The sequence below is a fragment of the uncultured Kordia sp. genome (genome assembly GCF_947496985.1).
In the GTDB taxonomy this organism is placed as follows: domain Bacteria; phylum Bacteroidota; class Bacteroidia; order Flavobacteriales; family Flavobacteriaceae; genus Kordia.
In genome coordinates, this window is the sequence record NZ_CANMEZ010000008.1 from 1 (window position 1) to 204942 (window position 204942).

Below are 204942 nucleotides of genomic sequence, written 5' to 3' on the forward strand. Positions count from 1 at the left end.
TAATTTACTCGATAATCGAGATTTAAAATATTCCAAGGCTTGCCTCGATATTTTATGTGAATTTCTGAAACAAGTCAATAAAGCTTATCATAAGATTACTGACATAAAAATAAAAAAAACCGAAGCAGAAAGTAGCTTCGGTTTTTTAATATCATAATTATCTTCTCTATAAGGAAACTATCAAATCATCGTCATTTATATCATTTGGCGTATGTAAATCTGTATCTTCTAAAAAACCGTTTGAAAATACTTTTTGCATTTCTGTAGACAGTAATCCGTTTCTATATTTTTTCCATTCCACTACTTTTTCACCAAACATATCATTCACCAAATTAGGAAACTTCCAATCGGAATTTTTCCCCCAATGAATTGTAAATGGAATATCGTTTTCTTGTAATACTTCTATCATTCGCCTTGAGTATTCCGTTAAACTCATAAGTTTTCTAGATTTTTCCCAAAGCACACCATCAATTTCTAGCATACAGGTAATCGGAAACTTTGTAAAACCTAAGGTAGCTTCTGTTTGTTTTACAAATCGCATTGCAAAAATGCCTGGAATTGGACCTTCTTTCTGAGTCATTTCTTCTAAAACTTTATATGCTTTTGATGAATTTTCATGATGAATTCCTACCGAACAGGCAAACGCAGGTCCTTGATATGGTGCATCCCAAAACGTTTCGTATAAAGTTCCTAATGTTTCTTCATCTACAGCAGGAAGAATTGTTTTTCGTAACTTTTTGATAAACCAAGGAATACTTTTCGGGAATTTCTCCGACACTTTTATGAGTAGATATATCAAGTCTTTATACAATGATGTTTTGATTACAGGAAACGGATCAGGGTATGGAATTTTATATGGTTTTTTATACATCACCTCAACCACATATTCCTCTTCATTTGTATACGGATTGATAAAAACTTTGTAATGATATGGTCGATTTGGTTTTCCATGTTCATCCACTTCTCCATCTATCTTGAAGGTAGAATTTGCAAAATCCATCGTATCCGCTAATTCCAAAGCAATTTCCTTTTTTATCTTTTTGACATATCTTTTTAATAAAAAACGATCTTCTGCTTCAATCACAACTCCATGAATGAATCCGAATGCCCCCAACCCTACCAACGCAGCATTGAACAAATGATCGTTTCGAATCACTTTTGCATTAATTTTTTTAGCAAAATCATCATCTAATACAGGTTTAGTATGTCGTTCCAAATAAACGATATCGGTTGGTTTATCACCTACAATGATATTTAAACCAACTACATAATCTTGTATAGAACCTACATTTAACGCAGCTCCATGTACGCCTGTCGATATACAACCTGCAATGGTTTGTCCATTACTTGCGCCACTCGTTTTTAGCGATTTACCATGCGAACCCAATACTTCTGAAACTCGTTTAATAGTATTTCCGCATTGAAAAAAGAATAAATTCTCGTTTGTATACGTGGTATTTGCATGCATTAAGTTTTGTGGAATTGGTATATGAATACTCATAAAACCATTGTAATGCATATTATCTTTTTGATGTGCAATATGCGATAATGACCAACTAGAACCATACGCTCTAAAACCTTCATTTCTATCTGCTGCTTTTCTAATTAATCGTTGAATTTCCAATGCTGCATCATTATATCTATCATACTTTGAAAACATATTTGCCGAACCTTCTAATTCGGTTATGTATAATGTTTTTAAGGGAAATGGTCCATTATTGTGTAAAGTATCCCAAGTACTTTTTGTGTAAGGTGTTGTTTTTGCCATGATTCTTAAAAATTAGGTTTCATACATACATATTTTACACGAACACGTCGTTTTCTACCAAACGTTACAGCACTTAGGAGAACACCTCCAAATGTATTTTTATATTCTACAGTATGAATCCCACTTGTACCGCAATCTTTCAACAATAACGTAAAATCTTTATCCGTTGCTTTTATCGTAATTACCGTATCTATTTCATTCACCTTCATCATTCTGTAATAGTCAGTTCTATCACTAACGAGGTCGGGCATTGGATCTCCATATACATTTTTTAATCGGACACTATAACAAGAGGTAAAAAGACAACAGACCAATAGTGCAATAGTCCATTTTACAAAAGCTTTATATTTTGATTTCATATTTTCTTAAAATTGGTTAACTATAAAAATAATCGTTTCTCGGCAGGATTTCAAGGGTATAAACACCCAAAATTCAAGCGATTACTGTGTGCATTACAACTCAGCATACAAATTCTTCAATTCAGTCTTAAAGAATTTTATCAAACTAAAAAATAAATGAAATTTGACACAAAATAAATCAAATGGAAATCTTTGCTACGTATCTTATCTACATTCACGCTACTTTGGGTAGTATTGCTTTTATTGCTGGTTTTATAGCCATTATCACAAAAAAAGGAGATAACTATCATAAAAAATCAGGAATTGTATTCTACTATGCTATGCTACTTGCTGCTATATCAGCTTTAATCATTGCTGTATTACCAAAACATGAGAATCCATTTCTATTCACTATCGGATTATTTAGTGCTTACTTCATCATTACAGGGTATCGTGCATTGCGATTCAAAAAGCCAAACCCTTTGCTTATCTTTGACAAGGTAATTTCTGGATGTATGCTCCTTACGGGAATCATCATGATTGCATACCCAATAATTTTTACTGGAAAAATAAACATTCTTCTAACCATTTTCGGAAGTGTCGGAATCATATTCTCCATAAGAGATTTACTTTTATTTAAAAACATAAAAAAACTTCGTAAAAGTTGGTTAAAACTACACATCGGGAAAATGCTCGGAGGTTACATAGCTGCCGTAACCGCTTTTATAGTCGTCAATCAATTCATTCCTGGAATAGCTGGTTGGTTAACTCCAAGTATCTTTGGTGCTGCGTACATAACGTATTGGTTTAAAAAACTAAAAAAGAAACCTCTCAAAATACCTCGGTAATTATTGCCATGTTAATAATTTCATACGATTCAAACATTTAAGAAACACAAAAAACACCTTAACACACTTTTAAGAAATATTAACATAAGATTGGCTAATTTAGAAGCCTAAACCAAAGCCTAATGTTAAAAGCCAATCTTTCTGTCCTTCTCGGACTCTTTTTTGTATATTTTTCGCTTGCGCAAGAAAAATCAAAATCAGACACCAAATGGGACGTTTCAAATCCTAAAGGAGACTTTAACTACAAAGATCACAAATTCACAACAACGGAAGGTACATGGATGAATTTGGACGTAAGTCCAGATGGAAAAACCATCGTATTTGATATGCTTGGCGATATATATAGTATTCCTATTTCTGGTGGAAACGCTAAAGTATTACGTTCTGGAATTCCGTTTGAAGTTCAACCACATTTCAGTCCTGATGGTTCAAAAATATTGTTCACAAGTGATGCTGGTGGTGGTGATAACATTTGGATCATGAATGCAGATGGTTCGGAAGCGAAACAAATTACGAAAGAAAATTTCCGCTTGCTAAATAATTCCACTTGGATGCCCGATGGCAATTCGTTTGTAGCACGTAAACACTTTACTTCTACACGTTCACTTGGAGCAGGAGAAATGTGGCAATATCACATAACTGGTGGTGCTGGCTTACAACTAACCAAAAAGAAAAATGCACAACAAGATGTAAACGAACCTTCTGTATCTCCTAATGGTCGTTACCTATATTACAGTGAAGATGTATATCCTGGTGGATTCTTTCAATACAACAAAGATCCGAATAAGCAAATCTATGTTATCAAACGTTATGATTTCCAAACGGGTAAAACAATCCAAATCACTGGTGGACCGGGCGGTGCTTCGCGTCCACAAATATCAAGAGATGGAAAAAAACTAGCATTCATCAAAAGAGTGCGTACAAAATCTGTGTTATACTTACACGATTTAGAAACTGGTGAAGAATGGCCATTATATGATGCATTAGACAAAGATCAGCAAGAAGCGTGGGCAATATTTGGTGTCTATCCAAACTTTAGCTGGATGCCAAATAATAAAGAAATTGTGTTTTGGGCAGCCGGAAAAATCAACAAAATAGAAATCAACTCTTTAAAAGTATCTAACATTCCTTTCAAGGTAAATGCAAATATTCAAATTGCGGAAGCAGTTTCTTTTGATACACCTGTAGCACCTGATACGTTTGATGCAAAAGTAATTCGCCAAGCAATTACCTCTCCCGATGGAAAAACGTTGGTTTTCAATGCAGTTGGCTACTTATGGAAGAAAAACTTACCAAACGGGACACCAAAACGATTGACAAAAGGAACCGATTTTGAATCAGAGCCTAGTTTTTCTCCTAACGGGAAAGAAATCGTATACGTTACTTGGAATGATATCAACTTAGGTTCAGTTCGAAAAATCTCAATAAGCGGTGGAAACTCATCACAATTAACTTCTGAAAAAGGAAGTTTCAGAACACCTTCGTTCTCTCCTGATGGAAAATACATTGTCTACAGAAAAGAACGCGGAAACAGTGATCAAGGATATACATTTGCTAAAAAAGCGGGAATCTATACCATGACAGCTTTCGGAAGCGAAACACATTTTGTAACCAAAGATGGCGAATATCCAATCTTTTCAGCAGATGGAAAACGTATCTTCATTCAAACTGGTGGAACATACTTTGGAAGCTTAACAAAATCATTGCATAGTGTAAATCTTCAAGGAAATGACAAACGCACTCACTTTACTTCAAAATATGCAAACAGAATTGTTCCTAGCCCAGACAACAAATGGATTGCTTTCTCTCAATTACACAAAGCCTATGTAGCACCAATGATTATTACGGGTCAGAAAGTAAACTTAGACAACAAAACCAAAGCATTTCCTGTGGCTCAAATTGCTAAAGATGCTGGTGTAAATTTACATTGGTCTCCTGACAGTAAAAAAGTAATGTGGACTTTAGGTGATGAATATTTTTCTAATGAAATTAAAGATAGATTTACATTTTTGGACGGTTCCCCAGAAAAAACTCCTGAACTCACTTCGAAAGGAATCAAAATCAATCTCACACAAAAAACTGACAAACCTTCGGGAAGAATTGCATTTACCAATGCGCGAATCATTACTATGGATAATGAAAAAGTAATTGAAAATGGAACAATTATCATAAAAAATAATCGTATTGAAGCTATTGGAAAAGCAAACGATATAAAAGTTCCTAGCGGAGCAAAAACATACAACATGGCAGGAAAAACAATCATGCCAGGAATCGTAGATGCACATGCACACATTGGTGCATTCCGTTACGGATTAACAACTCAGAAACACTGGCAATTTTATGCAAATCTTGCTTTTGGAGTTACTACAGCTCATGATCCGTCTGCCAATACAGAAACAGTTTTTGCTTTATCAGAATTGGTTAAAAATGGTACACTAGTAGGACCACGCCTCTACTCTACTGGTTTCATATTATATGGAGCCGACGGAGATTTCAAAGCCGTTGTAAACAATCTTGATGATGCACGTTCGTCTATTAGACGTACCAAAGCATTTGGCGCATTATCAGTTAAAAGTTACAATCAACCACGCCGCGAACAACGCCAACAAATATTACAAGCGGCGCGCGAAGAAGGCATATTTGTAGTTCCTGAAGGTGGATCCACATTCTATCACAATATGACTATGATTATGGACGGACACACAGGTGTAGAACACAATATTCCTGTTTCACCTGTTTATAAAGATGTATTAGAATTATGGGGAAATAGTAAAACTGGATATACACCAACGTTAATAGTGAACTATGGTGGCGTTAATGGAGAATTCTATTGGTATCAAAAAACAAATGTTTGGGAAAATGAAAAACTTCTAAAATACACACCAAGAGCAATCATTGATGCACGTTCAAGACATCGTATGATGTTACCTGAAGAAGAATATAAAAATGGACATATTCTAACATCTGAAACGGTAAAAGCTATAGCAGATAAAGGTGTAAAAGTAAACTTAGGTGCACACGGGCAATTGCAAGGATTGGGCGCACATTGGGAACTCTGGATGATGGCACAAGGTGGAATGTCGCCAATGGAAGCTTTAAAAACGGCAACGATAAACCCAGCAGAATACATTGGCGCAGGAAACGATATTGGTTCGCTAGAAGTTGGAAAATTAGCCGATTTAATCATCATGGATAAAAATCCTTTAGAAAACATCAGAAATACAGAAAGTATTACGCATACAATGATAAACGGACGTTTATATGATACAGAAACGATGAATGAAATTGGTAACGAATCTAATAAACGTACACAATTCTATTGGGAAAATAACAAATTTAACGCAGCATTTCCTTGGCATGAAGAATCAAATAGCTTCACAACACCAGGTTGCGGTTGTCATTTAGGACATCAATAATAGATAACATATAAGAATCCTTAAAAATAAAACCATCAACCAAAAAACAATACAAACTAAAACCAACCTAAAATGAAAAAAATAATCCTACTAATCTTAACACTTACTACCATAAACCTCTCTGCGCAAGAGTTTTCTATGGAAACGGTGAAAAATATGAAACCTCGTAACATTGGTCCAGGCGGAATGAGTGGACGTGTTACAGCTATTGATGTTGTTACTAACGACCCTGATATAATGTACGTTGGAACTGCATCTGGTGGACTCTGGAAATCTACGTCGGGCGGTATCAAATGGAAGCCCGTTTTTGATAAAGAAGTAACTGCTTCTGTCGGAGCTGTAGCTATTCAACAGTCAAATCCAAGTGTAATTTGGGTTGGAACTGGAGAAGGAAATCCAAGAAATAGTCTAAATGGTGGCTACGGAATTTACAAATCATTAGATGGTGGTAAAAATTGGAAGCTAATGGGATTAGAAAAAACACGTCACATTCACCGTGTTATTATTGATCCTACAAATCCTGATGTTGTATATGCTGCAGCTATTGGTTCTCCTTGGGGAGAACATCCTGAGCGTGGCGTTTATAAAACGACAGATGGTGGCGAAACTTGGAAACAAATTCTATTTGCAAATAACAAAACTGGTGCTGCCGATTTAGTAATGGATCCAACAAATCCTAATAAACTAATTGCTGCTATGTGGGAACACAAACGTGATCCTTGGTTTTTCAAATCTGGCGGAGAAGGTTCTGGTTTACACATTACACATGATGGTGGAAAAACTTGGAAAAAATTAACTGATAAAGAAGGCTTACCGAAAGGTAATTTGGGACGTATCGGAATTGCAATCGCGCCAAGCAGTCCAAATGTTATTTATGCTTTAATTGAAGCTAAGAAAAATGCGCTGTATAAAAGTACAGATGGCGGATTTAAATGGTCAAAAGTAAGTGACAAACCTGGTATTGGAAATCGTCCATTTTACTACTCTGAAATTTATGTTGACCCGCAAAATGAAAACAGATTGTATACAATTTTCACGTATGTGAATGTTTCTGATGATGGTGGAAAAAACTTCCGTCAACTTATGCCAGCCTATGGAGTTAGTAATGGTGTACATCCTGATCATCATGCATGGTGGATTCATCCGACAAACGGAAAATTCATGATTGATGGAAACGATGGAGGAGTGAACATTACAAAAGATCGTGGGCAAACTTGGCGTTTCATTGGAAATCTTCCTGTGGCGCAGTTCTATCACATTAATGTAGATAACGAGTTTCCATACAATGTTTATGGAGGAATGCAAGATAATGGTTCTTGGCGTGGACCAGCATATGTATGGCGTTCGCAAGGAATTCGTAATTCATATTGGCAAGAAATTTCGTTTGGTGACGGATTTGATGTGGTTCCTGATAAAGATGATTCTCGTTACGGCTGGTCTATGAGTCAACAAGGTTTTGTATCTCGTTATGATTGGATAACTGGAAACAATTATACTGTAAAACCAACACATCCAGACGCTAAAGTAAAACTTCGTTTCAACTGGAATGCAGCCATCAATATTGATCCTTTTGATAATAACACACTTTATTTTGGAAGTCAGTTTGTACATAAAAGTACAGACAAAGGTTTAACTTGGACTGTAATTTCGGATGATTTATCTACCAATGATCCTGCTAAATTAAAACAAGCAGAAAGTGGTGGATTAACCATGGATGCTACTGGAGCAGAAAATCATTGTACTGTTTTAGTAATTGAACCTTCTCCACTAGAGCAAAATATGTTATGGGCAGCTACAGATGACGGACGTGTACATATTACAAGAAATGGTGGGCAAGAATGGACAGAAGTTACCAAAAACATCAAAGGTTTGCCTACTGGAAGCTGGATAGTACAAGTAAAAGCATCTAATAAAAAGCAAGGTGAAGCATTGCTAGTGGCTAATGATTACAGACGCTTCAATTACGAACCATATGCATATCGTACCACAAACTACGGAAAAACGTGGGAACGCATTGTTGATGCTACTGATGTAAAAAGTTATACACTATCTATCGTGGAAGATCCAGAAAATAAAAACTTATTATTTTTAGGAACGGACGATGGTTTATACATTTCATTAGATGCTGGAGATAAGTGGCAAAAATGGACTTCTGGATTTCCAACAGTTTCTACAAAAGATTTAGTAATTCAACCACGTGAACATGATTTAGTTATTGGAACATTTGGTAGAGCTGCTTGGGTTTTAGATGATATTCGTCCATTACGTGCTATTGCAAAAGACAAAAACATTCTTACTAAAAACATTGAACTTTTTGAACCACCAACTGCATATCAAGCAGCGTATCAACAACCAACAGGAAGTCGTTTTGGTGCAGATGCTACGTATCATGGTGAAAACAAAAGAGGTGGCGCTATGATTTCGTATTACATCAATAAGAAAGAAATGCCTAAGAAAGATCCGAAAGACAAAAAGGATGATAAAGACAAGAAAGAAGCCAAAGAAACCGATGAAAAGAAAGTAAAATGGGATTCGCTTACGCTTCAAGTATATAACAATGGAAAGTTGATTCGCACCCTAAAAAATAAAATTCCAAAAGAAAATGGAATTCATAGAATGTTTTGGGGAATGAACGAAAAAGGAGTTGACAGGCCATCAAGAACTATTCGTAAACGTAGACGTGAACCAGGCGGCATGGCTGTAAAACCAGGAACATATCAATTGAAATTAACGTATGGAGATCAGGTTTCTGAAACTTCTATTAAAGTAGCAAGTGATCCACGTTTACAAGTTTCTCAGAAAAATATTGACGAAACGTATGCTGCAGGGAAGAAAATTGAAAGCATGACGCAAACAGCTGCAGATGCTGTAAAGCAATTGGTTCAAAGTAAAAATATTGCTAAAGAATATCAAGCTACGCTTAAAAAATTAGACAAGAAAAAGCATGAAGATGCAATCAAAAAGTCTAAAGCAATCGTAAAAAAGATTGATACAGTGATTGCTTTATATTTAGGAAAAGTAGATAAGCGTCAAGGGATTACTCGAAATCCTGAAGTAAATGTAATGCAACGAATTGGCACAGCAAATTGGTATAGTGGATCGCGTCAAACTGGATTAACAACTACTGAACGTCAATTAATGAAACATGCTGAAGATGCTTTAAAAGAAGCGTTGGACAAAACAAATGCATTATTCAACAAAGAATGGAAAACGTATCGTACTGAAATGGAACAAATTGATTTAAAACCATTTAAAGAAACAAAATCATTTCAACTAAACTAAGATTTGCATTTAGCTAATTATCTGCTTACCTTAGTTTTTTAACAATACGAACTAAATAAAGATCCCAAAATAATGAAAAAAGGAATATTAATTCTTGCTACTGGATTGCTACTAATTTCTGTAAGCTGTAAAGGTGAAAAGAAAGAAGAAGCTAAACCTCAAACGGAAGAAAAGACAGAAAAAGTATCCGAAGAAACTGCTACTAAAACGACTGAAGTGAAAAAAGTAAAATTTGCTTTGGCTTCAAAAAGTGATAGTAATGTTACTGGAAATGTTGTTTTTACTGAAAAGTATGGAATTGTAAATATGACTGCTGTTATGGAAGGTTTAACACCAGGAAAACACGCAATTCATATCCATGCAAAAGCAGATTGTTCTTCCCCTGATGGAAAATCTACTGGCGGACATTGGAATCCTACTTCGCAACCACATGGAAAATGGGGTGCTGCTACAGGATATCATAAAGGAGATATTGGAAACTTTGACGCTGATGAAAATGGTAATGGAACTATTTCTTTTCAAACAGACGAATGGTGTATTGGCTGTGATGATGAAAACAAAAACATTATTGGAAAAGCAATTATTGTGCATCAAGGAACAGATGATTTAACATCGCAACCTTCTGGAGCCGCTGGAAAACGTGTAAGCTGTGGCGGAATTATTCAATAAATAAATTTTAACATAAATACAATATTGATAAAGCTACTTCTAACCAAGTAGCTTTATTTTTGTTTCTATAATATATAGCAATCATGAACCCATCGGCAAAAGGTTGGATAAAAAAGTTATTACAAGAATATAGTGCGCTTCCTAAAAAAGAAAAAGCGCATACTTTGGACGAGTTCTATCACAATTTGAAAACCTGTGGTTTTATCTATGGGACTAACTTTCATACGTTATTCAATCAGGTTGAAAAAGATGGCTATTCGCATGACGAATTGTGTAAAATCAACATTATATTATCGTTTTTATTCATTCATGAATACCATCAATTTGAAGAAGATTTTATAGAAAGTGTAATTGATTTCTACAATATTGTAGACGATTATAAGAGTTCTTTCTTTGAAGAATTGTTTATGGGAAAGAAAAAATCATACGATTTACTCGAAAGTATGATTAACAAACGTATTGCCATTGATGATAATGTGATTACAAAGAATTTTAATTACTTTATTACAAATACATTACTTTTTGTAGATGTATTGGCATATGAAAAATATTTACATTCAGGAGCAGTCAGTGACGCCTATTTACATACGATGGAATCTTCAATTGAAACTATCATTTTTGCTGCGCTTGATTTAAAAACTGAAAAAAGCCAATATGATGAAAGTTTGATCAAACTATTTGAAGCTTCTTTCCGTTACGATCATCGTGTTCGCTTGCATTACAGTGAAGTAATAGTCCATATTACACATCCATTAACAAAACAATATATTGTAGATTTAGTTTGTATGACATTTTGGAGTGATAAAATAATTGATGAGCAAGAACGTACGTTTTTAAATCAATTAGCACATGATTTACATATTTCAAAAGGAACAATCCTAAAAGCTACAGATGACATTCATCAATATTATACTACACATAAAGATGATATCAAATTATTAAAATCGCAAAACATGGTGCAGAGTTTCTATGAAAATTCTAGCAATATGGTTTCTAAATTAATTACTCGAAACAAAAAACGCTTATCAAAAGAATTGCAAGAAAGTAAGGAGTTAATGTTGTTACTTTCGCAATCGACAGTTCGTAATTTGAGCGATGAAGAACAAAAAAAAGTAAAAGATCAATTACTCGATATTTTCAAAACCATTCCAAGTTTGGCAATATTCATGCTTCCTGGCGGCATGTTGCTATTACCATTTGTAATTAAGTTTATCCCAAATATTTTACCTTCAGGATTTGACGACAACAGAGTTGATGAATAATTTATAAATTGTTATTAATAGTACTTTCTTTTCTGGGTAACATTTTATCATTCGTAGAACTATAAGGTATTATTAATTCAAACTTTTTTATTATGAAAAAAAGAAATTTAAAATTATTGAAAGTCAACAAAGTGGCTATTGCTACTTTTAATTCAGTTGGTGGAAGAGCTCCACAATCAAATGGTTGTGCTGATCCATATGCACCACCGGTAGATCACGATCATGAATGGTTTACAGATGGTCCACAAAGAGTTTGTGAAACTTTTGCATCATGGTGTAGCTTCACTACTGGTTGATATTCTAAGCGAACTTCGGTTCGCTTTTTGTTTTACAACTATAAAATATAGCTGCAAATTTATAAATCACGACTACCACTTTTTATCCTTTTCAAATATTCTAAGTAGCTTCACGTTTGTAAATAAAACTCTTTCTCATGAATAAATTAAATTTCACATTCGTATTCGTACTTCTTTTTTCTTTTAATTTTTTAACCGCACAAGATCATACAAAAAATCATGATGACGACAATCAACAGTCAGATTCTAGGTTTAGTATCATTGGTTTTGGTGGTGTCGGTTATACATCTGTTGATAATGATAACCAACCAAATTACAATTTAGACGCAAGTACCTTTGATATTTTAGTACATTATAGAATAGGAAAACGTTATGGGATTTCTACGGGAATTGGCTTTAATCAATTGACTGGTAACGGCTTCAATAGTGCAAATCAAAACTTCTATCATGAACGCGGAACAATTAAAATTCCACTTTTATTTAGTGCAAATTATAATGTATCTCGTAAAGTTCGTTTGGTTGCAAATATTGGTTTTTATGGACAAACTGTTGTTAAAGATGAATATAGCTTTGCTACTACAACGATTAAAGATGTATATGAAGGTTGGAGTTTTGGGTTTCAATCAGGAATTGGTATGTCATATAACTTAAATCATAAATTAAGCTTGGGAATTATGTTTAATACACAAGGTGATTTTACAAGTATAGATAGCAATTCAAATGCTGGTTTTACTGATAAACAAAAGATTGCTGGAATTAATACTATTGGATTATTGTTTGGTATTAATCTTTAGAATAGATTAATTAAATAAGAAAAAAACTGATAAGTAAGAGCATTAACTTTCATCAAAAAGGATGCTCTTATTAGTTAGTATAAATTAGTTATTCGTTCTTTACAAAAAGCCCTAAAAATACTATTACATACATAATTTACAACTACTTCAACCAGTTTTTCAAATCTTTTATACGTTCTACGACTTACAACAATTTCTTGTTCATTGAAGTTGTTTAGTTTTATTTGTAAACATGAATTTGCAGAACTTTCAATACGTTCTAGAAACGTTTTATGTATGATAAATTTACGATTCACTCTAAAAAATAATTGTTTTGACAAAACAGTTTCTAAATACGTCAACGAATAAAAGATTGATCGTTATTAGCATAAACAAAAGTAATGTTATGTTCATCAACTTATTTCTAAATTTCAAGTATAAAAATCAATAAACAAATCTACTACTAAAGAAATAATAGTGAACTATTATTTGGAGTTAGTGAGTTGTTTTTTAGAAAAAGAAAAAGGTATTTGTATGGGAAACCCTTTAAAGATTATACCTTATAAAATATGTGAGTTTTTCTAATTAAAATATCCTCATGTTATAGCTTACTAAAGAATTTCTTATGGTATTAAAAGACAATTGTTTAGTAGAAAATATGTATATTGTTGTGCCTACCAACTCCTAAAATTAACATGAAATTATTTACAATAATATTAATTCTAATTATATGCTCCTTCAGTTTCCATTTGCAAGGTCAAACACAAGATGTTAATTCTAATTTAAATAATCTTAATTCTATATTAGACGCATTACCTAAAATATCTAAAGATTCTACAAAAGCTGAGATTACGACACATGTAGATGCCATGATTAAGTTAATGAGTGAAGAACATTTCAAAGAGAATTATGCCCCAATTCTAATTTATGCAGATAAAGGTTTGGCTTTAGCAAAAAAGAGTGCTAATGTAAATCATATTCACGATACTAGAGGTGTTATTGGCAATACTTTAAATAAGGTTAAAGATAGTGTAAGAGCAAAGAAACTATTTTTAAAGTCTTTAAAATATGCAGAAAAAACAAATGATAGTTCTCTTATTCTAAAATCAAAAGGTAATTTGGCAAATACTTATTACTACATGGATGGTTATAAAAGTAAAACCATAAGTCTCTATTTAGAAAGTATCGAATTTGCAGAACATTTAAAAGATACAACACGCTTGTTTATATTACATCATAATTTAGCGCGAGCTTTTAATGAGAGTAATAATCCTAACCGTAGTGACTATCACATAAAAAAGACAGCATTCTACCTGAATTTTTTGGGAAACCCACCGCATTTTCAGGCAAGTCATTTTCATAATATAGGAAGAAAATTTTTATTACTTAACAAACCTAATGAAGCTATAAAAAATTTCAGAAAAACAATTGCACTTTGTGAGAATACTAATTACACGGAAGCTTTATTAGAAGGTTATACAGGCTATAGAGATGCCTTAGAGTTGAAAAAAGATTATAAAGAATTTCATAAAATTACTAAGATACTTGAGGTCTATAAAAAAGAAAAAGAAGAAAGTGAGGCTCAAAATATTAGTGATGCTATAAATGCAAAGTTGAATGCAGAGTTGAATGCAGAGCGTTATAAAAATCAGATTAACACGAATGAATTGGAAAAAGAACTTTTAGTGGAACAAGCAGAACGAAGAAATATCTTTTTCATACTTGCCATAGCTACTGTTATTTTTTTAGTTGTAATATTAGTAATAACTTACGTTTCTAGTAAAAAAAGAAAAGCGTTAGTAGAAGATTTAAAAATTAAGAATAAACAGTATTTAATAGCTAAAAAAGAAAGTGAAGAATTTGCAAAAACGAAAACTAAATTCTTTGCTACTGTAAGCCATGAATTACGAACGCCATTGTACGGTGTCATTGGTTTAAGTTCTATTTTACTTGAAAGTGAAGACTTAAAAAAGCATGAAAAAGATTTAAAATCATTAAAGTTTTCAGCTAATTATTTACTCACACTTGTTAATGATTTACTACATATTAATAAGATTGAAAATAAAAACTTTATAGAAGAAGATATTACGTTTAATTTAAAAACACTAACATCTAAAATAGTTTCTTCATTCGAGTATATAACATTACAACATCAAAATGAAATTAGTATAACGTTACATAAAGATGTTCCATTGTTATTAAAAGGTAACTCGGTAAGACTGTCTCAAATACTTATGAATTTAATAGGCAACGCCTGTAAGTTTACAGAGAAAGGAAAGATTGCAATTGCTATAGCACTATTAGAAAGTACAGATGGTATTGCAAAGCTTGAATTTACAATTAAAGATACAGGTCCTGGCATTGAGAAAACTAAACTAAATCACGTTTTTAATGAATTTGCGCAAATAAACTCATCGTCATCCACTTATCAAGGTACGGGATTAGGCTTACCTATTGTTAAAAAACTAATAGAACAAGCCAACGGAACTATTACAGTAGAAAGCGAACTTGGAAAAGGCAGTATGTTTACTTTTACTATATGTATGCTAATTTCTAACGAGACTATAGAACAAGATGTACCTCCTATTTTAGATTTTAAACAATTACAACATAAAAAAGTACTTATTGTAGAAGATAATCGTATTAACCAAACCGTTACAAAACGTATTCTAGATAGTGAAGGTGTTCTCTGTTCTATTGCTGAAGATGGAGAAAAAGCAGTAAGCGCTGTTAAGCAATCTACTTTCGATTTAATATTAATGGATATTAATATGCCTGTAAAAAACGGTATTGAGGCTACTAAAGACATTAGAAAGTTTAATACTACTATTCCTATAATTGCACTTACTGCCGTAGATATAGAAGAACAAAAAAATCAAATTTTCGAATGTGGTATGAATGACATTATTTTAAAACCATATGACATAGATCAATTCAAAAAAACAATTGCCGCTAACTTAAATCTCAAATTAAAAAGTGAACTTTAAACTTGTTGATTTACTACTTTTAAAACATATGTTACTTTTTGAAAGTGTTATTCTAAAATGGCTACATTGTTTCTCTAATTCAACCAGTTTTTAAAATCTTTTACACGTTCTCTACTAACAATAATTTCTTGCTCATTGAAATTATTCAATTTGATTTGTAAACGTGAGTTAGTATAACTTACAATATCTTTAATTGCGTTGATATTAATATAAAATTTTCTACTTACTCTATAGAAAAGCTCAGGAGATAATTCATCTTCTAAATGTTCTAGAGACGTTTCCAAGAGATAGTTTCTACCTTCTGAAGTGTATATATAAGTTCCTTTATTTTCACTGTAAAAACACTCTATTTCATCAATTGGAATCATTTTTAAATGCTGTCCAACTTTTACAGTGTAGCGCCTTTTGTAAGTGCGTTCAATTGGATTGACTAACAATTTCTTGATATCATCAAAATTCAGTTGTACGTTTTGCGTTTGTGGCGCACGTGCTCTGTATTGTTCAACTGCAGCAATTAATTCATCTTCATCAATTGGTTTCAATAAATAATCAATACTATTCAATTTAAATGCTTGCAAAGCATATTCATCATATGCAGTTGTAAATATGATAGCCGACTTAATTTCTATTTCTTCAAAGATTTCAAAAGATAATCCATCTGACAATTGAATATCTAAAAAAATTAAATCTGGATGCTCGTGATTCTGAAACCATTCAATTGACTCTGAAACAGAGTGTAACATAGTTTCTACTGGCATATTTTCTCTTTCTAACATTCTATTTAGGCGACGTGCTGATGGTTTTTCGTCTTCTATGATGATTACTTTCATTGGTTGTATTAGGTTTTGTAAAGAAATTCTTTTCTATTTAAAATTCAACATTTAAAAATTATTTATTCGTAATTAAGAAACTATTCCCAGCCGCTACTACGTTCTTTTTCTTTGTCTATATATTCTCTGATTTTTCGCTCTTCCCAGTTTTTACCAAAAAATAAACCTGTTCCAAAAACTCCTAAGCCATGAAATGCAACTCCAATTCCCCAAAATATTGCTGTTGAAAAGGGTCCAAATTGCCATATACTTTCTCCTGGATCTAAGTTAACAGCAATAATGCTAATTAAAAATATATTTACGGCAATATACACCGCAAAGTGAATATAAAATCCTTTTATTTTTTCTACTTTTTTTCGAGCTTGTATATACAGTTCTTCTTCTGTATAATTTTTAAAGTTCTTTGATGATGGTAATCTTTTCATGATTTTTTGCTATTATTTCCATGTACGACTTTCTTCTTCGTTCATGTATTGTTTTATTTTTCGTTCTTCCCACTTTTGTCCAAAAACACCGTTAGTGACAAATACATTGAATCCATGTAATACGAGTCCAAGTCCCCATACAATCCAAAGCATATAAGTTCCTTCGTCTTGAAAAGCTTGTGCTAACGTTTTCCCTTTTACAATATATTCATTTACTTGTTGCCAAGTAATAAAACTATTAACGACCACATATATAATAAGATGTACATAAAAACCGCGTAAGTTCTCTACTTTTTGCTTTGCTCTTAAATACGCATCACTATATGATCTTGATGGTACTTTTTGATTGACTGTTGTGTTGTTTTCTATTAGTTCCATCTTTTACGTTCTTCTTGTTCCATATATTCTCTAATTTTTCGTTCTTCCCAGTTTTTACCAAAGCGTCCATCTTCAAAATAAACACTCATCGCATGGAAAGCTAATCCAACTCCCCAACCGAACATTGGAAACCAAAACCAGTGGAATTGTGGTACTGTCCATAAGTTAATAAAAATTAAAAATGGTATTACTAAACAGTATGCTAGTAAATTATAATAGAAATCTTTTAAGTTTTCTACATGTTTACGTGCTTTTATATATTGATCGTCCAAAGACTCTTGTCCTGGGCCTAAAGCTTTATTTCTCATAATTTCTATTTGTTTTGTAAGCATCGGAATTGCTACTTGAAACTCCGATGTTGTTTTGTTTATATATACTTCTCGTTGTGTAAGTAAGTCATATCGTTGTTTGATATTATTTAGACCTACACCACTACTTTTTTTGACAATTTGCTTTTCTTGAAGATTGTTTTGTATGATTAAATTCCCGCGATCTTCATATATTTTTATGTGTAATGGTTTCGATGATGTAACCATATTGTGCTTTACTGCATTTTCTAGTAATAGTTGTAATGATAAAGGCACTACTCTACTTTCTGGATTACTCGCTTTTTCAGGAATTTCAAAAATGATACTATCTTCAAAGCGCATTTTCAATAAACTCATGTACGTTTTAGCAAACGCAAATTCTTCATCAACTGTAACCAGTTCTTTGTTTTTCTGTTCTAAAACGTACCTGTATACTTTTGATAATCCTGAAGTGAATTTTTGTGCCTGACGTGGATTTTCATCAATTAAAGAACTTAATACATTTAAGCTATTAAACAGAAAATGAGGATCTAATTGGTTTTTTAAAGCATCAAATTGTGCTGAAGCTGTTCCTGCTATAATTTTTTGTTCAGTAACTTTATTTTTCTGTAATTCTCTATAGAAATATAATGCATGAAAGAATATTGAAAATACAATCGTAATTAGTAATGCGCTAAAGTAATCAGCTGGATTTTCTGTTTGAATAAATTCTGTATACGTTTCGCCTTCAATACCAATTTCTCGGATCATTTGCACTAAAAAAAATGTAATTATCGTAATTACAATTGAACCTACAATTCCAATGACCAATCGATACTTTTTATTCGTAGCAGTCCAAACTACTTTATGATTTATATAATCAAAGAAATATGAATTTACAATACTAATAGCCACCGAATACATACAGTAATAACCAAAAGCAATTAAAAGCTGCTTGTTGAGCGAGATTGATGCTCCTGAGGTATACCTAAATATTAAATCTATACCTAATAGCAACGCTGCTATGAGTACTCCGATACTAACTACTTTGGCAAATTCTTTCATTTCTTTTGAATCGTTATGATGGCTTTACTTCAAATATACTAAGGATTTTTAAAGTGGTGTTGCTTACTTTTTACATTCTCCAATTAAATACACTGCACGATCTTTTCCCCAACTTGGATGTAAGTCGTTTGGCGCCTTGTATGTTTCAAACTTTTCTAATGCTGTATTAAAAGCTTCACAATACGGTGTTGTATCTTTTCCAAAGTAACGTGCACTTCCCATATCCCATTCGTTTTTACATAATAATACTCTCGGATTGTTTTTGTCAATTGCATATGCTTTTGCGTATATTTCAGTTACTTTACCTCCGTATTTCATTCCGTATGTTGCTCCATCATACGCTACCCAAACTGTATATAACATTGCTTGCATAACCATAATTTCTGGATTGTTTGGAGAAATACTTGTTGCGTGATCTAATTGTTTTTGTGCTTTTTCTAATTGTAGTGTTAATTTGCTTTTATCTTTAATAGCAAATCCACTCATAATATTTATTTGTGCTGCATAATAAGATGGCAACCATTCTTTTGGCGCCGCTTCTGAAATACGCTCAAATAAATTTGCTGCTTCTGTACCTTTGTTTTGTTTTACCAATTCAAATGCTTTTTGCATTCCTTTTTCATACTTTGTTTGCGCATTTACAGTGAATGCTAAACAGATAAAACTTAAAATTAAAACTACTTTTTTCATTGTTGTTGATGTTATTGTTAATGATTGATTTTGTTAATGTAGTTTCTAAATAATTGAAGAAACATAATTGATGATGATGAATACGATACTGAACATTTTTTGATTGATTTTTTTTATTTTTCTCTTCTACTCTCTATATGATACATTTACACTGAGCGACTCGAAGTTTGATTGATGGTTCAAATATCTCACAAAAGCAGATGTTTGGAAAAAAGAAACTACCGAATTGTTGTTATTTTAGGATGAATTGTAATTTGATTACTGATTGTTAGTTTTTCTGGTTATTAAAAGGCTCATTTTTAGCATTTCAACTGGGCTAAACATGACTGCTTCGGGTGAGAAATACTTTTATATGCAAGAATTCAAAATAAATCTCCCTATGGTTGGGTATTTCATAGCAATGTGATTTTTTTACTTTTAATAGTACTTAACCGAAACTTATTTTTCATGAATACACTCATGTATTTTGTATACATTTTTACCATTATACTATTAGTTTATAGTTTTATTGCTACAATTTTATTCAGCTTTGAAAAAAAATTATTAACTACGAACATACATATTCAAACCATACAAAAATGGAGCTTAGTTGTCATTCTTTTTGCGCTAATGCTGTTCTTTTGCAAGTCAAAAACTATTCCTGCAAAGTTTTATATAACACCTTGGATTTGGGGATTTTTAACAAGTCATCTTTTTATATATAGAAAAAAACCTTGGATACATGAGTTGTTAGGTTTGGGAATTTTAGTAGCAATTACAATCGTTTTGTTTTTTAAACAGGAAGAAATCATTAAAGTGGTTACAAAGCACAGTTTAGAAACTGTGAGTATAGAAATTGCCGTTATTTATATAACAGCAGGTTTGCTATTTGGTGTTGTTTTTTGGCCAAAAATTAAACATTAAATAGTTTTCCCTGTGCTTGGTTATGCCTTTATCATTACCATTCTAAAATGTAGCATACATAATAAATTAAAGATAAAGTTAATTACAACAACGAACCATAATTCAAAAGACACAAAAAAAGTTAGGCATAATAATACACTTGGCAAGAAATACATTGCTATTTTTTCCCAGTTTTTATAAAAATCTGGAATCGTAAAGTACATTGTATATAAAACCATAGCTAATAATGCCCATAAAAACACAAATATATATGCCAAATTTGCATCTCCTGTGCTATCTCCTATTGCATTAGAAATAATTGCCCAAGGCATAAAAACATTCAATAATAGTGAAAAAAGATAATGCTTTAAGACTGTTTTTTTTGCAATTTTTTTGGACATTCAATAATATTAGATAAACCCAAAGATAGTGTTTTAAAAACACTACTTTTAGTAAAGAATAAAACGATGTTTTTCTCGTTATACACAGCAAACCGACTAATTAAACGACTTCATGTTCAAAAAAACCTTTATATATCGTGTATATCTGTATTGACAAAGAAATAAACAAAAATTTGCAGGCAGCTCGTATTATTAAAAATGACTGGAAATCATCACATTACTTTCTTCCTAAAGAAAGTAATGATAATTTACTAAAAATGTTTAGGAACTAACAAATAGGTCAGTTTTTGTTCAGGTGGCGCCAATTATACTTTTATCAATAAGAAAGAAATAGAGCTATTGTTTAATTTCTAAAAATTATACGCAACCATTTTACAAATAATGCATCTTTAGAATATATAACCTAATTCTAATCGTATGAAAAAGTATTTGATGTTATTCGTTTTTTCTTTGTTTTTGATGAACTGTAATTCGGATGATTCCGAAACAATTTCTACAACTATAGAAACTACATTGATTGGCAAAGGAAATCTACATGGAGGATCTTCTCAAGGAGTTACTCAACAAAATCATCTCATTAATGATGAAGCTGACTGGAATGCAATCCTGCCAATTTTTGATACTGTTTCACATTCTTTTACTGAAACTAATATTGATTTTTCAATGTTTACTGTAATTGTTGCTATAGATCAAGTACGTCCTAATGGTGGACACGAATTAGATATAGCTATCAACTCAAATTCAGAAAATGTTATTGTTACGGTAACTGACATTTCTCCACAAGGACAAGCAACAACAGTGATTACACAACCATATCATATTGTAAAAATTCCTAAGAATACATTGCCAGTTATTTTTCAATAGAAATTTATAAAAGCTATTTATATATACAAACGCCATAACTATAGTAGTTACGGCGTTTTGCTTTCTATTATATATGTTTTATCTATTTTAGATAAATTGCTGTTTGTCCATATTGGAAGTGAATGGGTACATGTCCAGGATCTCTCTTAAACATGTATAAATCTTTTTGTGGTTTTTCAAATAACATGATGATATCTGAACCACCAAATCTAAATTTACCAAATTCTTTTCCTTTGACAACTTCCTGCCCTACTCTAATTAATTGTTCTGGTCTAACTCCTGCTGGTGGTTTTTCTTCAGTATACATCATTACACCAGAAACTTGTGCCATTCCTATTGGAAGAATCGCAACTTTTCCTACTTCTTCTCCTGCATCTACAATCACTAAACCACGTGCTTGGTTAAATTCGTACCCATCTCCAGCTCCATCAGGTGCATCCCATTGATCACCATCCATTTTCACATTTAAAAATACTTTCCCTTGAATATCTTTTATTTCTAATACTTTCCCACTTACTGGTGTATGGAAACGGTGATAATCATATGGTCCTAAGAAATAATGTACAAACGTTCCTCCGTAAAAATCACTTGCGTATTCGCTATTATCTAATAGTTCGTTTACAGTACCAATAGTATGCGTATGTTTCAAACGATCAGTTGTTTTTTTCCCATCTGGACCTATTACATTTCCTTCTGCATCAATTGGGTAGTCTTCTTTAAATGTACAATCTGCCGGTGCAACAATCGTTGTATTGTCACTTGGTGCAGCAATTGGACGTAATGGTGAAATTCCTGTACTTGGATCAGCATTATTAAATTCTCTATAAAAGAATTCATTAAATGTAGTCCACGTTGAAGCATTGTCTGCATATAATGGATAGTTATACATTGCGTTATGCTTAAACGAATACAAACTATCTTTAGTAAGTGAATCTGTTGTATCTAAGAAACTTCCCCAAGCAACAGCAAATTCTACCAGCCAATCTGCAAACTTTGGAAAACTTTGCATAGAAAGATTTGTATCTGGTACTTTTTGATCAACTAACCAGTAAAACTGACATAATAAATCGTATACTTTTTGATTGTAACCATTTGATGTATCTGTACTCTTCCAAGCGTTTGGATAATTTGGATCGCTGCTTTCATCTGGAACCAAACATACATATATATCTAAATAATCATAATATTGTTCTATAGTAACTGGCCAAGCATTTCCGTAAAACTCGTCATTCAAGGCAGCATATAAATCTGCATTCAATGTTGTTTTAGCTGAAATATTAGCGGCGTTTAAGGAAACAAGTAATGCTGCTTCCATTGCTGGATCTGCGGCAAGTAATTTTTTTAATTTTTGTACAATTTCACTGTGGCTATGAATCGTTGTATTTTTCATGGTAAAAGTTTTATTTTGATTTATTCCAAATGTATGCTGAAAACAACGGATATAGTAGCGTATTACTATCCTAATTTTAAAAGCACGTAGAATTGCGTACTAGTGACTATTTAATGTATTTTTACATAAGCATTTAAAAGCATTCTTATGGTTTCCATTCGTAAAGCAATTATTAATGATATTCCAAACATCATTTCTATTGGTAAGAAAACTTTTTTAGAAACTTATTTGATAAATACGCCCAGAGAAGCTGTAGAAGCTTTTATTGAAAAAACGTTTGATGAATCGACCTTAACTAACGAATTCGCTAATGATTCAATTGTATATCATCTAGTACATCTTGATGATAAATTGGTTGGATACTCTAAGATTGTATTAAATGTTTCTAATAATCATATTGATCAAAAACACATTACTAAGTTAGATCGCTTTTATGTATTGAAGGAATTTCATGGACGGCGTTTAGGAAAGCAATTATTTGACTTCATTGTTAACTTCTCTCAACAACAACAGCAACAAGGAATCTGGTTGTATGTACTCATTGAAAATGAGCGTGCTGTTCATTTCTACATAAAAAATGATTTCGAAATTGTCGGTTATCATGATTTTGTTGTTTCTAAAACGCGCACTAATCCAAATCATGTGATGTTTTTGGAGTATTAAAGTATTCCAAAACGTTCCCTTACATATAACATACAAGGAAGCTATTTATAATTGTATATGTATAATCATTTTCCTATTTTACCAAATCTAACCATCTATTTATTTTATATCCTACCAAAACATAAACAATGAAACCATTTTTAAAACTTATCTTCTTATTCTCTTTACAATTATCATTTTATACGGGTTTTAGTCAAACGGTAAATGCTTCGTATGTAGTTCAGAATGGTGATTGGCTAAGTAAGATTTCTCAGAAAGCATACGGCAATCCGCATTTGTATTATAAAATTATTGAAAGTACTAACGAGAAACATTTGGTTGATAAAAGTTTTCAAAAAATCACAAATGTTCAAAAAATTAGGGTTGGGCAAAAAATATGGATTCCTAATTACAAATCATCAAGTAGTACTACAAAAAAAGGTGATGTATTAGTTGCGGTTCCCATAACCGATTGCGAAATACGAATTTGGTATAACTATCAAGTCGTTGCGATTTCTGAATTAAATAAAAACTGGATTCAACAAAAAATCGATCTAAAAACCAGAGCTAAAAAAGCATATACTTTACGACATAATGCACGCGTAAATGCCCGATTTATGATGGCAGATAAAGCCAGAGTAAAAGAGTTTCAAAATAGAGACTTAAAAAAGTATGGAAATCCTGATGGACCAACTTTTGAGCAACTTATGGAAAAATGCAGCAAAAAAGGTTTATCTACAGCTGAATGTTATCAAGATGTCATTACTTCTTCAAGTAGAGTGAGTACTGTGTATAATAATGAGTGTAAAGATTAAAATTAATAGTCATGTTTAATACTCAATCATTAAAACTTCATTCTTTCGAAGAACTTGAAAACCATTTACGAAACTGTATCCATTGGAACTCAACAGATGTAATAGACCATACGATACCGTTGGCATTACGCTTTTACTCAACGCTTTGTTAGATAATTTGGAAAAAACACACATGAATCAAATTATGAAGATTTGAAAAATATCCTTGATAAAAAGAATCTTGATTTTCTAAAGAAACTTACACAATAGCTTACAGCTAGAATAATTTCAAAACAACAAAGAAACCAACAATAATTTAATTTACACTTAAACACCTGACCAACTTATAATATTTCGATTCATAAAAAATAATTTTAAAATGAATTAGACCACTTGGTTTAATTCATTTTTTTTATATATTTGTGCTGTTATGGGATACAAGCATAGTATTGAAGAAATATTAGATGTAGGATATGATGTCATTCGAAAGAATGGTTATCACAATGTTGGCGTAAATCAAATTCTTAAAGAAGCTCATATTCCAAAAGGCTCTTTTTACAATTTTTTTAAATCAAAAGAAGATTTTGCGATCAAAGTAATGCAACGCTATGGAGAAACAAATGCAGCATGGATGCAGGAATTCTTTGACACATCAAAATTATCTCCTATTGAATCTTTAAAATCTTTTTACAAATTCATGATTGATGTAAATGAAAAAGATGACTATTTAAGTGGATGCATTATTAACAACATGAGTATTGAAGTTGGAAGAATTAACAATACATTAGCTACAAATGCTAATGACCAATTCATCGGTTGGCTTACCATACTTGCAAATGTTATTAGCAAAGGACAAGAACAAAAAGAAATTACAACTAAATTTAGCGCACTGGAAATTGCGGAATATTTACATGCTGGATTTTATGGAACATTCTCTAGAATGAAAGTTACTAGAAATAGGACATACATGGATATATGGTTTAATTTATCTTTTGAATTTATACAGGGTTAAAAAAATTTAATCATAAAAAAAGTAGACTAGTCTAAATTATTATGAAATACGAACAAACAAAATGGATTTTAATCATCCTAGTAGCTTTTATACTATTATCATTTATAAAACCTAATTTTTTAATACCAAAAATGAGTATGATTATCAAAACGGAACAACAAAAAGACGGAGCAAAAAAATATCAAAAAGACTATCAATCATATAATTATTATATAGAAACTATTGGGACTGTATCTATTGACAAAGTAATGTTGAGCAATGGAAAACTAACGGCAATTTATTCCTATAAACAGGCAGGTGAAATTAGAAATGTAATAAGTGAACTAAAGGTCAGCACTGATAATATTTATAAAGGAACTTGTACTACTACTGTGAACGGACGTGAGCTTTTTTCGGTAACGACTTGGTTAACATTTAATGAAGATGGAAGTGCAATTGGTCATTGGAATTGGTCTGGCAATCCTACTAAAAATGATCCTATAGTTAAAATATCTAAATCTTAATCCTATATATATGAAACCTAAATTATTTGTAACATCAATTTCTCTATTAGCATTATTGTTTTGCAGTGCACAAAATCATGATAAAAAAGCAATGACAATCAATAATTCTGGTAAGTCAAAATTGGAAAAAAACCATGTAATTCAATTAAAAAAAGGAGAATTATTTCTGGTTCTACTCGGAAATCAAATGGCAGGAAAAGAAGCACTTTTACAAGAATACTTCAAAACAGTTTTCCCTCCTGCTCAGAAAAACGGTTTGGCAACACTAGGGCAGTTACCTATTGAAAAAGTAGCTGTAGGCGATTTTATACCAAATGGAATTGTAGGATTATTTAAATGGCCAAACATGGAAAGTATTCAAGCCTTTCTAAAAGAGATTTCGCAGGAAGAACTCACAAAACTACGGCTCAAAATATGGAACGAACTAAAGCAACATATGATTGTTACTCAAGTAGACCGTACCTTAATTTTTAAAGAAAATAAAATCTATGAAATTAAGGTATTATGGAATGAACATAAAGTGTCCTCTGGCATGATTAAGAAACATGGCGGTACGGTTTTGATTAATAGCCTAGTGGCAGGATATGAAGATTTAGGAAAAAATAATCCTCCTAAAAGTCTACTCATTATTGAATGGGATACTACACAAAAAGCAGATGCTTTTAGGAAAATGAATTTTATAAAATCAAAGAAAGAAGAATCGTTCTATACACACTTTTCATTTCCTGAAAAGGGATAGTTATTGATTTTTTTGTTTATTACTTGGTGTAATTCTATAGCGATTTGGGCTTGGGTTCAAATCGCTATTCTTTTTGACTTCATAATTCTCAGCTCTAAAATTTCATACCTACAACGTATCCAACTGATTGCTTGTTTTATCATCACTAATGGTCCAAAAGAAACCGATAAAGAAAAACTGATCGGCAGCAGGACGACGTGTCATACGCTGAAATGTTCCGTTTACATCAGCTTGATTTGCATACTCATACCCAAAGACATTTCGAACTCCCAACGCATTTGACACCGAGAAATATAAAATCTTTTGTGGTGATAATAAATATGCCCAATTTACACTCAAACTATGATAATCTTTTGTTTTTTCAGATAAAAAACCTGTCGTATTTGGATTTGTATACGACCTTCCTGTTGAAAAATTATAACTAAATCCAATCTGACTTTTCCACTTTTCAACCCAATGTTTTGTCACTAATGAAAAGTTGTGTTTTGTTGCAAAATTTGGCATCGCTTCTACTGGATAATTTTCAAACTTTCGTGATGTATCTAAGTACGAATACGAAACCCAATAATCTACATTTTTGATACTTTTATTATCTCTCCAAAAAATATCTAAACCTGTTGCATGTCCAAATCCGTCATTAGCAAAATCGCTCGTTGGCAGCGGTAAAGCATCTGAAAACGTAATTAAATCGTTGTATTCTTTATGATACGCTTCTGCGCGAAAAGTTCTTCCATCATGTACATATTGATAATTTAAAATATAATGTGTTGCATTTTCTGGTTTGAATCCAGTTTGAAACTTTAAATAATTATTATTCGGATTTTGATAGAATTGTCCAAAAGCAAATGATACCTGATCTTTTTCTGATGTTTTATACGCTAGAGACAATCGTGGAGAAATAGTTGTTTCGTTCATAATATCTGCATGATCTAAACGCAATCCGGCTTTTACTGCAAACTTTTTAGAGAAGAAAATGTCCGTTTCTGCGAAAGCGCCAAACAAATTACTTTCAAAACCATAATCAATTTTAGGTAGGTTTGGATTTTGAAAATCTTCATCAAAGTTTGTGGTGAAATATTCTGCACCAAAACTCAATTTGATTCTATTGTTAAAGTTCTTTTTCAACTTTGTTTTAAAATGAAATGAATTTTCTAAACTATTGATACGATCATCAATAATTCTAATTTTTGAATTATCTCTTGTATAACTCAATCCAGAAGTGATAGACCATTTTTCGCCAAATGTTCCTTTGTACGAACCGTTCATGTATAAGTTTGTATTATTCAGCTTAAAGCGAACCAATTCATCTAAATTGATACTTTCCTGATCGAGTTCAAAACTTGTAATATCAAATGCTGTGTAAAATTTAAGTGTTCCATTTTCAAAATGATGACGAAATACACTTTCACCTTGCCCACCTTGGAATGGTTTTTTCCACTCATTACGATCGGGAAATAATTCTAAATACGGTGCTAAATTAATGTATGAAGTACTAAAACTAACCGAACCTTTCTCCCATTTTTCAGTATGTCCCAATGCACCACCAACGGTCATTACTGAAATATCTGTCTTTTCTTGATCAGGTTCATTAATTGTATTCAATTCTAAAACTCCTGACAATGCTTGTCCATATTCGGCAGAATATCCACCAGTTGAGAATGTAATTCCTTTAAATAAAAATGGAGAATAACGTCCACGAGCAGGAATATTGTTTGTTGTATTACTATAAGGTGTAAATACACGAATTCCATCTATAAAGATTTGCGTTTCTTCAGCGCGTCCACCACGTACAAACAAGCGCCCATCTTCAGCAACTGTGCTTGTTCCTGGCAAGGTTTGCAATGCGCCTACAAAATCACCTAAAGCACTTGCTGTTGTTACGATGTCTAAGGGTTTCAAGGCAGTTACTTTGGCATTGTCACCAGCTTCAAACGATCCAGCACTTAAAATTACAGTATTTAACGCATCTACACTTTCACGCAATTTAATAGTGATGTTTTCCATTTTTGAAACGTCTAACATTACTTCTTTCGTTTCAAACGATAAAAAAGAAATCATTAAGATCTGTATTCCTTTTTCTTCTGTGGTAAATGTAAATGTTCCTTTTTCGTCAGTAGATCCACCATCGTAAGTTCCTTTCAAATATACATTTGCACCAAAGATTGGTTCGTTAGATTGATCTGTTACGATTCCTGAAATTGTGTTTTGTCCTAAAAGAAAGACTTGCCATAGTAAGCAACTGAGTAAAGCTATTTTTTTCATGGGTTGTAATTTTATTTTACGCTGAACTGCGTCAGTATTGATTGATGATGGAGCAAATCTCCTACTAAATGAAGAATTCAGAAAAAAGGAAATTCTCAATTGTCGTAATTCAAGGATGAATTGTATTTTATATGAATTGCACAAAAAATAGAATTATTGTAGCTTTGAATATCTAAAATTGCTTGAAACGTTACACACTCATGAGTTTAATGCCTTATATTTCCATTGCTGTTATTGCCGTATTCTTATATATGATCTTTAGATCAAAAACAGGTACTGGTTCTTCTTCGAGTACTAACAAGAATAGGTATCAAACAATTGATGATGAGTTTAATGCGAAGAAAAAAGCAAAGCAGGAACAAATTGATCGTATTTTGGAAAAGATTAATGCAAAAGGTGTAGATAGTTTAAGTAAGCAAGAAAAAGCATTGCTAGACGAATATTCTAACTCCAAGTAATGGCGTCTATTTTTGGGCATGCTTTAGCGGCCTACACTATCGGAAAAGTATCTGATATTAAGTTAAACCCTATAAAACTTTCGTTGTTATTAATATTTTGCGCAGTCATTCCTGATGCTGATGTAATCATGTTTAATTTTGGATATGCCTATGAACATCCGTTAGGTCATCGTGGGTTTTCGCATAGTATTTTGTTTGCTTTTCTTTTAGCTTTTATTATTAAAGTTGTCTTTTACAGAAAGGTGAAATATTTCTCTAAAACAGGAATTATATTATTTTTTACGCTCTTCCTAGCAACCTTATCACATAGTTTTTTAGACGCATGTACCAATGGAGGAAGAGGCGTTGGTTTTTTTATCCCTTTTGAAAACAGTCGTTACTTTTTTGCATGGCAACCTATTTTGGTCTCTCCTTTAGGAGCTGAAAACTTTTTTAGTGAATGGGGTTGGCGCGTTATCCAAAATGAAATTTTCTATATTGGAATCCCATCTGTACTTTTATTAATATTTAATTACTTCATATATAAACCTTCTAAACAGTCATAATAATCGTTTTACTTAGTCAGAATTTTACATCTGAATTACACTTTTTTTATAATTTATTAGTATCTTTAGATAAACCTAATTTTTCACATTCCTCCCATTATTTTTATAAATCAAAGAAATCTTTTCGCGAAAGGTAGACTGAACTTCTGACAGTCATTAAATGATCAGGAATAAAAATAATTTTAACTTATTAACCATGTTAAAAAACATTTTAAAATTAGAGGATGCTCGTTTATTAGATAAGCAAGAGCAAAAACAAATCTTAGGAGGACGCCTAGAACTTACTCAAGCAGATTATGACAAATGTAAGTTATGGACTACCAATGCTGACGGTACTGGAGGTTCATGGTCTGGATATGTTACATATGAGCAAGCTTCTTCCGAATGGAATGGAACTGAATATAGTGATGGTAGCATTGCAACAGGTTACTGCTGTGCTAGTTGTCCTTAATTAAATAATACAGCATAAACAAAAACAGGTGATTTTCTCAAATCACCTGTTTATTTATATATTTATACTTCTTTGATAAATCCTTATTACTCCTTTTCTCTATGAAAAAAACAGTTTCATTCTGTCTTTTATGTTTAATATTGTTTTCCTGCAATTCAGATTCTAAAACGAAAAAAGAGACCACTGTAAAGTTTGTTGAAAATGTAGAAAAACCCATTGTAAATACAAATCCTGTAACATTTATTGTTTCCAATGAAATGAAAAATGAATACGTTTCTATTTATAGGAATATTTCGTTTGATACTTTTTCAACAGAAAAACATGTATATACTAAAAAAGCGAATGACACTTTACAATTGGATGTCAATGTTGGCGAAAAGCTATTTATAACCTCAAAATTTACAGCGAAAGATACCTTACTTGTCAAAAATGGAGATACTATTTTTTTGAATTTAAAAGATAAAAAAATAACTATTACACACAAAAACGCGGCTAATATTAAGTCATTCAAACTAAAAAATGCAATTATTGATTCATTGACTAGTCCTTTTTATATTATAGATTATAATGCACCTTTTGAGTTACAGTCTGATAAATACCAAAAGTTAAATCCTATTTATCCGTTACGTATTCATAGAGAAAATTTTAAAACCAAAACTGCAGATTTAGAACAATTGACAAATGTACTGGTTGATAATTATATAATGATTTCTAATAAATATGATTCGCTTAGCGCGAAAGAACTTTCAAAGGTTTCCTATTATAAAATCCTAAAAGATGAGTTGAACCAAGCAACATTTTTCGAATTGAACAGATTCTACTCCTATTCTAAAAACAAAAACATTAAAGAACTGATTTCATCTAATTTATTTTTTAATAAAGAAACTATTGATCAATCAACTTTATATGTAAAACTAAATACATTCATCACAAAAATTGTGTTGGACGGAAAAAGAATTAGAGAAAAATTCAAGTTAAAGTTAGATTATAAAACAGCTTATGATTCTGTTTCAAGTTATATTAAGGATAAAAAACTACTTCCGCTTGCTAAAATTGTTTGTATAAATGGAGATGCTTCACAAGGTGCTTCCAAGGAAGAATTAATTACATACATTCAACAATTTAAAAATGAATTTCCAGATAATTCTTATGATGACTATCTTAATTCCATTGAAGAAACCTACGGATTATCAAAACGTTTCAATATAAAAGATACTGATGCTATTCACCTAGTTGACATTAAAGAAAAAGCATATCAATTTGATGAATTTCTTAAAAAAAATAAAGGGAAACTAGTATATGTTGATATTTGGGCTAGTTGGTGTGCTCCGTGCAGAGCTGCAATGCCCGATTCGAAAAAATTAGCAGAAATTTACAAAGAAAAAGATATTGTATTTACTTATTTATCGATTGATAGAAATAAATCGCATTGGAAAAAAGCTGCTGAAACTGAAGGCATAAAAAATCATCCAGCTAGTTTTTTAGCTACAAACTACCCAAAAGCAACTTTTTACAAAGAGTTAAAAGTAAAAACAATCCCAAGATATCTATTGTTTGATAAAAACGGGAAATTAGTTCATGAAAACGCACCAGGACCAGATAGCGACGAAATTAGAAACTTATTAGATACTTATATCACTAAATAAAATAGGTCATTTTTTAACAGACTTACTTTGTACTACTTTTTTTACTAAATTGCATTGCTTTTTTAGCGAGCAATAACTAGCATGAAGTATTTTAAAGTATTTATCTTCTTATTTTTTCTGAACCTCTCTTTAGATATTTATTTTAATAATGCTAAAGAGTTTTACGAATTAAGACTTTTTACAAAACCTTTAATTATTATCATCTTAAGTGTTTTTTTCTATCTAAATAGTAAGATGATGCCTTTAAAAAATAGATTGATTATTTTTGCTGCATTGGCTTTTTTATGTGCTGGTGATGTTATTCTTTTAGAAGATACACCATTTTATTCTTTTTTGATGGGCTTGTGTTTATTTTTAGTGTCCTTGCTTTTGTATTCATTCCATTTTTACAGAGAAACCACCTACGATATTGACCGATTGCTTCCCTTTTTAGCCGTTTCTTTATTAATTGCTTTAATGCTTATTTATTTAATGTATGATGGATTGGACTATATGTTAATTCCAGTAATGGTGTATATTTCTGTTGTACTAAACTTAATGAAGCTTGCTTTTTTGCGTTCCAAAAATGTGAATAGAAAAAGTTATATATTAGTTTTTGGTGGCACAATATGTTTTACTATTGCACAAATTGTGATAGGCTTACATTCTTTTCATAAAGCAATTCCGAATAAAGATATTCTTATTATGCTTTTTTATGGTGTTTCACAATTAATGATCATACTTGGTGTTTTATCTACAAAGCATACTAAACATCATCATTCTATTTCAACAAAGAATTAAAGCTTTCGTGTTTTTTTATATGGTCTAATAATTAATCGGGCTTCTCTATCAAAACGAATATAATTGTATACCCAATTCACAAAAACTATCATTCTATTTCTGAATCCAATAAGGAAGAATAAATGAACAAACATCCATACAAACCATGCAAAAACTCCTTGAAACTTGAAGTTTGGTAAATCTACGACAGCTTTGTTACGTCCTACAGTAGCCATAGAACCTTTATCATTATATACAAAAGGTTTCATTTTTTTACCATTCATTTCTCGCAATAAATTTTTCCCAAGATTTTTCCCTTGTTGAATAGCTGGTTGTGCCATCATTGGATGTCCATAAGGATATAATTCATTTTTCATACAGGCAATATCACCTAAAGCATATACATCTTCAAATCCTTTGACTAGGTTAAATTCGTCCACAACCATACGATTTCCTCTAACGATAAAGTCTTCTCCGTCCAAACCTGCAATCGTAGCTCCTTTTACACCTGCTGACCAAATTAATGTTGCCGTTTTGAAATTTATATCACTACTTGTAGATGCCCAATTACCATCATAATTAGTCACTCGTAAATCTTTCCAAACCTCTACACCTAATTCTTGTAAGTAGTCTTCAGCTTTTTCAGAAGCCTTCTCACTCATTGCTGGTAAAATTCGATCGGAACCTTGAACTAGATTAATTTTCATCTGACGAATATCTAAATCTGGGTAATCTTTTGGGAGAATTCCTTTTTTTATTTCTGCCAATGCACCAGCTAATTCTACACCAGTTGGTCCGGCACCTACTATGACAAAGTTCATCAATGCATTTCGTTCTTCTAAATTAGAAATCAATAAGGCTTGTTCAAAATTTTCAAGAATCAAGCTACGAAGATTCAACGATTGTGGAATCGTTTTCATTACCATACTATACTTTTCAATGGAAGAATTTCCAAAGAAATTTGTTTTTGATCCTGTCGCGATAATTAATTTATCATAATTAATATCTCCAATATCTGTACAAACACATTTTTTATCTGGATCAACAGAAGCAACATTGGCTAACCGAAAATAAAAATTAGGGAAGTTTTTTACAATCTTACGAATTGGATATGCAATAGAATCGGGTTCTAATCCACCTGTAGAAACCTGATAAAGAAGCGGTTGAAAAGTGTGATAATTATGTCTATCTAATAAAACGACTTGTACTTCTTGTTTTCCTAATTCTTTTGCCAGTGAAATGCCTGCAAATCCACAACCAATTATTACTACTCTTGGAAAACTCGTTCTTGGTATATTCATAAAATGTCGTTTTTAACACTACAAAAATACAGCTTTAAAAAACTTTTTTAAAAAATATGTAACATATTTGTATAACTGAACACATATAAGCAAATAACCATCAATAATTGAACAAAGAACTTGAACATAGTTTTGTAACCGAACTTGAACGCAATCAGAATATCGTTCATAAAGTGTGTAGAATTTATACTTCTAATAAAGAACAACATAATGATCTTTTTCAGGAGATTACTATACAATTATGGAAAGCATATCCGAAATTTAGAGGCGATTCAAAGTTTAGTACTTGGATGTATAGAGTAGCATTAAACACTGCTATTACATTATACAGGAAGTCCAAAAGGTCGGTAAAGACTCAGGACTACGAAAGTGTTATTTTTAAAATAACATCCGAGGATTATGACGACACTGAAGAAGAACAATTAAAAATAATGTATAAAGCCATCAAGCAATTATCAGATATTGAGAAAGCTTTGATTTTCTTATACTTAGAAGATAAAAATTATAAAGAAATAGCCGAAACAATTGGTATTACCGAAGTGAATGCAAGAGTGAAGATGAATAGAATTAAAACCAAATTGAAAAAGATTTTAAATCCATAACCCATGGAAGAATTAGACCTATTAAAAAAAGACTGGAAAAAGCAAGAGGCAAATCAGCCTAAGCTATCCTACAACGATATTGACAAAATGACTCATAAGAAATCTTCTTCTTTGGTGAAATGGATTTTTTATGTCAGTTTATTTGAACTTGGATTCGGAATAGCAATTGTATTGCTAGCCCTTTTAATACAACCCGATTTAATGAGTGACTCCACTATGCCTGTTTGGCTAAATTGGTTCTGTTACGGTTCTTCATTAGTTGTATTTTACTTCATATATAAGTTCTTTATGAACTATAAAAAGATTTCTACCACAAATTCTATTAAAGATTTAATGCAAAATATAATTTCTACAAGACGTACTGTAAGAAACTATATTGTGTATAGTTTAAGTGTGATAGCATTTACTATTTGCGTTGCTTTTCCTATTGGTTTTATAGAAGGAACTGGCGGAATGGAGAAGTTTTCAGCGGAAGCTAATATTACAAAATACTTATTGTTAGCTGTTGTCACTATAGTACTCGCTTGTATTATTGTAGCTTTATTTTATGGAGTTTATTACCTATTATATGGTTTATTAACAAAAAAACTAAAGCGTAATTACAAAGAATTAAAACAATTAAAATCATAAAACCATTTACCATCTAAATTTAATAATCATGAAAAAAATAGCTTTTTTAATAGTGTGTCTCATCTTCAGTGTATCTGTAAGTGCACATCAACAAAATACAACGTTCAATAAAGAAGTAGCTTCAAAAACATTTGTTTTAGAAAGTTCTCAAATGAATGTAGCTATGTTTACTGGCGGAAATGGCGGTATTCTTCAATTAATTTATAATACATTTTATAAGTTAGGAAACTATGTTTCTACTTCATTAAGTGATGACGAAACGCCAAGCGAAGAAACGACTACTACTGAGAATTAAGATTCAGTTATCTATATAAAAAAAGGATTCATATTTATTATGAGTCCTTTTTATAGCATGTACTATTTTTTAATATTCCCACTTTCGCTTTTCATTCAGTTTTTCCATTGCTTCTAATTCTGCTTGCGGAATAACTTTTAAGAATGATGGATGTTGCTCAATGGCATATTCTATCTTTTCAATAATATCATTTACACTTTCGTTTTCGTAATCAATATCTAATGGTTCTTTAATTTCCATAGATTGTAGAATTCCTTTCTTTTTGATGCGAAGTCCTTTACGATCAAATGATCTTCTAAATCCATCAATAACAATAGGTACAACTACAGGTTTATATCTTTTGATAATATGCGCTGTTCCTTTTCGGATAGGTTTCCAAGGTCGTGTTGTTCCTTGCGGAAATGTAATTACCCAACCATCTTTTAAAGCTATTCCGATACTAGAAATATCGCTCATTTTTACTTGACGGTTTACATCTTCTCCATTTGCTCTCCATGTACGTTCAATACTTACTGAACCTGCATATGCTAATATTTTTGGTAACAAACCAGATTTCATAGTTTCCTTTGCTGCTACGTAATATAAATTCAATTTCGGGTTCCATAAGTATCCTACATTTTTAATAGAATCTCCTCTTCCACTCAAACTTGCATTAAACACGTGAAACATAGCCACTACGTCTGCAAAATAGGTTTGATGATTAGAAACAAACAATACATTTTTGTCAGGCAGGTTTTTTAATATTTCTGAGCCTTCAATCTTCAATTCATTAAAACCTCGATAACGTCTATGTGTTAACGTACCAGCTATTCTAATCAACCATTTTTTTAGAAAAAGTATATGTCCGAAAGGATTTCTTTTGAATAATCCCATGTAATTTAGTTTTTAGGCGAATTACAAACTTACAAAAACTAATTTGAACTAGCTTCTACAATGATATCTTTAACTTCACTGAGCATCATTGCTGTTGCTCCCCAAACTACGTGATCATTAAGATAAAACGCTGGCACTTTGATAGATGTAGCATAAGAAGTTGTTAATTCTTTTTCAATTGTAGCTGCATCCGATAATAAATCCTGAAGCGAAACTTCTAAAATTGCTGCTACTTCTGATTCTTGCGGAATAAATGTAGGTGTATTATGTACAATTCCAATATATGGTTGCACCAAAAAATTACTTGGTGGAATGTAGGTTGATGTAATTTCACGAATCACTTCAATAGTATGTATATTTACGCCGACTTCTTCTTCTGTTTCACGCAAAGCTGTAACTTCCAATGTTGTATCTTCTAGTTCTGCCTTTCCGCCAGGAAATCCAACTTGATTAGAATGCACACCTACATAGGCTTTTCGTAAAATCAATACAATAGTTGTTTCATTGACTTCATTAGGATAAAACAATGCCATTACCGCAGATTTTCGAGCCGTTTTCATACGTTCTTCCATACTTTCTATTGCATCTTGACGCATAATAGGTGCCATTTTTAACTGTGAAGCAATGCCCGGAAGTGGTATTTTTGTTATTTTTGGTAGGATTTTTTTAAAATTATCAAAATTCATCTATGAAAAAGATTTGCTTTTTATTGTTTGTTGCCTGCGCATTTATAAGTTGTGAAGATACTAAAACTTCTACACCTACTTCTGATGAAGTACAAAAAACTGAAGCGACTAAAACAACAAAAAAAGAAACAAAAAAGAAAGAAAAAGAAATTTTCATTACTACAGAAAATGTACTGGATTACATGATTGATTATGGAAAAGAAAATCCTGAAACTCGTGTACGTATTGTAACTGACTTTGGAAATATCGATATAGAACTCTATGAAGAAACTCCGTATCATAGAGCTAATTTTATTATGCTAACCAAGCGCGATTATTTTGCTGGAACTCAATTTCATAGAGTTGTAAAAGATTTTGTGATTCAAGGTGGAAATTCTGACGGTTGGAATATTGCTAAAAAACGTCGAAAGATTGGAAAATACCTACTTCCGCCAGATACAAAAAAAGGCTTCAAACATGATCGCGGTGTGATTTCGATGCCAAGTGGAGAATTAGATCATGTGTATAAAATGGCTTCTCCTTTTGAGTTTTTTATTGTTCAGAAAAAAGGCGGCACACATCATTTAAACAAAGAATATACAGCTTTTGGAAAAGTAATTGCTGGAATGGATGTTGTGGACGAAATTGCCAATCAAGAAACGGATAAAGGCGAATGGCCAAAGAAAAATATCATGATTAAAAAAGTTGAAATTTTAAAGTAATATACTCTTCTACATAACACTTATCAAAAAATTGCTACGCTTACAAAATCTATATAAATCAGTATAAATAGTTTCTTTAGATTTATCTCGAAAAGATTTTAAACGCTTAAAAAGAATTAAACAAAATTTGTTTGATTCTTTTTTATTTTACAACTATAAAAGATAGAATTGTATGTAACATATCTATCATGTTGTATACTACTACTATAGAGCTCTATTTAAAATTACAACTAATAACAATAAGAAAAATATGACAAAAAACTGTATTACTCTATTACTATTATTAACTACTTCTGGGCTTTTTGCTCAAATTAAATTTGAAAAAGGATATTTTATCTCTACCAACAATCAAAAAACAGATTGTTATATAAAAAATGTGGATTGGATAAATAATCCTATTGATTTTGAATACAAGCTTACACTCGAAGACGATTCTAAAATTGGACGAATAAGTTCTATAAAAGAATTTTCTGTTCCTACTATTTTTAAATATCAAAAACATACAGTACAGGTTGATATGTCAGAAAATGATTTAGCAAAATTATCATATGACAAAAATCCTGAATGGAAAGAAAAAACGGTTTATCTCAATGTTATAGTAGAAGGGAATGCTTCCTTATATCATTATAAAGATAGTGATGTGAGTAGGTTTTTCTTTAAAAAACAAGGTACAGGTATTGCGCAATTAGTTTATAAGAACTTTATAACTGAAGATGGAGATATTGCTGAGAATAATGAATATAGACAAAAATTATACACTGAATTACCTTGTGCATCTATCTCAAGAAATAGAGTTTCCAAATTGCGTTGCACAAAAAATAGTCTAACTCCCTTTTTTATAGATTATAATACCTGTAAAAACAATGATTTTGAAACGTATAAGCAAGTTACCAAAGGGAAGTTCAGTATTCGTGCTGAAATTGGAGTAAATTATCAAAAAACAAATCTTAAAACAGAATCCATTTTTGGTTTTTCTTCAGATAGTGGTATTGATAGTGAGCAAAAATGGAGTCCTCGAATTGGTATTGATTTAGAATATGTATTACCTTTTAATAAAAATAAATGGGCCGCTTTTATAGCCCCATATTATCAATCTTATAAAGGAGGCGGAAGTTTGACATCGCCAATTAATGGTGCTGTAAGATGGTACGAAGTGGAATATTCGTCAATACAAGTACCTTTGGGAATTCGCCATTATATGTTTTTAAATGATACTTCAAAATTATTTTTAAATGCAGGAATAATCGTTGATTTTCCATTAAATAATACACTAGGTGGTGTTATATCAATCAAAAATGATTCCTTTAGAACTTCAGTTGGAGGCGTATTTGGTTTAGGATATAGTTACGATAATACGTACTTTTTAGAAGCGAGACTTACAACACCAAGAGAGCTTTTAGAAAAAACTTCTCAAACAACTTTGAAGTTAAATCAATTTTCTGTTATTCTTGGATATAGATTTTTCTAAATAAATACACACATATACAAAAAGAGTTGATTCGTATACGTTTCGGCTCTTTTTATTTTTGATATACATTTGGAAGTTTTACACGAAATTTTACAACGATCAAACGAATAGCAATAACTACTATTACTGTAAATATGTAGATTAAATCTTCTTCAAACTTTAAATAGCGTAATATAAAAAAGGTAATTCCTCCAACAATACAAGCGGTTGCATAAATTTCTTTTCGGAAAATCACAGGGATTTCATTACACAAAATATCACGGATGACACCTCCAAAACTAGCACTCATCGTTCCTAAAGCAATACAAATAATCGGATGTAAATTTGCCGAAATTCCTATCTCAACACCAATTATGGTGAATACGCCCAATCCTATCGTGTCAAATAAAAATAAAGATGTACGGAGTTTATTTAATTTTTTCCGAAGTACAATCGAAATGATTACTGCAGCTGCAATGGCATATACATAATTCAAATCGTTCATCCAACCAACAGGCGTTTTTCCGATAAGCATATCACGCAACGTTCCACCACCAACTGCCGTTACAAAAGCAATGATAAATATTCCAAAAACGTCCATTCGTTTTTGCATAGCCACCAAAACTCCCGAAATGGCAAAAGCAAACGTTCCTATAATATCAAGTGTATAAAATAGCATTACATGTTTTGGGTATAAAAGTTATAATCTCTAATGATGATGTTTAAGAATGTAACAGTGTCTTTGGTAGAAGTAATACCAATTACTTCCTCTACTTTTCTTCTAAGTTTTAAAAGTGTTTCATGATCTTTGGCGTCTCGTGCAGTTGTAAATGTTTCTTTAATAATACGCATGTCATTATCCGAAAGATTAATTACCGTTGGATATTGTGGTTTATAATCTGCTCCTATTTCTTCTAATATTGTATGTGAAATACGAACTTTATTTTTTAAAGAAATTACAGAAGTTCCTGAGGTCATTCCGCCCAAACGTTGTCCTTTTTCACTCATGATTATTGAAATCAACGCAATAAAACCACTTATCATGTTTAAATCGACAATTCTAAAAAACCAACGAATTATATAATCAATAAAAGAAGCTTGGTACCCATCAATTTTCACCACTCTAATCTTCATTGCTTTTTTACCTGGTGTTTGTCCTTCAAACAATGATTCTAAAGCTAATGAGTAAAATATAAAAGGAAAAAGTAATACTACATAGATGGATATTATTGACCATTGATCCAATTCTTTCAATCTTGGACTGCTGTCTATTATTCCTGAAAGAATCCATACTATAATTCCCGCATAAGCGAACTTTATCAATAAATCTATTAAATGTGCCAAGATACGCTCTCCAACTGACGCTAAAGTAAAGTTGATATTGACATTTTGAGTAGTATTAATTTGTATCTCTGACATTTTATGTTTTATTTTATCGTATCTATGAGAGAAGTTGCATTTATCAAGCAAAATAAAGAAAAATGGTTAAACTTTGAAAAAACCATTTATAATAATCAATTTAAAAACCCTGATACACTTTCATCACTTTACATTCAGTTGATGAATGACTTAGCTTACGCGCAAACGTATTACCCTAAAAGTAAAACCATTAGCTATTTAAATCAGCTTGCTTCTGCTGCATTTCAACGTATTTATAGAACTAAAAGAGAAAAATCGAATCGTTTTATTTCTTTTTGGAAAACAGAAGTTCCACTAATTGTCCACCAATATAGACGATATGTATTATATGCATTTCTAATATTTGGTGCTTTTGTAGCTATTGGAGCACTTTCTGCTGCGTATGATGATTCTTTTGTTCGATTAATTTTGGGAGATGGATATGTAAATCAAACACTAGATAATATTGAAAAAGGTGATCCTGTTGCTATTTATAAAAGTGGAGGAAACTTTGGAATGTTTATCGGAATTACGCTCAATAACTTGTATGTAGGTATACAATCATTCATTTACGGCATTTTTGGAGGTTTAGGTACTGGCTATATATTGTTGCATAATGGTATCATGTTGGGTTCTTTTCAATACATGTTTTATCAAGAAGGTGTATTATGGGAAAGTGTTCGCGGTATTTGGATTCATGGTGCAATGGAAATTTTTGCCATTGTTATTGAAGGCGCTGCTGGTTTATTACTTGGTGCAAGTATTCTATTTCCAAAAACATTTTCACGGATGGCTTCATTTAAAATAGGCCTAAAAAACGGAATTAAAATTTTAATTAGCACATTTCCGTTTACCTTTGCTGCTGGCTTTTTAGAAGGATTCGTAACTCGATATTCGAACACAATGCCTAATTGGCTTTCTGTCGGAATTATATTAATCACACTCGGTATTATCTCCTATTATTATTTGATATACCCATTTATTGTACACAAAAAATTAAAATTGCATGTTTCAACTATATAAATCAAGAGATTTTAGTGCGTATTTTCATGATACGTTTACTTTTTTAAAACAAAATGGAAGGCATTTCTTTAGAAACTTTTTTATTGTAAATGGTGTATTTATATTGATTATAATAACCATTTCATATTATGCATTTAAGTTTTATCAAGATATTGTTATCAATAATATAATTGTAAACAATGATCCTAATGCGATAAGTAATTATTTTGATCAAAACTTAGGTTCAATTATTATATTTGGTTCTTTAGCCCTACTCATATTAATAATTGTAAGTATACTAAACTATGCATATGTTCCGATATACTTTAAATTATTTGAAAAACATCAAGGTCAAAATTTTGATTCTAAAGAAATATTTGATGAACTCAAAAATAATATAGACAAACTAATTATTTACATCTTAGTATCTATACCTGTAGGACTCGTCACGATGATTGCCGCTACTATTATCTCATTAATACTAGCAGTTACAATTATAGGAATTCCATTTATTTTGCTTGTAATAGCTGTTTTTTCCATGTTTCTTCATGCGGCACTTATGGAATATCTAAATACCGATAAAGGAATTTTTGAGTGTTATGGATATGGTCTTAATATGTGTTTTCAGAAGTTTTTCCCAGCAATGGGAACTATTGCTCTTTTTCTTATCATCGTATCTGTATTTAGTACCGCAATTAGTATTGTACAATTTATAATCACAAGTATTTTAGGAATCACAACCTTGGAAGATCCTAACGGATTTCAAACCGCTATAGACTCTTGGTCTTTACAATTCGTAATCCTTTTTGTGCTTCAGATGTTATCATACGTATTAAATTTACTAACCTCTGCAGTTATTCAAATGAATCAAGGAATTATTTACTATAGCTTAAAAGAAGAAAAAGAAAATATTCACACAAAAAGTACTATTGACGAAATAGGAAAAGGATTTTAAAACTTCATGTTAAAAAAATTAAAATACATCTTACTAAGTTTTCTTTTCTTAGGAACAATGCTTGCCACAGCGTCTGCGGTTCGGCAAATGCTTCCCTTGCAAGAAGATAGCTCTGATGTGCAACCACGTACGTTTGAAGATAATTTTAAAGACACCTACGACGGTAGTGAATACGTATACGAAATAGAAAAAACTGATGGCTGGTTTACACGTTTGGTAAATTGGTTAGAACGCCAAATAGACGAACTTTTCAATCTTGGTTCTCGTAAAAAAGCAGCTAAATATTTAAATGTTGTTAAGCTTATTTTTTATGGACTTATCATTGTTGCTGTTGTGTATTTTATTGTAAGAGCGATTATGAATGGAGAAGGGCGATGGGTTTTTGGAAAAAGATCTGATAAGAAACTAATAGAACATGAAGATGTAGAAACCAATATTCATATTGTTGATTTTGATGCTTTAATTAAAGAAGCAACGACAAATAACGATTATCGCTTGGCTGTCCGTTATCAATATTTAAACATGCTCAAAAAGATGAGTAACTACGAAATTATTTCGTATGATCCAGAAAAAACAAATCTTGAATATACTTATGAAATCAAAAATGAAAGCTTACGCGAACAGTTTCAGTATGCTTCCTACTTGTATAATTATATTTGGTATGGTGAGTTTATAATTGACCAAACTCAATATAATAAAGCTTCTAATTCGTTTAATGTATTACTTAAAAATATTGCTGCATGAGTAAAACATTAAAAATATACATCGGTGTTTTAGTCGTCATTATCATTGTGGCAATGTCAATTGAATCTTCAAAACCAGTCACTATTGATTGGACTGAAACCTATAATGAGCGACATACAAAACCATATGGTTTAAAAATATTACACAAAGAGTTTTCAAATTTATTTGACAAAGCTTCCGTTAAAAATATACGAAATACACCGTACGAATACTTCAATGCTAAATACGATTGGGATACCTACAAATATACTGTTGAAGGTAGTTATATAAGTATTAACCCATACTATTACACAGACGAATCATCTTTGAATGAGCTACTCGATTTTGCTTCAGAAGGAAACACTATTTTCATGTCTACACACGAAATTCCTAGATACATTCAAGATTCACTCGGATTTAGAACAAAGTATGATTACAAATTATCAACTGAAGCAGAACTAGGTTTTTCTAATTATAATTTAAAACACAATGTGATCTCTTTTGAAAAAGGAATCAAAAACATTTACTTTTCAGAAATTGATACCTTAACAACGATTCCATTAGGGTATCAAAAATTTAGCAACGATTCTATTTATACCAACTTTATCAAAATTCCTGTTGGTGATGGTACTTTTTTATTACACACACAGCCTGTAGTATTTACTAACTTTCATTTATTAAAAGATGAACATTACAAATATGCTGAAGGTGTTTTAGGATACATTCCTAACAAAGACATCTATTTTGATTCGCAAAACAAATACGGTGTAGATGAAAGCAATTCACCATTACGATTCATTTTATCAGAACCAGCATTACGTTGGGCTTGGTTTCTTTCGTTACTTACCTTATTAGTTTTTATACTGTTTAATGTAAAACGAAAACAACGTATTGTAAAAATTATAAATCCATTAGAGAATACCACAGTCGATTTTGCCAAGACAATCGGAAACTTATTCTATGAAACCAAAGATCATGAAAACGTAGTACGAAAAAAGATCACGTATTTCTTAGAACATTTACGAAACGAGTATTTAATGAATACTCAAGCACTTGATGAACGTTTTGTAAAACGATTGGCATTAAAATCAGGAAAAAAACAAGAGGATATTTTCGAATTAATATCATTAATCATAAAACTAAAAAAGAAAGTACATTTCCAAGAACAAGACGTTTTAAACATTACAAAAGCAATAGAACGTTTTCACAAAAAGGAATAACTTAGCTATTAATTTATATTAAAATCAATATATGGACTTACTAGGAGATAATAACGAGGAAAAGACTCCATTGTCATTCACAAATAGAATTGATCTATCTGAATTACAAGAAGGAATCCAAAAAATAAAACAAGAACTTTCTAAAGTAATTGTAGGTCAAAAAGGAATGATTGACATGCTTATTACTGCTTTATTAGCCGAAGGACACGTATTGATTGAAGGTGTGCCAGGTGTAGCAAAAACAATTACAGCAAAGTTACTCGCAAAAACATTAACGGTTGATTTTGGACGTATTCAGTTTACGCCAGATTTAATGCCAAGTGATATTTTAGGAACGTCAATTTTTGACATGAAAAAGTCAGAGTTTGAATTTAAAAAAGGACCTGTTTTTACAAATATGTTACTAATTGACGAAATCAATCGTGCACCAGCAAAAACACAAGCTGCCTTGTTTGAAGTAATGGAAGAACGTCAAATTACCATGGATGGAGCTAAATATTCTTTAGAACCGCCTTTTATGGTATTGGCTACGCAGAACCCTATTGAACAAGAAGGAACGTATCGCTTGCCTGAAGCGCAATTAGACCGTTTCTTATTCAAAATAAATGTTGAGTACCCAACAATAGAAGAAGAAGTTGAAATCATTGCGCGTGAGCATGAATTAAAAGATGGGAAAAAGATTGATCAAATCAGTGCTTTTTTATCAAAAGAGCAAATTAAGAAATATCAAAACTTAGTAAATGATATCATTGTTGAACCGCATTTGCTAAAATATATTGCCGAAATCATTGTAAATACACGTAACAATCAATTTTTATACATTGGAGCGTCTCCAAGAGCTTCGATTGCCATCTTAAAAGCTTCAAAGGCATATGCAGCAATGAACGGACGCGATTTTGTAACACCCGAAGATATCAAACAAGTGGCGATCCCTGTATTACAACATAGAATTATTGTAACGCCAGAACGTGAAATGGAAGGTGTAACATCTAAACAAATTATTACGCAAATCATTCAAACTATCGAAATTCCTAGATAATTCATCAAACTAACGCCTAGTGAAACAGCAAATCATACATTTTTTCAAATCATTATATCTCCAAGATCGTTTCTTTTACGCCATCTTGGGTATTATTGTATGTTTTGTAATGAGCTTTATTTTTCCAAACTTTTTCTTTATTACAAAGCTATTACTGCTGATTTTACTAACGTTTCTGTTTTTGGATATTGTAATATTATACGCTACTCGAACTGGGATTTCTGGAAAAAGAGAAACACCTGAAAAGTTTTCCAATGGCGATGATAATGCAATCCATATTCATTTAGAAAATTATTATACGTTTCCTATAGACGTGAAAATAATTGACGAAATTCCTGAGCAATTTCAAGTACGTGATTTCTCTATTCTTAAAAAAATTCCTGCGTCAAGCGCGATAGAACTCAAATACAAACTACGTCCAACAGAACGTGGTGCGTATACTTTTGGAAAACTAAATGTATATATCAAATCGATTTTGGGATTGGTTTCCAGACGTTTTTATTTTGACAATAAAGTAATGGTGCCAACCTATCCAGCTTTTTTACAATTAAAAAAGTACGATTTATTGGCAATCAGTAACAACTTGACGATGTACGGAATTAAAAAAATTCGTCGTATTGGACATACCATGGAGTTTGAACAAATAAAAGATTATGTTACTGGTGATGATTTACGTACCATAAACTGGAAAGCAACTGCAAAACGTAATCAATTGATGGTAAACCAGTTTCAGGATGAAAAATCACAACCTGTCTATTCTGTAATCGACAAAGGTCGTGTAATGAAAATGCCTTTTGATGGATTAAGTTTGTTAGATTATGCTATCAATGCAACTTTAGTATTGAGTAATGTCATTCTGAAAAAGCAAGACAAAGCAGGCATGTTTACGTTTTCTAAAAAGGTAGAAAACATTGTTGTTGCTGAAAAACGAAGTGCGCAAATGAGTATGATTTTAGAATCTTTATACAATGTAGATACAGATTTCTTTGAATCGGATTATGGACGTTTGTATGCAGATATAAAACGAAATATAAAACACCGTAGTTTAATTTTATTATATACTAATTTCGAAACCTTAGATGCGTTGCACAGGCAACTTCCCTATTTAAAAGGAATTGCCAAAAGTCATTTGTTAGTGGTAGTTTTCTTTAAAAACACAGAGTTAGACGAACTCATTCATGGAGATGCAACTACGATACAAGAAGCATATGATAAGGTCATTGCAGAAAAGTTCTCTTTTGAAAAACGTTTGATTGTTAGCGAACTCAAAAAATACGGAATTCACTCCATCTTAACATCACCCGAAAACCTAACTATTGACGCTATCAATAAGTATTTGGAGATGAAGGCAAGAGGATTGGTGTAACTCACTAATAGGTTTTAGTTAATTTGAAAGCTATGTACTAGCGTTTCGTTTTTTAATCTTTCTTACAATTATCAGAGTTAAAATTAAAAGAATTACAATAGAGCCAACTATTTCTATATCCCAATCACCATTTTTTAATTTGCTCTCAAATGTATCAAGATCAATTTGATAACGAATCATAGAATACTTCCCATAAGCCTTGTTTGACTTAATATCTACTTCTAGATAATCAGTCCAGCAGGAAAAAAATTCATATTCAATATTTGTTGATTGATTTAACGGATTGGGTGAAACCAAATAGTATCCGTTGATTTTAAAATCGGTTAAATATGGGCGACATAACATTCCGTTATCTCCATAAATTGTAATGCGATCTCTATTTTCTTCACCTTTGTACTTCTTAATGATTTCAACAGTCATTGAATAAGGTATCATCTTTTCATCATTTGAAAATCTCTTTTCAAGATACGAGTCAAATGAAATTACTTTGACCAACGCTACAAATTCGGAAGCTTCCGCTGTTTTACTATACGAATCATTCCAAGCACTAGAGCAGCTACAAGCTCTAAGCTCTGAACAAGAAAAAAAAAGTATAACTATGATTAAAAATACTTGTTTCATTTCTTAATGAATCTTAATAATTTGAGCTACTATAGTAAACTATATTCTGTTTTCAATTCGTTTTTTAATAAGAATTATTTGTCCAAGATGATAATAAGTGTGCTCTATCATAGCGTCAATATTTCTATAATAAGTTCCATATTGTTTGTCAACAAAGTCTGCTAGTATGTTTTCATCTGACATATTTTCAACAAGTCTTATAAAGTTTTCTGAGTCAGCGCAAAATTTATGTATCAGGTTTTTCCAATCTTGTTCGGATTCAATTGGTGGTGAATCAAAACTAAATTTATCTCGTATATCAAGCGTGCCACCCTCAAGAACTTTTGCTACTCCAGCTATATAATAATCAATGTGAAAAGTTAAATCTGCAATCGTATTGAAATGATCTATTTTTTGAGTTGCTTGATGCCAATCAAGGTCTATAATTTGTTCTTTAAAATTTGTACCTAAAACCCATTTTCCTTCTATAAAAATCTCCTTCAGTCGGTTTGCTAAGTATTCGCTTAATTTCATTTTAATTTAACTACTTTATTGCTGGTTTTCTCAAACTCCTTATAAAATACAGATAATAGAAATTTCTATTATTACACAAAATTTGATAAATAACAGGAACTAATTTTACATAAAAACTCCTGTTATTCTCTATAAAAATAACCTAAAGATTACACATACGCAATTTTACTTTCCTGTAACTACTTACAAAAAAATAGCCTTTAATCGTTTGGATTTACTAAAAATGAAGAAAATAAAAATACGGATTAGCTTTGAAAGCTAATCCTAAAAATTGAAGATAAATTATATTATTCGCCGCTAGTTGTTGTTCGTTCACAGTCTTTATAATCAACTTCACATTTTGTACAATAATCACCTTTCGGGAGACAACCACAACAATTAGAACAAGCAGTTGAATGACATGTTGTTTTACCAATGCTAAAAATATGTTGATCATTTTTCGAGTTTTCAACAGGCAATAAAGCTACTGTTGAAACAGATTTATCTTCATTATAAAATCTGATATAATACTCTTTTTCTACTTCTAAAATTTCTACAGAAAGTGCTTTTTTATCTAATCCTAATTCACGAGAAAAATTATTAAAGGAAGTGATTAATTTAGTTTTGGGAACTCCCAAAGAAACATTATCATTATACTTATAAGCAATCTTATTTCCTGTAAATTTTTCAACTGTAAAATCTTTGGCTATTGTATCTTCCATTTGATCTACGTCATCTGAATTACTACAAGAGACTACGAAAATAATAAGAAAAATGTAAAGAAAAGGTTTCATCTTTTTTTGGTTTTTTAATGTCTCTAAAGACATATATGATTAGTTTTTAAGTGTTTATTAATTCTATTTTTTTCTATATAGAATTTCCATACAATATTTTCGTTACATCAAATCTATAATAATTTAATGAAAAAACAAGCCTGTTTGTAAGATTTTTTACCTTTTTATCAACATGTGTTTCAACATAATAAAATTTTAAAAGTATCATATTGATCTGAATGATTTCTAAATATTGCACGCCCAAAAGTAAATGAAAGATTACTTTTAAAAGTGTGGTTTTCCGTAATACGCATAAAATACATCACTATTCTTATTTTATATCCTAGCTAAGTCCACACATTTTTAGGAAGAAAAAACACGTTCTAAGCTGTATTATAAAGTTTGTTATTCTAGGAAAAACATAGGACCTTTTACTAGATGTACTATTATCTTGACAACGAAAACGTTTGATATTAAAAATCTTTAAAAGTGCTATTGTTCTTGAAATATTAATAATTATATTTCGCGTTTCTAAGAATGTATAATTAACAATATTCGCATGAAAAAGATAGTGTATTGTTTTTTGATTTTCCCCTTTTTACTAGCTGCACAGATTAATGAAAGTGATACACTTTCAATAAAAGCAGATCTTTCATTAACTGGATTTTGGCAAGGAGGAAATGTAGAAACTTTGATTTTTAGAGCAAAATCAAATTTGAGTTTCAAACCATTTAAGAAATGGGTTTTTAAGACACAAAACTCTTATATTTATCAAGAGTTTGGACAGGAAAAAGCCGATGAAGATGCATTAAGTCTTAACTTTTTATATTTAAATCCTAAACGTCGATTTTATCCTTTAGCATTAGCTTTTGTAAGTACAAACTTCCGTAGAAAAATTGATTTACGTTATTTGATTGGTGCTGGAGTTACGTATCAAATTCTAACTCAAAAAAAACATTGGCTTAAAGTTTCGCTGACCAGCGAATACGAACATACTACTTTTGATGAAACTAGCTTTAATAGTTCTGGAGTTGCATATAATGGTGAATCCGTTATCAATACCATACGTGGAACTGTTTGGCTAAATGGAAAGTATCATGTATTTAAAGATAAAATCATTCTAAGTCATGAAAGTTATTTTCAACCTTCTTTGGAAGACAGTGACAATTTTCGCTGGCGTGCAGATTTAGGTTTAGAGTTTCCGATTTGGAAGTTTTTAAACTTTAAAATAAACTATTTACACACCTTTGAAAGTATTGTTGTTGCAGATCAAAAACAAGAAGATCAGTTCTTGACTTTTGGCTTAACCTTGAAGAGTTATTGATTTCGAAACAAACAGTTCTTTTAACCATCATAGCCATAATGTTCATTATAGCATGTTACTTTTTTTGATTCAATTTTCTGAAAAACATTTTTACTTACGCTAATGATCCAACTTTTCAATATCGTAGCATAACTGTCCGTATTTTCATTCTTTATAAAGCTAAAAATAAGTTCGTTTTTATGGTTTTCAGTGAGTTTACAAGAAGTTAACGCAATTTCAGTTGCTGCATCTTTATTTATAAAAACAACAGTATCTAAAATTGAAAAGTTGGCTTTCGATGCGTCAGTTCTTATAATCTGTTCTAAAATCAACACATTGATACTATCTTTTTGTATATACGTCAATGCTTTATCAGAGTTTGATAGTACTTGTCCGCTTTGTAATTTAAATCCTATGTAGGCGTCCAATTCTGTGATGTCCCTATATATTTCTTTTTCTGTTTCCTTTTTTTGTACTATTTGATCAAGGTGTTCTTCAAAATTTTCATTAGATATATAAGTTTTCCTATTGAATTTAAACCTATTACCATTAACTCCAATTTTATTATATAACGTATCTAATTTGTACTCAATCCTATACTTAAATCGAAATTTTGATGTAGAACGCTCTCCTTGATTAAGGAACGACATAATTTTAGAGATTTCTTGAGTATCAGCTATAATTAGAGTGTCATTTTGTTTTCCTAATGAGATCAAATACAACTTATCAGGATGATTGACTTTATGGTTAGCATTACAACTATTCAGAAAAGTCAATGCAATAACTATTAATAAACCAATTTCAATTTTTAAAATAGTATTCATATCTAATTCATTTTTCTCCCATATATCCTTCTTTTACTTTTCTATTTTAAAGTATTTTGCGATAAGATTTAATGCGGGTTTACCTTCTATAGTGAAGTTCGTATTCGCACCATCAGATGCGCCATGCCCTTGCCATTCCCAAATGTGAATACCATGAAACCAAGGCTCTTTCCATATAGTATTAAAAAAAGACTGATAACATAATAACTGTTCTTTTTGAGATATTTTTGAATATAAACCTTTGGCACTATTCCATTCCCATGGTTTTTCAGAAGTGCCTTCTATAGATTTATAACCCAATTCTGTAAAAAGTACAGGTTTGTTAAACTTTTTATGAACCAATGCAATGGCTTCTATATGTTTTTTCCAATTGCTTTCTAACTCCTCTAGCGTTGGATTGCCCGATGCACTTAATGGAAAGTATGCCTGAATACCTATATAATCTAATTGATCCCAAAAAGGTACTTTTTCATATTCATGATACCAATTGGCTGCGTAGGTTAGTTTTCCTGTATATATTGTTTTAATCTGTTGTATTAAAACGTTCCATTTTTTAGGTTTTATATATACCGTTGTCTCTAATTCTGTCCCAATACAAAATTGTTCTAACTTTAATTCTTGCGCTAGTTCAGCATATTTTAAAATGACTTGACTATAATTTTCAAACCAAACATTCCACTCTTTTTCAGTTTCCATTTCAATATCAGATCGCCATTTTCCATCTTCCATTTCGGATAACCAAATATGCGGTTTTAGCATTATTTTTATCCCAAACTTATCGCACTCTTGTTGTATCTTTTTGTAATACGCTAATCTTCTAGTATAGCTTTCATTAGAAATTAACCGCAATGTTGGTTTGTTATAGTGACTTTGTCCTATAAATGGCGTAATGGTAATCCATTCAAAATTATTCGTTTTAAGTAATTCGATGTCTTCTAAATTTCCATTCATATGGAATACGTGAATGCCTCGTTGTTTATTATCTATAGTATAGTAATCATTTACTTCGGCAAGGTTGTTTTCTATATTCGCATCCCAAGTATAGTTTACAACTTCTGATAAACGATAGCTTTGCAATGCTTTATTTCCTATGAATAAAATTGCAATAGGAACTACTATTTTAAAGAATAACCCTTTTAACAAGCCTATTATTTTATATTGTTTGTAGTTTTTTATCAAGCTTTTTATCAATAAGAAAAGTAAATAAGGAATAATAGCAATGATATATAATATAGGACTCGTTAGTATATTAGCTACAATGTCTTTGAAAAATGTAATTGTATCAGCGATATCATAATCGTTTCTATATAGAATTAATAAAAGTATAAGCACCAATACAGCAAAAACTGTAATACTATAAAACCATAAAAAACGTTTTATTGCCGATGCTTTTATCTTTATGTTTTTTATCATACACTTTTTAAAAATTACAATGAAGGAATTAATCCTAAAAATATAAAAAAAGGAATTGATTTACTGTATTAATTAAATCATTCTTATAATAGAAATTGTAAATTAACACATTGCAGTTCATTAGTTCGTATATGTAATATAATCAGAAGCATTTGAAGTTATTAAAAGATTATATAGATTGAAAAAAGCGAGCCTAAACTCGCTTTTCAGTTGTTAGTAGCAGAATGTTGTTGAACACCAAGTGGTAAAATGGTAGTAGAACACATTCTGTACACGATTTCCTTTCCTGGTAGATCAGGTTTGGATGATGCTATAGACAATAATGTATCTTTTTAGACTTTCTATTAACTTTTCAAGATTAGAAACTGATCTTCTAATCAGTTATAACCTTTTTAGATTCTTTTTTCTTGATTAAGAATTTATGCTTGTTTTACAATAAAACAACCTACTACTCAAAATTCCCATAGGTGTTTATAAAAAAAGCGAGTGGAAACTCGCTTTCTTCATTTCATATACTACTATTTATAATGTCATGGTAATTTGAAGTTTTGTAGTATATGAAAACCTAACTTAAATAATCTTATGCTGTAAAGTTAAACGCTAATTTTATGTTGTTATGAATTGAGACACAATGTGAACAGATAGTAAGCTCAATTTTACTAAACAAATACACTTTACATCTATAGAGACGTTTTGCATTTTGAAAAGGTTCCTGAAAATTCATTTTTTTACAATTCAGCTATCAAATTCTACGGTTTAGTAGCTTTTTTTATACCAATGTTAATTTTATATAGACTTTTGAATCATCAAACACTAACAAATAAAAAATCAATCATCATGAAAAAATTACTTTTAATCGCCGTTTTATTCTCAAGTTTATTTGCAACAGCACAAACAGATACTTCTAAAGAAGAAGGAATTACTATTACCGTAACTATTGATAAAGTACGAACGAATAAAGGAAAAGTATTATTTGCTTTGTATTCAGAAAAAACATTTATGAAGGCGAAGCCTGAACAAACTACTGCAAGTACTATTGAAGGAAATAAAGTTAAAGTTACTTTTACAAATGTCCCAAAAGGAGAATATGCAATTACTTGTGTACATGACGAAAATGACAACGGACGTATGGATTTTGAAGAAACTGGAATGCCAAAAGAAGACTATGGAATGTCAAATAACCCAATGAGTTACGGGCCACCAGAATTTGGACCATCTAAGTTTACAGTTGCTGATAAAGATATTGCAATGAAGATTACCTTATAAAACTATTTAAATCATATTTTCATTAAAAAAGCGACACTAATGTGTCGCTTTTCTTTTTTAACCTTATCAATCTAAATTATTATTTATTCAACCATGCATTCATCATCCAAATGGTTTTTTCTTGTTCTGCTATAAAATCACTCATCATAGCATTTGTACCTTCATCATTTGCTTCTCCAGCTTTGTCTAGCAAGTTTCTCTCCAATTTTAACAATTCTGAAATAGAAGAAACAATTAATTCAACAGCTTTTTCATCTTTTGAAACATGTTTTCCTACCGGAACTTGTGCATTGTCAACATAATCTTGAAATGTATGAAATGGCTCTCCTCCTAGTGTTAATACACGTTCTGCAATTTCATCAACCTTCAATTGTGAATCGTTATATAATTCTTCAAACTTTGTGTGTAATTCAAAGAAACCTTTACCTTTGATATTCCAATGAATACCGCGCAAGTTTTGATAGTATACTTGAAAATTAGCCAATAATACGTTTAAATCTTGTACCAATTCTTCTGTTTTTTGGACGTCAAGTCCTAATATATTTAGTGTCATATCCTTTGTTATTTTTTGTTAAAACAAAATTATTAAAGATTTAACCTTATTTGTTATAAATTTTATCGATAGTTTTTATATTTTTATCACTTAAATTTATACTCTATGACCATTACACAATTGCAATATGTTTTAGCAGTTGCTGAACATCAAAATTTTACACTTGCTGCACAAAAATCATTTGTGACACAGCCAACATTAAGCATGCAAATTCAAAAGCTTGAAGATGAGTTAGAAATTCAAATTTTTGATAGAAGTAAAAAACCGATTCAGCTTACGGAAATTGGTAAAAAAATTGTTGATCAAGCGCGTAATGTAGTGAATGAATCTGGCAGAATGCAAGACATTGTAGATCAGCAAAAAGGGTTTATTGGTGGTGAATTTAAGTTAGGAATTATTCCGACAATTATGCCAACTTTATTACCGATGTTTTTGAAAACATTTATTAAAAAATTTCCAAAAGTAAATTTAAAAATAGAAGAACTTTCTACCGAATCTATCATACAGAAGTTAAATGAAGGGCATTTAGACGCTGCCATTGCCGCAACTCCATTAGGACAAGATAATATTAAAGAACGTGTCTTATATTATGAACCGTTTGTTGGATATACGACAGAAAATCATCGTTTGTTTGATAAAAAAGAAATTGAAACACAAGATTTAGATATTGATGATATTCTTTTATTGGAAGATGGGCATTGCTTTAGAGATGGTGTCATTAATTTATGTAAAACTCCTCGTAGTATTGAAGAAGATCATTTTCAATTAGAAAGCGGAAGTTTTGAAACACTTATAAAATTATCCAATGAAAATTTAGGAATGACACTACTTCCCTATTTGCATACTCTTGATATTAAAGAAAGTGAAAAGAAATATTTACGTCATTTTGTAGATCCACGACCTGCGCGTGAAGTAAGTCTAATATTTCACAAGAGTGAATTGAAAATGCAAATTATTGAAGCACTAAAAAGTGTAATTATGGGCGTAGTACGTGGAGCTATTGCATTTCACAATGTAGAAATTATAAGTCCAGTACATAAATAACATAGATTTTCAGAAATAGTATTTTACTAAAAAAGCCACGCGTACGTGGCTTTTTTTTATGGTGTTAAATAGATTAAACATTGATCTAGTTCTGGATTTTTTGTTACTAGAGATTTTATCCAGATTTTTAACTCTTCTACCTCATGTGGTAACAATCTTTGTAAAGCTTTTTCTAATTCTCTACAGAATAATGAGGGTTCAAAACTTACTTTTTTGAGTATAGTTTTAGTGTAATCAAACATCGCTCTTGCCATATTTAACGAGGGTTTAGGTTAAAATTTTAAAGCGTATTTTTGTTGTATAGGCTGCTATTTTTATTTACATAAAAGTAATAAAAAAAAACATTGTTTATACTTTCTAAACAAAACTTTAACAATATAGCGAATTTACTGCTTTACGATTTTCCTAATTGCCTTACCTTTTGTTGTAGTAATATTCATGAGGTATATTCCTTTCGGTAAATAGGATACCTCCACCGTGCTAGAAAAACTGGTTGTTTGTATATTTTTTGAATGAATACGTCTTCCATCTAAGCTATGTAGTTCAATAGTTTCTATAGGTGAAATACTTGTAATATGTACTTGTTCTTTTGCAGGATTTGGATAAAGTGTAATTCCTGTTTCCAGATTTTCCTCTGAAACACTTAACGGATCTGCAATTAAGGTCGTAGCTGTATTGGTTGTAATTGGTAAGTTGAAGTCAAAGTATATGTTTGCAGTATTGTCAAATGTATCGTTTTCTTCTAAGCTAGTTAAGGTTTTTACTTTAAATACCAAATAACCATCATTGGTTGCATCATCAAAAGGCAAGTTGATATTTTCAAAAATGAATTCTACTTTGTTTTGATCTTTTATGCTTATCACCATTTCATGACTTGATGTAATTGGCATTAACGTGTTAATATCAAACTTTGTCTGATCAATTTCGTCAGTAACCACCACATTTACAGCAGAAGCTGTTCCTGTATTTTCAAAACGAATGAGATAATGTACATATTTCCCAATATAATCCGTGGTTACCGTTCCGCCTTCTAAACACCTAATATCATTTGGATCAAATGAGTTGACAACTGTTTGCTGTAATGCCATTATATTGTTATCCGGAGTTTCATCAGTTACAGTTGGATTTACCATCACTTCGAAACTTAAAACATCTCCTCCATTTACCGCAGGAACATCCGTTGGTGTATGAATGTTCATTGTAAAGATTACATTTCTTGATTCAAATGGAGCTAGGTTTACATAATTCCACGTAAATGTATTAACAGTTTGTAGATCTGATATTGGATTTGAAGTAACTAAATCCATCAACTCATCATCAAATGTCAATACTACAGCTCCAGAAAGTGTTGTGTTTCCTTTGTTTTGATAAGTAATTTGATAAGTCGTATCAAAACCCGGACGCGCTTCTTCTAGCGGAATTATAATGACCTCAACATCATTGTGTGTTCCGTTTGGTATTACACAGAAATCTTGGATTGCAAGATTTGAAATTGTTTCAGTATCAATCGTTATTGAGGTTGGTGATATTGTAAAATAATTTGGGTTTTCTAATTGTGGTGTGATTGTATACGTATCTTCCTCAGGTAAATAAATAGTATAATCTCCAGAAATGTCAGCTATTATTGTTTCTGTTACTGAATCTAGTGTAATATGATATTCCATACTTGGAAAAATAGCGTCATTTAGATCACAACCGTTGCTATCTAAATCTAATTTTGTAGTTCCTTGCAACGTTATAAAGTCACCTCCGGGCGAAAAAGAACAGTATGTACTAACTACTGCAGTGTCTGGTAAAAAAGGATTTGTAGATATAAATGTTATTTCTTCTTCATCTGCGCATAAAAATTCTAAATTTGGGTTTCCAGAATATCTAAATTCAGAGACGCTAGAATTTATTCCGTTTTTTACATTTATATATTCCAATTGATTGCTAGAACATTGTATTCTTTTAAGTAATGGGTTGTTACTTGCATCTAACATAGTCAACATATTATCGTAACAATTCAAATCAATTAATTTCACATTATTACTAATATCTATACTTGTTAAGTTGTTCATGAAAAGTGTAAGACGTTCTAAATTGACATTTTGTGATACATCCAAACTTGTGAATTCACTATCATAACTTGTAAAAACTTTTAAATTCACATTATTACTAATATCAATTGTTGGCAATTGACTATTACTTATTGTAAGACTTGTTAAATTTATATTGTTACTAAGATTTATATCAGTAAATGAGCTTCCTGAACAATCCAAGTTTACTAAATTTACATTTTGAGATAAATCTACAATACTAAGATCATTACTACCTATTCTCAATTTTTTAAGTTCTGTATTTTGAGTTAAATCTATTGTACTGATAGCGTTGCTATAAAAGTCAAGATCAATGAGGTTTATATTCTGCGTTACATCTAACTCTTGTAGATTTAAGAACGAACAGTTCAACTCAGTAAGGTTAGGATTTTGGCTTACATCCAAACTTGTAATATATGTACGTGAACAATCTAAAAATTCTAAATCTAGATTCTGTGTTACATCTATTTCAGTTATATCACAGCTAGAAAATTCTAATTCTTTTAAGTTTATATTTTGTGTTACATCTAAATTCTCTAAAGAATAATTAGCATTCAAATTTAATCTTTCAAGATTTACACATCCAGAAACATCAATATGCGTTAAATTTGGAGTATTACCGTATATAGTTACATTTACCAAATTTATATTTTGTGATAAGTCTAGTGTAGAAATTCGATGTTCACGACAACTTAATGCTTCCAAGTTTGTAAAATATTGAATTCCTTCTAAGGATTCTACAGGCAAATAATTCAAGTTTATACCTGATATCAAAAGTGCTTCTGATTCTTGAATTTCTCCATCATTATTAATATCGATAGAACTGTCTGCAAAATAATCATCATTTGTATCAACGACGATCGTATTTAGTAGATAATTTTTAAAATGTGTATCTGGAATATTTACAACTTGTCCTTGACTCCATTGTATACAGAATAGAAATGAAAATAGCAGGTAACTTTTTTTCATGAATGTAGGTTGATTATTAAAATAGTTTGTTTGTGGGTTTTTATCAAATTTAATTTAATAATACATTTTCTAACTCATATTAATCTCGTAATTTATAAATTAGGACATATTCTCTTCAAACTTACTATAAAAAAAGCGTTGATTATCAAGTTACAAATCGTAGTTCGATAATCAACGCTTACTTTTTATGATTTATTCTTTCTAGAAGTTATTATCTCCGTCAAATAAATCTCCGATACTTCCTAAAATACTTCCTTCACCTTTACTGTTTCCTCCTCTTGGAATAGAGGATAGAATTCTTCCTGCCAAACGGCTAAATGGCAACGATTGTATGTATACGATTCCAGGACCTTTTAAGGTTGCAAAAAATAAACCTTCACCTCCAAATATGGTATTTTTGATGCCGCCTATAAATTCTATATCATAATCTACATCTTGTGTAAATCCTACAATACAACCTGTATCTACACGGATGGTTTCTCCTGGTGCCAATTCTTTTCGAGCCATGGTTCCTCCAGCATTAACAAATGCCATTCCGTCTCCTTCTAGCTTTTGCATTATGAAACCTTCACCTCCGAAAAGTCCACGACCTAGTTTTTTTGAGAATTCAATTCCAACAGTTACACCTTTTGCTGCACAAAGGAAAGCATCTTTTTGACAAATGAACTTCCCTCTATAATTTGTTAAATCAATTGGAATAATTTTTCCTGGATAAGGAGAAGCAAAGCTTACTTTTCGAACGCCAAAGCTACTATTATTTAAAAACGAAGTCATAAATAAGCTTTCTCCTGTTAGGATTCGTTTTCCTGCTGAGAATAGTTTTCCTAGTATTCCTTTTTCTTGATTTGATCCATCTCCAAAAATAGTATTCATACTAATTCCGTCATCCATCATCATAAAGCTTCCTGCTTCGGCAACAACTGCTTCTTGTGGATCGAGTTCTATTTCTACATATTGCATTTCTGCTCCGTAGATTTCATAATCAATTTCGTGTGATGTCATTTTATTTCGTTTTTTTACACTGAACTAAGTCGAAGTGTTGATTGATTTTTATTAGATGTAAAAAAAGTACTTTTGTTACACTTTTTTCTTTCTGAGTTTTAATGCCCATTCATATGAGAATTTAGAAACGCTCTCGCCTGCTTCATTAAATCCTTCTGCATGTAAGGTAAGACTTTGCCCTTCTCCTGTAGCAATTGCCGCATCAATTGCAGTTTTTACTTTGTCACCATCTTTACATATAAAGTTAATTCGTCCTGTTGCTTTTTTGGTAAAGTGTCCATTTTGCGATTGTACTAGCATTGATATTTTTTTGCCAGAATTTTCAATTCCCTGTATTACCAGTACACCTGTGGCCAATTCGGAAGCCATTCCTTGCGTTGCCCAGTATAATGATTTAAAAGGATTTTGATTGATCCAGCGATGTTTTACCGTAACTGTTGCTTCTTGTACTGAAATTGCTTTTAAACGTACTCCAGAAAAATATGCTGAAGGAAGTTTGAAAAGTAAAAATTTATTTATGTTAGATGGTGTTAGTTTTTTAGCCATTTTGTATCATTTTCATTAAATTCATATTGGCAAAATACGAAAATTTGAATGATTTTTAAGAAAAGTTAATTTTTAGTTTATTTTTTAAAAATATTTACCAAAACTTAAAAACAAACCGCAAAATACTGATAATCAACACACAAAAGCATTAAACATCACTACATGTCGATTTTTAAATGTTAAATTATGTTAAATTTTAGTACTATGTTTTGCATAATACCTTTTTTTAGCCATATATTTGTATAAGAAAATAATAGGTAATGGACTCTGCAATCACAAAACATCAAAGAAATGTCGCTACAGTTTTACATGTAGCCGCTTTTAGTAAGTACTTTTTTCCTTTAGGAAATTTTATAGTTCCGATCATATTTTGGTCTATTTATAAAAAGGAATCAAGTTTTATAGATCATCATGGAAAAGAAGTTATAAATTTCCAATTGAGCTTATTATGTTATAGAATTGCAGGTGCTATCCTTCTTTTTCCAATAAGCATTATTTTTGGATTACATCATTTTAATTTATGGGATGCTTTTCAGTTTAACAATATCTCAATCAATTTGAGCGATGGGTTTCATTTACATCACGCTTCTTTTATTGGAATTTTAGCTTGCTTAGGTCATTTGTTATTATTTGCTGTAAATATTGCATATACTATTATTGCAGCGATGAAAGCAAATGAAGGAGAACGCTATTTGTATCCATTTACATTTAGATTCATAAAATAAAAATATCATCAATCACACTTTAACTTAGCTCAGTGTAAAATCATCAATCATTACGCAAGCTTAGTTAAGTGTAACATCATCAATCATCAATCAATCATCAATCAACACTTCGACCGCTCAATGTAAAACGAACCATTAAACATCAATCAAAAAAACTATGACACGTCACATTGAGCATAGTCGAAATGAAAAAACGAACAGTATCATTAAAAGACACATGAAAACATGAAGATAGAAAACACAAAAGCACAAATGCGTAAAGGTGTGTTAGAGTATTGCATTTTATCCATCTTACGAGATAAAGATGCATATGTAGCCGAAATACTTGGCACGTTGAAAGACGCAAAAATGCTTGTCGTAGAAGGAACAATTTATCCATTACTGACAAGGTTAAAAAATGCTGGTTTATTAAGTTACCGCTGGGAAGAATCAACTTCTGGGCCGCCAAGAAAATATTATGGACTCACAGAAACAGGACAATTATTTCTTAAAGAACTGAACACCACTTGGGACAATTTACAAAATGCCGTATCACTCGTAACACGCCAAAAAAATACAACTAATGAATAAGACAATCAATATAAATTTAGCAAATATGTTTTTTCATATTGATGAAGACGCATATAACAGCCTACAGCGATATTTAAACGCTATTAAACGCTCCTTTACCGATTCACAAGGAAGAGATGAAATTATCTCTGATATTGAAGCGAGAGTTGCCGAACTTTTTTCAGAACGCATTAAAAGTGAACGCCAAGTTATTGGTATGAAGGAAGTTGAAGAAGTAATTGAAATTATGGGACAGCCTGAAGATTACTTGGTAGACGATGAAATTTTTGAAGATCATCCACCAGCTGGAGGATATCGTCAAAGTACTACTTACAGAAAATTGTATAGAGATTATGATAATAAGTTTTTAGGAGGAGTTTGTGCCGGTTTAGCACAGTACTTTGGTTTTGATGCTCTATGGATTCGTTTAATTGCTATTATTATAGTATTAGCAGGAGTTGGATCACCAATTTTAGTATATATCATTTTATGGTTTATCATTCCTAAAGCAAATACAACTTCTGAAAAGCTTGCAATGGCGGGAAAGCCGGCGAACATCACCAATATAGAAAAAAAAATAAAAGAAGGGTTTGATGATGTTCAAGAACGAATAAGCGATGTAGACTTCCAACAAGTTGGTCAAAAAGCCAAAAGTGGAGCTAGTTCCTTCTTTGATTCTTTAGGCGATATTTTAGTAGTCGTTTTAAAAGGATTTGCAAAATTGTTTGGCGTTATTTTTATCGTTACTGCTGCATCATTGTTAATTGGAATTATTTTCTCTGCAATTAGTGTTAGTTTCTTTGATTTCAATAATTTAAATATAGGTGACGGATGGCTATACTACCAAGATTTAGGTATGATTAGCGAAGTGCCAAGATGGACTTTTGGATTGTTACTCTTACTAATTTTAGGAATTCCAGCATTTGCATTATTTATTTTAGGAATCCGCATTTTAGTAAAGAATTCTAAATCTATCGGTACACCAACAAAAATTGCACTAGTTATTGCATGGCTCGGAGCTATTATTGCAGCAACTGTGATTGGATCTAATGCAGCTATGCACAGACATATTGATGCTTCTGTAAATACTAGAACTGAATTACCTATTAAGGCTAATGATACCTTAAACATTAAAATGGTAGGTAATGATTTTTATGATGTACGATTGTACAGAGATTTTAATGATTATGAAAAAGTATACGATCAGAATGATGATATCATTTTATATTCATCAGCAATACGATTAATTGTAAAGCAATCTGAAAGCGAAAATGCACGAATTAAGATTAAAAAAGAAGCTGGTGGAGTATCTTATGATAGCGCTAAAGAACGCGCTCGTAATATTGATTACAGCTATGTGTTTGAAGATAATACATTAAAATTGAATGGTTACTTCTTGTTTGACACAAACGACAGACATAACCAACAAGAAGTTGAAATTACAGTGTATTTACCAAAAGGAGTTATTTTATATGCGGATAAAAACACACGTTCATACCATAAAAACTATTCAAGATACGGAGATATATTAGATCAAGGACAAGAGAAGCATTACTTAAAAGTAATTGACGACGATTTGATTTGTTTAGACTGTCCAAAAAGTATTGACAAACTAAAGAATAAAGGAAAGAAAGAAGACAAAAAAAGCAAGGTTATTATTAATACAAATAATGTAGACATTAAACTTAGTAATAAAAAAGAAAAAGTAGCTAAGGATAGTATTCAGGCAGATTCACTGAATAAAAATTAAATGCACTTCTACGTAGCTCAGTGTAAAACACATTACATGTAGCCGTTGAAGCAAATCATCAATCAAAAATGAACATTTAACAATCCATATATGCACTATTAAAACTACTCATCACAGTTTTGGTAGTTGGATTGTTTGAAAATACCATCAATAATCATCAATTCATAAAACAATAAAAAAACTAAATTATGATCACCATCGCACGATTCATCACCATTGCCATTATAGGCTTATTAGTAAGTTCATGTCACTTTGATATGAATTTTAACACTGGAAAAACTGGAAACGGAAATGTCGTTTCTGAAGAAAGAGACGCCGACGAAACATTTACGAAAGTGAAAGCCTCTGAAGGGTTAGACGTTTATATTACACAAAGCAACACACAATCTATTGAAGTGGAAGCTGACGAAAACATTATTTCATTAATTGCTACTGATATTAATAATGGTGTACTTACCATTCATACTAAAGAAAATATTGGTCGTGCTAAGTCTAAAAAAATATATGTTAGCTTACCTGAGATAGACAAAATTGTAAGTACAAGTGGCGCAGATGTATATTCTACAGATGTATTAGTTGCTGAAGATTTAGAGGTAAAGAGTAATAGTGGCGCTGATATTAAAATTGAAGTAAAAGCCGAATCTGTTTTTTGTTCAACTTCTAGTGGAGCAGATATTAAAATATCTGGAACAGCAAATTCGTTACGCGCTGATGCAAGTAGCGGAAGTGATATTCATGCTAAAGATTTAGAAGTAAAAACATGTAACGCTTCTGCTAGTAGTGGCGCTGATGTTACGGTGAATACTTCTGAAAAATTAGACGCTAAAAGTTCTAGTGGCGGCGATATTCATTATTATGGGAATCCAGAATCTGTTTCGAAAAACAAGTCTGTTTCTGGAGGAGTTTATAAGAAATAATGAACTAGCTATGAATTAATGCAATAATAAGTTTATCTAAAAACATAATACCAACACCAAACCAACACTTAAAAACTACAAAGCCTAAGATTTCGCTAAGAAGGAATTTCAGAAGAAAAGCGAGTCTTACACCTAAAACCAAAAAAATGCGCTTACATCTAATGTAGCGCATTTTTCAATTGTATGTTATTTTGTATTTAGGCTTCTACCATATCTTCTACAGACGCTAAGTAACGTTCTGCATCTAAAGCAGCCATACAACCTGAACCAGCAGCAGTAATTGCTTGTCTGTATTCTTTATCTTGTACATCTCCTGCTGCAAATACGCCTGGGATGTTTGTCTTTGTAGATTTTGCTCCTGTAATTAAGTATCCCGTTTCATCCATATCTAACACATTTTTAAACATGTCTGTATTTGGTTTATGACCAATGGCAATGAAAACTCCCGTTACAGCAATTTCATGTTTCTTTTGTGTTTGGTTATTTACAACTCTTACACCTTCAACAACCATACTACCTAATACTTCATCCAATTCAGTATTGTATAATACGTCTAAGTTTTCTGTATTGTTTACACGATGTTGCATTGCTTTACTAGCTCTCATTTCATCTTTACGAACTAACATCGTTACTTTTTTACAAAGTTTTGCTAAGTACGTTGCTTCTTCAGCAGCTGTATCTCCACCTCCAACAACAATTACATCTTGTCCTTTATAGAAGAAACCGTCACAAGTAGCACATGCAGAAACACCACCACCTTTTAAACGTTCTTCACTTTCTAATCCTAAATATTTTGCAGAAGCTCCAGTTGAGATAATTACCGTTTTAGCTAAGAATTCTTGTTCTCCATTTCCATCATCAACATAAACCTTGTGAATTCCACCAACTTCTTTTGAAAAATCTACACGTGTTGCATATCCAAAACGTACGTCTGTACCAAAACGAGTTGCTTGATTTTTCAAATCTTCCATCATGGCAGTTCCGTCAGTTCCTTGCGGATATCCAGGGAAGTTATCAACTTCTGTTGTAGTTGTTAATTGTCCTCCTGGCTCCATTCCTGTGTACATTACAGGATTCATATCTGCTCTTGCAGCATAAATAGCTGCAGTATATCCTGCAGGTCCACTTCCTATGATTAAGCAATCTAATGCTTGTTGAGTATCTGACATATTCTTTTTTCTAATTATTAAACGCTTTTTAACAAAAGTAGCTTTTTATCTGAATTCCTTACATAAAATTTATTAACAAATGTTAGCTAACTGTTTGATATCTTTTTAAATGAAAAAAAGCAACACCTAATTTTACAGGTATTGCTTCTATTATTTTTACTTTTTTATCGTCTTATACAATTCTATTTGCCAAACTTACTAAGAAATTGACACCATTATCAATATTTGCTATGGCGTCTGCTTTTGCGTTGTTTGAAGCAGTAGCGTTATTAATTTCTTGTAATACTTTAATCGCATTCCCATTTGATATTTTACTTTCTTTTATAAAAGTGTCAATCTCTGTAATGCTCATACGTGTTAAGCTTGCTATGGTTGTATGAAATTGTGCATCTGTTTGTGAAGCTGCATCGTTTGCTATACTATCCCAATCTATATTGCTCATAAGTTTTAGTTTTAGTTAGTTTCCGTTGATCGCTGATTCTGCTTTTAATAATTTATCAAAACCATTTCCTGTTTTTATTAATAAGCTATCCAAATGGTTTTGAATTTTTCCTACATTAATATTTGTTCCCGTTAACTTTTGTATTTGTGCTAAGGTATTTGATTCTGATTGTTTAAGTTTTACAGCTGAACTAATTAAATTTTGTAACGCCGCACTTGCTTGTTGGTAGTCAGCATATGTAGAATTTAATGAGGTAATCATATTTTGTCGTTGTGCATCTAACACATTGTGAAACGAATCGCGTTTTTTATTAATTACAGGCATTACACTTTTTAAAATGTTTGGCAATTCGGCACTGACATCTGTTCCTGCTGGAATTTTTGCCTGAAAATTTTTGGTAAATGCTGGAATGTATTGATTATTAATAAAATCATCCACTTTGTCTTTTCGTTCATCAAATAATTTATTGATCAGTGCAATATTAAGTTGATGCATTTCATTTGCTTCCGTAATAACTTCTTGCGAAAGCGTTGCTGTAGAAGCAGGAATGGAAGCACAGGAAACAATTCCTATAAAAATTCCGAGCGTCAAGATACTTTTTATAATTAGTTTCATAATATTTTATTTATTTTTTATTCGTTATCTGATGTAAAGACCGCTTTTATTTTATTTATGATTCCTTGTAGTACACTAAAAATTGCGTCCGAAGAAAATCCTCCAACAAGTGCTAATACGCAACTATTGAAAACAGTCAAACTTTCTCCATTGTTATATGTTGCTACAATTTCAGATAGAATTAATCCAGACATAATTCCTAAAACAATCAAACCTACATAATAAATAGATTGCTCTGGCATTAAGGTTCCTTTCTGAATTCCTTCACTTACGCTTTTCAATAAGTAAAAGACAACTCCTAAACCTGAAGTTGCGCATATAAATAATAAATTGAGTAATAGCGATTCCCCATCATTTGCTAGTACGCCTTTGGCAAGCGATACTTTATCTACTTTATCTGACAATGAAGTTCCAATAAAAAGAAGTAGAAAAAATAATGCGAGTATAATTAAATTTCGAATAATTGGCAGCTTACTAAATACCGCTCCATTGTTTTCTCTATCGTTTAGTTTTTTTAAATACTTAATAGACTTTGGCGTAGCTGGCGCAATATTTTTAGTCAAAATGTTATGTGCAGTGATTAAATCATCTAGATTATTACTTTCTATTAAAGGATTTAATTCCGTGTTAATCACTTTACCATTACGCATTGCAAATGAAAGCATGTTTTCCAATTCCCCTTTGATTTGAATCATTAAGTCATCCGAAACACCTTTATGAATGCCTTTTGGGGCTGGCTTGTCAAGTGTTGTTTTTGCTCTAGTAACCTTAGGTACTTCTTTTTTTGCTGTTGTTACTTTGGGCGTTGGAGTTTTAGGTTCCACCTCATCTTGTTTAGGCGTTTTTGGTGTAGGGTCTGATTTTGAAATTGGCATATAATATGGGTTTAGTCAGTTTTACCAAACTTACAATATTAAACGCGTAATTGAAAACAGGAAAATACTTGTTTGCCTTTCAAGTACATTTACGTAGTTTGATAGTACATAATAAAAAAAGATTCTCGGAAATCATTCTGCATTTTCTTACGTTTTTATAGTTAACTACTTATTTTTAAATTAGATGAATATTTTTTATACGATATAATGAAAAGACTTCCTATTATTCCTTAAAAAAAGAAATGTTATAGGAAGTCTTAAAATATGCTTTAGGTTAAAAATTTTAAATGTGATTTTTTTTTTAGATCATATACCTATTATTCAAACTTTAAATACTTGATTAAATCTACTTTGGTTGCATTCAACGCTTTGATTCCAACAACAATAAAAACTAAGAGTACTAATATGATTGGTGCAATGATAAATGGCCATAGCGGCATTTCAATTCTATACGCAAAATTATTTAGCCAGTTTTGCATTAAATAATATGCTATTGGAATTAAAACTACCACTGCAATTCCAGTGATTTTGATAAAACTTTTAATCAATTGAATAATGATTTGCTTTACCGAAGCACCAAGTGTTTTACGAATAGCAACTTCTTTTAATCGCTGTTGAATGGTTAAAGTTGCTAACGCGAATAAACCAAGTAATGCTATAAATATTACAACTAATGTGAGAATGAAAAATAGCTTTTGTTGCTTTTTATAAATATCATGTGTTTTGCTATAATATTGATCTAAATAGTAAAATGAAAACGGATAACCTGGTTCTAATTCGGTTGTCCAAAAACGTTCAATTTCTGCTAAAGTTTCTTGTTTTTTTCCTTCTTTTATTTTGAATTGCACTGTACTCATTGCACCGCGAATCCAATCAAAGCCTGTATAATATGTAAAGAATGCTGGGCGAATTTCTTTATCTAGTCCTTCAATATGATAATCTTTTACTACACCAACTATGTTAAATTTCTTTTCATTGATTCTTACTTCTTTATTTATAGGGTCATTTGCAATCCCTAGACGTTTCACAGCAGTTTCATTAAAAATAACACTATTTATAGTATCAGATGCAAAGTCTTCAGAGAAGTATCTTCCTTTGGAAATTTTAGTATTGATCATTTCTAAATGACCAAAATCTAAAGGAATAAATTTTATATCCACAACAACATCTTTATGCATTACGTCTAATGAAATATCATTGTCATCACCAGGTACTAAAAACGTAGATGAAATATCTTCTATATTTGGATTGTTACTAAATACATTTTTAATCAACTTGTATTGCTTACTCCTGCTAACCTGTGAATTATTAAAATCTACAACTAAAATCTCTTCTCCTGAAAAACCTAAGTCTTTCGAACTCATATAATCTACTTGTGCATACACTACCAAACCACCAATGAAGAAAAATCCAGAGATTACAAATTGCAATCCTAGCATAAGGTTTCTAACAAAAATCATACGTCCGCTTCTAGAGAAGTTTCCTTTTAAGACACTAATTGTTTTAAAATTAGAAATGTATAAAGCCGTTATAAATCCAATAATTATTGATATCGCAATCGCTAGCAAACCAACTTGCAAAATGATTTCAATACTTTGCAATGACAAGTCTTTATTGATAAATGCATTAAAAATTGGCAACAATAATTCTACAATAATCAATGCTAAAAATATAGATATGATTCCTTGCACTACGATTTCTAAAATGAATTGTAATTGCAATCCAATTTTTGAAACTCCTAGTGTTTTCTTTACACCAACTTCTTTAGCACGTTGACTTGCCGAAGCTATCGATAAATTGATAAAGTTAATACTTGAAATCACAATAATCAGAATTGATAAACTCAACATGATAACAAGTAATAAGTAGTTTCCTTTTCCTTCTATCATACCTTCATCTCCTTTTCCATGCAAACGCAAATCGACTAGTTTTTCCAACATAGGATACGAACCTTGCATAGATACATAATCATCTACCGTAATTCCTTGTTCGGCTGCCTCATTTTTGTAATAGTTATCTACATATATATCAAAAATTTTCTTTTCAACCGAGGCTAAATCAGTTCCTTTCGGGACTTTGTAAAACGTATATACACCATATCCGCCCCAATGATCATTTGTGGTAATTGGTCTGTGTAATATAGCATTTGGCAAATATACAGATGGCTTAGAAAGTTTATAAACACCTGTTACGATGTATTCTCGCTTTCCGTATTTAATGGTTTTTCCTATAGATTCTTTATCTCCAAATAATTGTTTTTCTAAATCTGTAGAAAGCGCAATAGCAGTTTTTGTTGCCAAAATTGTTTTTGCATCTCCTTTTACAATTTCGTGTGGGAAAAATTCAAAAAAGTTTGCATTCGCTTTTCCTATTTTAGTTTCATATACAGATTTGTCTTTATAACGTAATATTTGACTATTGTACCCTGAGTTTACATTGCAATAATCAGAAACTTCCGGAACGATTTCCTTTACTGCTTCTCCTTCCGGATCAGTTGCACCATCGTATACTTGTCCATCTCCCCATTTATGTGAAATTTTGTATACTATATCTTTCTGAGAATTCCATTGATCATAACTTTTTTCATCGTTATAGTATAATAATACAATGATCAACCCTACTAAACCGAGCGTTAAACCACTAATATTTATAATGGTATTGAGCCAGTTCTTTTTACTATTTCTAAAAAATAATTTTAGCCAAGTCGTTACCATATTATTCGAATTTTAAGTATTTGATTAAATCTATTTTTGTTGCGTTTAACGCCTTTACTCCTACTACCGTAAATACTAATAGTAACAATACTATTGGTGTAATAATGTATGGCCAAACAGGCATATCTATACGATATACAAAATTATCGAGCCAGTTTTGCATTAAGTAATATGATACTGGTAATAAAATTACTAAGGCTATCAAGGTTATTTTCAAGAAGCTTTTTACCAATTGGAAAATGATTTCTTTTACAGAAGCTCCAAGGATTTTACGAATAGCAACTTCTTTTAATCGCTGTTGAATGGTTAAAGTTGCCAAAGCAAACAATCCTAATAAGGAAATAATAATTACAATACTTGTTAGAATAAAAAATAAGGTTTGCTGCCTTTGGTATTTTTTATATGTTCTTGCAAAACGTTTGTCAACAAATACAGGGTTAAAAGGGTATCCTTCCTCTATGTTTTCTTTCCAATAATTTTCAATAAAGCCTAGTGTTTCTTGAATATTGTCAGGTTTTATTTTAATTTGAATAGTCCAAAAGTTTTGTTTCATCCAATCAAAACTATTCCAATGCATAAATGCTGTTGGAGGTATTTTACCATCTAAACCTGTAATATGATAATCTTTTACCATACCGATAACTTGTAAATTTTTACCATCGTTATGATCGCCTTGAAAACCTGCATTCAATTTTTCCCCAATAGGATTATTGTATATATTCAAAGCTTTGGCAAGCGTTTCATTGATTAAAATATTTTTTATGGTGTCAGATGCTATTTCTTCTTGTAACCCTCTACCTTTTATAATTTCAATTTTCATCACATCCAAATAGTTGTAATCTATAGAGTTAGAGTTTGTTTGTACAGATATATCTTTGTAATCAAAATTTGTAGAACTTGAGCTTCCGCCACCAATAATAAATGAATTACTCGTAATAGTCTCAATATTAGGATGTTTTACTAATTCCTTTTTAGCAAGTAAATAATTTTTATAGCGATCTTTGTATTTATTCATGGAAATCATCACTACTTGATCGCCTTTAAAACCAAGATCTTTTTCCATCATATATACAACTTGTCTATTGATAATGATTGAACCTGTAAGGAAAAAACCTGAAATTAGAAATTGAATTCCCAACATCATATTTCTTGCAAAAACACCTTTTTTACTTCTTGAAATATTTCCTTTTAATACCTCTACAGATTTAAATTTTGCTAAGTATAATGCTGGAATAGCTCCTATAAATATTGAAATTACAATAGCAAGTATTGCGATTTCTAATAATAAATTGATCTCTAAGATTGAGATGTCTTTATTCATAAATTCATTAAAGTATGGTAAAATGAGTTCTACTAACAATAATGATAACATAAAAGCTATAAAACCTTGAAGTACTATTTCTAACGCATATTGTTTTATCAAAGTAATTTTAGATAAACCAAATGTTTTCTTTACACCTACTTCTTTAGCTCTTTGTGTTGCTGATGCAATTGATAAATTGATAAAGTTCACACAAGAAATTATAATTAACAAAATTGATAACGAAAGCATTATAAGAATCAACTGATAATTTCCACTACCTTCTGGTCCTGTATCATCAGCAATAGTCTTTAAACGAATGTCTTCTATAGGTTCAAAAACAGGAGTTGTACCATATTTTTCCATAAACTCTTCTGGAGTGATTCCTTGTTTTTTTGCTGATGGTAATACTTCATTTTGATACCAAACTGCTAAAGCTTTTTCCTCTAAATCGTTTAGCACTGGATTTTCAACTGTTTTTATAAATAATGCTTTTGAAAAATTCCCCCAACGCGCATTAGTAATTTGCTTTTCATATTGTATTACCATTGAAGGCATAAAGAAATGCTTTCCTTCAATTTTATATACTGTTGTAACAGTAAATTCTCTATTTACAAAGTTGATAGATTTCCCAATGGCAGATTCATTTCCAAAAAGTATTTTAGCTTGCTTTTGAGAAAGTGCAATGTTGTTTCTTGTCTGTTTAAAGGTAGCTGTATTTCCTTCTACTATTTTAAAAGGGAAAAAATCAAAGAAGTTTGAAGTACCTTCCAATATTTTTCTGGTATACAATTCTTTGTCATCAACTTTTATTAATGAATTATCATACCAGCCATTACTTAAATAATAGTCTTCAATTTCTGGAATATCTTCTTTGTATTTAACACCTTCTATATTTGTACTACTTGCCCAAATTTCTCCATCAGACATTTTATGAATTACCCTAAATATTTCATTCTTATTTGGGTTTGATCTATTATAGCTCAATTCGTCATTGAAATATAACAACACAACCAATAAACCTGCAAAACCAAGAGTTAATCCTGATATATTGACTACCAAATTGAGCCAATTTTTTTTGTTATTTCTATAAAATAATTTTAACCAAGTTTTGAACATAGCTTATTCGAATTTTAAGTATTTGATTAAATCTATTTTTGTCGCGTTTAACGCCTTTACTCCTACTACCGTAAATACTAATAGTAACAATACAATTGGTGTAATGATGTATGGCCAAATGGGCATATCGATACGATACACAAAATTATCGAGCCAGTTTTGCATTAAGTAATATGATACTGGTAATAAGACTACTAAAGCTATCAAGGTTATTTTTAAGAAGCTTTTTACCAATTGGAAAATGATTTCTTTTACAGAAGCTCCCAATGTTTTTCTAATAGCTACTTCTTTCAATCGTTGTTGAATAGTTAAGGTTGCTAACGCAAATAAACCAAGTAATGAAATGATGATAACAATAGTAGATAGAATTAAAAACATCGTTTGTTGCTTTTCATACTTTTCATAGGTTTGTGCAAAATGCGCATCTAAAAATTCATAGTTAAACGGATATTTGTCATCTATGTTTTCTTTCCAAAACTCTTCTATATCAGCAATAGTTTGTGATATATTATCTGATTTTATTTTAAACTGTATAGCATTGATCCAATCTTTTGTTCTTGGGAATGTTTTCCAATGAATTAAAAACATAGGATCTATCTTTACATCAAAACCATCAAAGTGATAATCTTGTACCATTCCTACAACTTCTAGCTTGCGTTCATCGCCTTGTCGCTGCCAACCTATATTCACTTTTTTACCAATTGGATCATTGTAAATTCCTAAGCGTTTTGCTGCAGTTTCGTTTAAGATGATACTTGTAATTGTATCAGATGCAATTTCTTCTGAAAAAGTTCTTCCTTTTAGTAAATTGAGCTGTGCAAATTCTACATAGTTATGATCGACAGTATTTGATCCTGCATTGAAACCAATATCTTTCTCTCGGTATTCAAGATTGGTTCCGTTTACATTTCCATCGCCAGGCACAAACATACTAGTTGAAACTCCTGTAATGTTTTCATGTTTAGACATCACATTTTTTACCAAAGTATATTTCTTAAATTCATCTCCTAAATTGTATACATCTACAACTAATGTTTGTTCTTTTTTGAAGCCTAGATCTTTATGAATCATAAATGCCATTTGATTGTAAATTACCAACACACCTATCAGGAAAAATCCAGAGATTAAGAATTGTAATCCTAACATAATGTTTCGGGCAATGATTCCTTTTTTACTTCTTGAAAAGTTTCCTTTTAAAACCTCAATTGTCTTAAAGTTAGCCAAATACAAAGCTGGCACACTTCCTATAAGAATTGAAGTGATAATAGCAATTCCTATCAACTTTAATAAAACTTCGCCATTCAATAAGGTGATGTTTTTATCCATAAATTGATTGAAGTATGGCAACAGGAATTCAACTAAAATTAATCCTAATAATAATGCCAATAACCCTTGAAATAAAATTTCAAATACATATTGAAAAATGAGTTGTTTTTTAGATAAACCAAGTGTTTTCTTTACTCCAACTTCTTTAGCTCGTTGACTTGCAGAAGCTGTTGATAGATTGATAAAGTTTACACAGGAAATCACAATTAGTAAAATTGATAATCCCAACAATACCAATAATAATTGATAGTTTCCTTTTCCGCCAGGACCTGCATTATTAGCTTTGTGATGCAAACGTATGGTGCTGAGTTGCTCCAACAATACTGTCATAACACCATACTTTTCTTTCACTTCTTCTAATGTCATATTGTTTGTTGCCAATTGCGGTTTTACATTTCTTTCAATGATGACATTGTTCATTTTTTCACGTACTTCATCAGTATTAGAATCTTTTGTCAGTCTACAGAAGAGTTCATTTTGAAAATTTCCCCAATGCAGTTCAAATGGCTTGCTAAACTGTAATAACAGTTCTGACTCGTAATGCGAATTTCCTGGCACTTCATACACACAAGTAATAATGTGATCATTACCATCAATTTTGATCATTTTACCTATTGAACTTTTCTTTCCATATAATTTTGAAGCCAATGTTTTTGAAAGTGCAATATGCTTTCTGTTTTCCGCAAATTTTGTAGTGCTTCCTTCTATAATTGTAAAAGGAAAAAAGTCGAAGAAATTAGGTTCTGTCAATGTCGTTTTATCTGTATACACCTTTGTTCCTCCGTCAATTAACACACGACTTCTGTAGAAAGGAGATACTAAAATCGTTTCTTCTACTTCAGGAATATCGCTTTTAAAAAGAATAGCTTCTGCAGAAGTGCTTGAAAACCATATTCCGTTTTCTCTTGATTCGTTTGAGACTCTATAAATGTCTTCTTTATTAGGATTCCAATCGTTGTAACTCAACTCATCATTGAAATATAATAATACTATGAGTAAGCCTGCAAATCCGAGTGTTAATCCTGAAATATTGACTGCCAAATTGAGCCAATTCTTTTTACTATTTCTAAAAAATAATTTTATCCAAGTTTGTAACATAAGTTCGTTTTTTGATTGATGAATGTTTAGACTTTTGTTACTCTACTAATACGTCAATGTCGCGTGTGTTTGTTTTCTCAGAAATAACTTCGCCATCTTTCATCATGACAATTCTGCTAGAAAATTGTGCATCGTATGACGAATGCGTTACCATGATAATTGTAGCGCCTGAAGCATGTAATTCTGTTAATAATTCCATTACTTCATTACCATTTTTACTATCTAAATTTCCTGTTGGCTCATCGGCTAAAATTAGTTTCGGATTTGTTACCAAAGCTCTTGCCACTGCAACACGTTGTTGTTGTCCTCCAGAAAGTTGTAATGGAAAATGTTTTGCTCTGTGTGCAATTCCAACACGTTCCATAATTTCGGTAACACGTTGCTTGCGTTCGCTCGATTTTACATTGTTGTAAATTAATGGCAACTCAATGTTTTCATATACTGAAAGTTCATCAATAAGGTTGAAGTTCTGAAATACAAATCCAATATTAGCTTTACGCAAAGAAGCGCGTTGTTTTTCTGTAAATTTTGCCACTTCAGTTCCATCAAAAGAATAGCTTCCTTCATTTGGCGCATCTAATAATCCGATGATGTTTAATAAGGTAGATTTTCCACAACCTGATGTTCCCATAATAGACACAAACTCACCTTCTTTTACGGTCAAATTTAATTTGTTAATTGCTGTTGTTTCTACTTCTTCTGTTCTGTAAACTTTCGTTAAATCTGTTAATGTGATCATGTTTTTTTATTTTTTTATTTCGACTACGCCCAATATGATGTGTTTCTATTTGATTGATGTTTTATTTATATTGAGCGGAGCCGAAGTATGATTGATGATTTTTTTTTACTGTTGAATGTGTTATTTATTAATTTGAATAAAATTCTTAAACCTTAATTACACTAATGTGACAAGCTTTTCTATGAGTATGAATACAAATACAATCATGATAATTTAGTTTAAGTTAATTTCTTCCATTTCTTCAAAATCGTCATAACTTGATGTAATTACGCGATCACCTTCTTGTAAACCTTCCAATACTTCATAATAAAAAGGGTTTTCGCGTCCGATCTTTACTTCTCGTTTTACCGCTTTATTATCTGAGTTTAAGACAAAAACCCATTTCCCATTGGTACTTTGATAAAACAATCCTTTTGGTAATAATAAAGCTTTGCTATTGTTTGATAAAAACATTTTACTTTTTAATGACATTCCTCCTCGTATAGCTGATGAAAGTGAATCATTCTCAAATTGTAATTCTACATGAAAACCTCCTTTTAGAATTTCAGGATCTATTTTTGATAAACGAATTGGCACTTTTTGTTCATTAATAGTTACCGTTCCTCTGATATCTTCACGTAGTTTTGAAATATAATACTCATCCACTTTTGCTGTTAATTTATAACCATCTAACACGTCAATTTTCCCTACATTATCACCCTGATTGTAGTTCTGTCCTAAGGTTAAGTTGAATGATGATAATAAACCATCGACAGGTGCTTTTACAATAAAATTTTCTTTGTTTTTTCGAAGTAATTCTAAGCTTTCTTCCATCTTTTGCACAGAAGCATTGATGCGAGCCAGTTGTATATTTCTATCATTTTTTTCGTTAGAAACTTTAGATTTAATTACTTCATTACGTTCTTTCTGAAATTTATATTCTTGTTCAGAGTTTTCGTAATCATTTTTAGCAATCACTTCTTTTTTAAACAAGCGTGCATCTACAGCATATTTACGTTCTGCATTTTTGTAAGCATTGTCAATACTTAGTAATTGCTCATCTAAATTTAATTGTTGGTTTTTAATACTAACACGAATATTTCTCAAATTATTAATTTGTTCTACAATTGCTGTTTCTTGTGTTAAATAGTTTAATTCTGCATTCGGATTGTAAACTCGTAATAAAGGTGTTCCCTTAGTTACTGTTTGTCCACTCTCAACAAAAACTTCTGAAACAGATCCACCTTGAATCACATTAATTAACACCGATTTTTTTGGTTCTACAGTACTATTAAATAATAATACATCTTCAAAATCGCCTTTAACAACCTCTCTAATTGATACGGTTTCTTTGTCTAAGTTTACTTGCTTCTTGCGTGTTGCATTCATTAAAATCACACTCACTAAAAGCACGGCTGGAATTCCCCATAGTAGCATGCGCTTTGTTTTTTTGTTTTTTGGTTGAATTTGCTTGTCCATTGTTCAAATTATTTTATCTGTTTAGTAGAGTGCCATTGTTGTGCCATGAATTAATAAATACTCAATTCGCTGATTAACAATTATTTAGAAAATAACCGAATTTTGAAGGTGTTCATTTTCGAACATTTTTTTGTTCATTATCAAACATCTTACTAACTATGTACTATGAGAAAAAAAGAAGCTTCTATATTAATTGTGGACGACGACGACGATATTTTATTTTCTGCACGTATCAGTTTAAAGAAATATTTTACAGAAATCGTTACGACTAATAATCCTAAAAAGATTGGAAACCATCTTACCGAAAAAACCTTTGATGTAGTTTTACTTGATATGAATTATCGTATTGGATTTGAAGATGGAAAAGAAGGTTTGTATTGGCTACAATATATAAAAAAGGTTAGCCCAGAAACTACGGTAATTCTCATGACAGCTTTTGGAAATGTACATTTAGCAGTAGAAGCTATTAAAAAAGGTGCAACCGATTTTATTCTAAAACCTTGGAATACTGAAAAGTTATACGGTATTGTAAATGCTGGTGTAGAGTTAGCTCGATCGAAACGAAAAACTACACAACTTGAAACAGTTCAGGAACGACTTGATAAAGATTTCCATCAACAAACTGAACATATTATTGGGAACTCTGTTGCCATGAAAAAAGCAATTGGTTTGGTTCAAAAAGTAGCGCCAACAGATGCAAATGTGTTGATTTTAGGTGAAAATGGAACTGGAAAGTATGTATTTGCAAAGGAAATTCATTTGCAATCCAATCGTAAAAATCATCCTTTTATTCATGTTGATTTAGGTGCGTTGAATGAAAACTTATTCGAAAGTGAATTGTTCGGATATGCAAAAGGAGCGTTTACAGATGCACAAAAAGATACCTTAGGACGTTTTGAATTGGCTGCTGGAGGAACCATTTTTTTAGATGAAATAGGAAATTTGCCATTACACTTACAATCAAAATTGTTAACAGTTATTCAAAATAGAAAAGTAACGCGTTTGGGTGAAGGAAATGAACGTCCAATTGATGCCAGAATTATTTGTGCAACCAATGCGCCAATTCATGAAATGGTGAACGAGCAAACCTTCCGACAAGATTTATTATTCAGAATTAACACCATAGAATTGCAATTGCCTCCTTTACGCGATCGTGTAGAAGATATAGAAGTATTAGCAATTCATTTTCTTAAAAAACTAAATCAGCGTTATCGCAAACAGCTTACATCTATATCAGGCGCTGCATTAACTGCGTTAAAAAATTACAACTGGCCAGGAAATATTCGCGAATTAGAACACATTATTGAACGCGCCGTTATTATTACAGATAATACAAGTATTGAACCTGAAGATTTACATTTTTCTGCTAGAAAAGTAACTACAAATACAGCAACAACACTTAACTTAGAGGAAACTGAAAAAATGTTGATTCAACAAGCGATGGACAAACATCATGGAAATATCTCCAAAGCTGCAAAAGATTTAGGTTTAACGCGAGCTGCTTTGTACAGACGTTTAGAAAAACACCAATTGTAAATGGGAAAAAAAGTATACATTCAACTCTGCATTCGTATTTTTTTGATTTCGATCAACTCGATTTTAATCTTTTATTTTTTCCAATACGGATATATTATCAATGGTTTTGGTTTTAGTTTGTTATTAATATTTCAAGCATTTTTATGTTTTGATTATTTGAAAAAACTCTTTGTTAATGTAGAAAAAACGATAGATTGTTTGTTACATGACGATTTTTCTAATATGATTTCGGTTGAGAAGCGCTCCAATAGTTTACACGCAAAAACGGCTGCACTTCAAAAGAAATATCGCATCAAAAGTCAGCAACATAGCTCTGAACAATTGATCTTTACTAATATTATTGAAAGTTTAAGTATTGGTGTATTGATTCTAAGAAAAGATAATGATGAACATATTGAAGTTTTTCAGTTAAATAAGGCTTTTGTAGACTTTTTTAAGATTCCGAAATTTTATAAATGGGCATTACTAAAAGAGAAAATTACGCCTTTGGTAACAATTATTGATACTAAAAAGTGGAAACGTGTTAAACATACAATTTCATTAACTGTAAACGATCAAGTGGAATCATTTTTCTTAAAAGCTTCTGTAACGCACACCAATGAATTTGAATATTTGATTGTGACGATGGAAACTATTCAACAATTGATTGATAAGAAAGAAAAAGAATCGTGGTATAAATTGATGACAGTAATGTCTCATGAAATTATCAATACAATTACACCAATTACAAGTTTGGCAGAAAACTTAGATTCACTCTTGCAAGATGAGCCCGACGAAGATACTATGGAAGAATTATCACAAGGTTTACAAATCATCAAAAAGCGTTCATTACACTTAAACAATTTTGTGAATACCTATCGTCAATTATCAGAATTGCCGTTGCCCGATCGTAAAGAGATAAATTTTACAGAAACCATCAAGCATACATTAGATTTATTTTCACAAGAATTCAAAGAAAATAATATCAGTTTACATTTTCAACGAGAAGAAAACGTTTTAATTCTTGCTGACAAGCAACAACTCGAACAGGTAATTATTAACCTGATTTCCAATTGCATGTATGCGTTAAAAAGTATTGAACAACCTGCAATAACCATCAATTTGACAACAAATCAAAATCGTATTCATTTAACAATTGCAGATAATGGAATAGGAATTTCTAAAAAGATTCAGAAAAATATCTTTATCCCGTACTTTACCACTCGAAAAGATGGTTCTGGAATTGGCTTAACACTTACAAAAAGTATTGTAGAAGCGCATGATGGAAATATTTTCTTCACTTCTGAAAATGGTTTGACAACATTTAAGCTAAGTTTTGAGAATACTTTAGAAATATAAATTCTAGACTTATTACTCTTAGAAAATTAAATTCTAAATTTTATAACGGATAATTTTATCTTTTATAAAAAATACTTATATCTTTGCAACATAAAATATCATGAATATGTTTTCAAAATCTTGCGAATATGGTTTACGCGCTGTTATTTTTATAGCAGAACAATCTACTTTACAAACGAAAGTTGGATTGAAAACTATTGCAAGTGCTATAAATTCTCCTGAAGCATTCACTGCTAAAATTTTACAAATACTTACGAGAAACAACATCGTGACTTCGATAAAAGGTCCATATGGTGGTTTTATGATTGAAGAATATCGCTTAAAAGAAATTACACTCAGTGAAATAGTGCAAATTTTAGATGGAGATAAAATTTATACAGGTTGCGGATTAGGTTTGAAACAATGTGATGACAAATCTCCTTGCCCACTCCATTTTAAATTTATTGAAATTAGAAATAATCTAAAAAAGATGTTAGAAGAAAACACTTTACATGATATTTTGTTTACGGATACTGAAAAGAATGTTTTCTGGCTGAAGACATAAAAAAAATTTAAACTAATAAAGGATAAAAAGATCCTTTTATATTTTATAAAAAATAATGCACTAAAAACAATACAAATGGATATCAACAAAAACACGTTAGTAAGTGATATAGTTGCTGATAATTATAAAACCGCAACTATATTTAAAAATCATAATATTGACTTTTGCTGTAATGGTAATAGAACAATTATTGAAGTTTCCGCAGAAAAAAAATTGGATTGGGAATTCCTACTATCTGAGATCTTAATGACTGTAACTGATACTTCAAATCGGGAAGATTATCAAAATTGGGAGCTCGATTTTATGACTGATTACATTTATCAAAATCACCATACATATGTAGAAAAACAAATTCCAGAAATTCAGCTTTACTTAAATAAAATCTGCAAGGTTCACGGTGATAAACATCCTGAATTATTAGAAATTCAATCACTGTTTAACGAAAGTGCTGGCGATTTAACGAAACACATGAAGAAAGAAGAATTGATTCTTTTTCCATTCATCAAAAAAATTGCCCTAGCTAAAAAAACACAAACAACACTTACTACACCTCCATTCGGAAGTATCAAAAATCCGATACACATGATGCATGATGAACATGATGATGAAGGTGAACGTTTTCGAAAAATCGCAGCGTTATCTAACAATTACACACCTCCTAAAGATGCTTGTAACTCATACAAAGTTGCTTTTGCTTTGCTGAAAGACTTCGAAGAAGATTTACACAAACACATTCATTTAGAAAATAATATTCTCTTTAAAAGAGCCATTGAAACTGAACAAACATTAAATAACAAATAGTAATGAAGAAAATTTGGATAGGATTTATCTCTGTAGTTGTCCTCTCATTTATCGCCTTAATTTGGGTAGGAACAGAAATTTATCAAACACAACCACCAATTCCTGATTTGGTTACGGTAAAAGGTAACCAAGAAGTTATATACACGAAAGCGGATATACAAGAAGGGCAAAACATATGGGAATCTATTGGCGGAATGGAAGTTGGTTCTATTTGGGGACATGGAAGTTATGTAGCACCCGATTGGTCGGCTGACTGGATTCACAAAGAAGCCATCTTTTTATTAAATCATTGGTCACAGAAAGATTTTAACTTACCATATGATGAATTAGATGTAGAAAAACAAGCTGCTATTAAAGCTCGATTGGTCAACGATGTAAAAACTAATACATTTAACCCAACAACAAAAACCATTGAACTTTCTAAAGAACGACAATTAGCAATTGCAAAAAACGCAGCATATTATTCATCAATATTTTCAGAAGGTCATGAACAATATGCTATTCCAAAAGGAGCACTTACCGACAAAGATAAGTTACGCAAACTAAATGCTTTTCTATTTTGGACTTCTTGGGCTGCAAGTACAAATAGACCAGATAAAGACTATACGTATACATCCAATTGGCCGCATGAACCGCTGATTAACAATACTATTACGTCAGATTCTCAAATTTGGTCAGGATTCTCAGTAGTGTTACTACTACTTTTCATTGGTTTACTAACCTATTACTACGTTCGAAATCATGAAAAAGGAGAAGCGGTTACAAAATTGAGGTTAGATCCGTTAAAAAATATGCCACTTTTTAGATCGCAAAAAGCTGTCTTAAAATATTTTTTAGTCATTACTTTACTAATTGTATTACAAGTAGTACTCGGAATTATTACGGTTCATTACACAGTTGAAGGACAAGCTTTTTTTGGATTTAATTTATCTGAAGTTCTTCCCTATTCTATAACACGAACCTGGCATACACAATTAGCCGTTTTTTGGATTGCAGCAACATGGTTGGCTACAGGATTATTTTTAGCACCAATGATTAGCAACAAAGAAATGAAATATCAAGTATTTGGAATTAATTTTTTGTTTGTTGCATTACTCATTATTGTATTAGGTTCCATGCTTGGAGAATGGTTAGGAGTACATCAATTTTTAGATTTAACAACCAACTTCTTTTTTGGACATCAAGGATACGAATACATGGATTTAGGGCGTTTTTGGCAAATATTCTTAGGAATTGGACTTGTTTTGTGGGTACTAATGGTTGGAAGACATGTGCTGTATGGAATTCGTAAAAAAGATGATTCTAAACATTTATTGATCATTTTATTAATTGCTGTCATAGCGATTGGAATGTTTTTCTTTTCTGGTTTAATGTATGGTGAAAACAGTTCGCTTCCAGTGATTAATTACTGGCGTTGGTGGTTGGTTCATTTATGGGTTGAAGGATTCTTTGAGGTTTTTGCTACAGTAATTATTGCTTATATATTTTCACGTATGAAAGTGATTTCAATGAAAACTGCTGGAAAAACGTCTATTGCGTCCGCAAGCATCTTTTTAACTGGAGGAATTATAGGAACACTACACCATTTATACTATTCAGGAACACCTGTACAAGCAATTGCTTTAGGTGCTACATTTAGTGCTTTGGAAGTTGTACCATTGACATTAATGGGGTTTGAAATTAGAGAGAACTGGAATCTATTAAAAGAAAACGAATGGATTCAACGTTACAAATGGCCTATTTTCTTCTTTATTGCCGTTGCTTTCTGGAATATGATTGGTGCAGGTGTATTCGGGTTTTTAATTAATCCGCCAATTGCATTGTACTATATTCAAGGGCTAAACACAACAGCCGTACACGCACACACCGCATTATTTGGTGTTTATGGAATGCTAGGAATGGGCTTCATTTTAATCTGTTTACGTTTTTATTCAACAGAATTATGGAATGAAAAATTGATCAAAAATGCTTTTTGGTTTTTAAACACCGGATTGATCTTAATGGTCGTTTTAAGTCTACTGCCTGTTGGAATTATTCAAGCGTATACTTCAATTAATGAAGGATATTCATACGCAAGAGACTCTGAATTATTATACAGTCCAACAGTACAAACCTTGAAATGGTTGCGTATTATTGGTGATATTGTGTTCTCTGTAGGAATTGTTTGTTTCTCTTGGTTTGTCGTAAAAGAAACTTTGAATTGTATAAAAAAGAAATAATCGAATTAGAAATTATTTTTTAAAAGTAAAAATACTGTTCATGTTGATATGAACAGTGTTTTTTATGATGTAGGTTAAGAAGTTAACTTTCGTAAAACCCATTCCAAAGGACCTTGCTTATTATAACGTGTCCAAATGATGGCAAATACCATACAAAGTATACTGAATATGATTGCATAAATAAAAGAGAATTCTATAGAAAACATTCCTAATTCAGTAGTTGATATTAATTCAACAGCGCCAATTCCAATAATTACATGTGCAACATAGAATGTTAATGCTAATTGCCCTGTGCTTTGTAAGACCTTAATAACTAAACCACGTTGCATTCGCTTAGCAAACCAAATACAACTACAAATAACACACAGGGCAACACTACTAGATGAAACCATATATATTGGTAATGGAGGCATTGGACTTGTGCCCAAAACCGGCGCTAATTCTGTAACTATTGTTTCATTTCCACCTGAGAGTATACTAATTAATATTTTTGAAAATAACTGCATTCCTATGACAATAAGTATACTAACAAAAAATGTTTTCTTGATAAATTTTTCGTTGTTTAAATCTTGTCTTCCAAACCACAAACCCAATAACATAAAACTAGTCCAAGGAATTACTGGATGAAATCCATTATAAAATAGGTTTCTAATAAAACCATTTATAGTCCAAAAATCTGTATATGAATAATCTTTAAAATTCCAACCTGTATCATATTCTATAAAAAACATTAATACTGGATAGCATAATAAAAACCCAAGAATCCCTAAAATAATTTGATGTGTTTTCCCTTTTAAAAATAGTAGTGTAAACAACATGTATATTCCGTAAAAGTGTAGAATATCTGCTGGCCAAATAATAATAAAGGAAAGCCCAAGAATGAATAATAAACGAGCTCTTTTGATAATTTTTATTCGCGCTAAACGCAATTTAATTTCATCATTAGTATTGATCGCTTTATTAGTCATAAATGCTATACCAATTCCTGCTAAAATTACAAATAAAGCTGCTGCTTTTCCTTCAAAAATGGAAACGATACTTTGTAACCAATAGTTTCCATCTTGTCCAAAAATCATTTTGAAGTTCACAAGAATCATCCCCATAATAGCCAAAGCTCTTGCAACATCAATTCCAATGATTCTATTTTTCATACATACCTTTTAATCGATTTTATACCATATAGACAAAAAAAGAAAAGAAGAGTTGCACAATTTTTTTTAAAATCTTTAAAAATATAGTTCCTTGATACTTTTTACATCATTTGTGTCTACAGAAATCGCAAGAAAATAGTGTAATTGCCACGTTTGCGTTTTAATGGCTTGTTTACTTATTGGCAAATCCCATGGTGGATACACACGAATTCCTCGTTTTCCATCTTTATTCACGGTAGCTACAATTCGTTTTTGAATTAGTACAGATTTCGGGAATACAAATTGACCAAAATGTGTACCTTTTTTAACATTAACCACAATGAAGTCAAACGGATCTGATTCATGAAAAGGTGTTGTGATTCCTGCTGAATTTCGTTTCCAAACAGTTACAAACTGTCCAACTTTTTTAGGGGTAATTTTTGCTGTTCTGGAAATGATTTGAAGAGCTTCAAGCTGAAATATACAAGCTTCATATTCTTTACTTTCTTCACTTTCGTGAAAATTAAAAAATTTAAATTCACATATATCATATATGAGTTGTTTCACTTTTGCAATGTGAAATGGTAATTTTTGTTCCATAATATTAATCTGTTCTTAATTAATTTCTTCATCAAAACGATTGAATTGATTTCGATCATCTCCACGTAAATTTAATTCACTTTCAACTTTACTACGTGATGGTTTCTGTAATAATAAGTAGATTATCAAAACACCTGCTATTGCTATAAATGCTGTATTTCCTGTAATCATAGAAAGTATGATTCCAAAAAACGCAGGACCTTCAATAATAGCAAACTTGATGATTGAAGCCGTTTGATAACTCGCAAGTTTTGCTTTTAAACCTGGTTTGCTTTCAGCAGCAGTAAGTAACTTCTTAAAAATTGTTTGACTTCCCAAAACGGCTCCAATAGCAATAATTGGGTACACTAATAATAATGTATCACTAGTATCAAACGTTGGTGTCATTCCTCCATCGAACTGAAAAAAAATAATAGCGACAAAAAATAATAAACCACTTAACAATGCCATGTAAATGATGGTGAGTGTTTGAACAAACTTATTTGGTGTTAATTCTTGTGAAGATTGGCGCATAGTTAAATATTTTTTAATGAATGACTTATATATTTTCAGGTAATTCTTCATCAAACTTATTGAATTGATCTAAGAATTCTCTTTGCAAATTTAAATCTGAAACAGCTTTCTGTTCCGAAACACGTAATTTATAATAATAAATCAATAATAGAATTGAAAATGAGAGATAAATAGAAACATTCACCACAAAAGAAATCATTATTGAAAAACAAATTATTAATGAAATTATCAAATAACGATCAGCAGTTATTTTGTAATATTTCAAAACTTTACTTTTTAATGAATGATCTTTCCAACCCCTTTTTAATCGTAAATTAAAAAGAGCTTTTTCTACTACTAGACATATTGTTAACAATACTGCTACGCTAATTAGTATGATATCATTCTCAATTGTTAACACTTCAAATATTAATTGCATTGCCCAAATACTAAATAGAAAAAAAGCAACCGTCAAAAAAAATAAAAAACTGTGAACACGTTTTAATGTTTTCAAAAAGACTTTTGGAGTTTGTGCTTTGTAAAATTTTGCCATTTGTGGAGTTTCACTAGAATTATCAATTTTAACTAGTTTTTAAATATAATCAAAAAAATATTTTTTTATTTGGAATGATCATTCTGTTATTCATATATTTGCATTCGGAACGATCGTTCTAAAACAAATTTAATCATAAAAAACATATTAAAATGAATACATTACAAGGAAAAGTTGCTGTAGTTACAGGAGGAAATAGTGGAATTGGTTATGCTTCCGCAGCAAAGTTAAAAGCAAGAGGCGCAAACGTAATTATCACAGGTAGGTCTGAAGAACGTGTTGGAAAAGCAGCTGCCGAATTAGGCGTTACAGGAATTGTTGCTGATGTTATTTCGCTTAGCGCGATTGATAATTTAGTAAACCAAGTAAAAGAATCACATGGAAATGTAGATGTTTTATTTGTAAATGCAGGAATTTTTATTCCAGCGCCAATTGGACAAATTACAGAAGAAATATATGATGCTCAATTTGGAATTAACTTTAAAGGTGCCGTTTTTACGACAGAAAAGTTTTTACCAATTTTGAATGATGGTGCGTCAATTATTAATTTATCTTCGATTAATGCCTACACAGGAATGCCAAATACGGCAATTTATGCCGCTACAAAAGCTGCCTTAAATTCGTTTACAAGAACGGCTGCAACTGAGTTAGCTCCAAGGAAAATTCGTGTCAACGCTATTAATCCAGGACCAACAGAAACTCCAATTTTCGGAAAAACAGGAATGTCTGAAGAGCAAATAAATGGTTTAGCACAAGTAATGCAACAACGTGTTCCATTAAAACGATTTGGGCAACCAGAAGATATTGCTAATTTGGTAGCTTTCTTAGCTTCTGACGAAGCTTCATTCATTACTGGAAGTGAATATAATGTAGATGGAGGAATGAATGTGAATCCTTTATTAAGTTAGAATACCCAACTAACTGTTTCCTTTGATCAATCAGAGGAAATAGTTAGTCTATTTTTATATAAATCAGCTAAAAAAAAGATCATTTTAAAATAAACTCATACTTCTAACGTTAACAACGATTATGAGAAGAATACAGTTTATCTTAATTATTTTTATTTCAAATCTAAGTTTTAGTCAAATATCAGGTAATTTAACAAATAGCAAAACAGGCGCTCCTATAGTATTTGCGAATGTTTGGGTGAAAAATTCCTTAAAAGGAAGTACTACAGATGGAGATGGAAACTTTGAACTTGAAAAAGGAAAAGTAGGAGATACATTATTAGTTTCTTATCTAGGATATGAAAAAATAGAGTTTCTAGCTAAAAAGAGAAATATAATCAAGCTAGATCCTCAGGAAATTCAGCTAGATGAAGTTGTAATTACCAAAGCAAAAAACACCAAAACAATATCACTTAGTTCTTATAAAGATTATAATGATATTAATATGTTTTATCTCAATGGACATTATTCATTTGCTCGATTTTATGAATATAAAAAAGAGTACAAGCAAAATACTTTTGTCAAAAAAATATCTTTAGTCACAGCATCTTCCTTAGAAAAAGTAAAATTTAGAGTGCATTTGATTGAAGCTGATAAAGATGGAAACCCTACGGACAGACGCTTGAGTTCATATATTATATTAGAAACAAATAGTGGAAAAAATGAAATTACAATTGATGTAAGTGACAAAGAGTTACTATTTCCTGAAAATGGACTTTTTATCGTGGTTGATCGCTTAAATCTTAAACAAAATATATTTAATTCTAAATATATGTCCAATGTATTAGAACCTGGAATTGGAATGGAAAAACGAAGTAAAGAAAAAAATACTTGGTTGAGTTATGGAGGAAAATGGATACAGCCAAAACAGTTAAAGAAATTTGCAAAAAAGAACAAAAATATCGCTCTCAATATTGAGTTGTCAAACTAATTTAAATCATATATAGAATATATGTACTTTTGTAGCGATTGTTTTTACGGTCTCTACAATTTTAAATGTATGCCAAGAGTTAAAAAATTTAATGAAGAGGAAACGCTAGGGAAAGCAATGTGTCTTTTTTGGCGCAATGGTTTTCACGCAACATCTATGCAAGATTTGGTGAATTACTTAGGCATCAATCGTGCAAGTATTTATGATACTTATGGAGGAAAGAAAGAATTGTTTGATAGCGCTTTTAAACATTACAGAACTGTAAATAGAAAACAATTACAAGCATTCTTAGAAAGTCAAGAAAGTGTAAAAGAAGGTTTCCGTAGATTGTTTCAGCATGGAATTTCAGAAGCCGTTTGCGATACTGAACGCAAAGGTTGTTTTGTTATAAATGTTACTACAGAAATGGTTCCGAATGATGAAAAGATTTTAGCTGTAATTCAAGAAAATAAAACATTTATGATTGGTGTTTTTGAAAATTTTCTAAAAATAGGCGTAGCTTCTGGGGAAATTTCAGCAACAAAAAACATAAAGAATCTAGCTTCACTCCTACACACTTTTTTCAATGGAATTAAAATTGTATCAAAAACAGATACAAATGAAGAAGAGTTATTAGCTTCTGTAGATACTGTATTGACATTGTTAGATTCGTAAAAACAGGGCAAACCAAAGCGTCGCTTGAATTCCTGCTGCTAAAAATATTGTTAAAACAGCTATTGTCTTGTCTATTTTAAAAACATTTTTTACTTTTTCTTTCAGTAATACATATAAATTAGCTCCGAAGAAAATTGCTCCAATAATATACATTCCAACAATACTAGTTGGCATAACAGCATCATCTATAATGGTATAATACTGTTTAGCTGGTGAAGTTAGATGATAAATAAATGAACAGACTACCCCTGCTAATGCTGTAGCAAGATAAAATGTCATTAAAATCCAACCTAATGTAGTACGTTTCCAAAACAAAATAGCTCCTAAAACAATTGAAATTATATTAACAAAATAGAGTATTAGTTCTACTCCTATTTTTCCATTAAAAAGATCTTCTAAATAAAACCCTATTAATGTATAGTTTAAAACTAATGCGCATATAGCAATAGCGACAAAAATACAGCTGATGAAGCGAATTTGTTTTTCGTGTACTTCAAGCTGTTTTGCAAAAGGATTTACAATTGCTAATAAAGCGAAGAAATCATTTTTTAAGATTTCGTTTTCTTCTTTTCGCTTTTGGAGTTGTGCTTCTTTTTGTTTTTTTTCTATTTCATTTTGAGTCTCTAACCTTTTTAATTGGTCTTCTGTAAGTTGTCGAGAAGTCAATTCTTTCTTTGCCGTTTCAACTGCAATTGGTTGGTAACTGGAAGCATCAGCAAGTATTGCTAATAATTCTCTATCTGACAACTTTTTATATCGTTCTGTAAATTCTGTCATATATGAAATTAGTACGCATATGCACTAAATTGTTACCACTTACTATTCTTTGCTTGAATTTTATCGTGTTCAGTTATTAAGAAATTTTGAATGGTTTGTACTTGCTTGTCAAAGTTTTTGATTCGTAAAATAGAGAAAATTAACGTTCGTTTACGTCCATCTGTCAATTGATCAAAGATGCTTTTTCCATCTTCATCTTGTGCCAAAAAAGCTTCTAATACTTCTGGAATTTCAACACCAAGCGGATTTGGATCTTCTTTTAATGTATATGAAACCATATCATGTTCGTCTTTATCCAACGCCTTTATATAGCGTTTGGCAACCATGATATAGTAGTTTCCATTACCTAAATGATTCAAACCACAATTCAGGCTTACCGTATCATCTATAGTACATATTAAACGTGTTTTGTGTTTTTTCTCTAATTGATTTACAATTTCAGCAACAACTTCCAAATGATAATAACTTCCACTCTTTTTAATAGTTTGTTCTCCTTTATGAATCATTTACATTACTTTTCTTTTACATAGGTTAATCTATTTCCACGTGCCAAATAACTGATTACAAAAATTTCATCTGTATATTCTAATATTGAATATTTAAGCTCTTCTCCTGTATCTTTTATTAAGGTCATATACTCTACACCTTCGTGCTCGGTAAGTTCATACGAATATGTATTACTAGTGGTCGTTTCTGCACTTTTATGAAACATGATCAACTTTCCATTTTTTAACTCTATTCCTGTGCTTGGATCTTCTTTACTAATCCAACGTCCATTGTCCAAACTAACAGATTTTACATTAATCAAAGATACACTAGTATCACGAAGTATTTTTTCAAACGCTGAAACTACATTTGATTTTGATTTCCATTGTTCTGTTACATCTTTATTTTTTGCATTTTCAATATCTACTACTCCAGAAACTACTGTTCTCTTTTTTTCTAATACACGAATTACTTCATTCTCATAAATATAAAAGCGTGTCTCCTTTTTTGTATATGGTCCGCGCATAGTTTCCTCGCTGAACTCTTCTTCAAGTACAAAAAATAACTTATTATCATGCAAGTAAAAAGTTGTTGCTTTTGAACCATGCTCTCCATAATCCCCATGTTTTATCTTTCGAGGAACTCCTGCGTCAAAATATCCTTCTCTTCCTATAAAACCTCCGCCAACATCATCATTTTGTTCTTTTTTCTCATAGTTAGAAATTTGACTTTTAATTATTTTAAAATTATCTTTTATGATATTTATTTTTTCATCAATTGTAAGTGACTTTTTCTCCGAACTCTTTTTTCCTTCATCAACAAATTCTTCAATCGTTTGATCAACAGTTTCTTCATCTTCGTTAATAGGTTCAGCTTTTTTGGGCTCATTTCCACAAGCTACTATTAGAAAAAATAAACAAACGAATACTAATTTTATTTTCATATCAAATGATTAATTTTTAAAGTGATCTAAGATATTGATTTTTTAGTATTCTTAGTTTAAAAATTCAAAATCAAAATAGTAAATTTAAGCGATAAAAAACTCAAATTTGTATTTAGCACTTTTCATTCAAGCCTTATTTACATTATTTATTGCAGGTGGTTTATTTTTCTATGCAAATGGATTAAAGAATAGATCACTAGCAGTATATGCAGTTTTATTTTGTTTAGAGATTTGTTATTTCATTTATGGAACGACAAATATTTCGTTGGCGGTGCCCGAAATTTATGGTTTCTTCTATCATTCCGCGGGAGTTTTATATGGTCCGTTACTATGGTTTCATTTCAAAACAACTGTTCAGCCAAAAACAAAATTAACAACAAAAGACCTATTGCACTTAATTCCTTTAGTTATAATCAATCTAATGCTGATTGATTACACGCTTTCATCTTTTGAACGTAAATATGAATTGTCACACGATGTCAATTTCTTTATGGAACGCATTATGCCAGCAAACTATTTTAGAGCTGCGCATCAACTTGTCTATGCAGTATTCTTAATTTTTTTTGTTAAAAAAAATAAAGAAAAACTCAATACCAATGTGCTTTTTTACCTTTCGGGAATTGCCTTAATATTTATAATCGCCAATATTGTAATTTCACTATTCACTCTCTTTGCTAATAGTTGGCTCGATTTTAAATGGTATTATATATTTAGTAATCTCTTCATTTTTATAATTGTGTTTGTTTTATATCGTGATCCACAATTTTTTAAAACATTCAAAGCTAAATATCAAAGTTCAAGTTTGAGTGTTCAAGAAATGAAGACTATTCGGCAACAGCTTGAAAAATTATTTTCAAAAGAGAAAAGTTACCTTCAAAATAATCTGTCGGTTGATCAGTTAGCTGAAAAACTGCAGACCAAATCACAATACATTTCACGAACATTCTCTGAACATATTAAAGAGAATTTTAATGATTATGTAAACAAACATCGTATCGTTTTTGCCAAACAATTATTAAAAGACGAAAAATTTAAACATTATAAAATAGAAGTCATTGCTGAAGAAGCAGGATTTAACAATAAAGTTACGTTTTATAAAGCTTTCTCAAAGTTCACAAACACAACACCTTCCAAGTTTCGGAAAGAAAATAATGTGTAAACAATAATTAATCTTAACAAAATCAAACTGCTTTTTTACCAATTTTCATAGAAATGATTTGACATTTGAAACATCATTTATCAATCATTTTTTTATGAAATCAATTTTCAATTTACACAAAAAAGGCTGGCAATTTTGTATGCTAGTCATGCTACTTTCTTTCATTCCATATTATTTTATATTTAATGATAATTCAAGTGATTCTGCTTGGACATTACTTCTCATGTGGATTCCTGCATTTGCGGCAATCATCATGCGATTATATTACAAAGAAGGTTTGTTCAAAGGCATATCTTGGAATCCAATAAAAGATTGGAAGTGGTTATTTATAGCAGTTTTTGTACCGCTTATTATAGAAGTTTCAACACTGCTACTTACCATATTTTTTGATGCTGCTGAACTTAAGGAAGGTTTTATTTCTCTTGAAAATGGCAACGTTAGTATTAAAGGTGTAAGTATGATTTTTGGAGCTGCAACACAACCTTGGTATGTATTTATTGGGAATTATCTTCTCTCTTATTTCATTGGCGCATTGCTATACAGCTTAGTTTTTGCTTTAGGTGAAGAATACGGATGGCGTGGTTATCTACAACAAAAATGGGCTCCAAAAAACAATATCAAAGGATTTATAATAATAGGTATCATTTGGGGATTGTGGCATCTACCAGCTATTCTACAAGGACATAACTACCCAGAATATCCTATTCTTGGTGGTTTTATTTTAATGCCAATATTATGTACACTTTTCTCTATTGTGTTCGGAATTGCCATGAATCGAAAAAATGTCATCTGGATTGCTATTGTTTTTCATGGCGCACTCAATATCAGCTCTGATGTTTCCAATACAGCATTTATAGAAACTTCTATAAATCGTCCAATAAATGATTTTATTTGGACAACACTTTGGTTGCTTACTGCGCTGATTTTTTGGTTCAAAATAAAAAAGAAAACTACACATACATCATCATGAAAAAATATCATATATACAGCATTATCATATTATTTACACTAACAATTTGCGCTGCACAAGAAAATGTAAACACACACAACGAAAACGGAAAAACACCATTAATCACGGCTGTTTCTGAGAATAATGTTGAGAAGGTTAAACAACTCATTCAAAAAGGTGCAAATATAAATCTTCACGAAACAACAGGTTTACAAGGAACTGCCTTAATGTACGCCTCTTCTATTGGAAATATTGAAATTTGCAAACTATTACTAGAAAACGGCGCAAAAATTAACGCAATAGATAAAAACAACGATCATGCATTGAATTGGGCGGCATTTTCTGGAAAGATTCCTGTCATGAAACTACTAATAGAAAAAAAAGCAGATCTATTCTTAAAAAGCAAACATGGAACTGCTGTAGATGTTGCTTTTCGACTTTGGCATCACGATTCTGTTTCAAATGTATTTAAATCTACTAAAATTGCTCGTTTAACGACTAAAAAAGAACAAAAACTTATTACTGCAATTCTTGAAAATGATATCAATTCTACTAAAAAATTACTCAAAAAAGGAATTTCAGCAAACACAAAAGATCCATTAGAAACTCCCATATTGCAACTTGCAGCGCAACAAGGAAACTATGAGTTAGTTAAACTATTGATTGAACATAAAACAAACCTTAATGCCATGAATCGTGTTGGACAAACACCGTTGGCGTGGGCAGCTCGTTTTGGGCATATAGCTATTGTAGATTTGTTATTAAAATCTGGTGCTGATCCGAATAGTGCAGGGAAAATCTATCAATTAACGCCTTTAATTGGTGCCGCAGTCAACGGAAATATTACCATTGGTTCACTACTGATTGAAAATAACGCTTCTATAGATACAAAAGATCGTATCAATAATGCTTCTGCACTACATTGGGCACTATGGTATAAACATAAAGATTTTGCAAAATTGCTATTAACACATAACGCTGATTATACATACAAAGCCTTGGATAATAGATATAGTGCCTTTGATGTTGCAAAGTTTTACAACTTAAAAGAAATTATTCAATTAATTAAACACAAACAACAAGAAAAAAATCCATTAGTAGGTTCATGGAAAATTAAAGAAATTCATTACATCTATACAGACACAACATATATTAGAAAAGAAGAAGATCATGGTCGTTTTATATTTTCTTCTAAAAATTATGCGCTTATGTATAATCCTCAAATGCAAAAACGTACTCCTTTTCAAAATTTATCCAAACCAGTAACAGAAGAAATTATAAAGGCGTTTCAGTCCATTGTATTCAATACAGGAAGTTATCAAATAGATAAAAAAGTGATCTCAACTATTTCAGATATTGCTAAAGTTCCAGGTTTTGAAAGGGGAAAACAGTATTACAGAGTAGCATTTAACAATGACTTTTTAGAATTAATCATGTTTGACGAAACCTATCCGAACGGGAATAAACCAACTTGGTTTGGAAAACTAAAAGTAAAATTCATCCTTAAAAAAGAATAACATATGAACTTTTTAAAAGTAATTAGTTTCACTATAATGATAACTTTTTTTATAAATAGTTGTAGTAAAAAAGCAACGTATTCACAAAATTCGGTAAAAGACAAACAAACACTTCGTCATATCAAAGAAGTGCTTTGGGCAAAAGCCTACAGAGAGCAAGACACCGTTTTATTGGATCAAATTTTGGATGAAAGTTTTGAATTTATTGATGGATCAGGGAATCGATTTACGAAAAAAGATGAACTCCATTGGATAAAAAATAATGCGACAAAACATGATTCTTTTCACTATGAAATTAAACGCCTAGATATTTACAAAAACGGAACTGCTATTATTTCTGGAACAGGACATATATACAAAGATTCAATATATAGTTTCTATCAATCAAGTAATGTGTTGATAAAAAAAGACACCATTTGGAAAGCGATTTCTTCGCATGTTTCTGGGTATAGACAGCTTAAATAAGTTTTTATAAAAAATAAGTTAAAATATATTCCATAAAAAAAGCCTTGCAAATGCAAGGCTTTTTTGTCGGGGTGGCAGGATTCGAACCTGCGACCTCCGCGTCCCAAACGCGGCGCGATAACCGGGCTACGCTACACCCCGAAAGTGTAATTTTGTAGTTATATTTCCTATTGAATTTACAACTACACCCGAAAATTTGGATTGCAAATATAAGACTTTTCTAGAAACACAAAAGCAAAAACTGTTTATTTTTAAAATAATTTCAATCAATTCTATATGAATCAAATTTCTTGATTCTAACAACGAAGCGATCTAGGCTCTTTTATCTAAAATAAATGAATAATTTACTTAATTTTGTCCACGACTAAAAAACTGAATAACATATGCTCATTATAGGTATTGGTGGCGGAACAGGAAGTGGAAAAACTACCGTAGTAAACGAAATCATTAAACAATTACCCGAAAACGAAGTCGGAATCATTTCCCAAGATTCTTACTATAACGATACATCACACTTAAATTACGAACAACGTACAAAAATCAATTTCGATCATCCACGATCTATTGACTTCGATTTAATCTGCGAACATTTAACCGAATTAAAGAAAGGAAATGCAATTGATCAACCTGTATATTCATTTGTAAAACACAATCGTACAGGTGACACCATTCATACATTACCACGAAAAGTAATCATTGTAGAAGGAATTTTGATCCTAACAAATCCTGAACTTCGTAAAATGTTTGATATTAAAATATTTGTACATGCCGACTCTGACGAACGTCTTATTCGTAGAGTTAAACGCGATATAACGCAACGTGGACGTGATATTAACGAAGTATTGGCGCGTTACCAAACTACTTTAAAACCAATGCACGAGCAATTTATTGAGCCAACAAAAGAATTTGCGGATATCATCATTCCAAACAATCGATACAATACAGTTGCCGTAGATATTGTTAGAACAATTATTAGCGAACGATTAGCCTAATATTTAGTACATTTACATAGCATTTTTATCGTAGCGCAATTGCATATCCAATGAATCTAAACAAGTTCAAAAATATATACATCATTATTTCAGCCATATTCATCGTATGGATGCTATTTTTAGATGCAAATTCTTGGTTTTCTACACATACAGAACTCAATCGACAGATTGACCTTCTAAAAAAACAAAAAGCAAACTTGCAACTTGAAATCAAGAAAGATCGAGAAAATATCAAAAAATTCTCAAATATTGACGAATTGGAAAAATTTGCACGTGAACGCTATTTCATGAAAAAAGAAAATGAAGAAATTTATATCATCGAGTACGCAGATAGCCTAAACCTAAAAGACAATGAGTAACTTATTTAACGAGTTTGACAATGTTTCTGCTGCACAATGGAAACAAAAAATACAAGTAGACTTAAAAGGTGCCGATTATAACGACACACTTATCACAGCTACACAAGAAGGAATTGATATTACACCTTTTTATCACAGTGAAAACTTTGGAGAAATTCAATCCATAGCTACGCGAACGACAGCATGGAAAGTTACGCAACGTATCCATATTACAAATGCAGTAGCATCAAATAAAAACATAAAAGACATTCTAACTCGTGGTGCTGAAAGTTTAGTTTTAGTTATCTCAAACGAAGAAATCTCAATAGAAACGCTTCTACAAGATATTGACATTCAAAGAATTCCTATTCATATAGAAATGGAATTTTTGTCTTCGAATTATATTGCTTCTATTTCCGCTTTCGCGAAAGAACATAGTGCAAAAATTACCATCGGAGTCGATATCATAGGACAACTAGCTTCAACTGGTAATTGGTTTGAGAATCTTGCACAAGATCACGCACAACTAGAAACTATATTACAGCTTGATGCATTCCAAAGTGCACTAACGATTCATGTAGATACGTATCAAAATGCAGGCGCAACAATGGTGCAACAGCTTGCGTATGCGCTTTCTCATGCAAATGAATATTTGAATCATTTCGGATCAAAAATTACAAACAAAATAACATTCAACGTCACAGTTGGATCACATTATTTCTTTGAAATAGCGAAACTCAGAGCATTACGTCAATTATGGAGTGTATTAGCAAAAGAATACAATCTTACGCAAGAATGTATCATTATTGCTTCGCCTTCTAAGCGAAACAAAACTTTGTATGATTACAATGTAAACATGTTACGTACAACTACAGAATGTATGAGTGCCGTTTTAGGAGGTGCAGATTTTGTATACAACTTACCCTATGATGCTTTGTATCATGAAGCAAATGAATTTGGCGATCGTATTTCTCGAAATCAACTCAGAATCTTAAAAGATGAAAGTTATTTTGACAAAACGGACAATCCAACGGAAGGTTCCTATTATATAGAAAGTATCACAAATCAATTAGCTGAAAAAGCCTTAACACTCTTCAAAGACATTGAAGCTACTGGCGGATTCTTAAAACAATTGAAAGAAGGAACGATTCAACGAAAAATAAAAGAAAGCGACTTAAAAGAACAAGCGTTATTTGACGAAGGCAAAGAAGTATTATTAGGAACAAATAAATACCCGAATCCTGAAGATGTAATGAAACACGATTTGGAAATTGAACCTTTCTCAAAAAACGAAGTACGAAAAGTATTAGTTATTCCAATGAATGTAAGACGTTTGGCGACTAAACTAGAAAAAGAACGCTTAAAGCAAGAGTAGTTTTCAACACAAATTATCAGCATGACAAGAAAGAATCTTCAACATATAACACTTGACAATACTTCGAAAACGATTGAAAACGAACGTACACAAACTTCGTTTACAACCGCAGAAGATATTGAAGTAAAATCATCGTACACTAAAGATGATATGCAAGATGTTTCACATTTAGATTTTGTTGCAGGAATTGCACCAAATCTACGTGGACCGTATTCCACAATGTACGTTCGCAGGCCTTGGACCATTCGCCAGTATGCAGGGTTTTCCACAGCAGAAGAAAGTAATGCATTTTACAGAAGAAACTTAGCTGCTGGACAAAAAGGACTTTCAGTTGCCTTTGATTTAGCAACACATCGTGGATATGACAGCGATCATGAACGTGTAGTTGGAGATGTTGGAAAAGCTGGAGTTGCCATTGATTCAGTAGAAGACATGAAAATTCTATTCGATCAAATTCCATTAGATAAAATGTCTGTTTCCATGACCATGAATGGTGCAGTTTTACCAATTATGGCCTTTTACATAGTCGCTGCAGAAGAACAAGGTGTAAACCCTGAACTTTTAGCAGGAACGATTCAAAATGATATTCTAAAGGAATTTATGGTACGTAATACCTACATTTATCCTCCAACACCATCGATGAAAATCATTTCAGATATTTTTGAATACACTTCGGAACACATGCCGAAATTCAACAGTATTAGTATTTCTGGATATCATATGCAAGAAGCTGGAGCAACTTGTGACATTGAACTTGCATACACATTAGCAGATGGTTTAGAATACATTAGAAAAGGATTGGCCGCAGGAATGGACATTGATACTTTCGCTCCTCGCCTATCGTTTTTCTGGGCAATTGGAATGAATCATTTTATGGAAATTGCCAAAATGAGAGCTGCCAGAATGTTATGGGCGAAACTTGTGAAGCAGTTCAATCCGAAAAATCAAAAATCATTATCATTACGTACGCATTGCCAAACAAGTGGTTGGAGTTTAACAGAACAAGATCCTTTCAATAATGTTGCACGTACTTGTATTGAAGCTGCCGCTGCTGCATTTGGAGGAACGCAAAGTTTACATACAAACGCATTGGATGAAGCCATTGCATTACCAACAGATTTCTCTGCCCGAATTGCTAGAAACACTCAAATATATTTACAAGAAGAAACTAAAATTACGAAAACGGTTGATCCTTGGGCAGGTAGTTATTATGTAGAAAAACTAACACATGAAATTGCAAACAAAGCGATGCAATTGATTGAAGAAGTAGAAGAATTGGGTGGAATGACCAAAGCAATTGAAGCTGGAATTCCGAAGATGCGTATTGAAGAAGCTGCCGCTAGAAAGCAAGCACGAATTGATTCTGGACAAGATGTAATTGTTGGTGTCAATAAATACAGACTTGAAAAAGAAGATCCATTACATATACTAGAAGTAGACAATCAAACCGTACGAAATGCACAATTGGCACGTTTGGACGAGTTGAAAAAAAATAGAAATGCTTCAGAAGTCAAAGTAGCATTAGAAAAATTAACTATAGCTGCAAAATCTGGAAAGGAAAACTTATTAGCTTTAGCTGTAAATGCAGCTCGAAAAAGAGCTACATTAGGTGAAATTTCAGATGCATTAGAAGTTATTTTCGGAAGATACAAAGCACAAATCAAATCATTTTCAGGCGTGTATAGCAAAGAAATAAAAGACGATAGCTCATTCCAAAAAGCAAAAGAATTGGCAACTAAGTTTGCTGAATTAGAAGGCCGCCAACCACGAATTATGATTGCAAAGATGGGACAAGACGGACATGACAGAGGCGCAAAAGTAGTTGCAACAGGTTATGCCGATGTCGGTTTTGATGTAGATATTGGCCCTTTGTTTCAAACACCTGCCGAAGCTGCCAAACAAGCTATGGAAAATGATGTACATATTTTAGGTGTTTCTTCTTTAGCTGCTGGACATAAAACGCTCGTTCCACAAGTAATTGCTGAATTGAAAAAATATGGTCGTGAAGATATTATGGTTATTGTTGGTGGTGTAATCCCACATCAAGATTATCAATTTTTATTTGATGCTGGTGCCGTTGCTGTTTTTGGTCCTGGAACTAAAATTAGTGAAGCTGCTATTCAGTTATTGGAGATTTTGATTGATGAATAAACGCAAATATCGTGTTTAATAAACTTTATGTAACCAAATTTAGTATTCTTGATATGTTCCTAAAAGACGATCAACAGCTGGTAATTCTGTAATAGCAATCATTTTTTGGATATACGCCGTAAGTCCTGCCACTGTTAATTTAGAAGGAGAAATTTGCGCTTTGAGATTAAAATAATTGTCCGTTTCAATCATTTGAACTTTTTTGTCTAAAGTTTTGTTCACTTTCTGCATTTCGGCAAAAACTTCTTCAAAATCATGATCGTATGAAATTTCACCAAAGTAAAGATGAATATCAATTTTCCCATCTTTTAAACCATATTGAAATTCGTCGTCGTGTATCCTAAAAGAAGTCCACATTTCATTATCTTTAACTTCTCCTGTCCAAGATGGAAATTCAGCATTTAGTACATTTTTCAGTACTTCTATATGCTTTTCTACTTTTTTCTCCATAATCGCACACCAAGGATTATGAATGATATGAGATTGAATTCTATGTCGTTTTTCTTGTGTATCAACTTCTGTGTATATTATTTCTGTATAAAGAATGAGCTGTTGTTTTTTACTAATCTCATAACTTATATTATTATCTAAAAGTTCAAATAAATTTCCATTAAGACGAATTGTAGACACATATTTCTGATCATTCCCAAGAATTTCATTTATAGCTATTGGCGTTGCCAAATCAATTATTTTTTCATAATCGGCAAACATATCCAACTTCACCTCTACATCTTTTATTTTTTGAATAGCTACTATTTGAATTTCTAATTCATCAATATTTCTTAGTGAATCTGGATTGCTAATTTCTCTTATATCACTTAAAATAGTAGCATTCACATTTTCATCAAAATCAGTAACACTATCTAAGAAAAAAACTGGTCTAAAATCAAGGCCATCAGTAGTAAGAATATTGTCCTTAGATTTTTTCAAATACAACCGACTAAACTGTGAATCAATCACTTTTTTATCAACAATTAATTTCACATTTAAATTTAAAGCATAAGGTTTATTTTTTTCAGGATCTTCATAAAGTTCAGACTGGATTTCATAAGGAAGTAATTCTTCTAAACTTATTATTTCATCTGTCATCATTCCTGTAGATGACATTTCCATATGATCATAAAACCAACGTTTGTTGTTTAAAACAACTTCAATCAGAAGTTGATTATAACTTATTTTTGATTCAATTTTTAAGAAAGTTGCATCATCGTCGAAATCATCTTTTTCAAAAAGTATACTAAGATTCATATGTAAATAGTATTTTAATTTATTGGTCGGAGTCTATCTAGCGAAAGTTATATATTTTTCTAGAGTAAACCTTTATTATTTGTTTGTTTTTACAATTTTGTTCGACTGATTTATTCTAAAAATTAATCAAATGAAAAAGATAATCATATTCACTATTATACTATTTAGTTTTGGTGTAATTTCAGCTCAGCATATGAATAATTTCAAACTAGGAGAAATCTTAACCAAACAAGCTGACACCATTCAGGGACAAGCTGGAAATTGGCGTTTTGCTGTAAATGATAAACTTTTTATATGTTTGACAGATGAAAAGAATAATCGAATGCGTATCATTTCTCCTATTACAGAAGTTTCAAACATAGACGAAAAGATGTTGAAAAACTGTTTGATAGCAAATTTTCATACCGCTTTAGATGTAAAGTATGCTATTTCTGATGATATTCTTTGGTCTGTGTTTATTCATCCACTAAAAGAACTTTCAGACACACAAATTATAAATGCAATTACGCAAGTTTACAATGCAAATTATACCTTTGGAACCATTTATTCGAGTACAAATTTATCCTTTCCGGGTGCAATAGGACAGGAAAAAGAGAAACCAAAAGAACGAAAACTACCAAAACAAAAAATATAAACTATGAGCTGGATACACATTATACCATTTGAAAAAGCGACAGGTAAACTCAAATCAATTTATACTAAAATCAAAGGTCCAAACAATCAAATTGATAATGTATTAGGCATTCATAGCTTACGTCCGCACACGCTTACCGGGCATATGAGTCTGTATAAAAATACGTTGCATCATTCAAATAACACATTTCCGAATTGGTTGTTGGAGTTATTAGGAACTTACACAAGTTTCATTAATAAATGTGATTATTGTTATGAACATCATTTTGCAGGTATGAAACGCTTTTTGAAAGACGATGTAAAAGCAGCTTCTATTCGAAAACATATTGAAAATAATTCTTTGGATACAATTTTATCCGACAAAGAAATGGCGTTGATTCATTATACGCATAAATTGACATTCGCTGCCGCAGATTTAACTCAGAGTGATATAGATACACTTCGTTCATTGGGTTATGATGACGGCGAAATTTTGGAAGTAAATCAAGTAGTTTCCTATTTTAATTATGCGAATAGAACCGTTTTAGGCTTAGGTGTAAATACCAAAGGAGAAGTACTAGGTTTGTCGCCAAGTAATAAAGATGATGAAGATTCTTGGGATCATCGCTAATAAATGTATTTAAAATCACTTATTCTTTCAATTTAATACTTGGATAATATAGCAACTAACTACTATATTTTTCAAGGCTTTTCTTATCTATTTTTATAAACTATAAAAATAGTCAAACTCTTTTAGCGTCAATAATACGAAGCTTTATTCTTACTATTCAAAGATTAAAAACTTTCCAATATTGTTATATTTTTTTATAAATATTCAAAAAATACTACAAAATGTAGTATTTTTTATATACCTTAAACTCAGTATTTTACAATTTATAACCAACTATTGTATCCTACTTGGATATGATTTTATGCTGCGCAGCATAGTAAGGGAATGCTGAAAACCTTAAAAAACTAGAGTAAGCAATAATTTTAAACCAATTAAAAATGAAAAAATTAGAAAGTTTAAAAAGCGGGAAATTTAAATCAAAGGAGTTAAAAAACCCAGGAAGCATCGTGGGTGCAACTGACTTATCTGATGGAGCAACATCTTCATATAGAACAAGCAGAACTTACGCTACAAATTGTCCGCCACATCCTACTATGGCTGACCATCATAGTGATGTTCGTTATGATCATAATGCATATGAAGAGCCAGTAGATTATGCTCCAGTAGGTCCTGCAGGGGAATACGAAGCTATGTAACTTCAATTTAATACATATTGAGGGAGAATATAGTATTCTCCCTTTTTCCAAACTTTACTGAACCATGATTTTAATTAAATCGAATGCTGATGATTATTCAACAACTCAAGTGCTAAAATGGCTTGTACATTTTAACAAAAAATTTCTACGCTTGAATAATTCAACTTTACTAAAACACCTAGAAATCAAAGATGACACTATTTCTTTTGTCTATGGAAATCAAAAAGTTATACTCTCGGATGTTTCAAAATACTGGTATCGAAGAGGACGTTGGGATACATTTAGCAGAAAACAACTCAGGCATATTCAAGACAAAAAACTGAATACTTATCTGAATTTCTTCAACAAAGAAGTAGAACGCGATGTAATTGCTACATTAGAAAAATCATTGTTTTCAAAATCATTAAATAGTTACCAAACCTCATCAAACATTAACAAATTAGATGTTTTAAAATCCTGTAAAGAACTTGGAATCAAAACGCCTGAAACCTTAGTTACAAATTCCAAAGAAGCTTTAAAAGATTTTGTAACAACACACACTACTATCATTACAAAAGCCGTGAATAATTTAGATCCAAATATTAAAGGAAATGTATTTGCCGATTTGATGACAAAAAAAATTACGCTTGAAAATTTAGACACATTACCAAAGACATTCAATATTAGCTTATTTCAAAACTTAGTAGAAAAAGAGTTTGAAATACGTAGTTTTTTCTTGGTAGACACGTTTTATTCTATGGCTATATTTTCACAGAATGATGAAAAAACAAAGGTCGATTTTCGAAATTATAATATGAAATCACCTAATAGATGTGTTCCATTTACATTACCAACTTCATTGGCTTCAAAACTTCGGGAATTGTTGAAAATTTATAAATTAAATTCAGCTTCACTAGATATTATTTACACAACTGATGACGAATATAAGTTTCTAGAAATTAATCCAATTGGTCAATATGACATGGTTTCAAAACCTTGTAATTATTACTTAGATGTTGAAATTGCAAATCACTTAGCTTCATGAATGATAACGAAATTATAGATGAATTGAAAAATCAGATGCAAGAAACACCTGAATTGTTTGAAGCTGTTTTTTTTCTGTCCGATTTAAAAAGTCAAAGTAAAATTATTGACAATGCTGGTCACTTGAAGATTATTCCACTTCCAAAATACCAAACCGATTATCATACTATTGATTCAAAATATCATAAACCTATTTCAAGATGCTTTCAATAAACTTACAACATAGTGATAAATTCATCGTGATTTTTGCTTCGTGTTTTATTACAAAAGGACATGGGCGCTCATTGATTATTGATAGTCAACGTGGCAAATTTGACTTGATTCCAAATGATATGGTTGATTTTATTCAGAATTCTAAATTATATACTATTCGTACATTATTTAAAATTTATGGCACAGATAATAAAGAAATTGTAGAAAGTTATCTGTCTTTTATTTTAGAAAATGAATATGGTTTTTTAGCGAATGATAAGATTCGGAAAAAATTTCCAGAAATTGAAGTTAAATGGCAACATCCTTCAAAAATCACCAACAGTATTATTGATGTTAAAGTATTTGAAACTACACAGGAAATCTACTTACAAACCATTTCACAACTCGATACTTTACAGTGTGAAGCATTGCAGATACGTTCTTATATTTCATTAAGTGAATCGCAATTGACATATCTGGCGGAAGCCATAAAAAATACATGTATTGAACATTTAGAAATTTACACAAAATACAACGATCAATTAACTTTAAAGAAGCTGAATAAACTACTTTTAAACAATCAGAAAATCTCCAATATAATTATACATTCGGCATCAAAAGAAGATGAATATGAAGTAATTAAAAACCTTTCAACCATTTATTACACCGCGCAAACATTAACCGATGAAACTTGTTGTGGACTTGTGGAAAAGCAATATTTCAATGCGATAAAAGATCACTATATGGAAGCAAATTTCCATAATAGCTGTTTAAATAGAAAACTTTCGATTGATGGAAATGGTGAAATTAAAAATTGTCCTTCAATGTCAAAATCATACGGTAATGCAAAAGATACTAACTTGGTAAGTGTGTTAACGAATGAAGATTTTACAGCAATCTGGAATATTAAGAAGGATTTTGTATTAACCTGTCAAGATTGTGAATTTCGCTATGTTTGTACAGATTGTCGTGCGTATGTAGAAACACCTGACAATCTCTATGCAAAGCCTTTAAAATGCGGATACGATCCGTATACAAATGAATGGTCTGATTGGAAAGAGAATCCTTTGAAACAAAAAGCAATTTCAGAATATCAATTGACAAACGTAAAACGAACACTCTTTTAAAAAGAGCATTCGTTTCTATTGTTAACTAAACTCGTTTGCCAGTATTAGTTTATTTCTTGCAAATCAATTAACATGTTTTCCCAGTTTTTTTGATTGTCATGATCAAATTGTGCACCATTTTCATCTGCGATTGTAAATCGTTTAATTGCTGGTGTTTTACTAGTTGCTTGGAAAAGTTGATACGCTTCTTCTTTTAATGCTTCTGCAATTGGTAAATCGATAGATGCATATACTGCGCGTTTACAAGCTTCGATAGATTCTGCTGGGAATTTTGAAATTCGCTCAGCTAATGCATCAACATAAGGTGTTATTTCGTCAGCATCAAGTGCTTTGTTAATTGTTCCAAATTTTTCAGCTTCATCAGCATCCCAATCTCTTGCTCCTAAGATTATTTCTAAAGCCTTACCGAGTCCAGCTTGTCTTGCCATACGAGAAGCTCCACCACCACAAGGTAAAATTCCCATACCAACTTCCATTTGCATAAATTTAGCTTTTCCTCTAGCTGCAAAACGCATATCTAAAGCCAATGCCATTTCATGTCCTCCTCCACGTGCAAATCCTTCTATTTTTGCAATTGTTGCTTGTGGTACATTGCTCAATCTTTCTAATACAGATTGTAAGTCTAACAACTTCACTTCGTTTCTTGGAACAGCTTCCGTTGACATATCTCTTAGTAAGTTTGTATCATAGTGACATACCCAATATCCTGGATTAGATGATTGGAAAACGACTACTTTTACGCTTCTATCGCGTTCTAAGCGCAAGCAAAGACTACTTAAGTCTGCTAACATTTCTTGCCCTTGTACATTTACTGGCCCGAAATTGATTGTTACTGTTAAAACTGCTTCCTTTTGCTCTGCTTTAAATGTTTGAAAATTTTTGTAATCCATTGTTTATCTCTTTTAAATTAATTATTAACTGCCGCAAATGTGTGTTGCTTTATTTTGCCATTTTCAATGATGTATGTATCCGTTGCTAGCAATACATCTAGATGTTCATTTTTTCCATGCCAAACAAAATAGACTACATTGTGATGCGTCTCTTGTTTGATCGTTATAAATTCAAAATCTTTAAAATTTGGAAGAAACTCTTTATAAAAATTAAAGATTTCTGTTTGTCCTTTATAAGTATGATCTGGAGTGGTGAATAAGGCGTCTACGGCATAATCTTCAACTACTTTAGCTGGATTTAATGTAGCAACAGCTTCCATATGACTCCTAAAGACTTCTTGTGATTCTTTCATTATAAATTTGTTTTAATAAAAAATTACAATGCAAATTTACACCTAGGTCTTAGGCTCTATTTTGTAATAAAAAAAGAGGTTTTAGTAAAAAACGAGGATTCTATAAATTAGATAGAAACTTTTAAACTTATTTTATATGCTCCAGCAGTCATTCCTTTATAACTTAAAAAGGTTTTATCTAAATGACTACTGTCTGTAAATCCGAGTTCTTGTGCTATTTCAGTAACTGTAGAATCGGTGTACTTAAGCCTAGTTTCTGCTAATTTTATTTTATAATTAAGAATATATTTTTTTAAACCAATTCCCATTTCTCGCTTAAAAAACTCACTAATATAGTTTTCTGAAAGGTGAAATTGATTTGCGATTTCTTTCTTAGAAAGTTTTTTTGAATGATGAATATGGTAATGAATGTAATTAATAATATCCTGAATTTTTGAATCAGAAATCTTAGAAGAAACAAAGCTTACATTTCTAGAAATAATGTAAAGTATGGAATGTAAGGTAGATTTTAAAATCGCTTCATTTTTTAGATGCTCATCACTATATTCATTACAAAGTACCGTAAATAAAGAGTAAATACTACTTTCATCCGTTTTTGATTGTAATTTTAAATGCGATGTACGATTAGCACTATGTAATATGGTTTCTATTTTTTTAAACCATTCTTTTCGCTGTGTATGATGTTCATCTAGGGAAGAATTATTGAAAAAACTGTATAGAAATTTTATAGTAGAAACCGTTGTGGACTTTTCAATTTCAAAATTATATTTATCGTTAGGCACTAATATAAATATTTGATTATCATCATATTTCACCTTATGATCATTGATGATTAATGTTCCTGTACCTTTTTCTATAAATAGGATTTCAAAAAAACGTATCGGCATGTATTTACAAAAAGCCAAAAATGTCGTTTCTTCAAATTTTTCAATGACGATATTTTCAAAAATGGTTCTTGGCATTTTTTAATTACAGCTAGTTAAGTTATTCTTCGTAACGAAAACTCTTTTCTGGAACTTTTCCAACAACACCTTTAAAGAATTCATGAATATATTCGAAATCGGCTTCCATGTTATCTGTAACGTAAAAAGGTTTATCTATTTTGACTTCTTTTTTTCCAAAATCAAATGCTACCAAAGTAATTGGCACATTGGCTTCTTTGGCTATATAATAGAATCCTGTACGAAGTTCGTTAACGCGCTTTCGAGTTCCTTCGGGTGCTAAAGTGAGTCTAAATTCTTCTTTTCCATCAAATACAGCTGCCATCGCTTGTACTTTATTTTGTCCTGGTGTTCTATCAATTGGTGCGCCACCTGTCCAACGAAAATACCAACCAAACGGAAACTTAAAAAGTTCTTTTTTTCCAATATAATTGATTTGTAGTTTAGATATACTTCGAATCATTAAACCAATATAGAAATCGTGCCAACTTGTATGTGGAACAACCGCAACAATACATTTTTTCACTTCAGGTTTAAAAGCGCCTTTGATTTTCCAACCCATTAATTTGAAGTAAATAAATTTGTAAATTGCTCGTATCATCTAGATTGTTGTTTGTTTTTGGTTATTCGTTGTTTATAAATTAATTGAATTACTCAAAGGTTAAACAATCATTTTCAAACCTTCAAATTAATAAAAGATAAAACCTGTCGAAGTCAGCTAGCTAAGTTTTTCGACTCTGCTCAAGATAACACACGTCGAAGCTCGGTAGCTGAGCCAAGTCGAAGCTACATTTTCATATACATATTCTTCAACTTCTCACGGGTAATGATTTCTTGCCAATTTTTACCCAATGCATTTTCCCATAGCGGCACTAACATTAAGGCAATATCAATCATTTTATCAAATTCCTTATCTGTTAAATCTTTACAGAGTCCTGTTGGAATGTCAATATCATGTTTACGAACCATTTTTTTGAATTCAGAAACACCTTGTGGATAAAATTCTTCTAAATGATTAAAAACAATACAGTTTCCTATTCCGTGTTTTGTCCCTAATAGATAGGAAAGTCCATAACTCATCGCATGTGCTACACCTACTTGCGAATACGCAATACTCATTCCTCCATGCCATGAAGCCATCATCAATTTATCTTCTGAATCTTCATCACGTACATTTTTCTCAAGAAAAACATTTCTACACAATTCCAATGCTTTTTCTCCATAACTCTGACTAAACGCATTTAAGTACGTACCTGTTAAGGATTCTATACAATGAATATAACAATCCATTCCTGTATAAAACCATTGATTTTGTGGAACACCACGTGTTAACTCAGGATCTAATACTACTTGATCAAAAGGTGTATAGTCTGAGTTGATTCCTAATTTCTTTTCTGGACCTGTTAATACAGTTGTTCTAGAAACTTCTGCTCCAGTTCCTGAAATTGTTGGAATTCCAACATGATACACTGCTTCATTACTCACTAAATCCCAGCCTTGATAATCGGCAGCACTTCCTTCATTCGTCAACATAATAGAAACGGCTTTTGCCATATCTAACAATGTTCCTCCACCTATACCTATAATTCCTGATGGATTTTCCGTAAAACGCCCTTTGAGTTCGGCAACTAATGCATCAACTTGTGACGTTTTAGGCTCTTCCTCTGCAGAAACAAAAACAATTTGATCTAAAAAACGAAGCGGAATTCTATCAATAAGCCAAGGATTATGTTCAAAAACATCATCTACCAAAAAGATAAATGGTGCTTTGGTATTGACACGTTTTGGCGCAAGAATTTCTTGTATTTGATTAAAACTTCCTCTTCCGAAGATCACTCTGGGAACCATTGGAAAGTTTTTATATTGCATAATTAATTAGTTTATTAGTGTAAATATAAATATTACGTTAGGTTATTTAGTGTTTCAATAAATTTTCTTGAAACTTTTCGGTAAACTGTCCAACATGATAGCCGTCCATCAATGCATGATTTACCGATACTGAAACCGTCATTATTTTTTTATCATCTTTCACTTCCATTTTGCTGAAAGCTATTTTTGGAACCGATTCTTTTTTTCCATGAAATGGTTCTTTGTGTCCTGTAAAATGTGTCCATGGTAACGCTGAACAAAACACACAATCTTCCGTATTTTTTGGCGGAAATAAATCTGTTGAGTTAAAAATTCGATCTTTTTCTGCTTTTATATTTTGTGCAAATATTTCAAAATCTACATCGTAATCAATAAATGAAAATCCAAAAGTTTTATTTGGACGCATAATGGTTGCTGATGCGTGAATTTTATCATGAATTACAACTTCATATTCGTTTTCAATACGATACTTAAACGCTTCAATTTCATTAATTGCTTTCATACAATCGTGCAAATAGACTGCAAAAAAACTATTGTTTGTTGCTTTTGCAAAACTGTACGCTTTGGTTACATCCATTGGTGCAGCAACTGCAAAAAATGGATCTTTGAATGTGTTGAAAAATTCAAAGTGTTGTTTCCGATTCCAAGTGTCTATATTTAGTTTCTTCACTGTATATACTTTAACACCTGAGAAATGTCTTTTGCGACATGATATTCATCAGATTCTTCGTTGGGAGAAACCGTTTCGTGTTGCCAAGTTGTATGAAATGGAACATGAATTGCCTTTCCTCCTATGTTTATAATTGGTAATACATCTGACTTTAGTGAGTTTCCAATCATTAGAAACTCATTAACATCTATTTCTAGATGATCTAATAAGTCTTTGTAGTTTTTTTCTTTTTTGTCACTCATCACTTCTACATGATGAAAATATTTGGTCAAGCCAGATTTTTCAAGCTTTCGTTCCTGATCTAGCAAATCACCTTTCGTCAACACTAAGAGTCTGTACTTTTTACTCAATGCTTCTAATACATCTTCAATTCCATTTAGCAATTCTACAGGCATGGAAATCATTTCTTTTCCTAGTTGAATGATTTCAGATATGACTTTGTTTGAAATTTTTCCGTTTGATAATTCAATCGCACTTTCCACCATAGACAGCACAAATCCTTTGATTCCATATCCATAAATAGAAAGGTTTTTCATTTCCATTTTGAATAATTCTTGATCAATAGTATTTTCAGTTTCATACGCAGACAATAATTGTGCAAATTTATGCTCTACATCTCTGAAATAGGTTTCATTCACCCAAAGTGTATCATCCGCATCAAAAGCGATCACTTTGATGTTGTCATACTTTATTTCCATACTTTTTTTGCGCGCTCTAAGTCTTCAGGTGTATCAATTTCGACACCTTCAACATTTGTTTCTACCATTTTTATTTTTTTACCAAATTCTAAATAGCGAATACACTCTATTTTTTCAGTTGCTTCTAAAGGTTTCATTGGTAATTCGTAAAAATCTAATAAAGCTTGTTTACGAAAAGCATAAATTCCTTTATGTTTAAAGTATTTTGCGCCAGCATTTTCATCTCTTGGATATGGAATTGGTGAGCGAGAAAAGTACAATGCAAAATCGCGCTGATCTACAATGACTTTTACCGTATTTGGATTATTAATTTCGTCCCAATCTTTGATTTCGACCATTAATGAAGCTAGATCAATTTCTTTATTTGGATCATCATAAAATACATTGATCACTTTTTCCAAGCTTTCTTTTTCTGTAAATGGTTCATCTCCTTGAACATTAATGACAATATCTGCTGCTACATCTTGTACAGCTTCAGCAATACGATCACTTCCAGATTGGTGTTCTTTTTTACTCATGATTACCTTTCCGCCATTGCATGCTATTTCTTCACGAATAATCTCACTATCTGTCACTACATATACTTCTTCAAAAAGTCCTGTAGCTATCGTAGCTTCGTACGTTCTGGTAATTACGGTTTTTCCGTGCAAGTCTTGCATGAGCTTCGCTGGAAATCGAGAAGCTGCATATCGTGCCGGAATCATTGCTATTATTTTCAAATGTGCTCTTTTTTATAAATTCAAAAATACAATTTTTAAATACATTTTACATGCTTAAAATGTTTCTGAAATTATTTTAATTTTCTACAACTGCAGCGTCAGAAGCTATTTTAGTAAGTAACTGTTGTCCAGCTTCTTTACTAATATTTATGAAGTTGATTATTACTTTTTCATCAAAATCAAGTTTTCCATCTTTATCTAGTTTTTCCATCATATTAGTTATGGTTAGATAAAATTCTTTGGATTGATTTCTATTTTCTCCATGATATAAACTTAGTATTGTGTGCGAACCTTGTCCTGCGTTTTCGGCTGGTTGTAATGCCAAAAGTTCTTCGTATTTTCTAGCTTCTAATTGTTGCTTTAATATTGTATAGTTTAAGGCAAGTTCAAAAGGTCCAATTGCGGTAACTTCTGCCCAATTATCATCATTTTCAATAAATGGTTCACCTGCTTTTGAAAACGCAAAAAATACTGGAAATCCAATCATAACAATAGCTTCTATTGCCCAAACAATACTTAGCATAACTCCATCGACCATACCACCACTTCTTCCGATTCCCCAAGTACCTTGCTCATTAGCAAATCCAATAGCGTTTTTCAATCCTTCTACATCTGTTACAAATGTCATATATTCAGCCTCAAAATGATAAGCCAGCCAAATAATCCAACTTACATACAGCCCTACAATTCCGACAAGGAGACCAAATATAGCGGCAATCATTACATTTCTTACTTTTCCTAAGCCAATGACAAAGTTTGCCACAAACCCGAGACCGAAAGCAATTCCGGCTACACATAAAAAGTTAAGATAAATAAGTGGAATGTAAAGAATGGCATATGTATAGATGAATGCTAAAATAGGCACAGCAATACAGATAGCTAAGAGTAAATATAAGATACTAATTGGATTTACTTTGCCAGAAGGCTTGTAGTATAAATTATTCATGCGGTACAGTTATTATAATTGGTTAATTTTTTTAAAAATATGAAAAATATTCTTTTAGTGTGTTTTAAGAAATAAAAAAGTCATCCGTGAATCCTATGAGATATAATTTTTCTTGCGCACGTGTCATTGCCGTATATAACCAACGCATATATTCTTTACCGACACCATTTGGCAAGTATGGTTGTTCTATAAAAACCGTTCTCCATTGTCCACCTTGCGATTTATGACATGTGATTGCATAACTAAATTTAACTTGTAATGCATTGAAATATTTGTTAGCTTTTACTTTTAGAAATTTCTTGTATTTGGAGCTTTCACTTTCGTAATCATTCATTACTTCTTGATACAATCGGTTTCCATCTTCATACGAAAGCGCAGGTGTTTCTGCATGAATCGTATCTAGCATCAATACCGTTTCTAGTGGTTTTTGATTTGGATAATCAACCATACGTATTTTTACTTCTGCAAAGCGAAAACCATATAATTCTTTGATGGCAAAAATTTCTAAGACTTCAATAATGTCTCCATTAGCTATAAACCCTGCTTCAGAAGTAGTTGGCAACCAAAAATAGTTATTCTTCACTACCATTAAATAATCACCAGAAGACAATTCATTTTCATTAAATAAAATTCGACTACGAATTTGCTGATTATAAATATTGGCTCTTTTATTGGATCGAACAATTATTGCCATTTCTTCTTTTCCATTGTCAGAATACGAATCACTAATAGCATCTTGAATTTCGTACCCATCAATTAATCGAATTATGTCAGGAAAGTTTGCTAATTGAAATTTGAATTCTGCATAAAACTGATCGTGCAGTTGTTCTCGTAAATTGGTTGCATTCACTAATATTCCTGAATCGGAACCTTGCCGAACTACTTCATCTAATTCAATGAGTGTTACATTTTTGTCATAATTCAGCTCTAGTGTTCTTTCATCTAATGCTGGACTTATATCTAGTTTTACAGGTGGCAACTGTGCTGTATCTCCTATCAAAATTAATTTACACTTATGACCAGAGTAGACATACATCATTAAATCATCTAACAATGAACCGTTTTCAAAAAGCTTGGAATCACTTGGCGAATCGGGAATCATAGACGCTTCATCTACAATAAAAAGTGTATCTCTATGCTTATTAGGTTGTAATACAAAACTAACGCCTCCACCTTTGTCTTTCTTAGGAAAGTATATTTTTTTGTGTATTGTATGCGCCTGACGTCCAGAATAATTACTAATTACTTTTGCTGCGCGACCAGTTGGTGCTAATAACACAGATTTCTTTTTCGTATGCCATAAATGCGTAACTAAAGTACCTATTGTGGTGGTTTTTCCTGTTCCAGCGTATCCCTTTAATAAAAATAAAGCATCTTTATCTGTTCCGAAGATAAACTCTGAAAGTTTATGTAAAACTACATCTTGTTTAAAAGTTACATCGTGTGGGAATTTACTTTTGAGTAATTTATAAAATGTAGTTGCATCCATAATTGTAAAATTATCTGCTCCTTTTTAGAGATCAGAGAACGAAAATAGAAAAGTAAATTGAATGATTGTGTATCAATTAATTTTTTATAAACATAAACATGCTTTTTTTAGCGAAATACTTTTACGATTAAAAAAAAATTGTAGATTTGCGTATATTGATGTTCTTAAAACAAAACTATTCTTAATAGAGATGAAACACGCAAAACAAAAATTCAATTTAGTCTTATCATTAGTAACTGTCTTCTTATTGCTTCCAGCAATATCATTTGCTCAAAATACTGAAGTAAAAGGAGGTTTCTTCGATACGATTAAGACGCCTTTAATTATTATTGTTGCAATTGCTGTTGCAATTGGTCTTTTATTCGTTATCGAAAAGTTAGTTCCTAGAAAGTTACGCCCGTTATTTGCTTTAGGATTTATGTTAGCTTCTGTATTCTTTGGATATAAGATTTACAACTCTATCATGGCTCCTGTAGAATTCAAGCAAGAAAAGGTTAAAAGATATACAGCTGTTATTGATAATTTAAAAGATATTAGAGATTCTCAGTTAGCACATAAAACTATTACAGGAACATATGCTAAAGATTTTTCTTCATTAGAAGTATTCATCGACACAGCTAAGTTTGCTATTGTTGAAAAAAGAGATTCTAGTTTTATGGAATATGATGAAGTTTATAAAATTGACAAGCTTAAAGAAGTTGTTATCATTGATACACTAAGCTTTGAGCCTGTAATTGACTCATTATTTAAAGGAACTGATCGTTACAAAAAGATGAAGTATGTACCTTTTGCTAAAAACGACAAAGAAGTATTTAAAATGGAAACTAAAACAGTTGAAATTAGCGGATACAACGCTCCTGTATTTAAAGTTTCTGTAGCTAAAGATATTATCTTACATGATCAAGATAAAGATTTATTAAGACAAGAAAACAGAATTATTTCTGTTGATGAAGTTGATGGAAATGAAATTTTCGTAGGTTCACTAGAAAAAGTAAGTGATAGCGGAAACTGGCCAACAAGTTATGAAATCATACAAAAAAAGAAATAATATAGACCATACAAAATTTCAAAAATTGTCCATTCAGATTTCTCTGAATGGACTTTCTTTTTGTATCCTAGATACAGTTGAAAACACTATTACCGACTTACAGCATTTTCAATTTGAAACGGTTACCAATCCTTTACAATTGGAAGTTGAGATTATTAATATTTTAAATTCACACAAAGAAATATTTGATCAATCTTTTCAAGAAGTAACAATTAGCCACATAAATACACTGTCTACTTTTGTTCCAAAACCACTGTTTTCAGACAAAAATCTACCCGATTATTTAAAATACAATAACAAAATTTTACCAAATGACTATATCACCTTTGATGTAATCACAAATAATGACATGGTAAATGTGTATATTCCGTATGTAAACATTAATAATTTGTTTTTTGACAAGTATGGAGTGTTTACATACAAACATTTTGCAACTATTTTGTTAGAAAATATTTTTCAATTATCAGATAATAGTCAAGAAACTACTGTTTATGTTCATGTACAGAAAGGACAATTTGAAATTATTGTTATCAAAAACAAGAGGTTATTACTTTATAATTCTTTTGAATATGTAACTTCTGAAGACTTTATTTATTACGTGTTATTTTCCATAGAGCAACTTGAATTAAACACGAATGAATTACAACTTTATTTCTTAGGAGACATTTCTAAAGAAGATATTTTATATACAGTTACGTACACATATGTTAGAAATGTTTCATTTGTGGATAAAAAACATCCGTTTACATTTCACGAAAGTATCACAAAACCAGATCATCATAAAGATTTCACCTTACTAACAAATTTCTAAATGCGAATAATTTCTGGAAAACATAAAGGGCGAAGATTGACAGCACCTAAAAAGCTACCTGTACGACCAACTACAGATTTAGCAAAGGAATCTCTTTTTAACATTCTTAACAATCATTATTATTTTAATGAAATTAGTGTGTTAGATTTATTTTCAGGAACTGGAAACATCAGTTATGAATTTGCTTCGCGTGGCACAAAACAGCTTACAGCTGTTGATGGAGATTACGGTTGTATTCGTTTTATAAAAAAGACAGCTGCTGATTTAGCATTAGATATTACAGCTATTAAAAGTGATGTGTATAAATTTTTAGAACGCACGCATTTGAAATCTGATATCGTTTTTGCAGATCCTCCATATGCGTTTACTTTAGAACAGTTTGAACGGATTGCTTCAATCGTGTTTGAAAGAGATTTACTTACAGCAGATGGTTTTTTAATCATAGAGCATGCAAAAGAGACAAAACTTGAACACGCGCCTTATTTTAGCTTTTCAAAAAGCTACGGAAACTCTATTTTTAGTTTCTTTCAACTTCCTGAAGCTTCTAACGAAGAAGAGTAGTATTTTTGACTCCGCTCAATTCAAAATATTTGATTTTATTAAAAGATCAAACTAGTAGAACAAAAAAACCGTTATAGAATTATCTATAACGGTTTTTTTATTTTTATTAAGTTTAATATATTTAAAACTTTCGCAATGCAGCCATTTTAATAGCAGCTACAGCAGCTTCCGTTCCTTTATTCCCATGTTTTCCTCCTGAACGATCAATTGCTTGTTGTAACGTATTATCTGTCAACACACAAAAAATCACAGGAATATCTGATTGCACATTTAAGTCCTTAATTCCTTGCGCTGTAGCACTGCATACAAAATCAAAATGTTTTGTTTCACCTTGAATCACACTTCCAATTGCAATAATTGCATCTACTAGTTGTGTTTTTTGCATATGTTTTGCTCCATATACCAGTTCATAACTTCCAGGAACATCCCAACGAATGATGTTTTCTGTTGTTACTCCATTCTCTGTTAAAGTTGCAATTGCTCCTTCACAAAGTCCTTCCGTTATATTCTCATTCCACTCAGAAACAACAATCCCAAATCGAAAATCTTTCGCATTTGGGATTGTAGCTTTATCGTAAGTAGATAAATTTTTATTTACTGTTGCCATATTTTTAGTTCAAGGCTTCTGCTTTTCCTATGTATACTTCTAACATTTTTCCGTCAGCTGTATTCTTAAAATCAGCATAATCACTTTCAATTCTATTGAAATATTGCAATGCTTTTCCAGCTTCTCCTAAATCTAAAGCTGTAATTCCAGCTTTTAACAAATAGATTGGAGTTGTTGCTTCGTTATCACTATGCTTGAATGCTTTTTCGTAATATTCTAATGCTACGTTTGGTTGCTTTAATTGAACAAAAGCATCTCCAATTGCTCCTTTTGCTTTTGCACCAATGATGATATCATCAGATGTAAACTCTTGTAAATGCTCAATTGCTTTTTCGTAGTCATTCAAGTTCAAATACGCAACACCCGCACTATAGTTTGCTAAGTTTGCTGCATTTGTTCCAGGATAGTTTTTGATAATATTTAAATATCCGTACTTCCCTTCTCCACCTTCTAAAGCTAAATTGAATAATGAATCTCTTGTTGCCAATCCATCAACCATTTTGTCATTTAAGTTTACACTTAACGCTTCATTAAAGTAAGAGTTTGCTTGAAACACTTCATTTGCAGCTTCTTGCTCTTGTGGAGCAGAAAATGCTTTACTGTAAATCAAATATCCTAAAAGAACAACTGCTATTGCACCAATACCAATAAAGATATATTTTTGATTTCCTGCTACCCATTCTTCCGTTTTGGACGCAGTTTCGTCTAAAGTATTAAAAACTTCTGCTGTTGTACTCTCTAGTTCTTCAGCAGGAACTTCTTTCTCTTTCTCTACTTTGGTCTTAACTTTATATCCTCTTTTCTTGTAAGTTGCCATATATTGTATATTAATGTGCGCAAAAATAAAATTTTTAAGTAGAATTAAAAGCTTATTTATTTGATATTTTTCAATAATTTGCATTTTTATTGTAATGATGCTACTATTTTCATGTTTCTAAAGAAATTATCACTCGTAAATTACAAGAATTTTGATACAAATTCTTTTGATTTTAATCCTAAAATAAATTGTCTTGTTGGGAATAACGGTGTTGGAAAAACCAACGTCTTAGATGCTATTTATCATTTATCGTTTGGTAAAAGCTATTTTAATCCTGTTGCATCACAAAATATTAAGCATGGAGAAGATTTTTTTGTAGTTGATGGTGCTTACGAAAAAGCAGAGCGTGATGAAAATATTATTTGCTCATTAAAAAGAGGGCAAAAGAAAATTGTAAAGCGAAACGGGAAAGCTTACGAGAAACTTTCTGAACATATTGGTTTTCTTCCACTTGTAATTATTTCACCCGCAGATCGTGATTTGATTATTGAAGGAAGTGACACACGTAGAAAGTTTATTGACAGTGTCATTTCGCAATCAAACAAACCATATTTACAAAATCTAATTAATTATAACAAAGTACTTTCTCAACGTAATTCTTTATTAAAATACTTTGCTTTAAATAGTACATTTGACGGTGATACGCTTGGTATTTACAACGATCAATTGCATGATTTGGGTATAAAAATTTATGCAGAACGAAAAAAATTCTTAGAAGCCTTTGTTCCAATTTTCATATCGCGTTACAATGCAATCTCTAACGAAAAAGAAAGTGTTAATATCACTTATAAAAGTCAATTACATGAAAAAGATTTTCGATCTTTGCTTGAAGAAAATCTAACCAAAGATAAAATATTGCAATATACAAGCGTTGGTATTCACAAAGACGATTTGACATTTTCTATTGCAACGTATCCAATTAAGAAATTTGGAAGTCAAGGACAACAAAAATCATTTCTAATTGCCTTAAAATTAGCACAATTTGATTTTATTAAGCAATTAGCCAATGTGACTCCTATCCTACTTTTGGATGATATTTTTGACAAGTTAGACGAACAACGTGTTGCACAAATTATGTCTCTGGTAAATCATGAAGATTTTGGACAGATTTTTATTAGTGATACACACGTAGACAGAACAGAAACCATTGTAAAAGAAATTCATCAATCATACGAGATTTTTAAATTGTAATTATTTTGAAGAAAAGACATACCGAACATAGAACCATCAGCGAAGTATTGAAAGATTTTGTTACCGAGAACCGATTGGAAGATGGTTTAGATAAAATTGATGCTCGTGATGCTTGGGTTAAATTGATGGGAAATGGTGTGAATACATATACAACTAATGTTATTCTTAAAAATGATACACTCTATGTTTCCTTATCTTCTGCAGTACTTCGAGAAGAATTGAGTTATGGAAAGGACAAAATGGTTAAAATGCTGAATGAAAGTCTTGGAAAAGAACTGATAAAACATATTGTTTTACGATAGTTTAGACTGTTAGTATCGTTTCATTAGTAGATTCTTGGACTATCAATTCCTGCGAAAGCAGAAATCCACTTTTAGAATAAAAAATTCTTATAAACTAAAAAAGCTCCAACCAAATGATTGAAGCTTTCTATATTTTGAATATATTTCTTTAGAAAATCTCTCTTCCTGCAAAATGGAAAGCACCTTCAATAGCTGCATTTTCATCACTATCAGAACCGTGAACTGCATTTTCTCCGATAGAAGTTGCATATAAGTTTCTGATTGTTCCTTCTGCTGCTTCAGCAGGATTTGTAGCTCCGATTAACGTTCTAAAATCGCTTACTGCATTTTCTTTTTCTAAGATTGCTGCAACGATTGGTCCTCTTGTCATGAATTCTACTAACTCACCAAAGAAAGGTCTTTCATTGTGAACTGCGTAAAATTCTTCTGCATCACGTTTGCTTAATTGCGTTAATTTCATTGCAACGATTTTGAATCCTGAAGCAGTAATTTTTTCTAAAATAGCACCGATGTGTCCGTTTTCTACAGCATCAGGCTTAATCATGGTAAAAGTTCTTTTTCCAGCCATTATGGTATGTATAAATAATTATAAGTTCGTATTTTGTAAATCAATATTGATTTTCGGTGCAAAAGTACACAAATACAATTTATTTGCAACTCTATTTTAGTATATTAGCCACCTGTGAAAAAGGAAGAACGTATTTCTAGCCTATTTTTATAGTTTTTAGATATTTATAAGAGAACTCATACGCATGAACGAAGTTGATATAAAAGCCATACAAACCTTACTTCAAACACCTAAGAATATCGTTATTATTCCGCATAAAAACCCAGATAGTGACGCTATTGGCTCTACGTTAGCACTTTGGCACTACCTGAAAAACAAAGGACAAGAAGCTATTATTGTTGCTCCGAACGATTATCCAGAGTTTTTAAAATGGATGCCTGGTGAAACTGAAATTGTAAAGTTTGACACACAACAAGAAATTGCTGAAAAACTTATAAAAGATGCGAATGTTATCTTTACGTTAGATTTTAATGATTTAAGTAGAATTGGTGAAATGTCAGGTATAGTAAGTCAAAGTGATGCAACTTTCATAATGATAGATCATCATCAACAACCAGCCGATTACGCAACACATATGTATTCGGATACAAAAATGAGTTCTACTGCAGAAATGGTCTATAATTTCATTACATATCTTGGCGAAAATGATGCTATCACACCAGAAATGGCATCTTGCTTGTATTCTGGAATTATGACAGACACAGGTTCTTTCCGATTTTCCGCAACAACTAGCACTACGCACCGTGTCATTGCTGATTTAATGGATAAAGGAGCCAAAAACGCTGAAATTCATAATGCAATTTACGACACTAATAGTCCAAGTAAATTACAGTTATTGGGCTGCGCATTGAACAATATGGTTGTTTTAGAAGCATATAATACAGTATATATTACGTTATCTAAACAAGAACTTTTACACCACGATTTTAGAAAAGGAGACACAGAAGGTTTTGTAAATTATGGTTTATCATTAAAAGGCATTAAATTTGCTGCAATTTTTATTGAAAATTTACAAGAGCCGTATATAAAGATGTCTTTGCGTTCTAAAGGTGATTTTTCAGTAAATGAATTTGCACGTACGCATTTTAATGGTGGAGGACACACAAATGCAGCTGGAGGAAGAAGCAATGACTCAATGGAAGATACTGTTAAAAACTTTACAGAAATTTTAAACGCGTACAAAAACGAATTAAGTTAAACTATGTATAAAAAAATCATTCTTATTAGTCTTGTTTTCATTACAATAGTTTCCTGTGCACAACAAGAAGCACGCAAACCTATTAATGTTCGTTCTGGAACATTTTTAAAAGAATCTGTTGAACGAAATAAAGCGTTAATTGCACAAGAAGAAGCAATGATTCAAGATTTTATTCAAAAAGATTCTGCTCATACATATATAGCTTCCAAAAATGGTTTTTGGTATTTCTATGAAGATACTACTTCAGGAGAAACATACACGCCACAAAAAGGTGATACGCTTAGATATGAATATAACATAGCGAAAATTGCGAGCGACACCATTTACACCAAACAAGAAATAGGCATACAAGAATACGTTGTAAATAAGCAACAAATTATTTCAGGATTGCGTTACGGTTTACAATTAATGAAAAAAGGAGAAACTGTTACATTTTTATTTCCATCTCATGTTGCCTACGGATATCATGGAGACAATAAAAAAGTAGGAACAAATGTTCCGATTCAATCTACAATTACTTTACTAAACATTAAAAAAAATAACAAAAACCTAGAAAATTAAAATAAAAATTATCATGAAGAAAATCACAATTCTTATTGCGATCATAGCATTCGGATTTACATCTTGCAATACTTCTAAATACCCAGATTTAGCAGATGGACTATATGCCAATATAGAAACAACTAAAGGAAATATACTTTTAGAGTTAGATTATAAAAACACTCCAATAACTGCAGCAAACTTTGTAAGTTTAGCAGAAGGAACACATCCATTACTATCAGATGATAAAAAAGGAAAACCTTTTTATGATGGTATCATTTTTCATAGAGTTATGGAAAATTTCATGATTCAGACTGGAGATCCTTTAGGAACTGGAATGGGTGATGCAGGTTACAAATTTGATGATGAAATTGTTCCGGAATTAAATCATAATGAAGCTGGAACTTTAGCAATGGCAAATTCAGGACCAAATACAAGCGGAAGTCAATTTTACATTACACACGTTCCATATCCTTCATTAAATGGAAGATATACAGTTTTTGGAAAAGTTGTCATCAACCCTGCTGACGAAAAAGCGCTGAAAGCTAAATTTTCTGACGAGAAAGAATTACAAAAAGCTATTGATTCTGTTAAAATGGTTACTGTAGATTTAATTGCAAAAACGCCTGTAACTAAAACTCCACAAGCCATGAACAGACCTGTAGACAGCATTTCAATGAAGAAAGTTGAAATTATCCGTCAAGGTAAAGAAGCTAGTTCATTTGATGCAGCAAAAGTTTTTGATGACAAAACAAAAGAAGCTCGATTAGCTAAAGAAGAAGCTGAGAAAAAGAGAAATGAAATCACAGCTAAAACACTGGCTAAATTTAATGAGCAAAAAGCTAAAGCTACTGAATTGCCATCTGGATTAAAGTACTTAATTACTGAAAAAGGAAACGGAAATAAATTAAAAGTAACTTCTAAAGTTGATGTATACTATGCTGTATATTTTGCAGATGGAAATTTATTACAGACTAACAATTTAGAAACTGCGGAAGCTTTAGATGCTGTGAATCCACAACAAAAAGCAGCAGGTCGTTATACACCAATGACTACAGAAATTGGTCCTGATGCAAGAATGATTGCAGGATTTAAAGAAGGTATTCAACAATTAAGTGTTGGTGACAAAGCAACTTTATTTTTACCATATCACTTAGCATATGGAGAACAAGGTTCTCGTGGAATTCCACCTAAATCAGATATCGTATTTGAAATTGTAGTTGTAGAAGAAAAATAAAATAACAACCATAACATATTTAACAAAAGCTCTTCTTTATCGGAAGAGCTTTTATTTTGTCATAATTTCAGAAGTCTATATGATGGTTTCAGAAGAAACAAACCTGTACAAGCACGTATAATTTTAGTTTTGAGCTGTTAACTTAATATTAATTTTTAATCACAACAGTATGAAAAAGCAATTAAAAAGCTTCAGCTTAAAAAAACAAACTATTTCAAACTTTACCGTTTCTAATATTAATGGTGGAGCTCCAACTTTATTGACAGCAGATATTCGTCATGCATGTCATCCTAATAATCCACAACCAGGACAACCCGTACCTATTACAGCTGCTAGAGCTTGTACTATTAGAACAGCTTTTGGTGGATGCACAAAACTGTAAGTACATTATCAAAATCAAATAAGAAAAGTGATTGTTACTATTTATAACACTCACTTTTTCTATTTATGTTATTGTAATACCGTACTAATTATTAGGAAAAACACCTTAAAATACGCGTATTTTAACTCTTTCACAAAATGGTGCTTTACAAGATATTAGCCTTCATAACCAAAAAACTAATATCATGAAAAAACAAAAGACTACATTATCATTAAAAAAGCAGAAAATTTCTTCACTTAGTTCAAAACAAGTACAAGGTGGAAATTTTACAGTACAAATCATCACTTTACAAGCAAACTGCGTTACGTTTAGATTGGATTGTAGATCTTTACTTCAGATTTGTGGTCCTATTATTACTGGTCCATCAGGTTGTACATCGTGTCCTACTACTGGACCAACAACTGTACAAACGACAATTACACAACCAGATACAATTCTTACAATGACGACTTGTTAAGCATTACTAACTAGTAGCAACTAAAGTCTCTTTTCATTTGCAAAAGAGGCTTTTTTAGTTCATCTATATCCTGAAAAAGAAAAACTCTTCATTATATCATGATTTTTTGTATTTACAATTATTTTTTTGATGGCTTTACCGTAATTCAGCAGCAAATACTTACTGTATATTTATGGAAAGAATTTAACCTAAATATGAATCTTACCATGAAAAAACAAAAAATCTCATTAAACCTTCGCAAACAAAAAGTTTCTTTAGTTTCTGGAAAAACAACTAAAGGAGGAAGAAATAACTACACAGCAGATATTTATCAATGTGTTACACTACAAACTTATTGTGGCATTGCTTGTCAGACAACACTTTTGACAAACCAAACTGGATGCTGTGAACTTTCAAGATTAGTTTGCTAAAACAACAATTTCACACCAAAAAAGGCTGTCTAAAAAGACAAACTTTCGTCAAATCGAAATCAAGTTCGATTTCTCTCAATTATTGCAAATCAATATGATGAGATTCTGTATCAAGTCCAGAATGACGCTTTGTATTACTTTTAGACAGCCTTTTTATATTTTTAAGATATCGTATCTATAATTATTTTTTGGGAATGTTTTTTAGAATTTCTAAAACGTATTCCCAATATTTTTGAGTAGAAGAAATACTAGCTCTTTCATCCGGTGAATGCGCTCCACGGATAGTTGGTCCAAAACTAATCATTTCCATTTCTGGATAATTAGTTCCTAAAATTCCACATTCTAATCCTGCATGACAAGCTGCTACGTTTGGCTCTTCATCGTTGTTTAATTTTTTATACAAATCAACCATTACTGGTAGAATGGAAGCATTCATATTTGGCGCCCAACCTGGATACGAGCCTGAAAATTCTACTTCACAACCTGATAATTCAAAAGAAGCTCTCAATTTTGTAGCCAAGTCCATTTTTCCGCTTTCTACAGAAGAACGAGTTAAGCATCCAATTTTAACTTCACCATCTTTTACAATCACACGTGCAATATTATTTGATGTTTCTACTAAATCTGCAATATCTGGACTCATACGAAACACTCCATTGTGCGCAGCATATAATGAACGAGTAATTCCTTCTTGCACACCTAGTTCTAAAACTCCAGCTGGTGTATCAACCACAACACATTCAATTTCTAAATCAGCTTCTATACTTGCAAATTCTTTTTTGATTGTATCAATCAACGTCTTCATTTCAAACTCAAATGCTTCTTGATGCACTTTATCAACAACTACAGTTGCAACACTTTCTCTTGGAATTGCATTACGCAAACTTCCTCCATCAATTTCAGCAATACGCAATCCATAGTTTTCAAATCCATCAAACAATAAACGATTCATCAATACATTGGCATTTCCAAATCCTTTATGAATATCCATTCCGCTGTGACCTCCTTGCAATCCATTCACTATAATTTTGTATCCAACAACTCCTTCTGGCGTTTCTTCTACGACATACGATCGTGTTGCTGTTACGTCAATTCCTCCGGCACAACCAATTCCAATTTCGTCATCTTCTTCTGTATCAAGATTTAAAAGTATGTCTCCTTCAAGTAAACCTCCTTTTAATCCCATCGCGCCAGTCATCCCAGTTTCTTCATCTATTGTAAATAACGCTTCTAAAGTAGGATGCGCAATGGTAGAACTTTCTAAAATTGCCATAATTGTAGCTACTCCAAGTCCATTATCAGCGCCAAGTGTTGTTCCTTTTGCTTTTACCCAGTCACCATCAATAATCATTTCAATTCCTTGTGTATCAAAATCGAACTCCGTATCTGCATTTTTTTGATGCACCATATCTAAATGCGATTGCATTACAATGGCTTTTCTATCTTCCATTCCTGCAGTTGCAGGTTTAGTAATAATTACATTTCCAACTTCATCAATGATGGTTTTTAAACCTAAATCTTCTCCGAATTTTTTCATAAAAGCAATTACACGTTCTTCCTTTTTTGAAGGTCGTGGTACCGCATTTAAATCTGCGAATTTATTCCAAAGTCCATTAGGCTCTAAAGTTCTTACTTCTTGACTCATGCTATTTTTTATTATGAATTGAATTAATTGTTTTGCAAAGGTAAATGTTTGCCTTTAAAATTGCTCTTTTTTTACTAAAATACATTGTAGGACAATTTATACATACACAAAAATGTCACATCATTTTAGAAATAGTGATATAGTTTTTTTACATTAGCTATGTATCATTTTCTTGAATGATGTTCAAATGTATTGCTTATGACCAAGAGAACAAAATTACTTATTGCATTGTCTTTTCCAGTGCAATTCATTGCTATTAAGATACTTGCAAGATACCCTGAATTTGTAGAAACATATTACAGTAACGGTATATATCCCATAATTTCAAAGATTTTTAGAGTCGTTTTTGGTTGGATTCCGTTCTCTATTGGTGATATTTTTTATACAATTGCAGGAATTTTAATCATTCGATACATTTATAAAAACTTTCGTTTGTTTAGAACAGAATACAAACGTGTGTTGCTTGACACTTATATTGTTATCACGTTAGCATATTTTACATTTCACTTGCTTTGGGGAATGAATTATTACCGATTGCCTTTGTATAAATCACTCGATTTAGATAGAAAATATACTACTGAAGAACTTGTTGATTTTACCGAGAGAGTTATCGCGAAAGCAAACAAAGTTCAATATAAAATTACACAAAATGATACGGTAAAAGTTGAAATTCCGTATAAAACGAGTGAAATTTTTGAAAAAACAGTAAATGGATATGATAATTTTAGTGCAAAACAGCCACAGTTTACATTTACACATCGTAGTTTAAAGAAATCTATTTATAGTAGTTTCTTGACAACTATGGGCTTTAGTGGTTATTTGAATCCGTTTACCAATGAAGCACAAATAAATAGTAAAATTCCTGTGTATAAATACCCTGTAACTGCAAGTCATGAAAAAGCGCATCAAATTGGTTTTTCTGCGGAAAATGAAGCCAATTTTATTGGTTGTATGGCAGCATTTTATAATGATGACATTTACTTTCAATATGGAGCTTATAACTTTATGGCATGGCATTGTTTACGCGAAGTATACAACAGAAACCCTGAGGAGTACGAACGTTTAAAAGCGACGTTAAATCCTGGGATTCAGAAAAATTACGATGAAGTTAGAGCTTTTTGGAATGCACATAAAAATCCGTTAAAACCTATGTTCAAGTTTACGTTTGATCAGTTTTTAAAAGCAAACAATCAATCTGATGGAATTTTGAGTTATAGTTATGTAGTTTCGTTGTTGGTGAATTATGATAAAAAAAATGCCATTATTAAATAATAATGACATTTTTACACACTACTAAATGAATTTTATTTTTTATTTAAACTCAATGCTTTTTCTATTACTTTCCAGTCAACAAGTTTAAAATTTTGATTTAACGAATCTTTTCCTTTCGTATTGGCTCCATCTTGAGCTACAAAAAAACCTTTAGGATAGGTAGTCCCAAAAGCGACGCTAGTTACGTCAATTCCATCCGTATCATAGGTTCCATCAATTTCAGCACCATCTACTATGCTAAAGCTTCCTATATACGCATTTGTGATTCTATCAAAAACTGCATAACTATTGTTTCCTTGAGAAGATAAGATGATGTATCCTTCTCCATTGCCTTTATCATACAAAGTAACACCTTCAAAATCGGCTTGCATATTGGTATCTGTAGTCGCTACAATGGCTTTCCGTACTGATATTCCATCTGGTTCAGCATCGTATTTCCAGAGTGCTTTTTCTTCTTCTCCAATGTATAAGTTTCCATGATAATCGTCTGCTACAACACCTTCTGTTTGACTTCCTACAGCAAAGGTTCTAACAATTTTACCCGAAACTTTCCCTTCTTCTTCAAAGAGTTCCCATTGCTCTATATTTCCTTCTTTACCATTTGCAATTACATATATTTTATTTGTTTTAGGGCTTTTATACATTCCTAATCCATAAATTTCTGGCAAATTACTTTTTAAAGGCTTTGCAGCCACATTTACTAAAGAACCATCAGTATTATTTACTTTGTGAACTGTAATTGTATTTGATGTTCTGTTTGATGCTGTCACCAAGGCAACTGTATCATTGTTTAATACAAAACCTTCTCGAATGTCTACATTATTCACACGTCCAATTGGATATTGAAATACTTGTTCCCCTAATAGATTGTATACTACTAACCCTTCTTGTTTGTTGGTTCCTATTATTTTAGATTCCATCACATTCGTTGGATGAATCCAAATACACGAATCATCAGCTGCATCATCACTTGAGGAAACTTGTGCTGTTTCCATAGTCGCATACACCGATTTTATTGTATTTTCTTTTATTTGTAATTCTTTTTGAGTTACTGCTTTTTCTTCATTTTTTTTACATGCTAAAAAAGTGAGTAACACCAAAGAGATTCCTATTATCTTATTCATGTATTTCATTTAAAAATTGTATTTCAATCCTAAATTCCAGTTGATATCATAGAATTCTGCTTGCATTGTTCGTTCTTTTACTCCTTGATAATAACGTAGTTCTTGATTTGTAATATTCTTCATTTCTCCAAATAAACGAAGGTTTTTTGTAATAGCATATGAAGCATTAAAATCTAAGAATAATTGAGAATCGTAGTATCTATCTTCAAAAGTATCGTCACCATACTCATCAATATAATCGTCAGCATAGTTTAATGATAATCGCACAGAAAGTTTCTTTGTTTCATACGCTAACGAACCGTTTAATGTATTTGGCACAGCTCCTGCTAATTCTAAACCATCTTCACGTCCTGTAATTCCATCTGTTTCAGACTTTGTGTATGTATAATTTCCGTAGAAAGTTAAGTTTTTCAAGAAACTTGGTAAGAAATTTAGTTTACGTTGAAAAGCTAATTCAAATCCATATACTTTTGCAGAACCTCCATTAAAAGGTTGTGTTACATCATAAATTTCAGTAGTTCCGTTTACGGTTAATGCTTGATCATTCGTTAACGCATAAATAAAGTTGTCAATATCTTTATAGAAAAAACCTCCTGAGATGATTCCTACATTATCAAAATAATGTTCAGCCATAAAGTCAAAGTTTACAGATTCCGCAGCCTTTAATTCTGGATTTCCTAATGCAGCTTCTACATCATCACTATTAATGTTTCTGTAGGGTACAATGTCGTAGTAATTTGGTCGTGCTAATGTATTTGTGTAGGCAAAACGTAAGATTGTATTTTTAGTAGCCTCGTAACGTAATTGAACATTTGGTAATACATTCGTATACTTTTTTGAAGCATTGATTGTAGTTACATCTGCTAAAGAAGATGCAGATTCTACGTCAATTTGAAAACCTGTATAATCAATTTTAGTATGTTCCATACGCACACCAGCAATCAATGATAACTTATCTCCTAATTGTTGCTTCAACATGGCATATGCTCCACTAATTTTTTCGGTTGCATTATAGTTTTCTGGAACAAATTCATCCAGTACCAATTCGCCATTCGTTAATGATAAATTTCCTAAGAATGAGTTTGTAGCAAACGTTCCTGATTGGTATTGATCTCCTGCTAAATAACCGTCAATTGTTTGACTGGCTGTTTCTGCGTTATTTAAAAACTCAAATGCTGAGAAATCTCCTGTATCAAACTCTGAAAATGTATTATCTCTTAACTTATCTCTATCGTGGTATTTATAACCTGTTTTGATGAAATTTTGATATTTTCCAGTTGTGTTGATAGGTATTGTAATATCAAATCGTGAAGTGAATTGCTCTTCTTTTGTATATCTTCTTTCTTCTGTAATTTCATCTAATTCAAATAAAGAAGCGTCATTATTCATTCTGTTCAAAGAATTAAAGAAAGGTGTTCTTGTGTTTACAAATTGTTGTGTAATTGTAGATGCGTCTTGTTTAGATTCATACGTAACATAACGCTCATTTGGACGTTTCTCACTAGCTTTAGAAAACCCAACATTCCAGTCGAATTGAACTTTACTAAATAAAATATGCGATCCATTCAACCCAACTCTATACATTTTTTGACGCTCTAATCGTCTTTTCTTATTGGTGTCATTATCAATTCCTCCTTTTGTTTGACGTGTAATTTTATATTCATCATCACTTGTGTCATCTGTATCGTTATCATCAAACTTATAACGCAGTCTATATCTGTTTTCTAAATCATCTCTATGATTTAAGATTGATTTAAATTCGATTATATTGTTTGGATCTAATTTCCAGTCTAAATTCACTGCTACACTACGTCGGATGCGTTTTACATCATATCTTCTAATATCATGTTCTTTGATAAATGTTGGAGAATCCCATTCAAATTCTACATTATCAGAGCCATAATCGTTAGAGTTGTATGAAGCACTTACAACTGCTCCTAATTTATCATTAAAAAATCGTTGTGCAGCAACCGCTGAAAAGTTATACAACGAACTCTCACGAACAGGATTTCTACCAAAAGCTCCTGTTAAAGAAACTCTTAATTTAGATGGTGCCGAACGTGTTACTAAGTTTACAGAACCTCCAATTGCGTCTGCTTCCATATCTGGCGTTACAGCTTTATTTACCTGAATTGTTTGAATCATATCAGAAGGAATTAAATCTAACTGTACTCTTCTGTTATCTCCTTCAGCAGATGGAATTCTGTCTCCGTTTAAAGTTACAGCGTTTAATTGTGGGGCTAAACCACGAATAATGATATCTCTAGCTTCTCCTTGATCATTTTGCACAGCAATACCAGGAATTCGCTTTAAAGCATCTCCAGTATTCGCATCTGGAAATTTACCAACCTGATCCGCAGAAACCACATTGGTAATGTTATCATTAGTTTTTTGTTGATTCAACGCTTTTGCTTGTCCTCTAGCTAAACTACCATATATTAATACTTGATTTAGACTATCGGTTTTAACTTTCATTGATACTTTTATTTCTGAAGTTACACCTGCTGTGACTTCTACAGAGATATTCTGTGTTTCAAATCCGATATAACTTACAGTTAAGTCATATGTTCCTACTGGAAGACTTAGCATGATAAAATTTCCATCAAAATTTGATGTTGTTCCAATTTTCAAGCTTTCAATCAAAACGGTAGCTCCAGGTAATGGCAAATTATTGTCATCCAAAATTCGTCCTTTAAGGATTCCTTTATCTTGTGCAAACAAAAGTGTTGTAAAACAGATAAAGAGTAGGGAAAGTACTATTTTCTTCATTATATTTTTATGTTGATTAGTTGTTGACACAAAACTATTTACGCAATGAAGTAACTGGATTATCTAAATATTAACCTCTTGTTACGATTACTAATCTAAATTGTAAACCTCTTAAAGTTTACTTTATATCTTAGTAGCTTTTTCTTAATACAACACATACGAAAACACATAGAAAAGCGTTATTTTTTAATACTATGAAGAAGTTTTTTTTCTTAACATTACTTTGTTTTGGATTTGCTTGTAAGCAAACTTCCAATAATGAGATTGCTAAAACTTCAGGCATTTCAAATAATCATCCTATTGAAAAACGACAATCAAAAACAGTCAATAACCACCTACTAGATTCTGCAGCACTAGGTATCAACTTTACGCCAAAAGGAGACTATAACATTAATAAGCAAACTATTAAAAATGATCGCGCGTATTTTACGAAACAATTTCAGCGAAATAAAACAAAAGCAATTGATTCAGCCTCAAACTACCTTTTTAATAAATTGATAAACGAACTTGTTCCGCATTGGTATGGAACACCTTGGGATTTTAACGGACATACAAATACACCAAATAATGGACAAATTGCTTGTGGTTACTTTGTTTCCACAACTTTAAAACATCTTGGTTTTCAACTAAATCGTTATAAAATGGCGCAACAAGGCGGCATGAACGAAGCCATAAGTCTACAACCACGATCAGAATTGAAAGTGTATAACAATATTACATTAGATAAACTCAAAACAAAACTCAACAGTGTTTACAAAGACGGAATTTATTTTGTTGGTTTAAGCAATCATGTTGGATATATTTTTATAAAGAATAAAGAGCTTTACTTTTTACATTCAAGTTATTGTGACAACAAAGTTGTGATTGAAAAGGCAGCATCTTCTCCATGTTTTCAAAGTGACATCTATGTTTTTGCAGAAATTACCACAAATCGAAATTTAATTCAAAAATGGATTCAAAACACTGCTATTCCAATTCATAAATAAACGTTAAAAAATACTAAATAAAACATAAATAGGGCTTTCATCGCTTATCTTTAAAGATTATAACTAATCAACTTAATATCTCAAGTAAGCAATGAAAAAATCGTATTTGCTGCTGTTATTATTTTTGTGTAGCCTTCCCACATTTGCACAGGATTATTTTCCTAAAAATGATGGAGTAAAAACGGAAAAGCATACTATAACAGCATTCACAAACGCTAAAATTTACATCACTCCTACACAAGTGATTGAAAATGGAACACTTTTAATTCAAGATGGCAAAGTGTTACAATCTGGAACAAACATTTCTATTCCCAAAAGCGCTACAGTAGTAGATTTAGCAGGAAAAAGTATCTATCCTTCTTTTATTGATCCATTTTCAGATTTCGGTCTAAAGAAACCTGCAAGAAAAGGAAATTGGAGATCTGCTCCACAATACGACGCGGGTCGTGAAGGATATTATTGGAATGATCATATTCGTCCAGACACAAATCCATTGACTACTTTCGCATTTGACGCTAAGAAAGCAACAAATTTGATGAAAGCTGGTTTCGGAACTGTAAACACACATTTACAAGACGGAATTGTCAGGGGAAATGGAATGCTCGTTGCATTAAATTCAAAAGAAGATAATAGCATTCGAATTTTAGACAATCGTTCTGCGCAATATTTATCATATAGAAAAAGTAATGCTTCAGGACAATCGTATCCAACTTCTTTGATGGGAAGTATGGCCTTGATTCGTCAAATGTATCACGATGCAGATTGGTATGCAAAAGGAAAAGCAAAACGTCAAGATTTAGCTTTAGAAGCATTAAACAACAATAAAAATCTAGTTCAAATTTTCCATTCAGGAAATAAGCATAATAGTATTAAAACAGATGCTATTGGTGATGAGTTCGGAATTCAATATGTATTAGTTGGTGATGGAACTGAATATGAAAACATTAACGCAATGAAAGCTACTAATGCAGCTTTTATTATTCCAATCAATTTCCCGAAAGCATATGATGTTTCTGATCCGTATGCAGCTGGTGTTGTAGAATTGGAAGCTATGAAACATTGGAATCAAGCACCTTCTAACCCAAAAGCTTTAGCTGATAAAGGAGTTACGTTTAGTTTTACAATGCACGATGTAAAATCGGCTGCAGATTTTAAAAGTAATTTACTAAAAGCTATTAAATATGGTTTAGACAAAACGAAAGCATTGGAAGCTTTAACAACTATTCCTGCAAAGATATTACAACAAGAAGATAAAATTGGAACGCTACAAAATGGTAGACAAGCCAACTTCTTAATCACATCTGGTGATATTTTTGAGAAGAAAACAGTTATTTATGAGAACTGGGTTCAAGGAAATCAAAATGTATTTAAAGATAAATCACTTAGAGATATTCGTGGAAAGTATGCTTTCAATGTAGCTGGAACTTCTTATGATGTAAACATTTCTGGAATACCAGAAAAACTAAAAGCAGAAGTACTAAAAGATTCTTTAAAATTAGGATCCAAAATTTCTTTTAAGGACGATTGGTTACAGTTACAGTTTACAACAGCTGATACGACAAAAACAGAATTTGTACGTTTGACATCGCCAATACATAATGCAACTTTTTTCTCTGGAAAAGCAATTTTAGCAAATGGTTCGGAAACGACATTCAATGCTACTCAAAAAGAAGTTTCGGAATCAAAAGGTGACAAAACAGGAAATGGCAAAAAGATGGAAGCTCCTAAAATGCTACCTATCTCCTATCCTAATGGTGCCTATGGATCAAGAACCTTACCACAACAGGAAACTATTTTATTTAAAAATGCTACAGTTTGGACTAACGAAAAAGACGGAATTCTTAAGAATACAGACGTTTTAGTAAAAGATGGTAAAATTGCACGTATTGGTAAAAACCTCAGCGCAGGAAACGCTAAAGTAATTGACGCCACTGGAAAACACTTAACATCTGGAGTTATTGATGAACATTCACATATTGCTGCTTTTGCCATAAACGAAGCTGGACACAATTCTACCGCAGAAGTACAAATGTCTGATGTGGTAAACCCTGAAGATGTAGATATTTACAGAAACCTTGCTGGTGGAGTTACTACTATACAATTACTACATGGTTCGGCAAATCCAATTGGAGGACGTTCTGCTATTTTAAGATTAAAATGGGGACGTACTGCTGACGAAATGTTATTTAAAAATGCAGATGGTTTTATCAAATTTGCATTGGGTGAAAACGTAAAGCAAAGTAATTGGGGTGATACTGAAACAACACGTTTTCCACAAACACGTATGGGAGTTGAGCAAGTATTTACAGATTATTTCCAAAGAGCAAAAGAGTACGAAGCTCAAAAGAAAACTGGGAACTATCGTTACGATATAGAAATGGAAACGATTCTTGAAATTATTAACAGTAAGCGTTTCGTATCCTGTCATTCATATGTTCAGAGTGAGATAAATATGTTAATGAAAGTTGCTGATAAATTTGGTTTCACCATTAACACATTCACACATATACTTGAAGGATATAAGGTAGCTGATAAGATGAAACAACACGGAGCTGGTGGATCAACATTTTCAGATTGGTGGGCATATAAATACGAAGTAAATGATGCCATTCCGTATAACGGAGCAATTATGCACAGTCAAGGAGTAGTTGTAGCGTTTAATTCTGATGATGGAGAAATGTCTCGCAGATTGAATCAAGAAGCTGCAAAAGCTGTAAAGTATGGTGGTGTTTCTGAAGAAGACGCCTGGAAATTTGTGACTTTGAATCCTGCAAAATTATTACATATTGACGATAAAGTAGGAAGTATCAAAAATGGGAAGCAAGCTGATTTAGTTTTATGGACAGATCATCCAATGTCAATTTATGCGAAAGCAGATAAAACCATGATTGAAGGAACTATTTATTTTGATTTATCTCGTGATGAACAATTACGCAGACAAATTAAAGAAGAACGTAATGAGTTAATGAACATGATGTTGTTGGAGAAAAACAAAGGAATGAAAACGCAAACGGCTCAGAAAAAAGAAAAAGTGCATCATCATTGTGATACTGTAAACTTTTAAACAAAACAGACATGAAAAAACATATTTATATATATACATTATGCTTAACTGTTTTGTTCAGCAGTTTAAGTTTTGCACAACAAACACCTGCACCAAAACAGGCTGAAACGATTTCTATTGTTGGTGCAACGGCACATATTGGAAATGGACAAGTTATTGAAAATGCAGTTATTGTATTCGAAAATGGAAAAATAGTTCGCATTGGAGCTGCCGGAAGTACACAAACCACTGGAAAAGTAATTGACGCGAAAGGGAAACATGTATATCCTGGATTTATTGCACCAAACTCTACACTTGGATTAGTTGAAGTTGATGCTGTACGTGCAACACGCGATCAAAATGAAACAGGAAGCATAAATCCACATATTCGTAGTTTGATTGCTTATAATACTGAATCTAAAGTTGTAGAAAGTTGTAGACCTAACGGAATTCTTACTGCACAAATAACTCCAAGAGGCGGACGTGTTTCCGGGACTTCTTCGGTAGTACAATTAGACGCTTGGAACTGGGAAGATGCCGCTATAAAAACTGATGATGGAATTCATTTAAACTGGCCAAACAATTTTACATTTGGTCGTTGGTGGCTTGGAGAACCAAGAGGTTTACGTCCAAACAAGAATTACTCAAAACAGACACAAGAGATTCAAGATTTATTTAATGATGCTAAAAGCTATTTAAATGGCGCTAAAAAAGCTAAACATTTACCGTTTGAAGCAATGTCAGGATTGATGAATGGTTCACAAAAACTTTTTGTACATGTTGATACTGAAAAAGGAATTTTGGACGCGATTGCTTTTGCTAAGAAGAATAATTTAAAATTAGTTGTAGTTGGCGGATATCACGCACATAAAGTTGCAACAACTTTACGTCAAAATAACATTCCTGTTTTATTACATAGAACACATTCAGTTCCTCAAATGGACGATGAAGATTATGACTTATCATACAAAAAAGCAAAAATCTTAACGGATGCTGGCGTTTTAGTAGGATTGGAAAATAGTGGACAAATGGAACGTATGAATACACGTAACTTACCTTTCTTAGCAGGAACTGTTGCTGCACATGGTTTAGATAAAGAAAAAGCACTGCAGTTAATTACTTCAAATACTGCTAAGATTTTGGGTATTGACAATCAACTTGGAACTCTAGAAGTAGGGAAAGACGCTACACTATTTATTAGTGAAGGTGATGCATTAGACATGCGAACTAATATTTTAACATATGCCTTCATTCAAGGGCGAATGTTGAGTTTAGACACACATCAAACTAAATTATGGAAACGTTATATGAATAAATTCGAAGGAAAATAGTAACTTTATAAAGAAAGTTGCTACTCATATAACATTAAAAATAGATACTATGAAAAATATACAACAATTCGTCATCATATTATTTTTAGGAGCTGCTCTTACTGTTTCTGCACAAGAAACTACAGAGGAAATTCCTAGTTTAGATAAAGAAATTGAAAACTTTGAATTGCCAACGTTTTCTAAATTATCAAATGATATTGCAAGTGAATATAATGCTATATTAGAATCATTACCTGATTTATCCAATATTGGTCCATATATTGATCAAGAATTGAGAAGAGGAGCTATTTTTGATCAACATAGTGTTTCTAGTAGTTTTAGAAACTTTGCTAATGAAAATTCATTGTTTCAAAATATAAGTACTCGAAAATTTGAGTTACGTACTATTTTGAATAATATTATGTATCTCGGACATGATATTAATCAATTACATTTAAGTGATGCACACAAAGCAACAGGAAATTAAGTTTTCTTAAAACTGAAACTTTTGTACATAAAAAAATCCTCTTCATACTGAAGAGGATTTTTCTTTTTCATAACATTTTTTTGTCTTTTCTTTTACCCTTTTGGAACAATTACAGCATCTTCTGGACGTGTATACATTTTCTCTTCCATCGGTTTTTCTGTTAAGATTACATTTGTAAACTCTACTGAATTGCGAGCTTCTGTAATTTTATGGTCTTCACTTTTATACCATGTTAATATTTTTGGCAATACAACACCATTTATTTTTTGCCAATTCGCGTAACGAATGTAGCTTATTTTTTCACTCGGCTTTCCATTGAAGTAAGTTACCGTATATCCTAACCATTCCATTTTATACGTTTCAGGATTGTAATAAATAAAGTAATTATCTTCTGGTGAATCCCCTACTCCATTTCCATATGAAATTTTATACCCAGGATATAAAACACCTTCATACGATAGGCTTTCTGCTTTTTCATAAGTGATTCCGTCATCTCCTAATACAAATGGCATTGCATAAAAATAGAAATATAAGTTGTGATAAAAACGTGCATTACTTCTAAAAGCAGTTGAATCTTTTTGAGCTAACCAAACATCTTTTCCATCATACCCGATAGTGAAATTATTCCCTTCTAAACGTGTTTTTCTTGATGGTAAATCTGTAATGTGTTTTTCATTTTTTTCTGGCTTTACTATTTCGTAAATCAACGTTTGTGCATCATTCCACTTGTTAATTCCGCCATGAGCATCAAATACTTTTTGTAAATTTTCCGGATACTTTTTAGTCTCAGCAACTACTTCTTTTTCAGATTCTTTCGTAGTTTCTTCCTTCTTCGTATTCGTGTTACATCCAACCACTAAGAATACTGCTAAAAGTATAAACGTAATTTTTTTCATTTCCCTTTATTAGTTTTAGATTTCTTCCTAAGTCGAAATGAAGTTTCATTAATTACATTTTATTTAAAATAAAAAATCCAATAACAACTATTACAGTTATTATTGGATTTTATCTTTATATATAGCCTAAAAACTTATTCCACTATAAATTGTTTTGTAATCGTTGTATTAGCTTGTGTTTTCATGCGTAATACATAGAAACCTGAAGCAAAATCATTTACATCAATCGTTAAATTATTCGTTGGTATTGCCTGCTTTTGAGCATGCACTAACCTTCCTTCCACACTATATATTTCTATACTTTGAATTCGTACATTAGCAACTGTTTCGACAGTAAGTTTATCTTTTGCCGGATTTGGATACATGCGTATATTCGTTGTTGAAAATTCTTCTACACCTAAGAAAATAGTGTTATCTAAATAATCTGGAATCATGTTATTATTTGTATCATCATCTTCTGGATTGTTATTTCCATTGTAATCTTCATCAACTGTTAATGTTCCATCTCCATCATCATCAGCATCTCTATGGTTTGGAATTCCGTCATCATCCGTATCTAAAAATCCATTTTGAGGTGTTATTGTAGCAGTATTAAGCAATTCTAAATTTGTTAGGACATAATCGCCGTCATCATCTTCATCTACAAAATCAGGAATTCCATCGCCATCCGTATCATCATTCCCTAAATTCCCATCACCATTTACATCTTCATCCATCGTTGAAACACCATCTGAATCAGTATCCATATTACAATCAATTACTGCTAACGTAACTGTTTTTATAGTAACCTCATTTGTTGTTCCATTTAAGACTCTAGCATAAATTATTTGAGAATTACGTGTATTTGTATACAAGGTTGGTAAAGGATTACTATTATTTAATAAATCTTGTTCAGAATTGAAATACGTAACTGTTCCTGTGGTAATGTCATCTGCCTCTAATATTTCATCACCAATGGTTGATAAATCAAATTCTAGAAAACCATCTGCTCCATCATCACATAAAATCGAAAAAACATTTTCATATGTTGTTATAGGTCTAAAACGATGTCCTTCATCAATCGCATCCCATGCGCCTGTATTTCTACCTTCTGGAAAATATCCTTCCAACCCATATTCATCTTGAATTCCGAGTAAACCTAATCCGCCATTCCAATCACTACAAGATATTTTCTGTTCTACTTGAACATCTACCACATTGAGTGTTTCATACAATATAATCTGTGTTGTTGATGGATCATTACATGTATTCCCAAATTGATTAATTTCATCAAAGAAAATTACCATTTTTCTAAAAGGAGCTTCTCCAATTACACCATACCCTAAGCTACCTGTACCATTATTTAATAAATCATGATACACACCAAAAACAGAATTTGTGTATAATTCTGCACTTGGAATACTACGTGAAACATCCATTGACCAGTTACAAGGTGCATTAGAATAACTTTCATTGAAAGATACTATTCCGTTTGTTCCGACAACAAATTCATCATAGGTTTTACCAAAAAAATCAAATTCAAAAGGAATGTCTATTCTATATGTAAAGGTATCATCAATATTACCTGATGGTATTGCTTCAATAGTATATATTGCATGTGGTATAGTTGTGACTTCATAATTTTCACTAGAAGAGACATTACATAACGTAGGTTCCGTTACTAATTCTAATGGAACAATTTCATAGCATTCTGCGTTAGGATAAAATAAAGGATGCCCACTTATTCTTGCATATATGGTTTGCGAATATGGCGTTGTGTTCGTATATATCAAATCTAATCTATTAATGTTGATTTCAGCATCTGCCATCGTAGCATGGTATGAAATTCCAAAACCTGAATTTTCATCAAAAATCTCTAAAATTTTAGAAGCTAATGGGAATACAGCAATTCCGTCATTTTCCGGATCGCAAACTAACAATGGCGTTGGCGTGTTAATATTGGATTGTAATTCAAGTCCAACCAACGTAAATACAGTTGCAGAAACATTTCCTGTTGAAATTTCCTCTACACGAACATAAATTGTATTATCAACCTCCGTAGTACAAAATGTTGCTGGATTTGATATAGCATTTGTATTATAAAACGCATCTTCATCAGATAAATGATAACTTACAATAGCATCACTTGGATCAATGCTTCCTAATACTTCTGATTCTCTAGACATTAAATTAAAACAACCCAATCCAGGAGTATCATACTCACAAATATAAGATCCAATAATATTGTTAAAAGGTAAACATTCAGAATTTACTACTAAATTTAAAGTTGTAAGTGAGTAACAACCATTAGTATTCTCAGCACGCACATACATAGTCTGTACATTTGGCGTTGTATTGTAATAAAAAGATGCATTCACCTCGTTTTCTGCATTCTCAGCATCTTCTTGTGTTTCATAATAAGTAATATCTAAAGACTCGTCATCTGTGATACTATCAACTTCATTCGTTATACGAAAAAGAGCAATTCCATTTCCATTTGGATCACACTTTTCTATAGGAGTAAGATTTTCATTAATAATAGGTGTGCGTTGTACATCTAAAGTTAATGTTGGAATATTTTCAGTTTCTACACATCCAGTGATACTATTTTCAGCACGTATATATATTGTTTGCGGATTTGTTGTATTCTGAAACCCATTGGGCAATGGATTATTGTTTGTTATTACATCTGTCGCTGTAAGGTGATAACTAATTAAAAAGTCGCCAACAATCTGAGGGCTATTTAAAAAAGATAACTCATCAGTAATTGTATCCCAATTAAATGTTCCTACATAACTTGTATCATCAACACAAGTGCTATAATCATATGAAGTATTAGTAAATAAAGGATTGGTATTAAAAATTTGTAAATACACGATTGAAAAACAAGGCGTATTATCACTTGCCATCTGTAATGTACTTTCTATTCTAGCAATCACTGAAGTGATCCCGCTATTAGAGAAATTAGATGTATTTATTGAGAAATTTGTTGGATTTGAAATTGGGTTAGATCCTGAAATAGCGTCTGAATATTGTTCATAATAACTAACGACAACATCTGTATTTGTATCAATTATCTCGGTTTCACGACTTGATAAATCAACAACTATTAATCCATCATTATCGTCATCACAACTAAGTATTGGAGTTATACTAGAAGGTATTGAAGGCGCTGGTAATACGTGAATAGTTTGCGTAACATCTGACGGGCAATCAAAATCACCTGTTATTGCTCTCACAAAAATTGTTTGCGGATTATCTGTATTTGAATACGCAGTAGGATTTGCAATTGGCACATTATTGTTTAAATCAGATAAAGATGCATAATATTGTAATTCAATTGATGTATCTCCATTTGTAATGTCTAACGCTCTCGTTGTTAAATCGAAAACAGCAATTCCATTATTATTTAAATCACACATATTTAAAGGTTCTGGCTGAACTAAGTCTGCCGGTGGCTCTACAATAAGATGAAAAAAACCGATCGTAAAACATCCAGTAATATTATTTGTCATACGAATAAATATCGGCTGAAAGAAAACTGTATTTGTATACGATGTTAAATTGGCAATTGGATTACTATCTGCAATAGCATCTGCTTCAGATTCAAAATAAGCCAATGTATTATCTATTTGCGATTGCGAACCATAAATATATGATGCAAAAACTGTCAAATTAAATGTTGCAAAACCATCAATACTAGCAGGATCATCGCACTGAAAAATATCAATTGCAGCAGAATCTGGTACTGACGGACTTGGAGTTACCGATAACGTAAGACTTGTCGTATCAAAAAAACCTGTAGTAATAGCTTCCAATCGGACATAAATAGTTTGTGGATTTACAGTATTACAAAAAGGTGTTGGCAAAGCATTGGTAGCTGTATCTGCATCTAACTGTGACAAATGATACGTTACTGTATAATCCAATGGATTTTGAGTTCCTAAAACTTCAGGATCTTTCAAACTTAGGTCAAAACACATCAATCCATCATTTATATCATTAGGATCGATAGGATTCCCTGAAGTATAATTGTTGTTATCACAGACTTCAAAGTCACTTGGTTGATTTGCAACCTGTGCACTTATAATATTGATGAAAATTATAAATACAAATAATATAGTTTTTTTCATATAGGTAACCGATTTTAATTTTCCAAAAATACTTTAAATCCTAAGCTTCAGCAAGAAAAACTATCCATGATTATCGAATTAAAGGTTGAATTATTCTTAAAAAGTGTATAGACAAAAATACTCCCTGTCGTTTTACATATAGAAACAACATCAAAGCATTTATAATTATGGAATAGCTTTGTTATATTTGCAGCATGCACAAACAGGTTTCTAGCACTCAAAATTCTACGATTAAATACGTTCTTCAATTGCAAGAAAAATCAAGAAGTCGTAAAAAAGAAGGCAAATGTATTTTAGAAGGTTTTCGTGAGTTAACGCTTGCGCTAGATGGAAATTACACCATAGACACACTATTATTTTACCCAGAAATTTGTTCACACGATAGCATTCAAGAATTGTTGAAAAACGCAAAAAACAAACCGGAATGCATTGAAATTTCAAAAGAAGTATATCAAAAAATTGCATATCGTGGAAGCACAGAAGGCGTTTTAGCCATTATGGAAACTAAAACGCATGCGCTTGACGCGATTTCATTTCATAACAAAACGCCCTTAATTTTAGTTGCCGAAGCTCCTGAAAAACCTGGAAACATTGGCGCATTATTAAGAACTGCTGATGCAGCCAATGTAGATGCTGTTTTTATTGCCAATCCAAAAACGGATTTATACAATCCAAATATTGTACGATCTAGTGTTGGTTGTGTATTTACCATACAAGTAGCAATGGGCAGTACCGCTGAAATCATTTCTTATTTACAAGAAAAGGAAATTTCAATTTATTGCGCAGCATTAAGTGCTTCAGAAAATTATCACAGCCAAGATTTCAAAAAAGCAACAGCCATTGTTGTAGGTACAGAAGCTACTGGTTTACGTGATGAATGGTTAAATAGTTCAACTCAAAACATCATAATTCCTATGCAAGGAAAAATAGATTCTATGAATGTTTCTGTTGCTGCTGCTATTTTAATTTTTGAAGCAAAACGCCAACGAGATTTTAGGTAACATTAATAGTCTGGACAACTAAACAATAACAAACATCTTCCTATTGGTTGCACACAAACCCAACAATCGGCAGCACCACAATCTGATGTCTGTGAACACGGCCCAAATCCACCACCTCTGATAGCACGCTGTTCTTTTTTGCCTAAAATTTTAACTTCTGAAATGTTTAAAATAGTTTTCATGGTTTTATAATTTAAAGATTTGAATTAGAAGATACACAATACACTAATCTTCTTGATAAACCAATCACATAAGATCACTACGGGAATACATTACAATCAGAAGCTTCATTTTATTTTTTAAATTCATTCCTCATACTTGTTTCTTCCGTTTCTTTATCTTAATTTTAATTTTATGACAGAGATTGATATCGAAAAAGAAAACGCAGCCATTGCCAGACAGTACAAAGAACTGTTACGTATTAGTTATCAAATACTTTCTGATGAAGACAAAAAAATCATCCGAAAAGCTTTTGATGTTGCTGTTGATGCGCACAAAGAACAACGAAGAAAAAGTGGAGAAGCGTACATTTTTCATCCAATAGCTGTTGCAAAAATTGTAGCTTCAGAAATTGGCTTAGATGCTACATCTATTGTTGCTGCACTACTTCATGATGTTGTGGAAGATACAGAGTACACACTTGAAGACATTGAACGTATGTTTGGTATTACCGTTGCTAAAATTGTAGATGGCCTGACCAAAATTTCACATCTTAAAAAAGATAAAGATGTCTCCATGCAAGCGGAAAATTTCCGTAAAATGCTCTTAACCATCAACGATGATGTACGTGTAATTATTATCAAAATTGCAGATCGCTTGCACAATATGCAAACCATGGGCTCAATGCCAGCCCATAAACAAGTTAAAATTGCTTCTGAAACTTTATACATTTATGCGCCATTAGCACATAGAATTGGATTGTATAATATTAAAACTGAATTAGAAGATTTAGGTTTAAAATATACAGAACCAGAAGTTTTCAATGATATTCAAAATAAAATTGAAGAAAGCAAAGAAGAACAACAAGAATATATTGACAACTTTGCTTCTATCATAAAAAATTCATTAGACAAAGAAGAACTTAGTTACGAAATTAAAGGGCGTTTCAAATCTATTTTTTCTATTCGTAGAAAAATGGTTAAACAAGTGGTTACTTTTGATGAAGTTTATGATAAATTTGCTATCAGAATTATATATGAAACGGCAACACCTGACAATGAAAAGTTTTTAGCCTGGAAGATTTATTCTATTGTAACTGATCATTTTAGACCAAATCCTGTACGCTTGCGCGATTGGATTTCTTCACCAAAATCAACGGGTTATGAAGCATTACACATTACAGTAATGGGACCAAAAGGTCGTTGGGTTGAAGTACAAATTCGTTCGCATCGTATGCATGAAATTGCAGAAAAAGGATATGCAGCACATTTTAAATACAAACAAGGAGAACAAAAAGAACAAGGGTTAGAGCCTTGGTTAAACAAACTACAAGAAGCTCTTGAAAATCAAGAAACTAATGCAGTTGACTTTGTAGAGCAATTCAAATTGAATTTATATGCAAAAGAAATATTTGTGTTTACACCTACGGGAGATTTACGATCATTACCAAAAGGCGCAACACCTCTAGACTTTGCATTTAGCATACATACACAAGTTGGGTATCACACACGAGGCGCAAAAGTAAACGGAAAATTAGTTCCGTTAAGTCATGAATTAAAAAGTGGTGATCAGGTTGAAATTATTACTTCTGACAAATCGAAGCCAAATGCAAACTGGTTAGATTATGCAACAACTTCACGTGCACGTTCTCGTATAAAATCATCGTTACGTGAAGAAAAGAAAAGCATTGCTGAAGACGGAAAAGAAATTTTACGTCGTAAGTTGAAGCAATTAAAAATTGCGCTTGACGAAAAATCGATTAATGAATTGGTTAGTCATTTTAAACTAAAAACGAGTTTAGATTTATTCTATCGTGTTGGAATTGGCACGATTGACAATCAAAAATTAAAAGAATTTGCGTCACAACGTAGCAATAGTATTTTCAAATTCTTTAAAAACAAAATACGAAGATCTCCAAGCATTCCAATTGAGGAAATCAATCAGCCAGAAGTTTCCAATCGATATGATTTAATTGTTTTCGGGAAAGAAGAAGAAAAGCTTAATTATAAATTAGCAAATTGTTGCAATCCTATTCCTGGCGATCCAGTTTTTGGTTTTGTTACGGTAAATGAAGGTATCAAAGTTCATAAAAAAGATTGTCCAAATGCTGTGAGTTTGCAGGCAAATTATGCATACCGAATTATGGCTGCAAAGTGGATTGATTCTTCACAGGAAGAATTTACTGCGTTGTTAGAATTAACAGGAATTGACAATATGGGATTGGTGAACGAAGTCACAAAAATTATTTCAAATAATATGCATGTTAATATTAGAAACATCAGCTTTGAAACTAATGATGGTATATTCACAGGAAGAATTACGGTGATTGTAAAAAATAATACCATTCTAAAGCGCCTAATGACAAATCTTAAAAAAATCAACGGAATCGAAAAAATAACTCGCGCTTAGTATTACATGATAAATGAGATTAAAGTTTTATAAATTCTCTCATATATAGTGTTTATAAAGAAATTAAGAAAACTATGTTTGGAATCATAAATTTTGAAGCGTTTATAATTGCTGGATTAATTCTGAATATAACACCCGGAGCAGATACAATGTATATTCTTGGAAGAAGTATTTCGCAAGGAAAAAAAGCAGGGATTTTATCTGTATTAGGCATATCAACTGGTGCTATTTTTCATATCATTTTTGCAACATTAGGATTATCAATCATCCTTGCAAAATCGGCAACAGCTTTTGAGTTTGTTAAATATTTAGGAGCTGCTTATCTTATCTATTTAGGAATTAAAACCATTTTAAATAAAAGTGAGGAAACATTTGAATTGAATAGTAAAAATGAAATTGTGAATTATAAAAAAATATACTTCTCTGGAGTGTTAACAAACATTTTAAACCCGAAAGTAGCTTTATTTTTCTTAGCATTTTTACCTCAATTTATTGATCCAAATTATGTACAAAATTCACTTCCTTTCTTATTACTAGGAATTACATTTTTACTCACAGGAACAATTTGGTGTTTAATATTGGCTTTATTTGCTTCAAAATTATCAAACCGAATCAGAAAAAATTACAAAATAAAAGTATGGTTAGATAAAATAACTGGAGGAATTTTTGTCGCACTTGGAATAAAACTAGCGTTGATGAAAAAATAATAGTTATTTGTAAGTTATAAACGGTCTCTTTTCTGATCAAAAATAAATCTAAAAAGAAAGCTGCCAGACGATATTAAAAAACATCCCAGACAGCTTTCGGGTTACAATAACTAGTAGTAACTTAATTTATTATCCTCCACACTCTTCAGGACATGTTAACGAACAATAACATGTAGCAATAATAGTACATGCATCCTGTTTTGTTTTGATAGTTTCCTTTATTGTTGTAGGATTCTGAACTGTCATTTCGGTCCCTCCTTGTACACTTTTACTATGCAAATTAGAAATGATTTTTTTCCTTAATTGCAGTTTTTCCTTGAAATCTTTTTTCTTCATAATGTGTTAAATTTAATATATGTGTAAGTTAATTACATGCTTTTTTATGTGAAAAGTAAAACTATTTTTGTTTCGCAAAAAATGTACAATTAGCTCCTAATCAATTATCTATTATATATTTTTAATACATGCAACTAGCTTTATCGACAATTACAATCAGTTTTACAAATAGAATTCTCTGTATCAGGACAAGTTTCGTTAGTTATTTCAGTAACACACAGTCCTGGTCTTGTAAAATGTTCTATAGTAATTTTAATTGTCTTCACAACTATAAAAGTCGTTGCAGGTACAATAGTTGCAGTTCCTCCTGTAATACTATTTTTCTGTAAACTTGAAATAACATTTTTATTCAAGTTCAATCTTGAATTGAAATCTTTTTTCTTCATAGGTATAATTCTTTGTATTACTAAATTCGTTTATCCGTAAAAAATAAAAACTATAAAATCACCACTAATGCTCGTGGTGATTTTATAATTTTTATTTATTCAGTTGTAGTAGGCACGGGCGTTGATGTTGTTGCTGGTACTGGTGTCGATGTCGTAACTGTTGTCATTGTACAATCAGTTTCTACTGATTTACAAATACGTGGATTTGTAATATGTTCCGTTAAAATTTTAATCGTTGTTACAATAATGTAAGTTCCAGTAGTAATGGAATCAGTTCCACCTTGAATACTGTGTTCTTGTAAATTAGAAATTACTCTTTTTCCTAATTTAAGATTGTTATTAACTTCTCTTTTTTTCATGAATATTGGTTTTTTAAAGTTTAATTAGAACAAGCTTCCGTATGACATGCATCCATGCAGGTTGGCGGAATCGTTGTTATTCGTGTAGTATCAACAGGACATTCTTTTTCTGTATTTCCACCTGCGCAAATACGTTTATCTGTCCATTTTATGGTCGTAATCTGAATTGGGTCGGAAACAACGTCAGTTCCTCCATGAAGACGATTTTGTTGTAAATTAGAAATGACTTTTTTCCCTAAACTAAGCTTACTGTTAAATTCTTTTTTTTTCATGATATATAAAATAGTACGTTACACTACATTCAAATACACATCAAAAATTTGATGTATAAGCGATACTGTTTTATATATTTATAGGAGAATATATATTTCTGAAAATCAGAATTATACTTAATAAAAGTACGCTATTAATTATAAAAAAACAAAAGTTATACAATTCTCATGTGTTAAAATCATTGCACTTTTCAATTAGTTTTGAATTCCAACACATATTTGTATCCAAAAATTTGAAAAATAAGTGTAACTTTGTCATTTAAATCTTCAGCCAAGATGCAACAACAAATGGAGGAAAATAATCAAGATATTGTAAAAAACGTTTTTACAAAGTTTTTAGAAGATAACGGACATCGAAAAACTCCAGAGCGCTTTGCCATACTACAAGAAATTTACGAAAGCGAAGAACACTTCGATATAGAGTCGTTATACATTAAAATGAAAAACAAAAACTATAGAGTAAGTAGAGCCACGCTTTACAACACTATAGAACTTTTATTAGATAGCAACTTAGTTCGTAAACATCAATTTGGGCAAAACCAAGCACACTACGAAAAATCATACTTTGATAAACAACACGATCACATTATCCTAACTGATTCAGGAGAAGTGATGGAATTCTGTGATCCACGAATTCAAAGTATCAAAAAAACAATAGAAGAAATCTTTGATATTGACATTCACAATCATTCATTGTATTTCTACGCTACAAAGAAAAACAACAACTAACAACAACACACTAACTCAATTTAATACAATGGCAGTAGATTTACTACTCGGACTTCAATGGGGAGACGAAGGCAAAGGAAAAATTGTTGACGTTTTGACCGCCAACTACGATATTATTGCTCGTTTTCAAGGTGGACCAAATGCAGGACATACACTAGAATTTGACGGAATTAAACACGTATTACGTACCATTCCTTCTGGAATTTTTCACGAAACAGCAACGAATGTTATCGGAAATGGTGTCGTAATCGACCCAGTAGTTTTCAAAAAAGAATTAGATGGTTTGGAAAAATTTAATATTGATATTAAAACCAAACTCATTATTTCAAGAAAAGCACATTTAATTCTTCCAACGCATCGCTTGCTTGATGCAGCTTCTGAAGCTTCTAAAGGAAAAGCAAAAATTGGTTCTACACTTAAAGGTATTGGACCAACTTACATGGACAAAACTGGAAGAAACGGAATTCGTGTTGGAGACTTAGAATTAGACAACTGGAAAGAAAAGTATCGTGCTTTAACAAACAAGCACGAAGCAATGATTAATTTCTACAACGTTGATGTTCAGTACGATTTAGAAGAAATGGAAACTGAATTTTTTGAAGCTGTAGAGGTTTTAAAATCATTACAGTTTATAGATAGTGAAGAATATTTACACCAAGCGCAAAAAAGTGGAAAAACTATTTTAGCAGAAGGTGCACAAGGCTCTTTATTAGATGTTGACTTCGGAACGTATCCGTTTGTAACTTCTTCTACAACAACTGCCGCTGGTGCATGTACAGGTTTAGGAGTTGCTCCAAACAAAATAAAAGATGTATTCGGAATTTTCAAAGCATATACAACTCGTGTAGGTTCAGGACCATTTCCAACGGAATTATTTGATGAAGTTGGTTCAGAAATGGCTCGTATTGGAAACGAATTTGGCGCTGTAACAGGAAGACCAAGGCGTTGCGGATGGTTAGATTTAGTTGCCTTAAAATACACTGCACAGATAAACGGTGTTACACAACTAATGATGATGAAAGGCGATGTGCTTTCTGGATTTAAAACCTTAAAAGTATGTACTGGTTACAAATATAAAGGGGAAACTATTTCACATCTTCCATATAATATTGAACCTGAAAACATAGAACCTATTTATACAGAGTTCAAAGGTTGGAAAGAAGACTTAACCAAAATGTCTGATCCTTCTCAATTTCCAAAAGAATTGAATGATTACATTGATTTCTTAGAAAAGGAACTTGAAATACCTATTAAAATCGTTTCTGTCGGTCCAGATAGAACACAAACAATACATAGATAATCACAAAAAAAGCTTCCAAATGGGAGCTTTTTTTAATTTACACTAAAATCATTTTAACATTTTTTATAGATTTAGGAATGGTTTTTGTTCAGTTTTTGAGTAACTTTGATATAATTCTACGCCTATGTTTTTTAAAGGAAATGTATTTAAATTAAGAAAGAACAAACGATTCAACTATACGCCTCGTTATTATGAAGGTAAAGAGACTGGAAATGTGTATGAAATAGAATCTAGATTTGTAAAACACAGAGAAAGTCTGAATGCAAATGACTTTGGAGCACACTGGAAAGAAGCACGTAAAGCCAATAGAAACAGAGGAAATCGTGAAGTATCAATCCGCTTATTAATTATAATCGCTGTACTTATGCTAGCCTTTCTGTTTTTTATTGACTTTGACCTATCAATATTTACTAGAGGACGATAATACATGGCAGACATAATAAGGCTTTTACCCGATCATGTTGCAAACCAAATTGCAGCAGGAGAAGTAGTGCAGCGCCCTGCATCAGTGGTAAAAGAACTACTTGAAAATGCAATTGATGCAAAAGCTTCAGAAATTAAACTTATTGTAAAAGAAGCTGGAAAAACACTAATACATGTTATAGATAATGGCTTTGGAATGAGTGAGACAGATGCACGACTTTCCTTTGAACGTCATGCCACATCTAAAATTCAAGCAGCTGAAGACTTGTTCAATTTAAGTACAAAAGGATTCCGTGGAGAAGCACTTGCTTCTATTGCGGCAATTGCGCATGTAGAATTACAAACAAAAAAAGAAGCAGACGAGCTCGGAACACGCATCAAAATTGAAGGAAGTAATGTAGTAACACAAGAAGTAGTTACAACACCAACAGGAACTTCCATCGCTGTCAAAAATCTATTTTATAACATTCCTGCACGTCGTAACTTTTTAAAGTCAGACGCTGTAGAATTACGTCATATTATTGATGAATTTCAACGTGTTTCATTAGCACATCCTGACATTTCCTTTGTTTTATATCACAATGGAAATGAATTATTTAATCTTCCAAAAAGTAATATACGACAACGTATTGTGAATATTTTAGGAGGAAAAACCAATGAAAAACTCGTTCCTGTTGAAGAAGATACAGATATTGTAAAAATCAGTGGTTTTGTGGGTAAACCCGAATTTGCAAAGAAGAGTAGAAATGAACAGTTTTTCTTCGTGAATAACCGATTCATCAAAAGTCCTTACTTGCATCATGCTATCAATGCTGCGTTTGAAGGCTTACTGAAAGAAAAGATGCAACCAAGCTATTTTATCTATTTAGAAGTAAATCCTGAAACGATTGATATTAATATTCATCCGACAAAAACAGAAATAAAATTTGATGACGAACATTCACTGTATGCAATGCTTCGCGCAACTGTAAAACATAGTTTAGGACAATTTAATATTGCGCCTGTACTCGATTTTGATAGAGATGCAAATTTAGACACACCTTATGATTATAAAAACAAGCAAGCTGCCGTTCCAAATATTCAAGTAGATCGTAGTTTTAATCCGTTTGCAGATGAAAAGAAAATCTCTGGAAACACCACAACAGCACCTAGATATACAAACTTTAAGAAAGAATCTACAGAAGGCTGGGAAAGTTTATATGTTGGGCTTGAATCAAAATCGAATAATACCACACGTTATTCTGGCGAAAGCATAGAGCTTGAATCAGAAGAAGTTACAAGTTCTTTATTTGCAAATGACGAACCAAGAGAAACACTTACCTATCAATTACACAGAAAATATATTGTAAGTTCTATAAAATCAGGAATCGTAGTTATAGATCAACATAGAGCACATCAACGTGTGCTATATGAACAATTATTAAAAAATATTACCGTTAGTGAAGCTGTGAGTCAACAACTGTTGTTTCCTGTTACATTTACGTTTTCTTCAAGTGAAATTGCTTTACTTAGAGAAGTGAAAGAAAGTTTAGAAAATATTGGATTCATGTTTAGCGACATTACAGACGATACTATTGAACTTTCCGGAATTCCGTCAAACATTTCTGAAAGTGAATTACAGATTATCATTGAGCAAATGCTAAACGATTTTCAAGGAGAAATTCCTGATACTGGATTCAGTCAAACTGACGTTTTAGTAAAATCGTTAGCTAAAAGTATGGCAATTCGCACAGGAAAAAAATTAGAAATTGCAGAACAAGAAGCATTGGTAAACAATCTTTTTGCCTGTAAAGAGCCAATGATTTCCCCTTTTCAAAGAACCATTTTCATCACACTTAGCGTAGATGATTTAGATAAAAAATTTATATAAGTTATGACGCGCATCACTGAAACGGTTAAACATTTAATCATTATCAATGTACTGCTTTGGGTAGCTACATTGGTTTTAGGAGAAAGAGGCATTGATCTCAATGCATTATTAGCACTACATTTCCCTGAAAATAACCTATTTGGTTTTTGGCAACCTATTACAAGTATGTTTATGCATTCTGTTGTAGATCCAACACATATTTTATTTAATATGATTGCCTTATGGATGTTTGGCTCTGATTTGGAAATGCGTTGGGGAAAAATAAAATTCTTGAGTTTTTATATGATTACGGGTGTTGGTGCAGGTTTGATACACACCTTAATAAATTATATTGAATTTTACCCACTTACGCAGGAAATTGTAAATTTAAATTTAACGGCCGAACAACTCAAGCAAGTCATTAATATAGATATGGTCAGAAGTAATAGGTTTATGGGGGAAATACTTTATAATAAGTTACCCGCTATATTAGACACTTCACAGTTCAATGCTGTTACTGCAAATGAGGGTTATTTCAGAGCTTTATTTGATATGAACATATCCAACCAAACAAGAGCCGTTGGAGCTTCTGGAGCACTATATGGTGTATTAGTTGCTTATGGAGTATTGTATCAAAATAGAGAAATTATGCTTATGTTTATTCCAATTCCAATAAAAGCAAAATATTTTATTTTAGGACTATTAGCCTATGATTCGGTATCTGCGCTTTCTGGTGGAAATGGAATATTTGGCGGTGGAAATGTGGCACATTTTGCACATATTGGAGGTGCACTATTTGGCTTACTACTAATGTGGTATTTTGACAAAACTCAGTTTAATAAAAATCGTTGGGACTAATGGATTGGAAAACACGTATAGCAACCTTATATCGAGGATTTAATATAGCTGAAAAGTTAATCTTTTTAAACATTGTCGTTTTCGCTATTGTTTCACTGTACAACATGTTATTTTACTCGTTTACAGGAACATATTCTACATTTTTCACAAATTATTTTACACTTCCAAAAGCACTAGGAGAATTATTATACAAACCATGGACAATAGTTACCTATGGTTTTATGCACGCTGACTTTATGCACTTAATTTTTAACTGTATAGGATTGTACTTTACAGGAAGAATTTTTTCTACTTTCTTTAGCGAACGCCAATTTATAACTGTATACTCTTTTGGGATTTTCGCAGGCGCGCTGCTGTTTTTAGTTAGTTATAATTTATTACCAGCTTTTGCTGACAAACCTGCTTTGTTAATGGGAGCATCAGCCGCTGTATTAGCAATTACAGTTGCAGGAGCTACCTATTCACCTAATTTGATTGTAAATTTACTTGGCATATTTCCTATTAAATACTGGATCGTTGCAGCATTACTAGTAGTTTCTTATGTATCATATATCCCGTATACAAATGCTGGTGGACATTTTGCACATATTGGAGGAGCACTTATCGGTTATTTGTATGTAAAACAACTTCAAAGCGGAAAAAATATTGGTACTGGTTTTGAAAATCTTTTAGATAGCCTAGCGAGTTTTTTTAAGTTTAAAAAGAAATCTCCATTAAAAACCGTATATAAAAACAAAAAGACAAAAACGAGAAGTTCTAGGAAAACTGCAAGCCAATCTCCAACAGAGAAACAACATAAAATTGATGGCATTTTAGATAAAATAAGTAAGTCTGGCTATGAAAGCCTGACTAAGGAAGAAAAAGACTTCCTGTTTAAAGCAGGAAAGGAAAATTAGTATATGACTGAAAAGAAGAAAAGATTAGGTTTTTTTGGTAGAATTGTCTTCTTCTTCAATTCGGTATTTGCTGCGCTTTTACTTTTATCTTATATATTACCATACGCTGTTCCGAAAAGTTTCCCAATTCTTTCGGTATTAAGCTTATTAGTTCCTGTATTTATCATTATCAATTTTTTCTTTTTGATTTACTGGATTTTAAATGTTCGAAAGCAATTCATACTATCACTTTTTGTATTAGTTATTGGTTACTCGCACGTTACTTCTTTGTATAAATTTTCAGGAAACACCACAGAACCTTCTCAAAACTCAATTTCTGTAATGAGTTATAATGTACGTTTATTCAATATTTATAAATGGCTAGAAGATGATACGATTGATGAAAAAATTGTGAAGTTAGTTAAAACCGAATCACCTGACATTATTGCTTTTCAAGAATTTCACAAAAAACAAGAAGCTGCGTTTAATTTTTATCCATATAAACATGTAGCTTTAAAAGGTAAAAATGACAAAACAGGACAAGCTATTTTTTCTAAGTTTCCTATTATTCACAAAGGTTCATTGAAATTTCCGAACACACCAAACAATGCTATTTATATAGATATTGTTCAAAATAATGATACCATCCGTGTGTACAATCTACACTTACAATCATTACGTATTAATCCAAAAGAAGAAGAGTTTTCACAAGAAAATTCAGAACGATTAGTAAAACGTATGGCGCATACTTTTAAGATGCAACAATCACAAGCAGAATTGTTTGAAATCAACAGAAAGAATTGTAATTACAAGAAAATTATTTTGGGAGATTTTAATAATACACAATTTTCAAACGTATACAAAACAATTAAAGGCAATATGAAAGATGGTTTTGTAGAAGCTGGAAAAGGTTTTGGCAAAACGCTAGACTACCCGTTTTTTCCAATGCGAATCGATTTTATTTTAACTGATGAAAGCTTTACTGTAAATCAGTTTCAAACATTTTCAGAACATTATTCTGATCATTTCCCTATTAAGAGTATGATTTCTTTAGGAAATTAAAGAATTGCAAGATTCAAGGTTTTCTCTGTTTTCTAAAATACATCTTGAAGACTAATCATTTATTATTTACTCTTTTACCCTTTGTTTCCATCCAAATACGCTTCGCTCTGCTTGAAATATTTTTGCACTGATTCATCTAAATATTGAGAATATGTTGTTTCTTCATTTCGAAGTTTCGACAATTTTGCCATAGCATACGCAATTACTTGTTCTGGTAGATATCCTTGTCCACTAGACTCCCAACCAAAAGTTCCAACGGATGAAAACCTAAATCGTGAGTTTCCTAAAAAAATACCAAATCCATATGAGATTGCCGTCAAATCTGTTACGTATTCATCATTTTCAATGATTCTATTTTCTCCAAGTAATATTTCATGTGATAATTCATGCGCAATCGTTGCAATAAGAGAAATTGTATCCTTTAACTGTTCGCGCTCAATAGAAATAACAGTTCCTTTTTCACTCTTTTCATATGTTCCTGATGCACTATTCCAACTTCCATTAATGTCTGCAGGAGTTGTTAATGTAGTACCATCTGCCATTTCCACTGGCGAATCTGAGAAAAATTCTAGTTTAATATCAGCATTACGAATCTGCATCAACTCCATGGTTCGTTTTAGGATAAATTCCGCATCTTGTTCGCTTCGATCAAAGTCTCTGTTATAAAAACCCTTGGTAGGCGTTATCGTTCTGATTTCCATAAAATGATTCTCATTCAACTCTTTACGCAACCAATTCAAGGTTTTATCAACCCAAATTTTATCTTCTGCAGTTATTGGTAATTTTTTCTTTTTCTTCCAAAACATAATTCGTTATTCAAAAAATTAAAGGTTTCTATTCAAAGAGTTGCTCTAAAATAATTCTCTTTTTTTTAAGTAATGTTTTATCGGATTTCACTCTTCCTCACTAAATCTATCATTCTTTTGATTCATCATTAACTCTAAAACAGAATGCTATGAAAAAGAAAGTTACATTATTAATGCTTAACAAAAAATCAATTTCAAACCTTGAAAACAAATATGTCTTAGGTGGAAACGAATTCTATTATGAACATTTTACAAGTAAACAATTTTGCAAAACAAAATGCTGCTCTTCAGAAGTATATCAAGATTGTACAGTTACGTATAAAGCTTGTGTAACGCAAGCTAGGTTTTGTGGAGCATATTAAAAAAAATAAACGGACTTCGGTTCGTTTTTTTCTTTTCCTCTAAACAGTACTATGCAATATAAGTAGTAAAGATTCAAGATTGGTTACTTATTACTTTCACAAACAAACATGACAATTTAAATTTAAGGTTTTCTTGCGAGTTAAAAAGTCTTAGTTCTATTATCTATACGCTCTATAATTCTTACAATGAAGCGATCTATATTTACACTACATCATCCAACAATCTACACTATCTGCCAAAATATGAAGCAATAAACCAATCCCAAGAATACGTGTTTTTTTGAAAAATAGAAATCCTACATACACTGCAATTGCGTAATACGTATGTAACGGATGAAAGTTGATACTACAACGATTTGAATCAAAAATTGGTGTTGCTAATAAATGATCAAGATCGATAAACATAACTACTATGAATACAAAATAGGTCATTTTCCATTGTTTTCGATAGAAAAATAAAGCAATGAGTACTGGAAAGACAAAGTGTAATCCGTAATGAATATAGGTTCGTAACAAGCTTATGAAATGGTTTGTTGCTCTAAATAACTGAGTGCGTTTGTACCTTCATTAAAAAGCAAATCTAAAATACTCAGGTTTGGAATAAAATCGTGCTTCGCATCAAATACTTGTGTATATTTTTCAAACCCGTAATCAGGTTCTTTTTTTACAACTACCAATTTTCTAAAATCGTTCATATTTGAAACAATCGGTTCATAAGTCATTGTTTTAGCAGTTTCTATTTCTAATTGCAGACATTCGTTTACTAATTGAATTGTATCAATATTTAAATCCATTAAAAACGTATATCGTTTTTCAAATAATGGGCGTAATTCATCTTCATAATATTCAAAGTACGGAGATGTTCTATATGCTGACTCTAGGGATTTCCAATGCAAGCGTTGCCAAGGAGTTTCGTTAGCAATTTCAATGTCTTTATACTTCTGATTTTTTATTTCTTTATTGTGCCGCACAGGAACATTAAACATTAGTTTCCCATTCGCTCCATATACATAAGTACGATTACGATAAGTTTGCTTTTGGAAATTATCTTCCATTTCAAACATTAACTGTTCCGACTTCGCAAATACCACATAGTGTGCAATACTTGGAAAATATGTTGGATGAATGAGAGTTATCAATGAATTATGAATTATGAATTATGAATTATGAATTATGAATTATGAAAAGGTTCTTTTCTTACAAGAAAGCATCAAATCAATATCATTATCAAATTGTCAAATCTTCAAATTGATACATTGATAAATTTCTACACTAAAAACTACTTTGCTGCTTTCTTTTTCTTTCTAAAGTAATTGAATACAAACCAGCCCGCTAATAAAACTAAGAAATACTTAAAATATGAAACTGGCGCTCCTTCTCCACTTACTGTTGTAAATAATCGATTCCAACGTATTTTATTAATTCCAGTTGCTTTTGTATCCCAACTAAACCAAACAAATACTGGTTTCCCTAATACATGATCAAATGGTACAAATCCCCAACTTCTAGAATCTTGTGAGTTTCCTCGGTTATCTCCCATCATCCAATAATAATCTTGATTGAATGTATATGAAGTGATTACTTTTCCATCAATCAGAATTTGATCTCCTTCAACTTTTAGGTTTTGCCCTTCGTATTCAGAAATTGCACGTTTGTATAATGGTAAATTTGCTGTTGTTAATTGTACTGTACTTCCTTTCGCAGGAATTGTAATTGGTCCAAAATTAGAATTATTCCACTTGTAATTTGGGGAATGCGGAAATACAGAGGCATTAGACTCTCCTTTTTTCTGTACATGTTTTGTAACTGAAAGTACATTAGGATGATTCTTCAATTTTTCAGCAGCTTCTTCTGTTACTGCGCTAAACATATATGTTCCTTTATTATTTATAGGTCCATATCCATCTGTAATATCATAGGCATCATGCAAATATTGATCATTAAAACGACCTCCTTTTGTTTCAACCAAGTAGTTAAACTGTAATTTTGCTCTGTCTGGCAAATCGTTTTGAATTCCGTTTGTGTACACAAATCCATCACGTACTTCTAGCTTATCGCCTGGCAAACCTACACAACGCTTTACATAGTTAGAACGTTTATCTAAAGGCTTATAAACAACTTTACTGTTTGGATCATCTATAACTGTCAATGTATCCGCTGGCCAGTTAAACACCACAATATCATTTCGTTCTATTGTTTCAAAACCTGGAAATCTAAAGTATGGTAATTGTGGTTCTGACATATATGACTTTGCCCCTACGATCGGAATTGCATCATGAACCATTGGTGCAGCAACTGCTGTCATTGGCGTTCTGGCTCCGTAATGTATTTTACTCACAAATAAGAAATCACCAACTAATAATGTTTTTTCTAAAGATGAAGACGGAATTACAAATGGTTGCATTACATAGGTATGCACTAAAGTTGCTGCCACTACGGCAAACAAAATAGAAGCAACCCATTCGCCAGCCGATGTACGTGGCTTTAAACTTCTATCTTTTACATATTCTACATCTAACATATAGTTCACGTAGTAAATATAAAAACCAAGTGTTAAAACGGCTGCAAAAGTCTCATAACGCTCTGTTCTTCCAAAACTACGAATCGTTTCTACCCAAAGTACAGGAAAAATTATCAATTGAATGATTGGTACAAATAATAAAATAACCCAATACCATTCTTTTGGTCTGTTTATAATTTGCATTAAAACGTACGCATTATATACAGGAATTGCTGCTTCCCAAGCTTTTCTACCTGCTTTTACATAGAGTTTCCATGTTCCTAAAAAATGTACTACTTGAACGAATAAGAAAAATAGTAATAATGCTTGCGTAAAGGTCATTTGTTGTATTTTTTATAATTCAGTAGTGCATAAATACTGAATCTAGTTGGTTATTCACAAATATATAGTGTGAAAATTAATCTATTTTAATGTTTATTAAATGTTTAACACGTCTTTCATCGTGAAAACACCTTCTTTATTTTGAATCCATTCTGCCGCTACAACTGCTCCTAAAGCAAATCCTTGACGATTGTGTGCTTTGTGTTCAATAGCAATAGTATCAATGGAAGAAGTATATGTAATTTCATGTGTTCCTGGCACTTCAGGAATACGTTTTGCTACAATTGGAATGTCAGTTTCCGTTTCCGCTTTTTCAAGTTTCCAATCTGTATACTTAGTATGTTCAATGATTCCTTCTGCCAACGTAATTGCTGTTCCGCTTGGCGCATCAAGTTTTTTGGTATGGTGAATTTCTTCAACGCCTACTTTATAATCTTCAAGTTGCGACATCATTTTTGCTAAATATGCATTCATCTCAAAAAATATATTGACACCTAAACTAAAGTTAGATGCATAGATAAATGCTCCTTTTTCATTTTGGCACAGAGAAACAATTTCATCATAACGATCCAACCAACCAGTTGTTCCTGAAATGACAGGAATTTGTTGTTTGATACAATGTGAAATGTTTTGAAAAGCAGCTGTTGGAATACTGAAATCTATAGCTACATCTACATTGGAAAAATCGTAACTTTCAATGTCTTTCGATATTTTATGAATAATTGAATGTCCACGTTGAGAAGCTATTTTTTCAATCTCCTTCCCCATTCTACCATAACCGAGCAATGCAATATTCATAATTCTATTTTTTTTGAATCTACGTTGAAGAAGCTAAAATTTGAAATTGAGCGTGAGTCCTAAATTTCGATTAAAATCAATTTCATTTTGATCTATATGCGGCCGAAATGAAAGATCGTCACTTACATTAAATTGTAGTAAATGAGCATCCACATTGGCATCAACAATATTTAACACATATGCTACAATCGTTAATAGTAACGATAAATCTCTGTTTCGTTGGTAAAATTCTTGTGCATCAATAAGTGCATTTTCATCTGGAACAAGTATGCTAAATTCATCGTTTAACCCTGCCAAACGTTGTTTGTATGCAGTTCTGTATCGATTGTATTGTTTGTTATTACTGATGTAGAAATAAATTCCTGTTCCCATAGCAGCATATACAATAGGAATTTTCCAATATTTTTTATTGTAGGCTTGTCCTAAGCCTGGCAAAATTGCAGAATAGAACGCAGCTTTTGAAGGAGATAATGGGTTGATTTCTTTTTTAGCCACATTTATAGTGTCTTTTACAACCAACAACGATTCTTCTTTCTGCTTTTCCTTCCCTTTTTCTTCTTTTGTTTGTGACCATGCGTTCGTTATAAAACACAAGCAACATAACAATATGACGATTCTATTTCCCACTCTTTAATAATTTTTTGATTCGTGCAAAGTCCTGCTCAGAATGAAATGGAATGCTAATTTTTCCTTTTCCATTTGCGCTAACTTTTACATCTACTTTATGTCCAAAATATTCAGAGAAATCGCGAATTCCTTTTTTAACGAATTTTGGGACATCTGGTATATCTTTCGTTGGGGTTTCAATAGTTTTATCTTTCTTATAATTCTTTACCAATTCTTCTGTTTCACGAACAGATAATGATTTGGAAAGAATCATTTCATAGATTTCGAGTTGGTCGTTGGTGTTTTCTACATTTACTAATGTACGTCCATGTCCCATACTTAGAAAGCCATCACGCATTCCAGTTTGAACAATTGGATCTAATTTTAATAAACGTAAATAGTTTGCAATGGTAGAACGTTTTTTTCCAACACGTTGACTCATCTGTTCTTGTGTCAAGCTAATTTCATCAATTAAACGTTGGTATGACAATGCAATTTCGATAGGGTCTAAATCAGAACGTTGAATGTTTTCTACCAACGCCATTTCTAAAGATTCTTGATCGTTTGCAATACGCACATATGCAGGAATTGTTTCTAAACCTATTAATTTAGAAGCTCTAAAACGACGTTCTCCAGAAACCAATTGATAGTTTTCAAAACCAAGCTTTCGCACAGTAATTGGCTGAATCACACCTAATTCCCTTATAGAAGAAGCCAATTCACGAAGTGTTTCTTCATTGAAGTTCGTTCTTGGTTGAAACGGATTTACTTCAATTGTACTAATTGCCAATTCTACAATATTCCCTACTACTTTGTCAGCATTTTTATCTGAAACTGATGTAATATCATTTTCAGGGTCTTTTAGTAATGCGGACAATCCTCTTCCTAGTGCTTGTTTTTTTGTTGCCTTCGCCATAAATCTTATTTACCACTATTTTTTTTAATCACTTCGTGCGCTAAGCTTAAATAATTGCTCGCTCCTTTACTTCCTGCATCATAGTTAATGATACTTTCTCCATAACTTGGTGCTTCACTCAGTCGTACATTTCGCTGAATAATGGTTGAGAAAACCATATCGTTGAAATGTTTTTGTACTTCTTCCACTACTTGGTTAGATAAACGTAAGCGTGAATCGTACATTGTTAATAGTAATCCTTCAATATCTAATGATGGATTGTGTATTTTTTGAACACTTTTTATTGTGTTTAATAATTTTCCTAATCCTTCTAATGCAAAATATTCACATTGTATTGGAATCATAACTGCATCCGCTGCTGTTAAAGCATTTAAAGTTAATAATCCTAACGATGGAGCGCAATCTATTAAAATATAATCATAATCATCTTTAATAGATTTTAGTGCTTTCTGCAACATATATTCACGTTGATCTTTATCAACCAATTCTATTTCAATTGCTACCAAGTCAATATGTGCAGGAATGATATGTAAGTTCGGAGAACTTGTTTCCATTACTACATCAGCAGCGCTTGCTGTATGTTCTAACAATTGATACGTACCTTTTTCAATAGCTTCTACATCAATTCCTAGCCCTGAAGTTGCATTTGCCTGCGGATCAGCATCAATGAGTAATACTTTCTTTTCAAGCACGCCTAAAGATGCCGCCAAGTTAACAGATGTGGTAGTTTTTCCTACGCCACCCTTTTGATTTGCGATAGCAATTATTTTGCCCATGGTTTGTTTGAGGATTTTAAGCGATAAAAATACAATTATTATTGAGTTAATGAAATGAAAATTATTAACAACTATGATAATCTTTCGTTAAAACTAAATTAAAAAGACATTAAGTATCAAAGCTTGTGTTGAATAGTGTAAAGTAAGTTGTACAAATAGACATAAAAACAAAAGATCCCGCTTTTCTGCAGGATTCTTTAAAATTAAGTTTTATAAAAAAACCGTTTAGAGTTATCCAAACGGTTTTCGATATTATATACTTCTACTTTTCAGGATTATGAATTCCTAAAATATAATCTCCTTTTAAGTATTTTTTAGCTACATTTTGAATGTCATCAACTGTAATTTCATTTACAGAATCTTCAAATTTCAAAACTCTATTTACATCTCTTTCCATGTAATCAGAGTTAGATAAATAACGTAACCAGAAACGATTTTTCTTCACTTCTTCTTTATTTTCTAACAGATTAGATTCTTTCACTTTGTTTAAATCTTTTTCTGTTGGCCCATTATCTACAATTGTTTTTAATTCTGCCAAAGCAGCATCTTTTAACTTATCTACATTTTCAGGTCCGCATGGGAATGTAATCCTAAAATTGTACCAACCATATGGGAATGAACGCATGCTACCATTAGCGCCAGCTCCGTAAACACCACCTTCTTGCTCACGTAACTTTTCAATAAGTTTGATGCTTAAAATTTCACCTAGTAATTGTAATGATCTTGCTTCTTTAGCATTATATTCTGTTTCTCCATTGAATATGATTTGTACAGAACTTTTAGGATCTTCCCCTTTTTCTATTATTTTCGTATGCTTTCCTGTTAAGGAACGGAATGAAGAGAACTTTGGCTTTTCATTTGAGTTTTTACCAGGCAAACTTGCTAAATACTTAGTTGCATACTCGGCTAATTTTTGCTCATCTACGTTACCAACAAAATAAAAATTGAAATCACCCGCATCTGCAAAACGTTCTTGGTATTTTTTGTATGCCAAATCGTAATCACTTGCGTCCATCATTTCAGCAGTTGGAAATCCTTGATATCTTGGATTTTTACCATTCATGAATTCTCCCATTTTAAATTGAAAGTAAAATTGAGGACTTTTCATAATGTTTGTCATGAACCCTTTTTGCTTAGTAATGAAAGAATTATATGCTTTTTCATCCTTATTTAACTTTGTAAAATACAAATGTGTCATTTGGAATAACTCTTCTAAGTCTTTTGGTGTTGCACTTCCGTTAAATCCTTCTCTGTACGCTCCAATATAAGGTGAAACACGTGCAATTTTTCCAGACATCATTTTTCGCAAATCAACTTTTGAGAATCCATTTACTCCAGCTTCTGCCAATCCTCCATTTGCAACTCCAATTGCTTTAAATTCTTCATCTGTATATAATGAACTTCCTCCTAAACTAAATGCTGAAAATAATACCTCATCGTTTTTAAAATCAGTTTTCTTATATACAACTTTTGCTCCATTGCTTAATGTTAATGTCGTTACACCAACTTTTTCGTTTACAGTTTTATTTACAATAGTTCCTACAGGTGGCAAATTTGAAATTAAAGAATTTTCAACTTCTTTATCTTCATAAGGCTTTATTTCCTTTGACTTTACTCCATTAAGAATTTCTAATACTTGCGCCTCCGTAATTTTTGGAGTGTCTTCTTTTTCAGGTCCTGTCAATACAATTACTCTATTCGTATCGCGTAAATAACTATTGATCAAATTATTGATTTCTTCTAGTTTAATCTTTGGCAATTCTTCTTGATAGTAATTATATGACCATTCTATTCCTGGAATCGGACTTCCTGATAAAAAGTTACGTATATATTGTCCGGCAAACCTGTTTGATTCTAACTTCGTTCTATCTTTGAATGCTTTTTCTAGTCGTGCAATAATACTTTTTTTAGCTCTTTCAAATTCTCCTTTACCAAAACCGTATTTACGAACACGTTCGTTTTCTTCCAGTAACGCTGATAAAGCAGTTAATTGTCCATCCGCAGCAGACATTGCCGTTGATTGGTATGCTTGCTTAGTACGTGCCCAAGTTCCTCCATGATAACTAGATCCAAAAACGAAAGGTGGATTTTCTGATTCAGTCAATTCACCCAAACGATTATTTATCATCTGTGAAAACAAGCCTTTAATTACTTGGTTTCTGTACTGATCCGTAGTTTTCATCTCCTGTGGAGCTCCTAAATCTTTAAACATTACTTGCACTTGCGTGAAAGATGCTTCTTTGTCAGTTTCAATAGCAACGAATGTTTCATCATGGTTTTTCACATCATGTGTTACTCTTGGTTTTGAATTTACAGCTGCTGGAATTTTACCAAAATGCGATTTTATTTTTTCTTCTAACACGGCAACATCAACATCTCCAACAGCGATAACTGCCATTAAATCTGGACGATACCAATCCTTGTAAAATCTGCGTAAGCTTTCGTATTTAAATGTTTCTAAGTTTTCTTTTGTTCCAATAGGTAAGCGTTTCGCATATTTTGAACCATACATAATTTTAGGTAAGTACTTTTGTAACATACGCTCATTTGCACCTTTTCCTAAACGATATTCTTCTAATACAACTCCTCTTTCATTATCAATTTCTTCATCCGTTAACAATGCATTGTGTGCCCAATCTTCTATGATTTGAAATCCTTTTTCAAGTTTTTCTGGATCGTCACTTGGAATTGGTAAAATATAAACTGTTTCGTCAAAACTTGTATATGCATTTAAGTGCGCTCCAAATTTCACCCCAATACTTTGAAGATAATCTACAAGTTCATTCTTTTTAAAATTTTTTGTTCCGTTAAAATTCATATGCTCCATAAAATGCGCCAATCCTAGTTGGTCTTCATCTTCTAAAATAGAACCTGCATTTACAACTAAACGCAATTCAACTTTATTCGCTGGTTTACCATTATTTCTAATGTAATATGTTAATCCATTTGATAGTTTTCCAATTTTCACATTAGGATCAACAGGAATTTCTTTTCCATCTATGGAAGTGGTTATTAAATCTTCTTGAACACTTTGTTTTGATTGCGCAGTTGCCTGGTAAGAACTGCTTAAACTCATCGCAAAAATGAGCCCGAAGAGAAGAATGTATTTTTTCATGATTATGGTTTTGATTATTTCATACGTTTAAAAATTACACATAATGTTACATACATAATTTAACATTATTAAATATTTAACATTAAATTGTGAGTTTAAGACTATTAATTCAATTCTTCTTAGCTAGTTTACAGTAGTAATAGCGTATTAAATTATGTTGCTCGTTAAAAATTCACAAATTTTGAACATTACTAGTAAAAAAGATTATTTTTGAGCGAATTTTTAATCATAGTATTCTAAAACATTCTATGACTATCATTACTAGAGTAGCGCTTTTATGAAAAAAATATGCATCTTATTTTTCTTTGTTCAACTAGCATTTGGACAAACACCAACATCAACAAATGGAGAAACTGTCATCAAAATTGTATATGGTGGGGATTTAAAGGTGGATGAAAATAAATATCCAGGTGCTAAAATCTTTTCAAAAACTAAAACAGGACAAGTTCGATTTGAACATGAAGGAATGGATCTTTGGTGCGATAGAGCTGTGTTATTTCAGAATAGAAACTGGGTAAAAGCATATGGAAATGTATTCATCCAACAAGGTGATTCCGTAGAAATGACTAGTGAATATATTGAATATGATGGGAATACTAAATTAGCGGTTTCCAAACGAAATGTACGTTTGCAAAATACAGATATGGAACTTAAAACTGATACATTGTATTTTGACCGTAACTTACAAGAAGCGTATTTTACAACCAAAGGAGTTGTAAAAGATAGTGCCACAACGTTGACGAGTATTGAAGGACGTTACTTTATGCAAAAAAACAAGTATCAGTTTTTAAAAGATGTAGAAATTACGAATCCTGAATACACAGTAAACTCCACACAATTAGACTATTACACAGACTCCAAACATGCATACATGTATGGACCTTCCACTATTAAAGGAAAAGAATATACCATATTTTGTAAGCGTGGATTTTACAATACGATCACTGAAAAAGGATATTTTGTCAAAGAATCTCGGATTGATTATGACAATAGAATTATCAACGGAGATAGTTTATACTTTGAAAAAAGCACCGAATTTGCTTCTGCAACGAACAATATAAAAATAACGGACACCATCAATAATATGATTTTGAAAGGTCATTATGGTGAAGTCTACAAAGCAAAAGATTCTGCTTTTATTACCAAGCGAGCGGTTGCCATTAGTTTGGTTGAAACTGATTCAATGTATATTCACGGAGATCGTCTATTAGTAACTGGTCCGGCAGAGAATAGAGTTATTCGTGCATACAGAAATGTAAAGTTTTTCAAAACAGACATGAGCGGAAAATGTGATTCTTTGTTTGCGGATAACAAATCAGGAATTACAAAAATGATACGCAAACCGATTATGTGGAATGGTGATAGTCAAATGACTGGCGACACTATTTTCTTGATTTCGGATGTAAAAACTGAAAAATTAGATTCTTTAAAAGTAATTAACAATGCTTTTATTGTACAAAAAGATACACTTGGCGACGGATACAATCAGGTAAAAGGAAAAAATTTGTACGGAAAGTTTGAAGACAATAAGCTATACGAAGTTGATGTTATCAAAAACACTGAAGTTGTGTACTTTATGTATAATGATAAGAATGAATTTATTGGAATTAATAAAACCATTTGTAGCGCTATTAATTTGACATTAAATAACAATCAAATTGAAGATATTACATTTTTCACACGACCTGATGGTGTGATTTACCCTGATAAGGATTTACCAAAAAATGCACGGAAACTCCGTGGTTTTATTTGGCGTGGCGATGAACGCATGTATTCCAAAGATGATATTTTTGATGAAGATGATAACAATATTGTACTACCCGTAATTCGTGGTATCAATAACGCTATGGATCCATTAGAAGAAGAAAAAAATTCTAACGAGAAAAAAGAAAAAACTGTTACAAAGTTAAAAGCGACTCCTCCAAAAAAGAAAAAAGCTTACAATAAAAAGAAACTAATTGCACAACCTGCTTCAAAAGATAAAAAGAAGTTGGAAAAACAATAAGTTAGATTCAAAATGAAATTGAGTTTAAAAACAACTTTTGAATATTTAATCTTTCAATTATCAACATCAACCTGTAACATATTTTGATTTTATATGTCTAAATAATAAATACATTTAACATATGAACGATCAAGTTATAATTCCAAAACCAGTAAAAAGAAAATGACACTTCTCGTAATAGGAAGTTTAATTTTTATAATTGCAGGTTTCTATATCTATTCAACAGAAAGCAATCTAAAATTCATAGGAATCATTGGGATTTTGTTTTTTGGTCTTACAGGAGTAACAGGTATTCGGAGACTCATAAAACCAAAAGCAGCTTTAATTATAAATTCAAAAGGAATCACGGATAATTCTACAGTTACAAGTGTCGGTTTTATCCCTTGGAAAGATGTCATAGGTTTTCAACCAGTCAAAGTAACTTCAAATAATTTTTTAGTTGTACAGGTAAAAAATCCAACTACATATATTGATAACAGCAAAAACATGCTCACTAAACAAAGTTTGAAATACAATTATAGTAGTTTCAACTCTCCTATTGCAATTGGAGAAGTAACACTTCCTTTAAAATTAACTGAAGTTGAAAAAATATTATTAAACGCTTTAAAGAAATACAATTTGTAAGTCTTACTGTAATTCTCTGAAAAAACACCATAAAAAAAGAAAACCTGAGAAAAATTTCCCAGGTTTTTAATAATTACTACTGTTCAATAAATTACCACCAAGTACAAATAAGGATATGAGGTAAGTTTATATCACATTTAGAATTTAAATTAGAGCAAACAAAAGAAGCTAGTGTTCCTCCTTTATTTAAATCTTTCTCAAAGTTAGAAATTGCTTTTTTGTTTAATTTTAATGCTTTTAAATTTCTTTTTTTCATAATAATATGTTTTTAATGTTAATATCTCTAATTTAATACACAGAAGCTCTTGAAAAAAGAAAAGCAAGTCCATATTTATGAATTGTAAGCATAAAAAATAAAGAAAAATTTTACAATTTAAACACTTTAGAGAAATTACTTAGTCATTTTGAAAGTCTAGTAACCAAACGAAAATCAAAACCTTTATATTCGTTTTTTGCTATGTGAAGTAATTTCAAATTTAACTTTGTGAACAAAAAGAAATTAGAAAAACAATAATTCAAAAAAACTACTAATCATTTACTTCTTCAATCATATAATTTTTCAACTACATCAATATAACTTCGTATCTTTGCAAACAGTTTTTTGAAGGAGATTTTACATGAAAGAAGATTTTTTCACATACCAAGCACAAACAACACCGCATCCGTTAGCCATGGAAGTGTCTCATGCTGATGGAAGCTATATTTATGACACCAACAACAAAGCCTATTTAGATTTTGTTGCAGGTGTTTCTGCATGTAGTTTAGGACACAAACATCCAAGAGTTGTAAAAGCGATCAAAGATCAATTAGATAAATATTTGCATGTAATGGTGTATGGAGAATATGTGCAAAAAACTGCCGTAGAATTCACAAAACTATTAGCTACTCAATTACCTGATCCGTTAGAAAAAACGTATCTAACCAACTCAGGAACGGAAGCTATTGAAGGTGCTATGAAACTAGCCAAACGCGTGACGGGTCGTTCCGAATTAATTGCTGCAAAACATGCTTATCATGGTAATACACAAGGCGCTATGAGCATTATGGGGTTTGAAGAACGCAAACAAGCATTTAGACCTTTATTGCCAGATGTAAATTTCATTGAATTCAATAATGAAGGCGATTTAGGAAAAATTACTAGCAAAACAGCTGGTGTTATTTTAGAAACGATTCAAGGTGGCGCAGGATTTATTGAACCTAAAAATAAATATTTAAAAAAAGTAAAAGAACGTTGTGAAGCCGTTGGTGCTTTACTCATATTAGATGAAATCCAACCTGGATTTGGAAGAACTGGAAAGCTATTCGGATTTCAAAACTATGATGTCATTCCTGATATTGTAGTGATGGGAAAAGGAATGGGTGGCGGAATGCCCGTTGGTGCCTTTACAGCTTCTGCTAAATTGATGGATTCTTTACAAGATCAACCAAAACTAGGACACATTACAACCTTTGGTGGTCATCCTGTAATTGCTGCCGCAAGTTTGGCTACTTTACAAGAAATCACGGAAAGTGATCTAATGACACAAACTTTAGAAAAAGAAAAACTATTCAGAAGCTTATTACAACACAAATACATCGAAGAAATTAGAGGAAAAGGGTTAATGCTTTCGCTAATTGTAAAAAATTCTGACATCGCAAATCAAATTATTTTAGGTTGTCAAGAAGAAGGATTGATTCTATTTTGGCTACTTTTTGAACCAAAAGCAGTAAGAATTACGCCTCCTTTAACCATCTCTGAAGAAGAAATAAAGCTAGGTTGCGCTATAATTTTGAAAGTTTTACAACGTATTAAAGACTAAATAACTCACGTATTCGTTATGAATACAAACACCATCAACCTCACTAACCAAACAACCAGCTAAAAATCAAATAGTTGTCATTTTCACAACACTGATTATTGTTGATTAATTTGTTGAAAACAAAAAAAAAATTGTTTCAAAACAACAGAATGTTCAACTACATTTAATGTAATAGAAAACTAAAAACGCGTATTGCCTATGCTATTTAGCTCTAATGAAGATCAAAATTTTGCTTTATCGAGATTTGAATCAATGTTGAAAACTAATAATGTTTTCTTTTTTGATTCTGCTGAATTTGAAGAAATCATTCATCACTACCTTGATACTGGAAAAATAGGTTTAGCAAAAAAAGCCATCAAAATAGGATTAGAACAACATCCGAGTTCTGTGAATTTAAAACTCATGGAAATCGAATTGATGGTGTTTGAAAATAAGTTAGATGAAGCTGAGAAATTGCTAGACGCACTATATGTATTAGAGACGTCAAACGCGGAAGTGTACATTCAGAAAGCAAATATTCTATCCAAAAGAGATCAACATTACAAAGCCATTGAATTGCTGAAAATGTCATTACAATACAGTAATGACAAAGCTGACGTGAATTCGTTAATCGGAATGGAATATCTATTTATAGACGATTTCAAAGAAGCTAAAAAGTACTTCATGAAGTGCATTGAGCTTGATATTGATGATTATTCTTCTTTATACAATATCATTTATTGTTTTGAATTTCTAGAAGATATTGACGGCGCTATTAGCTATTTGAACGAATACATTGACAAAAATCCATATTCTGAAGTCGCTTGGCATCAATTAGGAAAGCAATATTTTATTAAAAAAATGTTTCCAGAAGCATTAGCTGCTTTTGATTTTGCCATCATTGCAGATGATCGTTTTATTGGTGCATATCTTGAAAAAGGGAAAGTACTAGAAAAACTTGGCGAATATGAAGAAGCAATTCATAACTATCAAATGACGCTTGAGTTGGACGATCCAACTTCATTTGCGTATTTGCGTATGGGAAAATGCTATGAAAAATTAGGTCAAAAAGACTTAGCCGTAAAATTTTACTACAAAACGGTTCATGAAGATCCGTTATTAGATAAAGGCTGGACAGCCATTACAGATTTTTACGTAAAGCAAGAAAACTTCCAGAAAGCTTTGTATTATGTAAACAAAGCCATCAATATAGATACGGAAAATGTTTCCTATTGGAAACGTTCTGCTGAAATTCACAGAGCATTACAACTCTATGAAGAAGCAGACATTGCCTATCAGAAAACGGTGGAACTTGGTAATTATGAACTCAGTACTTGGGTTGCTTGGGCAGATATTTTAAAACTTCTAGGAGAATATGAAAACACAACGCACGTATTATTACAAGCGTTAGAATTCTATCCTGATAATGCAAAAATAGAATACAGATTGGCTGGAATTTATTTTACACTTTGCGAACAAAACAAAGGAACATTTCATTTAAAAAACGCATTGCGAAACGATTTCAAGAAGCACTTAATGTTTCAACAACTATTTCCAAATGTATTTATGAGAGTTTCTGTGAAAAATATTATTTCACAATTTAAAAAATCGTCCACATAAAATTCCATACTTTTGCGTGTACATTTTTCTATAGCATAATTTTTCATGTTGCTATAGATTAAAATGAAATGAACTCATAATACACAGCAACACATGAATAGAAGTCTATTCGATTACGTATTAATCACGTTAAAAGGACTCGCAATGGGCGCAGCCGATGTAGTTCCAGGCGTTTCTGGCGGAACAATTGCCTTTATTTCTGGAATATATGAAGAACTCATTACATCTATCAATAATGTAAATTTAGATTTACTAAAAACGTTAAGAAAAGAAGGTATAAAAGCCGCTTGGAAACAACTAAACGGAAATTTCTTATTTGCCCTATTAATAGGAATTGGGATCAGTATTCTATCCTTAGCAAAAGTCATCAAATCGTTACTAAATAATGAACCTGTATTATTATGGGCATTTTTCTTCGGATTGGTAATTGCTAGTATTCTATTCATCGGAAAACAAATAAAAACATGGAATTGGAAAACGATTCTTGGTTTTACACTTGGCGCGATCATAGCCTACTACATCACAACCTTACCAAGTGGCGAGCAAAGCATCAACTCGTCATGGTTTATATTTATTGCAGGCGCATTGGCAATTTGCGCTATGATTCTTCCTGGAATCTCAGGAGCATTCATTTTAGTACTTTTAGGCGCATATGAACCCGTTTTGGGCGCTATAAACAATAAAGACATCAAAACGATTGCCATATTTGCTGTCGGAGCTGTTGTTGGATTGTTATCATTTTCAAAAATATTAAAATGGTTATTTAGCAATTACAACAACTTAACCTTAGCCGTTTTATCCGGGTTTATCTTAGGATCATTAAATAAAATTTGGCCTTGGAAAATCATTACAGGAACACGTGTAGATTCGCATGGAGAAACTGTGAATGTGTATGGAAAAAGTATTCTGCCAAATACATTTGAAACAACAAATAACTTAGACTCTCAACTTCTTTTTGCAATTGTGTTGATGGTTGTCGGATTTCTAACTATTTTTATAATGGAAAAATTCGCTACAAAAAAGCAGTCTAACTAATGCTCAATCGCTAAAAATATATGCAAAGCACTCGAACGCTCAAAGATAAAATCTTCCTTATCATAAAAGGATTAGCAATGGGCGCGGCAAACAAAGTTCCAGGAGTTTCTGGTGGTGTTGTAGCATTTGTAGCAGGCTTTTACGAAGAGTTTATCTATTCGTTACAAAGAATCAATGGAAAAGCGTTCAAATTACTTTTTAACGGACGTTTTAGAAGTTTTTATCAATACATTAACGGAAAGTTTTTAGGCTTACTTATTCTTGGAATGCTAATCAGTTATTTTAGTGTTTCTAAAATTCTCGATTACTTCATTCAATATTACGAACTTTATGTTTGGTCAGCTTTTTTTGGAATGATTCTCGGTTCGATATATTACATTGCAAAAGATTTTAAACACTGGAATCGTTCTACAATCCTAAGTTTAATTATCGGAACTGTGGTTGGAATTGCCATTAGTTTGATGAATCCTGCCAAAGAAAACGATCATTTAGCTTTTGTTTTTATTTGTGGAATCATTAGCGTTTCTGGTATGACATTACCCGGACTTTCAGGTTCGTTTATCTTGATTCTTCTCGGAAACTACGTATTACTCTTAGTAGATTCTGTAAATGCTCTATATGATACAATCGCAGATATGCTACAAGGCAACTTTTCGTTTACCAGTAATACAGAACGTATTCGCGACTTAAAAATTCTTGCCGTATTTACAGCAGGTTCCACTGTCGGATTAGTTACACTTTCACATTTACTAAATTATGTTTTAAAACACTATAAAAATATTACAACAGCAATTATTATCGGATTTATTTCTGGTTCACTTGGCGTAGTATGGCCATGGAAAGAAACCATTTATAAAACGGATGAAGCAGGTATATTTTTGCTCGATTCAAATAATAAACAAATCATTCAAAATTATAAACGTATGATCCCAGACTTTTCTTCTGGAGACACTTGGATAGGCGTTTTCTTTATTCTCATTGGAATTTCAATAGTATTAGCTTTAGATTGGTATGGAAAAAGAACTCGAAACATATAATGCACTTTTCGGATTGCTCGGAAAACATATTGCGTATTCGTTTTCCAGAGGTTATTTTAAAAATAAATTCAAAACCTTACAACTTTCTGATTATCACTACACAAATTTTGATATTCCAAAAATTGAAGACTTTTCAAAAATCATCAAGCAATATCCTAATCTCAAAGGAATGAACGTTACTATTCCCTACAAAGAGGACGTGATTCCTTTTCTTGACGATTTACACAAAAAAGCAGAAAAAATTGGTGCCGTTAATACGATTAAAATTAAAAAAGACGGAAGTCTAAAAGGATACAATACAGATTGTTATGGTTTTAAAAAATCAATCAAACCGTATCTTAAAAGACATCATAAAAAAGCATTAATTCTTGGAACTGGAGGCGCTTCCAAAGCCATTGCTTTTGTTTTTGAAGAATTGAATATTGATTATAAATTTGTTTCTAGAAAACCTAAAAACGAACAAACGATTTCATATCAAGACTTAAGCGAGAAATTAATGAAATCGCATCCAATTATTGTGAATTGCACACCACTGGGTACATTTCCAAAAATTGAAGAATGCCCAGATGTTCCATATAAATATGTTTCCAAAGACTTTTTATTGTTCGATTTAATTTACAATCCGTCAGAAACTACCTTTTTAAAACTTGGTCGATTGCAAGGAGCGCAAATTGCAAATGGTTACAGAATGTTAGAATTTCAAGCAGAAAAAGCTTGGAAAATCTGGAATTCTTAAAAAAACCTGCATTTTTTCCCGTTTTTAACGCAGTTTCTCATCTGTAAAACTTTGTCGTTTTGTTTCTTGTTAGTATATTCGGACTTTAAAGCTTGAAAAAGAAAGAACGAACCCAAACATTTTTTATGATGTTAGAAGACAAAAATGAGAACCTGCCAGACGCAGAAGGAAATTTAGAATCACAACCAACTCCAGAAAACACTGAAGAAACAACCGTTACTCCGGAAGCTGAAGTTGAGAATGTTACTGAAAGTGAAGTAGCAACTGAAACTCAAAATACAGAAGAAGTTGAAACGGAAGCTGAGGAAGTCATAGCACAAGAAGCTACAGAACCTTCAGAAATTACTGAGGAAACTGAAGAAGTTGTTGCTGAAACGCAAGATGCTGTTGAAGAATCTGAACAAACGATAGAAGAACATCAGGAAGCTGTAAATGAAGTGCATGAAAATGTTGCGGAAGATGCGGAAGATGAAAGTGCTAGTGAACGTCATGTAATTCCAGTACTTGATTACCATTCTATGACAATGGATGATCTTGTAATTGAGTTAGAAAAATTGGTTCAGAACGAAAAAGTTCAAGCTATAAAAGAACACGTCGATGGTATTAAAACGGAATTCAATTTAAAATTCAACGAAGTTTTAGAACAACGTAAAGAAGAGTTTTTAGCTGAAGGCGGAAATATAATTGACTTCCATTTTAACCTTCCAGTTAAAGGAAAATTCAATGTTGCATACAATGCATATCGTACAAAACGTTCCGATTACTATAAGAGTTTAGAAAAAGATTTAAATGCCAACTTAGAAAAGCGTTTATCTTTAATTGAAGAACTCAAAGGTTTGTTAAATGTTGAAGAAAATATCAACACAACCTACAAACATTTCAAGCAAATTCAAGAAGAATGGCGTAACGCTGGTTCTATTCCAAAAACACAATACAATAATGTTTGGCGTACATATCACCACCATGTAGAACGTTTTTATGACTTTTTACATTTGAATAGAGATTTACGTGATTTAGACTTCAAACACAATTATGCTGAAAAGCAAAAGATTGTAGCTCGTGCGGAAGAATTATCGCAAGAAGAAGATATCATTCATGCATTTAGAGAGTTACAAAACTTACACCGAATCTGGAAAGAAGATATTGGACCTGTTGCAAAAGAATTACGTGAAGATATATGGAATCAATTTAGTGCAGCTACGAAGTTGATTCATGATAGACGTCAAGAATATTTCAAAAATATAGATAAGATTTACGAACAAAATTTAGTTGTAAAGGAAGAAATCATTGAGAAGATCAAAGAGATTTCTGGCGGAACTTACAATGTTCATAATCAATGGCAAAATAAAATTAAAGAGATTGAGAAATTGCGTGAAGCGTTTTTCAATGCTGGAAAAGTGCCATTAAAAGTGAATGAAGGTACTTGGGCAAAATTCAAGCAAGCAGTTCGTGAATTTAATGCAAATAAAAATGCATTCTACAAATCATTAAAGAAAGAGCAGCAAGAAAATTTAGCTAAGAAATTAGCTCTAATTGAATTGGCTGAATCTTTAAAAGATAATGACGATTGGTCAGCTACAACTCCACAAATGAAGAAAGTACAAGCCGATTGGAAAAAGATTGGCCATGTACCAAAGAAAATTTCTGATAAAGTTTGGAAGCAATTCAAAAATGCTTGTAATCATTATTTTGATAAATTACATGCTCAGAAAAACAAAGCAAACGAAGGTGAATTAGAAGCTTTAGAGAAAAAGCAAACCTTCTTGGACGCTATGGAAGCGTTTGAATTATCTGGTGACACAAAACAAGATATTGAAACAATTAAGGAAAAAATTGCTGAATGGAAAACAATTGGTAGAGTTCCTTATAATAAGAAAAATATTGACAATAAGTTCAACAAGGTTATTGACGGATTGTTCAAGAAATTGAACATTGATAAGCAAGAATCTGAGTTGATCAAATACAGTAATCGTTTAGATAATTTAGATGCTGACAAAATTAACTCTGAACGTATTTTCATTCGCAGAAAGATTGATGATATTTCTGGAGAAATTCGTCAGTTGGAAAACAACTTACAATTTTTCTCTAATTCATCATCTAACAGTCCAATGTTGAAAAAAGTACATCAAGATATTGAAAAACACAAAAGAGCATTAGATACTTGGAAAGCAAAATTACAACAGTTAAGATCGTTGTAAATGTAGTATTTCGCATTTCGACTCCGCTCAATGCATAAAATATAAATTAAAAAAGCCATTTAGGAAACTAAGTGGCTTTTGTATATTTTTAGATTTAGCAAATAAAATAGGTGTTAAAATGGTTCTTTACTGCGATAGAACTAACACTCTAAAAATCAACACCTAACACCTAATTTACAATTTCTTTGCCTCTTCCCAGAAAACGTCCATTTCGGCAAGTGTCATATCAACAAGTTTTTTATTTTGAGACTTTGCTTTTTGTTCTAAGTATTGAAAACGCTTGATGAATTTCTTATTTGTGCGTTCTAAGGCATTTTCAGGATTTATTTTAAGGAAACGTGCATAATTAATCATAGAGAATAATACATCCCCAAATTCCGCTTCCATCGCATCTTTGTCACCTTTCGCAACTTCTTCTTGAAACTCTCCTAATTCTTCTTCTAATTTCTCCCAAACCTGTTGTGGTTCTTCCCAGTCAAAACCAACGCCTGCAACTTTATCTTGAATTCGACTTGCTTTCACCAACGCTGGCAAACTTTTAGGAACACCTTCTAACACCGATTTCTTCCCTTCTTTCAACTTTAAATTTTCCCAATTGCGTTTTACATCTTCTTCATTATTTACCTCAACATCACCGTAAATATGCGGATGACGATTGATCAATTTTTCACAAATTTCATTCGCAACATCTGCTATATCAAAATTGTTGGTTTCACTACCAATTTTTGAGTAAAATACAATATGTAACAATACATCACCTAACTCTTTTTTGACTTCTTCTAAGTCATTATCCAAAATTGCATCGCCTAATTCATAGGTTTCTTCAATGGTTAAATGACGTAAACTTTGCATGGTTTGCTTTCTATCCCACGGACATTGCTCTCGCAATTCATCCATAATGGTTAGTAAACGATCAAAGGCTGCTAATTGTGCTTTTCTGGAGTTCATAAGTTGTTTTGGTATCAAGAGTGGCAAAACTACTAATTTTAGCTACAATCTCCGCTATTTTTCATTGTAGAAGGCAAACAATCTTTGTATTTTTATATAATCAAACTACACAACAAATGAAAGCAACAATCATTCAGTTATACAATAGAGAGTTAGATCGATTAGCAACAGAAGTTGAACAATATCAATACGAAGCTTCCCTTTGGAAACTAACTGAAAATATTTCTAATAGTGGTGGAAATTTATGTTTACACCTTATTGGAAACTTAAATCACTTTATCGGGAAACACCTTGGAAATACGAACTATATACGTCAACGAGAAGCCGAATTTACAACGAAAGATGTTCCAAAAAAAACCTTGCTTTCAGAAGTTGAAACTGTAAAACAAATTGTCTTCACTGCTTTGACAAATCTTCCAGAAGGAAAACTTACAGAGAACTATCCTATTGAAAAAAATGGAGAAATTCTTACTAACGAATATATGCTATTGCATTTACTTTGGCATTTGAGTTATCATACTGGACAAATTAATTACCACAGAAGGTTGTTGGATAATTAGTTTGTTAGACTTTAGACGAAACAAATCTAACAAAACATTCACATTGAGCGTATCAAGGGTTTTATATTCAGTTTGTCGAAGCAATAGAACTAGATAATAGCAGGTTTTTGAAAATACTAATTTACAATTCCGTATTTTTGGGATATCACATAAAACTTTTATAACAATGAAAAAATTATTGATCGCACTTTGTTTTCTATGCTTAGGATTTACGGCGCAAGCGCAAGAGCAAACACAAGAAACAGAAGCTGAGAAACAAGCGAGAGCCATGGAGTTAATGGCTATTAAAATAGATATGGAAATTGATTCTACAATTTTCACACAAGCAACTCCAAACATGTATGTATCTGAAACTCCAAAAGCTGTAATTATGGCAATGGTTCTTCCTGAAACATATGAAAATGGTAAAGCTAAACTAACAAGCAAATTACCCGCAACTTTTAAAGTAACTCAAAGAAAAGAAAAAACAATTAACGGTGTAAATGTAATGCATATAGAAGGTAGCAGCGAAGCACAAGGCGTAACCGTGAATAGTACTGTATATTTCTTAAAACGTGATGCTGAAACTTGTATTATGTTTATGGGAATGTTAGAAGAAGGTGCTGATCAAAAATATGTAGATGCAATCAATACTGCTGGAATTTCTGTTATAAAGAATTAATTATTCACTTGTATATATAAAATGAAAAATCCAGCAAATTGCTGGATTTTTTTATGACTAAACTTGTTCGTGTATACTATTCTTCTTCGTTAGAAGCTTCTGCAGTAAAATCGATCATCCCTTTAGAATGCAATAAATTATACCACTGAATTACCTTTTTTATATCGCTTGGATATACTCTATCTTGATCGTAATCAGGTAATACTTCTTCAAAGTATGTTGCCAATACTGTTTTTGATTCTTTATGGTTTATAGAAGTTGCTGCGCCATTTTCTTTGACTTTCACTTTTTCTAATACTTCTGCTAAAGGAACCTCTTCTGTATTTGTATAGATTGCAATTTCAGATAATAAGCTTACATTGTGACGTAAGCTTACAGAAATTTTCTTTCCATCAGATAATGATTCTGCAACAAAACCATTACGGGTTTGTGTTTTTAATTCATAAAGTCCTGGTTTCCCAGAGATAGCTAATATTTTTTCTAGACTCATACTATATTTTTTCTAACAATAGGATCGCAAATATACAGATTGTAGATATTGCATCACCTTTTTTAACGTTTATTTTAGTGAAACTCAATTTTTATAAACTTTTTAAAGCTACATAAAAATTGCTAGTTGTACTAACTCCGTTTTAGAACGGAGTCTGTCGTTTCATATATTTTATTTTCTCAAAACTTAACTTTTACAAACTTTTTAAAGCGACGTAAAAAGTTATTTCAAAATTTAATTATCGTATTTTTTTGGCATCTGGAAAACGCATTTTGTAATCTACTTTAATACGTCCGCGTGAAATATTTGCCAATCTTCCTTTTAATAAACGGCGTTTTAATCCAGATAGTTTATCTGTAAATAAAATTCCTTCAATATGATCATATTCATGCTGAATAACCCTTGCAGCCAAACCGTCATATTCTTCTACATGTTTTTCAAAGTTTTCATCCATGTATTCAATTTTGATACTTTCCGGACGGAAAACATCTTCGCGAATATCTGGAATACTCAAACAACCTTCATTAAAAACCCAAGGTTCACCATCGCGCTCTACAATTTTTGCGTTGATAAACACTTTTTTCATGCCTTCAAGTTGTTTTCTTTGAACTTCATCAAGTTCTTCATCTTCAGCAAATCCAGTAGCATCTACCATAAATAAGCGAATTGGCAATCCTATTTGCGGAGCTGCCAAACCAACACCATAAGCGTTGTACATTGTTTCAAACATATTTTCAAGTAGCGTATCTAAATTTGGATATTCTGGTGTAATATCTGTAGCTACTTTTCGTAAAACTGGATCGCCAAAAGCGACAATTGGTAATATCATATTCGTATTATTTGTATAGATAAGATTGCAAAATGATTGTTGCACTTATTTCATCTATTAAACTTTTATTTTGACGTTGTTTTTTTTTCAATCCGCTATCAATCATGGTTTTAAACGCCATTTTTGATGTAAAACGCTCGTCAACACGTTTTATAGGAATTGCTGGAACTGCTTTGGCTAACAAACGAATAAACTCTTTAATTAAAACTTCGCTTTCGGAAGCTTCGTAATTCATTTGTTTCGGTTCTCCAACCAAGAACAATTCTACATTTTCTTTGGCTACATATTCTTTTAAAAAATTGATTAAATCATGCGTGCGAACTGTCGTTAAACCAGAAGCTATTAATTGCATCTCGTCAGTAACGGCAATACCTGTTCGTTTCTTTCCATAATCAATTGCTAAAATGCGAGCCATATAAAATTTTGGCAAAAATAAGCTTTATATTTCAATGTGTATAAAAATTGAGAAAATATTAATGTAATGACAGGAATTGTTATGCTACTTTTATTATATATCTTTAAACGAAATACAATAATTACAATTTATACATAAGATAAAAAAATGCTTGGTATTCCTAAATACAACCCTAAATATTTCTCTGACGCTATTTCTTTTTTGAAAAAAAATAAAGACTTTTTACTACAAGCATTAGATAAAAAAATCAATAGTTATTATCTGCAATGGAATACAGAATTTGACTTTCATGACACAAATGAATGCCTTAGCTTAGCTAATGGTCTTGATTGCAATGTTATGAATCTTAAACGAACTGAGGAAAATAAAATTTACAGACGTATACAAGTTAAACATTAAGTCATTGAAAAAAACCGCCCGCATACATTCCCTCGATTCTTTACGCGCTATTATGATGATACTTGGCTTAGTACTACATTCTGCGCTAACGTATAATGTAACAAATCATGGAAATGTTTGGAACATAAAAGATCCTGAATCTACACATATTGCTACGGACTTTTTGGTATTATTGATTCATTCATTTCGAATGCCAATCTTCTTTCTAATTGCAGGTTTTTTTGGTGCGATGCTTTTTTATGAGCGAACACCTCTAAAAATGATTAAAAATAGAGTGCAAAGAATTGTATTTCCATTTATTGTGTTTTTATGTCTCTTGGCGCCTATTTTATCATTTTCTTTTAATTATTCTAACTTTATACTGAGTGAAACACCAAACGCTTTTGCAAAAGCACTTGCACCTTTTTCTCAATTCTATTTTTACATTCCAAAAATCACTTCGCATTTGTGGTTTTTATATTATTTAATTTATTTAACGGGATTTACAGTTATCATTGCACTTGTGTTAAAAAAGTTTCCTAAAGTCACCTCAACAATCAAAAAGCTGTTTAACTGGGTTTTTCAAAGACCACTTATAAGAGTACTGTTTTTTGCAGGAATAACATTTGTGATACTTTCTATATTAAAGACACCAATGATTGCTTCCTCGGTTTCTTTACTTCCAGAAACAAATACGTTTGTCTATTTTGTATTTTTCTATGTAGCGGGTTGGATTTTGTATACCGTAAAACTACAGTTACCAACATTAATGCAACACGATTGGTTTTGTACTATTTTTGGTTTTCTTTTAGTGATAATTCAAGGATTTATTATTCAGTTTTCAAATCTTGGTTTGACGCCAACTAGCAATTCTCCGTTATTAATTACTTTTAGTGCTTTGACTGTTTGGTTTCTTATTTTCGGAATTACAGGACTTTTTATTCGCTATGGAAGTCAGTACTCAAAACGAATGCGTTACATTTCAGACGCTTCCTATTGGGTGTATTTAATTCATTTACCATTGACTGCTTTGTTTCCAATTATAGTTTGGAAATTACCGATTGGCACATTTTTAAAGTTTACACTTGTCGTTTTATTAACCACTATAGTTTGTTTTATTACCTATCATTATTGCGTTCGAAATACATTTATTGGTCAATTTTTGAACGGAAGAAAATACCCTAGAAAATAATTAAGAAATATAGTTTTCTATTCAATTTATAGAATTCTGTTAGATGTGTAAATTTTCATAAATAATCCATTAGAAGATTTTATATTTGTACTTATAAATTTGCTTAGTACGTGTGTGAAGGATAGCAGCGGCATCCTCCCTATTTTCTAGGGAGATATAGCGAATAGCCTGACCGACATTTGGAGGGCACACCAAAAAAAATATAAAACATGATTGCACTAAAAGAAACGATTGAAAATGCTTGGGATAACCGAGAATTATTGAAAAATGAAGACACACAAGCTGTCATTCGAAAAGTAATTGACTTACTTGATATTGGAGAATTGCGCGTTGCCGAACCAACTACAGACGGTTGGCAAGTAAATGAATGGGTAAAGAAAGCGGTGGTTTTATATTTCCCAATTCAGAAAATGGAAACGTTGGAAGCTGGAATTTTTGAGTTTCATGATAAAATTCCATTAAAACGCGGATATGCTGAAAAAGGAATTAGAGTTGTACCACATGCTATTGCGCGTCATGGAGCATATGTTTCTAAAGGTGTAATTATGATGCCGAGTTATGTAAATATTGGTGCATATGTAGATGAAGGAACCATGGTTGATACTTGGGCAACAGTTGGAAGTTGTGCACAAATTGGTAAAAATGTACATTTATCTGGTGGTGTTGGAATTGGTGGAGTTTTAGAACCATTACAAGCTGCGCCAGTGATTATTGAAGATAATGCTTTTATAGGATCAAGATGTATTGTAGTGGAAGGCGTTAGAGTTGAAGAAGAAGCCGTTTTAGGTGCAAATGTGGTTTTGACAGCTTCTACTAAAATTATTGATATTACGGGTGACGAACCAATAGAAATGAAAGGACGAGTTCCTGCACGTTGCGTTGTGATTCCTGGAAGTTACACGAAAAAGTTTCCTGCTGGAGAATATCAAGTTCCGTGTGCTTTAATAATTGGAAAACGTAAAGAAAGTACTAACAAAAAAACTTCACTGAATGATGCGTTACGTGAACATGATGTAGCGGTTTAGTCTAGACTTCTTAGATTTTTAGACTGCATCAACGTCATTGCGAAAGTTTTGAAAAAACTTATGGCAATCTGTTTTATTAAATAGACAGATTACTTCGCTTTTGCTCGTAATGACGACTAAATAAGCGCTAATAAAATATGATTGCGGACTGAAATTTCAGTTCGCTTTTTTTATTTATTATAGATTCCTGCCTGCGCAGAAATGACAATACTGAATACTGATATTACTTCTTCTTTTTCAGATACTTCTTCTTCAAATATTTTTTACGATTGATTTTTCGCTTGAATCCTTGACTATGTTTAAGAAGTAAATCTTGGACTTCGTGCAATTCTTTATTTGCCAATTCTGCATAACGTTTACTAATGATATGAATCATTTGTTTGGACAACCAAAGTCGTTTTAGATTTTCCATACGTTGATCAAGATTTAATGACTCAAAGCGCATCCGATTTAAATCAATTAAATAAAAATCATAATGATTATCACGTTTCACAATCAATGTATTTCCGGGAGAATGATCTAAGAAATTGACATTGTTTTCATGCAATTGAAAGCAAAATTCGGCAAATTGTTCCAGAATGTTTCTTCGATCTTCAAATAATGGATCATGAATCAATGCTCTGAAATCAAAATCGTACTCAATATGTTTACTGATATAGTAACTTTCTTTCAGTCCTGAAGTAGAATGATTTTCAATGTAAGCAATTGGCGCAGGCGTTCTGATAGCATTTACAGCTAATCGCTCCGCATATTCATACGATCGTTTTGCTTTGGAAGCTCTAATAAATTTATATACAAATCCATTGAACGTTTTTGGAACTCGAAACGATTTAATATTTATCGTTTCTCCATCTAAATCAAAGGATTTAATAACGTTTCGCTCACCTTTAGTTACATATTCTCCTTCGGCATCAAAAGCATTGATAAAAGTGAGGATTTTCTCTTTTTTAGCCTCATAATTAGGATGAATGTGTACGACTTGCATGAATAGACTGTTATTCGCCAAAGATATATGAAATCATGATAAATCACATATTTTTTTAATATTGTATGATAAAAGGATCTAGATCAATACGTTTATAGAATACAGTTTTAAAAGATTTGATTTTCTGAAACATCTTTTTCATTCATTTATAATCTGGTGCTTATTTTTAACTAAATATTAATGCTTTTTTTAGTTTTTCGCACGAAAAAATCAAATAGATGAAATGAAATTTTAATAACAGCCGAAAAAATAATACTTTGCATCTATTGCTTAGATTCATATTCATAACTGCATGAAAAAAATATTAATTATACAGAATAAACGCATTGGAGATGTCTTGATTAGTTCTGTAATTGCCAATAATATTAAAAAACTATATCCTGAAAGTCGTGTTGATTTCATGGCTTACGACTTTACAACAGGTGTCATTGAGCAGAATCCGAATATTGATACTATTATTCCGATTAATGAAAAGGAATTAAAAAAGATTCCTAATCTAATCAAAATGATTCGTAAAGTTCGAAAAGAAAAATATGATATTATTTTTGATCCGTATTCTAAATTACAAAGTCGTTTGATCTGCTATTTTTCTAAAGCAAGTTATCGTATTGGAAATAAACGAAAGCATAAAAAATTACCACTTCCCTTCTACTCACATCCGATTAATTTATTAGATGAAAAAACACAAGTTTGTGGAAAAGCAATTGAAGATAGAGTCAATTTAATTACATCTGTTTTTCCATTAGAGAATCCTGATTACGAACCGAAAATCACGTTACAGGAAGAAGAGAAAGTATATACAAAACTTGACAAGTATCAACATCCTGTTGTGATGTTAGGAATTTTAGGAAGTACGCCGCAAAAGTCAATGCCATATGAATATATTGCACAAATTGTAGATTATATTACGAGTAACTACAAGGTTCATATCTTATTTAACTATGCACCACACCAAAAAGCAGAAGCTGATAAGATTTATGAAATGTGTACTAACAAGGACAGTATCATTTTAGATATTTACGAAGATAGTATTCGTGGTTTTGTTCGACTGATGTATGCATGTGATGTGATGGTGGCTAATGAAGGTGGTATTGTTCATATTGCAAAAGCACTTAACAAACCAACATTTACTATATTTTCACCGTATGTAAATAAAGATCATTGGGCTAGTTTTGAAGATGGAAAACAACACGAATCTATTCATTTATTAGAGGAAAAACCCGATTTATTTGATACTTTTACATTTGAAGAACGCAAAAAAATTGAGGAGAATCCGCACGATTTATACAAAAAATTAACGCCAGAAATGATTATTCCTAAATTGGAACAGTTTTTAGCTTTACACATAAAAAAATAGCATGAATATTATAGATAAATTTCATAATTGGCGCAGAAAATTACGTTGGAATAAACAATACCGCAGCGGTCGTTGGGACAATTTGCGCAAGCCTATTGAAGCTGATCGCTACAAAACAATTATCAATCATATTACTACACATGCCAAAAAACAACCAAGTATTCTAGATTTAGGTGCTGGCGAAGGAGTGCTAAACGAATATTTGGATGCTGACTTGTTTAGTTATTTTTTAGGAATGGATTTTTCCGATGTCTCAATTCAAAAAGCTAAAACAAAGAAATTTCCAAAAGCTGAATTTGTAACGGCAGATATTCACACCTACACACCCAATCAAAAATTTGACATCATTATTTTTAATGAAGCATTTTATTATGTACATGATTCTGAAAAACAGAACGTATTAGATCGTATGCTAGATCATTTGAATGAGGATGGAGTTTTGATTGTATCTATTTATCGTGAAGGTATCGGTTGTTGGGAATATTTTGAAAAACTACAGCAACTCGATTTTACTGTTGTAAAAACGGATGAAGAAAAAACCTATTGGAAGATTGGAGCGTATAAATTATAAATGTTGAATGCTAAATTTTAAATGTAAAAGTATTCTCCTGAAACGTCATTACGAGGAAGCATGACGAAGTAATCTTTTTGTATCGTTTATACTTTTTCTTTAAAAGACACAGATTGCCACAAATTTTCAAAAATTCTCGCAAAGACGTATCTAAAAAATCCTAAAAGAATTAAGCAAGTCTAACAATCTAAGAGTGAAGCAACCAAAACTTACTACTCAGTTCTAATTACTCAATACTTCCTTTCACTATTCCAAAATCCGTCCACTTTTTGTTTTCGTCTTTGGTTGTTTTACGGATGGCTAAATTTTTATTGATCGATTCTTGGTTTTTATACCCACGTGGATGATCTAAATGTATACAAACGGCACTGTATCTGATTTGTTTACTTTTTAAACCATAGTTGAATAAACGTTCGCCCAATTCACGATCTTGTCCTCCGTATTGCATACGTTCGTCAAATCCGTTAATAGCTACAATATCTTTTTTCCAGCCAGAAGCATTGTGTCCATTCCAGCTAGCATTTGTTGGTGTAATTGCGTTTAAAAAGCGTGATTTCAATCCTGCAGATGTTAATTTATTGTTCTTAAACGAAGCTTTTAAACCGTTTTGCTTCAACCACTTTACATCAAAACAATTGCCCTCGTAAATATCTTCTTTTGTAATGAGTTCCGAAATATTCATTGGCAGCATAAAGTAACCTCCCGAAAGGAAAAACCCTTCTTCACGATGCTTTACATGATGCTCTACAAAATCTGCGCGCGGAATACAATCACCATCAGACATTAAAATATACGGCGTACTACATTTCACAATAGCTTTATTCAGAATTTGAGATTTCTGAAAACCATTGTCTTCATGCCAAACATGTACAATTGGATAAAAGACTTCTTTACTGATTTCTTCAATCAAATCAATGGTTTCTTGTTTAGAACCATCATCTGCAATTACAATTTCAAACAAACGATACGTTTGATTGTTGTAACCGTGTAATACTTTTGCCAACCACTCAGGTGAGTTGTACGTACTTATAATTATGGAAGTGTCTATTGTTGTCATACAGACTGCAAAGATAAAGTTTTTTAGTAAGTTTGTGCTTTAAATTTATCATGCTAACATTATCTGTCATCATTCCTACGTATAACGAAGCTTTGTATCTAAAGGATGCTTTGTATTCTGTGCAATTTGCAGATGAAATTATTGTGATTGATTCGCTAAGTACGGACGAAACTGTTGCCATTGCTGAAGCACATGGATGTAAAGTACTTTCTAGAAAATTTGATAATTTTTCCAATCAAAAAAATCATGCTTTACAGTTTGCAACTTGTGATTGGATCTTATTTTTAGATGGAGATGAACGCATTACGCATCAGCTTCAAAAAGAAATCATTACAGCAATGAATTCTGGAAAACATACGGCGTATAAATTGAATTTTCCACATTTTTACATGAATCGTTTTTTATATTTTCATAATAATGACGTCACTCGCTTGGTAAAACGTGAAAAGTGTCATTTTGAAGGAAATGTACATGAAAAATTGATTGTTGACGGCTCAGTTGGAAAGCTCAAAAACAAAGTATTACATTATACTTATAAAGGGTTAATGCATTATATCAGTAAAAAAGATAGTTATGCTTGGTTTCAGGCTGAACGGATGTTGGAAAAAGGAAAAAAAGCAACTTATTTTCACCTAGCTTTCAAACCGTTATATCGTTTTTTCCATGAATACATTGTAAAACGTGGATTTATGGATGGCGTTCCAGGATTGGCTGTTGCAGGAATTAACGCATACGGCGTCTTTTCAAGATACGTAAAATTAATGTTACTTCAAAAAGGAATTCGATAAGTTAAACTCAAAAACTTTTTATTACTATTCGTCTACGAATTCCCTTTCATTTATCTAAAATTTTTAATTAGAAAACAATTTCGTAGTAATTTTGAGTAGTGTATTTGAAAAAATACATCACCCCTTTTTTATTTTACTACCAAAAGAGTTCTTCCCTAAGAACTCTTTTGCCTATAAAATTAGCTTTTAGTATTAGAGTTATTTTTTGGGCAAATACAAAATAATCTTATCAAATTCAACAGCATCTACATGTCCCATTTTGTCTTTACCTCTGGTAATAAGATGTAAATGAATATCAGAATCATGATGTGTAAATACACCTTTATGTTCGGTTGAAAAGAAACCAATAATTTCCACTTCTTCATTTTCAAGTTCGTAATTAACTTGTCCTTGATGCGCTTCTTTTGGCGAACTGACTTTAGAATCTTTCGGTAAATTTTGTATGTGAATCGTTGCTGTTTTCACATTTCCGATAAGCTTACAGACAAACGGACGCTTGAAGTCTTTCGTTTTTTCATCTATAAACTTCTCTACATCCTGAATTGTTTTTATAGTCGTTGGCAATTCTACAGTGATCCATTCGGTAACATTTGCATAAACGAAAAAAGGCGCTTCAGCATTAAAACTCTTTTCCACAGTCATCGTAGAGTCAGAAGTTACTCTTGATACATAACTTTTTCCATCATTAATCAGAATTTCTCCTCTTAAGTAACTTTCAGGTCCAATTCCGTATAGTCCTTTTTTATTTGAAATGGTGTCTAAATCGATTTTCCCTTGTAATTCGCCTTTCCACATTGCGTTTTTCATCGCACTGATGATTTTTACATCTTCATAAGTTGTTATGCTAGGTTTTTGTGTTTTAGAATTACAACTTATGATGAAAATGATGGTAAAAATCCCTAAGATATTTTTGAATCTGTCCATAATTTGATTCTTAAACGAATTACAAGATTGATTAGATTTTCTATCACAAAGAATGATTTTTAAAAGAAAAATGATTTCCCATACATAAGCTTTCGCTTGAATTTTGATATTGAATCTTCTCCTTTGATATCAACACGTTGCACTTGATAGTTATCTTTAAATGGAAATCTATTGACTCTATTTCCAATACGCAAACCATACGCCACTTGATGTTTTACCAATTGATTAAAAAAAGCATCCTGCTCAGGATTTTTCCTTGGATATTTACCATATGGATATGCCAATACATTACTTACATTCAAACGGTTAGAGATGATGAAATTTTTACATTTCTCAAAATCTTCGTCAATTTCTTCAAGAGATAATTCAGGATATTTTTTATGCGCAAACGAATGCAAACCGAGTTCAATAGTTGCTTCATCCATGCTTTTCAACTGTGCAATAGACATGAGTTTTTCCTTTCCTGTATTCCATTCATCTACACCATCAACATACTGAAAAGGGATAAAGAAACTTGCTTTTAAACCATATTTTTGCAATAACGGATACGCCAATTCGAGTTGATTTACATAGACATCATCAAATGTAATCATCACTGTTTTTTTAGGATAATTCTCATCTGTTTTTAATGCTTGTAATTCTGAAAAATGCAAACTAACGTAGCCGTTATCTTTTAAATAGCGAAATTGTGCTTCTAAATTTGCGGTTGAAATTGTTAATCCTTTACTATCAGCAGCATTTTTTGAAACACCGTGATACATTAAAATTGGCAATTTTGGCATGAGTTTTAAGATTGAATCATTAAAAGACTCAAAAATAACAATCTTTATACTCATGTAGACTTTTTCCCGTAAAAAAAGTAATTTCTCAACGCTATAAATTTTCTAAATCTATTTAATTTTAATCGTAAAAAGATCTACTCAATTGGTAAAAACGCAAACATTTTTTCTTCTTTTAGATATGTATTTAAATTTCCACTTCCATAACCATTACAACCTTCAAAAACACCATCTTGATTTAAACTTAGTTTAAATGCGTATCCTTTTTTCAGGTTATCAAAATTAATTTCTCGTAGATTAATCCATATTAAAAAAGGTCCGTATGCAGAACGAAAGAAATATTGTAGCCTTGCTTGATCAGCAAAAGAACTGTATTGTGTTCTACTTAAATCTAAAGCATCAGCCGCTGTTGGCGGTTGTGCTGCATTATTGATCACTGCAGATAATTGTGCCAAAGCATATGTTTTTTTGACATCTGAAAGCAATTCTCTTTTAAAATAAGTTGCACGTATAAATCTACTCAAAGACCAATTTGAACCTGGCAATATCGCTGGAGCACCTTCTTTTTTATATTTTTCATTTAGTTCATCCCAATAAATTAAAGAAGCTACTTGCGTATTAAAGTTAGGATCATTGGTCATTACCGCCATCTGATCCAGATCATAATGTTTAATGTAATGTGGATAATCTTTAAATTTTTTTCCACTCGTATCTACATTTGTAAAAATATGCAAACGTCCGTCAATATATTCAAAAACAGCTGAATTTCCTTTTTTATCACCAACAGACAGATGGCACGTAGCAAGCTTATCTCCACTATCTGGAATCACAGTTGTTTGAATGTAGATATTTTTCATAGCATATATAGCTTCTTTGACAGACCTGCACATATCTAGTATGTACTGAGTCCAAATACTCATGCTTAATGGATACGCATCTTCATGATGTGGCACTGAAGGATATACGGAAGTAGATAACCATAATAAATTTGCGGTGAGTCCTTCAGAGTTCAATCCGTCAGAAGTAGCAATGTCAAAATTAGAAACAATAATACTGCTGTATTTTGATTTCCATCGAAACTCTTGTCCTCTTTTTGTTTTTGCCACTGCCTTTCTTTTGACATTTGCTGGCATTGCCCACAATTGAGGTGTTGGATTTTCTGCCCAATCCATGTTTCTACCAACATAGCTTTCATTCGCTTTTGATTTAAATAGTACGCGTGTACACATAATAATTTGGTTTAATTTGGGGTTAATATTATATTTTCTTTCCTTTCAAAGTTGAAAAAGGCTTCTTTAAATATAATCATTCACATCTTTCACTTTATTTTTAATGTTCTACTTGCATTGAAAAATGTTCTAAACCTCAATTATGCAGTTCTAAAAGCAAAAAAAGCGAACCGAAGTTCGCTTTCTATTAACATTTCTTAATTTTAAGGGTTTGGTGGAGCGATACAATCATTTGGATTTTGTGTATAACAAAACCCAAATAGAGATTCTGTAGGGCAACATGTAGTAATATCGCATTTTGTTTTATAAATTGTTTTCTCCTCAGGTCCTAAACCTCCTCCAGTAATAGATGTACTAAAAGTGCAAATTAATTCTTTGTTTAATTTCAAAGATTTTAAACTCATTTTTTTCATAATAATTAAGGTTTTAAAAATTAATAATAGTTTGAAATTAGACAAAGTCAAAGCGATAAAAAAGAAATCATAGCTACGATTGTCGAATAATCGATTGTAATGAAAGCTTTAAATATTCCGCCGTATTTACACTTTTATATTTTCTACATTCACAAATCGTTAATCAACAATTACACATTGAAATCAGTGTAAAATCATTACTTTTGTCGACGTACAATAATTTTCAAAAGAAAAAGGGATCTTCATTTTTATATGAATACAAAAATTACTGCTTTAGCAATTACATACAATGAGTCAGCTCATATTGAGAAATATATTGAGCAACTTGCCTTTGCTGATGAAATCATCATTGTAGATTCCTTTAGTACTGATAACACAGTAGAACTTGCCAAGAAATATGACATTACTTTAATTCAACGTGAGTTTGATAATTTTTCATCCCAGAAAAACTTTGCTATTGATCAAGCCACACATGATTGGATTGTCTTTTTTGATTTGGATGAGGAAATTCCAAAAGTATTGATTGATGAAATTATTGCCACTGTAAATTCAGAGAATCCCAAGAAAGCGTATCATGTAAAACGTGATTTCCATTTTATGGGAAAACGCATGAAGTATAGTGGTTTTCAAACTGATATTTCAGTTCGTTTGTTTCATAAAAAATATTGTCGTTATAATGGAAAACCTGTGCACGAAACCATTGAAACTACTGAAAAAATTGGCACTTTACAACATGCTTTAGCACATCAAACCTATAAGGATTTTGATAATTACAATCAAAAATTAAGTCATTATAGTCGTTTACAAGCCGAAGCATTATACAAAAAAAATGTGCGGCCAAATGCGTATCATTTTATATTTAGACCTTTGTATCGTTTTTTGCATCAATATTTTTTACGCTTAGGTATTTTGGATGGAAAAGAAGGATTTATTTTATGCTATGTCCATGCGTTTTCGGTATTTAAACGCTATTTACAATTGTGGACGATGTATCGAAAAATTGAATAATTCGCTATGAAAAATGTTTTTTTAGAATCACATAATATTAAAAACCTTCATTTCGGGTTTGGTCAGTTCAATTATCATTTGATAAAAGGATTATACCAAGCTAATATTGATGATTTTAAAATGACGCTTCACGCGAAAAACCTCGGCAAGCTCAAAGACGAATTTGGAAATTATTTTGACTACAAAAAATATCAATCATTTCGTCGGTATCCAATGCTTCGTATTCGTAAAAAGTACGATTTATGGCATTCTTTAAACCAAAATATAAAGATTGAACCCTATCATGATATTCCGTATTTATTAACGGTTCATGATGTAAATTTTATTGAAGAAGAATCAAGTGACATGAATCATGAGCGCAATATTCGTTTTCGCGAAAAGCTTGAACGCAGTAATGCCATTACTTATATCTCAAATTTTGCAAAAGCATCAACACACAAACATTTTAATGTTCCCAATGTTCCTGAATATGTAATTTACAATGGAAATCCGATTCGAGAAGTAACGCTTCCTGAAAATCATGTACCACCACAAGTTTCTAAAAAACCCTTTTTATTTAGTATTGGCGAATTTACACCGCGCAAAAATTTTCATACATTAGTAGAAATGCTGGCATTGTTACCTGATTTCAATTTAGTTCTTTCAGGAAATAACAATACTGCATACGCTAATGGAAAACTTGCAGAAACCATTCAAAAATATAATTTGCAAGATCGTGTTATTATTACAGGAAAAATTGATGATTTAGACAAACAGTATTACTTACAAAACTGTACTGCTTTTGTTTTTCCATCGTTACGTGAAGGTTTTGGAATTCCGCCAATTGAAGCTATGTGTTTTGGAAAACCTGTCTTTTTATCACATAATACTTCATTACCTGAAATTGGTGGTGATCATGCTTTCTTTTGGGAACAGTACGATCCAACATATATGGTAGAAGTGTTTGAAAAAGGCATGCATACTTTTGAAACCAATAAAGAAACCTACGAACAAGCTTACATTAAACGTGCGCAAAGTTTTGACTGGAATGCAACTGCGAAACAATACGAAGAAGTGTATCGAAGTTTGATATAGATCGCTTTGCTTTGAAATTATTAAACTTCTATTTTCTACAATTCATTTTCTTCATTTCCATTGGGTTCAACACAATAACTATTTGTAAAGTACATGATAAAAACTGATAACTCACAATCAAAAATTTAAAGATAATTTTCGGACAACACGCAACCTTTTTTAAAAATATACATCTACCCTATGTATATTAATTAAAACCAATTGCTATGAAAAAAATTATTATTACACTACTATTACTAAGTAGTATTACCGCGTGTACAGTTGAAGATCAATCTGTTGAAATAAACGATCCCAATTCACTAATAGACGATGTTGATTGCGTAATTGACCCTGACAATCCGCCAGCTGTTATAGGAAGTACATGGGCAAGAACGAGTTTTATTATTGCTACTGAATTAGATGGTAATGGCGATGGTATCTTTACGAATGATTTAGATATTGAAACTACTTGTTCTGCTGATTTATTGACTTTTGGAACCAACTTTAAAGCAGGAAATCCTACTTATCATACAGTAAGTATGGAAGTGAATGATGATGGCAATGGAAACCTTTCACAAGGTATTGGTTGTTTAATTGGTGATGGTCTATTTCCAAACTACAGTCAGGAAGGAAATATTGTATCTTTTTGTTACTCTGGAGAATTGGCTTTTACCGCAACACTTTCAGATGATGAGCAAACACTAACATTTAACTTTACATATGAAGAGATGTTCTTTCCAAATAATACTATTTTAAAACAAGATGGAACTGTTGAAACGCTACAGGGCAACGTAACTATAGTGTATACAAGACAATAAAATTAACTCTTTAGGTTAGGAATTTTTTAACGAATGTTGTGGTTTTTATTGAAAATCACAACATTTTTTTTAACCAATTATTGATTGCGCCCAATTTTCAATTCTATACTTTGAAAGGATTTTGTCATCGATTTCCATATAAGGAGAGTTGACAAAGTCTTCTGGGATTTGGATGTTATTTTCATCCACAACTAAAATATTTTGCGGATGGTAAAAGTCATAATTCACAATATCTTTATTCGTCGTAACGAGTTTTTTTCGATGACCTAAGGCTTCAAAGATTCGGAATGACAAACCAACTTGTTCCGTACGTTGAATTTCAACTATAATTTTTGCCTTTTGTATCAACTCAGAAACTTCTGTAATCGATTTTTGTGTTGTAATAATCTCAACATGCTCCGCTGGCATTTTACTTCCATTATATACTTGAATATTATATGTCCATTTATTTTCCTTTAGGTATTTTGCTAAATTTTCAAGTAACGGAAAACGATAATCATTCGTGGAAATATTGAAAAACTGATAGTCAAATTCTTGATGATTGCTTTCTTCAAAAATATAATTTGTCAGTAATTCTAAATTGTATTTCTCAACATCCAATCGATCATAACTATATACTTTATCAAATAATGGAATAATATCAACTTTGCGTGGAAAACGTCGTGTACTATCGTAATAATACGCAATGAATTTATTGGCATGATCTTTTATAAAACCTAACAAATCATCATTCAATACATCTGGGCGAATGATAAAAATTTCATCTTGCTTTCCTAATGCTTTTACAGAAGCTTTGATTCTATCGGTTACGAAAGTCTTCTTTAAATTCTTTCCTAAAATTAATTTTGAAAAAAAATTCTGTGCTTTGTGAAACGTACTTTTATAGTGAAAAGCAGGTTTATCTAGATATAAAATCTCTGCATCAATATGGTTATATTGTTGTAATGCCTTTTGAATATGTGCTGTATAGCCAAATGCAAAAGGTGCTATGATGAGTATTTTTTTGGGTGAATTCAACAGAAATTAAACAATAATTCCCAATCCGTTACAATGCGGATAATTGTATACTTTTTTCCCTGTTGCTTTCGCGATATCAATCACAGCTCTGCGCACTTCAGGGAAACTTTCTGTATCATGAAAAACGGTACATTGACTGTGTTGCGCTGCCCATAAACCACATTCATAGGTTTCTTTATAATTATGAACAATATCTACATGCGAAAAGTTATATTGTTTTGTATCTTCCTTAATCCAATCACGATAATCAGATTTAATCAATTCAATATTTGTAAACTCAGCTAAAGAAGCTTTTGTCTTGTCATAATGATCTCCTTTATGGTCCGTATGTTCGTCTCCGATGAAAATATCGACACCTTTTACTTCTTTAAAATAATTTGAAAATACAACTGAAGAATAGCCAAATTCCACACCAAATTCAATACAAGAATCGCGTCCAATATCAAAGCGATCTAAAATATCTTCAATAATTAACTCCAATCCTTCCCAAGCGGTTACGATTTTTATCATCTTTTCTGGAGTAGTCTTTTTTGCCGGAACATAAGTTTCCATTGGCAATCTTTTGTGTAAAAGGTATTTTTTTAATTTTGAACGAAGTCCCATATTTGTGGTTTGTGTTTGCGCAAAAGTATAAAATTCAACCCAAATTATGTAATTTTGTGCAACAACTACATCTATGAAAGATATTTCTATTGTTATTATTAATTATAATACCGCAAAATACACACTTGAATGTGTAAATTCCGTTGTTCAATTTACAGACAAGACATTGTCATATGAAATTGTGGTAATTGATAATAATTCCAAACTAGAAGATATTGAACATTTGCAAAAAAACTTCCCAAAACACAAAGACATTTCATTACACAGAAGTATTATTAATACTGGTTTTGGTGGTGGAAATATGTTTGGCGCTCAATTCACAAATGGAAAGTATATTTTATTTCTGAATAATGATGCGATGTTGCAAAACGATTGTTTATCAATCTTACATTCATACATGGAAACCAATCCGAAAGTTGGTGTTTCTACTGCGCAAAATTATGACGAACATGATAAACATGTTATTTCTTTTGATCACAACAAAGGCATTCGAAAGTTATTATTAGGAAGAAGTTTCTTGGAGAAAAACTGGTCTAAGCAGTTTCCAAAACGAAAAAAAACATATAGCGAACCCGTTTCTGTAAACTTTGTTAACGGTGCATTTATGTTTTTTAGAAGAGAAGCTTTTGAAAAAGTTGGCGGATTTGACACAAATATTTTTCTCTATTTTGAAGAAATGGACATCTGTTTCCGTATGCGTCAACACGGATATGCAAGTGTATTGGTCCCTGAAGCAAAAATTTTACACTATCAAGGTGTAAGCACAGGTACTTCTAAAGCAATCAGTAAAGAAGGTATGATTTCGCACATGTACGTAATTAAAAAAAATTATTCCTATGCAAAATATCTTTTCATCAGAATATATTATTGTTTAAGTTTTCTCATCAAACCAAAAAAATGGTTTATGTTAGGTTTGGTGTGGAGAGGCGCGCATTTATCTGAATCCTTAAAACAAAAACAGGAAATTCGTTTTTAATCATGACAGAGGAAATTCAAAAAACTTTTGATCAGTTACAATCAGGAAACACCATATTATATCCAACAGATACCGTTTGGGGATTAGGTTGCGATGCGACAAATGCAGCAGCTGTCGCTAAAATTTACGCTTTAAAAAATCGTGAAGAAAGCAAAGCATTAATCTGTTTGGTAAGTGATATTCGTATGTTAGAACTTTATATTGAAAAAATTCCTGATGTTGCGTATGATTTATTAGAAGCTTCCAATAGTCCCACTACAATCATTTATGATAATCCTGTTGATATTGCTAAAAATTTAGTGGCTTCAGACAAAACCTTGGCTATTCGAATTCCTGATGATGAATTTTGTCAAAAACTCATTCGTAAATTTAAACGTCCAATTGTATCTACTTCTGCAAATATTAGTGGGCAGCCTACGCCAAAAAGCTACAAAGAAATAAGTGCTGAGATTTTAAAAGGTGTGGACTATGTTGTAAATTTGCAAAACGAAAAAAAAATCTCTAAACCATCGACAATTATACAATTGCGGTCCAATGGAGAAATTAAAGTAATTAGAGCGTAAATTTGTTGCTCGTTGTTGGTTCTTAGTTGTTTGAACTTTATAAACTTCTATACTAAAAACTCATACACTAAAAAAACGCTCCTAGTAGTAAGATTAATGAATTACAAAGAAGCATTACAACTCGATATTTTTTCTACAATTTCAAAAGCAGCTACCGAATTACAGCTTGAAACGTATGTGATTGGTGGATTTGTACGCGATTTCCTTTTGAAACGTGGCGATGCTAAAGATATTGATGTCGTTGCAGTTGGTAGCGGAATTGAACTTGCAAAAAAAGTAGCTTCGCTCCTACCTGGAAACTCGAAAGTACAAGTGTTTAAAAATTATGGCACTGCCATGATTAAAACAAAAGAAATTGAAGTAGAATTTGTAGGCGCCCGAAAGGAAAGCTACGAACGTGGCAGTCGTAATCCTGCGGTGGAAGATGGCACACTTCAAGATGATCAAAATCGTCGTGATTTTTCTATTAATGCAATGGCGTTAAGTTTAAATGAAAATACTTTTGGTGATTTATTAGATCCGTTTAACGGTTTACAAGACTTAGAAGATAAGCGAATTGTAACGCCGCTTGATCCTGATATTACCTATTCTGATGATCCGTTACGTATGATGCGCGCTATCCGATTTGCAACACAATTGAATTTCAGAATTGATCCTGTTTCGTTGGAAGCTATTACTAGAAATTCTAATCGAATTGAAATTATTTCAAAAGAACGCATTGTTGTAGAATTGAATAAAACTTTATCAAGTGCAACGCCTTCCATCGGTCTTAAATTATTAGAAAAAACAAATCTTTTAGGACATATATTACCAGAATTAGTAGCCTTAAAAGGAATTGATGAAAAAGAAGGGCAAACACATAAAGATAACTTCTACCATACATTAGAAGTTGTTGATAATATATCTGAACATACGGATGATGTTTGGTTGCGTTGGGCAGCTTTATTACACGATATAGGAAAAGCACCCACAAAACGCTTTCATAAAAAGAATGGTTGGACATTTCATGGACATGAATTTGTAGGCGGAAAAATGGTTTTTAAACTTTTTAAACGTTTACGCATGCCATTGAATGAAAAAATGAAATTTGTTCAAAAAATGGTGATGATGAGTTCTCGTCCTATAGTATTATCTCAAGATGGTGTTACGGATTCGGCTGTTCGTCGTTTGGTATTTGATGCTGGTGATCATGTTGAAGATTTAATGACTTTATGTGAAGCAGATATTACTACAAAGAATCCTAAAAAGTTTGCTAAGTATCATAACAACTTTAAAATAGTTCGTCAAAAAATTGTTGAAGTTGAAGAACGTGATCATGTACGTAATTTTCAACCGCCAGTTTCAGGTGAAGAAATCATAAAAGCATTCAATTTAAAACCTTCTCGAGAAATCGGAATCATTAAACATGCTATTAAAGAAGCAATTCTGGAAGGTGAAATTCCAAATGAACACACTGCTGCATATGAATTTATGCTTGCCAAAGGAAAATCATTAGGTTTAGAAGTACATGTATCAAAGTAAGTATACATACTTCATCAAACCGAACTAAATATATAGATTGATGAAAAAATATTTTCATAAGATTGCTAAAATTACACTTATACTGGTATATCTTGTAATTATTGCTGGAGCTGTTGTACGTATGACAGGAAGTGGAATGGGTTGCCCTGATTGGCCAAAATGTTTCGGATATTATATTCCTCCCACAGAACAATCACAATTAGAATGGAAAGCCAATCATTTTTATGAAGATGGAATGGTGATTATTGTAGATGAAGCTTTACAAGTTGCCAAAACAGATTTTACAACTACAACTAGTTTTGACAGTGTAAATTGGGAACCATACACTAAACATGATTATGCAATTTTTAATGCATCTCATACATGGGTAGAATATATCAATCGATTGTTTGGTGCTTTAGCCGGACTTGCCACGTTGGTATTACTTATTGGTTCGTTTTGGTATTGGAAAGAAAGGAAAATTATTACGTTCTTATCTTTCTTTACAGTATTGGGAATGGGATTTCAAGCTTGGTTGGGAAAAACAGTAGTAGATTCAAACTTAGCGCCTTTTAAAATCACCATTCATATGGTTATGGCATTGGTTATTGTTGCCGTGCTGTTATATATTGTACATGTGACTTCGAGTAAAATTAAATCGCATAAAAAAGATAGTCTTTTTACCAAATTATTATATGTTTCACTGGTATTAACGTTGATTCAAACAGTATTAGGAACACAAGTTCGACAGTTTGTAGATGAGCAAATTCATACACTTGGAGAAACGAGTAAAGACTTATGGCTTGCCAGTCCTGAACTAGATTTTTACATTCATAGAACATTTTCTATTATTGTATTATTAGTAAATGTAGCTTTGTTTTACAGATTTAAAAAATTACAATTAGGTTTCAAAAAAGTAAATTGGGTTATGATTTTATTAGCCTTAGAAATCATTTCTGGAATTTCAATGTATTACTTTGATTTTCCTTTTGGAACACAAACGATACATATAGTAATTGCCACGATTTTATTCGGAATTCAATTTTATCTTATCTTAGAAGCAAATAAAGCGTTAAACAACGCAGAAAGTTTGTAGATTTGCAATCCAAATTTTTAAAAGGTCATGATTTATAGATTCAGAGTTATATTAGATGCTACAGAAGATGTGTTCCGAGATATTGAAATTCAGGAAGATGCAACTTTTGAAGACTTCAATAATGCCATTACACAAGCGTTTGGATTTGATGGAATGGAAATGGCGTCTTTTTACGTAAGTGATGATGAATGGAATCAAGGAGAAGAAATTTCTCAGTTTGACATGAGTGAAGGTCAAGATTCTATTCGATTGATGAATGAAACTACGTTAGATGGTGTACTTTCAGAAGATCAAACACGTTTGATTTATGTATACGATTTTTTAAATATGTGGACATTTTTGGTAGAACTTGCTGAAATTGCTGCACCTGTTACTGGTGAATCTTATCCGAATTTGTTATTCTCTCACGGAATTTTACCTGATAGTGCACCAGATAAACAATTTGAAGCCGAACAAGATCCTTACGGATTGGAAGGTGACGATGAAGATTTAGACATCAATGATTATGATAGTCTAAATTTTGATGAAAATTGGAACTAGTTTCAACTACATTCGACTACCCTTTTTTTGACAAGTTTCGTGATTTTTTTGACAAACTTTGCTACCCTTTCAACAAACTTGGCGAATTCATTTAAATGTACTCAACTGCTATTTGCGAGTAAAATAGTACATTTCAAAGGTCTCTTAATCGCTATTTATAAATCACGATTGGCATAATTTCTTTCTTATTTTTTATTCATATAGGTTTGAATCATTAATTAATCACTTAAAACTTATTTTTATGAAAAAAAGAAATTTAAAATCGTTAAACCTTAACAAAAAATCTGTTTCTAACTTACAAGGAAGATTCGTAAATGGAGGTGGTACTAGCATAATTATGACTCTTAACTCAATACTTGACGGACCTGGATGTGATTCTAATGCTGGATGTACAGGAGGACCTAATGAAACGTTAACTTGCCCATTAGATTCGTGTGCATGTACTGGACCATTAACTGGTTGTACGGGAAATAAATAGAAAATTTACAAAGTGAGCTCTAACAATCAATTTATTAGTTTCATTCTCGAAATTTATAAATCACGATGGACATATTTTTTTTCTTCGTTTTAATTCATATAGGTTTGAATCAATAATTAATCAGTAAACCTTATCATTATGAAAAAAAGAAATTTAAAATCATTGAAATTAAACAAGAGTTCTGTGTCTAACCTTCAAGAAGGTTCAGTTAATGGAGGAAGAAGTATTCCTACTATTATGACAATTATTTCTATTATTGATGGACCTGGTTGTAATTCTGAAGCTGGATGTACAGGAGGAACTGATCAAACAATGACCTGTCCTTTATGGTCGTGTCACGGTTGCACTGGAGACAAGTAAAATAATTAAGCGAACTTCGGTTCGCTTTTTTTAGATCTTAATCTTCCTAAAATCATTTGTGTATAAGATTCTTATTTTATTGTGAATAAAACGAGTGAAGGCAAGTCATTTTTTAACTTTTTTTCTAGTACTTTTGCCAAACAGCAACATATTTCTGGAACTGCTTATAGTTTAGTTCTGGAAAAATTTATTCTCAGAAAATAATATACAATACCCTATAATGATTAATTTATACAGTGCACAAATAGATTCTTTATCTATTCACAAAGTAGGAAATAAAAGTAGAAACGAAAATGTGTTTCTTTCGGCAGAACCGTATCAATTAACGGATGAAATAATGCCATTGATTAAAGAATATTTCTTCAAGTCATTCCGTGAGAAAGAAGAAAATTATTTTCAATTTACCAATGAAGTTGATATTGAGTTTAATCCTTTATACGCAATTGTAAGTTCTATATTTGACGACTCATCTTCGATTCATGAAAATTCAAAAAAAATCGCTTCTTTATTATTTGAACAATCACAACATCCGCATATTAAAAGTGGGGAAGTATATGTTGGTTACTTTGAAAATACAGTAATTGATAATGAAAAAGTAGATGCGATCGGAATTTTCAAATCTGAGATTAAGCATGATTTCCTTCAATTTGAAGAAAAAGACAGCAACTTAGATATATTGTTACAACAAGGAGTTTCTTTAAACAAACTCGATAAAGGTTGTATCATTTTCAATGTAAAAAAGGAAGAAGGTTACAAAATTTTGTCTGTTGATAGTAATAAGTATGATACTAAATATTGGTTAGATCATTTCTTAGGTGTGGATGCGTTTGCTGACGAGAACTTTTACACTAAAAAATATTTAAAATTCTGTCAAAACTTTGCTAAAGATGTAGTTTTCCCTGCGGAAGATAAAAAGGAAGAAGTAATGTTTATGAACAGAGCTGTGAATCACTTTGCAAAAAACGATACGTTTGAAGAGACTGAGTTTTTAAATGATGTCATTGAAAACCCAGATTTGATTCCGGAGTTTAAACATTACAAAGTGGAGAAAGGTCCAAAATATAGTATAGAAGATGTTTCGGAGTTTCCAATTGCAAACAAAGCAGTTTCTTCTGCACGTAAAAGCATCAAAAACACCATTAGTTTAGATACGAATATTCAAATTAAAATGGACTTTATCAACCCTGAATCTGCAGAAAAGTTTGTAGAAAAAGGTTGGGACGAAGAAAAACAAATGTATTATTACTTAGTTTATTTTAACAAAGAACAAAAAGCATAAATAAAAAAAGACCTTACTAAAAAACTAGTAAGGTCTTTTTTATTTTACATCAACAGTTTCCTATTCTCACATTGGAATTTCTTTAATTTATGAAAAGCTTTCTTCCTATTTTGTAACAATTTTCAAATTGAGTCGTCAATTATATACAATCAATCAAAAAACTATATCATATTGAAAACTATTCTAACACTGCAAAACCTAAGTAAAAAATTTGGTTTAATACAAGCAGTACAAGACTTATCATTTACCATAGAAAAAGGGAATGTATACGGTATTTTAGGACCTAATGGAAGTGGGAAATCCACAACTTTAGGAATGGTCTTAAATGTTGTTAACAAAACTTCAGGAAGTTTCCATTGGTTTGATGGAAATGTTGCCGTGCATGATGCTTTGAAAAAAGTAGGTGCTATTATTGAACGACCAAATTTTTATCCATACATGTCAGCTTCTGACAATTTGAAATTGGTTTGTAAAATTAAAAATGTTTCTACAGGCAAAATTGACGAAAAACTAGAACTCGTTGGGCTTTTAGAGCGAAAACACAGCCCATTTAGAACTTTTTCATTAGGAATGAAACAACGCTTAGCAATTGCTTCTGCCTTGTTAAATGATCCTGAAATTTTAATTTTAGATGAACCAACGAATGGATTAGATCCACAAGGAATTCATCAAATTAGAGAGATTATTAAAAAAATTGCCTCACAAGGAACTACTATTTTATTAGCTTCTCACCTATTGGATGAAGTTGAAAAAGTATGTTCGCATGTGGTTATTTTAAGAAAAGGAAAGAAAATATATTCGGGACGCGTAGATGAAATGGTAGCGAGTCAAGGATTTTTTGAATTAAAAACGGATCAGGAAGATCAACTGTTATCGTATTTACAAAAACATACATCTTTTGGAAAAATTAAAAGACTAGATGGATTGATTACCGCTTTTTTAACTGAACCATTAAGTGCTGCCGATTTTAACCAGCAAATGTTTAAAGAAGGTATTATCTTATCACACTTAGTGCAACGAAAAGAAAGCTTGGAAGAACAATTCTTAATCCTTACCGAAAATCAATCTAACTAATTTCATTCATCATCGACTATGTTACGTTTACTACAAATAGAATTTCAAAAACTCTGGCTCAATAGAACCAGCAAAATATTATTATTAATATCCTTTATATTTCCACTATCCATTTTAATTCTTTCTTCTATAAAGATTAACTTTTTTGGATATTTTACACTTGACTTATCAGAAACTAAAATTTTTGAGTTCCCATACATCTGGCATGTAACCACTTTTTTCATAGCAGGATTTAAATTTTTCTTTGCGATCGTGGTAGTTTCCATGATGGGGAATGAATACAGTAACCGAACCTTAAAACAGAATTTAATTGATGGTTTGAGTAAAAAAGAAGTCATTCTTTCTAAATTTTACTTCATTTTAGCTTATTCAGTAGTCATTACGCTTGTCGTATTTTTGATTACACTTAGTATTGGAGTCCTCAATACACCTTCACAAGATTTATATTTAGACACTATATTTAGTGGTTCTGAATTTATCTTAGCATACTTCGTAAAACTACTGACCTTCTTTAGTTTATGTTTATTTGTAGGTGTTTTAATTAAGCGATCAGCTTTTGCTTTAGGTTTCTTATTTATATGTTTTATTTTAGAATTAATCTTATACGGATTGTTCCGATTTGAATGGTACAATTATGAAATTTCAAATGAGGTAATGCAGTTTTTCCCATTCACATCTATGTGGAATTTAATTGACGAACCTGCTACCCGAATTGTATCATTACACAACCCTTCTGATATGGTGGTAACTGACTATCCTGTATACTGGTATGAGTTCTTAATTGCAGGCACTTGGATTTTCATTTACATCTTTGCATCATACAAATTATTAAAAAGAAGAGATTTATAACAAAATAGTATACCAAACCAATAGATTTTACATGAAGAGCGGAGAAATTCGCTCTTTTTTTGGTTTGTAATTTAGTATCTTTGCCAACTGATGAGTATTGAAAATTGCTATGAAATACCTCGCTATAAATGCTTTTATGATTTCCCTTTTTCTAAAATCAAAAAGCTTTTTTTATAAGAACTGTTATTTCAAACACACATTACTCACAAAAGATTAATCCTCAATATCATAAAATAATAACACTGAAAACGAGTTATTACTTAGGCATTGAGCATTTTACATGCACAGAAAACAACGATTACAAATGAGAAAATTTTTACTATTCGTTTTTATAGTAGTACCCACATTAATTTTTGCACAAGGAGAAGCGGCTAATTGGTATTTTGGTCAAAATGCAGGATTACAATTCGATCCTAATACCGGCACTGTTTCAGCAGTTACCAATGGTAGTTTAGACACTTTAGAAGGTTGTGCTTCTATTTCAGATTCAGACGGAGAATTATTATTTTATACTGATGGAATTACTGTTTGGAATAGAAATCACACTATCATGACAAATGGTACTGGTTTGAATGGTGATAGCTCTAGTACTTCTTCGGCGATTATTGTGCCAAAACCACAAGATGCAAATATCTATTACATTTTTACAGTAGATGAACCACATCATAATGATGGTGGAGTTAATAATGGACTAAATTACTCTGTTGTAGACATGACAGATGGAATTGGTTTTGTTGATGGTGCGCAAAAAAATGTTCCATTAATAACATATGATACTACAGATGCTCAAGAAACACGCTTTAAGTGTTCTGAAAAAATATCTGCCGTAAAAAGTGCAGATTGTGATTCTTTTTGGGTTATCACTCACTTTATCAATAATTTTTATTCTTTTAGAGTTGACGCTGTAGGAGTCAATACAACTCCGGTTGTAAGTAATACTCCGACAACTATTCCAATTTCTGGATACAGAAGAAACGCTTTAGGATACTTAAAAGCATCTCCCCTTGGTGATAAATTAGCAGCAGCTCATTTAGGACTTACCAATACAGAAGGTGGAAATGGTCCTGGAAAAGTAATGCTATATGATTTTGATAACAGTACTGGAATTGTAAGTAATGAAATTGAATTATATGATGGAGATTCTCCTTATGGAGTAGAATTCTCCCCTGAAGCTACAAAACTATATGCTACTGTCGGACTTGGAGACTCTGGAACAGGTAACAGTTTATTACTTCAGTACGATTTACTCGCTGCTGATATTCCAGCTTCTCAATTTACTGTAGATAATTCTTCTACTTATTCTGCTGGTGCGATTCAAGTTGGAATTGATGGAAGAATATACAGAGCTTTGCTAGATTTTAATAATGTTGCGACATCTGGTCAGTTTTTAGGAATTATAGAAAACCCTGAAGCTGCTGGACCTACTGTCATATACAATGAAAATGGAATCTTAGTAGATATCACAAATACCAATACTAACCTTTCAAGAATTGGCCTTCCTCCGTTTATCCAATCATTATTTGCAACGCCAATTGACATTATTCGTAACGGAGTTTCTACTACAGATTTAGTATTATGCACAACACAAAACTATACCCTTACAGCAGACAATATCCCTGGCGCAACATATACATGGACGTTTGAAGGAAACCCTTTAGCTGAAACTACGTTCCAGTTAAACCTTACAAATGTTACACTAGCTGATGCTGGTTTATATGAAGTTACTATTGATCAAAATAATGGAGAATGCCCACTAGAAGGACAAGCAACTCTGACTATATTCACAACTCCTACAGCTAACGTCATTGATGATCAACTCATTTGTGATGATGACAATGATGGTTTTTCGGTGTTG

At 31.7% G+C, this 204942-nt stretch carries 205 protein-coding genes and 1 tRNA gene; 117 read left to right on the forward strand and 89 right to left on the reverse strand.

Going from position 1 to position 204942, the window contains the following annotated elements; genetic code table 11:
• Positions 1-166 precede the first annotated feature (166 nt).
• Both Q0828_RS17940 and Q0828_RS17945 read right to left on the reverse strand, forming a co-directional pair.
• A complete protein-coding gene (locus tag Q0828_RS17940) occupies positions 167-1768 on the reverse strand; it encodes an FAD-linked oxidase (RefSeq protein ID WP_298424370.1) in 1602 nt (533 codons plus the stop codon).
• Positions 1769-1773: 5 nt separating this feature from the next.
• The gene (locus Q0828_RS17945; RefSeq protein ID WP_298424373.1) at positions 1774-2127 is read right to left on the reverse strand and encodes a hypothetical protein; all 354 of its coding nucleotides are present in this window, start codon (positions 2125-2127) and stop codon (positions 1774-1776) included.
• A 182-nt stretch (positions 2128-2309) separates the two neighbouring features.
• Between Q0828_RS17945 and Q0828_RS17950 the strand changes: the two genes are divergently transcribed.
• The 7 genes from Q0828_RS17950 to Q0828_RS17980 all read left to right on the forward strand — a co-directional run bounded on the left by Q0828_RS17950 (position 2310) and on the right by Q0828_RS17980 (position 12673).
• Positions 2310-2954, forward strand: a complete 645-nt coding sequence (locus Q0828_RS17950) for a DUF2306 domain-containing protein (protein ID WP_298424376.1) — start codon at positions 2310-2312, stop codon at positions 2952-2954.
• Between the two features lie 122 nt (positions 2955-3076).
• A complete protein-coding gene (locus Q0828_RS17955; protein WP_298424379.1) occupies positions 3077-6370 on the forward strand; it encodes an amidohydrolase family protein in 3294 nt (1097 codons plus the stop codon).
• A 72-nt stretch (positions 6371-6442) separates the two neighbouring features.
• Positions 6443-9652: a hypothetical protein gene (locus Q0828_RS17960; protein ID WP_298424382.1), complete on the forward strand. Its 3210-nt coding sequence runs from the start codon at positions 6443-6445 to the stop codon at positions 9650-9652.
• A gap of 72 nt (positions 9653-9724) precedes the next feature.
• A complete protein-coding gene (locus Q0828_RS17965; protein ID WP_298424385.1) occupies positions 9725-10321 on the forward strand; it encodes a superoxide dismutase family protein in 597 nt (198 codons plus the stop codon).
• 83 nt (positions 10322-10404) lie between these two features.
• Positions 10405-11583 (forward strand): LETM1-related biofilm-associated protein, encoded by a 1179-nt coding sequence (locus Q0828_RS17970; protein WP_298424388.1) that lies wholly within the window; start codon positions 10405-10407, stop codon positions 11581-11583.
• 92 nt (positions 11584-11675) lie between these two features.
• On the forward strand, positions 11676-11879 hold the full coding sequence (locus Q0828_RS17975) for a hypothetical protein (RefSeq protein WP_298424391.1): 204 nt from the start codon (positions 11676-11678) through the stop codon (positions 11877-11879).
• A 137-nt stretch (positions 11880-12016) separates the two neighbouring features.
• On the forward strand, positions 12017-12673 hold the full coding sequence (locus Q0828_RS17980) for an outer membrane beta-barrel protein (RefSeq protein WP_298424393.1): 657 nt from the start codon (positions 12017-12019) through the stop codon (positions 12671-12673).
• A gap of 74 nt (positions 12674-12747) precedes the next feature.
• On the opposite strand, the gene Q0828_RS24560 is transcribed toward Q0828_RS17980, so the two are convergent.
• Entirely contained in the window at positions 12748-13014 is a 267-nt protein-coding gene (locus Q0828_RS24560; protein WP_366523612.1) for a LytTR family DNA-binding domain-containing protein, read from the reverse strand.
• 333 nt (positions 13015-13347) lie between these two features.
• Between Q0828_RS24560 and Q0828_RS17985 the strand changes: the two genes are divergently transcribed.
• Positions 13348-15639 carry a response regulator gene (locus Q0828_RS17985; RefSeq protein ID WP_298424396.1) on the forward strand — a complete coding sequence of 764 codons (2292 nt, stop codon included), beginning with the start codon at positions 13348-13350 and terminating at the stop codon, positions 15637-15639.
• A 74-nt stretch (positions 15640-15713) separates the two neighbouring features.
• Here Q0828_RS17985 and Q0828_RS17990 read toward each other — a convergent pair whose 3' ends face one another.
• The 5 genes from Q0828_RS17990 to Q0828_RS18010 form a co-directional block, all read right to left on the reverse strand.
• On the reverse strand, positions 15714-16469 hold the full coding sequence (locus Q0828_RS17990; RefSeq protein WP_298424399.1) for a LytTR family DNA-binding domain-containing protein: 756 nt from the start codon (positions 16467-16469) through the stop codon (positions 15714-15716).
• Positions 16470-16549: 80 nt separating this feature from the next.
• Entirely contained in the window at positions 16550-16894 is a 345-nt protein-coding gene (locus Q0828_RS17995; protein WP_298424402.1) for a 2TM domain-containing protein, read from the reverse strand.
• A 12-nt stretch (positions 16895-16906) separates the two neighbouring features.
• Entirely contained in the window at positions 16907-17272 is a 366-nt protein-coding gene (locus tag Q0828_RS18000) for a 2TM domain-containing protein (protein ID WP_298424405.1), read from the reverse strand.
• A complete protein-coding gene (locus tag Q0828_RS18005) occupies positions 17263-18624 on the reverse strand; it encodes a 2TM domain-containing protein (protein ID WP_298424408.1) in 1362 nt (453 codons plus the stop codon). Before Q0828_RS18005 ends, Q0828_RS18000 begins: the two co-directional genes overlap by 10 nt.
• Positions 18625-18687: 63 nt before the next feature.
• Positions 18688-19314, reverse strand: coding sequence for a hypothetical protein (locus Q0828_RS18010; RefSeq protein WP_298424410.1), 627 nt, complete (start codon positions 19312-19314; stop codon positions 18688-18690).
• Between the two features lie 447 nt (positions 19315-19761).
• On the opposite strand from Q0828_RS18010, the gene Q0828_RS18015 reads away from it, so the two are divergent.
• Positions 19762-20217 carry a hypothetical protein gene (locus tag Q0828_RS18015; RefSeq protein ID WP_298424413.1) on the forward strand — a complete coding sequence of 152 codons (456 nt, stop codon included), beginning with the start codon at positions 19762-19764 and terminating at the stop codon, positions 20215-20217.
• A gap of 20 nt (positions 20218-20237) precedes the next feature.
• Here the strand turns inward: Q0828_RS18015 and Q0828_RS18020 are convergent, their stop codons facing one another.
• Positions 20238-20597 (reverse strand): hypothetical protein, encoded by a 360-nt coding sequence (locus Q0828_RS18020; protein ID WP_298424416.1) that lies wholly within the window; start codon positions 20595-20597, stop codon positions 20238-20240.
• A gap of 417 nt (positions 20598-21014) precedes the next feature.
• Between Q0828_RS18020 and Q0828_RS18025 the strand changes: the two genes are divergently transcribed.
• Positions 21015-21461, forward strand: coding sequence for a protease complex subunit PrcB family protein (locus Q0828_RS18025; protein WP_298424419.1), 447 nt, complete (start codon positions 21015-21017; stop codon positions 21459-21461).
• An 82-nt stretch (positions 21462-21543) separates the two neighbouring features.
• On the opposite strand, the gene Q0828_RS18030 is transcribed toward Q0828_RS18025, so the two are convergent.
• Entirely contained in the window at positions 21544-22851 is a 1308-nt protein-coding gene (locus tag Q0828_RS18030) for a phosphatidylserine decarboxylase (protein WP_298424423.1), read from the reverse strand.
• Between the two features lie 147 nt (positions 22852-22998).
• Here Q0828_RS18030 and Q0828_RS18035 point away from each other — a divergent pair, with 147 nt between their 5' ends.
• From Q0828_RS18035 to Q0828_RS18055, 5 genes are all read left to right on the forward strand, one after another.
• Complete coding sequence (locus tag Q0828_RS18035; RefSeq protein WP_298424425.1) at positions 22999-23514, forward strand: GNAT family N-acetyltransferase; 516 nt, start codon at positions 22999-23001, stop codon at positions 23512-23514.
• A 128-nt stretch (positions 23515-23642) separates the two neighbouring features.
• Positions 23643-24308: a LysM peptidoglycan-binding domain-containing protein gene (locus tag Q0828_RS18040; RefSeq protein WP_298424428.1), complete on the forward strand. Its 666-nt coding sequence runs from the start codon at positions 23643-23645 to the stop codon at positions 24306-24308.
• A 409-nt stretch (positions 24309-24717) separates the two neighbouring features.
• Positions 24718-25299, forward strand: a complete 582-nt coding sequence (locus Q0828_RS18045) for a TetR/AcrR family transcriptional regulator (protein ID WP_298424431.1) — start codon at positions 24718-24720, stop codon at positions 25297-25299.
• A 41-nt stretch (positions 25300-25340) separates the two neighbouring features.
• Complete coding sequence (locus Q0828_RS18050) at positions 25341-25802, forward strand: hypothetical protein (protein WP_298424433.1); 462 nt, start codon at positions 25341-25343, stop codon at positions 25800-25802.
• Between the two features lie 10 nt (positions 25803-25812).
• Positions 25813-26541: a hypothetical protein gene (locus tag Q0828_RS18055; RefSeq protein WP_298424437.1), complete on the forward strand. Its 729-nt coding sequence runs from the start codon at positions 25813-25815 to the stop codon at positions 26539-26541.
• A 108-nt stretch (positions 26542-26649) separates the two neighbouring features.
• Here the strand turns inward: Q0828_RS18055 and Q0828_RS18060 are convergent, their stop codons facing one another.
• Entirely contained in the window at positions 26650-28803 is a 2154-nt protein-coding gene (locus Q0828_RS18060; RefSeq protein ID WP_298424440.1) for a TonB-dependent receptor, read from the reverse strand.
• Positions 28804-28985: 182 nt separating this feature from the next.
• On the opposite strand from Q0828_RS18060, the gene Q0828_RS18065 reads away from it, so the two are divergent.
• The 5 genes from Q0828_RS18065 to Q0828_RS18085 all read left to right on the forward strand — a co-directional run bounded on the left by Q0828_RS18065 (position 28986) and on the right by Q0828_RS18085 (position 32683).
• The gene (locus Q0828_RS18065; protein WP_298424443.1) at positions 28986-29261 is read left to right on the forward strand and encodes a DUF6576 domain-containing protein; all 276 of its coding nucleotides are present in this window, start codon (positions 28986-28988) and stop codon (positions 29259-29261) included.
• Positions 29261-29806, forward strand: coding sequence for a metal-dependent hydrolase (locus Q0828_RS18070; RefSeq protein ID WP_298424446.1), 546 nt, complete (start codon positions 29261-29263; stop codon positions 29804-29806). The genes Q0828_RS18065 and Q0828_RS18070 overlap by 1 nt, the downstream gene beginning before the upstream one ends.
• 196 nt (positions 29807-30002) lie before the next feature.
• On the forward strand, positions 30003-30257 hold the full coding sequence (locus Q0828_RS18075) for a hypothetical protein (protein ID WP_298424448.1): 255 nt from the start codon (positions 30003-30005) through the stop codon (positions 30255-30257).
• 101 nt (positions 30258-30358) lie between these two features.
• The gene (locus Q0828_RS18080; protein ID WP_298424451.1) at positions 30359-31903 is read left to right on the forward strand and encodes a TlpA disulfide reductase family protein; all 1545 of its coding nucleotides are present in this window, start codon (positions 30359-30361) and stop codon (positions 31901-31903) included.
• Between the two features lie 81 nt (positions 31904-31984).
• Positions 31985-32683, forward strand: coding sequence for a lysoplasmalogenase (locus Q0828_RS18085; RefSeq protein ID WP_298424454.1), 699 nt, complete (start codon positions 31985-31987; stop codon positions 32681-32683).
• Here the strand turns inward: Q0828_RS18085 and Q0828_RS18090 are convergent.
• Positions 32680-33963 carry an NAD(P)/FAD-dependent oxidoreductase gene (locus Q0828_RS18090; protein WP_298424459.1) on the reverse strand — a complete coding sequence of 428 codons (1284 nt, stop codon included), beginning with the start codon at positions 33961-33963 and terminating at the stop codon, positions 32680-32682. The genes Q0828_RS18085 and Q0828_RS18090 overlap by 4 nt on opposite strands.
• A 107-nt stretch (positions 33964-34070) precedes the next feature.
• On the opposite strand from Q0828_RS18090, the gene Q0828_RS18095 reads away from it, so the two are divergent.
• From Q0828_RS18095 to Q0828_RS18105, 3 genes are read left to right on the forward strand one after another with little or no spacing between them, the layout of a single operon-like run.
• On the forward strand, positions 34071-34565 hold the full coding sequence (locus tag Q0828_RS18095; protein ID WP_298424462.1) for an RNA polymerase sigma factor: 495 nt from the start codon (positions 34071-34073) through the stop codon (positions 34563-34565).
• A 3-nt stretch (positions 34566-34568) separates the two neighbouring features.
• Positions 34569-35195: a hypothetical protein gene (locus Q0828_RS18100; protein ID WP_298424465.1), complete on the forward strand. Its 627-nt coding sequence runs from the start codon at positions 34569-34571 to the stop codon at positions 35193-35195.
• A 28-nt stretch (positions 35196-35223) separates the two neighbouring features.
• Entirely contained in the window at positions 35224-35490 is a 267-nt protein-coding gene (locus Q0828_RS18105; RefSeq protein ID WP_298424468.1) for a hypothetical protein, read from the forward strand.
• A gap of 69 nt (positions 35491-35559) precedes the next feature.
• On the opposite strand, the gene Q0828_RS18110 is transcribed toward Q0828_RS18105, so the two are convergent.
• Both Q0828_RS18110 and Q0828_RS18115 read right to left on the reverse strand, forming a co-directional pair.
• Positions 35560-36363: a lysophospholipid acyltransferase family protein gene (locus tag Q0828_RS18110; RefSeq protein WP_298424471.1), complete on the reverse strand. Its 804-nt coding sequence runs from the start codon at positions 36361-36363 to the stop codon at positions 35560-35562.
• A 38-nt stretch (positions 36364-36401) separates the two neighbouring features.
• Positions 36402-37049, reverse strand: coding sequence for a CoA pyrophosphatase (locus Q0828_RS18115; RefSeq protein ID WP_298424474.1), 648 nt, complete (start codon positions 37047-37049; stop codon positions 36402-36404).
• 2 nt (positions 37050-37051) lie between these two features.
• Here Q0828_RS18115 and Q0828_RS18120 point away from each other — a divergent pair, with 2 nt between their 5' ends.
• Entirely contained in the window at positions 37052-37750 is a 699-nt protein-coding gene (locus Q0828_RS18120) for a peptidylprolyl isomerase (protein WP_298424477.1), read from the forward strand.
• Between the two features lie 250 nt (positions 37751-38000).
• Positions 38001-39218, forward strand: coding sequence for a hypothetical protein (locus Q0828_RS18125; RefSeq protein WP_298424479.1), 1218 nt, complete (start codon positions 38001-38003; stop codon positions 39216-39218).
• 52 nt (positions 39219-39270) lie between these two features.
• Here the strand turns inward: Q0828_RS18125 and Q0828_RS18130 are convergent, their stop codons facing one another.
• Positions 39271-39876 (reverse strand): trimeric intracellular cation channel family protein, encoded by a 606-nt coding sequence (locus tag Q0828_RS18130; RefSeq protein WP_298424482.1) that lies wholly within the window; start codon positions 39874-39876, stop codon positions 39271-39273.
• Positions 39876-40616 (reverse strand): RDD family protein, encoded by a 741-nt coding sequence (locus tag Q0828_RS18135; protein WP_298424485.1) that lies wholly within the window; start codon positions 40614-40616, stop codon positions 39876-39878. The genes Q0828_RS18130 and Q0828_RS18135 overlap by 1 nt, the downstream gene beginning before the upstream one ends.
• A gap of 24 nt (positions 40617-40640) precedes the next feature.
• Between Q0828_RS18135 and Q0828_RS18140 the strand changes: the two genes are divergently transcribed.
• From Q0828_RS18140 to Q0828_RS18165, 6 genes are read left to right on the forward strand one after another with little or no spacing between them, the layout of a single operon-like run.
• Complete coding sequence (locus Q0828_RS18140; RefSeq protein ID WP_298424977.1) at positions 40641-41618, forward strand: stage II sporulation protein M; 978 nt, start codon at positions 40641-40643, stop codon at positions 41616-41618.
• Entirely contained in the window at positions 41602-42552 is a 951-nt protein-coding gene (locus Q0828_RS18145) for a hypothetical protein (RefSeq protein WP_298424488.1), read from the forward strand. The genes Q0828_RS18140 and Q0828_RS18145 overlap by 17 nt, the downstream gene beginning before the upstream one ends.
• A gap of 6 nt (positions 42553-42558) precedes the next feature.
• Entirely contained in the window at positions 42559-43296 is a 738-nt protein-coding gene (locus tag Q0828_RS18150; protein ID WP_298424491.1) for a DUF4129 domain-containing protein, read from the forward strand.
• Positions 43293-44495, forward strand: coding sequence for a DUF4350 domain-containing protein (locus tag Q0828_RS18155; protein WP_298424494.1), 1203 nt, complete (start codon positions 43293-43295; stop codon positions 44493-44495). The genes Q0828_RS18150 and Q0828_RS18155 overlap by 4 nt, the downstream gene beginning before the upstream one ends.
• Positions 44496-44526: 31 nt before the next feature.
• The gene (locus Q0828_RS18160) at positions 44527-45534 is read left to right on the forward strand and encodes a MoxR family ATPase (protein WP_298424497.1); all 1008 of its coding nucleotides are present in this window, start codon (positions 44527-44529) and stop codon (positions 45532-45534) included.
• Between the two features lie 34 nt (positions 45535-45568).
• A complete protein-coding gene (locus Q0828_RS18165; RefSeq protein WP_298424979.1) occupies positions 45569-46900 on the forward strand; it encodes a DUF58 domain-containing protein in 1332 nt (443 codons plus the stop codon).
• Positions 46901-46930: 30 nt separating this feature from the next.
• On the opposite strand, the gene Q0828_RS18170 is transcribed toward Q0828_RS18165, so the two are convergent.
• From Q0828_RS18170 to Q0828_RS18180, 3 genes are all read right to left on the reverse strand, one after another.
• Positions 46931-47521 carry a hypothetical protein gene (locus tag Q0828_RS18170; protein WP_298424500.1) on the reverse strand — a complete coding sequence of 197 codons (591 nt, stop codon included), beginning with the start codon at positions 47519-47521 and terminating at the stop codon, positions 46931-46933.
• Positions 47522-47560: 39 nt separating this feature from the next.
• Positions 47561-48034, reverse strand: a complete 474-nt coding sequence (locus tag Q0828_RS18175; protein ID WP_298424503.1) for a DUF1572 domain-containing protein — start codon at positions 48032-48034, stop codon at positions 47561-47563.
• A 287-nt stretch (positions 48035-48321) separates the two neighbouring features.
• The gene (locus tag Q0828_RS18180; RefSeq protein WP_298424506.1) at positions 48322-48807 is read right to left on the reverse strand and encodes a hypothetical protein; all 486 of its coding nucleotides are present in this window, start codon (positions 48805-48807) and stop codon (positions 48322-48324) included.
• Between the two features lie 538 nt (positions 48808-49345).
• On the opposite strand from Q0828_RS18180, the gene Q0828_RS18185 reads away from it, so the two are divergent.
• Positions 49346-50110: a DUF481 domain-containing protein gene (locus tag Q0828_RS18185; RefSeq protein WP_298424509.1), complete on the forward strand. Its 765-nt coding sequence runs from the start codon at positions 49346-49348 to the stop codon at positions 50108-50110.
• 20 nt (positions 50111-50130) lie between these two features.
• Here the strand turns inward: Q0828_RS18185 and Q0828_RS18190 are convergent, their stop codons facing one another.
• Positions 50131-50913 carry a hypothetical protein gene (locus Q0828_RS18190; protein ID WP_298424511.1) on the reverse strand — a complete coding sequence of 261 codons (783 nt, stop codon included), beginning with the start codon at positions 50911-50913 and terminating at the stop codon, positions 50131-50133.
• Positions 50914-50946: 33 nt separating this feature from the next.
• Complete coding sequence (locus tag Q0828_RS18195; protein ID WP_298424514.1) at positions 50947-52326, reverse strand: hypothetical protein; 1380 nt, start codon at positions 52324-52326, stop codon at positions 50947-50949.
• Positions 52327-53163: 837 nt separating this feature from the next.
• Here Q0828_RS18195 and Q0828_RS18200 point away from each other — a divergent pair.
• Complete coding sequence (locus tag Q0828_RS18200) at positions 53164-53592, forward strand: DUF2141 domain-containing protein (RefSeq protein ID WP_298424517.1); 429 nt, start codon at positions 53164-53166, stop codon at positions 53590-53592.
• 79 nt (positions 53593-53671) lie between these two features.
• On the opposite strand, the gene Q0828_RS18205 is transcribed toward Q0828_RS18200, so the two are convergent.
• Entirely contained in the window at positions 53672-54145 is a 474-nt protein-coding gene (locus Q0828_RS18205; protein ID WP_298424519.1) for a Dps family protein, read from the reverse strand.
• Positions 54146-54250: 105 nt separating this feature from the next.
• Here Q0828_RS18205 and Q0828_RS18210 point away from each other — a divergent pair, with 105 nt between their 5' ends.
• Complete coding sequence (locus Q0828_RS18210) at positions 54251-55189, forward strand: LysR substrate-binding domain-containing protein (RefSeq protein ID WP_298424522.1); 939 nt, start codon at positions 54251-54253, stop codon at positions 55187-55189.
• Between the two features lie 56 nt (positions 55190-55245).
• Here Q0828_RS18210 and Q0828_RS18215 read toward each other — a convergent pair whose 3' ends face one another.
• The 4 genes from Q0828_RS18215 to Q0828_RS18230 form a co-directional block, all read right to left on the reverse strand.
• The gene (locus tag Q0828_RS18215; protein WP_298424525.1) at positions 55246-55443 is read right to left on the reverse strand and encodes a hypothetical protein; all 198 of its coding nucleotides are present in this window, start codon (positions 55441-55443) and stop codon (positions 55246-55248) included.
• A 132-nt stretch (positions 55444-55575) separates the two neighbouring features.
• Positions 55576-58236, reverse strand: a complete 2661-nt coding sequence (locus Q0828_RS18220; protein WP_298424530.1) for a T9SS type A sorting domain-containing protein — start codon at positions 58234-58236, stop codon at positions 55576-55578.
• A 201-nt stretch (positions 58237-58437) separates the two neighbouring features.
• Entirely contained in the window at positions 58438-59238 is an 801-nt protein-coding gene (locus tag Q0828_RS18225; protein ID WP_298424533.1) for a TIGR00266 family protein, read from the reverse strand.
• 75 nt (positions 59239-59313) lie between these two features.
• Positions 59314-59784 carry a DUF4442 domain-containing protein gene (locus tag Q0828_RS18230; protein WP_298424536.1) on the reverse strand — a complete coding sequence of 157 codons (471 nt, stop codon included), beginning with the start codon at positions 59782-59784 and terminating at the stop codon, positions 59314-59316.
• A 260-nt stretch (positions 59785-60044) separates the two neighbouring features.
• Between Q0828_RS18230 and Q0828_RS18235 the strand changes: the two genes are divergently transcribed.
• The 4 genes from Q0828_RS18235 to Q0828_RS18250 all read left to right on the forward strand — a co-directional run bounded on the left by Q0828_RS18235 (position 60045) and on the right by Q0828_RS18250 (position 63725).
• Entirely contained in the window at positions 60045-60509 is a 465-nt protein-coding gene (locus tag Q0828_RS18235) for a DUF4870 domain-containing protein (protein ID WP_298424539.1), read from the forward strand.
• Positions 60510-60734: 225 nt separating this feature from the next.
• Positions 60735-61079 carry a PadR family transcriptional regulator gene (locus Q0828_RS18240; protein WP_298424542.1) on the forward strand — a complete coding sequence of 115 codons (345 nt, stop codon included), beginning with the start codon at positions 60735-60737 and terminating at the stop codon, positions 61077-61079.
• On the forward strand, positions 61072-62808 hold the full coding sequence (locus tag Q0828_RS18245; protein ID WP_298424545.1) for a PspC domain-containing protein: 1737 nt from the start codon (positions 61072-61074) through the stop codon (positions 62806-62808). Before Q0828_RS18240 ends, Q0828_RS18245 begins: the two co-directional genes overlap by 8 nt.
• Before the next feature lie 188 nt (positions 62809-62996).
• Positions 62997-63725, forward strand: a complete 729-nt coding sequence (locus tag Q0828_RS18250; RefSeq protein WP_298424548.1) for a head GIN domain-containing protein — start codon at positions 62997-62999, stop codon at positions 63723-63725.
• A gap of 197 nt (positions 63726-63922) precedes the next feature.
• On the opposite strand, the gene trxB is transcribed toward Q0828_RS18250, so the two are convergent.
• The 9 genes from trxB to Q0828_RS18295 form a co-directional block, all read right to left on the reverse strand.
• A complete protein-coding gene (gene trxB / locus Q0828_RS18255) occupies positions 63923-64894 on the reverse strand; it encodes a thioredoxin-disulfide reductase (RefSeq protein ID WP_298424551.1) in 972 nt (323 codons plus the stop codon).
• A gap of 172 nt (positions 64895-65066) precedes the next feature.
• The gene (locus tag Q0828_RS18260; protein WP_298424554.1) at positions 65067-65336 is read right to left on the reverse strand and encodes a hypothetical protein; all 270 of its coding nucleotides are present in this window, start codon (positions 65334-65336) and stop codon (positions 65067-65069) included.
• A 15-nt stretch (positions 65337-65351) separates the two neighbouring features.
• Positions 65352-65951, reverse strand: coding sequence for a hypothetical protein (locus tag Q0828_RS18265; RefSeq protein ID WP_298424558.1), 600 nt, complete (start codon positions 65949-65951; stop codon positions 65352-65354).
• 17 nt (positions 65952-65968) lie between these two features.
• Positions 65969-66826 carry a hypothetical protein gene (locus tag Q0828_RS18270; protein WP_298424560.1) on the reverse strand — a complete coding sequence of 286 codons (858 nt, stop codon included), beginning with the start codon at positions 66824-66826 and terminating at the stop codon, positions 65969-65971.
• 317 nt (positions 66827-67143) lie between these two features.
• The gene (locus Q0828_RS18275) at positions 67144-69540 is read right to left on the reverse strand and encodes an ABC transporter permease (protein ID WP_298424563.1); all 2397 of its coding nucleotides are present in this window, start codon (positions 69538-69540) and stop codon (positions 67144-67146) included.
• Between the two features lies 1 nt (position 69541).
• Positions 69542-71959, reverse strand: coding sequence for an ABC transporter permease (locus tag Q0828_RS18280; protein ID WP_298424566.1), 2418 nt, complete (start codon positions 71957-71959; stop codon positions 69542-69544).
• 3 nt (positions 71960-71962) lie between these two features.
• Positions 71963-74383 carry an ABC transporter permease gene (locus Q0828_RS18285; RefSeq protein ID WP_298424569.1) on the reverse strand — a complete coding sequence of 807 codons (2421 nt, stop codon included), beginning with the start codon at positions 74381-74383 and terminating at the stop codon, positions 71963-71965.
• Positions 74384-74420: 37 nt separating this feature from the next.
• A complete protein-coding gene (locus tag Q0828_RS18290; protein ID WP_298424571.1) occupies positions 74421-75122 on the reverse strand; it encodes an ABC transporter ATP-binding protein in 702 nt (233 codons plus the stop codon).
• 213 nt (positions 75123-75335) lie between these two features.
• On the reverse strand, positions 75336-76580 hold the full coding sequence (locus Q0828_RS18295) for an HlyD family efflux transporter periplasmic adaptor subunit (protein WP_298424573.1): 1245 nt from the start codon (positions 76578-76580) through the stop codon (positions 75336-75338).
• Positions 76581-76745: 165 nt separating this feature from the next.
• On the opposite strand from Q0828_RS18295, the gene Q0828_RS18300 reads away from it, so the two are divergent.
• The 5 genes from Q0828_RS18300 to Q0828_RS18320 all read left to right on the forward strand — a co-directional run bounded on the left by Q0828_RS18300 (position 76746) and on the right by Q0828_RS18320 (position 83018).
• Positions 76746-78116: a sigma-54 dependent transcriptional regulator gene (locus Q0828_RS18300; protein ID WP_298424575.1), complete on the forward strand. Its 1371-nt coding sequence runs from the start codon at positions 76746-76748 to the stop codon at positions 78114-78116.
• Positions 78117-79454 carry a HAMP domain-containing sensor histidine kinase gene (locus tag Q0828_RS18305; protein WP_298424577.1) on the forward strand — a complete coding sequence of 446 codons (1338 nt, stop codon included), beginning with the start codon at positions 78117-78119 and terminating at the stop codon, positions 79452-79454. It abuts the gene before it with no gap.
• A gap of 106 nt (positions 79455-79560) precedes the next feature.
• Positions 79561-79998: an Rrf2 family transcriptional regulator gene (locus Q0828_RS18310; protein ID WP_298424579.1), complete on the forward strand. Its 438-nt coding sequence runs from the start codon at positions 79561-79563 to the stop codon at positions 79996-79998.
• A 75-nt stretch (positions 79999-80073) separates the two neighbouring features.
• Positions 80074-80799, forward strand: a complete 726-nt coding sequence (gene ric, locus Q0828_RS18315; protein ID WP_298424580.1) for an iron-sulfur cluster repair di-iron protein — start codon at positions 80074-80076, stop codon at positions 80797-80799.
• A 2-nt stretch (positions 80800-80801) separates the two neighbouring features.
• Entirely contained in the window at positions 80802-83018 is a 2217-nt protein-coding gene (locus tag Q0828_RS18320) for a nitric-oxide reductase large subunit (protein ID WP_298424582.1), read from the forward strand.
• Between the two features lie 74 nt (positions 83019-83092).
• Here the strand turns inward: Q0828_RS18320 and Q0828_RS18325 are convergent, their stop codons facing one another.
• From Q0828_RS18325 to Q0828_RS18340, 4 genes are all read right to left on the reverse strand, one after another.
• Positions 83093-84169: a DUF418 domain-containing protein gene (locus tag Q0828_RS18325; protein ID WP_298424584.1), complete on the reverse strand. Its 1077-nt coding sequence runs from the start codon at positions 84167-84169 to the stop codon at positions 83093-83095.
• A 75-nt stretch (positions 84170-84244) separates the two neighbouring features.
• Positions 84245-84748, reverse strand: coding sequence for a MepB family protein (locus tag Q0828_RS18330; protein WP_298424587.1), 504 nt, complete (start codon positions 84746-84748; stop codon positions 84245-84247).
• A gap of 15 nt (positions 84749-84763) precedes the next feature.
• Positions 84764-85261, reverse strand: a complete 498-nt coding sequence (locus tag Q0828_RS18335) for a hypothetical protein (RefSeq protein ID WP_298424590.1) — start codon at positions 85259-85261, stop codon at positions 84764-84766.
• Positions 85262-85286: 25 nt separating this feature from the next.
• Positions 85287-85793 carry a hypothetical protein gene (locus Q0828_RS18340; RefSeq protein ID WP_298424592.1) on the reverse strand — a complete coding sequence of 169 codons (507 nt, stop codon included), beginning with the start codon at positions 85791-85793 and terminating at the stop codon, positions 85287-85289.
• A 152-nt stretch (positions 85794-85945) separates the two neighbouring features.
• Here Q0828_RS18340 and Q0828_RS18345 point away from each other — a divergent pair, with 152 nt between their 5' ends.
• The 3 genes from Q0828_RS18345 (at position 85946) to Q0828_RS18355 (ending at position 88325) form a co-directional block, all read left to right on the forward strand.
• The gene (locus tag Q0828_RS18345; RefSeq protein ID WP_298424595.1) at positions 85946-86701 is read left to right on the forward strand and encodes an SDR family oxidoreductase; all 756 of its coding nucleotides are present in this window, start codon (positions 85946-85948) and stop codon (positions 86699-86701) included.
• Positions 86702-86822: 121 nt separating this feature from the next.
• On the forward strand, positions 86823-87671 hold the full coding sequence (locus Q0828_RS18350) for a carboxypeptidase-like regulatory domain-containing protein (RefSeq protein ID WP_298424598.1): 849 nt from the start codon (positions 86823-86825) through the stop codon (positions 87669-87671).
• 69 nt (positions 87672-87740) lie between these two features.
• Positions 87741-88325, forward strand: a complete 585-nt coding sequence (locus tag Q0828_RS18355; protein WP_298424601.1) for a TetR/AcrR family transcriptional regulator — start codon at positions 87741-87743, stop codon at positions 88323-88325.
• On the opposite strand, the gene Q0828_RS18360 is transcribed toward Q0828_RS18355, so the two are convergent.
• From Q0828_RS18360 to Q0828_RS18370, 3 genes are read right to left on the reverse strand one after another with little or no spacing between them, the layout of a single operon-like run.
• Positions 88314-89102, reverse strand: a complete 789-nt coding sequence (locus Q0828_RS18360; RefSeq protein WP_298424604.1) for a hypothetical protein — start codon at positions 89100-89102, stop codon at positions 88314-88316. The two genes, Q0828_RS18355 and Q0828_RS18360, sit on opposite strands and share 12 nt — an antisense overlap.
• A 32-nt stretch (positions 89103-89134) precedes the next feature.
• Positions 89135-89608: a YdeI/OmpD-associated family protein gene (locus Q0828_RS18365; RefSeq protein WP_298424607.1), complete on the reverse strand. Its 474-nt coding sequence runs from the start codon at positions 89606-89608 to the stop codon at positions 89135-89137.
• A 5-nt stretch (positions 89609-89613) separates the two neighbouring features.
• Positions 89614-90531: a hypothetical protein gene (locus tag Q0828_RS18370; RefSeq protein ID WP_298424610.1), complete on the reverse strand. Its 918-nt coding sequence runs from the start codon at positions 90529-90531 to the stop codon at positions 89614-89616.
• A 106-nt stretch (positions 90532-90637) separates the two neighbouring features.
• On the opposite strand from Q0828_RS18370, the gene Q0828_RS18375 reads away from it, so the two are divergent.
• The 4 genes from Q0828_RS18375 (at position 90638) to Q0828_RS18390 (ending at position 94621) form a co-directional block, all read left to right on the forward strand.
• Entirely contained in the window at positions 90638-91690 is a 1053-nt protein-coding gene (locus Q0828_RS18375) for a helix-turn-helix domain-containing protein (protein ID WP_298424613.1), read from the forward strand.
• Positions 91691-91784: 94 nt separating this feature from the next.
• Positions 91785-92660: a CPBP family intramembrane glutamic endopeptidase gene (locus Q0828_RS18380; RefSeq protein WP_298424616.1), complete on the forward strand. Its 876-nt coding sequence runs from the start codon at positions 91785-91787 to the stop codon at positions 92658-92660.
• The gene (locus Q0828_RS18385) at positions 92657-94156 is read left to right on the forward strand and encodes an ankyrin repeat domain-containing protein (protein WP_298424619.1); all 1500 of its coding nucleotides are present in this window, start codon (positions 92657-92659) and stop codon (positions 94154-94156) included. Before Q0828_RS18380 ends, Q0828_RS18385 begins: the two co-directional genes overlap by 4 nt.
• A 3-nt stretch (positions 94157-94159) precedes the next feature.
• Entirely contained in the window at positions 94160-94621 is a 462-nt protein-coding gene (locus tag Q0828_RS18390; RefSeq protein WP_298424622.1) for a nuclear transport factor 2 family protein, read from the forward strand.
• A 66-nt stretch (positions 94622-94687) separates the two neighbouring features.
• Here Q0828_RS18390 and Q0828_RS18395 read toward each other — a convergent pair.
• Positions 94688-94762 (reverse strand) — tRNA-Pro (locus Q0828_RS18395).
• 242 nt (positions 94763-95004) lie between these two features.
• On the opposite strand from Q0828_RS18395, the gene udk reads away from it, so the two are divergent.
• From udk to scpA, 4 genes are read left to right on the forward strand one after another with little or no spacing between them, the layout of a single operon-like run.
• Positions 95005-95613, forward strand: a complete 609-nt coding sequence (udk, locus tag Q0828_RS18400; RefSeq protein WP_298424625.1) for a uridine kinase — start codon at positions 95005-95007, stop codon at positions 95611-95613.
• 50 nt (positions 95614-95663) lie between these two features.
• Complete coding sequence (locus Q0828_RS18405; RefSeq protein ID WP_298424628.1) at positions 95664-95972, forward strand: septum formation initiator family protein; 309 nt, start codon at positions 95664-95666, stop codon at positions 95970-95972.
• Positions 95965-97326, forward strand: a complete 1362-nt coding sequence (locus tag Q0828_RS18410) for a methylmalonyl-CoA mutase subunit beta (protein WP_298424631.1) — start codon at positions 95965-95967, stop codon at positions 97324-97326. The genes Q0828_RS18405 and Q0828_RS18410 overlap by 8 nt, the downstream gene beginning before the upstream one ends.
• 21 nt (positions 97327-97347) lie before the next feature.
• Positions 97348-99477 (forward strand): methylmalonyl-CoA mutase, encoded by a 2130-nt coding sequence (scpA, locus tag Q0828_RS18415; RefSeq protein WP_298424634.1) that lies wholly within the window; start codon positions 97348-97350, stop codon positions 99475-99477.
• A gap of 39 nt (positions 99478-99516) precedes the next feature.
• On the opposite strand, the gene Q0828_RS18420 is transcribed toward scpA, so the two are convergent.
• The gene (locus Q0828_RS18420; RefSeq protein WP_298424637.1) at positions 99517-100725 is read right to left on the reverse strand and encodes a hypothetical protein; all 1209 of its coding nucleotides are present in this window, start codon (positions 100723-100725) and stop codon (positions 99517-99519) included.
• A gap of 130 nt (positions 100726-100855) precedes the next feature.
• Between Q0828_RS18420 and Q0828_RS18425 the strand changes: the two genes are divergently transcribed.
• From Q0828_RS18425 to gwsS, 6 genes are all read left to right on the forward strand, one after another.
• Entirely contained in the window at positions 100856-101359 is a 504-nt protein-coding gene (locus tag Q0828_RS18425; RefSeq protein ID WP_298424640.1) for a hypothetical protein, read from the forward strand.
• A 3-nt stretch (positions 101360-101362) separates the two neighbouring features.
• Entirely contained in the window at positions 101363-101968 is a 606-nt protein-coding gene (locus tag Q0828_RS18430; protein ID WP_298424642.1) for a peroxidase-related enzyme, read from the forward strand.
• Between the two features lie 446 nt (positions 101969-102414).
• Positions 102415-102603: a hypothetical protein gene (locus Q0828_RS18435; protein ID WP_298424645.1), complete on the forward strand. Its 189-nt coding sequence runs from the start codon at positions 102415-102417 to the stop codon at positions 102601-102603.
• Positions 102604-102667: 64 nt separating this feature from the next.
• Complete coding sequence (gene gwsG, locus Q0828_RS18440) at positions 102668-103627, forward strand: grasp-with-spasm system ATP-grasp peptide maturase (protein ID WP_298424648.1); 960 nt, start codon at positions 102668-102670, stop codon at positions 103625-103627.
• Positions 103624-103839, forward strand: coding sequence for a hypothetical protein (locus Q0828_RS18445; protein ID WP_298424677.1), 216 nt, complete (start codon positions 103624-103626; stop codon positions 103837-103839). The genes gwsG and Q0828_RS18445 overlap by 4 nt, the downstream gene beginning before the upstream one ends.
• Positions 103827-104945, forward strand: coding sequence for a grasp-with-spasm system SPASM domain peptide maturase (gwsS, locus tag Q0828_RS18450; protein ID WP_298424679.1), 1119 nt, complete (start codon positions 103827-103829; stop codon positions 104943-104945). The genes Q0828_RS18445 and gwsS overlap by 13 nt, the downstream gene beginning before the upstream one ends.
• 44 nt (positions 104946-104989) lie before the next feature.
• On the opposite strand, the gene Q0828_RS18455 is transcribed toward gwsS, so the two are convergent.
• From Q0828_RS18455 to Q0828_RS18500, 10 genes are all read right to left on the reverse strand, one after another.
• Positions 104990-105835, reverse strand: coding sequence for an enoyl-CoA hydratase/isomerase family protein (locus Q0828_RS18455; RefSeq protein ID WP_298424681.1), 846 nt, complete (start codon positions 105833-105835; stop codon positions 104990-104992).
• A 17-nt stretch (positions 105836-105852) separates the two neighbouring features.
• On the reverse strand, positions 105853-106188 hold the full coding sequence (locus Q0828_RS18460; protein ID WP_298424683.1) for a nuclear transport factor 2 family protein: 336 nt from the start codon (positions 106186-106188) through the stop codon (positions 105853-105855).
• Between the two features lie 107 nt (positions 106189-106295).
• Positions 106296-107150 (reverse strand): AraC family transcriptional regulator, encoded by an 855-nt coding sequence (locus Q0828_RS18465; RefSeq protein ID WP_298424685.1) that lies wholly within the window; start codon positions 107148-107150, stop codon positions 106296-106298.
• Positions 107151-107172: 22 nt separating this feature from the next.
• Positions 107173-107730: a 1-acyl-sn-glycerol-3-phosphate acyltransferase gene (locus Q0828_RS18470; RefSeq protein ID WP_298424687.1), complete on the reverse strand. Its 558-nt coding sequence runs from the start codon at positions 107728-107730 to the stop codon at positions 107173-107175.
• 185 nt (positions 107731-107915) lie between these two features.
• Entirely contained in the window at positions 107916-108998 is a 1083-nt protein-coding gene (locus Q0828_RS18475) for an iron-containing alcohol dehydrogenase family protein (protein WP_298424690.1), read from the reverse strand.
• A gap of 46 nt (positions 108999-109044) precedes the next feature.
• A complete protein-coding gene (locus Q0828_RS18480) occupies positions 109045-109668 on the reverse strand; it encodes a CatA-like O-acetyltransferase (protein WP_298424693.1) in 624 nt (207 codons plus the stop codon).
• Positions 109665-110366, reverse strand: coding sequence for an HAD family hydrolase (locus tag Q0828_RS18485; RefSeq protein ID WP_298424696.1), 702 nt, complete (start codon positions 110364-110366; stop codon positions 109665-109667). Before Q0828_RS18485 ends, Q0828_RS18480 begins: the two co-directional genes overlap by 4 nt.
• Positions 110357-111070, reverse strand: a complete 714-nt coding sequence (gene kdsB / locus Q0828_RS18490; RefSeq protein WP_298424982.1) for a 3-deoxy-manno-octulosonate cytidylyltransferase — start codon at positions 111068-111070, stop codon at positions 110357-110359. The genes Q0828_RS18485 and kdsB overlap by 10 nt, the downstream gene beginning before the upstream one ends.
• Positions 111071-111161: 91 nt before the next feature.
• Positions 111162-112031 (reverse strand): hypothetical protein, encoded by an 870-nt coding sequence (locus Q0828_RS18495; protein ID WP_298424699.1) that lies wholly within the window; start codon positions 112029-112031, stop codon positions 111162-111164.
• A 64-nt stretch (positions 112032-112095) separates the two neighbouring features.
• Entirely contained in the window at positions 112096-113520 is a 1425-nt protein-coding gene (locus tag Q0828_RS18500; protein ID WP_298424702.1) for an AAA family ATPase, read from the reverse strand.
• Positions 113521-113710: 190 nt separating this feature from the next.
• On the opposite strand from Q0828_RS18500, the gene Q0828_RS18505 reads away from it, so the two are divergent.
• The 3 genes from Q0828_RS18505 to Q0828_RS18515 are packed head-to-tail and all read left to right on the forward strand — an operon-like array spanning position 113711 to position 115940.
• Positions 113711-114568, forward strand: coding sequence for a hypothetical protein (locus Q0828_RS18505; protein WP_366523614.1), 858 nt, complete (start codon positions 113711-113713; stop codon positions 114566-114568).
• Positions 114543-115379, forward strand: a complete 837-nt coding sequence (locus Q0828_RS18510) for a DUF3822 family protein (RefSeq protein ID WP_298424705.1) — start codon at positions 114543-114545, stop codon at positions 115377-115379. Before Q0828_RS18505 ends, Q0828_RS18510 begins: the two co-directional genes overlap by 26 nt.
• Positions 115380-115940 carry an RsmD family RNA methyltransferase gene (locus tag Q0828_RS18515; protein WP_298424708.1) on the forward strand — a complete coding sequence of 187 codons (561 nt, stop codon included), beginning with the start codon at positions 115380-115382 and terminating at the stop codon, positions 115938-115940.
• Positions 115941-116061: 121 nt separating this feature from the next.
• Here the strand turns inward: Q0828_RS18515 and ribH are convergent, their stop codons facing one another.
• The gene (gene ribH / locus Q0828_RS18520; RefSeq protein ID WP_298424711.1) at positions 116062-116547 is read right to left on the reverse strand and encodes a 6,7-dimethyl-8-ribityllumazine synthase; all 486 of its coding nucleotides are present in this window, start codon (positions 116545-116547) and stop codon (positions 116062-116064) included.
• A gap of 4 nt (positions 116548-116551) precedes the next feature.
• Positions 116552-117364 (reverse strand): tetratricopeptide repeat protein, encoded by an 813-nt coding sequence (locus tag Q0828_RS18525; RefSeq protein ID WP_298424714.1) that lies wholly within the window; start codon positions 117362-117364, stop codon positions 116552-116554.
• A gap of 111 nt (positions 117365-117475) precedes the next feature.
• Here Q0828_RS18525 and Q0828_RS18530 point away from each other — a divergent pair, with 111 nt between their 5' ends.
• Both Q0828_RS18530 and Q0828_RS18535 read left to right on the forward strand, forming a co-directional pair.
• The gene (locus Q0828_RS18530; protein ID WP_298424716.1) at positions 117476-118555 is read left to right on the forward strand and encodes a DNA replication/repair protein RecF; all 1080 of its coding nucleotides are present in this window, start codon (positions 117476-117478) and stop codon (positions 118553-118555) included.
• A 5-nt stretch (positions 118556-118560) separates the two neighbouring features.
• Entirely contained in the window at positions 118561-118857 is a 297-nt protein-coding gene (locus Q0828_RS18535; RefSeq protein ID WP_298424719.1) for a DUF721 domain-containing protein, read from the forward strand.
• A gap of 148 nt (positions 118858-119005) precedes the next feature.
• Here Q0828_RS18535 and Q0828_RS18540 read toward each other — a convergent pair whose 3' ends face one another.
• Positions 119006-119425, reverse strand: coding sequence for a nucleoside-diphosphate kinase (locus Q0828_RS18540; RefSeq protein WP_007094577.1), 420 nt, complete (start codon positions 119423-119425; stop codon positions 119006-119008).
• Between the two features lie 184 nt (positions 119426-119609).
• On the opposite strand from Q0828_RS18540, the gene Q0828_RS18545 reads away from it, so the two are divergent.
• The 6 genes from Q0828_RS18545 (at position 119610) to Q0828_RS18570 (ending at position 123649) form a co-directional block, all read left to right on the forward strand.
• A complete protein-coding gene (locus Q0828_RS18545) occupies positions 119610-120623 on the forward strand; it encodes a bifunctional oligoribonuclease/PAP phosphatase NrnA (protein ID WP_298424726.1) in 1014 nt (337 codons plus the stop codon).
• 3 nt (positions 120624-120626) lie between these two features.
• Positions 120627-121184, forward strand: coding sequence for a gliding motility-associated peptidyl-prolyl isomerase GldI (gene gldI / locus Q0828_RS18550; protein WP_298424729.1), 558 nt, complete (start codon positions 120627-120629; stop codon positions 121182-121184).
• A gap of 13 nt (positions 121185-121197) precedes the next feature.
• On the forward strand, positions 121198-122400 hold the full coding sequence (locus Q0828_RS18555) for a peptidylprolyl isomerase (RefSeq protein WP_298424732.1): 1203 nt from the start codon (positions 121198-121200) through the stop codon (positions 122398-122400).
• A 169-nt stretch (positions 122401-122569) separates the two neighbouring features.
• Positions 122570-122782 (forward strand): hypothetical protein, encoded by a 213-nt coding sequence (locus tag Q0828_RS18560; protein ID WP_298424735.1) that lies wholly within the window; start codon positions 122570-122572, stop codon positions 122780-122782.
• 184 nt (positions 122783-122966) lie between these two features.
• Complete coding sequence (locus tag Q0828_RS18565; RefSeq protein WP_298424738.1) at positions 122967-123239, forward strand: hypothetical protein; 273 nt, start codon at positions 122967-122969, stop codon at positions 123237-123239.
• A 98-nt stretch (positions 123240-123337) separates the two neighbouring features.
• Positions 123338-123649 carry a hypothetical protein gene (locus Q0828_RS18570; RefSeq protein ID WP_298424741.1) on the forward strand — a complete coding sequence of 104 codons (312 nt, stop codon included), beginning with the start codon at positions 123338-123340 and terminating at the stop codon, positions 123647-123649.
• A 181-nt stretch (positions 123650-123830) separates the two neighbouring features.
• Here Q0828_RS18570 and Q0828_RS18575 read toward each other — a convergent pair whose 3' ends face one another.
• On the reverse strand, positions 123831-125294 hold the full coding sequence (locus Q0828_RS18575) for an aminoacyl-histidine dipeptidase (RefSeq protein ID WP_298424744.1): 1464 nt from the start codon (positions 125292-125294) through the stop codon (positions 123831-123833).
• 198 nt (positions 125295-125492) lie between these two features.
• Here Q0828_RS18575 and Q0828_RS18580 point away from each other — a divergent pair, with 198 nt between their 5' ends.
• Entirely contained in the window at positions 125493-126566 is a 1074-nt protein-coding gene (locus Q0828_RS18580) for a DUF3810 domain-containing protein (protein ID WP_298424749.1), read from the forward strand.
• Positions 126567-126598: 32 nt separating this feature from the next.
• Here the strand turns inward: Q0828_RS18580 and Q0828_RS18585 are convergent, their stop codons facing one another.
• Both Q0828_RS18585 and Q0828_RS18590 read right to left on the reverse strand, forming a co-directional pair.
• Positions 126599-127690 (reverse strand): phytase, encoded by a 1092-nt coding sequence (locus Q0828_RS18585; RefSeq protein WP_298424752.1) that lies wholly within the window; start codon positions 127688-127690, stop codon positions 126599-126601.
• A gap of 9 nt (positions 127691-127699) precedes the next feature.
• Positions 127700-130459 (reverse strand): TonB-dependent receptor, encoded by a 2760-nt coding sequence (locus Q0828_RS18590; protein WP_298424757.1) that lies wholly within the window; start codon positions 130457-130459, stop codon positions 127700-127702.
• 194 nt (positions 130460-130653) lie between these two features.
• Here Q0828_RS18590 and Q0828_RS18595 point away from each other — a divergent pair, with 194 nt between their 5' ends.
• The 4 genes from Q0828_RS18595 (at position 130654) to Q0828_RS18610 (ending at position 136285) form a co-directional block, all read left to right on the forward strand.
• A complete protein-coding gene (locus tag Q0828_RS18595) occupies positions 130654-131445 on the forward strand; it encodes a hypothetical protein (RefSeq protein ID WP_298424759.1) in 792 nt (263 codons plus the stop codon).
• 91 nt (positions 131446-131536) lie between these two features.
• Positions 131537-134509 carry an amidohydrolase family protein gene (locus Q0828_RS18600; RefSeq protein WP_298424761.1) on the forward strand — a complete coding sequence of 991 codons (2973 nt, stop codon included), beginning with the start codon at positions 131537-131539 and terminating at the stop codon, positions 134507-134509.
• 11 nt (positions 134510-134520) lie between these two features.
• A complete protein-coding gene (locus Q0828_RS18605; protein WP_298424764.1) occupies positions 134521-135819 on the forward strand; it encodes an amidohydrolase family protein in 1299 nt (432 codons plus the stop codon).
• A 49-nt stretch (positions 135820-135868) separates the two neighbouring features.
• Entirely contained in the window at positions 135869-136285 is a 417-nt protein-coding gene (locus Q0828_RS18610) for a hypothetical protein (protein WP_298424767.1), read from the forward strand.
• A 92-nt stretch (positions 136286-136377) separates the two neighbouring features.
• Here Q0828_RS18610 and Q0828_RS18615 read toward each other — a convergent pair whose 3' ends face one another.
• Positions 136378-137181, reverse strand: a complete 804-nt coding sequence (locus Q0828_RS18615; protein WP_298424770.1) for a DUF6503 family protein — start codon at positions 137179-137181, stop codon at positions 136378-136380.
• Between the two features lie 134 nt (positions 137182-137315).
• On the reverse strand, positions 137316-141293 hold the full coding sequence (locus Q0828_RS18620; RefSeq protein ID WP_298424773.1) for a T9SS type A sorting domain-containing protein: 3978 nt from the start codon (positions 141291-141293) through the stop codon (positions 137316-137318).
• 194 nt (positions 141294-141487) lie between these two features.
• On the opposite strand from Q0828_RS18620, the gene Q0828_RS18625 reads away from it, so the two are divergent.
• Positions 141488-142294, forward strand: a complete 807-nt coding sequence (locus Q0828_RS18625; RefSeq protein ID WP_298424776.1) for an RNA methyltransferase — start codon at positions 141488-141490, stop codon at positions 142292-142294.
• Positions 142295-142296: 2 nt separating this feature from the next.
• On the opposite strand, the gene Q0828_RS18630 is transcribed toward Q0828_RS18625, so the two are convergent.
• A complete protein-coding gene (locus Q0828_RS18630; protein ID WP_298424779.1) occupies positions 142297-142476 on the reverse strand; it encodes a hypothetical protein in 180 nt (59 codons plus the stop codon).
• Between the two features lie 172 nt (positions 142477-142648).
• On the opposite strand from Q0828_RS18630, the gene Q0828_RS18635 reads away from it, so the two are divergent.
• Both Q0828_RS18635 and Q0828_RS18640 read left to right on the forward strand, forming a co-directional pair.
• Complete coding sequence (locus tag Q0828_RS18635; protein ID WP_298424782.1) at positions 142649-144862, forward strand: RelA/SpoT family protein; 2214 nt, start codon at positions 142649-142651, stop codon at positions 144860-144862.
• 74 nt (positions 144863-144936) lie between these two features.
• A complete protein-coding gene (locus Q0828_RS18640; protein WP_298424785.1) occupies positions 144937-145569 on the forward strand; it encodes a LysE family translocator in 633 nt (210 codons plus the stop codon).
• Positions 145570-145698: 129 nt separating this feature from the next.
• On the opposite strand, the gene Q0828_RS18645 is transcribed toward Q0828_RS18640, so the two are convergent.
• The 4 genes from Q0828_RS18645 to Q0828_RS18660 form a co-directional block, all read right to left on the reverse strand.
• Positions 145699-145905 carry a hypothetical protein gene (locus Q0828_RS18645; protein WP_298424788.1) on the reverse strand — a complete coding sequence of 69 codons (207 nt, stop codon included), beginning with the start codon at positions 145903-145905 and terminating at the stop codon, positions 145699-145701.
• 140 nt (positions 145906-146045) lie between these two features.
• The gene (locus Q0828_RS18650; RefSeq protein ID WP_298424791.1) at positions 146046-146291 is read right to left on the reverse strand and encodes a hypothetical protein; all 246 of its coding nucleotides are present in this window, start codon (positions 146289-146291) and stop codon (positions 146046-146048) included.
• Between the two features lie 95 nt (positions 146292-146386).
• The gene (locus tag Q0828_RS18655) at positions 146387-146650 is read right to left on the reverse strand and encodes a hypothetical protein (RefSeq protein WP_298424794.1); all 264 of its coding nucleotides are present in this window, start codon (positions 146648-146650) and stop codon (positions 146387-146389) included.
• A 20-nt stretch (positions 146651-146670) separates the two neighbouring features.
• Positions 146671-146922, reverse strand: a complete 252-nt coding sequence (locus Q0828_RS18660; RefSeq protein ID WP_298424797.1) for a class I lanthipeptide — start codon at positions 146920-146922, stop codon at positions 146671-146673.
• A gap of 288 nt (positions 146923-147210) precedes the next feature.
• Between Q0828_RS18660 and Q0828_RS18665 the strand changes: the two genes are divergently transcribed.
• The 7 genes from Q0828_RS18665 to Q0828_RS18695 all read left to right on the forward strand — a co-directional run bounded on the left by Q0828_RS18665 (position 147211) and on the right by Q0828_RS18695 (position 154018).
• Positions 147211-147651 (forward strand): transcriptional repressor, encoded by a 441-nt coding sequence (locus Q0828_RS18665; RefSeq protein WP_298424986.1) that lies wholly within the window; start codon positions 147211-147213, stop codon positions 147649-147651.
• A 28-nt stretch (positions 147652-147679) separates the two neighbouring features.
• Positions 147680-148951 (forward strand): adenylosuccinate synthase, encoded by a 1272-nt coding sequence (locus Q0828_RS18670; RefSeq protein WP_298424800.1) that lies wholly within the window; start codon positions 147680-147682, stop codon positions 148949-148951.
• Positions 148952-149075: 124 nt separating this feature from the next.
• Positions 149076-149375 (forward strand): hypothetical protein, encoded by a 300-nt coding sequence (locus Q0828_RS18675; RefSeq protein WP_298424803.1) that lies wholly within the window; start codon positions 149076-149078, stop codon positions 149373-149375.
• Between the two features lie 3 nt (positions 149376-149378).
• Entirely contained in the window at positions 149379-151244 is a 1866-nt protein-coding gene (mutL, locus tag Q0828_RS18680) for a DNA mismatch repair endonuclease MutL (protein WP_298424806.1), read from the forward strand.
• 3 nt (positions 151245-151247) lie between these two features.
• Positions 151248-152081 (forward strand): rhomboid family intramembrane serine protease, encoded by an 834-nt coding sequence (locus Q0828_RS18685; protein ID WP_298424809.1) that lies wholly within the window; start codon positions 151248-151250, stop codon positions 152079-152081.
• Positions 152081-152977 carry a rhomboid family intramembrane serine protease gene (locus tag Q0828_RS18690; protein ID WP_298424812.1) on the forward strand — a complete coding sequence of 299 codons (897 nt, stop codon included), beginning with the start codon at positions 152081-152083 and terminating at the stop codon, positions 152975-152977. Before Q0828_RS18685 ends, Q0828_RS18690 begins: the two co-directional genes overlap by 1 nt.
• Before the next feature lie 3 nt (positions 152978-152980).
• Entirely contained in the window at positions 152981-154018 is a 1038-nt protein-coding gene (locus Q0828_RS18695; protein WP_298424815.1) for an endonuclease/exonuclease/phosphatase family protein, read from the forward strand.
• Positions 154019-154092: 74 nt separating this feature from the next.
• On the opposite strand, the gene Q0828_RS18700 is transcribed toward Q0828_RS18695, so the two are convergent.
• Positions 154093-154824, reverse strand: a complete 732-nt coding sequence (locus Q0828_RS18700; RefSeq protein WP_298424818.1) for a hypothetical protein — start codon at positions 154822-154824, stop codon at positions 154093-154095.
• Between the two features lie 149 nt (positions 154825-154973).
• Here Q0828_RS18700 and Q0828_RS18705 point away from each other — a divergent pair, with 149 nt between their 5' ends.
• Positions 154974-155186 carry a hypothetical protein gene (locus tag Q0828_RS18705; RefSeq protein WP_298424821.1) on the forward strand — a complete coding sequence of 71 codons (213 nt, stop codon included), beginning with the start codon at positions 154974-154976 and terminating at the stop codon, positions 155184-155186.
• A 207-nt stretch (positions 155187-155393) separates the two neighbouring features.
• On the opposite strand, the gene Q0828_RS18710 is transcribed toward Q0828_RS18705, so the two are convergent.
• The 8 genes from Q0828_RS18710 to Q0828_RS18745 form a co-directional block, all read right to left on the reverse strand.
• A complete protein-coding gene (locus tag Q0828_RS18710) occupies positions 155394-155702 on the reverse strand; it encodes a DUF6122 family protein (RefSeq protein WP_298424823.1) in 309 nt (102 codons plus the stop codon).
• A 2-nt stretch (positions 155703-155704) separates the two neighbouring features.
• Positions 155705-156325, reverse strand: a complete 621-nt coding sequence (locus Q0828_RS18715; protein WP_298424826.1) for a WbqC family protein — start codon at positions 156323-156325, stop codon at positions 155705-155707.
• Between the two features lie 140 nt (positions 156326-156465).
• Positions 156466-158028 carry a signal peptidase I gene (gene lepB / locus Q0828_RS18720; protein ID WP_298424829.1) on the reverse strand — a complete coding sequence of 521 codons (1563 nt, stop codon included), beginning with the start codon at positions 158026-158028 and terminating at the stop codon, positions 156466-156468.
• Between the two features lie 96 nt (positions 158029-158124).
• Complete coding sequence (gene dapB, locus Q0828_RS18725) at positions 158125-158826, reverse strand: 4-hydroxy-tetrahydrodipicolinate reductase (protein ID WP_298424832.1); 702 nt, start codon at positions 158824-158826, stop codon at positions 158125-158127.
• Positions 158827-158859: 33 nt separating this feature from the next.
• On the reverse strand, positions 158860-159453 hold the full coding sequence (locus Q0828_RS18730; RefSeq protein ID WP_298424836.1) for a DUF5683 domain-containing protein: 594 nt from the start codon (positions 159451-159453) through the stop codon (positions 158860-158862).
• Positions 159443-160348 (reverse strand): ParB/RepB/Spo0J family partition protein, encoded by a 906-nt coding sequence (locus Q0828_RS18735; RefSeq protein WP_298424838.1) that lies wholly within the window; start codon positions 160346-160348, stop codon positions 159443-159445. The genes Q0828_RS18730 and Q0828_RS18735 overlap by 11 nt, the downstream gene beginning before the upstream one ends.
• 5 nt (positions 160349-160353) lie before the next feature.
• Positions 160354-161124 (reverse strand): AAA family ATPase, encoded by a 771-nt coding sequence (locus tag Q0828_RS18740; RefSeq protein WP_298424841.1) that lies wholly within the window; start codon positions 161122-161124, stop codon positions 160354-160356.
• A 262-nt stretch (positions 161125-161386) separates the two neighbouring features.
• Positions 161387-164239 carry a pitrilysin family protein gene (locus Q0828_RS18745; RefSeq protein ID WP_298424844.1) on the reverse strand — a complete coding sequence of 951 codons (2853 nt, stop codon included), beginning with the start codon at positions 164237-164239 and terminating at the stop codon, positions 161387-161389.
• 277 nt (positions 164240-164516) lie between these two features.
• Between Q0828_RS18745 and Q0828_RS18750 the strand changes: the two genes are divergently transcribed.
• Both Q0828_RS18750 and Q0828_RS18755 read left to right on the forward strand, forming a co-directional pair.
• On the forward strand, positions 164517-166244 hold the full coding sequence (locus tag Q0828_RS18750) for an OstA-like protein (protein ID WP_298424847.1): 1728 nt from the start codon (positions 164517-164519) through the stop codon (positions 166242-166244).
• Positions 166245-166406: 162 nt separating this feature from the next.
• Positions 166407-166868: an STM3941 family protein gene (locus tag Q0828_RS18755; protein ID WP_298424850.1), complete on the forward strand. Its 462-nt coding sequence runs from the start codon at positions 166407-166409 to the stop codon at positions 166866-166868.
• A 91-nt stretch (positions 166869-166959) separates the two neighbouring features.
• Here Q0828_RS18755 and Q0828_RS18760 read toward each other — a convergent pair whose 3' ends face one another.
• Positions 166960-167124 carry a hypothetical protein gene (locus Q0828_RS18760; protein WP_298424853.1) on the reverse strand — a complete coding sequence of 55 codons (165 nt, stop codon included), beginning with the start codon at positions 167122-167124 and terminating at the stop codon, positions 166960-166962.
• A gap of 361 nt (positions 167125-167485) precedes the next feature.
• On the opposite strand from Q0828_RS18760, the gene Q0828_RS18765 reads away from it, so the two are divergent.
• The 6 genes from Q0828_RS18765 (at position 167486) to Q0828_RS18790 (ending at position 175272) form a co-directional block, all read left to right on the forward strand.
• Entirely contained in the window at positions 167486-168667 is a 1182-nt protein-coding gene (locus Q0828_RS18765; RefSeq protein ID WP_298424856.1) for an aspartate aminotransferase family protein, read from the forward strand.
• Positions 168668-168865: 198 nt separating this feature from the next.
• Positions 168866-170266, forward strand: coding sequence for a tetratricopeptide repeat protein (locus tag Q0828_RS18770; protein ID WP_298424859.1), 1401 nt, complete (start codon positions 168866-168868; stop codon positions 170264-170266).
• A 93-nt stretch (positions 170267-170359) separates the two neighbouring features.
• The gene (locus Q0828_RS18775; protein WP_298424862.1) at positions 170360-171301 is read left to right on the forward strand and encodes a DUF368 domain-containing protein; all 942 of its coding nucleotides are present in this window, start codon (positions 170360-170362) and stop codon (positions 171299-171301) included.
• A 20-nt stretch (positions 171302-171321) separates the two neighbouring features.
• The gene (locus tag Q0828_RS18780) at positions 171322-172338 is read left to right on the forward strand and encodes a DUF368 domain-containing protein (protein ID WP_298424866.1); all 1017 of its coding nucleotides are present in this window, start codon (positions 171322-171324) and stop codon (positions 172336-172338) included.
• Positions 172313-173074, forward strand: a complete 762-nt coding sequence (locus Q0828_RS18785; protein ID WP_298424869.1) for a shikimate dehydrogenase — start codon at positions 172313-172315, stop codon at positions 173072-173074. The genes Q0828_RS18780 and Q0828_RS18785 overlap by 26 nt, the downstream gene beginning before the upstream one ends.
• A 125-nt stretch (positions 173075-173199) precedes the next feature.
• Complete coding sequence (locus Q0828_RS18790) at positions 173200-175272, forward strand: DUF349 domain-containing protein (protein ID WP_298424871.1); 2073 nt, start codon at positions 173200-173202, stop codon at positions 175270-175272.
• A gap of 174 nt (positions 175273-175446) precedes the next feature.
• Here Q0828_RS18790 and mazG read toward each other — a convergent pair whose 3' ends face one another.
• On the reverse strand, positions 175447-176220 hold the full coding sequence (gene mazG / locus Q0828_RS18795; protein ID WP_298424874.1) for a nucleoside triphosphate pyrophosphohydrolase: 774 nt from the start codon (positions 176218-176220) through the stop codon (positions 175447-175449).
• A gap of 116 nt (positions 176221-176336) precedes the next feature.
• Here mazG and Q0828_RS18800 point away from each other — a divergent pair, with 116 nt between their 5' ends.
• Together Q0828_RS18800 and Q0828_RS18805 are read left to right on the forward strand one after the other, a co-directional pair.
• Positions 176337-176780: a DUF1572 family protein gene (locus Q0828_RS18800; RefSeq protein ID WP_298424877.1), complete on the forward strand. Its 444-nt coding sequence runs from the start codon at positions 176337-176339 to the stop codon at positions 176778-176780.
• Between the two features lie 166 nt (positions 176781-176946).
• Entirely contained in the window at positions 176947-177441 is a 495-nt protein-coding gene (locus Q0828_RS18805; RefSeq protein WP_298424881.1) for a hypothetical protein, read from the forward strand.
• 76 nt (positions 177442-177517) lie between these two features.
• Here Q0828_RS18805 and Q0828_RS18810 read toward each other — a convergent pair whose 3' ends face one another.
• The 3 genes from Q0828_RS18810 to ruvX all read right to left on the reverse strand — a co-directional run bounded on the left by Q0828_RS18810 (position 177518) and on the right by ruvX (position 179175).
• Complete coding sequence (locus Q0828_RS18810; RefSeq protein ID WP_298424883.1) at positions 177518-177931, reverse strand: DUF5606 domain-containing protein; 414 nt, start codon at positions 177929-177931, stop codon at positions 177518-177520.
• Between the two features lie 238 nt (positions 177932-178169).
• Entirely contained in the window at positions 178170-178760 is a 591-nt protein-coding gene (gene def, locus Q0828_RS18815) for a peptide deformylase (RefSeq protein WP_298424886.1), read from the reverse strand.
• Between the two features lie 7 nt (positions 178761-178767).
• On the reverse strand, positions 178768-179175 hold the full coding sequence (gene ruvX, locus Q0828_RS18820; protein WP_298424889.1) for a Holliday junction resolvase RuvX: 408 nt from the start codon (positions 179173-179175) through the stop codon (positions 178768-178770).
• A 147-nt stretch (positions 179176-179322) separates the two neighbouring features.
• On the opposite strand from ruvX, the gene Q0828_RS18825 reads away from it, so the two are divergent.
• From Q0828_RS18825 to Q0828_RS18835, 3 genes are all read left to right on the forward strand, one after another.
• The gene (locus Q0828_RS18825; protein ID WP_298424892.1) at positions 179323-179574 is read left to right on the forward strand and encodes a hypothetical protein; all 252 of its coding nucleotides are present in this window, start codon (positions 179323-179325) and stop codon (positions 179572-179574) included.
• Between the two features lie 4 nt (positions 179575-179578).
• Positions 179579-180745 carry an acyltransferase family protein gene (locus Q0828_RS18830; RefSeq protein ID WP_298424894.1) on the forward strand — a complete coding sequence of 389 codons (1167 nt, stop codon included), beginning with the start codon at positions 179579-179581 and terminating at the stop codon, positions 180743-180745.
• Positions 180746-180954: 209 nt separating this feature from the next.
• The gene (locus Q0828_RS18835) at positions 180955-181770 is read left to right on the forward strand and encodes a 2,3,4,5-tetrahydropyridine-2,6-dicarboxylate N-succinyltransferase (RefSeq protein ID WP_298424897.1); all 816 of its coding nucleotides are present in this window, start codon (positions 180955-180957) and stop codon (positions 181768-181770) included.
• Positions 181771-181993: 223 nt separating this feature from the next.
• Here the strand turns inward: Q0828_RS18835 and Q0828_RS18840 are convergent, their stop codons facing one another.
• On the reverse strand, positions 181994-182755 hold the full coding sequence (locus Q0828_RS18840; protein ID WP_298424899.1) for a lipopolysaccharide kinase InaA family protein: 762 nt from the start codon (positions 182753-182755) through the stop codon (positions 181994-181996).
• Between the two features lie 292 nt (positions 182756-183047).
• On the opposite strand from Q0828_RS18840, the gene Q0828_RS18845 reads away from it, so the two are divergent.
• Both Q0828_RS18845 and Q0828_RS18850 read left to right on the forward strand, forming a co-directional pair.
• Positions 183048-184112, forward strand: coding sequence for a glycosyltransferase family 9 protein (locus Q0828_RS18845; protein ID WP_298424904.1), 1065 nt, complete (start codon positions 183048-183050; stop codon positions 184110-184112).
• Position 184113: 1 nt separating this feature from the next.
• Entirely contained in the window at positions 184114-184683 is a 570-nt protein-coding gene (locus Q0828_RS18850) for a class I SAM-dependent methyltransferase (protein WP_298424907.1), read from the forward strand.
• Positions 184684-184909: 226 nt separating this feature from the next.
• On the opposite strand, the gene Q0828_RS18855 is transcribed toward Q0828_RS18850, so the two are convergent.
• Positions 184910-185740 carry a glycosyltransferase family 2 protein gene (locus tag Q0828_RS18855; RefSeq protein WP_298424910.1) on the reverse strand — a complete coding sequence of 277 codons (831 nt, stop codon included), beginning with the start codon at positions 185738-185740 and terminating at the stop codon, positions 184910-184912.
• Between the two features lie 50 nt (positions 185741-185790).
• Between Q0828_RS18855 and Q0828_RS18860 the strand changes: the two genes are divergently transcribed.
• Positions 185791-186528 carry a glycosyltransferase family 2 protein gene (locus Q0828_RS18860; protein WP_298424913.1) on the forward strand — a complete coding sequence of 246 codons (738 nt, stop codon included), beginning with the start codon at positions 185791-185793 and terminating at the stop codon, positions 186526-186528.
• Between the two features lie 198 nt (positions 186529-186726).
• Here Q0828_RS18860 and Q0828_RS18865 read toward each other — a convergent pair whose 3' ends face one another.
• The 4 genes from Q0828_RS18865 to Q0828_RS18880 all read right to left on the reverse strand — a co-directional run bounded on the left by Q0828_RS18865 (position 186727) and on the right by Q0828_RS18880 (position 189873).
• Positions 186727-187452, reverse strand: coding sequence for an acetolactate decarboxylase (locus tag Q0828_RS18865; protein WP_298424916.1), 726 nt, complete (start codon positions 187450-187452; stop codon positions 186727-186729).
• Between the two features lie 59 nt (positions 187453-187511).
• Positions 187512-188288 carry a polysaccharide deacetylase family protein gene (locus tag Q0828_RS18870; protein WP_298424919.1) on the reverse strand — a complete coding sequence of 259 codons (777 nt, stop codon included), beginning with the start codon at positions 188286-188288 and terminating at the stop codon, positions 187512-187514.
• Positions 188289-188368: 80 nt separating this feature from the next.
• On the reverse strand, positions 188369-189460 hold the full coding sequence (locus Q0828_RS18875; RefSeq protein WP_298424922.1) for a linear amide C-N hydrolase: 1092 nt from the start codon (positions 189458-189460) through the stop codon (positions 188369-188371).
• 203 nt (positions 189461-189663) lie between these two features.
• A complete protein-coding gene (locus Q0828_RS18880) occupies positions 189664-189873 on the reverse strand; it encodes a hypothetical protein (protein WP_298424924.1) in 210 nt (69 codons plus the stop codon).
• Between the two features lie 252 nt (positions 189874-190125).
• On the opposite strand from Q0828_RS18880, the gene Q0828_RS18885 reads away from it, so the two are divergent.
• The 3 genes from Q0828_RS18885 to Q0828_RS18895 all read left to right on the forward strand — a co-directional run bounded on the left by Q0828_RS18885 (position 190126) and on the right by Q0828_RS18895 (position 192752).
• Complete coding sequence (locus tag Q0828_RS18885; protein ID WP_298424927.1) at positions 190126-190881, forward strand: glycosyltransferase family 2 protein; 756 nt, start codon at positions 190126-190128, stop codon at positions 190879-190881.
• A gap of 6 nt (positions 190882-190887) precedes the next feature.
• Complete coding sequence (locus Q0828_RS18890; protein ID WP_298424929.1) at positions 190888-191955, forward strand: glycosyltransferase family 1 protein; 1068 nt, start codon at positions 190888-190890, stop codon at positions 191953-191955.
• A 206-nt stretch (positions 191956-192161) separates the two neighbouring features.
• On the forward strand, positions 192162-192752 hold the full coding sequence (locus Q0828_RS18895; RefSeq protein ID WP_298424932.1) for a hypothetical protein: 591 nt from the start codon (positions 192162-192164) through the stop codon (positions 192750-192752).
• 69 nt (positions 192753-192821) lie between these two features.
• Here Q0828_RS18895 and Q0828_RS18900 read toward each other — a convergent pair whose 3' ends face one another.
• Together Q0828_RS18900 and Q0828_RS18905 are read right to left on the reverse strand one after the other, a co-directional pair.
• Positions 192822-193769 (reverse strand): hypothetical protein, encoded by a 948-nt coding sequence (locus tag Q0828_RS18900; protein ID WP_298424934.1) that lies wholly within the window; start codon positions 193767-193769, stop codon positions 192822-192824.
• Positions 193770-193775: 6 nt separating this feature from the next.
• A complete protein-coding gene (locus Q0828_RS18905; RefSeq protein WP_298424937.1) occupies positions 193776-194372 on the reverse strand; it encodes a class I SAM-dependent methyltransferase in 597 nt (198 codons plus the stop codon).
• Positions 194373-194445: 73 nt separating this feature from the next.
• Here Q0828_RS18905 and Q0828_RS18910 point away from each other — a divergent pair, with 73 nt between their 5' ends.
• The 11 genes from Q0828_RS18910 to Q0828_RS18960 all read left to right on the forward strand — a co-directional run.
• A complete protein-coding gene (locus tag Q0828_RS18910) occupies positions 194446-195348 on the forward strand; it encodes a glycosyltransferase family 2 protein (RefSeq protein ID WP_298424940.1) in 903 nt (300 codons plus the stop codon).
• Positions 195349-195350: 2 nt separating this feature from the next.
• Positions 195351-195911 carry an L-threonylcarbamoyladenylate synthase gene (locus tag Q0828_RS18915; protein ID WP_298424944.1) on the forward strand — a complete coding sequence of 187 codons (561 nt, stop codon included), beginning with the start codon at positions 195351-195353 and terminating at the stop codon, positions 195909-195911.
• Between the two features lie 96 nt (positions 195912-196007).
• A complete protein-coding gene (locus tag Q0828_RS18920) occupies positions 196008-197432 on the forward strand; it encodes an HD domain-containing protein (RefSeq protein WP_298424947.1) in 1425 nt (474 codons plus the stop codon).
• Between the two features lie 40 nt (positions 197433-197472).
• On the forward strand, positions 197473-198507 hold the full coding sequence (locus Q0828_RS18925) for a COX15/CtaA family protein (protein WP_298424950.1): 1035 nt from the start codon (positions 197473-197475) through the stop codon (positions 198505-198507).
• A 27-nt stretch (positions 198508-198534) separates the two neighbouring features.
• Positions 198535-199047 carry a hypothetical protein gene (locus Q0828_RS18930; RefSeq protein WP_298424955.1) on the forward strand — a complete coding sequence of 171 codons (513 nt, stop codon included), beginning with the start codon at positions 198535-198537 and terminating at the stop codon, positions 199045-199047.
• 241 nt (positions 199048-199288) lie between these two features.
• Positions 199289-199525, forward strand: a complete 237-nt coding sequence (locus tag Q0828_RS18935; protein WP_298424958.1) for a hypothetical protein — start codon at positions 199289-199291, stop codon at positions 199523-199525.
• Positions 199526-199663: 138 nt separating this feature from the next.
• Positions 199664-199885 (forward strand): hypothetical protein, encoded by a 222-nt coding sequence (locus Q0828_RS18940; RefSeq protein WP_298424963.1) that lies wholly within the window; start codon positions 199664-199666, stop codon positions 199883-199885.
• Positions 199886-200105: 220 nt separating this feature from the next.
• The gene (locus Q0828_RS18945) at positions 200106-201164 is read left to right on the forward strand and encodes a nucleoid-associated protein (protein WP_298424966.1); all 1059 of its coding nucleotides are present in this window, start codon (positions 200106-200108) and stop codon (positions 201162-201164) included.
• A 171-nt stretch (positions 201165-201335) separates the two neighbouring features.
• Entirely contained in the window at positions 201336-202238 is a 903-nt protein-coding gene (locus Q0828_RS18950) for an ATP-binding cassette domain-containing protein (RefSeq protein ID WP_298424968.1), read from the forward strand.
• An 18-nt stretch (positions 202239-202256) separates the two neighbouring features.
• Positions 202257-203087: an ABC transporter permease gene (locus Q0828_RS18955; protein WP_298424971.1), complete on the forward strand. Its 831-nt coding sequence runs from the start codon at positions 202257-202259 to the stop codon at positions 203085-203087.
• 304 nt (positions 203088-203391) lie between these two features.
• The coding region (locus Q0828_RS18960) for an immunoglobulin domain-containing protein (protein ID WP_298424974.1) at positions 203392-204942 on the forward strand (1551 nt) is incomplete at its 3' end.

Coding starts and splice junctions, on each gene's coding strand:
- Q0828_RS17950 (WP_298424376.1), top strand. CDS start 2,310: ATGGAAATCTTTGCTACGTATCTTATCTACATTCACGCTACTTTGGGT.
- trxB (WP_298424551.1), bottom strand. CDS start 64,894: ATGTCAGATACTCAACAAGCATTAGATTGCTTAATCATAGGAAGTGGA.
- Q0828_RS18355 (WP_298424601.1), top strand. CDS start 87,741: ATGCCAAGAGTTAAAAAATTTAATGAAGAGGAAACGCTAGGGAAAGCA.
- Q0828_RS18765 (WP_298424856.1), top strand. CDS start 167,486: ATGAAAGAAGATTTTTTCACATACCAAGCACAAACAACACCGCATCCG.
- Q0828_RS18330 (WP_298424587.1), bottom strand. CDS start 84,748: ATGGAACAAAAATTACCATTTCACATTGCAAAAGTGAAACAACTCATA.
- Q0828_RS18625 (WP_298424776.1), top strand. CDS start 141,488: ATGCACAAACAGGTTTCTAGCACTCAAAATTCTACGATTAAATACGTT.
- Q0828_RS18160 (WP_298424497.1), top strand. CDS start 44,527: ATGGACTTACTAGGAGATAATAACGAGGAAAAGACTCCATTGTCATTC.
- Q0828_RS17945 (WP_298424373.1), bottom strand. CDS start 2,127: ATGAAATCAAAATATAAAGCTTTTGTAAAATGGACTATTGCACTATTG.
- Q0828_RS18280 (WP_298424566.1), bottom strand. CDS start 71,959: ATGTTCAAAACTTGGTTAAAATTATTTTATAGAAATAACAAAAAAAAT.
- mutL (WP_298424806.1), top strand. CDS start 149,379: ATGGCAGACATAATAAGGCTTTTACCCGATCATGTTGCAAACCAAATT.
- Q0828_RS18940 (WP_298424963.1), top strand. CDS start 199,664: ATGAAAAAAAGAAATTTAAAATCATTGAAATTAAACAAGAGTTCTGTG.
- Q0828_RS17940 (WP_298424370.1), bottom strand. CDS start 1,768: ATGGCAAAAACAACACCTTACACAAAAAGTACTTGGGATACTTTACAC.
- Q0828_RS18660 (WP_298424797.1), bottom strand. CDS start 146,922: ATGAAAAAAAAAGAATTTAACAGTAAGCTTAGTTTAGGGAAAAAAGTC.
- Q0828_RS18120 (WP_298424477.1), top strand. CDS start 37,052: ATGAAAAAGATTTGCTTTTTATTGTTTGTTGCCTGCGCATTTATAAGT.
- Q0828_RS18925 (WP_298424950.1), top strand. CDS start 197,473: ATGAAAAAATATTTTCATAAGATTGCTAAAATTACACTTATACTGGTA.
- Q0828_RS18295 (WP_298424573.1), bottom strand. CDS start 76,580: ATGGACAAGCAAATTCAACCAAAAAACAAAAAAACAAAGCGCATGCTA.
- Q0828_RS18325 (WP_298424584.1), bottom strand. CDS start 84,169: ATGAAAAATAGAATCATTGGAATTGATGTTGCAAGAGCTTTGGCTATT.
- Q0828_RS18620 (WP_298424773.1), bottom strand. CDS start 141,293: ATGAAAAAAACTATATTATTTGTATTTATAATTTTCATCAATATTATA.
- Q0828_RS18370 (WP_298424610.1), bottom strand. CDS start 90,531: ATGAAAATAAAATTAGTATTCGTTTGTTTATTTTTTCTAATAGTAGCT.
- Q0828_RS18920 (WP_298424947.1), top strand. CDS start 196,008: ATGAATTACAAAGAAGCATTACAACTCGATATTTTTTCTACAATTTCA.
- Q0828_RS18195 (WP_298424514.1), bottom strand. CDS start 52,326: ATGATAAAAAACATAAAGATAAAAGCATCGGCAATAAAACGTTTTTTA.
- lepB (WP_298424829.1), bottom strand. CDS start 158,028: ATGACCTTTACGCAAGCATTATTACTATTTTTCTTATTCGTTCAAGTA.
- Q0828_RS18740 (WP_298424841.1), bottom strand. CDS start 161,124: ATGGGCAAAATAATTGCTATCGCAAATCAAAAGGGTGGCGTAGGAAAA.
- Q0828_RS18040 (WP_298424428.1), top strand. CDS start 23,643: ATGAAACCATTTTTAAAACTTATCTTCTTATTCTCTTTACAATTATCA.
- Q0828_RS18630 (WP_298424779.1), bottom strand. CDS start 142,476: ATGAAAACTATTTTAAACATTTCAGAAGTTAAAATTTTAGGCAAAAAA.
- Q0828_RS18640 (WP_298424785.1), top strand. CDS start 144,937: ATGTTTGGAATCATAAATTTTGAAGCGTTTATAATTGCTGGATTAATT.
- Q0828_RS17980 (WP_298424393.1), top strand. CDS start 12,017: ATGAATAAATTAAATTTCACATTCGTATTCGTACTTCTTTTTTCTTTT.
- Q0828_RS18185 (WP_298424509.1), top strand. CDS start 49,346: ATGAAAAAGATAGTGTATTGTTTTTTGATTTTCCCCTTTTTACTAGCT.
- Q0828_RS18860 (WP_298424913.1), top strand. CDS start 185,791: ATGCTAACATTATCTGTCATCATTCCTACGTATAACGAAGCTTTGTAT.
- Q0828_RS18705 (WP_298424821.1), top strand. CDS start 154,974: ATGAAAAAGAAAGTTACATTATTAATGCTTAACAAAAAATCAATTTCA.
- Q0828_RS18840 (WP_298424899.1), bottom strand. CDS start 182,755: ATGCAAGTCGTACACATTCATCCTAATTATGAGGCTAAAAAAGAGAAA.
- Q0828_RS18285 (WP_298424569.1), bottom strand. CDS start 74,383: ATGTTACAAACTTGGATAAAATTATTTTTTAGAAATAGTAAAAAGAAT.
- Q0828_RS17995 (WP_298424402.1), bottom strand. CDS start 16,894: ATGAAAAGATTACCATCATCAAAGAACTTTAAAAATTATACAGAAGAA.
- Q0828_RS18000 (WP_298424405.1), bottom strand. CDS start 17,272: ATGGAACTAATAGAAAACAACACAACAGTCAATCAAAAAGTACCATCA.
- Q0828_RS18560 (WP_298424735.1), top strand. CDS start 122,570: ATGAAAAAGCAATTAAAAAGCTTCAGCTTAAAAAAACAAACTATTTCA.
- Q0828_RS18470 (WP_298424687.1), bottom strand. CDS start 107,730: ATGATACGAGCAATTTACAAATTTATTTACTTCAAATTAATGGGTTGG.
- Q0828_RS18645 (WP_298424788.1), bottom strand. CDS start 145,905: ATGAAGAAAAAAGATTTCAAGGAAAAACTGCAATTAAGGAAAAAAATC.
- udk (WP_298424625.1), top strand. CDS start 95,005: ATGCTCATTATAGGTATTGGTGGCGGAACAGGAAGTGGAAAAACTACC.
- Q0828_RS18905 (WP_298424937.1), bottom strand. CDS start 194,372: ATGGGACTTCGTTCAAAATTAAAAAAATACCTTTTACACAAAAGATTG.
- Q0828_RS18650 (WP_298424791.1), bottom strand. CDS start 146,291: ATGAAGAAAAAAGATTTCAATTCAAGATTGAACTTGAATAAAAATGTT.
- Q0828_RS18690 (WP_298424812.1), top strand. CDS start 152,081: ATGGATTGGAAAACACGTATAGCAACCTTATATCGAGGATTTAATATA.
- Q0828_RS17955 (WP_298424379.1), top strand. CDS start 3,077: ATGTTAAAAGCCAATCTTTCTGTCCTTCTCGGACTCTTTTTTGTATAT.
- Q0828_RS18020 (WP_298424416.1), bottom strand. CDS start 20,597: ATGTCCAAAAAAATTGCAAAAAAAACAGTCTTAAAGCATTATCTTTTT.
- Q0828_RS18635 (WP_298424782.1), top strand. CDS start 142,649: ATGACAGAGATTGATATCGAAAAAGAAAACGCAGCCATTGCCAGACAG.
- Q0828_RS18215 (WP_298424525.1), bottom strand. CDS start 55,443: ATGGCAAGAGCGATGTTTGATTACACTAAAACTATACTCAAAAAAGTA.
- Q0828_RS18150 (WP_298424491.1), top strand. CDS start 42,559: ATGTTAAAAAAATTAAAATACATCTTACTAAGTTTTCTTTTCTTAGGA.
- Q0828_RS18775 (WP_298424862.1), top strand. CDS start 170,360: ATGAATAGAAGTCTATTCGATTACGTATTAATCACGTTAAAAGGACTC.
- Q0828_RS18545 (WP_298424726.1), top strand. CDS start 119,610: ATGAACGAAGTTGATATAAAAGCCATACAAACCTTACTTCAAACACCT.
- Q0828_RS18780 (WP_298424866.1), top strand. CDS start 171,322: ATGCAAAGCACTCGAACGCTCAAAGATAAAATCTTCCTTATCATAAAA.
- Q0828_RS18050 (WP_298424433.1), top strand. CDS start 25,341: ATGAAATACGAACAAACAAAATGGATTTTAATCATCCTAGTAGCTTTT.
- Q0828_RS18140 (WP_298424977.1), top strand. CDS start 40,641: ATGAGAGAAGTTGCATTTATCAAGCAAAATAAAGAAAAATGGTTAAAC.
- Q0828_RS18695 (WP_298424815.1), top strand. CDS start 152,981: ATGACTGAAAAGAAGAAAAGATTAGGTTTTTTTGGTAGAATTGTCTTC.
- Q0828_RS18935 (WP_298424958.1), top strand. CDS start 199,289: ATGAAAAAAAGAAATTTAAAATCGTTAAACCTTAACAAAAAATCTGTT.
- Q0828_RS18235 (WP_298424539.1), top strand. CDS start 60,045: ATGGACTCTGCAATCACAAAACATCAAAGAAATGTCGCTACAGTTTTA.
- Q0828_RS18570 (WP_298424741.1), top strand. CDS start 123,338: ATGATTTTTTGTATTTACAATTATTTTTTTGATGGCTTTACCGTAATT.
- Q0828_RS18700 (WP_298424818.1), bottom strand. CDS start 154,824: ATGTTTTGGAAGAAAAAGAAAAAATTACCAATAACTGCAGAAGATAAA.
- Q0828_RS18505 (WP_366523614.1), top strand. CDS start 113,711: ATGAAACACGCAAAACAAAAATTCAATTTAGTCTTATCATTAGTAACT.
- Q0828_RS18030 (WP_298424423.1), bottom strand. CDS start 22,851: ATGAAAAATACAACGATTCATAGCCACAGTGAAATTGTACAAAAATTA.
- Q0828_RS18515 (WP_298424708.1), top strand. CDS start 115,380: ATGCGAATAATTTCTGGAAAACATAAAGGGCGAAGATTGACAGCACCT.
- Q0828_RS18025 (WP_298424419.1), top strand. CDS start 21,015: ATGAAAAAGTATTTGATGTTATTCGTTTTTTCTTTGTTTTTGATGAAC.
- Q0828_RS18525 (WP_298424714.1), bottom strand. CDS start 117,364: ATGGCAACTTACAAGAAAAGAGGATATAAAGTTAAGACCAAAGTAGAG.
- Q0828_RS18190 (WP_298424511.1), bottom strand. CDS start 50,913: ATGAATACTATTTTAAAAATTGAAATTGGTTTATTAATAGTTATTGCA.
- gwsS (WP_298424679.1), top strand. CDS start 103,827: ATGCTTTCAATAAACTTACAACATAGTGATAAATTCATCGTGATTTTT.
- Q0828_RS18360 (WP_298424604.1), bottom strand. CDS start 89,102: ATGACAGAATTTACAGAACGATATAAAAAGTTGTCAGATAGAGAATTA.
- Q0828_RS18685 (WP_298424809.1), top strand. CDS start 151,248: ATGACGCGCATCACTGAAACGGTTAAACATTTAATCATTATCAATGTA.
- Q0828_RS18270 (WP_298424560.1), bottom strand. CDS start 66,826: ATGCCAATTTCAAAATCAGACCCTACACCAAAAACGCCTAAACAAGAT.
- Q0828_RS18180 (WP_298424506.1), bottom strand. CDS start 48,807: ATGAAACCTTTTCTTTACATTTTTCTTATTATTTTCGTAGTCTCTTGT.
- Q0828_RS18145 (WP_298424488.1), top strand. CDS start 41,602: ATGTTTCAACTATATAAATCAAGAGATTTTAGTGCGTATTTTCATGAT.
- Q0828_RS18945 (WP_298424966.1), top strand. CDS start 200,106: ATGATTAATTTATACAGTGCACAAATAGATTCTTTATCTATTCACAAA.
- Q0828_RS18610 (WP_298424767.1), top strand. CDS start 135,869: ATGAAAAATATACAACAATTCGTCATCATATTATTTTTAGGAGCTGCT.
- Q0828_RS18530 (WP_298424716.1), top strand. CDS start 117,476: ATGTTTCTAAAGAAATTATCACTCGTAAATTACAAGAATTTTGATACA.
- Q0828_RS18585 (WP_298424752.1), bottom strand. CDS start 127,690: ATGAATAAGATAATAGGAATCTCTTTGGTGTTACTCACTTTTTTAGCA.
- Q0828_RS18240 (WP_298424542.1), top strand. CDS start 60,735: ATGAAGATAGAAAACACAAAAGCACAAATGCGTAAAGGTGTGTTAGAG.
- Q0828_RS18350 (WP_298424598.1), top strand. CDS start 86,823: ATGAGAAGAATACAGTTTATCTTAATTATTTTTATTTCAAATCTAAGT.
- Q0828_RS18265 (WP_298424558.1), bottom strand. CDS start 65,951: ATGAAACTAATTATAAAAAGTATCTTGACGCTCGGAATTTTTATAGGA.
- Q0828_RS18345 (WP_298424595.1), top strand. CDS start 85,946: ATGAATACATTACAAGGAAAAGTTGCTGTAGTTACAGGAGGAAATAGT.
- Q0828_RS18365 (WP_298424607.1), bottom strand. CDS start 89,608: ATGATTCATAAAGGAGAACAAACTATTAAAAAGAGTGGAAGTTATTAT.
- Q0828_RS18405 (WP_298424628.1), top strand. CDS start 95,664: ATGAATCTAAACAAGTTCAAAAATATATACATCATTATTTCAGCCATA.
- Q0828_RS18590 (WP_298424757.1), bottom strand. CDS start 130,459: ATGAAGAAAATAGTACTTTCCCTACTCTTTATCTGTTTTACAACACTT.
- Q0828_RS17965 (WP_298424385.1), top strand. CDS start 9,725: ATGAAAAAAGGAATATTAATTCTTGCTACTGGATTGCTACTAATTTCT.
- Q0828_RS18485 (WP_298424696.1), bottom strand. CDS start 110,366: ATGGAAATAAAGTATGACAACATCAAAGTGATCGCTTTTGATGCGGAT.
- Q0828_RS18015 (WP_298424413.1), top strand. CDS start 19,762: ATGAATACACTCATGTATTTTGTATACATTTTTACCATTATACTATTA.
- Q0828_RS18755 (WP_298424850.1), top strand. CDS start 166,407: ATGACACTTCTCGTAATAGGAAGTTTAATTTTTATAATTGCAGGTTTC.
- Q0828_RS18250 (WP_298424548.1), top strand. CDS start 62,997: ATGATCACCATCGCACGATTCATCACCATTGCCATTATAGGCTTATTA.
- gwsG (WP_298424648.1), top strand. CDS start 102,668: ATGATTTTAATTAAATCGAATGCTGATGATTATTCAACAACTCAAGTG.
- Q0828_RS18895 (WP_298424932.1), top strand. CDS start 192,162: ATGAAAAAAATTATTATTACACTACTATTACTAAGTAGTATTACCGCG.
- scpA (WP_298424634.1), top strand. CDS start 97,348: ATGACAAGAAAGAATCTTCAACATATAACACTTGACAATACTTCGAAA.
- Q0828_RS18060 (WP_298424440.1), bottom strand. CDS start 28,803: ATGAAAAAAATAGCTTTACTCAGTTGCTTACTATGGCAAGTCTTTCTT.
- Q0828_RS18865 (WP_298424916.1), bottom strand. CDS start 187,452: ATGGACAGATTCAAAAATATCTTAGGGATTTTTACCATCATTTTCATC.
- Q0828_RS18785 (WP_298424869.1), top strand. CDS start 172,313: ATGGAAAAAGAACTCGAAACATATAATGCACTTTTCGGATTGCTCGGA.
- Q0828_RS18575 (WP_298424744.1), bottom strand. CDS start 125,294: ATGAGTCAAGAAGTAAGAACTTTAGAGCCTAATGGACTTTGGAATAAA.
- Q0828_RS18170 (WP_298424500.1), bottom strand. CDS start 47,521: ATGAAACAAGTATTTTTAATCATAGTTATACTTTTTTTTTCTTGTTCA.
- Q0828_RS18125 (WP_298424479.1), top strand. CDS start 38,001: ATGACAAAAAACTGTATTACTCTATTACTATTATTAACTACTTCTGGG.
- Q0828_RS18790 (WP_298424871.1), top strand. CDS start 173,200: ATGATGTTAGAAGACAAAAATGAGAACCTGCCAGACGCAGAAGGAAAT.
- Q0828_RS18130 (WP_298424482.1), bottom strand. CDS start 39,876: ATGCTATTTTATACACTTGATATTATAGGAACGTTTGCTTTTGCCATT.
- Q0828_RS18835 (WP_298424897.1), top strand. CDS start 180,955: ATGATTGCACTAAAAGAAACGATTGAAAATGCTTGGGATAACCGAGAA.
- Q0828_RS18225 (WP_298424533.1), bottom strand. CDS start 59,238: ATGACATCACACGAAATTGATTATGAAATCTACGGAGCAGAAATGCAA.
- Q0828_RS18200 (WP_298424517.1), top strand. CDS start 53,164: ATGAAAAAATTACTTTTAATCGCCGTTTTATTCTCAAGTTTATTTGCA.
- Q0828_RS18275 (WP_298424563.1), bottom strand. CDS start 69,540: ATGGTAACGACTTGGCTAAAATTATTTTTTAGAAATAGTAAAAAGAAC.
- Q0828_RS18220 (WP_298424530.1), bottom strand. CDS start 58,236: ATGAAAAAAAGTTACCTGCTATTTTCATTTCTATTCTGTATACAATGG.
- ruvX (WP_298424889.1), bottom strand. CDS start 179,175: ATGGCTCGCATTTTAGCAATTGATTATGGAAAGAAACGAACAGGTATT.
- Q0828_RS18135 (WP_298424485.1), bottom strand. CDS start 40,616: ATGTCAGAGATACAAATTAATACTACTCAAAATGTCAATATCAACTTT.
- dapB (WP_298424832.1), bottom strand. CDS start 158,826: ATGAATATTGCATTGCTCGGTTATGGTAGAATGGGGAAGGAGATTGAA.
- kdsB (WP_298424982.1), bottom strand. CDS start 111,070: ATGATTCCGGCACGATATGCAGCTTCTCGATTTCCAGCGAAGCTCATG.
- Q0828_RS18615 (WP_298424770.1), bottom strand. CDS start 137,181: ATGAAAAAAATTACGTTTATACTTTTAGCAGTATTCTTAGTGGTTGGA.
- Q0828_RS18110 (WP_298424471.1), bottom strand. CDS start 36,363: ATGGGATTATTCAAAAGAAATCCTTTCGGACATATACTTTTTCTAAAA.
- ribH (WP_298424711.1), bottom strand. CDS start 116,547: ATGGCAACAGTAAATAAAAATTTATCTACTTACGATAAAGCTACAATC.
- Q0828_RS18340 (WP_298424592.1), bottom strand. CDS start 85,793: ATGGCAAAATTTTACAAAGCACAAACTCCAAAAGTCTTTTTGAAAACA.
- Q0828_RS17990 (WP_298424399.1), bottom strand. CDS start 16,469: ATGAAAGTAATCATCATAGAAGACGAAAAACCATCAGCACGTCGCCTA.
- Q0828_RS18675 (WP_298424803.1), top strand. CDS start 149,076: ATGTTTTTTAAAGGAAATGTATTTAAATTAAGAAAGAACAAACGATTC.
- Q0828_RS18305 (WP_298424577.1), top strand. CDS start 78,117: ATGGGAAAAAAAGTATACATTCAACTCTGCATTCGTATTTTTTTGATT.
- Q0828_RS18885 (WP_298424927.1), top strand. CDS start 190,126: ATGAATACAAAAATTACTGCTTTAGCAATTACATACAATGAGTCAGCT.
- Q0828_RS18205 (WP_298424519.1), bottom strand. CDS start 54,145: ATGACACTAAATATATTAGGACTTGACGTCCAAAAAACAGAAGAATTG.
- Q0828_RS18445 (WP_298424677.1), top strand. CDS start 103,624: ATGAATGATAACGAAATTATAGATGAATTGAAAAATCAGATGCAAGAA.
- Q0828_RS18540 (WP_007094577.1), bottom strand. CDS start 119,425: ATGGCTGGAAAAAGAACTTTTACCATGATTAAGCCTGATGCTGTAGAA.
- Q0828_RS18770 (WP_298424859.1), top strand. CDS start 168,866: ATGCTATTTAGCTCTAATGAAGATCAAAATTTTGCTTTATCGAGATTT.
- Q0828_RS18500 (WP_298424702.1), bottom strand. CDS start 113,520: ATGGATGCAACTACATTTTATAAATTACTCAAAAGTAAATTCCCACAC.
- Q0828_RS17975 (WP_298424391.1), top strand. CDS start 11,676: ATGAAAAAAAGAAATTTAAAATTATTGAAAGTCAACAAAGTGGCTATT.
- Q0828_RS18670 (WP_298424800.1), top strand. CDS start 147,680: ATGGCAGTAGATTTACTACTCGGACTTCAATGGGGAGACGAAGGCAAA.
- Q0828_RS18850 (WP_298424907.1), top strand. CDS start 184,114: ATGAATATTATAGATAAATTTCATAATTGGCGCAGAAAATTACGTTGG.
- Q0828_RS18605 (WP_298424764.1), top strand. CDS start 134,521: ATGAAAAAACATATTTATATATATACATTATGCTTAACTGTTTTGTTC.
- Q0828_RS18845 (WP_298424904.1), top strand. CDS start 183,048: ATGAAAAAAATATTAATTATACAGAATAAACGCATTGGAGATGTCTTG.
- Q0828_RS18035 (WP_298424425.1), top strand. CDS start 22,999: ATGGTTTCCATTCGTAAAGCAATTATTAATGATATTCCAAACATCATT.
- Q0828_RS18245 (WP_298424545.1), top strand. CDS start 61,072: ATGAATAAGACAATCAATATAAATTTAGCAAATATGTTTTTTCATATT.
- Q0828_RS18915 (WP_298424944.1), top strand. CDS start 195,351: ATGACAGAGGAAATTCAAAAAACTTTTGATCAGTTACAATCAGGAAAC.
- def (WP_298424886.1), bottom strand. CDS start 178,760: ATGATATTACCAATTGTCGCTTTTGGCGATCCAGTTTTACGAAAAGTA.
- Q0828_RS18810 (WP_298424883.1), bottom strand. CDS start 177,931: ATGAGTCTAGAAAAAATATTAGCTATCTCTGGGAAACCAGGACTTTAT.
- Q0828_RS18090 (WP_298424459.1), bottom strand. CDS start 33,963: ATGAATATACCAAGAACGAGTTTTCCAAGAGTAGTAATAATTGGTTGT.
- Q0828_RS18085 (WP_298424454.1), top strand. CDS start 31,985: ATGAAGTATTTTAAAGTATTTATCTTCTTATTTTTTCTGAACCTCTCT.
- Q0828_RS18290 (WP_298424571.1), bottom strand. CDS start 75,122: ATGATCACATTAACAGATTTAACGAAAGTTTACAGAACAGAAGAAGTA.
- Q0828_RS18600 (WP_298424761.1), top strand. CDS start 131,537: ATGAAAAAATCGTATTTGCTGCTGTTATTATTTTTGTGTAGCCTTCCC.
- ric (WP_298424580.1), top strand. CDS start 80,074: ATGGATATCAACAAAAACACGTTAGTAAGTGATATAGTTGCTGATAAT.
- Q0828_RS18735 (WP_298424838.1), bottom strand. CDS start 160,348: ATGGCGAAGGCAACAAAAAAACAAGCACTAGGAAGAGGATTGTCCGCA.
- Q0828_RS18665 (WP_298424986.1), top strand. CDS start 147,211: ATGGAGGAAAATAATCAAGATATTGTAAAAAACGTTTTTACAAAGTTT.
- Q0828_RS18425 (WP_298424640.1), top strand. CDS start 100,856: ATGAAAAAGATAATCATATTCACTATTATACTATTTAGTTTTGGTGTA.
- Q0828_RS18075 (WP_298424448.1), top strand. CDS start 30,003: ATGTTAAAAAACATTTTAAAATTAGAGGATGCTCGTTTATTAGATAAG.
- Q0828_RS18880 (WP_298424924.1), bottom strand. CDS start 189,873: ATGAAAAAAATGAGTTTAAAATCTTTGAAATTAAACAAAGAATTAATT.
- Q0828_RS18115 (WP_298424474.1), bottom strand. CDS start 37,049: ATGAATTTTGATAATTTTAAAAAAATCCTACCAAAAATAACAAAAATA.
- Q0828_RS18955 (WP_298424971.1), top strand. CDS start 202,257: ATGTTACGTTTACTACAAATAGAATTTCAAAAACTCTGGCTCAATAGA.
- Q0828_RS18010 (WP_298424410.1), bottom strand. CDS start 19,314: ATGAAAAAAGTAGTTTTAATTTTAAGTTTTATCTGTTTAGCATTCACT.
- Q0828_RS18870 (WP_298424919.1), bottom strand. CDS start 188,288: ATGAGTATAAAGATTGTTATTTTTGAGTCTTTTAATGATTCAATCTTA.
- Q0828_RS18805 (WP_298424881.1), top strand. CDS start 176,947: ATGAAAAAATTATTGATCGCACTTTGTTTTCTATGCTTAGGATTTACG.
- Q0828_RS18910 (WP_298424940.1), top strand. CDS start 194,446: ATGAAAGATATTTCTATTGTTATTATTAATTATAATACCGCAAAATAC.
- Q0828_RS18335 (WP_298424590.1), bottom strand. CDS start 85,261: ATGCGCCAATCTTCACAAGAATTAACACCAAATAAGTTTGTTCAAACA.
- Q0828_RS18055 (WP_298424437.1), top strand. CDS start 25,813: ATGAAACCTAAATTATTTGTAACATCAATTTCTCTATTAGCATTATTG.
- Q0828_RS18155 (WP_298424494.1), top strand. CDS start 43,293: ATGAGTAAAACATTAAAAATATACATCGGTGTTTTAGTCGTCATTATC.
- Q0828_RS18080 (WP_298424451.1), top strand. CDS start 30,359: ATGAAAAAAACAGTTTCATTCTGTCTTTTATGTTTAATATTGTTTTCC.
- Q0828_RS18495 (WP_298424699.1), bottom strand. CDS start 112,031: ATGAATAATTTATACTACAAGCCTTCTGGCAAAGTAAATCCAATTAGT.
- Q0828_RS18750 (WP_298424847.1), top strand. CDS start 164,517: ATGAAAAAAATATGCATCTTATTTTTCTTTGTTCAACTAGCATTTGGA.
- gldI (WP_298424729.1), top strand. CDS start 120,627: ATGTATAAAAAAATCATTCTTATTAGTCTTGTTTTCATTACAATAGTT.
- Q0828_RS18230 (WP_298424536.1), bottom strand. CDS start 59,784: ATGGCTAAAAAACTAACACCATCTAACATAAATAAATTTTTACTTTTC.
- Q0828_RS17985 (WP_298424396.1), top strand. CDS start 13,348: ATGAAATTATTTACAATAATATTAATTCTAATTATATGCTCCTTCAGT.
- Q0828_RS18070 (WP_298424446.1), top strand. CDS start 29,261: ATGGCGTCTATTTTTGGGCATGCTTTAGCGGCCTACACTATCGGAAAA.
- Q0828_RS18430 (WP_298424642.1), top strand. CDS start 101,363: ATGAGCTGGATACACATTATACCATTTGAAAAAGCGACAGGTAAACTC.
- Q0828_RS18460 (WP_298424683.1), bottom strand. CDS start 106,188: ATGAAAGAATCACAAGAAGTCTTTAGGAGTCATATGGAAGCTGTTGCT.
- Q0828_RS18580 (WP_298424749.1), top strand. CDS start 125,493: ATGACCAAGAGAACAAAATTACTTATTGCATTGTCTTTTCCAGTGCAA.
- Q0828_RS18565 (WP_298424738.1), top strand. CDS start 122,967: ATGAAAAAACAAAAGACTACATTATCATTAAAAAAGCAGAAAATTTCT.
- Q0828_RS18825 (WP_298424892.1), top strand. CDS start 179,323: ATGCTTGGTATTCCTAAATACAACCCTAAATATTTCTCTGACGCTATT.
- Q0828_RS18380 (WP_298424616.1), top strand. CDS start 91,785: ATGAAATCAATTTTCAATTTACACAAAAAAGGCTGGCAATTTTGTATG.
- Q0828_RS18175 (WP_298424503.1), bottom strand. CDS start 48,034: ATGAAATTAAGCGAATACTTAGCAAACCGACTGAAGGAGATTTTTATA.
- Q0828_RS18510 (WP_298424705.1), top strand. CDS start 114,543: ATGAAATCATACAAAAAAAGAAATAATATAGACCATACAAAATTTCAA.
- Q0828_RS18320 (WP_298424582.1), top strand. CDS start 80,802: ATGAAGAAAATTTGGATAGGATTTATCTCTGTAGTTGTCCTCTCATTT.
- Q0828_RS17970 (WP_298424388.1), top strand. CDS start 10,405: ATGAACCCATCGGCAAAAGGTTGGATAAAAAAGTTATTACAAGAATAT.
- mazG (WP_298424874.1), bottom strand. CDS start 176,220: ATGAACTCCAGAAAAGCACAATTAGCAGCCTTTGATCGTTTACTAACC.
- Q0828_RS18595 (WP_298424759.1), top strand. CDS start 130,654: ATGAAGAAGTTTTTTTTCTTAACATTACTTTGTTTTGGATTTGCTTGT.
- Q0828_RS18855 (WP_298424910.1), bottom strand. CDS start 185,740: ATGACAACAATAGACACTTCCATAATTATAAGTACGTACAACTCACCT.
- Q0828_RS18210 (WP_298424522.1), top strand. CDS start 54,251: ATGACCATTACACAATTGCAATATGTTTTAGCAGTTGCTGAACATCAA.
- Q0828_RS18800 (WP_298424877.1), top strand. CDS start 176,337: ATGAAAGCAACAATCATTCAGTTATACAATAGAGAGTTAGATCGATTA.
- Q0828_RS18760 (WP_298424853.1), bottom strand. CDS start 167,124: ATGAAAAAAAGAAATTTAAAAGCATTAAAATTAAACAAAAAAGCAATT.
- Q0828_RS18100 (WP_298424465.1), top strand. CDS start 34,569: ATGGAAGAATTAGACCTATTAAAAAAAGACTGGAAAAAGCAAGAGGCA.
- Q0828_RS18390 (WP_298424622.1), top strand. CDS start 94,160: ATGAACTTTTTAAAAGTAATTAGTTTCACTATAATGATAACTTTTTTT.
- Q0828_RS18465 (WP_298424685.1), bottom strand. CDS start 107,150: ATGCCAAGAACCATTTTTGAAAATATCGTCATTGAAAAATTTGAAGAA.
- Q0828_RS17960 (WP_298424382.1), top strand. CDS start 6,443: ATGAAAAAAATAATCCTACTAATCTTAACACTTACTACCATAAACCTC.
- Q0828_RS18410 (WP_298424631.1), top strand. CDS start 95,965: ATGAGTAACTTATTTAACGAGTTTGACAATGTTTCTGCTGCACAATGG.
- Q0828_RS18555 (WP_298424732.1), top strand. CDS start 121,198: ATGAAGAAAATCACAATTCTTATTGCGATCATAGCATTCGGATTTACA.
- Q0828_RS18005 (WP_298424408.1), bottom strand. CDS start 18,624: ATGAAAGAATTTGCCAAAGTAGTTAGTATCGGAGTACTCATAGCAGCG.
- Q0828_RS18385 (WP_298424619.1), top strand. CDS start 92,657: ATGAAAAAATATCATATATACAGCATTATCATATTATTTACACTAACA.
- Q0828_RS18930 (WP_298424955.1), top strand. CDS start 198,535: ATGATTTATAGATTCAGAGTTATATTAGATGCTACAGAAGATGTGTTC.
- Q0828_RS18875 (WP_298424922.1), bottom strand. CDS start 189,460: ATGTGTACACGCGTACTATTTAAATCAAAAGCGAATGAAAGCTATGTT.
- Q0828_RS18310 (WP_298424579.1), top strand. CDS start 79,561: ATGTTTTCAAAATCTTGCGAATATGGTTTACGCGCTGTTATTTTTATA.
- Q0828_RS18455 (WP_298424681.1), bottom strand. CDS start 105,835: ATGGATTACAAAAATTTTCAAACATTTAAAGCAGAGCAAAAGGAAGCA.
- Q0828_RS18655 (WP_298424794.1), bottom strand. CDS start 146,650: ATGAAAAAAAGAGAAGTTAATAACAATCTTAAATTAGGAAAAAGAGTA.
- Q0828_RS18420 (WP_298424637.1), bottom strand. CDS start 100,725: ATGAATCTTAGTATACTTTTTGAAAAAGATGATTTCGACGATGATGCA.
- Q0828_RS18105 (WP_298424468.1), top strand. CDS start 35,224: ATGAAAAAAATAGCTTTTTTAATAGTGTGTCTCATCTTCAGTGTATCT.
- Q0828_RS18260 (WP_298424554.1), bottom strand. CDS start 65,336: ATGAGCAATATAGATTGGGATAGTATAGCAAACGATGCAGCTTCACAA.
- Q0828_RS18045 (WP_298424431.1), top strand. CDS start 24,718: ATGGGATACAAGCATAGTATTGAAGAAATATTAGATGTAGGATATGAT.
- Q0828_RS18890 (WP_298424929.1), top strand. CDS start 190,888: ATGAAAAATGTTTTTTTAGAATCACATAATATTAAAAACCTTCATTTC.
- Q0828_RS18475 (WP_298424690.1), bottom strand. CDS start 108,998: ATGCAATATAAAAACTTTCCAATGGTTCCCAGAGTGATCTTCGGAAGA.
- Q0828_RS18300 (WP_298424575.1), top strand. CDS start 76,746: ATGAGAAAAAAAGAAGCTTCTATATTAATTGTGGACGACGACGACGAT.
- Q0828_RS18745 (WP_298424844.1), bottom strand. CDS start 164,239: ATGAAAAAATACATTCTTCTCTTCGGGCTCATTTTTGCGATGAGTTTA.